The sequence below is a fragment of the Microbacterium sp. EG9 genome (assembly GCF_059759475.1).
Window position 1 is genome coordinate 513,303 of the sequence record NZ_CM186217.1, and the last position, 218,096, is coordinate 731,398.

225 protein-coding genes, 1 tRNA gene and 2 riboswitches (1 of these 228 only partly in view) are annotated in these 218,096 nt (G+C 70.5%); of the genes, 145 read left to right on the plus strand and 81 right to left on the minus strand.

The window, feature by feature from the left end; all coding sequences use genetic code 11:
* Positions 1 to 113 precede the first annotated feature (113 nt).
* From ribH to ribD, 4 genes are read right to left on the minus strand one after another with little or no spacing between them, the layout of a single operon-like run.
* Positions 114 to 587, minus strand: coding sequence for a 6,7-dimethyl-8-ribityllumazine synthase (ribH, locus tag AC6CQV_RS02245; RefSeq protein WP_060961003.1), 474 nt, complete (start codon positions 585 to 587; stop codon positions 114 to 116).
* Complete coding sequence (gene ribA, locus AC6CQV_RS02250; protein WP_191008966.1) at positions 584 to 1,864, minus strand: GTP cyclohydrolase II; 1,281 nt, start codon at positions 1,862 to 1,864, stop codon at positions 584 to 586. Before ribA ends, ribH begins: the two co-directional genes overlap by 4 nt.
* Entirely contained in the window at positions 1,861 to 2,502 is a 642-nt protein-coding gene (locus AC6CQV_RS02255; RefSeq protein ID WP_498260136.1) for a riboflavin synthase, read from the minus strand. Before AC6CQV_RS02255 ends, ribA begins: the two co-directional genes overlap by 4 nt.
* Positions 2,502 to 3,581: a bifunctional diaminohydroxyphosphoribosylaminopyrimidine deaminase/5-amino-6-(5-phosphoribosylamino)uracil reductase RibD gene (gene ribD, locus AC6CQV_RS02260; protein WP_061782047.1), complete on the minus strand. Its 1,080-nt coding sequence runs from the start codon at positions 3,579 to 3,581 to the stop codon at positions 2,502 to 2,504. Before ribD ends, AC6CQV_RS02255 begins: the two co-directional genes overlap by 1 nt.
* 71 nt (positions 3,582 to 3,652) lie before the next feature.
* Positions 3,653 to 3,808, minus strand: a riboswitch (FMN riboswitch).
* Between the two features lie 131 nt (positions 3,809 to 3,939).
* Here ribD and AC6CQV_RS02265 point away from each other — a divergent pair.
* Both AC6CQV_RS02265 and AC6CQV_RS02270 read left to right on the plus strand, forming a co-directional pair.
* Positions 3,940 to 5,691, plus strand: coding sequence for a glycerol-3-phosphate dehydrogenase/oxidase (locus tag AC6CQV_RS02265; RefSeq protein WP_498260137.1), 1,752 nt, complete (start codon positions 3,940 to 3,942; stop codon positions 5,689 to 5,691).
* A gap of 622 nt (positions 5,692 to 6,313) precedes the next feature.
* Positions 6,314 to 7,648, plus strand: a complete 1,335-nt coding sequence (locus tag AC6CQV_RS02270; RefSeq protein WP_498260138.1) for a PIN domain-containing protein — start codon at positions 6,314 to 6,316, stop codon at positions 7,646 to 7,648.
* Between the two features lie 126 nt (positions 7,649 to 7,774).
* Here AC6CQV_RS02270 and AC6CQV_RS02275 read toward each other — a convergent pair whose 3' ends face one another.
* From AC6CQV_RS02275 to AC6CQV_RS02290, 4 genes are all read right to left on the minus strand, one after another.
* Positions 7,775 to 8,080 carry a DUF4145 domain-containing protein gene (locus tag AC6CQV_RS02275; protein ID WP_498260139.1) on the minus strand — a complete coding sequence of 102 codons (306 nt, stop codon included), beginning with the start codon at positions 8,078 to 8,080 and terminating at the stop codon, positions 7,775 to 7,777.
* 445 nt (positions 8,081 to 8,525) lie between these two features.
* A complete protein-coding gene (locus AC6CQV_RS02280; protein ID WP_498260140.1) occupies positions 8,526 to 8,810 on the minus strand; it encodes a recombinase family protein in 285 nt (94 codons plus the stop codon).
* Positions 8,811 to 9,028: 218 nt separating this feature from the next.
* Positions 9,029 to 9,892, minus strand: a complete 864-nt coding sequence (locus tag AC6CQV_RS02285; RefSeq protein WP_498260141.1) for an Fpg/Nei family DNA glycosylase — start codon at positions 9,890 to 9,892, stop codon at positions 9,029 to 9,031.
* A 33-nt stretch (positions 9,893 to 9,925) separates the two neighbouring features.
* Positions 9,926 to 10,489 (minus strand): GNAT family N-acetyltransferase, encoded by a 564-nt coding sequence (locus AC6CQV_RS02290; protein ID WP_205283357.1) that lies wholly within the window; start codon positions 10,487 to 10,489, stop codon positions 9,926 to 9,928.
* Positions 10,490 to 10,774: 285 nt separating this feature from the next.
* On the opposite strand from AC6CQV_RS02290, the gene AC6CQV_RS02295 reads away from it, so the two are divergent.
* Entirely contained in the window at positions 10,775 to 11,605 is an 831-nt protein-coding gene (locus AC6CQV_RS02295) for an endonuclease domain-containing protein (protein WP_498260142.1), read from the plus strand.
* Between the two features lie 116 nt (positions 11,606 to 11,721).
* Here the strand turns inward: AC6CQV_RS02295 and trpS are convergent, their stop codons facing one another.
* The 7 genes from trpS to sdhC form a co-directional block, all read right to left on the minus strand.
* Entirely contained in the window at positions 11,722 to 12,726 is a 1,005-nt protein-coding gene (trpS, locus tag AC6CQV_RS02300; RefSeq protein WP_082734301.1) for a tryptophan--tRNA ligase, read from the minus strand.
* A 66-nt stretch (positions 12,727 to 12,792) separates the two neighbouring features.
* On the minus strand, positions 12,793 to 13,626 hold the full coding sequence (locus AC6CQV_RS02305) for an exodeoxyribonuclease III (RefSeq protein ID WP_498260143.1): 834 nt from the start codon (positions 13,624 to 13,626) through the stop codon (positions 12,793 to 12,795).
* 52 nt (positions 13,627 to 13,678) lie between these two features.
* Positions 13,679 to 14,869 (minus strand): YihY/virulence factor BrkB family protein, encoded by a 1,191-nt coding sequence (locus AC6CQV_RS02310; RefSeq protein WP_498260144.1) that lies wholly within the window; start codon positions 14,867 to 14,869, stop codon positions 13,679 to 13,681.
* A gap of 69 nt (positions 14,870 to 14,938) precedes the next feature.
* Entirely contained in the window at positions 14,939 to 15,712 is a 774-nt protein-coding gene (locus tag AC6CQV_RS02315; protein ID WP_060960993.1) for a succinate dehydrogenase iron-sulfur subunit, read from the minus strand.
* Complete coding sequence (sdhA, locus tag AC6CQV_RS02320) at positions 15,712 to 17,538, minus strand: succinate dehydrogenase flavoprotein subunit (RefSeq protein WP_060960992.1); 1,827 nt, start codon at positions 17,536 to 17,538, stop codon at positions 15,712 to 15,714. Before sdhA ends, AC6CQV_RS02315 begins: the two co-directional genes overlap by 1 nt.
* Before the next feature lie 39 nt (positions 17,539 to 17,577).
* Positions 17,578 to 18,048, minus strand: coding sequence for a succinate dehydrogenase hydrophobic membrane anchor subunit (locus AC6CQV_RS02325; RefSeq protein WP_060960991.1), 471 nt, complete (start codon positions 18,046 to 18,048; stop codon positions 17,578 to 17,580).
* Positions 18,048 to 18,482 carry a succinate dehydrogenase, cytochrome b556 subunit gene (sdhC, locus tag AC6CQV_RS02330; RefSeq protein ID WP_005048122.1) on the minus strand — a complete coding sequence of 145 codons (435 nt, stop codon included), beginning with the start codon at positions 18,480 to 18,482 and terminating at the stop codon, positions 18,048 to 18,050. The genes AC6CQV_RS02325 and sdhC overlap by 1 nt, the downstream gene beginning before the upstream one ends.
* Positions 18,483 to 18,721: 239 nt before the next feature.
* On the opposite strand from sdhC, the gene AC6CQV_RS02335 reads away from it, so the two are divergent.
* The 8 genes from AC6CQV_RS02335 to AC6CQV_RS02370 all read left to right on the plus strand — a co-directional run bounded on the left by AC6CQV_RS02335 (position 18,722) and on the right by AC6CQV_RS02370 (position 28,237).
* Complete coding sequence (locus AC6CQV_RS02335) at positions 18,722 to 19,837, plus strand: mannose-1-phosphate guanylyltransferase (RefSeq protein ID WP_498260145.1); 1,116 nt, start codon at positions 18,722 to 18,724, stop codon at positions 19,835 to 19,837.
* A 161-nt stretch (positions 19,838 to 19,998) separates the two neighbouring features.
* Entirely contained in the window at positions 19,999 to 21,129 is a 1,131-nt protein-coding gene (locus tag AC6CQV_RS02340) for a BMP family lipoprotein (RefSeq protein ID WP_060960989.1), read from the plus strand.
* 101 nt (positions 21,130 to 21,230) lie between these two features.
* Positions 21,231 to 22,745, plus strand: a complete 1,515-nt coding sequence (locus AC6CQV_RS02345) for an ABC transporter ATP-binding protein (RefSeq protein ID WP_060960988.1) — start codon at positions 21,231 to 21,233, stop codon at positions 22,743 to 22,745.
* The gene (locus AC6CQV_RS02350; protein ID WP_498260146.1) at positions 22,742 to 24,073 is read left to right on the plus strand and encodes an ABC transporter permease; all 1,332 of its coding nucleotides are present in this window, start codon (positions 22,742 to 22,744) and stop codon (positions 24,071 to 24,073) included. The genes AC6CQV_RS02345 and AC6CQV_RS02350 overlap by 4 nt, the downstream gene beginning before the upstream one ends.
* Positions 24,070 to 25,365, plus strand: coding sequence for an ABC transporter permease (locus AC6CQV_RS02355; protein ID WP_060960986.1), 1,296 nt, complete (start codon positions 24,070 to 24,072; stop codon positions 25,363 to 25,365). The genes AC6CQV_RS02350 and AC6CQV_RS02355 overlap by 4 nt, the downstream gene beginning before the upstream one ends.
* Positions 25,366 to 25,373: 8 nt before the next feature.
* Positions 25,374 to 25,775 (plus strand): cytidine deaminase, encoded by a 402-nt coding sequence (locus AC6CQV_RS02360; RefSeq protein WP_060960985.1) that lies wholly within the window; start codon positions 25,374 to 25,376, stop codon positions 25,773 to 25,775.
* Complete coding sequence (locus tag AC6CQV_RS02365; protein WP_498260147.1) at positions 25,772 to 27,079, plus strand: thymidine phosphorylase; 1,308 nt, start codon at positions 25,772 to 25,774, stop codon at positions 27,077 to 27,079. Before AC6CQV_RS02360 ends, AC6CQV_RS02365 begins: the two co-directional genes overlap by 4 nt.
* 42 nt (positions 27,080 to 27,121) lie before the next feature.
* Positions 27,122 to 28,237: an adenosine deaminase gene (locus tag AC6CQV_RS02370; protein WP_498260148.1), complete on the plus strand. Its 1,116-nt coding sequence runs from the start codon at positions 27,122 to 27,124 to the stop codon at positions 28,235 to 28,237.
* Between the two features lie 59 nt (positions 28,238 to 28,296).
* Here AC6CQV_RS02370 and AC6CQV_RS02375 read toward each other — a convergent pair whose 3' ends face one another.
* The 8 genes from AC6CQV_RS02375 to AC6CQV_RS02410 all read right to left on the minus strand — a co-directional run bounded on the left by AC6CQV_RS02375 (position 28,297) and on the right by AC6CQV_RS02410 (position 36,169).
* Positions 28,297 to 29,211: a hypothetical protein gene (locus AC6CQV_RS02375; RefSeq protein ID WP_498260149.1), complete on the minus strand. Its 915-nt coding sequence runs from the start codon at positions 29,209 to 29,211 to the stop codon at positions 28,297 to 28,299.
* Positions 29,212 to 29,655: 444 nt separating this feature from the next.
* A complete protein-coding gene (locus AC6CQV_RS02380) occupies positions 29,656 to 30,402 on the minus strand; it encodes an alpha/beta hydrolase (RefSeq protein ID WP_498260150.1) in 747 nt (248 codons plus the stop codon).
* Positions 30,403 to 30,447: 45 nt separating this feature from the next.
* Positions 30,448 to 31,596, minus strand: a complete 1,149-nt coding sequence (locus tag AC6CQV_RS02385) for a mannitol-1-phosphate 5-dehydrogenase (RefSeq protein WP_498260151.1) — start codon at positions 31,594 to 31,596, stop codon at positions 30,448 to 30,450.
* Positions 31,596 to 32,033 carry a PTS mannitol transporter subunit IIA gene (locus tag AC6CQV_RS02390; protein ID WP_060961040.1) on the minus strand — a complete coding sequence of 146 codons (438 nt, stop codon included), beginning with the start codon at positions 32,031 to 32,033 and terminating at the stop codon, positions 31,596 to 31,598. The genes AC6CQV_RS02385 and AC6CQV_RS02390 overlap by 1 nt, the downstream gene beginning before the upstream one ends.
* A 131-nt stretch (positions 32,034 to 32,164) precedes the next feature.
* Positions 32,165 to 33,835, minus strand: a complete 1,671-nt coding sequence (locus tag AC6CQV_RS02395) for a PTS mannitol transporter subunit IIBC (RefSeq protein WP_060960980.1) — start codon at positions 33,833 to 33,835, stop codon at positions 32,165 to 32,167.
* Positions 33,836 to 33,867: 32 nt separating this feature from the next.
* Positions 33,868 to 35,532: a phosphoenolpyruvate--protein phosphotransferase gene (gene ptsP / locus AC6CQV_RS02400; protein WP_498260152.1), complete on the minus strand. Its 1,665-nt coding sequence runs from the start codon at positions 35,530 to 35,532 to the stop codon at positions 33,868 to 33,870.
* 20 nt (positions 35,533 to 35,552) lie between these two features.
* Positions 35,553 to 35,828, minus strand: a complete 276-nt coding sequence (locus tag AC6CQV_RS02405; RefSeq protein ID WP_060960979.1) for an HPr family phosphocarrier protein — start codon at positions 35,826 to 35,828, stop codon at positions 35,553 to 35,555.
* Positions 35,825 to 36,169 (minus strand): PTS sugar transporter subunit IIB, encoded by a 345-nt coding sequence (locus AC6CQV_RS02410; protein ID WP_060960978.1) that lies wholly within the window; start codon positions 36,167 to 36,169, stop codon positions 35,825 to 35,827. Before AC6CQV_RS02410 ends, AC6CQV_RS02405 begins: the two co-directional genes overlap by 4 nt.
* Positions 36,170 to 36,278: 109 nt before the next feature.
* Here AC6CQV_RS02410 and AC6CQV_RS02415 point away from each other — a divergent pair, with 109 nt between their 5' ends.
* A complete protein-coding gene (locus AC6CQV_RS02415) occupies positions 36,279 to 38,204 on the plus strand; it encodes a BglG family transcription antiterminator (RefSeq protein ID WP_498260153.1) in 1,926 nt (641 codons plus the stop codon).
* A gap of 124 nt (positions 38,205 to 38,328) precedes the next feature.
* Here AC6CQV_RS02415 and AC6CQV_RS02420 read toward each other — a convergent pair whose 3' ends face one another.
* Positions 38,329 to 40,020: a phospho-sugar mutase gene (locus AC6CQV_RS02420; protein WP_498260154.1), complete on the minus strand. Its 1,692-nt coding sequence runs from the start codon at positions 40,018 to 40,020 to the stop codon at positions 38,329 to 38,331.
* Positions 40,017 to 40,850, minus strand: a complete 834-nt coding sequence (locus AC6CQV_RS02425; protein ID WP_060960976.1) for a purine-nucleoside phosphorylase — start codon at positions 40,848 to 40,850, stop codon at positions 40,017 to 40,019. The genes AC6CQV_RS02420 and AC6CQV_RS02425 overlap by 4 nt, the downstream gene beginning before the upstream one ends.
* 107 nt (positions 40,851 to 40,957) lie before the next feature.
* Between AC6CQV_RS02425 and AC6CQV_RS02430 the strand changes: the two genes are divergently transcribed.
* Positions 40,958 to 42,409, plus strand: coding sequence for an NAD(P)H-quinone dehydrogenase (locus AC6CQV_RS02430; protein ID WP_061782051.1), 1,452 nt, complete (start codon positions 40,958 to 40,960; stop codon positions 42,407 to 42,409).
* 54 nt (positions 42,410 to 42,463) lie between these two features.
* Here AC6CQV_RS02430 and AC6CQV_RS02435 read toward each other — a convergent pair whose 3' ends face one another.
* The 3 genes from AC6CQV_RS02435 to AC6CQV_RS02445 form a co-directional block, all read right to left on the minus strand.
* On the minus strand, positions 42,464 to 42,910 hold the full coding sequence (locus AC6CQV_RS02435) for a hypothetical protein (RefSeq protein WP_101306737.1): 447 nt from the start codon (positions 42,908 to 42,910) through the stop codon (positions 42,464 to 42,466).
* Between the two features lies 1 nt (position 42,911).
* Positions 42,912 to 44,708 carry an acetyl/propionyl/methylcrotonyl-CoA carboxylase subunit alpha gene (locus AC6CQV_RS02440; protein ID WP_101306736.1) on the minus strand — a complete coding sequence of 599 codons (1,797 nt, stop codon included), beginning with the start codon at positions 44,706 to 44,708 and terminating at the stop codon, positions 42,912 to 42,914.
* A 78-nt stretch (positions 44,709 to 44,786) separates the two neighbouring features.
* Entirely contained in the window at positions 44,787 to 45,464 is a 678-nt protein-coding gene (locus AC6CQV_RS02445) for a Maf family protein (RefSeq protein ID WP_498260155.1), read from the minus strand.
* Positions 45,465 to 45,663: 199 nt separating this feature from the next.
* Here AC6CQV_RS02445 and AC6CQV_RS02450 point away from each other — a divergent pair, with 199 nt between their 5' ends.
* The 4 genes from AC6CQV_RS02450 (at position 45,664) to AC6CQV_RS02465 (ending at position 50,025) form a co-directional block, all read left to right on the plus strand.
* The gene (locus AC6CQV_RS02450; RefSeq protein ID WP_498260156.1) at positions 45,664 to 47,007 is read left to right on the plus strand and encodes a class I SAM-dependent RNA methyltransferase; all 1,344 of its coding nucleotides are present in this window, start codon (positions 45,664 to 45,666) and stop codon (positions 47,005 to 47,007) included.
* A 69-nt stretch (positions 47,008 to 47,076) separates the two neighbouring features.
* The gene (locus AC6CQV_RS02455; protein ID WP_060960971.1) at positions 47,077 to 47,745 is read left to right on the plus strand and encodes a response regulator transcription factor; all 669 of its coding nucleotides are present in this window, start codon (positions 47,077 to 47,079) and stop codon (positions 47,743 to 47,745) included.
* Positions 47,735 to 48,991, plus strand: coding sequence for a sensor histidine kinase (locus tag AC6CQV_RS02460; protein ID WP_498260157.1), 1,257 nt, complete (start codon positions 47,735 to 47,737; stop codon positions 48,989 to 48,991). Before AC6CQV_RS02455 ends, AC6CQV_RS02460 begins: the two co-directional genes overlap by 11 nt.
* Entirely contained in the window at positions 48,988 to 50,025 is a 1,038-nt protein-coding gene (locus tag AC6CQV_RS02465; protein ID WP_101306733.1) for a hypothetical protein, read from the plus strand. The genes AC6CQV_RS02460 and AC6CQV_RS02465 overlap by 4 nt, the downstream gene beginning before the upstream one ends.
* A gap of 248 nt (positions 50,026 to 50,273) precedes the next feature.
* On the opposite strand, the gene AC6CQV_RS02470 is transcribed toward AC6CQV_RS02465, so the two are convergent.
* Entirely contained in the window at positions 50,274 to 50,528 is a 255-nt protein-coding gene (locus AC6CQV_RS02470; protein WP_060960969.1) for an acyl-CoA carboxylase subunit epsilon, read from the minus strand.
* Positions 50,525 to 52,126, minus strand: coding sequence for an acyl-CoA carboxylase subunit beta (locus AC6CQV_RS02475; protein ID WP_060960968.1), 1,602 nt, complete (start codon positions 52,124 to 52,126; stop codon positions 50,525 to 50,527). The genes AC6CQV_RS02470 and AC6CQV_RS02475 overlap by 4 nt, the downstream gene beginning before the upstream one ends.
* A 170-nt stretch (positions 52,127 to 52,296) precedes the next feature.
* Here AC6CQV_RS02475 and AC6CQV_RS02480 point away from each other — a divergent pair, with 170 nt between their 5' ends.
* The 7 genes from AC6CQV_RS02480 (at position 52,297) to AC6CQV_RS02510 (ending at position 61,221) form a co-directional block, all read left to right on the plus strand.
* Positions 52,297 to 53,076, plus strand: a complete 780-nt coding sequence (locus AC6CQV_RS02480; RefSeq protein ID WP_498260158.1) for a biotin--[acetyl-CoA-carboxylase] ligase — start codon at positions 52,297 to 52,299, stop codon at positions 53,074 to 53,076.
* A gap of 78 nt (positions 53,077 to 53,154) precedes the next feature.
* A complete protein-coding gene (locus AC6CQV_RS02485) occupies positions 53,155 to 53,727 on the plus strand; it encodes a PH domain-containing protein (RefSeq protein WP_498260159.1) in 573 nt (190 codons plus the stop codon).
* A gap of 91 nt (positions 53,728 to 53,818) precedes the next feature.
* The gene (locus AC6CQV_RS02490; RefSeq protein ID WP_258186424.1) at positions 53,819 to 54,934 is read left to right on the plus strand and encodes a 5-(carboxyamino)imidazole ribonucleotide synthase; all 1,116 of its coding nucleotides are present in this window, start codon (positions 53,819 to 53,821) and stop codon (positions 54,932 to 54,934) included.
* Positions 54,935 to 55,186: 252 nt separating this feature from the next.
* A complete protein-coding gene (purE, locus tag AC6CQV_RS02495; protein WP_191009570.1) occupies positions 55,187 to 55,654 on the plus strand; it encodes a 5-(carboxyamino)imidazole ribonucleotide mutase in 468 nt (155 codons plus the stop codon).
* The gene (locus AC6CQV_RS02500; RefSeq protein ID WP_498260160.1) at positions 55,651 to 57,126 is read left to right on the plus strand and encodes an LCP family protein; all 1,476 of its coding nucleotides are present in this window, start codon (positions 55,651 to 55,653) and stop codon (positions 57,124 to 57,126) included. Before purE ends, AC6CQV_RS02500 begins: the two co-directional genes overlap by 4 nt.
* A gap of 4 nt (positions 57,127 to 57,130) precedes the next feature.
* Positions 57,131 to 58,252 (plus strand): glycosyltransferase, encoded by a 1,122-nt coding sequence (locus AC6CQV_RS02505; RefSeq protein WP_498260161.1) that lies wholly within the window; start codon positions 57,131 to 57,133, stop codon positions 58,250 to 58,252.
* A gap of 146 nt (positions 58,253 to 58,398) precedes the next feature.
* A complete protein-coding gene (locus tag AC6CQV_RS02510) occupies positions 58,399 to 61,221 on the plus strand; it encodes a hypothetical protein (RefSeq protein ID WP_498260162.1) in 2,823 nt (940 codons plus the stop codon).
* 4 nt (positions 61,222 to 61,225) lie between these two features.
* Here AC6CQV_RS02510 and AC6CQV_RS02515 read toward each other — a convergent pair whose 3' ends face one another.
* The 3 genes from AC6CQV_RS02515 to AC6CQV_RS02525 form a co-directional block, all read right to left on the minus strand.
* Positions 61,226 to 62,650 carry a sugar nucleotide-binding protein gene (locus tag AC6CQV_RS02515; protein ID WP_498260163.1) on the minus strand — a complete coding sequence of 475 codons (1,425 nt, stop codon included), beginning with the start codon at positions 62,648 to 62,650 and terminating at the stop codon, positions 61,226 to 61,228.
* A gap of 4 nt (positions 62,651 to 62,654) precedes the next feature.
* Entirely contained in the window at positions 62,655 to 63,653 is a 999-nt protein-coding gene (rfbB, locus tag AC6CQV_RS02520) for a dTDP-glucose 4,6-dehydratase (protein WP_498260164.1), read from the minus strand.
* 78 nt (positions 63,654 to 63,731) lie between these two features.
* Positions 63,732 to 64,862 carry a glycosyltransferase family 2 protein gene (locus AC6CQV_RS02525; RefSeq protein ID WP_498260165.1) on the minus strand — a complete coding sequence of 377 codons (1,131 nt, stop codon included), beginning with the start codon at positions 64,860 to 64,862 and terminating at the stop codon, positions 63,732 to 63,734.
* A gap of 206 nt (positions 64,863 to 65,068) precedes the next feature.
* Here AC6CQV_RS02525 and AC6CQV_RS02530 point away from each other — a divergent pair, with 206 nt between their 5' ends.
* Positions 65,069 to 67,033: a glycosyltransferase family 4 protein gene (locus AC6CQV_RS02530; RefSeq protein WP_498260166.1), complete on the plus strand. Its 1,965-nt coding sequence runs from the start codon at positions 65,069 to 65,071 to the stop codon at positions 67,031 to 67,033.
* On the opposite strand, the gene AC6CQV_RS02535 is transcribed toward AC6CQV_RS02530, so the two are convergent.
* Positions 67,007 to 68,377: a glycosyltransferase gene (locus AC6CQV_RS02535; RefSeq protein WP_498260167.1), complete on the minus strand. Its 1,371-nt coding sequence runs from the start codon at positions 68,375 to 68,377 to the stop codon at positions 67,007 to 67,009. The two genes, AC6CQV_RS02530 and AC6CQV_RS02535, sit on opposite strands and share 27 nt — an antisense overlap.
* Positions 68,378 to 68,551: 174 nt before the next feature.
* Between AC6CQV_RS02535 and AC6CQV_RS02540 the strand changes: the two genes are divergently transcribed.
* The 5 genes from AC6CQV_RS02540 to AC6CQV_RS02560 all read left to right on the plus strand — a co-directional run bounded on the left by AC6CQV_RS02540 (position 68,552) and on the right by AC6CQV_RS02560 (position 75,145).
* On the plus strand, positions 68,552 to 70,204 hold the full coding sequence (locus AC6CQV_RS02540) for a glycosyltransferase family 2 protein (RefSeq protein WP_498260168.1): 1,653 nt from the start codon (positions 68,552 to 68,554) through the stop codon (positions 70,202 to 70,204).
* Positions 70,205 to 70,222: 18 nt separating this feature from the next.
* Complete coding sequence (gene rfbA, locus AC6CQV_RS02545) at positions 70,223 to 71,095, plus strand: glucose-1-phosphate thymidylyltransferase RfbA (protein ID WP_112932593.1); 873 nt, start codon at positions 70,223 to 70,225, stop codon at positions 71,093 to 71,095.
* Positions 71,096 to 71,101: 6 nt separating this feature from the next.
* A complete protein-coding gene (locus AC6CQV_RS02550; protein WP_498260169.1) occupies positions 71,102 to 72,931 on the plus strand; it encodes a rhamnan synthesis F family protein in 1,830 nt (609 codons plus the stop codon).
* Between the two features lie 70 nt (positions 72,932 to 73,001).
* A complete protein-coding gene (locus AC6CQV_RS02555; protein WP_498260170.1) occupies positions 73,002 to 73,919 on the plus strand; it encodes an ABC transporter permease in 918 nt (305 codons plus the stop codon).
* A 5-nt stretch (positions 73,920 to 73,924) separates the two neighbouring features.
* Positions 73,925 to 75,145 (plus strand): ABC transporter ATP-binding protein, encoded by a 1,221-nt coding sequence (locus tag AC6CQV_RS02560; RefSeq protein WP_112932977.1) that lies wholly within the window; start codon positions 73,925 to 73,927, stop codon positions 75,143 to 75,145.
* Here AC6CQV_RS02560 and AC6CQV_RS02565 read toward each other — a convergent pair.
* Positions 75,126 to 76,157, minus strand: a complete 1,032-nt coding sequence (locus AC6CQV_RS02565) for a glycosyltransferase family protein (RefSeq protein ID WP_498260171.1) — start codon at positions 76,155 to 76,157, stop codon at positions 75,126 to 75,128. The genes AC6CQV_RS02560 and AC6CQV_RS02565 overlap by 20 nt on opposite strands.
* 106 nt (positions 76,158 to 76,263) lie before the next feature.
* Here AC6CQV_RS02565 and AC6CQV_RS02570 point away from each other — a divergent pair, with 106 nt between their 5' ends.
* Positions 76,264 to 78,297: a DUF7657 domain-containing protein gene (locus AC6CQV_RS02570; protein WP_498260172.1), complete on the plus strand. Its 2,034-nt coding sequence runs from the start codon at positions 76,264 to 76,266 to the stop codon at positions 78,295 to 78,297.
* A 6-nt stretch (positions 78,298 to 78,303) separates the two neighbouring features.
* On the opposite strand, the gene AC6CQV_RS02575 is transcribed toward AC6CQV_RS02570, so the two are convergent.
* Positions 78,304 to 79,185, minus strand: a complete 882-nt coding sequence (locus AC6CQV_RS02575) for a glycosyltransferase family 2 protein (RefSeq protein ID WP_498260173.1) — start codon at positions 79,183 to 79,185, stop codon at positions 78,304 to 78,306.
* A 58-nt stretch (positions 79,186 to 79,243) separates the two neighbouring features.
* Here AC6CQV_RS02575 and AC6CQV_RS02580 point away from each other — a divergent pair, with 58 nt between their 5' ends.
* The 7 genes from AC6CQV_RS02580 (at position 79,244) to AC6CQV_RS02610 (ending at position 86,096) form a co-directional block, all read left to right on the plus strand.
* A complete protein-coding gene (locus AC6CQV_RS02580) occupies positions 79,244 to 80,476 on the plus strand; it encodes a lipopolysaccharide biosynthesis protein (protein WP_498260174.1) in 1,233 nt (410 codons plus the stop codon).
* A gap of 30 nt (positions 80,477 to 80,506) precedes the next feature.
* A complete protein-coding gene (locus AC6CQV_RS02585) occupies positions 80,507 to 81,676 on the plus strand; it encodes a glycosyltransferase family 2 protein (RefSeq protein WP_498260175.1) in 1,170 nt (389 codons plus the stop codon).
* A 4-nt stretch (positions 81,677 to 81,680) separates the two neighbouring features.
* The gene (locus AC6CQV_RS02590; RefSeq protein WP_498260176.1) at positions 81,681 to 82,568 is read left to right on the plus strand and encodes a glycosyltransferase; all 888 of its coding nucleotides are present in this window, start codon (positions 81,681 to 81,683) and stop codon (positions 82,566 to 82,568) included.
* Positions 82,568 to 83,704 carry a UDP-galactopyranose mutase gene (gene glf / locus AC6CQV_RS02595; RefSeq protein WP_498260177.1) on the plus strand — a complete coding sequence of 379 codons (1,137 nt, stop codon included), beginning with the start codon at positions 82,568 to 82,570 and terminating at the stop codon, positions 83,702 to 83,704. Before AC6CQV_RS02590 ends, glf begins: the two co-directional genes overlap by 1 nt.
* A gap of 45 nt (positions 83,705 to 83,749) precedes the next feature.
* A complete protein-coding gene (locus tag AC6CQV_RS02600; RefSeq protein WP_498260178.1) occupies positions 83,750 to 84,925 on the plus strand; it encodes a mannosyltransferase family protein in 1,176 nt (391 codons plus the stop codon).
* A gap of 65 nt (positions 84,926 to 84,990) precedes the next feature.
* Positions 84,991 to 85,722 carry a glycosyltransferase family 2 protein gene (locus AC6CQV_RS02605; protein ID WP_498260179.1) on the plus strand — a complete coding sequence of 244 codons (732 nt, stop codon included), beginning with the start codon at positions 84,991 to 84,993 and terminating at the stop codon, positions 85,720 to 85,722.
* Complete coding sequence (locus tag AC6CQV_RS02610) at positions 85,719 to 86,096, plus strand: DUF2304 domain-containing protein (RefSeq protein ID WP_112932604.1); 378 nt, start codon at positions 85,719 to 85,721, stop codon at positions 86,094 to 86,096. The genes AC6CQV_RS02605 and AC6CQV_RS02610 overlap by 4 nt, the downstream gene beginning before the upstream one ends.
* Here the strand turns inward: AC6CQV_RS02610 and AC6CQV_RS02615 are convergent.
* Entirely contained in the window at positions 86,066 to 87,556 is a 1,491-nt protein-coding gene (locus AC6CQV_RS02615; RefSeq protein ID WP_498260180.1) for a DUF2142 domain-containing protein, read from the minus strand. The genes AC6CQV_RS02610 and AC6CQV_RS02615 overlap by 31 nt on opposite strands.
* A 176-nt stretch (positions 87,557 to 87,732) precedes the next feature.
* Between AC6CQV_RS02615 and AC6CQV_RS02620 the strand changes: the two genes are divergently transcribed.
* Positions 87,733 to 88,803 carry a glycosyltransferase family 2 protein gene (locus AC6CQV_RS02620; RefSeq protein ID WP_498260181.1) on the plus strand — a complete coding sequence of 357 codons (1,071 nt, stop codon included), beginning with the start codon at positions 87,733 to 87,735 and terminating at the stop codon, positions 88,801 to 88,803.
* Here the strand turns inward: AC6CQV_RS02620 and AC6CQV_RS02625 are convergent.
* Complete coding sequence (locus AC6CQV_RS02625) at positions 88,784 to 89,668, minus strand: alpha-1,2-fucosyltransferase (RefSeq protein ID WP_498260182.1); 885 nt, start codon at positions 89,666 to 89,668, stop codon at positions 88,784 to 88,786. The genes AC6CQV_RS02620 and AC6CQV_RS02625 overlap by 20 nt on opposite strands.
* Positions 89,652 to 90,941 (minus strand): lipopolysaccharide biosynthesis protein, encoded by a 1,290-nt coding sequence (locus AC6CQV_RS02630; RefSeq protein ID WP_498260183.1) that lies wholly within the window; start codon positions 90,939 to 90,941, stop codon positions 89,652 to 89,654. Before AC6CQV_RS02630 ends, AC6CQV_RS02625 begins: the two co-directional genes overlap by 17 nt.
* A 322-nt stretch (positions 90,942 to 91,263) precedes the next feature.
* On the opposite strand from AC6CQV_RS02630, the gene AC6CQV_RS02635 reads away from it, so the two are divergent.
* Positions 91,264 to 92,355, plus strand: a complete 1,092-nt coding sequence (locus tag AC6CQV_RS02635; protein WP_498260184.1) for a UDP-N-acetylglucosamine 2-epimerase — start codon at positions 91,264 to 91,266, stop codon at positions 92,353 to 92,355.
* On the opposite strand, the gene AC6CQV_RS02640 is transcribed toward AC6CQV_RS02635, so the two are convergent.
* On the minus strand, positions 92,352 to 93,356 hold the full coding sequence (locus AC6CQV_RS02640) for a glycosyltransferase family 2 protein (RefSeq protein ID WP_498260185.1): 1,005 nt from the start codon (positions 93,354 to 93,356) through the stop codon (positions 92,352 to 92,354). The genes AC6CQV_RS02635 and AC6CQV_RS02640 overlap by 4 nt on opposite strands.
* Before the next feature lie 95 nt (positions 93,357 to 93,451).
* Here AC6CQV_RS02640 and AC6CQV_RS02645 point away from each other — a divergent pair, with 95 nt between their 5' ends.
* Together AC6CQV_RS02645 and AC6CQV_RS02650 are read left to right on the plus strand one after the other, a co-directional pair.
* The gene (locus AC6CQV_RS02645) at positions 93,452 to 94,246 is read left to right on the plus strand and encodes an ABC transporter permease (protein ID WP_498260186.1); all 795 of its coding nucleotides are present in this window, start codon (positions 93,452 to 93,454) and stop codon (positions 94,244 to 94,246) included.
* Positions 94,246 to 94,986: an ABC transporter ATP-binding protein gene (locus tag AC6CQV_RS02650; protein WP_498260187.1), complete on the plus strand. Its 741-nt coding sequence runs from the start codon at positions 94,246 to 94,248 to the stop codon at positions 94,984 to 94,986. The genes AC6CQV_RS02645 and AC6CQV_RS02650 overlap by 1 nt, the downstream gene beginning before the upstream one ends.
* 1 nt (position 94,987) lies before the next feature.
* Here AC6CQV_RS02650 and AC6CQV_RS02655 read toward each other — a convergent pair whose 3' ends face one another.
* Positions 94,988 to 96,316, minus strand: a complete 1,329-nt coding sequence (locus AC6CQV_RS02655; RefSeq protein ID WP_498260188.1) for an O-antigen ligase family protein — start codon at positions 96,314 to 96,316, stop codon at positions 94,988 to 94,990.
* Positions 96,313 to 97,716 (minus strand): O-antigen ligase family protein, encoded by a 1,404-nt coding sequence (locus AC6CQV_RS02660; RefSeq protein ID WP_498260189.1) that lies wholly within the window; start codon positions 97,714 to 97,716, stop codon positions 96,313 to 96,315. Before AC6CQV_RS02660 ends, AC6CQV_RS02655 begins: the two co-directional genes overlap by 4 nt.
* Positions 97,717 to 97,758: 42 nt before the next feature.
* Between AC6CQV_RS02660 and manA the strand changes: the two genes are divergently transcribed.
* The 4 genes from manA (at position 97,759) to AC6CQV_RS02680 (ending at position 103,739) form a co-directional block, all read left to right on the plus strand.
* Positions 97,759 to 98,922: a mannose-6-phosphate isomerase, class I gene (manA, locus tag AC6CQV_RS02665; protein WP_498260190.1), complete on the plus strand. Its 1,164-nt coding sequence runs from the start codon at positions 97,759 to 97,761 to the stop codon at positions 98,920 to 98,922.
* A gap of 156 nt (positions 98,923 to 99,078) precedes the next feature.
* Complete coding sequence (locus tag AC6CQV_RS02670; RefSeq protein ID WP_101306705.1) at positions 99,079 to 99,396, plus strand: WhiB family transcriptional regulator; 318 nt, start codon at positions 99,079 to 99,081, stop codon at positions 99,394 to 99,396.
* A gap of 66 nt (positions 99,397 to 99,462) precedes the next feature.
* A complete protein-coding gene (locus AC6CQV_RS02675) occupies positions 99,463 to 102,297 on the plus strand; it encodes a glycosyltransferase (protein WP_498260191.1) in 2,835 nt (944 codons plus the stop codon).
* Positions 102,294 to 103,739 (plus strand): DUF5719 family protein, encoded by a 1,446-nt coding sequence (locus tag AC6CQV_RS02680; protein ID WP_498260192.1) that lies wholly within the window; start codon positions 102,294 to 102,296, stop codon positions 103,737 to 103,739. Before AC6CQV_RS02675 ends, AC6CQV_RS02680 begins: the two co-directional genes overlap by 4 nt.
* A gap of 30 nt (positions 103,740 to 103,769) precedes the next feature.
* On the opposite strand, the gene AC6CQV_RS02685 is transcribed toward AC6CQV_RS02680, so the two are convergent.
* The gene (locus AC6CQV_RS02685) at positions 103,770 to 104,204 is read right to left on the minus strand and encodes a metallopeptidase family protein (protein ID WP_191008927.1); all 435 of its coding nucleotides are present in this window, start codon (positions 104,202 to 104,204) and stop codon (positions 103,770 to 103,772) included.
* Positions 104,205 to 104,305: 101 nt separating this feature from the next.
* Here AC6CQV_RS02685 and AC6CQV_RS02690 point away from each other — a divergent pair, with 101 nt between their 5' ends.
* From AC6CQV_RS02690 to hpf, 10 genes are all read left to right on the plus strand, one after another.
* Positions 104,306 to 104,512, plus strand: coding sequence for a DUF3499 family protein (locus AC6CQV_RS02690; protein WP_005048283.1), 207 nt, complete (start codon positions 104,306 to 104,308; stop codon positions 104,510 to 104,512).
* 40 nt (positions 104,513 to 104,552) lie between these two features.
* The gene (gene ahcY / locus AC6CQV_RS02695) at positions 104,553 to 106,034 is read left to right on the plus strand and encodes an adenosylhomocysteinase (protein ID WP_060960925.1); all 1,482 of its coding nucleotides are present in this window, start codon (positions 104,553 to 104,555) and stop codon (positions 106,032 to 106,034) included.
* Between the two features lie 135 nt (positions 106,035 to 106,169).
* Positions 106,170 to 106,640, plus strand: coding sequence for a Fur family transcriptional regulator (locus AC6CQV_RS02700; RefSeq protein ID WP_101306702.1), 471 nt, complete (start codon positions 106,170 to 106,172; stop codon positions 106,638 to 106,640).
* On the plus strand, positions 106,637 to 108,910 hold the full coding sequence (gene katG, locus AC6CQV_RS02705) for a catalase/peroxidase HPI (RefSeq protein ID WP_498260193.1): 2,274 nt from the start codon (positions 106,637 to 106,639) through the stop codon (positions 108,908 to 108,910). Before AC6CQV_RS02700 ends, katG begins: the two co-directional genes overlap by 4 nt.
* Positions 108,911 to 109,060: 150 nt before the next feature.
* Positions 109,061 to 109,705 (plus strand): MIP/aquaporin family protein, encoded by a 645-nt coding sequence (locus AC6CQV_RS02710; RefSeq protein ID WP_060960922.1) that lies wholly within the window; start codon positions 109,061 to 109,063, stop codon positions 109,703 to 109,705.
* Between the two features lie 165 nt (positions 109,706 to 109,870).
* Entirely contained in the window at positions 109,871 to 110,551 is a 681-nt protein-coding gene (gene mtrA / locus AC6CQV_RS02715) for an MtrAB system response regulator MtrA (protein WP_191008925.1), read from the plus strand.
* A gap of 10 nt (positions 110,552 to 110,561) precedes the next feature.
* Positions 110,562 to 112,232 (plus strand): MtrAB system histidine kinase MtrB, encoded by a 1,671-nt coding sequence (mtrB, locus tag AC6CQV_RS02720; protein ID WP_101306700.1) that lies wholly within the window; start codon positions 110,562 to 110,564, stop codon positions 112,230 to 112,232.
* Entirely contained in the window at positions 112,229 to 113,920 is a 1,692-nt protein-coding gene (locus tag AC6CQV_RS02725; RefSeq protein ID WP_498260194.1) for an LpqB family beta-propeller domain-containing protein, read from the plus strand. Before mtrB ends, AC6CQV_RS02725 begins: the two co-directional genes overlap by 4 nt.
* Positions 113,921 to 114,020: 100 nt before the next feature.
* Complete coding sequence (locus AC6CQV_RS02730) at positions 114,021 to 114,692, plus strand: ComF family protein (protein WP_498260195.1); 672 nt, start codon at positions 114,021 to 114,023, stop codon at positions 114,690 to 114,692.
* A gap of 141 nt (positions 114,693 to 114,833) precedes the next feature.
* Positions 114,834 to 115,496, plus strand: coding sequence for a ribosome hibernation-promoting factor, HPF/YfiA family (gene hpf / locus AC6CQV_RS02735; RefSeq protein ID WP_060960917.1), 663 nt, complete (start codon positions 114,834 to 114,836; stop codon positions 115,494 to 115,496).
* Positions 115,497 to 115,619: 123 nt separating this feature from the next.
* Here hpf and AC6CQV_RS02740 read toward each other — a convergent pair whose 3' ends face one another.
* On the minus strand, positions 115,620 to 116,951 hold the full coding sequence (locus AC6CQV_RS02740) for a hypothetical protein (RefSeq protein ID WP_498260196.1): 1,332 nt from the start codon (positions 116,949 to 116,951) through the stop codon (positions 115,620 to 115,622).
* Positions 116,952 to 117,094: 143 nt separating this feature from the next.
* Between AC6CQV_RS02740 and secA the strand changes: the two genes are divergently transcribed.
* Positions 117,095 to 119,890: a preprotein translocase subunit SecA gene (secA, locus tag AC6CQV_RS02745; protein ID WP_498260197.1), complete on the plus strand. Its 2,796-nt coding sequence runs from the start codon at positions 117,095 to 117,097 to the stop codon at positions 119,888 to 119,890.
* Positions 119,891 to 119,962: 72 nt separating this feature from the next.
* Positions 119,963 to 121,186, plus strand: coding sequence for a pyridoxal phosphate-dependent aminotransferase (locus tag AC6CQV_RS02750; protein ID WP_060960914.1), 1,224 nt, complete (start codon positions 119,963 to 119,965; stop codon positions 121,184 to 121,186).
* 40 nt (positions 121,187 to 121,226) lie between these two features.
* Here the strand turns inward: AC6CQV_RS02750 and AC6CQV_RS02755 are convergent, their stop codons facing one another.
* A complete protein-coding gene (locus AC6CQV_RS02755; protein WP_060960913.1) occupies positions 121,227 to 121,667 on the minus strand; it encodes an Rv3235 family protein in 441 nt (146 codons plus the stop codon).
* Positions 121,668 to 121,819: 152 nt separating this feature from the next.
* On the opposite strand from AC6CQV_RS02755, the gene AC6CQV_RS02760 reads away from it, so the two are divergent.
* Positions 121,820 to 122,422 carry a hypothetical protein gene (locus AC6CQV_RS02760; RefSeq protein ID WP_498260198.1) on the plus strand — a complete coding sequence of 201 codons (603 nt, stop codon included), beginning with the start codon at positions 121,820 to 121,822 and terminating at the stop codon, positions 122,420 to 122,422.
* 16 nt (positions 122,423 to 122,438) lie between these two features.
* Here the strand turns inward: AC6CQV_RS02760 and AC6CQV_RS02765 are convergent, their stop codons facing one another.
* A complete protein-coding gene (locus tag AC6CQV_RS02765; protein WP_498260199.1) occupies positions 122,439 to 122,720 on the minus strand; it encodes a helix-turn-helix domain-containing protein in 282 nt (93 codons plus the stop codon).
* 98 nt (positions 122,721 to 122,818) lie between these two features.
* On the opposite strand from AC6CQV_RS02765, the gene AC6CQV_RS02770 reads away from it, so the two are divergent.
* From AC6CQV_RS02770 to AC6CQV_RS02780, 3 genes are read left to right on the plus strand one after another with little or no spacing between them, the layout of a single operon-like run.
* On the plus strand, positions 122,819 to 123,448 hold the full coding sequence (locus AC6CQV_RS02770; RefSeq protein WP_060960910.1) for a hypothetical protein: 630 nt from the start codon (positions 122,819 to 122,821) through the stop codon (positions 123,446 to 123,448).
* The gene (locus AC6CQV_RS02775; protein ID WP_498260200.1) at positions 123,445 to 124,686 is read left to right on the plus strand and encodes a CpaE/TadZ family protein; all 1,242 of its coding nucleotides are present in this window, start codon (positions 123,445 to 123,447) and stop codon (positions 124,684 to 124,686) included. Before AC6CQV_RS02770 ends, AC6CQV_RS02775 begins: the two co-directional genes overlap by 4 nt.
* Positions 124,687 to 124,738: 52 nt before the next feature.
* The gene (locus AC6CQV_RS02780) at positions 124,739 to 126,232 is read left to right on the plus strand and encodes a sensor histidine kinase (protein WP_060960909.1); all 1,494 of its coding nucleotides are present in this window, start codon (positions 124,739 to 124,741) and stop codon (positions 126,230 to 126,232) included.
* Between the two features lie 16 nt (positions 126,233 to 126,248).
* Here AC6CQV_RS02780 and AC6CQV_RS02785 read toward each other — a convergent pair whose 3' ends face one another.
* Complete coding sequence (locus AC6CQV_RS02785; RefSeq protein WP_005048317.1) at positions 126,249 to 126,497, minus strand: WhiB family transcriptional regulator; 249 nt, start codon at positions 126,495 to 126,497, stop codon at positions 126,249 to 126,251.
* 214 nt (positions 126,498 to 126,711) lie between these two features.
* On the opposite strand from AC6CQV_RS02785, the gene AC6CQV_RS02790 reads away from it, so the two are divergent.
* Complete coding sequence (locus tag AC6CQV_RS02790) at positions 126,712 to 127,107, plus strand: histidine kinase (protein ID WP_498260201.1); 396 nt, start codon at positions 126,712 to 126,714, stop codon at positions 127,105 to 127,107.
* A 19-nt stretch (positions 127,108 to 127,126) separates the two neighbouring features.
* On the opposite strand, the gene bcp is transcribed toward AC6CQV_RS02790, so the two are convergent.
* Genes bcp through aroA form a run of 3 tightly spaced genes read right to left on the minus strand, consistent with a single transcriptional unit; the run spans position 127,127 to position 130,007 of the window.
* Positions 127,127 to 127,594, minus strand: a complete 468-nt coding sequence (gene bcp / locus AC6CQV_RS02795; RefSeq protein ID WP_498260202.1) for a thioredoxin-dependent thiol peroxidase — start codon at positions 127,592 to 127,594, stop codon at positions 127,127 to 127,129.
* Between the two features lie 15 nt (positions 127,595 to 127,609).
* Positions 127,610 to 128,647 (minus strand): ribosome small subunit-dependent GTPase A, encoded by a 1,038-nt coding sequence (gene rsgA / locus AC6CQV_RS02800; RefSeq protein ID WP_061782072.1) that lies wholly within the window; start codon positions 128,645 to 128,647, stop codon positions 127,610 to 127,612.
* Between the two features lies 1 nt (position 128,648).
* Positions 128,649 to 130,007 (minus strand): 3-phosphoshikimate 1-carboxyvinyltransferase, encoded by a 1,359-nt coding sequence (gene aroA / locus AC6CQV_RS02805; RefSeq protein WP_498260203.1) that lies wholly within the window; start codon positions 130,005 to 130,007, stop codon positions 128,649 to 128,651.
* 83 nt (positions 130,008 to 130,090) lie between these two features.
* On the opposite strand from aroA, the gene AC6CQV_RS02810 reads away from it, so the two are divergent.
* Together AC6CQV_RS02810 and AC6CQV_RS02815 are read left to right on the plus strand one after the other, a co-directional pair.
* Positions 130,091 to 130,834, plus strand: a complete 744-nt coding sequence (locus AC6CQV_RS02810; RefSeq protein ID WP_082734285.1) for a sigma-70 family RNA polymerase sigma factor — start codon at positions 130,091 to 130,093, stop codon at positions 130,832 to 130,834.
* Complete coding sequence (locus tag AC6CQV_RS02815) at positions 130,831 to 131,076, plus strand: zf-HC2 domain-containing protein (protein WP_060960904.1); 246 nt, start codon at positions 130,831 to 130,833, stop codon at positions 131,074 to 131,076. Before AC6CQV_RS02810 ends, AC6CQV_RS02815 begins: the two co-directional genes overlap by 4 nt.
* A gap of 44 nt (positions 131,077 to 131,120) precedes the next feature.
* On the opposite strand, the gene AC6CQV_RS02820 is transcribed toward AC6CQV_RS02815, so the two are convergent.
* Complete coding sequence (locus AC6CQV_RS02820; protein ID WP_498260204.1) at positions 131,121 to 132,029, minus strand: diacylglycerol kinase; 909 nt, start codon at positions 132,027 to 132,029, stop codon at positions 131,121 to 131,123.
* Between the two features lie 40 nt (positions 132,030 to 132,069).
* Positions 132,070 to 135,783 (minus strand): multifunctional oxoglutarate decarboxylase/oxoglutarate dehydrogenase thiamine pyrophosphate-binding subunit/dihydrolipoyllysine-residue succinyltransferase subunit, encoded by a 3,714-nt coding sequence (locus AC6CQV_RS02825; RefSeq protein WP_498260205.1) that lies wholly within the window; start codon positions 135,781 to 135,783, stop codon positions 132,070 to 132,072.
* 122 nt (positions 135,784 to 135,905) lie between these two features.
* On the opposite strand from AC6CQV_RS02825, the gene guaB1 reads away from it, so the two are divergent.
* Complete coding sequence (gene guaB1, locus AC6CQV_RS02830; RefSeq protein WP_061782074.1) at positions 135,906 to 137,363, plus strand: GMP reductase; 1,458 nt, start codon at positions 135,906 to 135,908, stop codon at positions 137,361 to 137,363.
* On the opposite strand, the gene AC6CQV_RS02835 is transcribed toward guaB1, so the two are convergent.
* Positions 137,353 to 137,964 carry a GNAT family N-acetyltransferase gene (locus tag AC6CQV_RS02835; RefSeq protein WP_498260206.1) on the minus strand — a complete coding sequence of 204 codons (612 nt, stop codon included), beginning with the start codon at positions 137,962 to 137,964 and terminating at the stop codon, positions 137,353 to 137,355. The two genes, guaB1 and AC6CQV_RS02835, sit on opposite strands and share 11 nt — an antisense overlap.
* Before the next feature lie 135 nt (positions 137,965 to 138,099).
* Here AC6CQV_RS02835 and AC6CQV_RS02840 point away from each other — a divergent pair, with 135 nt between their 5' ends.
* Both AC6CQV_RS02840 and AC6CQV_RS02845 read left to right on the plus strand, forming a co-directional pair.
* The gene (locus AC6CQV_RS02840; RefSeq protein ID WP_060960901.1) at positions 138,100 to 139,443 is read left to right on the plus strand and encodes a hemolysin family protein; all 1,344 of its coding nucleotides are present in this window, start codon (positions 138,100 to 138,102) and stop codon (positions 139,441 to 139,443) included.
* Positions 139,440 to 140,495, plus strand: coding sequence for a hemolysin family protein (locus AC6CQV_RS02845; protein ID WP_060960900.1), 1,056 nt, complete (start codon positions 139,440 to 139,442; stop codon positions 140,493 to 140,495). The genes AC6CQV_RS02840 and AC6CQV_RS02845 overlap by 4 nt, the downstream gene beginning before the upstream one ends.
* Positions 140,496 to 140,606: 111 nt before the next feature.
* Here AC6CQV_RS02845 and AC6CQV_RS02850 read toward each other — a convergent pair whose 3' ends face one another.
* On the minus strand, positions 140,607 to 141,683 hold the full coding sequence (locus AC6CQV_RS02850) for an NADH:flavin oxidoreductase/NADH oxidase (protein WP_498260207.1): 1,077 nt from the start codon (positions 141,681 to 141,683) through the stop codon (positions 140,607 to 140,609).
* A gap of 145 nt (positions 141,684 to 141,828) precedes the next feature.
* Between AC6CQV_RS02850 and AC6CQV_RS02855 the strand changes: the two genes are divergently transcribed.
* From AC6CQV_RS02855 to AC6CQV_RS02870, 4 genes are all read left to right on the plus strand, one after another.
* On the plus strand, positions 141,829 to 142,662 hold the full coding sequence (locus AC6CQV_RS02855; protein ID WP_498260208.1) for an NAD(P)H-hydrate dehydratase: 834 nt from the start codon (positions 141,829 to 141,831) through the stop codon (positions 142,660 to 142,662).
* A 23-nt stretch (positions 142,663 to 142,685) separates the two neighbouring features.
* On the plus strand, positions 142,686 to 143,936 hold the full coding sequence (locus AC6CQV_RS02860) for a glycosyltransferase 87 family protein (RefSeq protein ID WP_498260209.1): 1,251 nt from the start codon (positions 142,686 to 142,688) through the stop codon (positions 143,934 to 143,936).
* 27 nt (positions 143,937 to 143,963) lie between these two features.
* A complete protein-coding gene (locus tag AC6CQV_RS02865) occupies positions 143,964 to 144,296 on the plus strand; it encodes a thiamine-binding protein (protein ID WP_060960896.1) in 333 nt (110 codons plus the stop codon).
* Positions 144,297 to 144,368: 72 nt separating this feature from the next.
* Positions 144,369 to 145,565, plus strand: coding sequence for an MFS transporter (locus AC6CQV_RS02870; protein ID WP_060960895.1), 1,197 nt, complete (start codon positions 144,369 to 144,371; stop codon positions 145,563 to 145,565).
* A 6-nt stretch (positions 145,566 to 145,571) separates the two neighbouring features.
* Here AC6CQV_RS02870 and metX read toward each other — a convergent pair whose 3' ends face one another.
* The gene (gene metX, locus AC6CQV_RS02875; RefSeq protein WP_060960894.1) at positions 145,572 to 146,774 is read right to left on the minus strand and encodes a homoserine O-acetyltransferase MetX; all 1,203 of its coding nucleotides are present in this window, start codon (positions 146,772 to 146,774) and stop codon (positions 145,572 to 145,574) included.
* A 148-nt stretch (positions 146,775 to 146,922) separates the two neighbouring features.
* The gene (locus tag AC6CQV_RS02880) at positions 146,923 to 148,245 is read right to left on the minus strand and encodes a bifunctional o-acetylhomoserine/o-acetylserine sulfhydrylase (protein ID WP_060961029.1); all 1,323 of its coding nucleotides are present in this window, start codon (positions 148,243 to 148,245) and stop codon (positions 146,923 to 146,925) included.
* A 162-nt stretch (positions 148,246 to 148,407) separates the two neighbouring features.
* On the opposite strand from AC6CQV_RS02880, the gene AC6CQV_RS02885 reads away from it, so the two are divergent.
* Entirely contained in the window at positions 148,408 to 149,196 is a 789-nt protein-coding gene (locus AC6CQV_RS02885) for an SDR family oxidoreductase (protein WP_498260210.1), read from the plus strand.
* Between the two features lie 29 nt (positions 149,197 to 149,225).
* On the opposite strand, the gene AC6CQV_RS02890 is transcribed toward AC6CQV_RS02885, so the two are convergent.
* Complete coding sequence (locus AC6CQV_RS02890; protein WP_498260211.1) at positions 149,226 to 150,728, minus strand: MFS transporter; 1,503 nt, start codon at positions 150,726 to 150,728, stop codon at positions 149,226 to 149,228.
* A gap of 60 nt (positions 150,729 to 150,788) precedes the next feature.
* On the opposite strand from AC6CQV_RS02890, the gene AC6CQV_RS02895 reads away from it, so the two are divergent.
* Genes AC6CQV_RS02895 through AC6CQV_RS02905 form a run of 3 tightly spaced genes read left to right on the plus strand, consistent with a single transcriptional unit; the run spans position 150,789 to position 152,604 of the window.
* Positions 150,789 to 151,289 (plus strand): phosphoribosyltransferase, encoded by a 501-nt coding sequence (locus AC6CQV_RS02895; protein ID WP_205283271.1) that lies wholly within the window; start codon positions 150,789 to 150,791, stop codon positions 151,287 to 151,289.
* Positions 151,289 to 151,978: a uracil-DNA glycosylase gene (locus tag AC6CQV_RS02900; protein ID WP_498260212.1), complete on the plus strand. Its 690-nt coding sequence runs from the start codon at positions 151,289 to 151,291 to the stop codon at positions 151,976 to 151,978. Before AC6CQV_RS02895 ends, AC6CQV_RS02900 begins: the two co-directional genes overlap by 1 nt.
* Before the next feature lie 5 nt (positions 151,979 to 151,983).
* Positions 151,984 to 152,604 carry a GNAT family N-acetyltransferase gene (locus tag AC6CQV_RS02905; protein WP_060960891.1) on the plus strand — a complete coding sequence of 207 codons (621 nt, stop codon included), beginning with the start codon at positions 151,984 to 151,986 and terminating at the stop codon, positions 152,602 to 152,604.
* 209 nt (positions 152,605 to 152,813) lie between these two features.
* Here the strand turns inward: AC6CQV_RS02905 and AC6CQV_RS02910 are convergent, their stop codons facing one another.
* The 8 genes from AC6CQV_RS02910 to AC6CQV_RS02945 form a co-directional block, all read right to left on the minus strand.
* Positions 152,814 to 153,101, minus strand: a complete 288-nt coding sequence (locus AC6CQV_RS02910) for a protealysin inhibitor emfourin (RefSeq protein ID WP_498260213.1) — start codon at positions 153,099 to 153,101, stop codon at positions 152,814 to 152,816.
* 25 nt (positions 153,102 to 153,126) lie between these two features.
* Entirely contained in the window at positions 153,127 to 154,212 is a 1,086-nt protein-coding gene (locus AC6CQV_RS02915) for a M4 family metallopeptidase (protein ID WP_498260214.1), read from the minus strand.
* 19 nt (positions 154,213 to 154,231) lie between these two features.
* Entirely contained in the window at positions 154,232 to 155,053 is an 822-nt protein-coding gene (locus AC6CQV_RS02920) for an ABC transporter ATP-binding protein (protein WP_498260215.1), read from the minus strand.
* On the minus strand, positions 155,050 to 155,838 hold the full coding sequence (locus tag AC6CQV_RS02925) for an ATP-binding cassette domain-containing protein (RefSeq protein ID WP_498260216.1): 789 nt from the start codon (positions 155,836 to 155,838) through the stop codon (positions 155,050 to 155,052). Before AC6CQV_RS02925 ends, AC6CQV_RS02920 begins: the two co-directional genes overlap by 4 nt.
* On the minus strand, positions 155,835 to 156,713 hold the full coding sequence (locus tag AC6CQV_RS02930) for an ABC transporter permease (RefSeq protein WP_101306664.1): 879 nt from the start codon (positions 156,711 to 156,713) through the stop codon (positions 155,835 to 155,837). The genes AC6CQV_RS02925 and AC6CQV_RS02930 overlap by 4 nt, the downstream gene beginning before the upstream one ends.
* The gene (locus AC6CQV_RS02935) at positions 156,710 to 157,660 is read right to left on the minus strand and encodes an ABC transporter permease (protein ID WP_061782533.1); all 951 of its coding nucleotides are present in this window, start codon (positions 157,658 to 157,660) and stop codon (positions 156,710 to 156,712) included. Before AC6CQV_RS02935 ends, AC6CQV_RS02930 begins: the two co-directional genes overlap by 4 nt.
* On the minus strand, positions 157,657 to 159,168 hold the full coding sequence (locus tag AC6CQV_RS02940) for an ABC transporter substrate-binding protein (protein ID WP_191008909.1): 1,512 nt from the start codon (positions 159,166 to 159,168) through the stop codon (positions 157,657 to 157,659). Before AC6CQV_RS02940 ends, AC6CQV_RS02935 begins: the two co-directional genes overlap by 4 nt.
* 164 nt (positions 159,169 to 159,332) lie before the next feature.
* Complete coding sequence (locus tag AC6CQV_RS02945; protein ID WP_101306661.1) at positions 159,333 to 160,271, minus strand: alpha/beta fold hydrolase; 939 nt, start codon at positions 160,269 to 160,271, stop codon at positions 159,333 to 159,335.
* Positions 160,272 to 160,431: 160 nt separating this feature from the next.
* Here AC6CQV_RS02945 and AC6CQV_RS02950 point away from each other — a divergent pair, with 160 nt between their 5' ends.
* From AC6CQV_RS02950 to AC6CQV_RS02960, 3 genes are read left to right on the plus strand one after another with little or no spacing between them, the layout of a single operon-like run.
* Positions 160,432 to 160,935 carry a carboxymuconolactone decarboxylase family protein gene (locus tag AC6CQV_RS02950; protein WP_498260217.1) on the plus strand — a complete coding sequence of 168 codons (504 nt, stop codon included), beginning with the start codon at positions 160,432 to 160,434 and terminating at the stop codon, positions 160,933 to 160,935.
* Complete coding sequence (locus tag AC6CQV_RS02955) at positions 160,932 to 161,642, plus strand: tyrosine-protein phosphatase (protein ID WP_498260218.1); 711 nt, start codon at positions 160,932 to 160,934, stop codon at positions 161,640 to 161,642. Before AC6CQV_RS02950 ends, AC6CQV_RS02955 begins: the two co-directional genes overlap by 4 nt.
* Before the next feature lie 40 nt (positions 161,643 to 161,682).
* A complete protein-coding gene (locus tag AC6CQV_RS02960) occupies positions 161,683 to 162,222 on the plus strand; it encodes an SIP domain-containing protein (RefSeq protein WP_498260219.1) in 540 nt (179 codons plus the stop codon).
* Here the strand turns inward: AC6CQV_RS02960 and AC6CQV_RS02965 are convergent.
* The 4 genes from AC6CQV_RS02965 to AC6CQV_RS02980 all read right to left on the minus strand — a co-directional run bounded on the left by AC6CQV_RS02965 (position 162,209) and on the right by AC6CQV_RS02980 (position 166,381).
* Complete coding sequence (locus AC6CQV_RS02965) at positions 162,209 to 162,688, minus strand: Fe-S oxidoreductase (RefSeq protein WP_498260220.1); 480 nt, start codon at positions 162,686 to 162,688, stop codon at positions 162,209 to 162,211. The genes AC6CQV_RS02960 and AC6CQV_RS02965 overlap by 14 nt on opposite strands.
* Complete coding sequence (locus AC6CQV_RS02970; RefSeq protein WP_498260221.1) at positions 162,685 to 163,497, minus strand: arginase family protein; 813 nt, start codon at positions 163,495 to 163,497, stop codon at positions 162,685 to 162,687. The genes AC6CQV_RS02965 and AC6CQV_RS02970 overlap by 4 nt, the downstream gene beginning before the upstream one ends.
* Before the next feature lie 76 nt (positions 163,498 to 163,573).
* A complete protein-coding gene (locus tag AC6CQV_RS02975) occupies positions 163,574 to 164,311 on the minus strand; it encodes a PspA/IM30 family protein (RefSeq protein ID WP_060960880.1) in 738 nt (245 codons plus the stop codon).
* A 78-nt stretch (positions 164,312 to 164,389) separates the two neighbouring features.
* Positions 164,390 to 166,381 carry a TPM domain-containing protein gene (locus AC6CQV_RS02980; protein WP_498260222.1) on the minus strand — a complete coding sequence of 664 codons (1,992 nt, stop codon included), beginning with the start codon at positions 166,379 to 166,381 and terminating at the stop codon, positions 164,390 to 164,392.
* Between the two features lie 173 nt (positions 166,382 to 166,554).
* Between AC6CQV_RS02980 and AC6CQV_RS02985 the strand changes: the two genes are divergently transcribed.
* The 4 genes from AC6CQV_RS02985 (at position 166,555) to AC6CQV_RS03000 (ending at position 169,464) form a co-directional block, all read left to right on the plus strand.
* A complete protein-coding gene (locus AC6CQV_RS02985; RefSeq protein WP_191008904.1) occupies positions 166,555 to 167,403 on the plus strand; it encodes a DUF3097 family protein in 849 nt (282 codons plus the stop codon).
* Positions 167,404 to 167,433: 30 nt separating this feature from the next.
* On the plus strand, positions 167,434 to 168,186 hold the full coding sequence (gene trmB / locus AC6CQV_RS02990) for a tRNA (guanosine(46)-N7)-methyltransferase TrmB (RefSeq protein WP_498260223.1): 753 nt from the start codon (positions 167,434 to 167,436) through the stop codon (positions 168,184 to 168,186).
* Positions 168,183 to 169,043, plus strand: coding sequence for a CPBP family intramembrane glutamic endopeptidase (locus AC6CQV_RS02995; protein WP_498260224.1), 861 nt, complete (start codon positions 168,183 to 168,185; stop codon positions 169,041 to 169,043). The genes trmB and AC6CQV_RS02995 overlap by 4 nt, the downstream gene beginning before the upstream one ends.
* Positions 169,044 to 169,066: 23 nt before the next feature.
* Positions 169,067 to 169,133, plus strand: a riboswitch (guanidine-III (ykkC-III) riboswitch).
* A 10-nt stretch (positions 169,134 to 169,143) separates the two neighbouring features.
* The gene (locus AC6CQV_RS03000) at positions 169,144 to 169,464 is read left to right on the plus strand and encodes a DMT family transporter (protein WP_101306654.1); all 321 of its coding nucleotides are present in this window, start codon (positions 169,144 to 169,146) and stop codon (positions 169,462 to 169,464) included.
* An 11-nt stretch (positions 169,465 to 169,475) separates the two neighbouring features.
* On the opposite strand, the gene AC6CQV_RS03005 is transcribed toward AC6CQV_RS03000, so the two are convergent.
* Together AC6CQV_RS03005 and AC6CQV_RS03010 are read right to left on the minus strand one after the other, a co-directional pair.
* The gene (locus AC6CQV_RS03005; RefSeq protein WP_498260225.1) at positions 169,476 to 171,587 is read right to left on the minus strand and encodes a bifunctional lysylphosphatidylglycerol flippase/synthetase MprF; all 2,112 of its coding nucleotides are present in this window, start codon (positions 171,585 to 171,587) and stop codon (positions 169,476 to 169,478) included.
* Between the two features lie 75 nt (positions 171,588 to 171,662).
* Positions 171,663 to 171,908 carry a hypothetical protein gene (locus AC6CQV_RS03010; RefSeq protein WP_498260226.1) on the minus strand — a complete coding sequence of 82 codons (246 nt, stop codon included), beginning with the start codon at positions 171,906 to 171,908 and terminating at the stop codon, positions 171,663 to 171,665.
* A 234-nt stretch (positions 171,909 to 172,142) separates the two neighbouring features.
* Between AC6CQV_RS03010 and AC6CQV_RS03015 the strand changes: the two genes are divergently transcribed.
* Both AC6CQV_RS03015 and AC6CQV_RS03020 read left to right on the plus strand, forming a co-directional pair.
* Positions 172,143 to 172,544 (plus strand): arsenate reductase ArsC, encoded by a 402-nt coding sequence (locus tag AC6CQV_RS03015; RefSeq protein WP_060960872.1) that lies wholly within the window; start codon positions 172,143 to 172,145, stop codon positions 172,542 to 172,544.
* 94 nt (positions 172,545 to 172,638) lie between these two features.
* Entirely contained in the window at positions 172,639 to 173,493 is an 855-nt protein-coding gene (locus AC6CQV_RS03020; RefSeq protein ID WP_060960871.1) for a sulfurtransferase, read from the plus strand.
* 9 nt (positions 173,494 to 173,502) lie between these two features.
* Here the strand turns inward: AC6CQV_RS03020 and AC6CQV_RS03025 are convergent, their stop codons facing one another.
* The 3 genes from AC6CQV_RS03025 to AC6CQV_RS03035 form a co-directional block, all read right to left on the minus strand.
* Positions 173,503 to 174,525: an LLM class flavin-dependent oxidoreductase gene (locus tag AC6CQV_RS03025; protein WP_060960870.1), complete on the minus strand. Its 1,023-nt coding sequence runs from the start codon at positions 174,523 to 174,525 to the stop codon at positions 173,503 to 173,505.
* A 71-nt stretch (positions 174,526 to 174,596) separates the two neighbouring features.
* A complete protein-coding gene (locus AC6CQV_RS03030; RefSeq protein ID WP_061782538.1) occupies positions 174,597 to 175,304 on the minus strand; it encodes a GNAT family N-acetyltransferase in 708 nt (235 codons plus the stop codon).
* Positions 175,305 to 175,381: 77 nt separating this feature from the next.
* The gene (locus tag AC6CQV_RS03035; RefSeq protein ID WP_498260227.1) at positions 175,382 to 176,584 is read right to left on the minus strand and encodes a trans-sulfuration enzyme family protein; all 1,203 of its coding nucleotides are present in this window, start codon (positions 176,582 to 176,584) and stop codon (positions 175,382 to 175,384) included.
* A gap of 134 nt (positions 176,585 to 176,718) precedes the next feature.
* On the opposite strand from AC6CQV_RS03035, the gene AC6CQV_RS03040 reads away from it, so the two are divergent.
* The 4 genes from AC6CQV_RS03040 to AC6CQV_RS03055 are packed head-to-tail and all read left to right on the plus strand — an operon-like array spanning position 176,719 to position 182,097.
* Positions 176,719 to 177,924 (plus strand): LLM class flavin-dependent oxidoreductase, encoded by a 1,206-nt coding sequence (locus AC6CQV_RS03040; protein WP_101307259.1) that lies wholly within the window; start codon positions 176,719 to 176,721, stop codon positions 177,922 to 177,924.
* A complete protein-coding gene (locus AC6CQV_RS03045; RefSeq protein ID WP_498260228.1) occupies positions 177,921 to 179,282 on the plus strand; it encodes an NtaA/DmoA family FMN-dependent monooxygenase in 1,362 nt (453 codons plus the stop codon). The genes AC6CQV_RS03040 and AC6CQV_RS03045 overlap by 4 nt, the downstream gene beginning before the upstream one ends.
* A complete protein-coding gene (locus AC6CQV_RS03050; RefSeq protein WP_498260229.1) occupies positions 179,279 to 181,204 on the plus strand; it encodes an FAD/NAD(P)-binding protein in 1,926 nt (641 codons plus the stop codon). Before AC6CQV_RS03045 ends, AC6CQV_RS03050 begins: the two co-directional genes overlap by 4 nt.
* 35 nt (positions 181,205 to 181,239) lie before the next feature.
* Positions 181,240 to 182,097 carry a DUF1684 domain-containing protein gene (locus AC6CQV_RS03055; RefSeq protein ID WP_498260230.1) on the plus strand — a complete coding sequence of 286 codons (858 nt, stop codon included), beginning with the start codon at positions 181,240 to 181,242 and terminating at the stop codon, positions 182,095 to 182,097.
* Positions 182,098 to 182,101: 4 nt separating this feature from the next.
* On the opposite strand, the gene AC6CQV_RS03060 is transcribed toward AC6CQV_RS03055, so the two are convergent.
* From AC6CQV_RS03060 to AC6CQV_RS03075, 4 genes are all read right to left on the minus strand, one after another.
* Entirely contained in the window at positions 182,102 to 183,238 is a 1,137-nt protein-coding gene (locus AC6CQV_RS03060) for a GNAT family N-acetyltransferase (RefSeq protein WP_498260231.1), read from the minus strand.
* Positions 183,239 to 183,306: 68 nt separating this feature from the next.
* Positions 183,307 to 184,308 carry an ABC transporter substrate-binding protein gene (locus AC6CQV_RS03065; RefSeq protein WP_060960859.1) on the minus strand — a complete coding sequence of 334 codons (1,002 nt, stop codon included), beginning with the start codon at positions 184,306 to 184,308 and terminating at the stop codon, positions 183,307 to 183,309.
* 47 nt (positions 184,309 to 184,355) lie between these two features.
* Positions 184,356 to 185,129: an amino acid ABC transporter ATP-binding protein gene (locus AC6CQV_RS03070; protein WP_061782543.1), complete on the minus strand. Its 774-nt coding sequence runs from the start codon at positions 185,127 to 185,129 to the stop codon at positions 184,356 to 184,358.
* Positions 185,126 to 186,163, minus strand: a complete 1,038-nt coding sequence (locus AC6CQV_RS03075; protein ID WP_498260232.1) for an amino acid ABC transporter permease — start codon at positions 186,161 to 186,163, stop codon at positions 185,126 to 185,128. The genes AC6CQV_RS03070 and AC6CQV_RS03075 overlap by 4 nt, the downstream gene beginning before the upstream one ends.
* Before the next feature lie 238 nt (positions 186,164 to 186,401).
* On the opposite strand from AC6CQV_RS03075, the gene AC6CQV_RS03080 reads away from it, so the two are divergent.
* Complete coding sequence (locus AC6CQV_RS03080; RefSeq protein WP_498260233.1) at positions 186,402 to 186,797, plus strand: rhodanese-like domain-containing protein; 396 nt, start codon at positions 186,402 to 186,404, stop codon at positions 186,795 to 186,797.
* Between the two features lie 26 nt (positions 186,798 to 186,823).
* On the opposite strand, the gene AC6CQV_RS03085 is transcribed toward AC6CQV_RS03080, so the two are convergent.
* The gene (locus tag AC6CQV_RS03085; RefSeq protein ID WP_498260234.1) at positions 186,824 to 187,051 is read right to left on the minus strand and encodes a hypothetical protein; all 228 of its coding nucleotides are present in this window, start codon (positions 187,049 to 187,051) and stop codon (positions 186,824 to 186,826) included.
* Positions 187,052 to 187,552: 501 nt separating this feature from the next.
* Here AC6CQV_RS03085 and AC6CQV_RS03090 point away from each other — a divergent pair.
* The 6 genes from AC6CQV_RS03090 to AC6CQV_RS03115 all read left to right on the plus strand — a co-directional run bounded on the left by AC6CQV_RS03090 (position 187,553) and on the right by AC6CQV_RS03115 (position 190,526).
* Positions 187,553 to 187,777: a hypothetical protein gene (locus AC6CQV_RS03090; protein WP_498260235.1), complete on the plus strand. Its 225-nt coding sequence runs from the start codon at positions 187,553 to 187,555 to the stop codon at positions 187,775 to 187,777.
* Positions 187,778 to 188,035: 258 nt separating this feature from the next.
* Positions 188,036 to 188,158, plus strand: coding sequence for a hypothetical protein (locus AC6CQV_RS03095; protein WP_498260236.1), 123 nt, complete (start codon positions 188,036 to 188,038; stop codon positions 188,156 to 188,158).
* A 281-nt stretch (positions 188,159 to 188,439) separates the two neighbouring features.
* On the plus strand, positions 188,440 to 188,598 hold the full coding sequence (locus AC6CQV_RS03100) for a hypothetical protein (RefSeq protein WP_498260237.1): 159 nt from the start codon (positions 188,440 to 188,442) through the stop codon (positions 188,596 to 188,598).
* On the plus strand, positions 188,591 to 188,770 hold the full coding sequence (locus AC6CQV_RS03105; protein ID WP_498260238.1) for a hypothetical protein: 180 nt from the start codon (positions 188,591 to 188,593) through the stop codon (positions 188,768 to 188,770). Before AC6CQV_RS03100 ends, AC6CQV_RS03105 begins: the two co-directional genes overlap by 8 nt.
* Before the next feature lie 281 nt (positions 188,771 to 189,051).
* Entirely contained in the window at positions 189,052 to 189,252 is a 201-nt protein-coding gene (locus AC6CQV_RS03110) for a hypothetical protein (RefSeq protein ID WP_498260239.1), read from the plus strand.
* 125 nt (positions 189,253 to 189,377) lie between these two features.
* Positions 189,378 to 190,526 carry a tyrosine-type recombinase/integrase gene (locus AC6CQV_RS03115; RefSeq protein WP_498260240.1) on the plus strand — a complete coding sequence of 383 codons (1,149 nt, stop codon included), beginning with the start codon at positions 189,378 to 189,380 and terminating at the stop codon, positions 190,524 to 190,526.
* On the opposite strand, the gene AC6CQV_RS03120 is transcribed toward AC6CQV_RS03115, so the two are convergent.
* Positions 190,489 to 190,911 (minus strand): ImmA/IrrE family metallo-endopeptidase, encoded by a 423-nt coding sequence (locus tag AC6CQV_RS03120; protein WP_498260241.1) that lies wholly within the window; start codon positions 190,909 to 190,911, stop codon positions 190,489 to 190,491. The two genes, AC6CQV_RS03115 and AC6CQV_RS03120, sit on opposite strands and share 38 nt — an antisense overlap.
* Positions 190,847 to 191,230: a hypothetical protein gene (locus tag AC6CQV_RS03125; RefSeq protein WP_498260242.1), complete on the minus strand. Its 384-nt coding sequence runs from the start codon at positions 191,228 to 191,230 to the stop codon at positions 190,847 to 190,849. The genes AC6CQV_RS03120 and AC6CQV_RS03125 overlap by 65 nt, the downstream gene beginning before the upstream one ends.
* Positions 191,231 to 191,323: 93 nt before the next feature.
* On the opposite strand from AC6CQV_RS03125, the gene AC6CQV_RS03130 reads away from it, so the two are divergent.
* The 49 genes from AC6CQV_RS03130 to AC6CQV_RS03370 all read left to right on the plus strand — a co-directional run.
* Entirely contained in the window at positions 191,324 to 191,542 is a 219-nt protein-coding gene (locus tag AC6CQV_RS03130) for a hypothetical protein (protein ID WP_498260243.1), read from the plus strand.
* Entirely contained in the window at positions 191,536 to 191,727 is a 192-nt protein-coding gene (locus tag AC6CQV_RS03135) for a hypothetical protein (RefSeq protein ID WP_005048440.1), read from the plus strand. Before AC6CQV_RS03130 ends, AC6CQV_RS03135 begins: the two co-directional genes overlap by 7 nt.
* Before the next feature lie 49 nt (positions 191,728 to 191,776).
* Entirely contained in the window at positions 191,777 to 192,118 is a 342-nt protein-coding gene (locus AC6CQV_RS03140) for a hypothetical protein (protein ID WP_498260244.1), read from the plus strand.
* 202 nt (positions 192,119 to 192,320) lie between these two features.
* Positions 192,321 to 192,542 carry a hypothetical protein gene (locus AC6CQV_RS03145; RefSeq protein ID WP_498260245.1) on the plus strand — a complete coding sequence of 74 codons (222 nt, stop codon included), beginning with the start codon at positions 192,321 to 192,323 and terminating at the stop codon, positions 192,540 to 192,542.
* Positions 192,539 to 193,072 carry a hypothetical protein gene (locus tag AC6CQV_RS03150; RefSeq protein WP_498260246.1) on the plus strand — a complete coding sequence of 178 codons (534 nt, stop codon included), beginning with the start codon at positions 192,539 to 192,541 and terminating at the stop codon, positions 193,070 to 193,072. Before AC6CQV_RS03145 ends, AC6CQV_RS03150 begins: the two co-directional genes overlap by 4 nt.
* On the plus strand, positions 193,069 to 193,413 hold the full coding sequence (locus AC6CQV_RS03155; RefSeq protein ID WP_498260247.1) for a hypothetical protein: 345 nt from the start codon (positions 193,069 to 193,071) through the stop codon (positions 193,411 to 193,413). Before AC6CQV_RS03150 ends, AC6CQV_RS03155 begins: the two co-directional genes overlap by 4 nt.
* Positions 193,410 to 193,949, plus strand: coding sequence for a hypothetical protein (locus AC6CQV_RS03160; protein ID WP_498260248.1), 540 nt, complete (start codon positions 193,410 to 193,412; stop codon positions 193,947 to 193,949). Before AC6CQV_RS03155 ends, AC6CQV_RS03160 begins: the two co-directional genes overlap by 4 nt.
* Positions 193,950 to 193,951: 2 nt before the next feature.
* Complete coding sequence (locus tag AC6CQV_RS03165) at positions 193,952 to 194,107, plus strand: hypothetical protein (RefSeq protein WP_498260249.1); 156 nt, start codon at positions 193,952 to 193,954, stop codon at positions 194,105 to 194,107.
* Positions 194,104 to 194,364: a hypothetical protein gene (locus AC6CQV_RS03170; protein WP_498260250.1), complete on the plus strand. Its 261-nt coding sequence runs from the start codon at positions 194,104 to 194,106 to the stop codon at positions 194,362 to 194,364. The genes AC6CQV_RS03165 and AC6CQV_RS03170 overlap by 4 nt, the downstream gene beginning before the upstream one ends.
* A gap of 318 nt (positions 194,365 to 194,682) precedes the next feature.
* Positions 194,683 to 194,838 carry a hypothetical protein gene (locus AC6CQV_RS03175; RefSeq protein WP_498260251.1) on the plus strand — a complete coding sequence of 52 codons (156 nt, stop codon included), beginning with the start codon at positions 194,683 to 194,685 and terminating at the stop codon, positions 194,836 to 194,838.
* The gene (locus tag AC6CQV_RS03180) at positions 194,835 to 195,776 is read left to right on the plus strand and encodes a YqaJ viral recombinase family nuclease (RefSeq protein WP_498260252.1); all 942 of its coding nucleotides are present in this window, start codon (positions 194,835 to 194,837) and stop codon (positions 195,774 to 195,776) included. The genes AC6CQV_RS03175 and AC6CQV_RS03180 overlap by 4 nt, the downstream gene beginning before the upstream one ends.
* Entirely contained in the window at positions 195,773 to 195,949 is a 177-nt protein-coding gene (locus AC6CQV_RS03185) for a hypothetical protein (RefSeq protein WP_498260253.1), read from the plus strand. The genes AC6CQV_RS03180 and AC6CQV_RS03185 overlap by 4 nt, the downstream gene beginning before the upstream one ends.
* A complete protein-coding gene (locus tag AC6CQV_RS03190; protein ID WP_498260254.1) occupies positions 195,946 to 196,752 on the plus strand; it encodes a recombinase RecT in 807 nt (268 codons plus the stop codon). Before AC6CQV_RS03185 ends, AC6CQV_RS03190 begins: the two co-directional genes overlap by 4 nt.
* Complete coding sequence (locus AC6CQV_RS03195; RefSeq protein WP_498260255.1) at positions 196,745 to 197,122, plus strand: hypothetical protein; 378 nt, start codon at positions 196,745 to 196,747, stop codon at positions 197,120 to 197,122. The genes AC6CQV_RS03190 and AC6CQV_RS03195 overlap by 8 nt, the downstream gene beginning before the upstream one ends.
* 137 nt (positions 197,123 to 197,259) lie before the next feature.
* Positions 197,260 to 197,574: a hypothetical protein gene (locus tag AC6CQV_RS03200; protein ID WP_498260256.1), complete on the plus strand. Its 315-nt coding sequence runs from the start codon at positions 197,260 to 197,262 to the stop codon at positions 197,572 to 197,574.
* Positions 197,571 to 197,870: a DUF4406 domain-containing protein gene (locus AC6CQV_RS03205; protein ID WP_498260257.1), complete on the plus strand. Its 300-nt coding sequence runs from the start codon at positions 197,571 to 197,573 to the stop codon at positions 197,868 to 197,870. Before AC6CQV_RS03200 ends, AC6CQV_RS03205 begins: the two co-directional genes overlap by 4 nt.
* Before the next feature lie 2 nt (positions 197,871 to 197,872).
* Entirely contained in the window at positions 197,873 to 198,682 is an 810-nt protein-coding gene (locus AC6CQV_RS03210) for a DNA-methyltransferase (protein ID WP_498260258.1), read from the plus strand.
* Positions 198,679 to 199,035: a hypothetical protein gene (locus tag AC6CQV_RS03215; RefSeq protein WP_498260259.1), complete on the plus strand. Its 357-nt coding sequence runs from the start codon at positions 198,679 to 198,681 to the stop codon at positions 199,033 to 199,035. The genes AC6CQV_RS03210 and AC6CQV_RS03215 overlap by 4 nt, the downstream gene beginning before the upstream one ends.
* Before the next feature lie 127 nt (positions 199,036 to 199,162).
* On the plus strand, positions 199,163 to 199,633 hold the full coding sequence (locus AC6CQV_RS03220) for an XF1762 family protein (protein WP_498260679.1): 471 nt from the start codon (positions 199,163 to 199,165) through the stop codon (positions 199,631 to 199,633).
* Positions 199,634 to 199,662: 29 nt separating this feature from the next.
* Positions 199,663 to 200,013: an HNH endonuclease gene (locus tag AC6CQV_RS03225; RefSeq protein WP_498260260.1), complete on the plus strand. Its 351-nt coding sequence runs from the start codon at positions 199,663 to 199,665 to the stop codon at positions 200,011 to 200,013.
* On the plus strand, positions 200,013 to 200,720 hold the full coding sequence (locus tag AC6CQV_RS03230; protein WP_498260261.1) for an HNH endonuclease: 708 nt from the start codon (positions 200,013 to 200,015) through the stop codon (positions 200,718 to 200,720). The genes AC6CQV_RS03225 and AC6CQV_RS03230 overlap by 1 nt, the downstream gene beginning before the upstream one ends.
* Positions 200,710 to 201,438, plus strand: a complete 729-nt coding sequence (locus AC6CQV_RS03235; protein WP_498260262.1) for a hypothetical protein — start codon at positions 200,710 to 200,712, stop codon at positions 201,436 to 201,438. Before AC6CQV_RS03230 ends, AC6CQV_RS03235 begins: the two co-directional genes overlap by 11 nt.
* Before the next feature lie 454 nt (positions 201,439 to 201,892).
* Positions 201,893 to 202,195, plus strand: a complete 303-nt coding sequence (locus AC6CQV_RS03240; RefSeq protein ID WP_498260263.1) for a hypothetical protein — start codon at positions 201,893 to 201,895, stop codon at positions 202,193 to 202,195.
* Positions 202,195 to 202,683 carry a single-stranded DNA-binding protein gene (locus tag AC6CQV_RS03245; RefSeq protein WP_498260264.1) on the plus strand — a complete coding sequence of 163 codons (489 nt, stop codon included), beginning with the start codon at positions 202,195 to 202,197 and terminating at the stop codon, positions 202,681 to 202,683. Before AC6CQV_RS03240 ends, AC6CQV_RS03245 begins: the two co-directional genes overlap by 1 nt.
* Complete coding sequence (locus AC6CQV_RS03250) at positions 202,655 to 203,104, plus strand: hypothetical protein (protein WP_498260265.1); 450 nt, start codon at positions 202,655 to 202,657, stop codon at positions 203,102 to 203,104. The genes AC6CQV_RS03245 and AC6CQV_RS03250 overlap by 29 nt, the downstream gene beginning before the upstream one ends.
* 187 nt (positions 203,105 to 203,291) lie before the next feature.
* Positions 203,292 to 203,648, plus strand: coding sequence for a hypothetical protein (locus AC6CQV_RS03255; RefSeq protein WP_498260266.1), 357 nt, complete (start codon positions 203,292 to 203,294; stop codon positions 203,646 to 203,648).
* On the plus strand, positions 203,645 to 203,905 hold the full coding sequence (locus AC6CQV_RS03260) for a hypothetical protein (RefSeq protein ID WP_498260267.1): 261 nt from the start codon (positions 203,645 to 203,647) through the stop codon (positions 203,903 to 203,905). The genes AC6CQV_RS03255 and AC6CQV_RS03260 overlap by 4 nt, the downstream gene beginning before the upstream one ends.
* A complete protein-coding gene (locus tag AC6CQV_RS03265) occupies positions 203,898 to 204,200 on the plus strand; it encodes a hypothetical protein (protein ID WP_498260268.1) in 303 nt (100 codons plus the stop codon). The genes AC6CQV_RS03260 and AC6CQV_RS03265 overlap by 8 nt, the downstream gene beginning before the upstream one ends.
* Complete coding sequence (locus tag AC6CQV_RS03270; protein ID WP_498260269.1) at positions 204,197 to 204,976, plus strand: hypothetical protein; 780 nt, start codon at positions 204,197 to 204,199, stop codon at positions 204,974 to 204,976. Before AC6CQV_RS03265 ends, AC6CQV_RS03270 begins: the two co-directional genes overlap by 4 nt.
* Positions 204,973 to 205,254 (plus strand): hypothetical protein, encoded by a 282-nt coding sequence (locus AC6CQV_RS03275; RefSeq protein ID WP_498260270.1) that lies wholly within the window; start codon positions 204,973 to 204,975, stop codon positions 205,252 to 205,254. The genes AC6CQV_RS03270 and AC6CQV_RS03275 overlap by 4 nt, the downstream gene beginning before the upstream one ends.
* A 306-nt stretch (positions 205,255 to 205,560) precedes the next feature.
* A tRNA-Trp gene (locus tag AC6CQV_RS03280) sits at positions 205,561 to 205,636 on the plus strand.
* 34 nt (positions 205,637 to 205,670) lie between these two features.
* Positions 205,671 to 205,892: a DUF7455 domain-containing protein gene (locus AC6CQV_RS03285; protein WP_498260271.1), complete on the plus strand. Its 222-nt coding sequence runs from the start codon at positions 205,671 to 205,673 to the stop codon at positions 205,890 to 205,892.
* A 399-nt stretch (positions 205,893 to 206,291) separates the two neighbouring features.
* Positions 206,292 to 206,465, plus strand: coding sequence for a hypothetical protein (locus AC6CQV_RS03290; RefSeq protein WP_498260272.1), 174 nt, complete (start codon positions 206,292 to 206,294; stop codon positions 206,463 to 206,465).
* A gap of 133 nt (positions 206,466 to 206,598) precedes the next feature.
* Positions 206,599 to 206,871: an HNH endonuclease gene (locus tag AC6CQV_RS03295; RefSeq protein WP_498260273.1), complete on the plus strand. Its 273-nt coding sequence runs from the start codon at positions 206,599 to 206,601 to the stop codon at positions 206,869 to 206,871.
* Between the two features lie 618 nt (positions 206,872 to 207,489).
* Complete coding sequence (locus tag AC6CQV_RS03300; RefSeq protein ID WP_498260680.1) at positions 207,490 to 207,648, plus strand: HNH endonuclease; 159 nt, start codon at positions 207,490 to 207,492, stop codon at positions 207,646 to 207,648.
* A gap of 96 nt (positions 207,649 to 207,744) precedes the next feature.
* A complete protein-coding gene (locus AC6CQV_RS03305) occupies positions 207,745 to 208,152 on the plus strand; it encodes a hypothetical protein (protein ID WP_498260274.1) in 408 nt (135 codons plus the stop codon).
* Positions 208,064 to 209,524 (plus strand): terminase large subunit domain-containing protein, encoded by a 1,461-nt coding sequence (locus AC6CQV_RS03310; protein ID WP_498260275.1) that lies wholly within the window; start codon positions 208,064 to 208,066, stop codon positions 209,522 to 209,524. Before AC6CQV_RS03305 ends, AC6CQV_RS03310 begins: the two co-directional genes overlap by 89 nt.
* Positions 209,521 to 210,930 carry a phage portal protein gene (locus tag AC6CQV_RS03315; RefSeq protein WP_498260276.1) on the plus strand — a complete coding sequence of 470 codons (1,410 nt, stop codon included), beginning with the start codon at positions 209,521 to 209,523 and terminating at the stop codon, positions 210,928 to 210,930. The genes AC6CQV_RS03310 and AC6CQV_RS03315 overlap by 4 nt, the downstream gene beginning before the upstream one ends.
* The gene (locus tag AC6CQV_RS03320; RefSeq protein ID WP_498260277.1) at positions 210,908 to 211,657 is read left to right on the plus strand and encodes a VG15 protein; all 750 of its coding nucleotides are present in this window, start codon (positions 210,908 to 210,910) and stop codon (positions 211,655 to 211,657) included. Before AC6CQV_RS03315 ends, AC6CQV_RS03320 begins: the two co-directional genes overlap by 23 nt.
* A 49-nt stretch (positions 211,658 to 211,706) precedes the next feature.
* A complete protein-coding gene (locus AC6CQV_RS03325; protein ID WP_498260278.1) occupies positions 211,707 to 212,195 on the plus strand; it encodes a hypothetical protein in 489 nt (162 codons plus the stop codon).
* 21 nt (positions 212,196 to 212,216) lie between these two features.
* A complete protein-coding gene (locus AC6CQV_RS03330) occupies positions 212,217 to 213,437 on the plus strand; it encodes a phage major capsid protein (protein ID WP_498260279.1) in 1,221 nt (406 codons plus the stop codon).
* A 54-nt stretch (positions 213,438 to 213,491) separates the two neighbouring features.
* Positions 213,492 to 213,935 (plus strand): hypothetical protein, encoded by a 444-nt coding sequence (locus tag AC6CQV_RS03335; RefSeq protein ID WP_498260280.1) that lies wholly within the window; start codon positions 213,492 to 213,494, stop codon positions 213,933 to 213,935.
* Positions 213,932 to 214,339 carry a DUF6093 family protein gene (locus AC6CQV_RS03340; RefSeq protein ID WP_498260281.1) on the plus strand — a complete coding sequence of 136 codons (408 nt, stop codon included), beginning with the start codon at positions 213,932 to 213,934 and terminating at the stop codon, positions 214,337 to 214,339. Before AC6CQV_RS03335 ends, AC6CQV_RS03340 begins: the two co-directional genes overlap by 4 nt.
* Entirely contained in the window at positions 214,336 to 214,725 is a 390-nt protein-coding gene (locus AC6CQV_RS03345; protein ID WP_498260282.1) for a hypothetical protein, read from the plus strand. The genes AC6CQV_RS03340 and AC6CQV_RS03345 overlap by 4 nt, the downstream gene beginning before the upstream one ends.
* Complete coding sequence (locus AC6CQV_RS03350; RefSeq protein WP_498260283.1) at positions 214,722 to 215,138, plus strand: hypothetical protein; 417 nt, start codon at positions 214,722 to 214,724, stop codon at positions 215,136 to 215,138. The genes AC6CQV_RS03345 and AC6CQV_RS03350 overlap by 4 nt, the downstream gene beginning before the upstream one ends.
* A 93-nt stretch (positions 215,139 to 215,231) precedes the next feature.
* Positions 215,232 to 215,759, plus strand: coding sequence for a phage tail tube protein (locus AC6CQV_RS03355; protein WP_498260284.1), 528 nt, complete (start codon positions 215,232 to 215,234; stop codon positions 215,757 to 215,759).
* Between the two features lie 79 nt (positions 215,760 to 215,838).
* Complete coding sequence (locus AC6CQV_RS03360; protein ID WP_498260285.1) at positions 215,839 to 216,414, plus strand: hypothetical protein; 576 nt, start codon at positions 215,839 to 215,841, stop codon at positions 216,412 to 216,414.
* A 14-nt stretch (positions 216,415 to 216,428) separates the two neighbouring features.
* Positions 216,429 to 216,794 carry a hypothetical protein gene (locus AC6CQV_RS03365; protein WP_498260286.1) on the plus strand — a complete coding sequence of 122 codons (366 nt, stop codon included), beginning with the start codon at positions 216,429 to 216,431 and terminating at the stop codon, positions 216,792 to 216,794.
* A gap of 220 nt (positions 216,795 to 217,014) precedes the next feature.
* Positions 217,015 to 218,096, plus strand: the start of a protein-coding gene (locus tag AC6CQV_RS03370) for a phage tail tape measure protein (protein WP_498260287.1). The gene runs 1,747 nt beyond the window's last position; the window shows 1,082 of its 2,829 coding nt (coding positions 1-1,082); the start codon lies at positions 217,015 to 217,017; the stop codon falls past the right edge of the window.

Here is a 218,096-nt window from a genome sequence, read left to right on the forward strand (position 1 = left end):
AGGTCCGCACCCCCGGTCGTTGAGCGAGCGGAGCGAGTCGAAACGCGTTCCCTCCGCACCCCCGGTCGTTGAGCGAGCGGAGCGCGTCGAAACGCGTTCCCCGGCGCAGCGCGTCAGCCGCGCAGGCGCCGCAGCAGCAGGGCCGTCCGCAGTGCGGCATCCGCCGCCTCGGCGCCCTTGTCCTCCTTCGACGCGGGAAGACCCGCGCGGTCGAGACCCTGCTGCTCGTCGTCCAGCGTGAGCACCCCGAACCCGACCGGCTTGCCGGTGTCGAGGGCGACGCGGGTGAGCCCGTCGGTGGCCGCGGACGAGACGAACTCGAAGTGCGGCGTGCCGCCACGGATGATCACGCCGAGCGCCACCACCGCGTCGGCGCCGGCGTCGAGCGCCGCCTTCGCCGCGACGGGCAGCTCGAACGAGCCGGGGACGCGTTCGAGGCTCCACGACGCGCCGGATGCCGAGAGCACGCGCTCCGCGCCGGCGATGAGGCCGTCGGTGATGACGTCGTGCCAGAGGCCCGCGATGACGACGACCCGCAGTCCCGTGGCGTCGATCGGGGCGGTCTGGGGGGCTCCGTGGCCGCTCATGCGTGCTCCTCCGTGCTGTGCGCGAGAGCCGCGTCGAGCTCGTCCGCGCTGATGATGTGGCCCATGCGATCGCGCTTGGTGGCCAGGTACTGGTGGTTGTTGGCGCCGACGCCGACCAGCAGCGGCACCTGCTCGACGATATCCAGTCCGAGCTCGCGCAGCTGCTTGACCTTGTCGGAGTTGTTCGTCAGCAGGCGGATGCGGTCCACGCCCAGATCGGCGAGGATGCCGCCGGCCGCCGCGTAGTCGCGCGCATCGGCGGGAAGTCCCAGAGCCAGGTTCGCGTCGACGGTGTCGAGCCCCCGCTCCTGCAGGCTGTACGCACGCAGCTTGTTGATGAGACCGATGCCCCGGCCCTCGTGTCCGCGCATGTAGACGACGACCCCGCCGTCCTTCTCGATGCGATCCAGCGCCGCGTCCAGCTGCGGACCGCACTCGCACTTGAGCGAGCCGAAGGCCTCGCCCGTCAGGCACTCCGAGTGCACGCGCACGAGCGGGGCGTCCTCGGTGAGGTCGCCGGAGACGACGGCGATGTGGTCGGTGCCGGTGACGCGATCCTTGTAGGCGAGGAAGCGGAACGTGCCGTGCGAGGTGGGAACGGTCGCCTCGGCGCGCAGGCTCACCCGGCGCTTCTGCGCCGCGGGAGAGGGCGCCGCGATGGCCGCGGGCTCGACCTCGTCGAGGTAGCCGATGAGCTGCTCGATCGTGATGACGGGCACGCCTTCGCGAGCGCCCATCTCGAGCAGACCCGGAAGCCGCATCATCGACCCGTCCTCAGCGACCACCTCGCCGATCGCGGCGACCGGCTGCAGGCCCGCGAGGCGCATGAGCTCGACTCCGGCCTCGGTGTGGCCGGCCCGCTCGCGCACGCCGCCGTCGACGGCGCGCAGCGGCAGGATGTGCCCCGGTCGGATCACCGACGACGGCACGGATGCCGGGTCGGCGAGCACGTTGAGGGTGTGCGAGCGGTCGGTGGCGCTGATCCCGGTCGAGACACGGTCGGCGGCGTCGACGCTGACCGTGTAGGCGGTCCCGCGGGCGTCCTCGTTGACCGCGACCATCGGCGGCAGGTCGAGACGGTCCGCCCACTCGGCGGGCATCGGCGCGCAGATGAACCCGCTCGACCAGCGGATGGTCCATGCCAGCCATTCGGGCGTCGCGAGCTGCGCCGACAGGATGATGTCGCCCTCGTTCTCGCGGTTCTCGTCATCGGCGACGATGACCGGCCGCCCCGCGCGGAGGGCATCGAGGGCTTCGGGGATGGTCGACAGGCTCATCGTGAGCCCCCTTCGTTCGTGTTCTCGGGAGAGGTCGGGGTGAAAGCGAGGAGGCGCTGGACGTGACGCGCCAGGATGTCGGTCTCGAGGTTGACGCGGTCGCCGGCCACCCGGTCGCCGAGCGTCGTCGCCTCGAGCGTCTCGGGGATGAGCGACACTTCGAACCAGGCCTCGGAGGCCGCGGCATCGGAGGCGTTCGACACCGTGAGCGAGACGCCGTCGACCGCGATCGACCCCTTGTCGACGACGAGGGGGGCGAGCTCCGCGGGCAGCGAGATGCGGATGACGCGCCACTCGGCACCCGGCCGCACCTCGAGCACGGTCCCGGTGCCGTCGACGTGCCCCTGCACGATGTGTCCGCCGAGGCGCCCGTGCGCGGCCATGGCGCGTTCGAGGTTGACACGGGTTCCCGGGCCGAAAGCGCCCAGCGCCATGTCGAGGCTCTGGCGCATGACGTCGGCCGTGAACCAGTCGTCGCCCTGGTCGACGACGGTCAGGCACACGCCGCTGACCGCGATCGAGTCGCCGTGGCCGGCGTCGGACACCGACAGCGGCGCCCGCACGGTCATCCGCACGCCGTCGCCCGACGGTTCCACCGCGACGATCTCGCCGCGCTCTTCGATGATTCCGGTGAACATCAGTCCTCTTCCTCCGTGGTCGCGGTGTGGGCCTCGTGCGCCGAGCGCAGATGCCCGACGATGAGCAGGTCGTCGCCGAGCCGTTCGACGGATGCCGTGGCCAGCCGGCGCTGCCCCGTGATCGTCGCGACGCCGATGTCGCCGACCGCGAGCCGCGGTCCGCCGATCAGCGTGGGCGCGATGTAGACGAGCAGCTCGTCGACGAGCCCCTCGCGGACGAACGACGACGCCAGGGTCGGTCCGCCCTCGACGAAGACGCGGTGCGCGCCCAGCTCGCGGAGCCGGTCGAGCAGGTCGGCGAGGTCATCGCCCTCGTCCTGCATGAACGGGCGCGGATGCCGCCGGACGCGGGCATCCAGGGGCGTGGCGCGCGTGCCGACGACCACGGGTCGCGGCTGGTCGTCGTAGAGCGTGCCGTCGGGCCGGCGTGCCGTCAGCGCGGGGTCGTCGGCGAGCAGCGTGCCCGTGCCGACGAGGATCGCATCGGCGACGCTCCGGCGGCGGTGCACGTCGGCCCGCGCCTGCGCACCGGTGATCCACTGGCTCGTGCCGTCGGCGGCCGCCGCGCGCCCGTCGAGGGACTGTGCCCACTTGAGCGTCACGTGCGGTCGGCCGAGGCGCTGCACCGTCAACCACGAGTCGAGCAGCGCTTCGCCCTCGTCCCCGCCGACGCCGCGGATCACCTCGACGCCCGCGGCGCGCAGCCGCTGCGCACCCCCCGAGGACTGCTCGCCGGGATCGTCGACGGCATAGACCACGCGGGCCACGCCGGCAGCGATGAGCGCCTCGCTGCACGGGCCCGTGCGGCCCGTGTGATTGCAGGGCTCGAGGGTGACCACGGCGGTGGTGCCGCGCGCGGCATCCGCGCCGGAGCGTGCGGTCAGTCGGGTGAGCGCGTCCACCTCGGCGTGAGCCGTGCCCGCCCCGCGATGCCAGCCCTCGGCGAGCACCTGTCCGTCGGGAGAGAGGATGACGGCCCCCACCTGGGGATTGACTCCTCGCGGGCCCCGCCGTGCGATCTCCAGGGCGCGCCGCATGGCACGGTCGATCACCGTGTCGTCGCGGTCTGTCGCTGCCATCCGTCGTCCTCCACCTGAGGCTCCGGGGGCGCGTTCGACACCGCAGACGACGCGTCCGCGTACGGATCGTCGTCCGTGCTGCCTCCCATCCGGACTAGCGCTCGGGCCCGCAGGGCCTTCGCACATCACCGTCGGTTCCGGAATCCCACCGGATCAACCCCCTGGTGAGAGGGGGCTCGCGGACTGTCACCGCCGGTTCGGATTCACACCGACCCCGGAGCACGTTTCTTGCACTTGATCCTAGTCAACGCGCGGATGCGGATTTCATTCCGTGTCGGTCGGAGGATTCCGCGCGGCCGCCCAGCGATCTCCCCGCCCCGCGGCCTAGCCTGGAGGCACACACGACGGGGAGGCGACGATGGCTCACGACACCAGCGGCACGCAGAGCAGCGACGATGTGCGCGGGGCGGCTCGTCTTCGTGAGCGCCCCTTCGCCGACGTGCTCATCATCGGCGGCGGCATCAACGGGCTCGCGACCTTCCGCGACCTCGCACTGCAGGGCGTCGACGTGGCTCTCGTCGAGCGCGGCGACGTCGTCTCGGGAGCATCGGCGGCCTCGAGTCACATGATCCACGGCGGCATCCGCTACCTCGAGAACGGCGAGTTCCGCCTCGTCCACGAGGCCGTCACCGAGCGCAACGCGCTGCTGCGGACCGCGGCGCACTACGTCCGGCCGCTGCAGACGACCATCCCGATCGGCTCGACCTTCTCCGGAGTCCTGTCGGCTCCGTTGCGGTTCCTCCGGCACGGCGCCGGGAAGCGCCGTGAGCGGGGAGCGGTGCTCATCAAGATCGGCCTCGTGATCTACGACTCGTTCTCCCGCGGCGGCGGACTCTTCGGGGGAGGCGCGGTGCCGCGCCACGCGTTCCACGGCCGGTCCGCCTCGCTTCGGCAGCTGCCGCGGCTCAACCCCGCCACCCGCTACACCGCGACGTATTGGGACGCCTCCCTCCACGACCCGGAGCGGCTCGCGGTCGACGTCCTGCGCGACGGGCTGCGCGCCGGAGCGGCGGACGACCGGGCGCGCGTCGCGACCTACACGGCCGCCGTCGGACACGACGACGGCAAGGTGGTGCTCCGCGACGCCGATTCCGGAGCGGAGTTCGTGTTCTCGGCATCCGTCGTCGTGAACGCGTCGGGACCGTGGACCGACCTCACCAACCGCGCCCTCGGCGACGACACGCATGACATGGGTGGGACCAAGGGCTCGCACATCGTGCTGGACAACGAGGAACTGCTCGAGGCGACCGCCGGCCGCGAACTGTTCTTCGAGCACTCCGACGGCCGCATCGTGCTCATCTACCCGCTGAAGGGACGCGTGCTCGTGGGCACGACCGACCTCGAGCACGACATGGGCGCGCCGATCGTGTGCACCGACGACGAGATCGACTACTTCTTCGAGTTGATCGGCCACGTCTTCCCCACGATCGCCGTCGATCGCTCGCAGATCGTGCACCGCTTCGCCGGCGTGCGCCCGTTGCCCGGACACGGCGACGTGGCTCCCGGTTTCGTGTCGCGCGACTACCGGATCGAGGCCGAGCGGATGCCCGGCACCGACGCGCCTACCGTCCTCAGTCTCGTGGGCGGCAAATGGACCACCTTCCGCGCCTCGGCCGCCCACCTCACCGACCGGGTGCTGGAGGTGCTCGCCCGCCCGCGGACACGGACGACGAAGGGGCTCGCCATCGGCGGCGGCGTCGGCTATCCGACGTCCGAGCGCGCCCGCCGACAGTGGGTGCTGGCGCACGCCGGCGCGGTGGACCCGGCGCGCGTCTCCGTCCTCCTCGATCGCTATGGCACGATCGCCGAGGAGGTCATCGCCGCGACGGGCGCCGACGACGTCCCCCTGCGGACGGCGCCGGACTACACGCGCGACGAGCTGCGTCACCTCGCCCGCACCGAACTGGTCGTGCACCTCGAGGACGTGCTCCTGCGTCGCACCGATCTCGCCTTCCGAGGCCGCGCTGACCGGGCCGTCGCCGTCGAGATCGCCGACGCGATCGCACCGGTCATGGGGTGGGATGCCGCCGCGCAGGCGGCCGAGGTCGATCGCGCGCTCGCCGCTGTGCACGCCGCCGATCCGGCCTGGCAGCCGGCGGCGGCGCGCTGAGCGCGCGGCGACCGCACCGGCCCCGCCGCTACGGCGCTCGCGTTCCCGGGCGTCGCGTCACTTCAGCAGTCGCGACAGCCGCCGATCGGCCAGTAGCTTGCCGCCCGTCTGGCATGTGGGGCAGTACTCGAGGGAGTCATAGAGACCCTCGGCCTCTCTCGGCTAGCGGATGACACTCCGCCGCACCCTGCGGCGAAGGCGTTCATTGTCGTGCTCGTGGGTGCCGGCTCGTTCGTGGTCGCGGTCGCACCGCCGATCGGTCAGACCATAAGGCGAAACGTCGAGTTGACCGGACTTGAGCTCGAAGTGCAGAACGCGTTTGAGCAGCGTCGCCAGGCCAAACTTGCAAGGGAGCGAGCAGCGCTAGCCGCGGGCGTCAAGGCACGGAACCGCTCGTGGTGGCGCAGATGGCGAAGTCGTCTGTGAGCGCACGGAGACACCTTGGCGATATCGACACTCGCGCCAGGTGCCCTCAGAGGTTGATAGGACGCAGTCTCTGGGGATTCGTGCAAATCTCCAGTTGCCAAGAACTGGCAGCGGTGCGACTGCGAAGACGCCGCGATCGAGGTGCGCGGTCGACCGCTGGCTCGATAGGTTGTGCTTGTGGAGGGGACCGCGACCGATGAAGAAGATGTTCCGAGGACACTATCCGCCCAGCGAAGCGGAATTGAGTGACCTGTGGTCCAACGGGCTGATAGTGCTCGACACCAACGCGCTACTCGACCTCTTCAGGTACTCGTCGAGTACTCGCGACGAGTTACTTGGATTCCTGGGTCGACACAAGAAGCGGTTGTGGATCCCGCATCAGGTCGCGCTTGAGTTCCAGAGGAACCGCAGGAGCATCCCTTCGGCGCAGAGGAAGGCGTTCGAGGAGATCAGGAAGGAGATCGACGGCGCCGAGACGGGGGTGGTCGAGAAGCTCAGGCAGCTGCGCACTCATCTCCCAATCGAGGCCGCGGATCTAGAAAAGGCTGCCGTTCGGTACCTCAAGAAGTTGCGAACGCGCCTCAACGCGGCGATCGATGAGCATACGTCAGCGGTTCTAGAACAGCAGGCGCATGGCCACACGTTCGACACTGTAAGCGAGATCTTTGATGGTCGCGTCGGGAAACCGTATGGCACCGAAGACATGAAGTCAAAGCACACTGAGGCCGACGGCCGCTTCGCCAGACGCATTCCCCCGGGATACAAGGACTCAGAAAAGAAAGGTGAAGAGAGATACGGGGACTTCATCCTGTGGTCTCAGATTCTGGATCATGCCGAAGAGGTCAAACTGCCCGTGATCTTCGTCACCAACGACGTGAAAGAGGACTGGTGGGAGCGCGTCGACGGCCGAACGATCGGTGCTAGACCAGAGTTGGTAGAGGAATTCTACGCGCGCGCTGAGCGTCGTGTGCATTTCTACACTTCGCGACGCTTTCTCGAATATGCAAACAAGGCACTTCCGGACGAAAAGAAGGTAAGCGAAACGGCCGTTCGGGAGGCGGGAACCATCGGACGAACTAGTCGCACTAGGGCGTCGGTTTCTGACATTGAAGCGCTGATCCGATCCCTGCGTGAGGCCACGGAGGATGAAAAGCGCACAATCCGCGCCCGGCTCATGGACGGCGGCTTCGCTCCCGGGACGGCCGGCGTACTGTCTGGAGTTGATCGCATCGGTGTAGCCGCAAGAGGTCGACTGGGACTCACCGGCGTTGGCGACGCCGTTGGCTTCGCTCAGAATGGCGGCTCCGCGATCGGTTTTACCAACTACCTGGCCGAGAACGGACTCTTTCGGTCCACCCCAACCGCGGAGGCTGCTTACCAGTACTTAAAGGCCAACGCAACTAGCCCACAAGAGTATGTCGAACGTGTCGCGGCGCTTCGAGCCATGGCTGAGGCCGAAACTGAGGCCGGTGTTGACAGCCCGTCGGTAGTGGACGAGGAGTTTTATCCGCCTGAGATGTTGGAGGAGTAGTAGGGCATCCTGGCGTCGAGTGCCACTCTGAGCGACGCTCGTTTCCGAAGCAAGGCGAGACGAGCTGAGCAATCGTTCGCCGTGCGGACACGGTGGGTGCCTAAGCGACATGCCCACGGTAAGGCGTCAGGTCGCTGCGCGGCGTTCCCGGAGGCGTGCGGTCTTCGCGGGTCCTTGAAATACCTCGTTCAACACCTCATCCATGAGAGCGAGCACGTCGGCAACGTCCTCTGAGTCCGGCACATCATCGATGTCGCCATGAGCCATGTCGTTGCCGAGGTGGCGAATTTCGTGAGCGGCGTCCTTCGTGTCGTTGCGGATGATGTTCTGCTTCGCCAGCGTATCGATCTTTGAAAGCAGGTTTCTCGACGTAACGCCCTTCGCCTTCGCAGTCGCCTCGACAACGGTACGAGCCATAAGGATCGCGGCCATGGGTGCGTTGATGCTGAAGGCCGAGTGTGCTTCCCTCGCCGCCTGAGCGATATGCGTCGGTACGTCGGGAAAGACGGGTGCTGTGCCTACCCGTGGGAACCATGAGAAGTTCTCGTCGGGAGTGTTGTTGAAGTACCCGTCGTAGGCCTGGCCCGCTGTTGAGTACGAGTCCGCGACTCCGATGCTGAGATGGCCGCAGTTGTCACATGTAGCGGCTGCCTGGAGTATTCCGATCGGAGTCCCGGGACTGCTGTGCCAATGCTCCGAGCTCAGCAGGCGAACCCACTGCGGAGTCATATGAGAGTTCTTTTCACAGAAGGCACATAGCGTTGCGGTCATGGCTCCATTGTGCACCGGGCCTCCGTCAACCGCGATCATCTGAGGCACTTGCGTGGCCTGGTCGATTGTCGATATCGCCTGGCACCCGCTGTCGCCTGAGATGCGCCTAGGATGCCTCCGCGAGTGCAGAGAGGGCCGTCGCTTCGCGCGCTTCGCGCTCAAGAATCCGGTTGACCGTCTGGGGTGACCAGTCGCTCGCGCCCTGGGCTGTCGGCACCTGGTCTGCCGTGAGGTTCTTCGCGATTCGGTAGGCGGTCATACCTTCGCGGTGCTCGCGAACGATTCGGGCCACGATGTCGTCGGGCACCGCGCGAGGGCGACCGAGTGCCTTCTTGTCCGGGTTGGGGCGACGGCGGACGGCTGCGAGACCTGACTTGGTGTGCTCGCTCATGATTCGCCGTTTCCACTGCGGCATCGAGATCAGCACGTTGAGGATGAGTTCGCCGTTCGCGGGTGGGGTGGGATGCCGCCGCGCAGGCGGCCGAGGTCGATCGCGCGCTCGCCGCGGTGCACGCCGCCGATCCGGCCTGGCAGCCGGCGGCGGCGCGCTGAGCGCGCGGCGACCGTACCGGCCCCGCCGCTACGGCGCTCGCATTCCTGGGCGTCGCGTCACTTCAGCAGTCGCGACAGCCGCCGATCGGCCAGCAGCTTCCCACCCGTCTGGCACGTGGGGCAGTACTCGAGCGAGTTGTCGGCGAAGAAGACGCTGCGCACCCCGTCACCGCACACCGGGCAGGCCTCGCCGCGGCGGCCGTGCACGGCCATGCCGCGTCGCTTCGCATCCTTGAGGTCGGCCGGAGGCTTGCCGGATGCGGTGGCCACGGCATCCGTCAGTGTCGTGCGCATCGCGTCGTAGAGGCGGTCCACATCCGTGTCGGTGAGACTCGCCGCCAGCGCGTACGGCGACATGCGCGCGGCGTGGAGGATCTCGTCCGAGTAGGCGTTGCCGATACCCGCGACGATCGACTGGTCGCGCAGCACCCCTTTGATCTGGGTGCGCCGGCCCGCCAGCAGGGAGGCGAGCGTGTCGCGCGTGAAGTCGGGGGCGAGCGGGTCCGGTCCCAGGCGCGCGATGCCGGGGACGTCGGCGGGCTCGCGCGCCGCGTAGACCGCGAGGGACTTCTTGGTGCCGGCTTCGGTGAGGTCGAAGCCCGACCCGTCGTCGAGGCGGACGCGCAGCGCGATGGGCGTCTTGCCGGGGCGGATCACCGTGTCGGGCACGGCGTCGTACCAGCGCAGCCAGCCCGCTTTCGCGAGGTGGAAGATGAGATGGCTGCCGGCATCCGTCGCGAGATCGACGAACTTCCCGCGCCGTGTCGCGCCGGAGATCGTCGTTCCCACGAGGGCGTCGATCGGCGGATCGTAGGTCTTCAGGGCCGCGATGTTCGCGACCGTGATCTTGACGACGGTGCGCTCGGACGCGCGGGTGCCGAGGAAGTCGACGAGACCTTGCACCTCCGGCATCTCGGGCATGACCTCATCCTGCCACGGCCCCCGGACGCGGCGTCAGGGGGATGCCGGCCAGGCCTGGGGTGCCCGATCGTCGCCGACGAGCAGACCCGCCACGAGGCCGTCGCTGCGGATCCCCGCGCCGTTGACCAGCGCCGAGCGCTGACGTCCTTCGTACCGGAACCCGAGACGTTGCGCGACGCGGTGCGATGCGGGGTTCTCCGCCACGGCGCGCCACTCGATGCGGACGAGTCCGAGGCCGTCGGGCGAGAAACCCCAGTCGAGCACCGCGCGGGCGGCCTCGACCACGAGCCCCCGTCCACGCGCGTCCGCGGTCATCCAGTAGCCCAGCTCGCCGGAGCCCGCGGCCAGACGGTGCAGCCCGATCATGCCGACCAGTCGTCCGTCATGGCGCACGGCCCAGGTCGCCTCCGTCCCGGCATCCCACCACCCCGCGGCCTTGCGGACGAACCCCTCGGCGTGCGAGCGCTCGTACGGCGAGGGGACGGTGGTGAACCGCTGGATCAGCTCGTCCTGGCAGGCCGCGAAGATCGCGTCGACATCGCCGTCCGTCGGGATCGAGAGCTCGAGCCGCTGCGTCCTCAGCGTCACCGGTTGCATGCAGCGAGCCTATCCCGCCCCCTCCCCGGGCCCCCGCCCTGGGCCCCGCTCCGGGCCCCCGCCCTGCATGACTCCGCCGGAGTCGCCCGTTGGGCTGCTCAGGGGTCACCCGCCGCCGGTTCCGATGGAGTCATGCGGATGAGTGCCGCATCGTCCACAGCGCCGCCCTTTCGCCCGGATGTCCAGGAGTTCTTCCGCAGCGGGCGCGAGCCGCCGGAGGCTGGTCAGCATTGCGGCATGGATCAGGTCGTCTGTCTCTCCGCACGCGAGCTCCTGGAGAGGGGAATGACCCGACATCGCATCGCTGAAGCCGTGCGACGCGGCCAGATCGTCCGTGCCCGCCGTGATCACTATCTCCCCGCAACGGCTCCGGCGGCCGCCGTCGAGGCGGTGCGCGTCGGTGGACGTCTCACCTGTCTCAGCGCGCTGGCGACGCGCGGCGTCTTCGTGTTCGCCAACGACGCGCTCCATGTGCACGTCACCCGCGGAGCCAGCCGACTGCGAGCCCCCGACGATCGTCGGCGCCCGCTGCCGCAGCGGGCCGACCGCCGTGGGTTGCGTCTTCACTGGATGCCGCTGGCACGTCCGGAGGACGCCGACACCGTGTGCGTGGGTGTCTTCGACGCGCTGGTCCACGCCGTGCTCTGCCAGCCTCCGCGCTATGCCGTCGCGACCCTGGACTCCGCCCTCAACAAAGGACTGATCCGTCGCAGTGACCTCGATGCGCTGTTCTCGCACCTGCCGAGGCGGCATCGCACGCTGCGCCGGCGCCTCGACGGTCGCGCGCAGGCGGGCACCGAGAGTCTGGTCCGCGTGATGCTCTGGAAGTTGGGTGCGCGCGCCGTCCCGCAGGTCTACTTCCGCGGGGTGGGCTTCGTGGATCTCCTCGTCGACGGATGGCTCGTCATAGAGTGCGACAGCAGGGAGTTCCACTCGGACTGGCGTCAGCAGGTCAAGGACCGCGAACGGGATCTCGCGCTCGCCGCCCGCGGCTACCTCACCCTCCGCCTGACGGCAGCGCAGATCCTGTACCGTCCCGACGAGGTATACACCGCGCTGCGCGCCCTCGTGCGGGGTGGGCGACCAGCGGCCGCGTCCCGGCGCAACTCCGCCTGAGCGGGGCGCCGGAAGGGATCCAGCCCTCTACAGTGACCGCGCAGGCGGAGTTGTGCAGACCACACCGGCACCCACCCCGCGACGCCTGCTCGCGGGGCGGGGTCGGGGGAGGGGGGTCAGCCGCGGCGCAGCAGCCCGACCTTGGCGTAGACGTCCGCGAGGGTCGCGTCGGCGACCTCCGCGGCGCGGTCGGCGTTGGCGGCGAGCACGCGATCCAGCTCCGCCGGGTCGTCGAGCAGCTCGAGCGCGCGCCGGCGCACCGGCCCGAACTCGTTCACGACCACCTCTGCGAGCCCCTTCTTGAAGTCGCCGTAGCCGCGGCCCGCGTACTCGTCCTCGATCGACGGGATCTGGCGACCGGTCAGGGCCGCGTAGATCACGAGCAGGTTCGAGACGCCGGGCTTGTTCTCCTTGTCGTAGCGCACCGCGCCCTCGCTGTCGGTGACGGCGCGCATGATCTTCTTCGCCGACACGGCCGGGTCGTCCAGCATCCACAGCACACCCGCGTCGGACTCGGCGGACTTGCTCATCTTCGACGTCGGGTTCTGCAGGTCGTAGATGCGGGCGGTGTCCTTCTGGATCACCGGCATCGGCACCCGGAACGTCTCGCCGTACCGGCCGTTGAAGCGCTCGGCGAGGTCGCGGGTGAGCTCGACGTGCTGCTTCTGGTCGTCGCCGACCGGCACGATGTCGGTCTGGTAGAGCAGGATGTCGGCCGCCATCAGCACCGGATAGGTGAACAGGCCCACATTCGTCTGATCGGCGCCGTACCGGGCGGACTTGTCCTTGAACTGCGTCATGCGGCCGGCCTCGCCGAAGCCGGTGATCGTCGACAGCACCCAGGCGAGCTCGGCGTGCGCCCGCACGTGCGACTGCACGTAGAGGGTCGACTTCGACGGCTCGATGCCGGCCGCGATGTACTGCGCCGCCGTGCGGCGGGTCTTCTCGCGCAGCTCCGCCGGGTCGTTCGGCTGGGTGAGCGCGTGGAGGTCGACGACCGAGAAGAACGCCTCGTACGCCTCCTGCAGGTCACGCCACTGCAGGAGAGCCCCGATGTAGTTGCCGAGCTGGAGGGAGTCGGCGGAGGGCTGCATTCCGGAGTAGAGGCGGGGCCTGGTCATCGTCCAAGTCTAGAGAACGGATGCCGGCTCCCCGCCCGCGACGGCCGCCGCCCCGCCGCGCCGTCGTCAGAAGGTGTAGTCGGCGATGACGGGCGCGTGATCGCTCCACCGGGTGTCCCAGGAGGGGGCGCGCACCACGCGGTAGTCGACCACCCGCTCCGCGAGCGCCGGGCTGGCGAGGTGGTAGTCGATGCGCCATCCGGTGTCGGTGTCGAACGCCTTCCCCCGGTTCGACCACCAGGAGTACGGTCCGTCGACCTCGCCCGCCCAGCGGCGGCCGACGTCGACCCAGCCCAGGCCGGTGCCGGTGGTCCCGTCGATGCAGGCGACCTCGGCACCGGCCGGGCCGAGGAACCGGTCGAAGTACGCGCGCTCCCGCGGCAGGAAGCCCGCCTTCTTCACATTGCCGCGCCAATTGCGGATGTCGAGCTCGCGGTGACCGACGTTGAGATCGCCGGTGATCAGCGCGAGCGCGCCGAGCTGCGGCATCCGCGCTTCCATCGCATCGAGGAAGGCGTACTTGGCGACTTGCTTCTCGGTGTCGGCCTCGCCGGTGTGGACGTACGCGCTCACGACCGTGAGGCGCTCGCCGTCCACGTCGATGTCGGCCTCCACCCAGCGGCCCCGCGAGTCGAGGGCCTCGTCTCCGAGCTCGACGCGCCAGACGTCGATGGGTGCGCGCGCCGCGATCGCGACGCCGGCGCGGCCCTTCGCCAGCGCCTCGTCGTTGACGACGTGCCAGCCCGGCAGCGCCTCGGCCAGGTGTGCGGCCTCACCGCGCACCTCCTGCAGGGTGAGCACGTCGACGCCGGCGGACTCGAGCCAGGGACGCATCCCCTTGCGAGCGGCGGCACGGATGCCGTTGACGTTGACCGAGGCGACGCGGAGGTTTCGAGGCACCAGACCACCCTAACCAGCGTCTCCGACACGGCCGGCTCGGGCGACGTCGGGGTCAGTCCAGCAGCAGCCCGCGCCGCGGCGGCGGTGTGTCCGCCTCGATGCGGGCGAGGTCGTCCTCGGCGCGCCGCAGCTCGCGGGTGGCGCTCCACCGGCCCCACCAGGGCGCCTCGCCGCGCGCCAGATGCGCGTCGCGCACGCGGATGCGGGCCGCGAGGAGGAGTGCGGCGTGCTCGCGGCGGCGCTGCTCGTCCTCGCTGAGCTGCTCGATCGGGACGTCGGCGTCCTGGGCCGTGAGGGCCACCCACGAGGCGGCGACGAGGATCACGATCCCCACGAGGCGGAACCACAGCAGGAAGCCGACGAACACGGAGAACGTGGCCAGCAGCGGGTTGGAGGGGGAGTACGACAGGAGGATGCCGGCGCCGTACTGCAGCACGACCATCGCGGCGCCGCCGAGCGCGGCGCCGGGGGCGATGAGCCGCCACCGCAGCGACGTCCCGGTCAGGAAGCGGATGAGGGCGGCGATCGCCGCGGTGTTGATCGCGAAGGCGACCGCCGCCGAGGCGACCCGGCCGGTGCCCCACACCCACCCCGAGTAGTCGGGCCAGTCGAACAGCCGGAAGAGCAGTTCGATCGCCCCGGCCGCGATGGTGGCCAGCACCGCGCCGACGACGAGGGCCAGACCGAACAGGGCGGCGGCCAGGAAGTCGCGCGCCTTCAGCAGCACGTAGCTGCGGGTGTCGAACGGGAGGCCGAAGATGTCGCGCACCGCGCGGCGGGTGAAGGTGACGAACCCGATCGCCGTCCACAGGGCGGCGACGAAGGCGACCGCACCGGTGATGGCGAGCACGCTCGCCGACTCCTGGGCGATCTGCGCGACGTCCGCCTCGCTGACCAGGCCCTGCCCGTCTTGCTTGCCGATGAGTCCGGGGATGTACAGGTTGACGATCTGGATGAGGCCGTCGATCGCCTGCTCGCTGCCGCCGAGCCAGATGCCGACGATCGCGAAGCCGAAGTAGATCACCGCGAAGATCGCGAACAGCGATTGGTAGCTGATCGCCGCCGCCAGCAGGAACCCGTTCGCCCTCAGGAAGTGGCGCCACACGCGGATCGGGAACCACGCGAGGGTCTTGCGCGTGATCTTCGTCGCGCGCTCGATCGGCTCGTCCAGCCGCTCGCGCAGCGGCGACTGCTCCCAGCGCGCGCGCCACACGGCGTCCGCGCGTTCCGACGAATCCGTCACCCGTTCAGAGTAGCGATCGTGGATGCCGTGGCCCCCGCCGGGGCGCGGGACCCGGCATCCGTGGTCGTCTCAGCGCCCGCCGCGCAGCACGGCCTGCTTGACTTCGGCGATGGCCTTGGTGACCTCGATGCCGCGGGGGCACGCCTCGGTGCAGTTGAAGGTCGTACGGCAGCGCCAGACGCCTTCCTTGTCGTTGAGGATGTCCAGGCGCACATCGGCCGCGTCGTCGCGCGAGTCGAAGATGAAGCGGTGCGCGTTGACGATCGCGGCCGGGCCGAAGTACTGCCCGTCGGTCCAGAACACGGGACACGACGACGTGCACGCGGCGCAGAGGATGCACTTGGTGGTGTCGTCGAAGATCTCGCGGTCGACGATCGACTGGATGCGCTCCTTGCCGGCCTCGGGCTTGCTGTTGGCGATGAGGAACGGCTGCACCTCGCGGTACGACGCGAAGAACGGCTCCATGTCGACGACGAGGTCCTTCTCCAGTGGCAGGCCCTTGATCGCCTCGACGTAGATCGGCTTCGAGATGTCGAGGTCCTTGATCAGCGTCTTGCACGCCAGACGGTTGCGGCCGTTGATGCGCATGGCGTCGGAGCCGCAGATGCCGTGCGCGCACGAGCGGCGGAAGGTGAGCGAGCCGTCGACCTCCCACTTGATCTTGTGCAGCGCGTCGAGCACCCGGTCGGTGGGGTACATCTCGACGTCGTAGTCGACCCAGCGCGGCTCGCTGTCGGTCTCGGGGTCGAAGCGACGGATGATGAAGGTGACGAGGTACGACTGGATCGGAGCCTCACCGGTCGTCTCGGCGACGACGTCCTGTTCGACGATGGCGGTCGTCATCAGTACTTCCTCTCCATCGGGGGGTAGTTCAACTCGCCCTTGTCGTTCTTCGTGAACACGACGGGCTTCCAGTCGAGCTTGATGTGGTCCTCGGGGTCGGGGGAGTGCGGGTCGCCCGTGAGGTAGGCCATCGTGTGCTGCATGTACTGCTCGTCGTTGCGGTCGGGGTAGTCCTCGCGCATGTGGCCGCCGCGGCTCTCGCGGCGGTTGCGGGCGGCGTACGCGACGATCTCGGCGAGGTCGAGCAGGAAGCCGAGCTCGACGGCCTCGAGCAGGTCGGTGTTGAAGCGCTTGCCCTTGTCGTCGATGTGCACGTTCTTGAAGCGCTGGCGCAGGTCGTGGATGGTGCCCATCACGTTGGTGAGGGTCTCCTCGGTGCGGAAGACCTGGGCGTTGGCGTCCATCTCCTCCTGCAGCTTCTTGCGCAGCACCGCGACGCGCTCGGTGCCCGCGTTCGCGCGCAGGCCCTCGAGCATCTCGCGGACCTCCTTGGCCGGGTCCTCGGGCAGCGGCACGAAGTCGGCCGTCTGCACGTACTCGACGGCGTTGCGGCCGCTGCGCTTGCCGAAGACGTTGATGTCGAGCAGCGAGTTGGTGCCCAGGCGGTTGGCGCCGTGCACCGACACGCACGCGCACTCGCCGGCGGCGTAGAGGCCGGGCACGACGGTGTCGTTGTCCTGCAGCACCTCGCCGTTGTTGTTGGTCGGGATGCCGCCCATGGCGTAGTGGGCCGTCGGCATGACCGGCACCGGCTCGGTGACGGGGTCGACGCCCAGGTAGGTGCGCGCGAACTCGGTGATGTCGGGGAGCTTGGTCTCCAGCACCTCGGCCCCGAGGTGGGTGCAGTCCAGGTACACGTAGTCCTTGTGGGGACCAGCGCCGCGGCCTTCGAGCACCTCCTTGACCATGCAGCGGGCGACGATGTCACGCGGGGCGAGGTCCTTGATGGTCGGCGCGTAGCGCTCCATGAACCGCTCGCCGGAGGCGTTGCGGAGGATCGCGCCCTCGCCGCGGGCGCCTTCGGTGAGCAGGATGCCGAGACCCGCGAGACCGGTCGGGTGGAACTGGAAGAACTCGATGTCCTCCAGCGGCAGGCCCTTGCGCCACACGATGCCCACGCCGTCGCCGGTGAGGGTGTGCGCGTTGGAGGTCGTCTTGTAGATCTTGCCGAAACCGCCCGTGGCGAAGATGACGGCCTTGGAGTGGAAGACGTGCAGGTCGCCCGTGGCCAGCTCGTAGGCGACGACGCCGGCGACCTGGGTGTTGCCGTCGGCATCCTTCACCGTGATCAGGTCGAGCGCGTAGTACTCGTTGAAGAAGTTGATGCCGAGCCGCACGCAGTTCTGGAACAGCGTCTGCAGGATCATGTGTCCGGTGCGGTCGGCGGCGTAGCACGCGCGGCGGACCGGGGTCTTGCCGTGGTCGGCCGTGTGCCCGCCGAAGCGGCGCTGGTCGATCTTGCCCTCGGGGGTGCGGTTGAACGGCAGGCCCATGTTCTCGAGGTCGATGACGGCGTCGATGGCCTCGCGGGCGAGGATCTCCGCGGCATCCTGGTCGACGAGGTAGTCGCCGCCCTTGACGGTGTCGAAGGTGTGCCACTCCCAGGAGTCCTCTTCGACGTTCGCGAGCGCCGCCGCCATGCCGCCCTGCGCCGCACCGGTGTGCGAGCGGGTCGGGTACAGCTTGGTGATGACGGCGGTGCGGGCGCCGGGCCCGGCCTCGATCGCGGCGCGCATGCCGGCGCCGCCGGCGCCCACGATGACGATGTCGAACTCGTGGTAGTACACGCCGTCCTTCAGGACGGCCTCGGGATGCTGGGTAGTCACGTCAGGGATGCCTTGTCTTCTGCGTCGTCTTGTGCGGTGTCAGCGTGCGGCGCACATCTGGATGAGCCAGTCCGTCGTCGAGTTCTCCACGCCCAGGCACGGGTCGAAGGTGAACACGACGAGGGTGCCGAGCAGGATCAGGAACCCTGCCGCGACCCAGAGCGCCCAGACGAGCACCTTGCGGGTGGTGGCGCCGACGACGTAGTCGTTGACGATCGTGCGCATGCCGTTCGCGCCGTGGATGAGGGCGAGCCACAGCATCAACACGTCCCAGACCTGCCAGAACGGGCTCGCGAACTTGCCCGCCACGAAAGCGAAGTCGATGCCGTGGATGCCTTCGCCCAGCATCAGGTTGACGAAGAGGTGGCCGAAGATGAGCACGACCAGCAGCACGCCGGACACGCGCATGTAGATCCAGCCGGCCTTCTCCAGGTTCGCGCCCTTCTTGCGCACCTGAGGGGTGCGCGGCGCCGGGATGGCCTGCTCGTCGCTCGGGGTGAGGGTGGACATCAGTGACCGCCTCCGATGTTCGAGAGCACGATGGGGATGTGGCGTGCGGCGAAGCCGCCCACGGTCACGACCCACAGGCCCAGCACGCCCCACCACAGCTGACGCTGGTGACGGGTCGCCCACGGCCACAGGTCGACCGCGATGATGCGCAGGCCGTTGAAGGCGTGGTAGACGATCGCCGCGACGAGGGCGACCTCGCCGAAGCCCATGATCGGGTTCTTGTACGTGCCGATGACCGCGTCGTACGCCTCGGGGGAGAGGCGGATCAGCGCGGTGTCGAGCACGTGCACGAGCAGGAAGAAGAAGATGGCGACGCCGGTGATGCGGTGCAGAACCCAGGACCACATGCCCTCGTTGCCGCGGTAGAGCGTTCCGCGCGGCGTCTTGGACGTGGTCTGTGCTACCGACGGTGTGACGCGTGCTGGTGCAGACACGGTCGTCCTCCCTTGGTGTGAACGGACACCTCGGTACGGCGGGGGCAGGACTTCGGCCCCGGGGTTCACAACGGCACTGGACCCTCGGCGTCGCACACGGGCGCACTCATATCCTAGGTCGGCGTTCGAGACATGGGCGAGGAAGGCGACCCTAAGTTCTCTCGATATCGAGAGAACCGGAATGAAACCGCCTTCTTTCGGAAACGGGTGCGTCACCCGCCGACGGCTAGCCTGTCTGCATGGCCGATCCGATCGACGACTTCTACGCCGTGATCCCCGCGGGGGGTGTCGGCAGCCGCCTGTGGCCCCTCTCCCGCGCGGATGCGCCCAAGTTCCTGCACGACCTCACCGGGTCGGGCCACTCGCTGCTGCGCGACACGTGGGACCGCCTCGCGCCGCTGTCCGGCGCCGACCGCATCGCGGTCGTCACGGGGCGCGCGCATCGCGCCGCGGTGGAGGAGCAGCTTCCCGGCATCCCCGACCACAACGTCTTCCTCGAGTCCGAGCCGCGCGACTCGGCGGCCGCGATCGGCCTGGCCGCGGCGATCCTCCACCGCCGCGAGCCCAACGTGATCATCGGCTCGTTCGCCGCCGACCACGTGATCCGCGGCACGCGCGTGTTCGAGTTCGCGGTCCGCGACGCCGTCGAGGTCGCGCGCGAGGGCTACATCTGCACCGTCGGAATCGCCCCCTCGGAGCCCGCCGTGGGGTTCGGCTACATCAAGCGCGGCGGTGAGCTGATCGTCGACGGGGCGCGGGATGCGTCGCTGGTCGAGCGCTTCGTGGAGAAGCCCGACCTCGAGACGGCGAAGAAGTACCTCGCCGACCGCGACTACCTCTGGAACGCGGGCATGTTCATCTCGCGCGCCGATGTGCTGCTCGCCGAGATCGCGGCCAACAACCCCGAGCTGCACGCGGGACTGCTCGAGCTGGCCGAGGCCTGGGACGACCGCGAGCGGCGGGGACCCGCCGTCGACCGGATCTGGCCGAAGCTGCCCAAGATCGCGATCGACTACGTCGTGGCGGAGCCGGCGGCCGAGAAGGGGCGGCTGGCCGTCGTGCCGGGGCACTTCGACTGGGACGACGTCGGCGACTTCGCCAGCCTCGCCAAGCTCAACAGCGGGGGACGCAAGAACGACCTGGCGATCCTGGGCGAGAACGCCCGCATCCTCTCGGATGCCGCGAGCGGCATCGTCGTCAGCCACACCAACCGCGTCATCAGCCTCATCGGCGTGAAGGACATCGTCGTCGTCGACACCCCGGACGCGCTCCTGGTGACCACCAGCGAGCACGCCCAGCGCGTCAAGGGCGTCGTCGACGCGTTGAAGCTGACGGGTCGCGGCGACGTCCTCTGAGTCGCGGCGACGGGCAGGATGCCGCCTGCGTGTCCGCTTGATTGCGTCTTTGTAACCTTTCGCCCGCACCCGGGTGTGCAGCGTGCAAATCCCACGTCACAGTAGGTAACTTCGATCCGTGCGCCCGCGAAATCCGTGGGTCTATCAATGTGGAGGCTGCATTGACCATCTCGACCACCAAGAAGCTCGCCGGCATCACAGCTGCCGCGGGGCTCATCATCGCCCTCGCCGGCTGCGGCTCGGCCCCTGACGCCGCGAGCACCGGGACGGGAGCCGCGGGCGGCACCGTCGTCGACGGTTTCAAGCCCTGCCTGGTCTCGGACGCGGGCGGTTGGGACGACAAGTCGTTCAACGAGTCCGCCAAGAACGGCATGGACAAGGCCGTCGGCGAGCTCGGCATCCAGGCCGTCGAGTTCGAGTCGACCAACGACAACGACTACGCGCCGAACATGACGACCGCCATCTCCGAGGGCTGCACCCTGATCATCTCGGTCGGCTTCAAGCTCGCCGCCGCCACGGTCGAGGCCGCCAAGGCGAACCCGACGCTGGACTTCGCGATCATCGACGACTACGCCGACACCGACTTCGACGGCAAGACCGACGCCCCGAACATCAAGCCCCTCGTCTTCAACACCGCCGAGGCGGCCTACCTGGGCGGCTACGCCGCCGCGGCATGGTCGGCGCAGGCCGGCGTGAACAAGGTCGGCACCTTCGGCGGCATGCAGATCCCCTCCGTCGCGGTCTTCATGGACGGCTACGAGCAGGGCGTGAAGAAGTACAACGAGGACAAGAGCGCCAACGTGCAGGTCGTCGGTTGGGACAGCGCTGAGCAGAAGGGCTCGTTCACCGGAGCCTTCGACGCCAACGACACGGCCAAGCAGACCGCGCAGGGCGTTCTCGACCAGGGCGTCGACGTCATCCTCCCCGTCGGCGGACCCATCTACAAGAGCGCAGCGGCGGCGATCGCCGACAGCGGCAAGGACACCCTGATGCTCGGCGTCGACAGCGACCTCGCCGTCGCCGACCCGAACGTCGCCTCGGTCACCCTCGTCTCGATCATGAAGGCCATCGACGTCGCCGTGTACGACGCGACGATCGCGGCTTCCAAGGGCGAGTTCGACCCGACCCCCTACGTCGGCACGCTGAAGAACGAGGGCGTCAAGCTCTCGAGCTTCCACGACTTCGAGTCGAAGCTGCCGGCCGGTCTCACCGACGAGCTGACCAAGCTCCAGGACGACATCATCGCGGGGACCATCAAGGTCGAGTCGAAGAACTCGCCCGCCGGCTCCTGATCTGACGCGGACGCACTCGGGGCGAGCAGCCGCAAGCTGCTCGCCCCGAGTTCCGTTCGTCCGCCTTCCGCCAGAAATTCCGACCCAGGTAGGGTGCATCTATGAAGCTCGAGCTCCGCGGGATCACGAAGAGATTCGGCAGCCTCGTCGCCAACGACCACATCGATCTCGTGGTCGAATCCGGGGAGATCCACGCGCTCCTCGGCGAGAACGGCGCCGGCAAGTCCACGCTCATGAACGTGCTGTACGGCCTCTATCGCGCCGACGAGGGCGAGATCCTCCTCGACGACCAGGCGCAGCACTTCCGCGGCCCCGGCGACGCCATGGCCGCGGGCATCGGCATGGTCCACCAGCACTTCATGCTCATCCCCGTCTTCACCGTCGCCGAGAACGTCATGCTCGGCCACGAGGACACCAAGGCCTTCGGCCGTCTCGACCTCAACGCCGCCCGTGCACACGTGCGCAGCGTCGCGCAGCGCTTCGGCTTCGAGATCGACCCCGACGCCCTCGTGGGCGACCTCCCCGTCGGCGTGCAGCAGCGCGTCGAGATCATCAAAGCGCTCTCGCGCGACGCGAAGGTGCTCGTGTTCGACGAGCCGACCGCCGTGCTGACTCCCCAGGAGACCGACGAGCTGATGGCGATCATGCGCCAGCTGCGCGACGAGGGCACCTCCATCGTCTTCATCACCCACAAGCTGCGTGAGGTCCGCGAAGTGGCGGACCGCATCACCGTCATCCGCCTCGGCAAGGTCGTCGGCGAGGCGTCGCCCACCGCGACGAACGCCGAGCTCGCCTCCCTCATGGTCGGGCGCGCCGTCGAGCTCACCGTGCACAAGGAGGCGCCGCAGACGCGCGAGGGCGGGCTGAGCGTGCGCGGGCTGCGCGTGCTCACGGCATCCGGTGCGATCGTCGTCGACGACGTCGACCTCGAGGTGCGTCCCGGTGAGGTGCTCGCCGTCGCCGGCGTCCAGGGCAACGGGCAGACCGAGCTCGTCGAGGCGATCGTCGGGCTGGCCGCCCGCGTCGAGGGCTCCATCAGCCTCGACGGCACCGAGCTCGTCGGCAAGAACGTCCGTGCGATCCTCGACGAAGGCGTCGGGTTCGTCCCCGAAGACCGCAAGGAGGACGGCCTCGTCGGCGGGTTCTCCGTCGCCGAGAACCTCATCCTGGACCGCTCCGCGGAGTCGGCCTTCGCCGCCGCCGGCACGCTGCGCCGGGGCGCGATCGACGCGTTCGCCCGCGACCGCATCCAGGAGTACGACATCCGCACGCAGGGACCGGACACCCTCGCCGGCACCCTCTCGGGCGGAAACCAGCAGAAGGTCGTCATCGCCCGCGAGATGAGCCGCGAGCTCCGCCTGCTCGTCGTCGCCCAGCCGACCCGCGGTGTCGACGTCGGCTCGATCGAGTTCATCCACCGTCGCATCATCGAGACGCGCGATTCCGGCATCCCCGTCATCGTCGTCTCCACCGAGCTGGACGAGGTCAGCGCGCTCGCCGACCGCATCGCCGTGATGTATCGCGGCACGATCGTCGGCGTCGTCCCCGGTGACACGCCCCGCGACACCCTCGGTCTCATGATGGCCGGAGCACACGACCCGGAGGTGGCCGCATGAGCGGATCGACGCCCATCAACGACGGCGGGGGCGCGCCGCACGGCGACGCCGAGCTGCCCCGCGCGACGGGCCCGCTGACCGGCGAGCCCGCACCCCGCGAGGGTGAGGAGTTCCCGCCGACGCGGTCGGGGATCTTCCTCAAGGAGCTGCTGCGCGGCAGCGCGGTGACGACCTTCCTGGCCATCGTGCTCGCCATGATCGTCGGCGGCATCCTCATCGCCGTGACCAACAAGGACGTGCAGGCGGCATCCTCCTACTTCTTCGCGCGGCCCGGCGACACCCTCGTCGCGATCTGGCAGGCCGTCTACAACGGCTACGAGGCGCTCTTCCGGGGTGCCGTGTTCAACGCCCGCGGCGCCGACTTCGCGGCGCAGATCCGCCCCCTGACCAACTCGCTCGGGTTCGCGACGCCGCTCATCGCGGCCGGCCTCGGCGTCGCTCTCGCCTTCCGTGCGGGACTGTTCAACATCGGCGCACGCGGTCAGATGCTCGTCGGTGCGATCTTCGCCGGTCTGTTCGCCTTCAACCTCGATCTGCCGATGTGGCTGCACCTTCCCCTCACGCTGCTCGCCGGCATCGTCGGCGGTGCGCTCTGGGGCGGCCTCGTGGGCCTGCTGAAGGCCAAGACCGGGGCGCACGAGGTGATCCTCACGATCATGCTCAACTACGTCGCGTTCTACCTCCTGCTCTGGATGACGCGCACGCCCGGGCTGCTGCAGGCGCCCGGCACCAACCAGCCGCAGACGAGGCCCACGCCCGCCTCCGCGCAGTTCCCCGACCTCCTCGGCCCGCTCTTCCCGCAGCTGGACTGGGGCTTCGTCGTGGTGCTCGCGGCCACCGTGTTCGTGTGGTGGCTCATCGAGCGCTCGAGCCTCGGCCTGCGGCTGCGCGCCGTCGGCGAGAACCCGCGCGCCGCCCGGGCCGCGGGCATGAGCGTGGACCGCCTCTACATCTACGCGATGCTCTTCGCGGGCGGTCTGGCCGGACTCGCCGCCATGAACCAGGTCCAGGGCACCGTCACGACCGGCTTCGGCGCGACGATCGACGCCGGCATCGGCTTCGACGCGATCACCGTCGCCCTCCTCGGGCGCAGCCGCGCGTGGGGGACGCTGGCCGCCGGCATCCTCTTCGGCGCACTCAAGGCGGGATCCTTCTCGATGCAGGCCCAGGGCATCCCCGTGGACATCGTGCTCGTCGTGCAGTCGCTGATCGTGCTGTTCATCGCGGCGCCGCCGCTGCTGCGCGCCGTGTTCTTCCTTCCCAAGACCGACGCAGAGAAGGCGGCCAAAGCGCGAGCGAAGGCCGCGAAGAAGGCGGTGGCCGCATGAGCGCCTCGACACCGGCAGCCCAGATCGAGCAGAGCGACGGCACCATCCAGCTGGCCGTCGTCCGGGAGCGCCACTTCAAGGCGCCCATCGTCCTCGCGGTGATCGTCGTGCTGCTGGCGGCGCTGTTCGGACTGGCGCCGCGCGACGGCATCTCGACCTTCCGCCTCGGCGACCCGTCGCAGTCCTTCGGCCTGCCCGACGTGGGCGTCCCCACCGCGCCGACCGCCTGGGCACTGTGGGCCGTGCTGATCGTGCTCACCCTCGGTGCGGCCTGGCGGGCATGGACCTACCGGCGTCCGTCCCTGTGGCTGACGATCGCGTTCGGCGTCCTCGGCGTCGTGGCGTTCCTGGTGTGGGCCGCCGCCGACGGGTTCGTGCCCGTCTCGAGCCTGCTGTTCGGCGCCGTCTCGCTCTCGGTGCCCCTCGTCTTCGGTGCGCTCGGCGGTGTGATCGGCGAACGCGTGGGCGTGGTCAACGTCGCGATCGAAGGGCAGCTGCTGCTCGGCGCGTTCTCGGCCGCCGTGCTCTCCAGCATCACGCACAACCCGTTCATCGGGCTGCTCGGGGCCATGGTCGGAGGCGTGCTCGTCTCGTTCGTGCTCGCGGCGTTCGCGATCAAGTACCTCGTCGACCAGGTCATCGTCGGTGTCGTGCTGAACGTCCTCGTGACCGGTCTGACCGGCTTCCTGTACGGCGCGCTGCTGGCTCCCAACGAGCAGCAGCTCAACACCCCCGAGCGCTTCGGCCGCATCCAGATCCCGGTGCTGAGCGAGATCCCGATCCTCGGCCCGGTGCTGTTCAACCAGACCTTCATCGTGTACCTCATGTTCGTGACGGTGCCGCTCGTGGCCTGGGGCCTCTACCGCACGCGGTGGGGCCTGCGCCTGCGCGCGGTGGGCGAGCACCCGCAGGCGGCCGACACGGTCGGCATCAAGGTGAACACGTCCCGGTTCTGGAACGTGTCGCTGGCCGGCGCGATCGCCGGCATCGGCGGCGCGTACTTCACGCTCGTCTCGGTGCCGCAGTTCGGCAAGGACATGACCGCCGGACTCGGCTTCATCGCCCTCGCGGCGGTCATCTTCGGTCGCTGGGACCCGATCCGCGCGACCCTCGCCGCGCTGCTGTTCGGCTTCGCGACCAACCTGCAGAACCTGCTGACGATCCTGAAGACACCGATCCCCAGCGAGTTCATGCTCATGCTGCCCTACGTCGTGACGATCCTCGCGGTCGCCGGCTTCGCCGGTCAGATCCGCGGGCCCGCGGCATCCGGCAAGCCCTATATCAAGGAGTGACCTCTCACATGACCGACATCGACTGGGACGAGCTGCGCGCCGTCGCCACCGACGCGATGCAGCGCGCCTACGCGCCGTACTCCCGCTACCGGGTGGGCGCCGCGGCGCTCGTCAGCGACGGGCGGATCGTGTCGGGATGCAACGTCGAGAACGCGTCCTACGGGGTGGGCCTGTGTGCGGAGTGCGCGCTCGTCGGCGATCTGCACATGTCCGGCGGCGGCCAGCTCGTCGCGTTCGTGTGCGTCAACAACGACGGCGAGACGATCATGCCGTGCGGGCGGTGCCGCCAGCTTCTCAACGAGTTCGCCCTTCCCGGCATGCTGCTGGAGACCGTCTCCGGCATCCGCACGATCGACGAGGTGCTGCCCGACGCGTTCGGCCCCCGCGACCTCGAGGAGGTGTCGCGATGAGCTCGACGACGGATGCCGCCGTGGAGCCGTTCGACGCCGTCGACGTCATCCGCACCAAGCGCGACGGCGGGGCGGTGCCCGAAGACGCCCTGCGCTGGATGATCGACGCCTACACGCGTGAGTACGTCGCCGACTCGCAGATGGCCGCGTTCGCGATGGCGGTGCTGCTCAACGGCATGAACCGCGACGAGATCCGCGTCATGACCGACGCGATGATCGCCTCGGGAGAGCGGATGAGCTTCGCCGGACTCGGCAAGCGCACCGTCGACAAGCACTCCACCGGCGGGGTCGGCGACAAGATCACCCTGCCGCTCGCGCCGCTCGTCGCCGCCTTCGGCGTCGCGGTGCCGCAGCTGTCCGGCCGGGGCCTCGGCCACACCGGCGGCACGCTCGACAAGCTCGAGTCCATTCCGGGATGGCGCGCCGCGCTGTCGAACGAGGAGATGTTCGCGCAGCTGCGCGACGTCGGCGCCGTCATCTGCGCGGCCGGTTCCGGCCTCGCTCCGGCGGACAAGCGGCTGTACGCCCTGCGCGACGTCACCGGCACGGTCGAGGCCATCCCGCTGATCGCCTCGAGCATCATGTCCAAGAAGATCGCCGAGGGCACCGACGCGCTCGTGCTGGACGTCAAGTTCGGCTCCGGCGCGTTCATGCGCGACGTCGACAAGGCGCGCGAGCTCGCCCGCACCATGGTGGCCCTGGGCACCGACTCCGGCGTCGCGACCACGGCGCTGCTCACCGACATGAACACGCCGCTCGGCCTCGCCATCGGCAACGCCAACGAGGTACGGGAGTCGGTCGAGGTGCTCGCCGGCGGCGGTCCCGCCGACATCGTCGAGCTGACCGTCGCGCTCGCCCGCGAGATGCTCGCCCTCGCCGGACAGCCCGACGCCGATGTCGAAGCGGCGCTCCGCGACGGCCGTGCCATGGACGCCTGGCGGGAGATGATCCGCGCCCAGGACGGCGATCCCGACGCGCCGCTGCCGACCCCGCGGGAGACCCACACCGTCACGGCGCCGCGCGACGGGGTGCTCACCCGTCTGGAGGCGCTGCCCTTCGGGATCGCCGCGTGGCGCCTCGGCGCCGGTCGTGCGCGCGCCCAGGACCCGGTCGTCCACGCGGCCGGCATCGACCTGCACGTCAAGCCCGGCGCGCCGATCACCGCCGGTCAGCCGTTGTTCACCCTCCTGGCGGATGATGGGAAGCGCTTCGAGCGCGCCCTCGACGCCCTCGAGGGCGCCTGGGAGATCGGAACGGACGCCCCGGCATCCGCGCCGATCGTCCTCGAGCGCATCACCGCCTGACCCGTCGCCCCCTCCGCGTCACCCCACCAGAAGGAAGCCCTCATGGCCATCGACCCGCACGCAGACCCGAAGATCGAAGGCGTCTCGATCCGGTCGCTCCCGAAGGTGTCGCTCCACGACCACCTCGACGGCGCCCTGCGCCCCCAGACGATCATCGAGCTCGCCGACGAGATCGGCCTCGACGTCCCGTCGACGGATGCCGACGAGCTCGCCGACTGGTTCGAGGACCAGAGCGGCTCCGGCTCGCTGGTGGAGTACCTGAAGACCTTCGACCTGACGACGGCGGTCATGCAGAGCGCCGACGGGCTGCGGCGCGTCGCGAAGGAGTTCGTCGAGGACCTCGCCGCCGACGGCGTGATCTACGGCGAGGTGCGGTGGGCTCCCGAGCAGCACCTCGGCGGAGGCCTCAGCCTCGAGGAGGCCGTCGAAGCCGTGCAGGAGGGCATCGAGGAGGGCGAGGACGCCGTCGACCGCTCGGGTCGCGACATCCGCGTCGGCCAGCTGATCACCGCGATGCGCCACGCCGACCGGTCGCTGGAGATCGCCCGGCTCGCCGTGGCGTTCCGCGGGCGCGGCGCCGTCGGCTTCGACATCGCGGGAGCGGAGGACGGGTTCCTCCCGTCCCGCCACCGCGCCGCGTTCGACTACCTCGCGTCGGAGTTCTTCCCCGTGACGGTGCACGCCGGCGAGGCCGCGGGTCTCGACTCGATCCGGTCGGCGCTGCTGGACGGCCGCGCCCTGCGCCTCGGCCACGGCGTGCGCATCGCGGAGGACCTGGAGGTCGTGCAGCAGAAGGGTGAGGAGGTGCTGGTCACCTTCGGCGACCTCGCCCGGTGGGTGCGCGACCGCGAGATCCCGCTCGAGCTCTCGCCGTCGTCCAACCTGCAGACCGGCGCGATCGCCGCGTGGGGCACGAGCCTGGAGGACCACCCGTTCGACCTGCTGTACCAGCTCGGCTTCGCCGTGACGGTCAACGTCGACAACCGCACGATGAGCCGGACCTCGCTGACGCGCGAGCTGGCGCTGCTCGCGGAGACGTTCGAGTACAGCCTGGAGGACCTCGAGGCGTTCCAGCTCAACGCCGCCGCGGGGGCGTTCCTCTCGGTCGAGGAGCGCGAGGAGCTCATCGAGCTCATCGGCGAGGGCTTCGACGCCTGACCCCGCGGGCGGGCTCGGCGGCGCTCCGGCGCCCGGCCCGCACTCCTCCATCCCTTGGTTCATTCGGCGGTGGGGGAGGGTCGGCGCCGTGAGCGCCGCGATCTGGAGGAGTTCGGGACGCCGCGCGCTGACACGGCCCGGGGGTGACGGAGCACGTCGCGCATCGCGGCCACCAGGTCGTCGTACGCGAACAGGATGTCTTCCGCCAGCGGCCGTACGGTGGTGTACCCGAGTCGCGCCGCCGCGAGGTCACGCCGCAGGTCCCGCCGCCGAGCGGCCCAGTCCGCGTGGAACCCGCGGCTGTCGCACTCGACGATCAGCCATCCGTCCACCAGCAGGTCGACGCGGCCGACGCCGGCGATCTCCACCTGCACCTGCACGTCGTGACCGAGCGTCCGCAGCAGCAATCGCATGAGGGTCTCCGTCCCCGCCTCGCTCCGCGGGTCGACGAGAGGGCGCAGCGCCCGGTGCCGGTGGGGGAGGCGCCGGAACACCTCGGCGATGCCGCCGTCGTCGACGAGGCCGTGGTGCCAGGCGGAGTCGAGGGTGGCCACGGCATCCCGCGGGGACTGGCAGAGCACGGCTTGGACGAGCGCGCTGACGACATCGACCGTCAGCGCGCCCTCGCCGTCGGCATCCGCTTCGCGCCAGTGCGCGACGATGCGCGCGTCGCGCGGGGGCAGGCGACTCGCTCCGCGATCGATGTGCACATGCAGGGTCGCCGTGTCGCGCACGAAGACGCCGAGCGCCGACAGCAGCGAGATGCAGCCGAGCCGGGCTCCGAGCCGGGCCGCCGTGACCAGGGCGGGATCGGTGTCGGCCGGGACGTAGCGTCCCTGCCGCACGCGAAGGATCGCTCCGCCGTCGACCATGCGGCGCAGATCGCGTTTGCCGATGCCATGCCGACGCAACTGCGCGGTGGTCCAGCTGCGGCTGCGGAGGAGGACTGATGCGAGGTCGCGAGGCGAGGGCATCCCGTCAGCGCACCACGGCGGCGGTCGCGGAGAAGCGCCCCGACGTGATCCGTGGACAGCCCCACGGTGCTCGCTGGTGGGGAGGAGACTTCGAGGTAGGGGTGCCGGGGCGCCGCCGGGCCCGAACTCCTCCAGCAGGTCCGTCGCCGGGGCCGTGCCGGCCCCGGGCGGCCGTTGCCGCGCGAGATGGAGGAGGTCGGGCCGCGCCGGGCCGGGCAGGTTCGACGCGCGGCGGGCCGGGGCGGGGCGGGAGCCCGATCGGCGGCGGGTCGGAGGCGCCGCGGCGCCGGGCCGGGGAGGCGCGGAGGCGCCGGGCCCGAACTCCTCCAGCAGGTCCGTCTCCGGGGCCGCGCCGGCTCCAGGTGGCCGTTGCCGCGCGGGATGGAGGAGTTCGGGCCGGGACGGGCCGGGCAGGGGCGGCGGGTCCGAGGCTCGAGGGGCGGGTCAGCGGAGGGCGCGGGCCAGGTCGCCCACCTGCGGGACCACGACGGCCTCCACCTCGGCCGCGGTGGCCGTCGGGGTGCCGTCGCCGGCCTGGGGGCCGTAGGCGCCGAACGACGCGTGCGCAGCGCCCGGGATCTCGACCATCACGGCGTCGGCGGGGAGGTTCGGGCGGGCGTCGGCGATCTTCTGCGGCGTCGACAAGCCGTCCTCGGAGCCGCTGATGCTCACGACGGGCAGTCCCGACTGCGACAGGTCGTTCGCGCAGTACGAGCCGAACAGCACGAGTCCGGCGGCATCGGGGGCGAGCTGGCAGGCGCGCACGCCGCCGAGCGAATGCCCTCCGACCAGCCAGCTGCCCACGCCCGGGGCGAGATCGGTGAACGTCGACAGGGAACGCGGATCGAAGAACGCCAGGTTCAGCCACGGCTTCGTGATCACGACGGTCAGATCGTCCTCGGTGACCAGCCCGGACAGGATCGCGGCGTACGCCCACGGGTCGACCTTGGCGCCGGGGATGAACACGAGGCCCTCGCCGCTCGCGCCGGATGCCGGGGCCAGCACGATCCCGGCGGCGTCGTCGCTGATGGCGATGCGCTCATCCGCGCGCACGGCGGCGAGCGGTTCGGCCTCGGCGGCCATGACGCCCACCTGGCTCCACACCAGCACGCCGGCGACGGCCGCGACCACGAGGCCGCCCAGGATGCCGAAGACCCACCGCCACACGCGGCGGCGGGTCCGGGCAGTCATGCGTCCAGTCTAGGCGGGACCTGCCGGCGCGATCGGCGGGTCAGGTCAGAGCTGCGCCTGCCGCGCCCGCACCACGTCCTCGACCGATGCGAAGAGGGGATGCGTGGGCTCGAGGCCCGTCACCCCGGCGGTGAACGTCGCGGGGTCCTCCTCGCGGAGCCGTCGCTGCAGCTCCACGGACTGCTCGTCGTCGGCGACGTCGAACTCGAGGGCGGCGGCCATCGCCGCGACGAGCGCCGACGTCGACAGCCCGCGTTCCGCCGCCGCGGCGGCCGGACCGACGAAACGCTCGTGGCGCGACAGCTTGCGCAGCGGCTGGCGTCCGACGCGGCCGACCGTGTCGGGCAGGGCCGGGTTCGCGAACCGACGGAGGATCGTCGCCCGGTAGTCGGCGAGGTCCGCGGCATCCCAGCCGTGGACGGCCACCAGCAGCGCCGAGGTCTCCTCGAGGGCGGCGGCGACCTTCGCGGCGACGACCGGCTCGGCCAGTGCGTCGGAGATCTTGTCGACGCCGGCCTGGGCGCCGAAGTACGCGGTGGCGGCGTGGCCGGTGTTCACGGTGAACAGCTTGCGCTCGATGTACGGCGCGAGGTCGTCCACGAAATGCGCCCCGGGGATGTGCGGCGGGTCGTCGCCGAACGGCGGGCGCTCGATCGCCCACTCGAAGAAGGGCTCGACGGTCACGTCGATCCCCGCCCCCTCCGGTTGGGCCGGCACGATGCGGTCCACCGCGGTGTTGGCGAAGACCGCGCGTCCCGAGATCGCATCCCAGGCGTCGGCGGCCTGCGCCCGGATCTCGTCGCGCAGCGTGTCGGTGGCGCCGATCGCGTTCTCGCACGCCATGACCTGAAGCGGCGGCAACGCGGGGTCGCGCAGGGCGAGTCCCGCGAGGATGTGCGGGGCGACGAAGCGGAGGATCGTCGGGCCGACCGCGGTCGTCACGACGTCAGCCGTCGCGATCTCGTCGATGAGCGCCTGGGCATCGTTCGCGCTGTCGATCGCGCGGAAGCCGGTCACCACGGTGTCGCGGCCGCCGTCGCCCACCTCGTGGACGGTGTACTCGTCGGCCGCGTTGATGGCGTCGACGAGGGATGCCGCGACATCCGAGAACACGAGCTCGTAGCCGCCCTCGTGCAGGAGGAGGCCCACGAAGCCGCGGCCGATGTTGCCGGCGCCGAAGTGGACGGCCTTCATCAGTCGTTCACCGATGCCAGGAGCCCGAAGAGCTCCTCAGGGCTGCCGGCGGCTTTCAGCCGGGCGACCTCCTCGTCCTCCGAGAAGATGAGGGCGATCTGCGACAGGATGTCGAGGTGCTCGTCGCCCTTGCCGGCGATGCCGACCACGAAGCTGACCTTCTCGCCGTCCCAGTCCACGCCGCCGTCGTAGCGGACGAACGACAGCGCGGAGGCGAGGATCGCATCCTTCGTCTCGTTCGTGCCGTGGGGGATGGCCAGCTCGTTGCCCATGTAGGTGGACACGGTCTGCTCGCGCTGGCGCATCGCATCGAAGTAGGCGTCGGTGACCGCCCCGGCGGCTTCGAGGATGTCGGCCGCCTCGCGCATGGCTTCCTCCTTGGTGACCGATCCGGGGTGGATCCGGACCTGGCCGGCGTTCAGTACGTCGCGTGACATGTCGTCCTCGTCTCTGTTCGTGTCGTCGTCCCGGTCATCGTATGCCGGGGCGATCATGTATCGGGCGAGAGCCGCGGGGACGGGGCATCACGCCTGCCGTCCCCGCGGCGGTCGCGGGGGGCCTGACGCGTTCAGGCCCCGTTCTCGTGCTGCCGCACGACCAGGTCCACGACCTCGTCGTACTTCGGCGAGTTCATGAAGTTGTCCACCGAGACGTGCGTCGCGTTCGGTGTGCGCCCGCGGGCGCGGTCGGTCAGCTGCTGCTGGGTGATGACGAGGTCCTCGCTGCCGTCGAGGTTCGCGATCGCCTTGTTGGTGACCGAGACGTCGTCGACGCCGGCCTTCTTGATCTTGTTGCGCAGCACGCTCGCGCCCATCGCCGAGGAGCCCATGCCCGCGTCGCAGGCGAACACGATGTTCGTCACCCGACCGGTGGGGGCCAGCGTCCCCGTCGCGACGGCGTCGGCGGCGCGGTCGGCGGCGAGCGTCGACGTGTCGCCCTCGAGCCCCGCGTTCGACGCGGCACCCGCACGCAGGTTCGCGAGCGTCGCCGAGCTCTTGCCCTTGTTCGCCTCGGTCTGTGCGATCGCCGCCTCGAAGGAGGCGCTGGAGGTCGCTTCGGCCGCGAGGTCGCGCTTGCGCGAGGCCCGCAGGATGACGCCGGTCACGAGGAAGGTCACCGCCGCCGCGAGGACCACCGACAGGTAGACCACGAGGAGGTTGCCGACGCCGCCGGCCTCGGGGGTCAGCGCCGCCGCGGTCACCGCGATGATGCTGCCCGGAGCCGCCGGGAAGGCGAGGCCGCCGTTGAAGATCATGTTGGTGGTGACACCGGTCGCGCCGCCCGCGATGAGGGCGAGGATCGTCATCGGCTTGCTCAGCGCGTACGGGAAGTAGATCTCGTGGATGCCGCCGAAGAACTGGATGATGATCGCACCCGGGGCCGAGGCCTTCGCCGCGCCGACGCCGAAGAACGTGAAGGCGAGCAGCAGACCCACACCGGGGCCGGGGTTGGCCTCGATGAGGAACAGGATCGACTTGCCCGCCTCGGTCGCCTGCTGGATGCCGAGCGGGGTGAAGACGCCGTGGTTGATGGCGTTGTTGAGGAACAGCACCTTCGCCGGCTCGACGATCACCGACAGCACGGGCAGCAGGTGGAGGTCGACGAGCCACCCGACGATGCCGCCGAGGAACGTGCTCACGCCCAGCATCACCGGGCCGAACGCGAAGAACCCGAAGATCGCGAGGAGCATGCCCAGGATGCCGGCGGAGAAGTTGTTCACCAGCATCTCGAACCCGGGGCGGATCTTGCCGTCCCAGAGCTTGTCCATCTGCTTGGTGATCCAGGCGGCCAGCGGTCCCATGATCATCGCGCCGAGGAACATGGGGATGTTCGTGCCGACGATGACACCCATCGTCGCGATCGTGGCCACGACGCCGCCGCGCTCGCCGTAGACCATCCGACCGCCGGTGTTGGCGATCAGCAGGGGCAGCAGATAGGTGACCATCGGGCCGACCAGGCCGACGAACGTCGTGAACGTCGCGCCGTCCTTGTCCTGGGCGAGGGCGGTCATCGCGCCCTGCCAGTTGATGGTCGCCGCGTCGCCGAAACCGCCGAGCAGGTTGGCGACGGGGAACCAGCCGCCCAACCAGCCCGCGGAGATGAAGAGCATCGTGATGAAGCCCCACGCGATGAATGCCGCGATGTTGGGCATGATCATGCCCGACAGGAAGGTGCCGAACCGCTGCACGCCGACGCGCGCGCGGTTCACCCCCGTCGAGGTCGTAGACGCCGTTGTCATTGTCGTGTGTTCCCTTCGGGTGTGCTCCGCCGTCAGCCGGCGGAGTTCTCAGCGGCGGCCTGTGCCGCCGATCGTGCGGATGCCGCGTCATCGGCGGCGAGGGCGGCCGCGGCGATGCGCTCGGCATCCTCGCGGGTGTACTGCAGGAGCGACGCGCGCACGTCCGCGAGCGCCGTGGGCGCCATGGAGAGCGTGGTCGCACCGAGGCCGACGAGCACGACGGCCAGCAGCGGGTCGGCGGCGGCCTCGCCGCAGATGCCCACCGGCTTGCCGTTCGCCTTGCCGCCGTCGGCGGTCATCTTGATCAGCTGGAGGACGGCGGGGTGCCAGGGGTCCTGATACGACGCGACCGAGCCGAGCAGGCGGTCGGCGGCCAGCGTGTACTGGGTGAGGTCGTTCGTGCCGATCGAGGCGAAGTCCGCGAGCTGCAGGATCCGCGCGGCCTGGATCGCCGACGACGGCACCTCGACCATGACACCCGCGGTCTTGATGCCGTACTCCTTCGCGAGGGTGACGAAGTACTCCGTCTCCTCGACCGTCGAGACCATCGGCGCCATGACCCACAGGTCCGCGTCGCTCGCGGCATCCGCGTTGGCGAGGGCCGTCAGCTGCTCGCGCAGGATGTCCTCGCTCGCGCGGAGGGCGCGCAGGCCCCGGAGCCCCAGCGCCGGGTTGTCCTCGTGGGCGTCGTTGAGGAACGCGAGCGGCTTGTCGGCGCCCGCGTCGAGCGCCCGGACCACGACCTTCTTGCCGGGGAACGCCCGCAGCAGCTCGGTGTACGACGCGGTCTGCTCCTCGACGGTGGGGGCCTGGGTCGCGGAGAGGAACAGGAACTCGGTGCGGAACAGCCCGACGCCCTCGGCGCCCAGCTCGACGGCCTGAGCGGCCCCGCCCGGCTTGCCGAGGTTTGCCAGCAGCGGCACGGCGTGGCCGTCCTTCAGCGCGCCCGGGGTGAGCGGCGCCGAGCCGGCGGCCGCGCGGGTGTCGGCGCGGTGCTGGGCCTGGGCGAGCTCGTCCGAGGTGGGGTCGGTCGTGACGACGCCCTTCGCGGCATCCACGATGACGGTCTGGCCGTCGACCAGGTCCTTCGCCGCGGCGGCGCCGACGACGGCGACGATGGACTTCTCGCGCGCCAGGATCGCGGTGTGCGACGTGGGGCCGCCGTCGGTCGTGACGAGGGCGAGCACCTGGTCGAGGTCGAGCAGGGCGGTGTCGGCGGGAGCGAGGTCCTTCGCGACGAGCACGAACGGGTGGCCGGGGTCGGGGACGCCCGGTGCGGGCAGCCCGCGCAGGCGGGCGATGACCCGCTGTGCGACGTCGTCGAGGTCCGCGGCGCGCTCGCCGAGGTAGCCGCCCATCGCGGCCAGGCTGTCGCGGAAGCTCGCGAACGCCTCGTGGACGGCGAACTCGCCGGTCTTGCCGGCGTTCACCCGCGTGGAGACCTCCGCGTCGAGCGTCGGGTCCTCGGCCATCATCGCCTGCGCCTCCAGGACGTCGCGGGCGAGGCCGCCGGCCTTCGAACCGCGGTCCTCCAGCTCGCGGGCCACCGCCGCGACCGCCTCGCGCACGCGGGCGAGCTCCTCGTCGGGGGTGAGGGTGCTGGGGACGTCCGCGGGGGCCGGCAGCGGGTCCGCCATGCGGGCCACGGGGCCCTGTGCGACGCCCAGTCCGATACCCACTCCACGCAGTTCGCTCATCTTCAGATCTCTCTTTCGCTTCAGTTCTCGTCGTGGTCGGTCGTGAGCAGCTCGGCCAGGGTGTCGAGCACGGCGTTCGCGCTGTCGCCCTCCGCGGCCAGGGTGACGTAGTCGCCCTTCTCGGCGCCCAGCGAGATGACGCCGAGGATGCTGGCGGCGTTGACCGGGGCGCCCGAGCCCTTCGAGATGGTCACGGACAGGCCCGAGTCCTTGACGGCCTGGGCGAAGAGCTTGGCCGGGCGGGCGTGCAATCCATTGGACGATCCGATGCGGATCGTGCGGGTCACGGTGCTCATGCGGGGTTCCTCTCCGTCGGGGCGGTCTGTTCTCGGCCGGTCGCCAGCACCTCGTCGACGAGCGCGAGGGTGCGCGTGCCGTGGAGGTCGCTGTAGATGTCGGGGGGAAGGAGGACGACCCGCGCGCGACGCGTCTCCGCTTCGCGACGGATGCGGTCCAGGCTGTCCTGCAGGTGGGGGCCCACGAGCACGACGTCTGCGGCAGCGATGTCGATCGGGAGCGACTGCTCGGTGCCGGCGACGGCGCTGAGCTCGCGCCCGGCCGCCTGCGCCGCGTGTCGGACACGCTGCGCCACGAACGTGCTCGACGCTCCCGCGCCGCACACAACGAGGATCCTCATCGATCCGCCTCCTTCTCCGCCATTCTTGTGAAAGGCCTGGGAGGCGACAACCACACCTGTTTCCGCGGGGGCGGAAACACCCGACGGTGGGCATGGTTGACTGGAACACGTGAGCAGAGCGCGACAGGACCGTGTCATCGCGCTCCTCGCGCGGGAGGGCGACTGGCTGACCGCCGGCGAGCTGGCCGACATCGTGGGCGTCACGCCGCGCAGCATCCGAAGCTACGTCACGGCCCTGAACGCCCGCGTCCCCGGCGGAGGGGTCGTGGAGTCGGGCCCGCTCGGCTATCGTGCGGGCGCCGAGGCGCCGCTCGCGCTGCGTGCCGCCGTCGACACCGCGACGCCGAGCGAGCGCGTCCATCGGCTGGTGCGGAGCCTGCTGTCGGGTCGTGAGGGCATCGACGTGTACGAGACGGCCGACGGGTTCCACGTGAGTCCGGCAACCCTGGAGGGCGACCTCGCCCGCGTCCGCGCCCTGCTGGGCGACACCGAGCTGACCCTCGAACGCACCGGCTCGCGCGCGCGCCTGCGCGGCACGGAGATGGCCCAGCGCCGTCTGCTCAGCCGGCTCGCCCACGACGAGACCGACGACGGCGCGTTCGACCTCGACGCGCTCCGGCGCAGCCTGGGCGCGGGGTCCATCGGCGAAGCGGTGTTCGGTCCCTTCAAGGCCGACCTCGTGGCGGGGCTGCGCGACCTCGGCTTCTTCGTCAACGAGTTCGGCATCGGCGACGTCATGATGCACGTCGCGATCACCGCCGACCGCGTGGCCCACGACCGCGCCCTCGAGACCGCCGCGGTCGATGCGGCCACACCGGCACAGGAGCAGGTGGGCGACCTGCTCGACGCGCTGTGCGGCCACCACCTCGGGCTGCGGCTCGGCGCGGGCGACCGCCGCCACCTCGCCGCGCTCGTCCTCGGCCGTGTCGTGGCGCCGGGTCCGGGTGAAGCGGCATCCGTCACCCGCGCCGGGCTGCAGCCCGACGTCGAGAGCGCCGTCCGCGACGTGGTGCACCGTGCGGCGGTGGAGTTCCTCGTCGACATCGAGCACGAGGACTTCGTGCTGCGTCTCGCGCTGCACGTGCAGAACCTGCGACTGCGCGCCCAGGAGCAGGCATGGTCGCGCAACCCCCTCACCCGATCGCTCAAGGCGACCTATCCGATGATCTTCGAGGTCGCGGTCTTCATCGCCGACGGCTTGCGGGGGCTCCTCGGCATCCCCCTTCTCGACGACGAGATCGCCTACATCGCGATGCACGTCGGAGGACAGCTGGAGCGCAGCCGGCACGCCGGGACGGTGCTGACGGCGACGATCGTGTGCCCCGGGTACTACGAGCTGCACGAGCTGCTGCGCTCGAGCGTCGACCGTTCCCTCGGCCAATCGGTCGACGTCGTCGGCGTCGACACGCGGGCCGATCCCGACTGGAACGCGATCCACACCGACCTCATCCTGACCACGATCGACCCGCCCTTCGCGGGCGACGGCATCGTGCGCATCCAGCCGTTCCTCACCGAGTCGGACATCGAGCGGGTGCAGGCCGCGGCGGGGCGCGTGCGGCGGGGACGGCGTCTGGCCCGGCTTCGCGACGAGCTCGGGCGCTACTTCTCGGCCGACGCCTTCGTGGGGCGGGTCGATGCGGATGCCGACGAGGAGAGCGTCATCCGCGACCTCGGCGCCCGGCTGGTCGCGCAGGGCGTGATCGACGACGACTACGTCACGCGCACCCTCGAGCGGGAGCGTCTGTCATCGACCGCGTTCACCGACGCGCTGGCCGTGCCGCACGCGATCGGGATGACCGCGACCCGCACGGCGATCGCCGTCGCGATCGCCGACCCGTCGATGGTGTGGGGCGAGGGGCGTGTGCAGGTGATCGCGATGGTCGCCTTCTCGGAGAGCGACCGCGAGGCGTTCCAGACCGTGTTCGAGCAGCTCGTCGAGGTGTTCAGCGAACGCGACAGCGTGCAGCGCATCGTCCGCCGCGGCACCACCTTCACCCCCTTCCTGGACGAGCTCGTCGCCGTCGTAGACGGCTAGCTCCCCCCTTCTTCTTCTTCTTCTCCCTCCCCCCTCCGCCGAGCCGCCACGACCCGGCCGAGCCGCCATGGCGCGGCCCGCCCGGCGCGTAGCGGCTCGCACGGGGGATGGCGGCTCGCGGGAGTCAGGAGCGGGCGGCGATGAGGGCGCGGGTGGCGGCGTCCAGGGCGGCGAGGCGGGCCTGGGCGTCGGCGGCCGACGTGCCGCGCACGTCGAGGTACGCCTTCAGCTTGGGCTCGGTGCCGCTCGGGCGCACGATCAGTCGCGAGCCGTCGTCGAGCCAGAGGCGGAGCACGTCGCCGGGCGGGAACCCGTCGACGCCCGTCAGCAGATCGTCGAGCCGCTCGACCGCGACCTCCCCGAGCCGTGTCGGCGGGGCGGCGCGCAGAGCGGACATGATGCGCCCGATGACCGACAGGTCGTCGACGCGCAGGGAGACCTGGCCCGAGGCGAAGAAGCCGAACGTGTCCTGGAAGCGCCGCAGCAGATCGCCCAGCCCCTCGCCCCGCTCGCGCGCCTCGGCGATCATGCCGAGGATCGCGATCGCCGCCGAGATGCCGTCCTTGTCGCGCACCGTCTCCGGGTTGACGAGGTAGCCCAGGGCCTCCTCGAACCCGAAGAGGATGCCGGGAGCGCGGGAGATCCACTTGAAACCGGTGAGGGTCGCGTGGAAGTCCAGTCCGTAGTGCTCGGCGACCGCCTGCAGTCCGGGAGAGGAGACGAGCGAGCACGCGAGCGACCCCGTCTCCCCGCGTTCGGCCGCTCGGGCGGCCGCGCGCCAGCCGAGCAGCAGCCCGATCTCGTTGCCGGTGAGCGCCCGCCACCCGCCGTCCGCGGACGGGTCGGGGAGGGCGACCGCGAGACGGTCGGCGTCGGGGTCGTTGGCGATGACGAACTCGGCATCCGCCGCCCGTGCCGTCTCGAACGCGAGGTCCATCGCACCCGGCTCCTCCGGGTTGGGGAACGCGACGGTGGGGAAGCGGCCGTCCGGAGCGATCTGCGCCTCGACGACCGTCGGCCGCGGGTATCCCGCGAGCTCGAGGATGGCGTGCAGCGTCTCGGAGCCGACGCCGTGCATCGCCGTGTAGACCCAGGTCATCCCGGCCGCGCCGGCCGTCGCGGGTGCGACCGCCGCGGTCGCGGCGACGTACGCCTCGACGACGCTCTCCTCGGCGATCTCGTACGTTCCACGCGGCAGGTCGGGCACCGCCGCGCCGGCGGCGACGCGGTCGATGTGCGCCGCGATCTCGGCGTCGGCGGGGGAGACGATCTGCGACCCCTGGTCCGCGCCGCCCAGGTAGACCTTGTAGCCGTTGTCGTCCGGCGGGTTGTGCGAGGCCGTCACCATCACGCCGGCGGCGGCGCCGAGGTGACGCACGGCGAACGCCAGCACGGGCGTGGGGAGCATCCGCGGCAGCAGCACCGCGCGCAGCCCCGCTCCCGCGAACAGCTCGGCGGAGTCGCGCGCGAACACGTCGGAGTTGCGGCGGCCGTCGTAGCCGATCACGACGAGCGGTGTCGCGTCGGAGCCGGCCTTCTCCCGCAGGTACGCGGCGAAGCCGGCCGCGGCCTGCGAGACGAGCACGCGGTTCATGCGGTTGCTGCCGGCGCCCAGACGCCCGCGCAGCCCCGCCGTGCCGAACTGCAGGCGCGCGCCGAAGCGGTCGGCCAGATCGGCGGATGCCGCGGCATCCCCCGACGCGGCGGCGTCCAGCAGCGCGGTCAGCTCGGCGCGGGTCTCGGGGTCGGGATCCTGGGCGAGCCAGGCGTGGGCCGCGTCGAGGACCGCGGTGCCCGCGGCATCCGCCCCGCTCACAGCCGACCGATCACGCGGGCGAGCAGGGCGGAGATCACCGGCTCGGCGGCCTGGCCGGCCTCGATGACCTCGGCATGACTGAGCGGGGTCTTCTGGATGCCGGCGGCCAGGTTCGTGATGAGCGAGAAGCCGAGCACCTCCATGCCCGCCTGCCGGGCGGCGATGGCCTCCAGGGCCGTCGACATGCCGACGATGTGGCCGCCGATCGCCTTCGCCATCTGCACCTCGGCCGGGGTCTCGTAGTGCGGTCCGCGGAACTGGCAGTAGACGCCCTCGTCGAGGGTCGGGTCGACGCTGCGGGCGATCTCGCGCAGGCGCGAGGAGTACAGGTCGGTGAGGTCGATGAAGGTCGCGCCCTCCAGGGGCGAGTCCGCCGTGAGGTTGATGTGGTCGCTGATGAGCACGGGGGTTCCCGGCGTCCACGTCTGCTTGATGCCGCCGGCGCCGTTGGTGAGCACCATCGTCTTGGCGCCGGTCGCCGCCGCGGTGCGGACGCTGTGCACGACGCGTCGCACGCCGTGGCCCTCGTAGTAGTGGGTGCGGGCCCCGATGACGAGCACGCGCGTGCCGGTCGGCGTGAGGATGCTGCGGATCGATCCGACGTGTCCGGCCAGCGCCGGTGCGCTGAACCCCGTGATCTCGGTGGCCGGAACGGTCGCGGTCGTCTCGCCCACGAGGTCGGCGGCCTTGCCCCAGCCGCTGCCGAGCGTGAGGGCGATGTCGTGGTGCTCGACGCCCGTGAGGCGGGCGATGTCGCCCGCGGCGCGCGCCGCGATCTCGAAGGGGTCGGCGGCGGGATCGTCGAGCGGATTGCTGTTCATGTCGGACATCCTCCCACTCTAGGAACACGGACCGCCCCGGGCCACTCGCTCCGCCGCGGCCGGTCCCGTCGCCGGCGGGCGACATCTCGGATGCCGGCGCCTGAGAGAATGGAGCAATGTCGTCGAGCTTCGTGAACACCCAGTCCGTCGCCGTCCTCGGCGGCGGCCCCGGCGGCTACGAGGCGGCGCTCGCCGCCGCGCAGCTCGGCGCGGACGTCACCCTCGTCGAGCGCGCGGGTGTCGGCGGTGCCGCCGTGATCACCGACGTGGTCCCCTCCAAGAGCCTCATCGCCACGGCCGATGCCGCGGTCGCGATCTCCGAGGCGTCCGACCTCGGGGTCCAGTTCTTCGCGAAGGGGGAGAGCGGCGTCGCGCTCAAGCCCGAGGTCGCGATCAATCTCGCCGCCGTCAACAAGCGCCTGCTGTCGCTGGCCCGACAGCAGTCCGACGACATGCGGGCCCAGCTCGTCGATGCGGGCGTGCGGATCATCTCCGGCCACGGACGCCTCGACGGCCATCATGCCCTCGTGGTCGCCACCGGCCCCGGCGGCACCGACTTCGACCGCGTCGAGGCGGACACGCTCGTCGTCGCCGTGGGCGCCTCGCCGCGCGAGCTGCCGACGGCCAAGCCCGACGGCCAGCGCATCCTCACGTGGACCCAGCTCTACGACATGAAGGCGCTTCCCGAGCACCTCATCGTCGTCGGCTCGGGCGTCACCGGCGCGGAGTTCGCGTCGGCCTACATGAACCTCGGGGCGAAGGTCACGCTCATCTCCAGTCGCGATCAGGTGCTGCCCGGCGAGGATGCCGACGCCGCCGCCGTCCTGGAGAAGGTGTTCACCCGCGGCGGGATGACGGTGCTCTCGAAGTCGCGCGCCGACAGTGTGCAGCGCGCCGGCGACGGCGTGGTCGTGACCCTCTCGGACGGGCGCACCGTCGAAGGAAGCCACTGCCTGCTCGCCGTCGGATCGATCCCGAACACCGCCGGCATCGGCCTCGAGGATGCCGGCGTGCAGCTGACCGACTCCGGTCACATCCGCGTCAACCGGGTCGCGCGCACGTCGGTTCCCAACATCTACGCCGCCGGCGACTGCACGACCTTCGTCCCGCTCGCCTCCGTCGCCTCGATGCAGGGGCGCACCGCGATCTTCCACGCCCTGGGCGACACCGTCATCCCGCTGGAGCGCCGCCGGATCACCGCGAACATCTTCACGGCGCCGGAGATCGCGACCGTCGGACGGCAGGAGAAGGACCTGGAGACCGGCGCGATCAACGGCTACGTCTACAAGCTCCCGCTGACCGCCAACGCGCGCGCGAAGATGATGGGGATCAAGGACGGCTTCGTCAAGATCATCGCGCGCGAGGGCAGCGGCACCGTGATCGGCGGCGTGATCGTCGCCCCGCGGGCGTCGGAGCTGATCTACCCCATCGCGATCGCCGTCGAGCGGCGCCTGACCGTCGATCAGGTCTCGCGCGTGTTCGCGGTGTTCCCCTCGTTGAGCGGCTCGATCACCGACGCCACGCGCGCGATGCACCTCGTCAACCGCGACGACGACTTCTTCGGCTGACCGGCCGGGGGCCGGCATCCGCCTGCGCCGCCCGCCGCGGGGTGAACGCGACGGCTAGTGCTGCACCTGGGCGGTCCACATGCCGGTGCCCTCGGGAGAGGTCGCCGACACGCTGACGGCCGTCAGGTTCTGCACGGCGGTGGGGATCGCGATGGGTGTGCGCAGGGCGCCCTGCTGGCAGACGATGTCCTGGGTGGTGCTGAGGGTCTGTCCGCCCGCCGTGTAGACGAGGGCGAACTGTGCGCGGTCGGCGCCGATGCAGCGCAGCTCGACCGCGCGGAACGGGCTCGGCTCGGCGAAGTCCAGCGTCGCCGCGGGCCCGCCCTCGACCGCCGCGAGCATGCCGCCGACGGCCGTGTCCGGCGCCGAGCCGATGACCGACTCCGACCAGGCCGACCATGCCGCGCGGTCCGCGTCGGAGGGGCCCGTGCTGCAGCCGACGAGCACGACGGCGGATGCCGCGGCCGCGACCAGGGCGAGACGGCGGCGACGGGCGGTCATGTCAGGAGATCGTGAGCAGCTGGTGGCCGGCGGACACGGTGGTTCCCGGGTCGGCGTTGATGGCGCCGACGACGCCGTCCTTGTGCGCCTGGATCGGCTGCTCCATCTTCATGGCCTCGAGGACCACGACGAGGTCGCCCTTGACGACGGGCTGCCCGTCCTCGACCGCGACCTTGACGATCGTGGCCTGCATCGGCGCCTTGACGGCGTCGCCCGACGCGCCCGAGGACACCGACGGGGCGTGCGAGCGGCGCGACGGCGGCACGGCGACCGGGCGACCGATCTTCGCGGGAGCGACCGCGATGCGGTCGGGAAGGCTCACCTCGAGACGCTTGCCCGACACCTCGACGACGACGGTGTGGCGCGGCTCGGCCTCCGCCGGGGACTCCGCCTCGCCGTCCCACGGGGCGATGTCGTTGACGAACTCGGTCTCGATCCAGCGCGTGAACACGCCGAAGCGGCCGTCCTCCGCGGTGAAGGCGGGGTCGCGCACCACCTTGCGGTGGAAGGGCAGCACGGTGGGCATGCCGGCGACCTCGAACTCGTCGAGCGCGCGGCGCGAACGCTCGAGCGCCTCCGCGCGGTCGCGGCCGGTGACGATGAGCTTGCCGAGCAGCGAGTCGAACGCGCCCGAGACGCTGTCGCCGGCGGTGACGCCGGAGTCCAGACGGATGCCGGGGCCGCCGAAGGTCTTGAACTGGTGGATGCGGCCGGGCTGGGGGAGGAAGCCGCGCCCCGGGTCTTCGCCGTTGATGCGGAACTCGATCGAGTGGCCGGTCGGCTGGGGGTCGTCGTAGTCGAGCACACCGCCCTCGGCGAGGCGGAACTGCTCGCGCACGAGATCGATGCCGGTGACCTCCTCGGACACGGGGTGCTCCACCTGCAGCCGGGTGTTGACCTCGAGGAACGAGATCGTGCCGTCGGCGCCGATGAGGAACTCGCACGTTCCCGCGCCCACGTAGCCGACCTCGCGCAGGATCGCCTTGGAGGAGTCGTAGAGCGTGCGGTTCTGCTCCTCGGTGAGGAACGGCGCCGGCGCCTCCTCCACGAGCTTCTGGTGACGGCGCTGCAGCGAGCAGTCGCGCGTCGAGACCACGACGACGTTGCCCTCGGCATCCGCGAGGCACTGGGTCTCGACGTGACGGGGCTTGTCGAGGTACTTCTCCACGAAGCACTCGCCGCGGCCGAAGGCGGCGACCGCCTCGCGCGTGGCCGACTCGAACAGCTCGGCGACCTCGTCCAGCTCGCGGGCGACCTTCAGCCCGCGCCCGCCGCCGCCGTAGGCGGCCTTGATCGCGATCGGCAGGCCGACCTGCTCGGCGAACGCGATGACCTCGTCGGCTCCGGCCACGGGCCCGGGCGTGCCCGGCGCCAGCGGGGCGCCGACCTTCTCGGCGACGTGCCGGGCGGTGACCTTGTCGCCGAGCGCCTCGATGGCCTCGGGCGACGGGCCGATCCAGACGAGGCCCGCGGCGATCACGGCGCGGGCGAACTCGGCGTTCTCGGCGAGGAAGCCGTAGCCGGGGTGCACCGCGTCGGCGCCGGAGCGGCGGGCGACGGAGAGGATCTTCTCGATCGAGAGGTAGGTGTCCGCGCTCGTGGCGCCCTCGAGGGCGTAGGCCTCGTCCGCGAGCTTCGCGTGCATCGCGTCGCGGTCCTGATCGGCGTACACCGCCACCGACCCGCGGCCGGAGTCGCGGGCGGCCCGGATCACCCGGACGGCGATCTCGCCGCGGTTCGCAATGAGCACTTTGGTGATCTGCGGGCGCGCGGCCGCCAGGTCCAGTGAGCGTGGCATGGATGTCAGCCTACCCACGTCCGACCCCCCGCATTTGGATCACCCGCACAAGATCGTCGGGAAATCGTGTGCGAGAGCCTACGAAGACGCCGCCGCCTCCGGCGCCTGCTCGGGCGGTGCCCACAGATCGGTCCAGACGACCCCGAGCCGCGCGCAGAGCCGGCGGACGGTCGACAGCGACATCCCCACGACCGTGGAGGGGTCGCCCTCGACCCGGTCGATGAACGGACCGCCGAGGCTGTCGACGGTGAACGCCCCCGCCACCTGCAACGGCTCGCCGGTCGCGACGTAGGCGGCGATCTCGGCGTCGGAGACGTCGGCGACGAAACCCACCGACGCCGCGGCGACGGCGTGCTCCTCGCGCGGCGGCATCCCCGGGGCCACCCGGATGACGCTGTGCCCCGAGTGCAGGATGCCGGTGCGTCCTCTCATCTGCTCCCACCGCGCGACCGCGACCTCCGGCCGCAGCGGCTTGCCGAGCACCTGTCCGTCGATCTCGAACATCGAATCGCCCCCGACGACGAGTCCGTCGAAGTCGGGGTCGTCGCGCACGAGCGCGGACGCGACGTCGGCCGCCTTGCGTCGGGCCAGCAGCAGCACGTGCTCGTCCGGCGGCAGCACCCGGTGCTCGCTCGCCTCGACCGCGGCGATGACGGCCTCCTCGTCCACCTGCGGGGCGCGCAGGATCGGTTCGATCCCCGCCTGCCGCATGAGCATCAGGCGGGCGGGCGAGGTGGAGGCCAGGCAGACGCGCATGCCGTCAAGGGTACGGTCCCCGCCACGGCCCCCGCCCCCGCCCGCCCCGCCGGCACCCGCCCGCCCCCGCGCGTGACGAACGTCGGAGTTTCCGCTGCGCGCGAGCCGGACGCGCGGCCGAGCGCCGGAGGACGGACAAGAATCCGACGATCGTCACCGGCGGTCGGCGCGCGCTCGGCCGACGTGACAGCATCGGAGGATGGACTCCGGCGACCTCATCGACCTCGACATCACCGACGTGGCGCACGGCGGTGTGTTCGTCGCCCGCCACGAGGGACGCGTCGTGTTCGTCGCCGACGCCATCCCGGGCGAACGGGTGCGCGCCCGTCTCACCGACACCGCGAAGTCGTCGTTCTGGCGCGCGGCCACGGTCGAGGTGCTCGACGCCTCGCCCGATCGGCGCGCCCACGTCTGGGCGGCGGCCGACCTGGACGTCGACCCCGACCTGCGCCCCGGCGGTGCCGACTTCGGCCACATCACCCTCGAGCGCCAGCGCGCGTTGAAGCAGCATGTGCTCCGCGACGCCCTCGAGCGCTTCGGGGGGCTGACCGATGCCGAGGTGACCGTCTCGGGCGCGGCGGCGCTGCACGGTGCGGACGGCGAGGTGCTCGCCGCGGAGTCGGAGGATGCGACCGGCTGGCGCACCCGGGTCAGCCTGCACGTCGACGCGGACGGACGCGTCGGACCCTACGCGGCGCGCAGCCACCGCGTCGTGCCGGTCGACGACCTGCCGCTGGCGACGGCGGAGATCGCCCGTGCCGCGCGGGAGCTGACCGCCCGGCCCGGTCGGGTGGACCTCGTCCAGCCCGCCGACGGGCGGGTGCGGATCGTGCCGCGTCCCGAAGCGGAACGCGCCGGACGCGGGAGGGGTCGCGGACGCAACCGCGCCGGAGCGTCTGCCTCCGCGGGCCCCGGCCGGGCGGATGCCGCCGCCGAGGTGGTCTGGGAGGAGGCGGCCGGACGGCGCTTCCGCGTCGACGCGGGCGGATTCTGGCAGGTGCACCGCCTCGCGGCGCACACCCTGACCGCCGTCGTGGCCGAGGCGCTGCGCGAGCTGGGCGGCATCGACGACACCGCCCAGCATCTGGACCTCTACGGCGGCGTCGGGCTCTTCGCCGCCACCCTCGGCGAGCTCGGCGGAGCCGCCACCCGGGTGACCTCGGTGGAATCCGATCCGCGCGCGACCGAGCACGCCGGCGAGAACCTCGCCGACTGGGTCGGTGCGCGCGCCGAGACGGGGCGGACCGATCGTTTCCTCGCCCGGCTGAACGCCGACGCCGGCGCCGCCGAGCGCGCGCGGCTGAGCCGCGGCGTCATCCTCCTCGACCCGCCGCGGGCGGGAGCGGGCCGTGCGGTCGTCGACGGCATCGCGGCGCTGGCCCCGGCATCCGTCGTGTACGTCGCCTGCGATCCGGTCGCCCTCGCGCGCGACCTCGGCAGCTTCCGTGAGCACGGCTACGAGCCGCGTCGCATCGAGGCGCGCGACCTGTTCCCGCACTCGCATCACGTCGAAGCGGTGGCGGTCCTGCAACGCGCCGAGTGAGCCGACGGCGCCGCGGAACTCACCCGTTCGGCGGATGTCGGCGCCACGCGTCATGGTTAGGCTGACCCCATGACGCGTGTGGCTCTCATCGACGACCACGAGTCCGTGCGGCTCGGGCTCGAGGCCGCGTGTGCACGCGCCGTGACCAAGGACGTCGTGTTCTCCGGCAGCAGTGTGCGCGCCTACCTGGAATGGCGGCAGCGATCCGGAGCGGCCCCCGCCGACATCGTCGTGCTGGATCTGACCCTGGGTGACGGGACGACCGTCACGGAGAACGTCTCCAGCCTCGTCGCCGACGGCTCGCCCGTGCTGATCCACAGCGTCGCCGACCGTCCCGGGGCCGTGCGCGAGGCGCTCGCCGCCGGCGCCGCCGGCGTCATCAGCAAGGCGTCCCGCATCGACGACGTCATCGCGGCGATCCGCACGGTGGCGCGCGGAGAGGCGCTCGACAACGTGGAGTGGGCGAGCGCGGTGGACGGCGACCGCGCGTTCGCCGACGCCCAGCTCTCCAAGCGCGAGCGCGACGTCCTGCGCCTGTACGCCGCCGGCCTTCCGCTGAAGGCGGTCGCCGACCGTCTCGGCATCGCCTACTCCACGGCCAAGGAGAACATCACGCGGGTGCGCGTGAAGTACGTCGAGGTCGGCCGTCCCGCACCCACGAAGGTCGATCTCCTGCGCCGAGCGATGGAAGACGGCCTCATGCCCGGCCACGCCGGAGCGGGCGCCGGTGGCGACTGACGGGTCGTCACCGGCCGGTGTGCCGCCGATCGCCGTCGATCCGGCGGTGCGTCGCCCGCTCGGCGACATCGCGGCCGGCGCCGAGCGTTTCACGCAGGCGCGGGTCGAGCGGATCATCCGTGTCGTGGTGGCGCTGGGGTGCGCCGTGCTGGGGGCGCAGTCGTTCCTGAACGCCCTCGCCTCCCGTCAGGAGAATCCGGCCGCCCATCTGCCGCTGCTGCTGGCCGTCTTCATCCCGCTCGGGGTGATGATCGCGGCGTGCGTCGCCGGAGTGGGGGTGCGCACCGCGGCGGGCGTCTTCGCGGTCGTGTTCCCGGTCGCGCTGCTGTGCTGGCCGCTGGTGACGCAGGGCCGTGCCGAGGAGGCGGCGGGTGCGCCGTGGATCTGGTACCTCCTGAACGTCGCGACCTCCGCCGCCGTCCTCGCCTTCCGGCTGCCCGTGCAGATCGTCTGGGCGGCCCTCGTGCCGCTGCTCTATGCGATCGCGCGCGTGACGCAGCTGGGCGCCGACGCCGCACAGACCGTCGACGTCGTGCGCGACGCCGTCTTCGCGGCCATCCTGGCCGCCGTCGTGATCACGCTCGGCTGGCTGCTGCGCAGCGTGGCCGTGGGGATCGACGGCGCCCGCAGCGACGCGGTCGCCTCCTACGCCGAGGCCGCCGCGGCCAACGCGGCCGAGACCGAACGGGTGGCCGTCGCCGCCCTCATGCACGACAGCGTGCTGGCCGCCCTCATCGCCGCCGAGCGCGCCGGCACACCGCGCGAGGAGGCGCTGGCCGCCGCGATGGCGCGCGAGGCGCTGACCCGTCTCGCCAACACCGACCAGGACTCCGGCGAGGGTCCCGACGAGCCCGTCGCGGCCGCCGCGGTCGCCGCGACCCTCCGCGCCGTGGTCGCCGAGCTCGACGGGGCCGCCCCGGTCGCGGGGGAGGTCGCCGCCGACGCCCCGGTGCTGCCGGGGCGGGTGGCCCGGGCGCTCGTGCTCGCGGCGACGCAGGCGGTGAGCAACGCGATCGACCACGCCCACGGGCGCGGGCTGCAGGTGTCGCTGCGCGCGGATGCCGCTCGTGTGCGAGTGCAGATCGTCGATCGCGGACCGGGCTTCGATCCGGCCGCCATCCCCGACGACCGCCTCGGCATCCGCGGATCGATCGTCGCGCGGATGGCCGCCGTCGGCGGCCGGGCCCGCGTGCGGACCACCGCCGCCGGAACCGTCGTCACCCTCGACTGGGAGTACCCGCGATGAACCTGCGGGTGCGCGCCACGCTCTCGGTGCTCGCGATCGCCTTCACCTCCTACCTCGCCGCGGGCGCCGTGCTGTGGTCGAGCCCACCGCCGCACGTCGCGGTGCAGCTGGTCGCGGTGGCGCTCTACCTCGCGACCACCTGGGTGTGCGTCTTCTGGAACTCCGGATCCAAGCCGTCGCGACGAGACCCGATCACCGGCGACCTCGGACACCGCTCGGTGCTGCCGGCATGGGCCGCGGTGCTGGCGCTGGCGACGGCGGTGCTCGTGCCGAACGCGAGCTGGGTCGCCGTGGGGACGGAGGCGCGACGCACCGACATCGGCACCTGGAGCGTGGGGGCGGTCGGGGCGCTGCTGGCCATCGTCATGGTGCGCCGACGTCCGTGGGTCGCGTGGGTCGGCGTGCTCCTGCTGGCCGCGGAGGCGGCCCTGTGGATCGGGCCGGTCGACGCGCTGGCGCTCGGCGTCGTGGGCGCCGTGCTGTGGGTGGGGGTGGCGCAGCTGCTGACCTGGCTCGTCGACCGCGCGGCATCCGACACGGCGGAACTGACCGCGTTGCAGCGCGCGGCGTCCGAATGGCTCGCGGCTCAGGAGGGGACGCGGCGCGAGCGGCGCACGCAGGTGCAGCGCGCGCTCGCGCTGGCGGGGCCCGTGCTCACCCGGACGATCGAGACCCGGGGGCGCCTGACGGAGGGCGAGCGACGAGCGGCCCGTATCGCGGAGGAAGCGCTGCGCGACGAGCTTCGCGGGTCGGCGCTGCTGGACGAGGCCGTCCGCGCCGCCCTGTCCGCCGCCCGGGAGCGCGGGACCATCGTCTCGGTGCTGGACGAGGGCGGACTGGACGGGCTGTCGCCCGCCGAGCGCGCGGTGATCCGTGCACGCCTGGCGGAGGTGCTGGCCGATGCCGACTCGGAACGCGTCTACGTGCGCGCGGCCGCGCACGAGGAGATCGCCGTCACCGTCGTGGGACGGACCCCGTCCGACGACGGTGAGGACCAGGTGGACCTCTGGAGCGAGATCCCGCGCCGCGGGTGAGGCCGGCGGCCAGAGACAGCGGCCTCGAGAAAGTGGCCCCGAGAGAGCGGCTCGAGAGGAAGAGGAGGCGAGGGGCGGCGAAGCCGCCCGCCCCTCGCCATGCGAGTGGTTACCCGAAAACCGACTCGCGAAGGGCCGATCCGCTCATCAAGCGGAACCGACCGAACGCAGAAGCGTTCCAGCGATATCGATTCTTCCGGCTCCGAGAAGCTGTGTCTGTAGGTATTTTGGGGGACAAAGACAGCGGGTCAGCCCGCGAAGCGTCCCCAGCCGATCTCGCGCCGCAGGGGCGCGCGCAGGTTCCGGGCCGAGAGCTCCCAGGCCGATCGCCGCGGGGTCTCGTCGGCGACGGCGTCGGCGGCCTCGCGCTCGTACGCCTCGGTGACCACCGCGAGCACGGCGGCCAGCTCCTCCGGGGTGGGGTCGCCGCGGCGGACATCGATGCGCACGGCATCCGCGCCGGCGGCAGCCGCGCTCGGCGGCGGCGTGGCGGACGCGGTCATAGCGGGATGTTACCGTGCTTCTTCGCGGGCAGGCTGGCCCGCTTCCCGCGCAGCGACCGCAGTGCCTTGGCGACCGCGACGCGGGTCTGGGCGGGCTCGATGATGCCGTCGAGCTCGCCGCGCTCGGCGGCCAGGAACGGCGACGCGACGTTGTAGGTGTACTCGTTCGCGAGGCGCTGACGCACCGCCGCGACGTCTTCGCCGGCCTCCTCCGCCTTGCGGATCTCGCCGCGGTAGAGGATGTTGACGGCGCCCTGACCGCCCATGACGGCGATCTCGGCGGTCGGCCAGGCGAGGTTGACGTCGGCGCCCAGCTGCTTGGAGCCCATCACGATGTAGGCGCCGCCGTAGGCCTTGCGCAGGATGACCGTGACGAGCGGGACGGTCGCCTCGGCGTACGCGTACAGCAGCTTGGCGCCGCGGCGGATGACGCCGGTCCACTCCTGGTCGGTGCCGGGCAGGTAGCCCGGGACGTCGACGAGGGTGAGGATCGGGATGGAGAACGCGTCGCAGAAGCGGACGAACCGGCTCGCCTTCTCGCCCGCCTCGATGTTCAGGGTGCCGGCCATCTGCGACGGCTGGTTGGCGATGATGCCGACGGTGCGGCCCTCGACACGGCCGAGGCCGATGACGATGTTCGGCGCGAACAGCGGCTGCACCTCGAGGAAGTCCCCGGCATCCACGATGTGGGAGATCACCTGGTGGATGTCGTACGGCTGGTTGGGGGAGTCGGGCACGACCGTGTTGAGCGTCCGGTCGGCGTCGGTGGTCTCCCACTCGAACTCGTTCTCGTAGACGGGGATCTCGGCCATGTTGTTGTCGGGCAGGAAGCCGACCATCGAGCGGACGTAGTCGATCGCGTCGTCCTCGTCCTCGGCCAGGTAGTGCGCCACGCCGGAGCGGGTGTTGTGCGTGTAGGCGCCGCCGAGCTCCTCCATGCCGACGTCCTCGCCCGTGACCGTCTTGATCACGTCGGGACCCGTCACGAACATCTGGCTGGTCTTGTCGACCATGACGACGAAGTCGGTGAGCGCGGGGGAGTACACCGCGCCGCCGGCCGCCGGGCCCATGATGATCGAGATCTGCGGGATGACGCCGGAGGCCGCCGTGTTCAGGCGGAAGATCTCGCCGTACTTGCCGAGGGCGACCACGCCCTCCTGGATGCGGGCGCCGCCGGAGTCGAGGATGCCGATGATGGGCATGCCGCCGCGCAGCGCGAACTCCATGATCTTGATGATCTTGTCGCCGGCCACCTCGCCGAGCGACCCGCCGAAGGTCGTGAAGTCCTGCGCGTAGACGGCGACCGTGCGGCCGTGGATCGTGCCGACGCCGGTCACCACCGAGTCGCCGTACGGGCGGGAGCGGTCCATGCCGAAGGCCGTCGTGCGGTGACGCACGTACTCGTCGAACTCGACGAAGGTCCCGGGGTCCACGAGCATCTCGATGCGCTCGCGCGCCGTGAGCTTGCCCTTCGCGTGCTGCTTGTCGCGCGCGGTGGCCTCGGCATCCACGACGGCCGCCTGGTAGCGGGCGCGGAGGTCGGCGATCTTGCCGGCCGTCGTCGACAGGTCGGGCTGCGCGGAGTGGTCTGGCTGCACGGTTTCGTCTGGCTGCACGGTTTCGTCTGGCTGCTCTGGCACGCCTCCCACCCTAGCGACCGCCCCCGTGCGTCGGTTGGGGGACGCTCACAACGAGACGGCGATTCGATTGTGGGATGCCGCGGAACGACGCGCCGTCCGGCCTCGCGGGTGCGGCGTAGGGTGACGCTATGTCGATTCCCACCGAGGGCTATCCCCTGACGGCCGCTGTCTCGCCCCACGTTCACGTCATCGACACCGTCGACTCCACCAACGCCAAGCTCGTCCGCGATGCCGAGGACGATCCGGACGGGCATCCGCACCTGTCGGTGCTGCTCACCCGCGACCAGCGCGCCGGCCGCGGCCGGCTGAGCCGCACCTGGGTGACGCCCCCCGGATCGGCCCTCGCGGTGTCGGTGCTGCTGCGCGTCGGCGCCGTCGCCGTGCACGACCGGGGTTGGATCCCGCTCGTCACGGGCGCCGCGATGGTCGACGCGGTCGCCGCCCAGCTGCCCGCCCACGACGTCGCGGTGAAGTGGCCGAACGACGTGCTCGTCGACGGCCGCAAGATCTGCGGCATCCTCGTCGAGGTCGTTCCCTCGGATCCGCACACGGTCGTCGTCGGCGCCGGTGTGAACACGACGATGTCCGAGGCGGAGCTGCCCGTGCCCACGGCGACCTCGTTCGCCGCCCTGCGGGCCGTCGCTGACGAGGACCGGCTCGTCGCGGCGTTCCTCGACGCGCTCCGCGACCGCATCGCCCGCCTGGCCGTCGGCGGGGGAGCCGCGGTGGCCTCCGACGTCGTCGCGCGCTGCGGCACGCTCGGCACGCGGGTGACCGTCTCGCTGCCCGACGGCGGGGTCATCGAAGGCACGGCCGCGCGGCTGGACGCCGACGGTCGGCTCGTCGTCGCGACCGACGACGGCCCGGAGAGCGTCGTGGGCGCCGGGGACGTCGTGCACGTGCGCTGATCGCGCCGGCGGCGGGCGAATCGCGGACCTCGGCCCGGTCACGCCCCGTTTCGGCGCGGTGACCGGCACAATGAGAGCGTGACCTCGCCGACCGCGTACCCCGGGCGACCCGCCACGCCCGCGCCGGGCGCGCCGACACCCGAGCGCCGCATCGCGCGCGTGCGCGGACACGCGCGCCGGCTGTTCTGGTCGGCGCTCGTCCTCATCGTCGCCGCCGGAGCCGCCGGCTACTTCACGGGCAATCTCCCCGCTCCGTTCGAGGACTGGATGCTGTGGGCGGCGACGGGCGCCGTCGTCCTCCTGCTGGTTGTCCTCCCGTACCTGCGGTGGCTGTCGCACACCTACACGGTCACGACGCGGCGCGTCGTCGAGCAGTCCGGGACCTTCGGCCAGCGCCGGCGTGAGCTCCTGCACGCGCGCGGCTACACGATCGCGGAGCGCCGCGGTCCGCTGCAGCGGCTGTGGGGCGCCGGAACGCTGGTGCTCTCCAACGGCGTCGACGAGCCCCTCCGGCTCGTGAACGTCCCCGCGGTCCGCCTCCTGCACGAGGCGCTGTCCGACCAGGTCGAGGTGAGCCAGATCCTGGCCCATCGCGACGCCCGGTGGGATGCCGCGACCACGGTCATCCCGGACCCGCCCCCGCTTCCGTAGCCCGTGCGGCCCGGCCGGCGGACAGCGCGGCCGCGGTGGCGGAGCGCCCTCTCGTCGACCTGAGAAGATGGAGCGGACGAAAGGGAGCACCATGGCACTCACCCTCGGAATCGTCGGCGGCGGTCAGCTGGCGCGGATGATGATCGCGCCGGCCGTCGAGCTGGGCGTGCAGGTGCGGGTGCTCGCCGAGGAGCCCGGGATGGCCGCCGCGATCGCCGCGACCGCGACCGGCGACTACCGCGACCTCGAGACCGTGCGCGCGTTCGCGCGCGACGTGGACGTGCTCACCTTCGATCACGAGCACGTGCCCCAGGAGGTGCTGCGCGCGCTCGTGGACGACGGTGTGCGCGTGCACCCCGGGCCCGACGCGCTGCAGTTCGCGCAGGACAAGCTCGCGATGCGTGCCCGCCTCGACGAGCTCGGGATGCCGCAGCCCGATTGGGCGGCCGTGGCCGATGCCGAGGCGCTGCGGGCGTTCCTCGACGCCCACGGCGGCCGCGCCGTCGTCAAGACGCCCCGGGGCGGCTACGACGGCAAGGGCGTGCGCGTCGTCAGCGACCCGGCGGAGGTCGCGGACTGGTTCGACGGCGGCGCGCTGCTGGCGGAGGAGCTCGTGGACTTCTCCCGCGAGCTCGCCCAGCAGGTGGCGCGACGACCGTCCGGTGCGCTGCTCGCCTACCCCGTGGTCGAGACGGTGCAGCGCGACGGCGTGTGCGCCGAGGTGATCGCGCCCGCCCCGCGCGGCGGCGCACGTCTGGCCGAGGTCGCGGCCGAGATCGGAACCGCGATCGCGGAGGGTCTCGGCGTGACGGGCATGCTCGCCGTCGAGTTGTTCGAGACGACCGACGAGCGGCTGCTCGTCAACGAGCTCGCGATGCGCCCGCACAACAGCGGCCACTGGAGCCAGGACGGCGCCGTCACCGGACAGTTCGAGCAGCACGTGCGTGCGGTCCTCGACCTTCCGCTGGGCGACGCGTCCCCGCGGCAGCCGTGGGCGGTCATGGTGAACATCCTCGGCGGTCCGCAGCACGACACGCTCGAGAGTCGATTCCCCGCGGTGCTCGAGGCCCATCCCGCCGTCAAGGTGCACACCTACGGCAAGGCGCCCCGCCCCGGGCGCAAGGTCGGGCACGTCAACGCCGTCGGCGACGATCTCGATGCCGTGGTGTACGAGGCCCGCGCGGCGGCGGCCTTCTTCACCGACTGACGCGCCCCTCCGCCCTCCGGCCCGCGCCCGATCGTGGGGGTGGGTCGGCGGTTGCTGCGTGACGAACGTCGGACCATCGGTGGGCATGGGCGTGCTCGCGGGTGATGTCGACGGGCATGAGGGCATGACTCCGACGCTCGTCACCGACGGCTCTCGAGCGTGGCGTTCCGGGGTTCTTCCAGGGTGCCGCCATAGCCTTGTCGGGTGACAAGACCCCTGCATTCCTCGGCATCCCCTCTCGTCGGCGTGGTCATGGGGTCGGACTCCGACTGGCGGGTCATGAGCGACGCCTCGCAGGTGCTCAGCGAGTTCACGATCCCGCACGAGGTCGAGGTGGTCTCGGCCCACCGCACGCCCGACAAGCTCCTGCGCTACGGCCGTGAGGCCCGCGGCCGCGGCCTCCGTGCGATCATCGCCGGTGCCGGCGGCGCGGCGCACCTGCCCGGCATGCTGGCGTCGGTCACCTCCCTCCCCGTCATCGGTGTGCCGGTGCAGCTCGCGACGCTCGACGGGTTGGACTCCCTGCTCAGCATCGTGCAGATGCCCGCGGGCATCCCGGTGGCGACCGTGTCCATCAACGGCGCCAAGAACGCCGGACTGCTCGCGGCCCGCATCCTCGGCTCGTCCGACCCGCGACTGGCCGACCGTGTCGAGCAGTACGCGCGGACCCTCGAGGAGCAGGTCGAGGAGAAGAACCTGCGTCTGAAGGAATCGCTGTGAGCATCGCCGCCCCGCCGCGTCCGCCCCGTGGCGCGGGAGGCGGTGCCGGGGGAGGCGTGATCGTCGGCGAGCAGCCGATGCGTCGCCCCGACACCCGCTCGCCGCAGGTCATGACGCGGCGCGCCTGGTGGCTCCTGGCCCTCAACTTCCTCCTGCCCGGCTCGGCTCAGGCCCTCGCCGGCAGCCGGCGCCTCGGGCGGGTGGGCCTGACGGCGACCCTGCTCATGTGGGTGGTCGTCGTGCTCGCCGGCGTCGCCGCGCTGATCTGGCCGTCGCTGCTCTTCACGATCGGCACGAACGGGTTCGCGCTGCTCGTCATCCAGCTCGTGCTCCTGGCGTACGCCGTGCTGTGGGTCGTGCTCACGATCGACACGCTCCGGCTGATCCGGCTGGTGAACGTCCGCCGCGGCTCCCGGCCGATCGTCGCGGTGCTCGCGATCCTCAGCCTCGTCGTCGGCAGCGGCGGCGCCGTGTACGCCGCGCAGCAGCTGCTGGCTCCGGCTCGCGAGGCGATCGCGTCGATCTTCACGAACAACGCCCCGCCGGTGCCGCCCTCCGACGGGTACTACAACTTCCTGCTCCTCGGCGCCGACAGCGGCCTGGGGCGCGATTCGATGCGATTCGACAGCATCTCGGTGGTCTCGGTCAACGCCGACACCGGCGCCGTGCACATCACCGGCATCCCGCGCGACCTCGCCTACGCGCCGTTCGCCGACGGACCCATGCACGACCGCTATCCCGACGGGTTCGAGGGCCACCCCTCGCAGACGTGCGGCTGGGGTCCGGGCATCAACCAGCTCATGAACGCCGTCGAGATCTGCCAGCCCGACGGAGGCGCGGAGATCTACCCCGACGCCGCCGCGCAGAGCTCCACCCCCGCCATCGAGGCGACGAAGGATGCCGCGGAGGGCATCCTCGGCATCCAGATCCCGTACTACGTGTTCGTCGACATGAAGGGGTTCGCCGACATCGTCGACGCACTCGGCGGCGTGGACATCACCGTCCAGGAGCGGCTGCCCAAGGGTGGCGGTCCCACCTACGAGGGGGAGCCGGCGGAGGACTGGGCGATCGGCTGGATCGAGGCCGGAGCGCAGCACATGGACGGCGACACGGCGCAGTGGTACGCGCGGTCGCGGTACACCACGAGCGACTGGGACCGCATGCGCCGTCAGCGGGAGCTGCAGCAGGCGATCCTGGCGCAGGCGAACCCCGCGAACGTCCTCAGCCGCTTCCAGGCGGTCGCCGCGGCGGGGGAGGACCTCGTGAAGACCGACATCCCCGACTCGATGCTGGGGTATCTGGTGCAGCTCGGCGTCAAGGCGAAGGAGCAGCCCGTGCAGACGCTCGAGCTGACGCCCGAGGGCGCCGGCATCGACACGGACGAGCCGACGGCCGACGAGTACGCGCACGTGCGCGACCTCATCCAGCAGGCGCTCTACCCGCCCTCGCCCACGCCGACCCCCGAGGGCTGAGGTCATGACCGCCACCCTCCGCCTGGTGCTGGATCAGATCGTCGCCGCGACCGACGCCGATCTCGCGATCGCCACCCGCGAGATCGCCCGCGCGCTCGTGGCGACCGCGCCGTCGGGGTGCGACGTCGCCGCGATCGTGCCGTCCGTTCCCGACGCGTCCGCCGCGCTGGAGGCCGCCGTTCCCGGCCTCGTCGACGTCACGCGCGCCTCGCTGCCGCGCCGTGAGCTCGCCGCCTCGTGGCAGCTCGGGATCGCACCGGGCATCGGGGGAGGGATGATCCACTCGCCCACCTCCCTCGCGCCCCTGGTGAAGCACGATCGGGTGCACGAGAACGATCAGACGGTCGTCACGATGTGGGACCTCGCCGCGTGGGAGCGCGCCGCGGAGATGTCGCGTCCCGCCGTCGCGTGGCATCGGGCGATGCTCAAGCGCGCCGTCAAACATGCCGACGCCGTCGTGGTGCCCACCCATGCGATGGCGGAGAGGCTCGCGGAGATCGCCCCCCTGGGCGACCGCCTCCGCGTCATCGCCGGCGCCGCACCCGCGCGCTTCGCCGTGCCCACCGACGAGGTGGGTCGACGCCGCGCGCTCGACATCCCGGACGGGTGCCTCGTCGTGTCCGGTTCCGCGGCGGCATCCGCAGGTCTCGCCGACGCCTTCACGGCGATCGCCACCTCGGGAGCCGACCTGCCCGTCGTCGTGCTCGACGCCCCCGAGGGCGCGGAGCCCGCTCTCGCCGACCTCGCCGCGGCGTCCGGTCTGGCGGAGGGCCGCGTGCACGTGCGGGGGACGCTCGAGGATGCCGATCGTGCGGCCGTCCTCGGGGGTGCCGTCGCGCTGCTGGCGCCGAGCCGGCTCGCGGGCTTCCCGTGGCGGGTCGTCGAGGCGCTCGCCGTCGGCGTGCCCGTCATCGCCGCGGACTCGCCGACGCACCGGGAGATCGTGTGGGACGGCGGCGTGCTGGTGCCGGCGGACGAGGACGGCGCTTTCGCGGACGCGCTCGCGGGCCTGCTGTCGTCGACGGCCGTCGTCGAGCGGCAGGCCGTGCTCGCCGCAGACCGCGGACGCGCCTTCTCCTGGCTCAGCGCGGCCGAGCGGGTCTGGCAGCTGCACGCCGACCTGTGAACTCGCGCCGAGGCGCGTGTCCGCGGCGTGTCCGGACTCCCAGGGTGGTATCAGGACTTCACATCAGTAACAATGGTCACGTGCGTATCCGAAGCCGGTCCCCCCGTCCCGCCCGGCTCGCGACGCGGCGAATGCTCGCGGCGGCCGTGACCGCGACCGTCGCGCTGATCGGCTCGCTCGTCCTCGCCACCCCCGCCTCGGCGACGTCCGAGGCGTCGGCGGCGGTCAGCCCCGCGGTCGGCGGCGGCGTCGTCAAGACGGCGGCGGTCACCGGGTTCAACCCCGAGAACATCATCTCGGACGCCCTGTTCTACGACGGCAACGCGATGTCGTCCGCGGAGATCCAGGCGTTCCTCGACGCCAAGATCGGCAGCTGCAGCAACGGCAAGTGCCTGAACGTGCTGAACGCGAGCGTCTCCTCGCGCGACACCTGGTATTCGGCCGCCACCGGCGATCTGGTGTGCTCCGCGCTGCAGGGCGGGACCATGCGGGTGTCGGAGCTGATCTACCGCATCCAGGTCGCCTGCGGGATCTCGGCCAAGGCGATTCTCGTGACACTCCAGAAGGAGCAGGGGCTCGTCACCAGCAGTGCCCCCTCGGATTGGAATCTGCAGGCGGCGATGGGCGCGTCCTGCCCCGACACCGCGCCGTGCGATCCCGCCTACTCCGGCGTGGGCCCGCAGATCGTCCAGGGCGTGCGTCAGCTCAAGATCTACAAGGCGGGACGCTTCGGCAAGCAGCCGGGCGTCAACTACATCGGCTACAACCCGAACGCCGCGTGCGGCGGCACCAACCTGAACATCCAGAACTACGCTACCGCCGCGCTGTACAACTACACGCCCTACCAGCCCAACGCCGCATCGCTCGCGGCCGGCTGGGGACTCGGCGACGGCTGCTCGAGCTACGGCAACCGCAACTTCTTCAACTACTACACGAGCTGGTTCGGGTCGACGCAGTTCGCCGACGGCGGGCTGTACAACGTCGGAGCCGACATCTATCTGATGACCGCGGGCAAGCGCTACCACGTGACGGCAGCGGACTGGCCGGCCTACCAGGCGGCGTTCGGGAACCCCTCGCCGGTCTCCGCGTCGCTGCTCAACGGTGCGACGACCGATGCCGGCGACGCGACGCGGTACCTGCGCAACAACTCCACCCTGGTCGTCGCCTACCTCGACGGCGGGACGACGCATCGCTTCTCCAGCTGCACGCTGGTGTCGGCCTGGGGCGGCGCCTGCGGCTCCGGCCTGACCAACGTCGGCCCCGAGGTGTTCAGCAGGCTCGGCGCGGGAAGCGAGATGACGACGTTCGCTCGACTGACCGCGGGCGGACGCATCCACGCGATCTCGGGCACCTCCCTCGTGCCGTATTTCGACGCGCGCGCCCTGAAGGAGGGCGCCGGGGTCACCGACCCCTACGCCGCCGTCATGTCGGCCGCGACCGTGCGCACGTACAAGATCGACCGTCTGCGCTTCGCGACGGGGCAGCTCGTGCGCATGCGGGGCGACGAACGTGTCTGGGCCGTGGCAGACGGCGGGCGTCTGCTCTACGTGCCGTCCTTCGGCGTGACGTCGGACATCGGGTTGAACAGTGCCGTCGTCGAGGTCTCGTCCGACGACCTGGCGGGCTTCACGCAGTCGGGGACGCTCTCGGCCGTCGTCGCCTGCGGAGGCAAGACCTACCTCGCCGCGTCGGGGACGTTGTATCCGTTCTCCGACGCCTCCGGGTTCTCGGCCTCGGACCTCGGATCCGCCGTGTGCGGCACGCTGAAGCTGTCGACCGATGCGCCGCAGAAGATCTTCGTGCAGGCATCGGGAACCGCGGAGGTCTACGTTCTCGAAGGCGGCGTGCGCCGCCACGTCACCTCCCGGCAGAAGCTGTCCGAGCTGGCCGGCTCCGCGTCGCCCCGCGTCCTCACCGTCTCGTCGGCGTCCCTCAGCCCGATCCCGATCGGGCCGGCGTATCTCTCCGTGGGGGCCGGGGTCCCGATCCAGGGCGTCGGCGAGGCGCCCGTGTGGCTTCCCATCGGCAGCGGCGGACTGCTGCACGTCCCCTCCTTCGGGGTCACCGAGGACCTCGGCATCCCGCGCTCGTCGGTGACGTCCGTACCGGCATCCGTGGTCGCCTCCCTGCCGAAGGCGGGCACGCTCTCGCCGATCGTCTCGTGCGGCGGGGCCGTGTACCTGGCCGCGTCCGGGACGCTGTACCGGTTCTCCAACGCCGCCGGCTTCACCGCATCCGATCTCGGCCCGGCCGTGTGCGGGGTGCTGACGCTCTCCGCGGATGCGCCTCAGCGGATCTTCGCGCGGGTGTCGGGCACGGCGGAGGTCTACCTCCTCGAGAACGGCAGCCGCGCGCACGTCACCTCGATGGCCAAGCTCGTCGAGCTGGCGGGGACGTCGTCGCCGCGCGTGCTGAACGTGACGGCCGGCACCCTCGCGCAGTTCCCGCTGGGGGATCCGCAGGTGTCGGTGACGGTGGGGACCCCGATCCAGGCGACCGGTGAGGCGCCGGTGTGGCTGCCCATCGAGGGTGCGCGCATCCTCCACGTCCCGTCCTTCGGCGTGACCGAAGACCTGGGGATCGCCCGGTCATCGGTGGTCAGCGTCCCGGCCGCGGTCGTGGCCTCCTTCACGCAGGCGGGCACCCTGTCTCCGATCGTCCGCTGCGGCGGCACCGTCTACGTGGCGGCATCGGGCACGCTGTTCGCCTTCGCGGATGCGACCGGATTCACGCCGTCCGATCTCGGAGCGGAGGCCTGCGCGAAGCTGACCGTCTCGGCGGACGCGCCGCAGGCCGTGTTCGTTCGCGTGTCGGGCACCGCGGAGGTCTACGTCCTCCAGGGCGGCGAACGGCGTCACGTGACGTCGATGTCGGCGCTCGTGCGTCTGGCCGGCACGGCCTCGCCGCGTGTCCTCACGGTGACGTCCGGGAGCCTCGCGCAGCTGCCCCTCGGCGCGAACGTGACCTGACCCGTCAGGATCGCCCGCTCGCGTGCCCCAGGTACGCTCCCAGACTCTCCTCGAACGCCGGGGGAGCCCATCCCGTCGCCGCGATCTTCGACAGATCCAGGACGCTGTTGCGCGGCCGAGGCGCGACGGGGGCCGTCGCGGCGGCGAAGTACTCGTCGGTGGTGACTCCCGACACGCGTGCCGGATCGTGACCGGTGAGGTCGAAGACCCGCCGGGCGATGCCGGCCCAGGTCTGCGGCTCGCCGCCGCCGGTGAGGTTGTACGTGCCGTAGTCCGCGCCGGTGGTGAGGAGGTGGTGGATGCCGGCGGCGATGTCCGCGGTGAACGTGAGACGGCCCGTCTGGTCGCTCACCACCTTCGGGTCGACGCCGCGCTCGGCGAGCGCGGCCATCGTGCGCACGAAGTTGTTGCCGTCGCCGATGACCCAGCTGGTGCGGATGATGTAGTGGCGCGGCACGCCGGACACGATCTGATCGCCCGCCGTCTTGGTCTGTCCGTACACGCCCAGGGGGCAGACGGCGTCGTCCTCGGTGTAGGGGCGATCGAGCGTGCCGTCGAAGACGTAGTCGCTGGAGACGTGGACGAGGGTGATGTCGTTCGCGGCCGCCACGCGGGCGAGGGCGGCGACGGCGGTCGCGTTGGCCGCCCATGCGTCGCGGCGCCCCTCCTCGGTCTCGGCGAGATCGACCTTGGTGTACGCGGCGGCGTTGATGATGACGCCGTAGTCCCGCCAGCGGCGCGCGCGGTCGAGGCCGGGGGCGGTGATGTCGAGGGAGCTGCGGTCGGTGTACTCGACGTGGGCGGCGTCGCCGTACTCGGCGCGCAGGGCCGTGCCGAGCTGCCCGTTCGACCCGACGACGAGGATCTTCTTCGGTGGGATGGGCGTCACGTCCGCGAGACGCGGGTGGTTCTTGTCCTTCTCGCTGATCTCGACCTCGTCCAGCGGGATCGGCCAGTCGATCGCGGCGGTCTCGTCGGCGAGGTTGAGGAACGAGTACTCCGCGCTCGGCGACCAGTGGTCGTTGACGAGGTACGTGTACGCGGTGTCGGGCTCCAGGGTCTGGTACGAGTTCCCGACGCCGCGGGGGACGAAGATCGCCTTCGACGGATCGAGCTCGGTCGTGAAGACCGCACCGAAGGTGGGCCCCTCGCGCAGGTCCACCCAGGCGCCGAAGATCCGTCCCGTCGCCACCGAGACCCACTTGTCCCACGGTTCGGCGTGGATGCCGCGGGTGGTGCCGACGGCGTCGTTGAAGGAGATGTTGTTCTGCACGGGGCCGAAGTCGGGCAGACCCAGCGCGGTCATCTTCTCCCGCTGCCAGTTCTCCTTGAACCAGCCGCGCGCATCTCCGTGGACCGGCAGATCGAAGACGACCAGGCCGGGAATGGCGGTCTGGGCGACCGCGAGGTCCTTGCCGTACTCGGTCACCGCGTCACTGCCCCTTCGACGCGTAGAACGCCTCGACGCCGTCCTTCGCGGGCGCCCACCACGCCTCGTTCCGCTGGTACCAGTCGATCGTCGCGGCGAGCCCCGCCTCGAAGTCGCGGTACTGCGGCGTCCAGCCCAGCTCGGTGCGCAGCTTCGTGGAGTCGATCGCGTAGCGCAGGTCGTGGCCGGCACGGTCTGTCACGTGGTCGTAGGCGTCGGCGGGCTGACCCATGAGCTCGAGGATCAGCTCGACGACGGTCTTGTTGTCCTTCTCGCCGTCAGCGCCGATGAGGTACGTCTCGCCGATGACACCCTTGTCGAGGATCGTGAGCACGGCGGAGGAGTGGTCGTCGGCGTGGATCCAGTCGCGCACGTTCTCGCCCTTGCCGTACAGCTTCGGACGGATGCCGCGGATCACGTTCGTGATCTGGCGCGGGATGAACTTCTCGACGTGCTGGTACGGGCCGTAGTTGTTCGAGCAGTTGCTGATGGTCGCCTGCACGCCGAAGGAGCGCACCCAGGCGCGCACGAGGAGGTCGGAGCCGGCCTTCGTCGACGAGTACGGCGACGAGGGGTTGTAGGGGGTGTTCTCGGTGAACCGTTCCGGATCGTCCAGCTCCAGATCCCCGTAGACCTCATCGGTCGAGATGTGATGCAGACGCGTCCCGTGCTTACGCGCGGCCTCCAGCAGCGTGTACGTGCCGATGATGTTCGTGTCCAGGAACGGACGCGGATCGTTCAGGCTGTTGTCGTTGTGCGATTCCGCGGCGTAGTGCACCACCGCATCCGCCCCGGCGAACAGCTCGTCGACCAGCGCCGCATCGGCGATGTCGCCCTCGACGAACGCGAGCCGGTCCTCGGGGAGCCCGTCCAGCGAGGTCCGGTTTCCGGCGTACGTCAGCTTGTCGAGCACGGTGACGTGGTCGTCGGTGTGCGCGATGACGTGGTGGACGAAGTTGGAGCCGATGAAGCCGGCGCCGCCGGTGACGAGGAGCTTTCGCATCAGGTCAGAATACCGGGGCGAACCCGGGGGAACCGTGTACGTCGCACCCGCCGAGCGCCCCCCCGTGCCGTCTGGGGGCTAGCGGGCGTGCAGGGCGCCGCTGAGCCGCAGAGCCCATCGGACCAGTCGGCTCCGATGCAGGGCCGTGAGCTCGTCGCGTCGTTCCTGCTCGGCTCGGCGGCTCTCGTCCCGTTCTTCGCGCAACCTTGCCACGAGCTCGTCCAGCTCCGCGACGTGGGTGTTCTCGAAGGCGAGACGGTCCAGGGCCTCGCGCCGTTCCCGTTCGAGACCCAGGACACGGCGATCGACCGGCACCATTCGCATCGCCACCTCCCGCTCGAGGTCGATCGTCTCGGGGGAGAAGAGCTCATCGGGCTCCGGGGAGGGCGTCGCGTCGGCGATCCGGCGGTCCTCGATGAACCACCCCTCCCGGGTCCCCTCCGCGAGCGCGTCGGCGGAAGGGTGCCGAGCGATGTACGAGGCGAGCAGAAGCCCGTCCTGCAGACGGCGGTAGTCCCTCATGCCGTGGTGGTTGATGCTCGGGCGCAGGTGCGGAGACGCCTCATAGGCGCGCCCGGCGTTGCTCACCTTGCGCTCGAACTGGGCCCACGAGCGCCAGGGGAAGTGATACACGCGCAGGCCGCGGCCGGGTCCCAGCTCGCCCGTCGGCGGCACGTCGACGAAGTGGTTGCCCTGCGCGACGGTGACGTCCTCGCGGGGGACGAAGGCCACGTCGGGTGTCGCATGCGCGTGGATGCCGAGGGCCTGCATGACCTCGTCGGGGCGCTCGTCGCGGTACAGCAGTCGCTGCAGGCCGCTGCCGGCGACCGCGGGCGCCCCCGTCATGTCGATGACGGGCACCTCGAAGGCCCCGATCGCCGGGTCGATCAGCGCGAGCTCCTCGGCGACGGTGCGCGATGCATCGTGCGCGCACACCCAGAACTCGTCGGCATCCGCGTTGAGGACCCACTGTGCGCCGCGGCGGGCCGCTTCGCGCGACATCGCGGTCACGACCTCGTGCTGCTGTTTGAGATGACGAGGGTCGTGCGCGAGCTCGATCCGACCGGCGCGAGCGAACTCCTCCAGGATCTCGGTCGTCCCGTCGACCGATCCGTTGTCGGTGACGAGGAAGAGATCGATTCCCTGCGCCAGGTGGTGCTCGATCATCGCACCGACGATGTCCGCTTCATCGCGGACCATCATTGTCATCGCAATCATTCTGGATCTCTCGGGATAGAGGGGGTCGCTGTCCTCCTACTCTATGGGCGCGCTCTGGATGGCCGCGCTCCCGGTGGGCGCGCTCCCGGGCTCCGGGCGCGGATGCCGCCGTCACCGGGCATCCAGTCTTCTCACGCGGACCGCCCGTACACTCGAACCTGCTGTCTGTCCGGCAGTCTCGAACAGAAGCAGGTGACATGCTCAAGCGGATCACTCGGCGCGCCGTGCGCCTGGTCGCGGATACCCTCGAAACCGTCTCGTCGAAGGTCGGCGCCCTCGCCACCCTCGTCCGTCTGGGGCCCCGTGCCTTCGCCGCGCACCGCCGGAGCCTGCGCGCGTACGTCGCACCGCGCGGAGCGACCTACGCGAACGGAGTGACGACCTCGTTGACCCCCGCGCGGGCCGAGTATTGGCGTCGTTCGAGGTGGAAGCCGACCGTCATCGTCGTCCACGGTCCCGCGGGACCCGGACTGGCGAAGTGGCTCACCGACACGCGTCGCGCGTTGCGTTCCCACTTCCTGCTGTCGCCGGAGACGGCCGCGGGGCTGACCGTCGTCCCGCCCGGCGTCGACGTCTCCGGGCGATCGGGGGCTCCGGAGATCGAGCTGGCGGCCATCCTCGACTGGATGCACCGCGAGCACCGGCGATGGGACCTCGTCCTCATCGACGCGCGCGAGGGGCTGCTGTCGGTGCCGACGATCTCGCAGCTCCAGCATGCGGCGCACGAGTACCACCGCGATGGGGAGGTGGGCTTCGTCACACCGGCGTTCTCGTCGCCGGCGGGGCTCGCCGCCGGCTACGAGGTCGACCGGCGCGAGGGCGACGTCCTCCCGCGCTGGACGGGCCCGGCCGACCAGGGAAGCGGTGCCATCCCGCGGTACGTGCTGACGGCCGCCGCGCACGGCTTCTACGCGACGTCGGCGGCCATCGACCGCGTCGACATCGCGGGGCGGCACCTGCGGGGACTCGACCTCGACGCACAGGTCGGCATCCTCGTGCGTCGAGGCTGGTCCGGCAACATCCGCACCCTCTGCCTGTCGTCCACGGCGGTCGAGGTGCGCACGGTGCCCGAGCTCACGCTGGTGGGGGAGTCCCGCCGGTGGATCCTCCACCGGGAGGTCCGCGGCGAGGACGGACGCCTGCGCGTGATCTTCGTGCTCAACGCGACGAGCATCAGCGGCGGCATCCGCATCGTCTTCGAGCTGGCCAACGGACTGGCCGACCGCGGGTTCGACGTGGAGATCTGGTCCCTCCAGGAGCACCCGGAGTGGTTCGACCTGCGCGTGCGCGTCGCGACCTACCGCTCTTACGACGACCTCCTGCTGTCGCTGCGCAACGAGGATGCGATCAAGGTCGCGACCTGGTGGGAGACCGCGGACATCGTCTGGTTGGCGACGGCCAACCACGGCGTTCCGGTCTACCTGATCCAGGAGTTCGAGACCTGGTTCTACCCGGACGATCCGGTGGCACGGGCGGCAGTCGTCGCCTCCTACCGACGCGAGATGATCGCCGTCACCGAGGCGACCTATCAGCGTGGGGAGCTCGCCGAGGTCGGCGTCACCGCGACGCTCATCCGCAACGGCTACGACCCCTCGGTCTTCCGCGAACTGCCCGGGTGGCTCCGCGAGAGCGACACCGTGGTCGCGCTGGGACGCTCCTTCTTCCAGAAGAACTTCGCGATGACGGCGCGTGCCTGGCGCTCCCTCCCCGCGCCACGCCCGACCCTCCTCCTGTTCGGCACCGAGCCCGACGTGCTCGTCGACGAGGGTGTCGAGTACGTCGAGCGCCCCAGCGACGCCGAGGTCAACGAGCTCTACAACAGCGCGGCCGTCTTCGTGCAGACGTCGCGGCACGAGGGCTTCTGCCTGCCCATCCTGGAGGCCATGGCGGCCGGAACGCCCGTGGTGACCACGGACTCGCACGGCAACCGGGACTTCTGCATCGACGGGGTCAACTGCGTCATGGTGCCGCAGGACGACGATCGCGCCCTGGCGGAGGCGTTGCGCGCGCTGCTCGCGGACCCCGACGAGCGTGCGCGGCTGGCGAGCGCCGGGCTGGAGACCGCGCAGCGGTATCGGTGGCCGCTGGTGCTCGACGACGTCGCCGACTTCTACCAGCGGGTCGCCGAGGCGGCCTCAGCGGGAGAGCCGTTTGCGGAGTGACCGGTAGAGCGCGCCCAGCGGCGAGCGGGAGACCAGCTCCCGCAGGGCGCTGCGCGGCGCCGGTGCCGGTGGCGTGGCGGTGACCTCCGCGAGGGTCCGCTGCGGCAGCCGCGTCTGCCAGTGGGCCACGGCGTCGATCAGGTCGGAGGTCGTCGACTCCCAACGCCACGTCTCGCGGATGGGGGCGATGTTGGCGCGGATCTGCGCCCGTCGCTGCGGGTCGGCGAGCCGGAGGATCGCGGCTCGTGTCTGCTCGACGTCGCCGTAGCCCACGACTTCGCCCAGGTCGAGCTGATCGATGTAGTCGGCGAACCAGTCGCCTTCGGTGACCAGGCTGGGCAGCGACGCCCAGAAGTGGTCGAGGATGCGGGTGCGGAAGGCGTATCGCGTCTCGAAAGACTCCTTGTGTGCCGAGACCGCGACATCCGCATCGAGCAGGTACCCGGCGCGTTCCGCGGCCGGCACCCAGCCGTCGATGAAGTGCACGCCGTCGTCGAGCACGCCCAGCTCGGCGGCCAGGGTCATGGCCCGCTCGACGTTGCGGGGACGGCCGACGAGAGGGTTCGGATGGGTCGTGCCGTAGAAGACGAGTCGCACCTCGGGATGCTCCTCTCGGACCGCGGCGACGGCCCGGATCGGCGTCTCGGCGTCGAACCAGTCCCAGATGCCGCCGGCCCACAAGAGGATGAGGTCGTCCTCGGCGATCGCGCCCTGCCCGCGCAGCGGGTGCGTCGTCGCGGCGGGTTCGCCGCGCTCCATGCCGAACGGCACGAGGCCGACGATCTCGCCCACGTCGCGACCGTCGAGATTGCTGGGGAGCAGTCCGCCCGACGCCAGCATGTAGCCGATCCAGAAGTCGCGCTGACGCTCGTTCGAGGTGACGAAGTAGCTGCCGGCGGTCATGCAGAGGCGGAAGAAGGAGAGGACGTTGCGGAAGACGTCGTCCATCTGGGGCTGGGTGTCGAAGCCGCCGATGCGGTCGGATCCGATGGCCTCCGCCGGGAGCGCGTTGTAGAGGTCGAAGACGAATCGGCAGCCGGCGGCGACGCCGCGCCGCACGACGTTCTCGTCGGTGATCTGGCAGAAGGCGACGTCGCTGGCCTCCACGAGGGGGACGAGGGCATCGGGGTGGTCGTAGGAGACGATCGCGAACGGTTCGTCCGCGAGGGCGCTGAGCTCGCTCTCCGGTGTGCCGACGGCGAGGGTCACGTCGGCGACGCGCGCGAGCTCCCGCGCGATCGAGACGACGCGGATGCCGGGGCCCGCCATCTGCGTGCCGACGACGTCGGCCGCCACCACCACCATCCGTGGCCGTGCGGGCGTCTCGCGTGCGATGGGTACCATGGAAAACTCCGAAATCATCGAAAAAGAACGCGCCGCCTTATGCCTGACATCCTCAAGAGGATCGCACGTCGTGCCGTCGACGCTCTTCCCCGCAGCGCTCAGGAGCGTGTACGGGAGAAGTGGGCCCGGCGATCCTATTCTCTCAACACGGCGGGCGCCGAGCCCAATCCCGGCATGCGGTCCTGGTTCGACGCGCACGGCCGGCCGGTCAGCATCGTCATCCCCAGCTACAACGACCTCCCGCTGCTGCGCGAGGCGCTGCGCAGCATCGAGGAGACCTGCGCGCACGTCGAGTACGAGGTCATCATCGTCGACGACTTCATCGATGCGGAGGTGTCGGCGCAGCTGATGACGCTGGAGAGCGACACGGTGCGCGTGGTGCTGAAGGACCGACGGCGAGGCTTCGCGGGCACCGTGAACGTCGGCATGGAGCTCGCCCGGCACGACATCGTCCTGCTCAACAGCGACATCGTGGCGCAGCCGGGATGGCTCGAGGCGCTGCAGTACAGCGCGTACGAGATCGATCCGCACATCGGGATGGTCAGCCCGAAGCTCGTCTACCCGACCGGTCGCATCCAGTACGCCGGCACCTACTACGCGAGGCTTCTCGCGCCCCAGTGGTTCGGGCACCTCCACGTCGGCGCACCGGCGATGAAGCCGACGGCGAACGTCCCGGGCTACAACCGGTCGATCTCGGGCGCCTGCGTCTACATCACGCGCGACGCGTACGAGCGGGTCGGGCTCCTGGACGACGAGTACTGGCTGGGGTTCGAGGACGTCGACCTGGGGTTGCGTGCGTGGGCGCGCGGGGTGCGGTGCTACTACCAGCCGGCGGCCATGCTCATCCACCACGAGTCGGCGTCGCGCGGGTACAGTCAGGGTCCGCGTGAGCTGGCGTCGATGCGCAGGTTCTGGCGCCGCTGGCAGGCGGACTTCCTGGCGCGGGAGATGTCCGACGAGGCTCCCGTCACGTTCTTGGTGGGCGACGCCACGGAACCCATGTGGCGACGGTATGTGGACGGCCTCGCCGAGCACCTCCGAGCGGAAGGCCGGCAGTCGCGGGTGATCGACGTGTCGGAGGATCCCGACGAGGACCTCCTGCGCGACCTCGCGGCGACGCCCGGCGTCGTGGTGGTCTGCGACTGGCGTGCGGCGACCACGGGGTGGCTGGCGGGGACGGCGGGATCCCTGCCGATCTACCTGCTCCCCTCGATCGAGAGCATCGCCTACCCGCACGACCCGGCACGCCAGGCCTCGATCATCGCCGGATACCGGCCAGAGTTCGACTACGTCGCACCCAACCGCTGGACCGCGGCGCAGCTCCAGGCCGAGGCGGCCTGGGAGGTGCGCCGCCGCATCGCTCCCGCCGTCGCCCCCGCCGACCTGGCCGACGCGTCGGACGATCTCATCGTGACCCTCGGCGCCGACCCGGCGACGCGCGCCGCGGTGGATGCGATCGGCCGCGCGACCCATCTGCCGGCCGGGGCCCACATCGACGATGTCCGGGCATTGCGGCCCCGCGCCGTGGTCGATCTGCGGGCACACTCCTCGAGCCTCGAGCCCTTCGCCGGGATGTCGATCGGAGCGGCCTACCTCGCCCCTCAGGACGCGCGGCTCAGTCACGAGGTGCTCGACGGGTACAACGCCCTCACCCATCGTCCCGGCGACCTCGCCCAGCTCGCGTCGTCGCTGCGCGATGTCGTGGCGGACGACGACATCTGGCGCGAACTGCGCGCGAACGGGCACGATTCCGCGGCGCGAGCGGCGCGGGCTGCCCAGCACGGATTCGTCGAAGCGGTGCGATCGTATTCGACGAGCCCCGTCTGATCCACCACAATGGGGGACATGCGTGGCATCATTCTCGCCGGCGGCACGGGATCGCGGCTCCACCCGATCACTCTCGGCATCTCGAAGCAACTCGTGCCGGTCTATGACAAGCCGATGATCTACTACCCGCTCTCGACGCTGATCCTTGCGGGCATCCGCGACATCCTCATCATCACGACGCCGCAGGACGCCGGGCAGTTCCAGCGCCTTCTCGGCGACGGATCGCGCTTCGGCGTCTCCATCACCTACACGGCCCAGCCGAGCCCCGACGGTCTGGCGCAGGCGTTCATCCTCGGAGAGGAGCACATCGGCTCCGAGTCGGTGGCTCTCGTGCTCGGCGACAACATCTTCTACGGCCCGGGCATGGGAACGCGACTGCGCCAGTACAGCGAGCTGACCGGCGGGGTCGTCTTCGGGTACTGGGTGGACGACCCGACCGCGTACGGGGTGGTCGAGTTCGACGCCGAAGGCAACGTGGTCTCTCTCGAGGAGAAGCCCGTCGCGCCGAAGAGCAACTATGCGGTGCCCGGACTGTACTTCTACGACAACGACGTGATCGAGATCGCGAAGGGCCTTGCTCCGTCGCCGCGCGGCGAGCTGGAGATCACCGACGTGAACAAGGCGTACCTCGAACGGGAGGCCCTGCGCGTCGAGCTGCTGCCGCGCGGCACCGCGTGGCTCGACACGGGCACCTTCGACTCCCTCAGCGAAGCCACCGATTTCATCCGCACCGTCGAGAAGCGTCAGGGGCTGTCCATCGGGTCGCCCGAAGAGGTCGCCTGGCGGATGGGGTTCCTCTCCGACGACGAGCTGCGCGAGCGGGCCGAGCCTCTCGTCAAGAGCGGCTACGGCGCCTATCTGCTGAAGGTGCTCGAGCAGGGAGCGCGCTGAGTCCCGGTGTCTGCCGACACGCGTGACCCCCTGCCCGCGACACCGGCGCCGCGCCGCGCCGTCGTGTACGCGACGGCCTGCCGCAAGGGGCGCGTCCACGACTACGCGCTGTACGCGCTGGAACGGCTGAGACGCGAGGCCGAGATCCTCGTGGTCGTGCTGGACGGGGCATCCGACGACCTCTCGCGGGCACGAGTGGCCGCCGTCGCCGATGAGGTGGTGCTCTGCGACGACCCCACGGCGACCGCGTCCGCCTTCGCGGACGGGATCGCGCGCGTGGGGGATCGGCTGGACGACGTCGACGAGCTCGTGCTGACCGACGATTCGTGGTTCGGCCCGGTGACGCCCCTCGCGGACGTGTTCGCGCGGATGGCATCGCGCCCGGCCGACTACTGGACGATGACCGACGTGGATCGAGCCCCCCGCGACCTCGAGGGCGTCCGCCCGCCGGAATGGATCGTCCTGCGTCCGGCGGTGCTGTCCTCGCCGTTCTGGCGGCGGCGGGCGGGCGTGCCGGGCGTCGACGGGGTGTCGGCGACCGCGGCCTGGGCGGACGAGCTCCGTGCCGCCGGCTTCTCCGGCGATGTCGCCTTTCCGTCGGCCCGGCGCCGGGCCGACGGCGAGCAGGAGGGCGTCGTGTTCTCTCCCGCGGCTCGTCTCGCGGCGGGCTGTCCGCTCCTGGAGCGGTCGGTGTTCGGCGCGCCGCCGGAGGACCTGGCGCGCCACGGGGTGATCGGGCGTGAGCTGCTCGTCCAGGCGGCGCGTGCCGGCTACCCGGTCGATCTCGTGTGGCCCGCGCTGGTCACGAGCGTCGCCCCCCGGGTCCTGTCCACCAATGCGGCGCTGTTCGAGGTCCTCGGGCACGGCGGCGAGGGGTACGACGCGACGCGGCCGATGCGCATCCTGGTGGCCATGCACGTGTACTACCCCGACAGGGCCCCCGAGCTGATGGCGTACGCCCAGCGCCTGCCGGCCGGGTTCGACGTCATCGTGACGACACCCGACGAGGAGCGGGCGGGTCGCATCCGTCAGGTGCTGGGAGTCACCGAGGGCGCGGCGCAGGTCGAGGTGCGCGTCGTCGACTCCAACGACGGTCGTGACCAGAGCGCCTTCCTGATCGGATGCCGGGAGGAGCTCCGGGCAGACCGCTACGACCTGGTCGTCAAGCTGCACTCCAAGGCGTCGCCCCAGGACGATCCCGGTGTCGCGCGGCACTTCCGCGATCAGCTGCTCGAGAACCTCCTGCCGTCGCGCGGCTACGCCGCGGAGCTCGTCGCACTCTTCCAGCGCGAGAGGACGCTCGGCATCGTCCACCCCCCGATGGTCCACCTCGGCTACCCGACGATGGGTCATGCGTGGTGGGCGAACCGTGACGGCGCGGCGCGCCTCTGCGCCACGCTCGGCATCGACGTGCCCCTGGACGAGGGGTCCCCGATCGCCCCATACGGGTCGATGTTCGTCGCACGCCCGGACGCACTGCGTCCGCTCGTGGACCATGCCTGGCACTACGCCGATTTCGGCGGGGCCGAGGCGTACGTCGACGGCGGGCTGGCGCACGTGCTGGAGCGGCTGCCCGTCCTGGCGGCCGCGGAGCGCGGCTACCATGCACGCGCCGTCGCGACGCCGACGTACACGGCGATCAGTCACACCGCGATCGAGTACCGCCTGGACGCGCTCTCGTCCTCGCTGCCGCCGGACGGCGGCGAGGCGATCGCCTACCTGCGATCGGTCGGCCCCGTGGGCTCGGGACGCTGGCGCGACTTCGCCCGCATGTACCTCCGACGGCATCACCCGCGCGCGGCCGCGCGGCTGCGCCGCTGGGGGATGCCGGTCTGACGCCGTCGCCGCCGCGACCCCGGGCGATCGGTGTCCCGAGCGCGACGACGGCTCGCGTAGAATCTCAAGGATGTCTCAGTCCTCGGATTCTGCGACCGCGCGATACGACCGCCTGGAGCGGACTCCGATGCGGACGATCGGCGCGGCCTCCGGTTTCGGCCTCGGGCGCACGTGGTCGTCGCTGCGCGACCTGCTCGGGCACCGCGAGATGCTGGGCCTGCTGGTGCGCCGTGACCTGAAGTCGCGCTACAAGGACTCCACGCTCGGCTTCTTCTGGTCGCTGGCGCGCCCGCTGCTGCAGCTGGCGATCTACTTCATCGTGGTGGGCCAGTTCCTGCAGGCGGCGCGCGGGATCCCCGATTTCGCCGTGTACATCTTCGCCGGACTCACGGCGATCGGTCTGTTCACGGAGATCACGGTGGGCGCCACGGGCTCGATCCTGGGCAACTCGGGCCTCGTGAAGAAGGTCTACGTGCCGCGCGAGGTGTTCCCGCTCGCCAGCGTGGGATCGGCGCTGTTCAACTTCGGCATCCAGCTCGTGGTGCTGATCGTCGCGACCTTCGTCATCGGCAAGCCGCCGGTGCACCTCCAGCTGCTCTACTTCTTCCCCGCGCTGGCCCTGATCGTGGTGTTCGGCACCGCCCTCGGGCTGCTGTTCAGCGCCCTGAACGTGTACCTGCGAGACGTGCAGTACCTGGTCGAGCTGGGCACGATGCTGCTGTTCTGGGCGAGCCCGGTCGTCTACAGCTGGCAGATGGTGAGCTCGAGCATCCATTCGCCGCTCCTGCTGGATGTCTACACCAACAACCCGCTGACTCTCGCGGTCATCGGCTTCCAGCACGCCTTCTGGGTCGCGGGGGACGGCGTCCCTCAGCCCGACGGCCTCCTGCTGCGCATGGCGATCGCGCTGGTGGTCGGGCTGGCCCTGCTCTTCGTCAGCCACCGCGTGTTCCTGCGGTTGCAGGGCAACTTCGCCCAGGAGATGTGAACAAGATGTCGTCAGTCGTCGATACGCCCGTCGTGGTCCGGGTGGCCGAGGTGTCCAAACGCTTCACGGTCCGCAAGGACTCGTCGATCAAGGAGCGCATCGTCACGCTCGGTCGGGCGGGACGGCGTCACCGCGAGGACTTCTGGGCGCTGCGCGATGTCAGTCTCGACATCCACGCCGGCACGACGATCGGTCTCATCGGGCACAACGGTTCGGGCAAGAGCACGCTTCTCAAGGTGATCGGCGGGATCATCGACCCGACGGCGGGCGAGGTGAGCCAGCGGGGACGTCTGGCAGCGCTGCTCGAGCTCGGCGCGGGCTTCCACCCCGATCTGACCGGTCGGGAGAACGTCTACCTCAACGCGTCGGTGCTCGGCCTCAGCAGGGAGGAGACGGACGAGAAGTTCGACGACATCGTCCAGTTCTCCGGCATCGCCGACTTCATCGACACCCAGGTGAAGTTCTACTCGTCCGGCATGTACGTGCGGCTCGCGTTCGCGGTGGCGGTGCACACCGATCCCGACATCCTCCTCGTCGACGAGGTGCTCGCCGTCGGCGACGAGGCCTTCCAGCGCAAGTGCCTCGACAAGATCCGCAGCTTCCAGGAGCAGGGGCGGACCATCATCATCGTCAGCCATTCCCTCGGGCAGATCACGGAGCTGTGCGATCGAGCGGTGCTGCTGAACCGTGGCGAGATCGTCTACGACGGCGACCCGCCGGGTGCCGTGGCCGCGTTCCGCGACATCCTCGAGACCCGCCGCCTCGCGGAGCGCAGCGAGACGGAGGAGCCGGCGACGCCGGAGGGCGTCGTCGTCGGCACCCAGGCCGTCGTCGTGGGTGCGGCCCCCGGCAGCCCGCTGCGATTCGGCGGCGACCTGGAGATCACCGCACACGTGCGTTCGACCGATCGGCTCGAGGACTGGCTGTGCGCCATCCAGATCGACAACACCCTCGGTCAGAAGGTGATGGGCACCGACACGCGCCGGTTGGGCATGGAGCTGCCCCCGCTGCGGGGCGACGCCTCGGTGACCTTCGTCCTGAAGGGGACCACCTTCGGCGAGGGCAAGTACTTCGTCAACACGTCTTTCATGGACTCCGCCAGCCGGCACATCCACGATCTGCCCCAGGCGGCGAGTTTCGACGCGGAACCCTACGCGCGCACCACCGGTGTGCTCCGTGTCGACGACGCGGCCGTGCAGGTGCGATTCAACGCCGACGAGCAGTGATCGCGGCGGCGCGCGCCGCCGCGATCAGCGTGCGGGCGCGCGCATCGAAGGAGTGCCGTTCGCGGACCCGCCGGGTCAGGGCGAGCCGCTCCGACTCCGACGGCCAGCCTTCGCCGCGCAGCAGCGCCTCGAGCTCTTCGGTCGTCGTGTACGACTGAACCAGCCCTCCGAAGACCTCCTCGGCGCCGGGCACGCGGTCGGAGATGATCCGCGCGCCGACGAATGCGGCGTCGAACAGGCGGTTCGAGACGAACCCGTGGGCGCGCATGTCCTCCCAGTGGTCGTTGAGCACGATGCCGGCGCTCCGATAGGCGGCCGGCACCCGGGCGAACTCGAGGTGGTCGGCGCGGATATAGGAGGAGTCGACGAACTCCTCCCAGTTGTGCCCGTAGATCGCGACCTTCGCTCCGGCCGCGATCGCATCCCGGATCACCGGCCTTTCCACTCCGCGGGTCGTGCCGACGAACACGACCTCTTCGCGCAGGTCGGGATCGGGGGGTCCGGGCTGGAACCGGCGCGGCGACGACGCCTGGAGGAGGGGCTCGGCCCCCCAGCTCGCGCTGCGCGCATAGGAGTCGCTGGCGACGAAGACGCGGTCCCAGGGGAGGGCGATCTCCTCGTCCGCGACGTCGTCCGGGTGGCTGATGACCCACAGCAGATTGATCGACGCGGGCTCCGGGGCGATGCGGTGGAGGCCGCGGAGCACGAGGGTGACGTCGGCGGGTGCCTGCGCGGGTGCGCCGAGGCGGTCGATGCGCACGTTCTGCCCCGCGGCGCTCAGCGCCTCGGCCAGATCGGCGGCGAACGCCATGTCGCCCCAGCGTGCGGCGCTCGCGTCGTCGGGAGCGCTGATCTTGATGGCCCAGGTCAAGGTCCCCGCCTCGAAGCGCCGGAGGCGTGCCGTCCGGGCGCGCCACCGCCGCACCGTGCCGACCGGGTCGGTGACGAGGCGTCTCGCGCGACCGGCGAAGCTCGACGCGCGGGATCGGGCCGGGGGACCGTCCGTACTCATCCCCCGATGATAAGGCGGTCGCTCGCGGCATCCGCCCAGGGTGCGCGTTGATAATGTGGAGGTCTTGGGTCCGGCGGGTCGAGCCGATCGGCGGGGAGGGATCGGCGTGAGTGCACCGGAGTCACGCATCGACGCGGCGCGCCGCGCGGTGACGGATGTCCGCGAGAGGTGGAGCGCCTGGTGCGCGCCCACGCCCGTGGGCCTGCCCGCGACCCATCTCCTGATCGGCGGGCTGGCCATCCTGGCGGTGGTGTTCCTCGCCCTCGTCGCGACATCCATCAACGGGACGTCCTCCGGCGCGTTCTTCCCGATGGTGTCCTCGGGCAGCGACCCCGCCTTGCTGTTCGGACACCCCAACACGATCCGCACCGACGAGTGGAACGTCCAGACGGTGTGGGCGATCGCCCAGGTCGAGCAGGGCCTGCCCGCGATCAACGGCACGTTCCCCGGCGGCATGGACACGAGCCTGCCGCAGGACCTGCCGCGGGTCGACTGGAGCGTCGTCTTCCGCCCCCACCTGTGGGGATTCCTCGTGTTCGACGTCGGGCACGCGCAGGCGTGGAAGTGGTGGCTGCCGGTCTTCGGTGTCGCTGCGGCCGCTTATGCCTTCGTCCTGACGGTGCTCCCGCGGCGTCCCCTCACCGCGCTGAGCGTCGCGGTCGCCTTCGCGGCCAGCCCGTTCTTCGCCTGGTGGCTGCTGCAGACCACGCTGTGGCCCGTCGCGTGGGGGTTGCTGGTACTCACCGCCGCCTTCTGGGTGACGAGATCGCGCACGCGGCGGAGCCTGTGGACCTTCGGGATCCTCATCGGGTACCTGACGGTGGTGGTCGCGATGGGGATCTACGTCCCCTTCATCATCCCCGTCGCGCTCGTCGTGGCGGCGGTGGTCGTCGGTGTCGCGATCGAGGCCGCGCCCCGGATCGGCTGGGCGTCCGTGCTGCGCCGCCTCGGGGTCGTCCTCGGTGCGGGCGTCGCGGCGGCGGGCGTGCTCGTCGTCTGGCTTCTCACGCGGTGGGGGACCGTCTCCGCCTTCCTCTCCACGGCCTACCCGGGCGAACGGCTCGAGCAGACCGGCCACGGCGCGAACCCGGAGGCGGTCGCCGCACTGTTCGGCTCCTCCTTCACCAATGCGCTGCGCCGGGCGGGACGCTTCATCGACCCGAACGCGTCGGAGTCGGCGACCTTCTTCCTGCCCGGCCTGTTCCTGGGCGTGGTCGTGCTCTGGCTCGTCGTCCGCGAGCGACGGAAGGGTCGGCCCACGCCGTGGGCGCTCCTGCTCGGCTACGTCGCGTTGCTGGTGCTGCTCGCGTTCGCCTTCATCCCCGGCTGGGATGCCGTCGCCCACCTGCTCCTGCTCGATCGCACCACGCTGGGGCGGATCAGGATCGGGCTGGGGTTCGGCTCGCTCGTCGTCCTCGTCCTGCTGATGGCGCGGGTGACGCCCGCCGCGCGCCCCGGCTGGGTCGTCTCGGCGATCGGCCCCGCCGTGTTCCTCCTGTCGCAGGTCGGGATCGCCGTCGCCGTGGGCCTGCGCGCCCCCGACCTCCTCGCCGCCGCGGGCGTGTGGTGGGCGTATGCCGCGGTCGGCGCGATCGTCATCCTGGCGGTGGCCCGGGGGTGGCGGACGATCGCCGCCGCGGGGATGCTCGTGCTCTCCGTCGTCGCGTCGTACAACATCAACCCCCTCTATCTGGGCGTTTTCGATCTGCGCACGACCGCGCCCGCGCAGGCCATCGAGGAGCTCGACGACGCGCACGCCGGCACCTGGGTCGGCGTCGGGGGCAAGGTCGTGACGGCTCTTCTGCTGGAGAGCGGCGCCACCGCGTTCAACGGGTTCCAGGGCGCTCCGGGGCGCGAGATGTGGGACGCCATCGATCCCTCGGGCAGCTACGAGTACCAGTGGAACCGCCTCGCCGGCGTGTCGTGGGTGCCGGGCGACGGGGAGCCCGTGGTGAGCAACCCCTACCCCGACCAGATCGAGGTCACCTTCGACGCCTGCTCCACCTTCGCGCAGGAGCACGTCACCTATGTCCTCTCGGATGCCGCGTCCGACGAGTCGAGCGCATGCCTCACGGCGGTGCGTTCCTTCGATCTTCCCGACGGTGCTCTGACCATCTCGAAGGTGGTGCCGCGGCCCTGACGGCGATCAGCGCCCGGCGGCGTACGCCAGGAGTCCGCGGGCACCGTGGAGGTCGCCGGCGCGCAGGGCGGGCAGGAGCTGCGTCGCGGCGTTGATGCGGCTGGACAGATGCCGACGCGCGGCCCGCGCCGCGCGGTGCCATCCCTCGTCGTCGAACGTCTCGGCCTCGCTGAGGAAGAACGCGCGCTCCTCCCGGAAGCGCGTTCCGTCGACGGCCTGCCACGAGGACACGCTGCCGCGGTGGCGGCGGTAGTGGAAGACGACCTCGTCGTCGAGGACGAGAGTGCGCCCCGCCCGGCAGACGTCGAGCGCCAGCGCGAGGTCCTGCACGATTTGGTAGCCGGGGCGGAACCCCATCCCGCGGACCGTCGGTCCGTGCCACGCCAGCGCAGGGAAGTTCATCCAGTTGCCGCGGGTGATGCTGACCGCCAGCTCTTCGCCGCCGAGCACCCGCGGGCGCGGGCCCCGCGGGCGGTAGAAGGCCTTCGCCGTGTCGACGATCGTGCGCGCCGGGGCGCCGTCGGCGTCGATGACGTCGGTTCCCGGGTGGATGATGCCGGCGTCGGGGAACTGTGCGGTGAGCTCGGCCACGCGGCGGACGTAGTTCGGCTGCATGAGGTCGTCGCAGCCGAACACGCTCACCCAGGTCGCCGTCGACAGATCGAGGCATTCCTGGAACGTGCGGTTGATGCCCTGGTTCACCTCGTGGCGCCGGTACTCCACGCGGGGATCCGAGATCTGGCGCGCCCAGGCCCCCGGAGCGGGGTCGGGATAGGCGTCATCGATGATCACGAGCCGCCACTGATCGCTGTCCTGCTGAAGGACGCTCGTCACCGCGGCGCGGAAGTGATCCTCGCGACCGTAGAACGGCAACATGATGTCGAGCACGTGGTGTCCCTCATTCCCCGCGGCGGACGCGCGCGGTCGAACGATAGTATTCCCTCTCATGGGACGACGTGATTCGGCGCTCGTCGACTCGGTGATCTCGACGGTGGGCCTCCTGGCGCAGGGAGTGTCCCGATTCGCGTACACGGCCGTCGTCGGCAGGGTGCTGGGCGCCGACAGCCTGGCCGCCGTCAACGTGGGCTTCGCCGTGGCGATCCTCCTCTCGCTGCTGTGGCCGACGGCGGCGGGAAACGCCGCCGCCGCCTTCGGCCGTGCCGATCGCCCCGGGGTCCTGCGTGCGCTGCGGCGTTCCCTCGCGCTCTCGCTGATCCCGTTGGGGCTGGGGGCCGGGGTCGCGATGCTGCTGCTGGGCGGCGGCGCGGCCGCGGCCGTTCAGGCCGTCGGCCTGACGGCGGCGTGGTCGGCCTACATCTTCGCGCGGGGCATGCTGATCGGTGTCGGCAAGCTCCGATCGGCGGCCGTGTGGGACGTCGTGTCCGGCATCGTCGCCCTCCTGGCGCTCGCCGTCTTCCTCTCCGTCGGGTGGCGGGAGTGGGCGCTCGTCCCGGCCGTCCTCGGCTACCTCGTCTTCGCGGTGGCCGCCGTCGTCGCGGTCCGCCCCGGCGAGGCCGCTTCGGGCAGCGACGATCGAACCGCCGTGCCGCTCGTGTCGTTCATCGCGTGGAGCTCTCTGGCGCTGTTGGCGACGAACGGGCTCATGCAGGTGTCGATGGTCGTGGCGACGGCGCTCGACACGCCCGGGGCGGCAGGCCAGTTCGCCGCGGCCCTCGCCCTCGCGACGCCCGCGTCGATGGTCGCCCAGGCCGTGACGCAGGCGATGCTTCCGCGCTTCGGGCGGTGGTCCGCGCTCCCCGCCGCCGAGCGGCTGGGCGCGGTGCGTCGGGCCACGGTTGCGTTGTCTGCGGTGATGGCGGCCGGATGCGCGATCGTCGCCGCGTTGCTGCCCGTGGTGCTGCCCCTCGTCTACGGCTCCGCCTTCGTCCCGGCGGTCCCCCTGGCACAAGGCCTGATGGTCGCGGTCTGGGGGTTCTCGGTGTCGGTCTTCCTCGCCGCCTTCCTCGCCACCGACGGCCGGGCCCGGACGGCGACGGTCTGCAGCGGCGTCGGATCCGTCGTGGGGCTCCTCACGATGGTCGTCGTGGGAGCTGCCGCCGGCGGAAGCGTCGGGGCGGTCGTCGGAACGGGCGGCGGGATGTCGCTGACCGTGCTGCTGCTCGCGATCGTCGCGCTGCGCCCCGCCGGGCACAGCAGATCCTCTGCGGCTTCCGGGTAGACTCCCGTGGTTGCCCCAAACCCGAGAGCGATGATGAACGCGACTGACGACGTCGAGCTGACGATCCTTATGCCCTGCCTCAACGAGGCCGAAACTCTCGCGACGTGCGTCGACAAGGCGAAGGGGTACCTGCAGACCTCCGGCGTCCACGGAGAGGTGCTCATCGCCGACAACGGCAGCACCGACGGATCGCAGCAGATCGCCGTCGATCACGGCGCCCGCGTCGTCGACATCCCGGTCAAGGGCTACGGGGCCGCGCTGATCGGCGGCATGGAGGCGGCCAACGGACGCTACGTCATCATGGGCGACGCGGATGACAGCTACGACTTCACGGCGCTCGACCCCTTCGTGGAGCGCCTGCGCGCCGGCGATGACCTCGTCATGGGAAACAGGTTCCTCGGCGGCATCGAGCCGGGCGCGATGCCCCCGCTGCACAAGTACCTCGGAAACCCGGTCCTGACGTGGATCGGTCGGATGCTGTTCCGTTCGCCGATCCGCGACTTCCACTGCGGTCTGCGCGGCTACAACCGACGCGCGATGCTCGGGCTCGAGCTCAAGACCACCGGCATGGAGTTCGCCAGCGAGATGGTGGTCAAGTCCACTCTGGCCGGACTCCAGGTGAGCGAGGTGCCGACGACGCTGAGCAAGGACGGCCGCAGCCGGCCGCCGCACCTGCGCAGCTGGCGCGACGGGTGGCGCCACCTCCGGTTCCTGCTGATCTTCAGCCCCCGCTGGCTGTTCCTCGTGCCTGGGCTGATCGCGCTCGTGCTGGGCGCCGTCGGCTCCCTGCTCCTTCTCTTCGGCCCGACCCGCATCGGCGGCGTCGGGTTCGACGTGGCCAGCCAGGTCTACCTGTCCGCACTGGCCGTCGTCGGCTATCAGGGCGTCCTCTTCGCGATCCTGACCAAGCTGTACGCGGAACGCGAAGGGTTCCGGCTTCCCCGCAGCCGCAGCTTCGCCTGGTTCGCTCAACGGGCATCCCTCGAGTCCTTCTCGCTCGTGGGATCGGCCGCGCTGCTCATCGGGATCGTGGTCCTCGTCATCCAGTTCGTCTCGTGGGGGCAGTCCGGTTTCGGCGCCCTCGATCCTCAGGCCACGCTGCGTGTCGCGGTGCCCGCCTCGATGCTGATGGTGCTCGGCGCCCAGACGATCATGACGGGGATGTTCATCGGCATCCTCACCATCCCCACCCGGTCGTGACACGGTGGCCGCGGCTCCCGTAGCACCCGGCGACTCTCGCTCCGTCGCGGGAGTGGTGCTGCTCTTCCTCCCCGACCCGGTGACCGAGGAGAACGTGAGGGCGCTGCGCGCGCAGACGGACCACGTCTACATCGTCGACAACTCACCCGACGACCCGTCGAGCGCCCGTGTGCGCGCGGCGCTCCACGAGGATCCGCGGGTGAGCTGGCTTCCACAGCACGCGAACCGTGGGGTCGCCGCCGGCTTCAACGCCGGCATGCGCGCGGCCATCGCCGCGGGGTACGACGAGGTCGTGGTCTTCGACCAGGACAGCACGATCACCCCGGGGTTCATCGAGACGCTGACGCGCGCGCGGTCGAGGGTGCCGGAGGCCGGAGTGATCGGTCCGTCGCTGCGCTCGGCGGCGACCGGGATCATCTATCGCCCCGAGCGCGGCGTCGGAGTCGAGGAGAAGGACGTCCTCATCAGCTCGGGCTCGTCGTTCAGCCGCGCGCTGCTGGAGCGCATCGGGCTTCACGACGAGCCGCTGTTCATCGACTACGTCGACCACGACATCTGCTTGCGTGCGCGACGAGCGGGCTATCGCAACCTGAAGGTCTACGACGCGGTCCTCGACCACCGGTTCGGCGACTCCGCGCCCACCACGCTGTTCGGTCGCCGCGTGTACCTGGCCAACTACTCGCTCACCCGGATCTTCCATGCGACCCGCAATCGTGTCATCGTCACACGCCGGTACGGGTTCGGGCGATGGTTCTGGGAAGACCTGTGGTTCACGACCAAAGCGTGGGTCAAGCTCCTCCTGCTCGAGGACCACCGGAGGGCCAAGATCCGCGAGGCCGGGCGCGGGGTGATCGCCGGTCTTCGCTACCCGGCGCGCGAGAGGAGATGGTGATGGACCTTCTTGTCGTCGGTTCGGGGTTCTTCGGTCTCACGGTCGCCGAACGCGCCGCGGCCGCGGGGCGGAAGGTGACCGTCATCGACCGCCGCCACCACATCGGCGGGAACGCGTACAGCGAGGACGAGGCGACCACCGGGATCGAGGTGCACCGCTACGGGGCGCATCTCTTCCACACGTCGAACGCGACCGTGTGGGAGTACGTCAACCGCTTCACGACGTTCACCGACTACGTCCACCGCGTGTACACGAACCACCGGGGCGTGGTGTACCCGCTTCCGATCAATCTGGGCACGATCAACCAGTTCTTCCAGGCGGCGTACACGCCCGATCAGGCGCGAGAGCTGGTGCACGAGCTCGCGGGCGAGTTCGATCCGAAGGCCGCGCAGAACCTGGAGGAGCGTGCGATCGGTCTCATCGGACGCCCGCTGTACGAGGCCTTCATCCGCGACTACACGGCCAAACAGTGGCAGACCGACCCGCACGAGCTGCCGGCCGAGATCATCAGTCGTCTGCCGGTCCGGTACACGTACGACAACCGCTACTTCAACGACACCTGGGAGGGCCTTCCCACCGACGGGTACACGGCCTGGCTCGAGCGGATGGCCGATCACCCCAACATCGACGTGAAGCTGTCGACGGACTACTTCGATGACACACAGCCGTGGAGCAAGAGGGCCACCGTGGGCCAGCTGCCGGTCGTGTACACGGGACCGGTCGACCGGTACTTCGACGACGCGGAGGGGGCGTTGGCGTGGCGGACGCTCGACTTCGAGGAAGAAGTGCTCGACATCGGCGACTTCCAGGGCACGAGCGTCATGAACTACGCGGATGCCGAGGTGCCCTACACCCGCATCCACGAGTTCAAGCACTTCCACCCGGAGCGCGCGGCCCGGTACCCGACGGACAAGACCGTGATCATGCGGGAGTTCTCGCGATTCGCGACACGTGACGACGAGCCCTACTACCCCGTGAACACGCCCGACGATCGCGCGAGGCTGCTCGCCTATCGCGACCTCGCCAAGGGGGAGAAGGACGTGCACTTCGGGGGCCGTCTCGGAACCTACCAGTACCTCGACATGCACATGGCCATCGGATCGGCCCTGTCTCTGTGGAACAACCATCTCGCGTAGCGGAGACCACGGAGCAGTCAGAGACACGCGGAGCAGAACGACAAGATGACGACGACGGTGGTCTTGGGGACCGTCAGATGGAGTGACCGTCCGTGGTGGCGGGCCGGTGCGGTCGGGGGAGCGGTGTGGCTGGCATCGCGCGTCTTCGTGACCTCGATCGCCATGATCGCGCTGTGGATCGAGACCGACTCCGCGTTCGGCGCCGCCTCGCCCGCGATGCTCCTGCACCGTTGGGACTCGGGATGGTTCCGCACGATCGCGGAGCGGGGCTACGCCGCGGACGGTGCGATCGAGTCCTACGCCTTCTTCCCGGGATATCCGCTCGCGGCCGGAGCCGTCGCCTGGGTGCTGGGACCCTTCTCGGCGAACCCGGTGCCGCGGGCGATGGCCCTCGTGGCTGCGCTGGGCGGCCTGATCGCCTGCATCCTGCTCTGGCGTCTCAGCATCCGGCTGGGTGGGACCTCGCGCACCGCGACCGCCGCGGTCGTCCTGTTCGCCTTCGGGCCCTACGCGGTCTTCCTGCACGCCTCCTACTCGGAGTCCCTGTTCCTGGCCGCCGCGCTCGCGGCCTGGTACGCCGGCAGCACCGAACGCTGGTGGTGGGCGGGCGCCTTCGCCGCGTGCGCCGGCTTCACACGAGCCAACGGCCTCTTCCTCGTCGCCGCGCTCCTGGTGATGTTCGTCGTCCAGGCTCGCCGCACCGGGCGGAAGGTCCTTCGCCACGACCTCTGCGGCGTCGCGCTGGGCGCGGCGGGCGTCGCCGCCTACCTCGCGTGGCTGTGGCTGCAGACCGGGCACATCGACGCGTGGTGGCGCGCCCAGCGTGCCGGGTGGGATCGCGCCACGCTCTTTCCCTGGGATTCGCTGAGCGCGACAGTCCGTGCCATGCTGGCGCCCTCGGGCACCCAGGCGCAGCCGCAGTTCCTGATGGATATCGTCTTCGGGGTTCTCATCCTCATCTTCGCGGCGTGGCTGGCCTGGCGTCGAGACTGGGCGCAGTTCGCTTTCGTCGGTCTCACCGCAGCCTCGCTCATGACGAGCAACTCGTGGCTGTCGCTGGCCCGCAACAGCACGACCCTCTTCCCGATCCCGCTGGTCGTCGGCCGGGGCGCCGATCGACGCGGATGGCGGTTCTGGGTCTTCATCGCGGTGCTCGGGGCTTCGACCGCCCTCCTGTGGTTCAACACGTTCCAGTTCGCCCTCGGGCGCTGGGCCGACTGACCTCGCGGCCCGCGAACCGGGCGTGACCGCTCGGTCAGCGCCGGGCTCGAAGCTAGGATCGTTCCATGCCCTCCTTGCCCGCTCGTGTGCTGGTCGTCGTGCCCGCATACAACGAAGAGGAGGCGGTGGGCGGTGTGATCGCGGAGATCACGGCGGCACTGCCGCAGGCGACGTGCCTCGTCGTCGACGACGGCTCGTCGGACGCGACGGCCGAGGTCGCCGCCGCCGCCGGGGCGTCGGTCGCCCGTCTTCCGTTCAACCTCGGGGTGGGCGGGGCGATGCGCCTCGGCTTCAAGTACGCGCAGGAGCGCGGCTACGCGGCCGTCGTCCAGATCGACGCCGACGGTCAGCACGACCCGCGCGCCGTGCCCGCGCTGCTGGAGCGCCTGGCGGATGCCGACGTCGTGATCGGTGCGCGCTTCGCCGGTGAGGGCGAGTACCAGGTGCACTGGTTGCGGAGGTGGGCGATGCGCTCCATCGCCGCCGTGCTGAGCAGATCGGCCGGCGCCCGCCTGACCGACGCCACCTCGGGGTTCAAAGCGTGCGGGCCCCGCGCCATCGCCCTGTTCGCCGAGAACATGCCCGCGGAGTATCTCGGCGACACCGTCGAGGCGCTCGTCATCGCCGCGCGTGCCGGATGCCGCATCACGCAGGTTCCGGTGGTCATGCGCGCGCGCATGGGAGGCAAGCCGTCGCACAACCCGCTGCTCGCCGCGGTCTATCTGCTGCGGGCCTTCGTCGCCCTGGGCTTCGCCTACGTGCGCCCGGCGCCCCGGTTCACACAAGGAGCGGCATGAGCACCACCGCGTACATCCTCGGTGTCGTCGCCGCGGTGATCACCTTCGGCGTCGTCGTCGAGTTGCTCCGCCGACGCCGTCTGCGCGAGAGGCACGCCATCTGGTGGCTGCTCGCGGCCTCCCTGGCGCTCATCGCCGGCCTCTTCCCCGACATCCTCGTGTGGGCCACGTCGCTGGCCGGGGTCGTGCTGCCCACGAACCTCATCTTCTTCGTCAGCATCGCCGTGCTGTTCCTCGTCTGCATCCAGAACAGTGCGGAGCTCACCGGGCTGGAGTCCGAGACGCGCGCGCTCGCCGAACGCGCCGCGCTGCAGGAGCTGCGCATCGTCGAGCTCGAGAAGGCTCAGGCGCGGGGCACCACCGACGAGGCCTGAATCGCCTCTGCGTCCTCACGGGCGCTCCACGCGGCGCGGACGAGGATCCCCGCGAGCACGGCCGTCGCGACGGTGCCCAGCGCCCACACGCCCAACGGCGTGATCGGTGCGTTCCACCACCACTCGACCGCGAGGTCGAGGTTGAATCCCGGCACATCCACGCCCGTGACGTAGCGCCGCAGGTTCACGTGCAGCGCCACGCTGTTGGCCACGGTGAGACCGGCCGCGACCACCAGCAGCTGCGTCCGGTTCAGCCCGAGGCCGGGGCGCGGGAAGCCGATGACCACCACGCCCGCGAACAGGATGATGAGGGGGTAGATGTACCGCGGCTGCACGTACTGGCCGACGATGACGCCGTCGTGGAGCAGGATGAACATCGGGACGACCACCAGGCTGGCGGCGACCCCGGCTGTGACGATCCACTTGCGGACGTCGCCTCGGCGCAGCGCCCAGAAGCACACCGCCGAGAACATCGCGATCGTCGTCACCCACACGCTGCCGGGCATCGTCGTGTCCAGCCAGCCGAGACCCCACGTCCCGAACACCCCCGCCCAGAGCTCCGGCAGCAGCTTCAGGTCCAGGAATGCGAGCTGGTGCAGTGCCAGGGGGGCGTCGGTGCTGGCCGTCGATGCCGAGACGATCGCCGACTGTCCGCTCGTGAAGAAGAACGCGACCGCGACCGCGGTGAGCGCCACCGGAAGAATGGCCGACAGCAGGAAGCGGCGGCTGCGCTCGAAGCCGAGCACGGTGCCGACGATCATCGCGAGCACGCCGTAGACGGCCGCATCGCTGCGCGCCCCCGCCCCCATCACCAGGAACGTCACCGCGAGCGCGCCGAGCAGTATCCGGCGCGTGAGCCGCCGTTCGACGAAGTAGCCCCAGGTCGCGACCCAGAGGCCCGTGGCCGACAGGATCGCCCACGTGCTCGGATTGATGCTCGGGATGAGGAACGCGCCGAGCGGGACGATGGTCAGCGCCGCCCCCCAGATCATCGGCGGCCTCAGGCGCCTCGGGAGGAGGAAGAACAGCGCGGTGAGGAGGCCGACGTAGAGGACCGCGTTGAGGCTGCGCAGGATGAGCACGGACAGCCCGACGTCATCGGGGACGATGAACATCCGCATGACGCTGTAGAACACCGGCGGGTAGGCCTCGCCGGCCCAGTTGGCCTGATCCGTCTCGACCATGCGCGCGTCGTCGACGACGCACGCGGCCGACTGGTCCGGATGCCGGCGGAAGCAGAGCGATGCCTCGGCGATGTCGGCGCGCACCGAGCGGTACTGAGGTGCGGAGCCCTCTTCGCACACCCCGGGGACGATGCCGTCCGCACACCAGATGCTCGCGAGATGGTAGTGCTCGTCCGGGCTCGAGCCCTGCGGCGAGGACACGCCCCAGGTCAGCAGTGAGACGAGCAGGGCCAGGGGGGCGACGATCAGTGCGATGGCGCGGCGGCGTTGCGACACGGCGGGTCTCCTCAGGTGTGGTGGCTCGCAGGGCGGAACGCGTTCAGACGGGCGCGGGTATCGTGGAGCCGTGATCCGCGCCGACGACCATGTTATCGCCACGCGATTCGACGAACCCTCCGGTGCGCGCTCCGTGCCCTCCCGAACGACGCCTTCGGCGATGACGGGGGGCACGGGTGAGTGACGCGGACCCGCAGATCAGCGTCGTGATCCCCGCCTATCAATCCGCGCCCTACCTCGCGGACACGCTGACGGCGCTCGGGGTCGCCGTGTCGCGTGCGGGGGTGCGCGCCGAGGTGATCGTGGTCGACGACGGATCGACGGACGACACGGCGGCCGTCGTCGCCGACGCGGCGGAACGATTCCCCGGAGAGGTGCGTCTGCGACGGCAGAGCAACCGCGGTCGTTTCCTGGCGCGGTGGCTGGGCCTGTCGACGGCGCGCGCGCCCCTGGTGCTGCTTCTCGACTCGCGGGTCCTGATCGGGGCCGATGCGCTGTCCTCCGTCCTGGCGGCGCGTCGTGAGGCGCCGGCGGGCATCGCCTGGAACGCGCACGTGGTCACCGACCCGTCGGTGCCGTTGATCGGCCTGTTCTGGGAGGCTCCGACGTACGCGTTCTGGGGCCGGTATCTGCGGCGGCCACGGCAGTTCGACCTCACGCCCGAGAACTTCGACGCCGCCCCGAAGGGGACCACGATGTTCCTCGCGGAGATCGGCGCACTCCGGGAGGCGTTCGAGTACGCCTGGCCGGAGGCCGATGCGCGGCTGGTGTCGGACGACACCAAGGTGCTGCGCCACCTGGCGGGGACGGCGGGCATCCGCATCGACCCCGCGTTCCGGGCCCTGTACCGGCCGCGCACCAGCGTTCGCCGCTTCGTCCGGCACACCTTCGACCGGGGGACCCTGTTCGTCGACAGCTACGCGGGCACGACGCCCGCGCGCAGCATCGTGCTGGTGGCCTTCGCGATCTCACCGGTGGTGGTCGGGGCCCTGCTCGTGCTCTTCGGCGCGGCCGGTGCGGCCGCGCTCGCGGGCATCGCCGTCCTCGGCGTCGGCGGTCTGCTGTCCGTCGCCGCCCGCAACGGCTGTCCGCCCCGTGGGCTGCTGGCTTTCGTGTGCTGGCTGCCGGTGTTCGCGCCGACGTTCTGGGCCGGCGTCGTCCGCGGCGTGGTCCTGCATCGGCGGGCGTTCCGCCGGGCGCGCGGCGCGACCCCGGCCGCATCCGACCTCAGCGGGCGTCGAGGGTGATCCAGTCGGGGTCGAGCAGGTCGGCTTTCGCTGTTCCGCCCCGCGTCCACGGGCGCGGCGCGACCACCGGCGTGTCGGCGCCGAAGCGGCGACGCATGAGCTCCGCCCCCCACCAGCTGAAGCTCGAGTTGCTCATGATCATCGCGCGGCCGGCGGACATGGCGCGCAGGCTCGCCCACGTTCCGAGCAGGCCCTCCTCGACGAACTCGAAGTCGCCGGCCACGCCCCGAAGCTCGTCCTTGACGAGCGCGACCGAGTCGGAGAACACCCGCACCGGCAGGTCGACGCCCAGCGCGCGCAGCGTGCGGATGGCCCGGACCGCGTAGGCCACGGAGGCGATGAACTGCCGGTCGGGAGACACCGCCAGATAGTCGCCGCGACGCAGGTGGAGGGAGATCGCCGGTTCCGCGAGGATCCGTGCGACCTCGGCCGACTCCCGAGGCTCCTCGTCGATGGCGAGGATGGCATCGCTCAGCTCGTCGCGGATCGAGGGGAAGTAGCGCGGCGACTGGAAGTAGCCGATCAGGGTGGTGCCGGGACGCACCTGCTCGATCGAGGGCGTGTAGGCGTCGCCGTCGCGCTCGAGGAAGACCCGTCCCCACGGCCGGCGGGGCAGGGGGAGCACGCGCTCCCGATTCACGCGGACGGACCGCCAGGGCGACTGCTCCGGCGCCAGCGAGATCGCGGGGTGGGTGAAGGCGTCGAGACCGTAGGCGAACGTGCCGCCGACGGCGTAGTGGGAGCGGTCCAGATAGACCGGCACGTCGAGCCGGCGCGCCTGCTCCCACGCCGCCGCCAGGATGAAGATCTGGTTTCCCAGTCCTCCCATCACGTAACCCGTGATCCCGTCACGACGCACGACCATGGCTGTTCCTTTCGTTGCGCTCGGCCCGCCGGGCCCCGGTGCTGTCGATCACGAGGAAGGCGACGAGGGCCGCGGCGCCGATGGCCCCGAGCCAGGTGAGCATGAGCGGGATGTCGGGTGCGACCACCATGAAGGCGATCGACTGCACGATGACGGCGGCGACGAGGGCGAGCGCGCCTCCCATCGACGCCGTGGACGTCATCTTGATCAGCATCCCCTGAGCAGCCATCCAGGGGAGGTAGGCCAGGCAGACGGGGACGAGGAGGTCTCCGGCGAGGGTGAACTCGGTTCCGTACAGCGTGTGGATGATCCACGGGCCGAGCAGCGCGAAGACGAGCGTCATCGCCAGACTCGTGCCGATCGACAGCGCCAGTGTCACCAGCACGCCGAGACGGGACAGGCGCCGGTCGTCCTGAACGCGGATGAAGCGGGGGAGCAGGTAGAGCGACAGGGTCGACGGGACCAGGAATCCCGCCTTCACGAGCACCGTCGCCGCGGCATACGATCCGGCCACCGCGGTGGCGTCCGCCGCCCGCAGGAACAGGATGTCGGACGACGTGAGCCACGCGAACGCCACCGTCAGCACCACGATCGCCGCGCCGCTGCGGGAGAACACGCCGCCGATCGGGCGGGCGATCCCGCGCGCCGACCACGCGGCGCCGACCACGGAGATCGCCGTCGCGCAGACGACGGCTCCGACCGCACCGCCGAGTCCCCAGCCCAGCAGGACGCCGACGCCGAGGATGGCCAGGCGCAGCAGGAGTGAGGCGGTGGACCACCACACCGCCTGAGAGACCCGCCCCGCGCCTTGGAGCAGGCCGAGCGCGTCGGCGAAGAAGAAGCTCAGCGGGATGGACACGGCCGCGGCGAGGATCATCGCCGAAGAGCTCCCGAGGGATGCCGCCAGCGTCGGCGCCGCGGCCGCGACGGCTGCCCCTGCGGCGATTCCGAGGATGAGGGCGTCGCGGGGGATGCGCCGACGGCTCACGGGGTTCGGGGTCTCCCGCATCAGAGACGCCGTCTGGACGGCGGTGATGTTCTGCAGCGACGAGCTCCCGATCGCCGCCGTCCCGACCACGGCGAGGAACGCCGACAGCAGGCCGAAATCCGTCGGCGCCAGATAGCGGGCGCTCGCCACCTGGAAGACGAACGAGGCGATGACGCCGAAAACGCTGGCGAGAGCGACCTCGGAGAGCCCGCGAGCGTGTGCGCGCACGTGCCCTCGCGACGCCGCCTCGCGGGGGGAGACGCGATCGAGAGGATGCTCTGACATTCGGCGCGCCTCAATGCTCTGATGGTGGGTCTGATGCCTCGCGCGCTCCGGGGAACGTCGCCCTGCGGCGAGCACGTGCACGGCGGGTCAGTCTACCAACCGCGGGCTCGGACCCTCCGCATCCGCGGCCCCGCCGGGCTCTCCCCTAGGATCGATGGCGTGGCCCGTCGTCGCACGGCGCCACTCCTCGCCTACTCCGGAGTGCTCAGATGCGTGACAAGCTGCCCAGCGACGTCGCGCGCCCGAGGCCCCGTCGCAGAGCCGAGGTGTTCGATGAGTGTCGCCCTCCCGGCGGATCCCCGATGACAGTGGAGGCGGTCGCGTGATCATTTTCGTCTACGGCACGACGGCGGAAGCCATCAAGCTCGCGCCGGTCATGCGCCGGCTCCAGGAGCGCGGCGTGCCCTTCGAGCAATGGGTGACGCAGCAGCACACGGAGGCGTTGCGCACCGCGATCCCGCAGCTCGGACTGCCGACGCCCGATCGCGTGATCGCCGACGGCTGGCGTGGCCGCCCGCTGACCTCGCCTCTTCAGATGGTCGGGTGGATGGGGACGGTCGCCGCCTGGACGCTGCGCAATCTGAGGTCCGAACGGCGCCGGCACCGGCGCCACGGCGTGGTCGTCGTGCACGGCGACACGGTGACCACGGTCCTGGGCACCGTCATCGGTCGCCTCCTCGGCCTGCCGGTCGCCCATGTCGAGGCGGGTCTTCGTTCCGGAGACTGGCGGCACCCGTTCCCGGAGGAGCTCGATCGGCGCATCGTGGGGCGGCTCGCGTCGGTCCACTACGCGCCCAGCGACCAGGCGGTCGCGAATCTGCGCGGCCGGAGGAACGTCGTGGCGACGCACGGCAACACGGTTCGCGATGCGGTGCGCGATGCGGCGAGCTCCGCCCCCGCGCCGGAGCTCCGCGACCGAGGACTGGTCCTGCTGCACCGCTACGAGTTCATCTCTCAGCCGACGTTGGTGCTCGACACCCTGCGGCTCCTCGACGCGCACTCGCCCGTGCCCCTCGACATCATCGTCGACTCCTACTCGCGCGAGACGGTGGCGTCGACGATCGCCGACGCCGGGCTTTCGCGCCTGACGGTCGCGCCGAAGCTCGAGCACAGCGCGTTCGTCGCGCTCCTGCAGTCCGCGCGGTTCATCGTCACCGACTCCGGCGGCATCCAGGAGGAGGCGGCCGTGCACGGCGTGCCGACGCTGATCCACCGCAGGGCGACCGAGCGTTCGGACGGCCTGGGGTCCAGCGCCGTGCTGTCGGGCTGGAACCCGGACGTCGTGCGCGCCTTCCTGGGCGATCCCGACCGGTTCCGGGTCGTCGACCCGCCCTTCGGCGCGTCTCCGTCGGACATCGTCGTCGCCGACCTCATCGAACGCGGGTTCGGCTCTTCGCCGAACGCGGAGGGCTAGCTCGACGGCCTTCCCGCCGCGACCAGCGGCGGCATCGGCTTCCAGTCGGCGTCCCGCGCGATCTTCCTGCCGTCGCGCAACCCACGGAACAGGTTCGAGGTCCCCCGGACGGTGCGCTCCACGAAGAGGAGCCGGATGAGCTCCTTGCCGAACGTGAGCGCGGTGCCGGCGCCGAACAGCACCGGGTTGTAGACCCCGAGGCTGCGGTAGTAGCGCTTGATGATGGCGCGGTTGCGCATGATGTAGTAGCGGTACGCGTTGCTCGACGCGTTCATGTGCCGGATGCCCATGTCCCACTGCTTGATCTCGCGGGTGCGGCGGAGCACGAACTCGTTGACGATGACCGACGTCGTCACCCGCGACGCGAGCCAGCCGTAGGTCTGGTCGTCCCAGTAGATGAAGAAGCGCGGGTCGGGCAGGCCGATCCGCTCGACGATGTCGCGATGGATGAACATGCCCTCGAAGCAGCCGGAGTTCATCTCCTTGTAGCCCGAGTCGTCGAAGCCGCTGGGCGCGAACGGGATCGGGATGGCCAGCGGCTCCGCCACGCGGTACTGCCAGTAGAACTCGCTGCCGTCGAAGTCGTAGCGCCGCCCCTGGATCGACTTGAAGCGCGGCGCCCACGCCCCCATCCTCGCCAGGCCGTCGGGCAGCACCTCGACGTCGTCGTCCATGAGCCAGATCCAGGTCGATCCGAGCTCGTACGCGACGCGCATCCCCTCGCTGAACCCGCCCGAGCCGCCGGTGTTCTCGTCGAGCCGGCGGTACACGAGCTCGGTGCCCAGGCGGTCGCGGAACGACTCGACGACGGCGGTGGTGTCGTCGCTCGACGCGTTGTCGACGATGACGACATGGCCCGGTTTCGGGTCCATCGCGGTGATGCTCTCGAGCAGCCTCGTCAGCAGTCCGGAACGGTTGAAGGTGACGATCGCGATCGTCGCGCTGGCGGGCGTGAACGTGTCGTTCGGGGCCGCGTCGTGGCGCGAAGGAGTGGAGGCCATGGCCTCACGAGTCTACCCCGGTGCGCTCTGCGCCCCCTGTGCGGGGCGGCACAGGCCCACCCGCGTGCGCGCGCTCACCTCCTAGACTCGGACGCGTGACCACCGCCGTCGTCGGCGCCGCCGGCTCCCCGCGGCGTTACCTGCACTCGCTGTGGCTGCTGTCGGCTCGCGACCTGCGCGTGCGCTACGCGACCAGCGCCCTCGGCTACCTGTGGTCGGTGCTGGATCCGCTCGTGATGAGCGCGATCTACTGGTTCGTCTTCACCCAGGTGTTCCACCGGGGGGACATCGGCGCCCAGCCGTACATCGTGTTCCTCCTGTCGGGCCTGCTGCCGTGGGTGTGGTTCAACGCGGCGGTCGGCGACCTCACCCGCGCCTTCAACAAGGACGCGCGCCTCGTGCGCTCGACCGCGATCCCGCGCTCGATCTGGGTCAACCGCATCGTGCTCAGCAAGGGCGTCGAGTTCGTCTTCTCGCTGCCCGTGCTCGTGCTGTTCGCGGTCTTCTCGGGGGCGACCGTGGGCTGGGGGCTGCTCCTGTTCCCGGTGGCCGTCGCGCTGCAGGCGATCCTGCTGGTCGGGCTCGGTCTGCTCGTCGCGCCGCTGTGCGTCCTCTGGGGCGACCTGGAGCGCACGACCCGGCTGATCCTGCGGGCCCTGTTCTACGCCTCGCCGATCATCTACGGCGTGAACGACCTTCCCGGGATCTTCCGCGACCTGGCGCTGCTCAACCCGCTGTCGGGCATCTTCACCCTGTACCGCGTGGGTCTGTTCCCCGGCGAGGCGGACGTCATGGCCGTGCTGGTCGCGGCCGTCCTCAGCCTCGGCATCCTCGCCCTCGGCGTCGTCGTCTTCCGGCGCCTGGAGCCCGCCGTGCTGAAGGAGCTGTGATGGGCGAGGACATCGCGATCCGCGTCGACGGCCTGGGGGTGCGCTTCCGCCGCAACCGCCGCGGTCGCCGCAGCCTGAAGGACCTCTTCGCGGGCTCGGCGCGGCGCAGCCGGCCGGGCGAGTTCTGGGCCCTGCGGGGCGTTTCCTTCGACGTCCGCCGCGGCGAGGCGATCGGCGTCGTCGGCCGCAACGGGCAGGGCAAGTCGACGCTGCTCAAACTCGTCGCCGGGGTGCTGCTCCCCGACGAGGGGTCCGTCCGGGTCGAGGGGGGAGTGGCGCCGCTCATCGAGATCACCGGCGGTTTCGTGGGCGATCTCACCGTGCGGGAGAACGTGCGGCTGATGGCCGGGCTGCACGGCATGTCGAAGGCGGAGACCTCGCGCCGCTTCGACGACATCATCGCCTTCGCCGAGATCGGCGACTTCGTCGACATGCCCTACAAGCACCTCTCGAACGGCATGAAGGTGCGGCTGGCGTTCTCGGTGGTGTCGCAGCTGGACGAGCCCACGCTCCTCGTGGACGAGGTGCTCGCCGTCGGCGACAAGGCGTTCCGGGAGAAGTGCTACCGCCGCATCGACGAGCTCCTCGCCGACGGGCGCACGCTCTTCTTCGTCAGCCACAACGAGCGGGACCTGCGTCGGTTCTGCACGCGCGGCCTCTACCTCGACAACGGCGTTCTCGTGATGGATGCCGCGATCGGCGACGTCCTCGACGCGTACAACGCCGACCACGCGGGCTGAGCTACCCCGCCTCGGGCAGCCCCGCGGTGGGAGCGGCGCCGACGCGCAGCCGGTCGCGCCACGACCGCGATTGTCCCGCGCGCACGGCGCACAGGCACAGGAGCATCCACCCGAAGCCGACGAGCGCGATGGACTCGAAGATGCTCGTGACCGCCAGGGTCACCACGATCAGCGGCGTCCAGGCGTGCACGATCGACCGGCGCCGGCTGGCGACGCTCCACGATCTCACGAGGGCTACGCCGCCGAGCAGGCACAGCAACAGCACCCCCACCCAGCCGAGCTGCACCAGCGCGTCGACGTAGGCGTTGAGGGCGCTGGAGTGGTGCTGGGCCAGCAGCTGGTTGATGGTCAGGAACGGCTGGCCGGAGCGGTCCCACGGCCCGAACCAGCCCCAGCCCAGCACGGGGCGCAGCTGCACGAAGAACTCCGCGAGCGACCACAGGCGCGTGCGCATGTCGAGGTCGTCGGTCGCTCCCAGGGCATCGAGCAGGCGGGTGCGCTGCGCGTATCCGACGAGCGCGGCCACCACGACGACGATCGCCAGCGACCACTGCACGGCGGCGCGCCGGGCGGGCGGCACGGTGCGCACGAGCGTGAGCGCCCCGGTGGCCGCACCGACCGCGACGGCCAGCACGAGCACCGTGGGGGAGGCCGAGAGGATGCCGAGCGCGGCGGCGAGGGCGAGCGATCCGACGCCGACACCGGTGCGCACCGAATGCGTGCGCAGCTCCACGGCGAAGGTGACCATCGCGACGACCGCCACGAAGCCGAGCATGTTGCGGGTGCCGAAGATCCCCTGCACCGGCCCGAGCGCGGCGATGTTTCCCTGGATGCCGAGGAAACGCAGCGGCATGTCGAGCAGGAGCCCCGAGAGGATCTCGAGGCCGAGCGACAGGCCGAGCGCGACGCGCAGGACGTCGCCGAGCGCGCGGACCGTCTGGAGCGGGTCGCGCACGTGGCCGATCGTCACCGCGATCAGCGCGATCGCCGCCATCGCGAGCCAGCGGGCGAGGCTGCCGAGCGGGTCGGTGCTCCAGAAGACGCTCGCGAACGCCCAGGTGACCCACAGCAGCACGGTGAGGGGGACCAGGCGCAGCGGCGTCAGCTCCTCGCGACGGGCGATGAGGATGCCGATCGCGAGGGCGCACAGCCCGGCGATGACGCTGCGGAGGGTGACGACGCCGGCGAGCCGTGCGATCAGGTGCGAACCGACCAGGGTGGCGACGGCGGCGAGCGTGTACGCCCGCGCCAGATCCGCCGAAGCGAGCAGGCGCTGCAGGGGGCTGCCGGCGCCGAGCAGCGACCCGTCGCCGCGCCCGGCGCGCGTCATCGCGGCATCCGCTCCGGCTCGCCCTGTTCGCCGACCAGGCGCTGCTCGGAGGCGCCTCGGCCGAGCAGCGGCGCCTGTTTGATCTTGAAGGCGAGCATGACGACGAACAGCCAGCCCCAGCCGAGGAGCGGCCCCGACTCGGCCAGGCCCTGCACCAGCAGCACCGCACCGACCAGGGTCGGCAGGAGGGTGACCGGAGAGTAGGGGCGGTCGGCGACGAGATCCCAGCGCGGGCGGTCGACGGCGAAGAACCACGACCGCCACACGTAGGCGAAGAAGGTCAGGGCGATGAGGGCGAGCCCGACGGCGCCGAGCTGGAAGAACACGTCGAGCCACATGTTGTGGGCCTGCATCACGGTCTGGCCGTGGTCGACGATCCATCCGTCGAACGCGGGGTCGTCGGGCAGCCAGGGCGTGGCGAAGCCCCAGCCCACGACGGGGCGCTCGACCGCCTTCGCCCCGACGATCGACCAGATGCCCTCCCGGCCGGTCAGGTCGGACGAGCGGCCCAGCACCGAGAACACCCGTTCGCGGCCGACCCAGAGCGCGACCAGTCCGCCGACGGCCACGACGGCGTAGACGAGGTAGTAGCGTGTGCGCTCGCCGGCGCGGCGGGTGGTGCGCATCGCGAGCACGGTGAGCAGGACCACCACGACGGCGCCGGCGGCGAGCCAGGCGGTCGCCGATCCCGCGCGCACGAACAGGTAGGCCGCGAGGGCGAACCAGGCGACGAGCAGCGAGCGTCGGGGGGCGCGCGTGGCGAAACGGATCGCGAACACGATCATGCCGAGCAGGGCGACGTAGGCGAGGGGGTTGGCGTTGCCGAAGACGCCCTGGATGCGGCCCCCGTCGAAGAGGTTGTCGCGCGACCAGTAGACGATCGGATCGGCGACCGGCCCGTCGGGCCGCACGAACTGCGGCAGGATCGGGCCGCCCCACACGAGCGAGACCCAGAGCTCGAACACGATCGACAGCCCCAGCACCCATTTCAGGGCCGACGCGATCGCGCGGACGAGTTCGCGCCAGGTGAGCACGGCGCCGACGAACATCGCCTGCAGCGTCGTGATCAGCAGGAGCAGCAGCGTGACGGCCGTCGTGGTCGGATGCGCGCTCCACAGGAGCGAGGCGATCGCCCAGATGACGTAGCCCATCGCGAACCACGGGAGCCGGCGCCACTGCACGGGCGGGCGGAGCAGGGCCCACAGCACCGCGGAGACCACTCCGGTCGCGATCGCCACGACCGCCGCGCCGGGCGCCCCGAGCAGCATCAGCCACGACGTGCCCGCGAGCGCCGCGGCGATCACGAAGATGCACCAGCCCCGCAGCAGCAGATGGGCCGTCGTCGCGCGCACCGGCGCGGTCGGCGGCGCGGCGACGGGGTGCGTGGTGAAGACGGCCATGGTGTGATCAGGCTATCGCGGCGGCGGTTCTAGGCTGGGGGCATGCTGACGCCGATCTCCAACGAGCCGCGCGACTACTCCTGGGGCTCCACGACCCTGATCGCGGGACTGGAGGGGCGTCCGCCGACGGGGGCTCCGGAGGCCGAGATCTGGTACGGCGACCACCCCGGCTGCCCGTCGCGGACGCCGGACGGACGCACGCTCGACGTCGCCCTCGCCGAGGCCGGGCGCCCGCCGCTGCCGTTCCTGCTGAAACTGCTGGCCGCGGCATCCTCGCTGTCGATCCAGGCGCACCCCACGCGGGACCAGGCGCGGGAGGGCTTCGCGCGGGAGGAGGGCGCCGGAGTCCCGCGCGACGCAGCGGAGCGTCTGTACCGCGACGACAACCACAAGCCCGAGATCATCGTCGCGCTGAGCGAGCGGTTCCGCGCCCTCGTGGGACTGCGTCCGCTCGCCGAGACCCGACGGCTGCTGGACGCCCTGGACGCGCCTTCGGCGAGCGGCGCCGTCGCCGAGATCCGCGAACGGCTCGGCGACGCCGACACCGGCGTCGACGCCCGGTCCGCGCTGCGGGGCACGCTCGCGTGGGCCCTCGACGAGGCGGATGCCGCGATCGTCGCCGACCTGACCGCCGCCCTCGGCCGTGCCGACAGCGCCGAGTTCTCCGACGAGATCGCCGTGCTGCGTGCGGCCGCCGCGGATTTCCCGGGAGATCCCGGTCTGATCGTCGCCCTCCTCATGAACCTCGTCACGCTGCGGCGCGGGGAGGGGCTGTTCGCGCCCGCCGGCGTCCTGCACGCCTACCAGTCGGGTCTCGGCGTGGAGCTGATGGCCGCGAGCGACAACGTCATGCGCGGCGGTCTGACCCCTAAGCACGTCGACGTGCCCGAACTGATGCGCGTCGTGGACGTCACCCCCGGACCCGCCCCCGTCGTGCACCCCCGCGCCGTCGGCGACGGCGTGGTCGACTACGACACACCGGTCGACGACTTCGCCCTGTCCTGCGTGAGCGTCGCCCCCGGCGCCGACGCACGCCTGACGCTGCGTGGCCCCGCGATCGCCCTGTGCACGCGGGGCGAGGTCGTCGTCTCGGCATCCGGCCATGAGGTCGCCCTCCGCCCCGGGGCCGCCGTGCACGTCGCCGACGAAGGGGTCATCGCCGTCGCCGGATCCGGTGAGATCTTCCTCGCTCAGCCCGGGGCGTGAGCCCGCGACATCGCGCGCGACACGCCGATACGTCGAGATGAAGGTTCAATCCCTCATTGAGGGTTTACGATCTGCGACTTGACCACGGCGAATGACAAGGGTGTAATTATTCCCAACACGCGCATCGGCGCATCGGGAAAACGTGGGGAGAACGATATGACGGGTTACCGCTCCGGCGTCCCCGACAACTGGTTCGTCGACCCGGTCAATCTCGGCGTGCCGGGCGTGCGCCGGGCCGCGGCGACCGACGAGGACACCGCCCTCGCCTGGCAGGCCGACGCCCTGTGCGCCCAGACCGATCCCGAGGCGTTCTTCCCGGAGAAGGGCGGCTCGACGCGAGACGCCAAACGCATCTGCACCTCGTGCGACGTGCGCGGGGAGTGCCTCGAGTACGCCCTGCAGAACGATGAGCGCTTCGGTATCTGGGGCGGGCTGAGCGAGCGCGAGCGCCGCAAGCTCAAGCGCCGCGCCTGACGAGTTCCCGAGACTCGCGGGCGACGTGCGCGGGCCCGAGCCGTCCGCGCCTAGGCTGACGACGTCATGCCCGCCCGAGTTCACGCACTGCTGGTCGTGCGCCCCGATGCGCGCGTGGCCACCGACATCCGCCTCGAACGCGTCCTGTCCGCGCTCGCGGCGCAGTCGCGCCCCGTGGACAGGCTCACGATCGTGCTCTGCGGCGTGCACGCCGGCGACCGTGAACTGCAGCGCATCGCGGGGGAGTCGGGCGCCGAAGGGGTCATCACAGCCGATCGCGGCACCTCCTTCGCCGACGCCCTCGATCTGGCCAGCCGCCGACTCGACGGGGAGGCGGTGTGGATCCTCGCCCAAGACACCACCCCCGCGCCCGACGCCCTCATGCGCCTTCTCGGTGCGCTCGAGACCTCGTCGTCGGTCGCCTTCGCCGCCCCGAAGCTCGTGCGCGCCGACGACAACGACCGCATCGTCTCCCTCGGCGTCTCCCTGACCCACGGGGGGCGCACGGTCGGGCTCGCCGACGGCGAGCACGACCAGGGTCAGCACGACGCGGGCGACGACGTCCTCGGCGCCGATGTCCGCGGCATCCTCGTGCGCACCGACGCCTGGCGGGCGCTGGGCGGACTCGACACCGCGCTCGCCGGCGCGGACGAGGGCCTCGACCTCGGCGTCCGCGCCCGGCTGCGCGGCGGGCGCGTCGTGCTCGCACCGCAGGCGATCGTCGCGATCGCCGACGCCGATCGCAGCGACCCGCCGGCGCTCGGCGACCGCTTCGAGCCGGAGGGCGTGCGCCGCGCCTACGCCCAGCGCACCGCACAGCTGCACCGCCGCCTCGCCTACGCCCCGGCGGCCGCGGTCCCGCTGCACTGGCTGTCGTACCTCCCGCTGGCCCTGCTGCGGTCGGTGGCGCTGCTGCTGGGCAAACGCCCCGCGCTCATCGGCCCCGAGTGGGGGGCCACCGTCACGGTGATGGCCCGCCCGGGTGCGGTCGCCCGGGCGCGACGCGGCATCCGGGCCGGGCGCAGCGTCTCGTGGGCGCAGCTCGCGCCGCTGCGGATCACCCGCGCCGAACTGCGCCAACGCCTCGACGACGACGTGGTGGACGGTGCCGCGCGCGGGGAACTGCGCTTCTTCTCGGGCGGCGGGGCCTGGATCGTGCTGGGCGCGCTCCTGGTCTCCGTGCTCGCCTTCCTCTCGCTGCTGGCGTGGCCGGTGCTCGGCGGGGGAGCGCTCGTCCCGCTGCGGGCGACGGTCGCGCAGCTGTGGGCGGATGCCGCGTCGGGACTGCGTCCGCTCGGCTGGGACACCAGCGGTCCGGCGGATCCGTTCAGTGCGGTCATCGCCGTGCTCGGCTCGCTGTGGCCCGCGGCGCCCTCGCGCGTCCTCGTCGTCGTGTGGGTGCTGGCGCTGCCGCTGGCGGCGCTCGGGGCGTGGTTCGCGGCGACCCGCGTCACGGAGCGCCCCCTCGCGCGCGCCCTCGTCGCCGTCGGCTACGCGCTGGCGCCGAGCCTGCTGGGGGCGCTCGCCACCGGTCGGCCCACCGTCGTGATCGCGCACCTGCTGCTGCCGTGGCTGCTGTGGACCGCCGCCGTCGCGCACCGCTCATGGAGCGCGGCCGGCATGGGGTCGGTCATCGCGGTCGCCGTCCTGGCCTGCGCGCCCTCGCTGGCCCCCGCCGTCGTGCTGCTGTGGGTCGTGGCCATCGTGCTCACGGCGAGCCTCGGACGAGGCCGCGGCATCGCCCGCGTCATCTGGCTCCTCGTGCCCGCGGTGGCCGTCTGGGCGCCGATGGTCTGGCATCGCCTGGACACGGGCGACCCGTGGGCCCTCCTGGCCGACCCCGGCGTCCCCCTCGCGAGCGGCGAGCAGGTCGACCTCGCGCGCCGCATCGCGATCGCCTTCGGATTCCCGACGACCGACGGCGCGGGCTGGGATCAGCTCGTCGCCGGGATCGGACCGTGGGCGCTGCTGCTGGTCGTCCCGCTGCTGGGTCTCGCCGTCGCCGCACCGCTCCTGTCGCGGGTCGTGCCGGCGGCCGTCGCGCTCGTCGTGGCCGTCAGTGCCCTCGCGACCGCGATGGCCGTCATCGGCATCGAGGTCACCACGGATGCGTCCGTGGGCATCGCCGTGTGGCCCGGGGCGGCGTTGAGCCTGTACTGGCTGGCGCTGCTGGGCGCGGCGGCGCTCGCCGTCGATGCGATCCCCGACGCCGCCCGGGTGCGGATGCCGCTGGCGGTCCTGGCCATGGCCGCGCTCGCCGTCAGCGCCGTGCCCGCCCTCACCGCGCTTCCCCGGGGGACCTCCGCCCTCACCGACGGGCCGAGCAGCACGCTGCCCGCCTACGTGGAGGCGGAGGGCCGCGCCGGGCTCGGCAACGCGACGTTCGTGTTGACACCGGCATCCGACGGCGCCGTCGTCACCGACGTCGTGTGGGGCGAGACCTCGGCCCTCGGCGGACAGACGACGCTCCGCTCGGCGCGCCGGGGCCCCGACGCCGGCGACGCCGAGGCGGCGCGACTGACCGCCGAGCTGCTCGCCGCGCCCTCGGGGAGCGCCGTGGCCGACCTCGCCGCCCACGGCGTGGCCTTCGTCCTGCTCAGCGGCGGCGGTGACGGCGAGAGCGACGTCGCACGGGCCGTGCGCATCGGGGCGGAGACGGCGCTGGACCAGCGCGACGACCTCGAGATCGTCGGCGACACGGGCCGCGGCAAGCTGTGGCGCGTCACCGGCACGGTCGTCGATCGGCAGCAGACCGGCGGCACCGCCGGTGCGGAGGTCGCCGTCCTCCAGATCGGAGTGATCGTCATCGCGCTCCTGCTGGCGCTTCCGACGCGGCGCTCGCTCCGCCTGAACCGGCGTCGCCCGCGCACCGTCGGTCTCGAACGAGGAGGGGCAGCGTGAGCGACGGAGTCTCCCACGCCCGCGGTCCGCGCGGCATCGCCGGCGTGCGGCTGGCCGTCGGCGGCGCCGTCGCCGCGGTCGCGATCGCCGCGGCCGTCGCCCTCGTCGTCACGCCGCTGCCGACCCTCGCGCGCGAGGCCGTCACGGTCACGGCGCACACCCCCGCATCCGCCTCCGTCGCGACGTGCGTGGGACCGATCCTCGCCACGGGGCGCGACGCGTCGATCGCCTCCCAGCTCACGGATGCCGCACCCGCCGCCGTCACCTCCGCCGCCGCCTCCGCGGGCACGCCCGCTGCGGCGACCACCTCGACGCTGCTCACCCCCGATGTCACGGGGGGAACCGGCCCGACGACGCTTCGCGCCGCCCCGGTCGGCGGGGAGCCGACCGACATCGCGGCCGCCTCGGCCGCCCGGGCGGCCGCCGAGGACCTCAGCGGGTTCGCCGCCGCGGCGTGCGCCCGCCCGGAGATGGAGTCGTGGCTCGTCGCGGGCTCCGCCGCGACGGGGGCGTCGGATCTCGTCGTGCTCTCCAACCCCGGCGCGGTCGCGGCGCGGGTCGCCGTCACCGTCTACGGCGCCGACGGCGGCGCCGTGCCCGTGGCGGGCAACGGCATCGTGGTTCCCGCCGGCACGCAGCGCGTCATCCCGCTCGCCTCGCTGGCCATCGGCGAGGAGAACCCCGTCCTGCGGATCACCTCGTCCCAGGCGCCGGTCCGTGCCGCGCTGCAGGCGAGCCTCACGCGCGTGCTCGTCGCCGGCGGCGTCGACCAGGTGGGCGCCGCCGCCGTGCCGGACACCGATCTCGTCATCCCGGGCGTCCCGGTCGTCACGACCCAGGGCGGCGCGGGCGAGAGCAACGTGCCCACCGCGCTGCGGCTTCTGTCGCCGGGCAGCGACGCTCAGGCGACGGTGACCGTCTTCCAGGGCGCGACGCAGGTGGGCACCGCGCAGACCGTGCCGTTGACGGCGGGTGTGCCGCTGAAGCTCGACCTCGGCGGCCTCGCCACCGGCACCTACGCCGTGCGCGTGAGCGCGACGGCCCCGGTCACCGGCGCGGTGTGGGCGACCTCGGGGTTCGGCGCCGGGAGCGACTTCGGCTGGTTCGTCGCGGCCGAGGAGATCTCGGCTCCCGCCCTCGTCGCGGTCGCCGCCGGCGGGTCCGGCGCGCCGGAGCCCACGCTGACGCTCGCCTCCTCCGACGGGCGGGCGACGACCGTGGTGCTGACCGCGGCGGCCGGCGCGGGCACGGCGACGGATGTGACGGTGCCGGCGTCGGGGGCGGTGACGGTCCCCGTCCGCCCCGGAGAGGTCTACCGCGTCGATCCCGGCACGGGCGCCGTGCGCGCGGGCGTGACCTACGCGGGGGCGTCGGCTCTCGCGGGCTATCCGGTGGCGCCGAGCGCGGCGGCGGCGTCGGCGGTCACGGTGTATCCCCGCTGAGCCCGCTGAGGGCCGCCGCCGGCGGCGCGCTCAGAAGTAGCGGAAGCGCTCGGGGCCGAGGTCCCACGGATCGCGGTCGAGGTACTCCGCGGCCGCACGGAAGACGCAGCTCTCGATCGCCATCCGCCGGTGCAGGTCGTCCTCGCGGTGCAGCGACCCGAGACGCTCGATCGGCAGCCGGTAGAGCACGATGCGCCGGTCGCCCGTCGACACCGTCCAGCGCGGGATGCCGTCGGCGTCGGGCGCCGGAGGCATCGCCGCGACCTCGAAGGCGACGTCGCGCAGCTCGGGCCAGGCGCTGCGCAGGAACTCCGCCGCCGTGCCCACGATGAAGTCGAAGCGTTCCTCCCGGGTCTCCTGCGCGGGCAGGGGCGGGCGGACGACGGGGCTGCGGTCCTCGCGGCCGTGGCGGCCGTGGCGCGAGGCGCGCACGCGCGGGGCACTGCTCGCGCGCCGCCTCATCATGGTCCGAGTCTAGGTTAGGGTGCGCCGATCGGCCGGGCCGATCGCCCCGCGGCGGCGCGGCATCCGCTCGGGGAGCACCGCGGACGGGTACCGTGAGGGCGATGCGTACCCGACTGTGCTCGAAGGTGGGCTGTGCCCGCGAGGCTGTGACGACCCTGACCTACGACTACGGCGACCAGATGGCGGCGCTCGGCCCCCTCGGCGCGGCGACCGACCCGCACGCGCACGACCTCTGCGCGATCCACACCGATCGGCTGTCCGTGCCGAAGGGCTGGGTCGTCGTGCGCCACGAGACGCTGCGGGTCTGACGCACAGCCGTCCCCGGGCGTGGGGTGCGAGAATGGTCGGATGCCGACCACTGCCGCCCCCGCCCGCCTCCACGACTTCGTCGTCGCCGATCTGAGCCTCGCCGAGGCCGGTCGTCACCAGCTCCGCCTCGCCGAGAACGAGATGCCCGGGCTCATGGCACTGCGCGAGGAGTACGGGCCCTCGCAGCCCCTCGCCGGCGCCCGCATCGCGGGCTCGCTGCACATGACCGTGCAGACCGCCGTGCTCATCGAGACGCTCGTCGCGCTCGGAGCGCAGGTGCGCTGGGCGAGCTGCAACATCTTCTCCACGCAGGACGAGGCCGCCGCCGCGGTCGCCGTCGGCCCCACGGGCACCGTGGACGAGCCCGCCGGGGTTCCCGTCTTCGCGTTCAAGGGCGAGACGCTCGAGGAGTACTGGCAGCTGGCCGACCGCATCTTCGACTGGTCGGCGGAGGGCTTCGACGGCCCCAACCTCATCCTGGACGACGGCGGCGACGCGACGCTCCTCGTGCACAAGGGCGTCGAGTTCGAGGCGGCCGGCGCGGTGCCCGCGGCATCCGAGAACGACTCCCTCGAGTACCGCATCGTGCTCGACACGCTGCGCGCCAGTCTCGCCCGCGACCCGCAGCGCTTCACCCGCATGGCGTCGCAGATCGTCGGCGTCACCGAGGAGACCACGACCGGCGTGCACCGCCTGTACGAGCTCGCCGCCGCCGGGAAGCTCCTGTTCCCGGGCATCAACGTCAACGACTCGGTCACCAAGAGCAAGTTCGACAACAAGTACGGCATCCGTCACTCGCTGCCCGACGGGCTCAACCGCGGCACCGACGTGCTGATCGGCGGCAAGGTCGCGTTCGTCGTGGGCTACGGCGACGTGGGCAAGGGCGCGGCCGAGGCCCTGCGGGGTCAGGGCGCGCGCGTCATCATCGGCGAGGTCGACCCGATCTGCGCGCTGCAGGCGGCGATGGACGGCTTCCAGGTCGCCCGGCTCGAGTCCGTCGTCGGCGACGTCGACATCCTCATCACCGGCACCGGCAACACCCGCGTCGTGACCGTCGAGCACCTCACGAAGCTGAAGCACCTCGCGATCGTCGGCAACGTCGGCCACTTCGACGACGAGATCGACATGGCCGGTCTGGAGGCGCTGCCGGGCGTCGAGAAGATCGAGATCAAGCCCCAGGTGCACGAGTACCGGCTGCCGGCGGCCGCCGACGGCGCGCCCCGCAGCATCCTGGTGATGAGCGAGGGGCGCCTGATGAACCTCGGCAACGCGACCGGGCATCCCTCGTTCGTCATGAGCGCGTCGTTCACCAACCAGGTGCTCGCCCAGATCGAGCTGTACACGAAGCCCGAGCTGTACCCCGTCGGCGTGTACGTGCTGCCGAAGATCCTCGACGAGAAGGTCGCGCGCCTGCACCTGGCCGCCCTGGGCGTGGAGCTCACGGAGCTGACCCCCGAGCAGGCCGCCTACATCGGCGTGCCCGTCGAGGGTCCCTACAAGCTCGAGCACTACCGCTACTGAGACGCGCCCTCCGCGTCTTCGCAACGCCGTCCCCGCCACCGGGGGCGGCGTTGCGGCGTTCGGGGCGCGGGCGTGACGGCCTATGGATCACCCGTGAGTAATTTTGACTTTGTCAAAATTGGGTAGGGTGGAGACATGACCGAGATCGACACCCCGCACGGCGAGGCGGCGGCCCCGGCCGCGCTGCGGGCGGCCGGACTCAAGGTCACCGAGTCGCGGACGGCCGTCTACGACGCCCTGCGCGACATGCCGCACGCGAGCGCCGACGACGTCTTCCTGCGGATCGTCCAGCGGATGCCGCGGACGAGCCGCCAGTCCGTGTACAACGCGCTGGGCGATTTCGTCGACGCCGGGCTGGTCCGCCGCATCGAGCCCGCCGGGCGCCCCATGCTGTTCGAGCTGCGGGTGCGCGACAACCACCACCACCTCGTGTGCACCTCCTGCGGCACGGTCGTCGATGTGGACTGCGCCATCGGCGCCGCGCCCTGTCTGCAACCGTCCGACGCGCACGGCTTCACCCTCACCACGGCGGAGGTCACGTACTGGGGGCTCTGCCCGTCGTGCGCGGCCGCCGCCGGACCCACCCCAACGGAAGGAACACCATGACCGACCACGACCCGACCACCGCCGGTATCGGCGCTGACGCGACCGAGATCGACCAGTCCCTCACCGTCAGCGACACCGACGAGGCGCGCGCGGAGGAGGCGGCGACCTGCCCGGTCATCCATGCGCAGCCGCATCCCACCAGCGGCTCGGCGAACCGGGTGTGGTGGCCGAACCAGCTCAACCTCAAGATCCTCGCGAAGAACCCGAGCGTCCGTAACCCCCTGGATGACGACTTCGACTACGCGGCGGCCTTCGAGTCGCTCGACCTCGCCGCCGTCAAGGCGGACATCGCGGAGCTCCTCACCACGAGCCAGGACTGGTGGCCCGCCGACTTCGGCCACTACGGGCCCCTCATGATCCGCATGGCCTGGCACTCCGCCGGCACCTACCGCGTGACGGACGGCCGCGGCGGCGGGGGAGCGGGACAGCAGCGCTTCGCTCCGCTGAACAGCTGGCCCGACAACGTCAACCTCGACAAGGCCCGGCGCCTGCTCTGGCCCGTCAAGAAGAAGTACGGGCAGTCGATCTCCTGGGCCGACCTCATGATCCTGGCCGGCAACGTCGCGCTCGAGTCGATGGGCTTCCGCACCTTCGGCTACGCCGGCGGACGCACCGACGTGTGGGAGCCGGACGACGACGTGTACTGGGGCCCCGAGACCACGTGGCTCGGCGACGAGCGCTACTCGGGCGACCGCGAGCTCGAGAAGCCTCTCGCGGCCGTGCAGATGGGCCTCATCTACGTCAACCCCGAGGGGCCCAACGGCAACCCCGACCCGCTCGCCTCGGCCCGCGACATCCGCGAGACGTTCGCCCGGATGGCGATGGACGACGAGGAGACCGTGGCCCTCATCGCCGGCGGCCACACCTTCGGCAAGACGCACGGCGCCGCCCCCGACGCCAACCTCGAGGACAACCCCGAGGCCGCGGGGCTGGAGATGCAGGGCCTCGGGTGGAAGAACAACCACGCCACCGGCCGCGGCGACGACACGATCACGTCGGGCCTCGAGGTGACGTGGACCTACCACCCGACCCGGTGGGACAACGAGTTCTTCCACATCCTCTACGCGTACGAGTGGGAGCTCATGAAGAGCCCGGCCGGCGCGCACCAGTGGCGGCCGACGGGCGGCCACGGCGCCGACATGGTGCCGCTCGCCCACAGCGACGGCAAGCGCGAGCCCCGCATGCTCACCAGCGACCTCGCGCTGCGCGTGGACCCCGCCTACGACAAGATCTCGCGCAGGTTCAAGGACGACCCGGACGCCTTCGCCGACGCGTTCGCGCGCGCCTGGTTCAAGCTGACGCATCGCGACATGGGTCCGGTCGCCCGCTACCTGGGCGCCGAGGTCCCCGGCGAGGAACTGCTGTGGCAGGACCCCGTCCCGGCGCCGACCGGCGCCCCGCTCGGGGCCGACCAGGTCGCCGACCTCAAGGCTCGGGTGCTCGCCTCCGGCCTCACGGTGTCAGAGCTGGTCGCCACGACGTGGGCCGCGGCATCCTCCTTCCGCGGCAGCGACAAGCGCGGCGGCGTCAACGGCGCCCGCATCCGCCTCGCCCCGCAGAAGGACTGGGAGGTCAACAACCCCGCGCAGCTGCACCGCGTCCTGGGCGTGCTCGGGGGCATCGCGGCCGACGCCGCACAGGCGGGCATCGAGGTCTCCCTCGCCGATCTGATCGTCATCGCGGGCAACGCGGCGGTCGAGAAGGCGGCCGCCGACGCGGGCGTGGACGTGGAGATCCCGTTCCACGCGGGGCGCACCGACGCGTCGCAGGAGCAGACCGACGTCGAGTCCTTCGGCTACCTGGAGCCCGCGGCCGACGGGTTCCGCAACTACCAGGGTCCGCTGGCGGCGATGCCCGCCGAGTACCACCTCCTCGACAAGGCGAACCTGCTCACGCTCACGGCGCCGGAGATGACGGTCCTCGTCGGCGGTCTGCGCGTGCTCGGGGCCAACTGGGACGGCTCGCCCTACGGCGTGTTCACCGACCGCGTCGGCGTGCTGACGAACGACTACTTCGTCACGCTGCTCGATCTCGGCACGACCTGGAAGCCGCTGGATCCCGGAGCCCACGCGTTCGCCGGGACGAAGGACGGCAGCGGCGAGAAGGTCGGCGTCGGCACCCGCGTCGACCTGCTGTTCAGCTCGAACTCCGAGCTGCGCGCGCTGGCCGAGGTGTACGCCTCGGACGACGCCACCGAGAAGTTCGTGCGCGACTTCGCCGCCGCGTGGGGCAAGGTCACCGAGCTGGACCGGTTCGACCTGCACCGCTGACCGCGCTGCGCGGCTGCCGGGCCCTCTCCGATCGGAGGGGGCCCGGTTCGGCGTGGAGGGAGTTCTCGCGCGGCTGCCTGGGAAAGCGCTGGGAGTGCACTATGGTCGTGCTGAGCCGGAAGGGACCGGCGATGACCACAGGAGCTCATCATGAAGGATTCGTTGCGCAACCCCCTCGCCGAGTTCATCGGCACGTTCATCTTCGTGTTCGCCATCATCGGCGCCGTCAACAGCGGCAGCGCCCTGACCCCCCTCGCCATCGGCTTCGCACTCATGATCATGGTGTTCGCGACCGGCCACATCTCCGGCGCCCACCTGAACCCGGCGGTCTCGCTCGGCGCCTGGCTGCGCGGCGCCATCAGCCTGACGCGGTTCGTCTCGTACGTCGTCGCCCAGCTCGCGGCCGGAGCGCTCGCGGCCGCCGTCAGCTTCGCGCTCTGGCCCGTCGCGGACGAGCCCGCCAAGATCGAGATCGGCCCCGCGTTCCTCGTCGAGGCGCTCTGGACCTTCGTGCTCGTGTACGTCGTGCTCAACGTCGCGACCACCAAGTCCAACGTCCACAACTCGTTCTACGGTCTCGCGATCGGCTCGACGGTCTTCGTCGGCGCCGTGGCCGTGGGAGGCATCTCCGGCGGCGGCTTCAACCCGGCCGTCGCGCTGGGGCTGTCCATCACGGGCATCTTCGACATCGGCGCCTACTGGCTGTACTTCCTGGCCCCGCTGGTCGGCGGCGCGTTGGCTGCGCTCCTGTTCCGCGCCCTCAACAGCGACGACAAGCTGCCCGCTCTGCAGTAGCGGTCGCCGCGGCGGGACGTCGACGATGACGGGTCCGGGACAGCGTCCCCGGACCCGTCATCGTCTGCGCGGCACTCGGTGCCATCCCAGGAGCGTCCGATACTGTGTTCCTGCGCCCTGCCGCGTCGGCGGCATCCGGCCCACCCGAAGGACGAACCAGGCCATATGACTTCCCGCATCCTCGTTGTCGACGACGACGTCGCGCTCGCCGAGATGATCGGCATCGTGCTGCGCACCGAGGGCTTCGAACCGCTGTTCTGCGCCGATGGCACCGTCGCCGTCGACGTGTGGCGCGAGGAGCGCCCCGACCTCGTGCTGCTCGACCTCATGCTTCCCGGCATGGACGGCATCGAGATCTGCACGCGCATCCGCTCCGAGTCGGGCGTTCCGATCATCATGCTGACCGCGCGCACCGACACCGCCGACGTCGTCCGCGGGCTCGAATCGGGCGCGGACGACTACATCGTCAAGCCGTTCAACCCGAAGGAGCTCGTCGCGCGCATCCGCACGCGGCTGCGCCCCGCCGCCGAGCCGGCGGGCGACGACCTGCGCATCGGCGACGTCGTCGTCGACGTGGCCGCGCACGAGGTGCGCCGGGGGAACGAGGTGATCGCGCTCACCCCGCTCGAGTTCGAGCTGCTGGTGGCACTGGCCTCCAAGCCGCAGCAGGTGTTCTCCCGCGAGATGCTCCTCGAGCAGGTGTGGGGCTACCACTACAAGGCGGACACGCGCCTCGTGAACGTGCACGTGCAGCGTCTGCGCGCCAAGGTCGAGATCGACCCCGACAACCCGCGGATCGTCATGACGGTGCGCGGGGTCGGCTACCGCGCCGGCGCGGTGGTCTGATCGGCCCACGATGACGCCGCAGACGGCGACCGTGCCGACGATGACCGGGTGGCGCGACTGGCGCACCTGGCCGCGTCGCGTGGCCTACGCCTGGACGCGTTCGCTGCGGTTCCGGACGCTCGTCATCACGATCGGCGCCACGGCGTTCGCGATCCTGATCGCGTTCGTCGCGATGGCTCTCGCGATCCAGAACGACCTCTTCGAGTCGCGCGTCCAGCAGGTGCAGGAGTCGGTGCAGCGGGCGACGCAGTCCACGCAGCAGACCCTCAACGCCGCGCAGATCGACGGGGACGGCGCCGCGCTCCAGTCCCTGTGGAACAACGTGACCGACTCGATCGCGCGACAGGCCGGCACCGACATGATCGCCGCCTTCCGCATCTCGGACGCCCCGTCGACGATCGCGCCCCAGGACTTCCAGAAGGGCGGCCTCAACGTCGGTCTCATCACGCCGGGGCTGCGCAGCGCCGTGCAGGGGGATGCCGAGAAGCGCTGGTGGCAGTCGGTCGGGCTCGCCGAGTCCGACGGCAGCACGGTGCCCGGCGTCGTGATCGGCCAGCAGCTCGTGTTCCCCGAGGTCGGAGCCTACGAGTTCTACTTCGCGTACGACTTCGCCCCCGAGCAGCAGACCCTGCAGTTCGTGCAGGTGACGCTCTGGCTGGTCGGCGCGGGACTGGTCGTCCTCATCGCCGCCATCTCGTGGTTCGTCCTGCGCTCCGTGACGGTGCCGATCGCCGAGGCGGCGGAGACGAGCGCCACGCTCGCCGCCGGCGACCTGGCCGTGCGGCTGCCGGTTCGCGGCGAGGACGAGTTCGCGACGCTGGGCCGGTCCTTCAATGCGATGGCCGACAGCATCGAGGCGCAGATCAAGGAGCTGGCGGAACTGTCGCTCGTCCAGCAGCGCTTCGTCTCCGACGTCTCCCACGAGCTGCGCACCCCGCTCACGACCATCCGTCTGGCCAGCGACATGCTCAACGACCAGCGGGAGAGCTTCGATCCGACGACCGCCCGCGCCGCCGAGCTGTTGCACGCGCAGGTGCAGCGCTTCGAGACGCTGCTGACCGACCTCCTGGAGATCAGCCGATACGACGCCGGCTCCGTGCAGCTCGAGTACGAGCCCACGAGCCTGGCCCACCTCGCGGAGGACGTCATCGCGTCGATGCAGCAGCTCGCGGAGCAGCACGGCACCGACGTGCGGCTGGTCGCCCCCGGCGGGTACTCGCCGGTCGAGATGGATCCGCGGCGGGTACGCCGCGTCGTCCGCAACCTCCTCGGCAACGCGATCGAGCACGGCGAGGGACGCCCCATCGTCGTGACGGTGGACAGCAATCAGCGGGCCGTGGCGATCGGCGTGCGCGACTACGGTCTCGGGATGAGCGCGGCCGATGCGGAGCGGGTGTTCGATCGGTTCTGGCGCGCCGACCCGTCGCGCAAGCGCACCATCGGCGGCACGGGCCTCGGCCTGTCGATCGCGCTCGGCGACGCCAAGCTGCACGGCGGCAGCCTGGCGGTCTGGTCCGAGCTCGGCCGCGGGACGAACTTCGTGCTCACGCTGCCGCGTCAGGGCCAGCCGCTCGACGGGGCCTCGCCGATCCCGGTCGATCCGGTCGAGGACGGGGTCTCGCTGGACGACCTCGGGCTCACGCAGCCGATCACCGTGTTCGACCGGGGGAGTCGCCCATGATGCGTATCCGCCTGCGCGGCGTCGCCGCCGCCCTCCTCGCCGCCCTGCTCTCGACGGCGCTCGTCGCGTGCGCCGGCCTGCCGACCTCGGGCCCGGTCAACCCGGGCGTGCGCATCGTCGACGACGACGGCTCCGCCGACTTCGCGTTCATCCCCAAGGGGCCCGTGCAGGATGCGACGCCCCAGCAGATCGTCGAGGGCTTCATCGCCGCCGGTACCGGTCCCAGCAACAACTGGGAGACGGCCCAGCAGTTCCTCGCGCCGAGCTTCAAGGGCACGTGGAAGCCGCAGGCCGGTGTCACCGTGTACGCGGCCGGGCAGCGGACGCTGCAGCAGACGGGCGCCGCGGAGTTCGTGCTGACCGTCGCGCCGGTGGCGACGGTGGATGCCACGGGCGAGCTGACCCCGGCATCCGACGACGGCGACATCCCCCTGTCGTTCAAACTGGCGCAGCAGGCGGACGGCCAGTGGCGCATCACGCAGGCGCCGGACGGCATCGTCCTCGACCAGACGCGGTTCGCGACGGTGTTCGACGCGTACTCGCTCATGTACTTCGACCCCACGTGGACCTACCTGGTCCCCGACGTGCGCTGGTTCCCCCGCTACTACGCCGCCACGAACATCGCGGAGGGACTGGTCGACGGCTCACCGGCGCCCTGGTTGCGCGGTGCGGTCGTGAGCGCCTTCACCGACGGCGCCCGCCTGGAGCTGACCTCGGTGCCGCGGCAGTCGAACGTCGCACAGGTGACGCTGCAGGACGGCGCGCGCAACCTCGACCAGGTGGCGCTGGACCGCATGCAGACGCAACTCGAGGCGAGTCTCGGCACGGCCGGTATCAGCGGTGTCGACATGATCCTGCCGGGAGGGCAGGCGCTGATGGCGCAGAAGGTCGACGTGCGCTCGACCGCCGTCGCCTCCAACCCGGTCGTCCGCACGGAGGCGGCCTTCGGATTCGCGTCGGGCTCGACGGTGACGCCGATCGCCGGGCTGTCCGACGCGATCCTCAACATCGCGACGACCGACATCGAGGTCAATGCGGATCGCACGACGGCCGCGGTCCGCGACGTGTCGGGCGCCGTGCTCGCGGTGCACGCCGATGCGCTCACCCAGCGGCTGGACCAGCGCGCCGGCCTCATCGCGCCCTCGATCGACCCGTCGGGATACATCTGGACGGTGCCCACCGACGCCCCGAGCGCCGTGCGGGCCTACGCCCCCGACGGCACGATCGTCACGGTCGCCGGCGGGTGGTCGGGCGCCTCGCAGATCCTCGCGCAGCGCGTGTCCCGCGACGGCACGCGCCTGGTCGCGGCGGTCCGCGACGGCGACCGCTACGCGATCTGGGGCGCGGGGATCCAGCGCGATCGCAACGGTGTGCCGACCTCGATCGAGTCGCCCGAGAAGGTGCTCGACACCCTGCCCGGACCGGCGACGGCCCTCACCTGGCTCGACGGCAGCACGCTCGGGGTGCTCACGAGCGACGGCGAGGACCAGTACCTCGAGACGCTCACCGTGGGCGGGTTCGCCTCAGCGAGCCGCACCCCAGGCGACACCACGACCGTCGCCGGGCAGAAAGACAGCGCGCGCGTGCGGGATGCCGACGGCGAGGTGTACGCCCAGCGCGGCGCCAACTGGCAGCAGCTGGTCGGCGACGTCCGCGTGCTCGCGATCCAGCAGGGCGCGCCCCGCTGATCCCGCGCCGGCTCCTCCCCGGGGAGCGCGGGCGCGCGGCATCCCCCCGATGGTGCGCTCCGGGCCCCGCGGCGCGCACGCGACGGCGATGCTGAGGGGCATGAGCGCATCCCCACGAGCACCGGGCGGGCTGGGCGCGGTCCTCCGCGATGCGGGTGCCGAGGCGCTGAGCCTGCTGCTGCCGATCCGGTGCGCCGGCTGCGACGTCCCGGACGTCGGACTGTGCCCGGCCTGCCGCGACGAGCTCGCTCCGCGCGTTCGTCGCGGCAGGCTCGACGCGGGCCTGGCCGTCTTCTCGGCGCGGGAGTTCTCGGGCGTGCCCGCGCGCGTCCTGCGCGCGCTCAAGGAAGACGGCCGCACCGCACTCGCACGACCGCTGGGGGCCGCCCTCGCGGCCGCGGCGGAGGCCGCCGCCGGGGGCCCGGTCGAGGATGTCCTGGTGGTTCCCGTCCCCTCGTCCCGGGCCGCGTTCCGGCGTCGCGGCCACGAGGTGGCGGGGCTGATCGCGCGCCGCGGCGGACTCCGACCGCTGCGGGAGCTGCGGACGGTCGGCGCGGTGGCGGATCAGCGCGGTCTGGGCAGGGCGGCCCGTGCGCAGAACGTCGCGGGCACGATGCGCGCCCGCGGCGTCGAGGGGGCTCCGGTGCTGATCGTCGACGACGTCGTCACCACGGGAGCGACCCTGCGCGAGGCCGCGCGGGCCCTCACCGACGCCGGCGCGCGGGTCGTCGGAGCGGCGACGGTGGCCGCCACGGCCCGACACGCCCGGTGAGCCCGGATTCATCGCGGATGCTCACGGATCGCGACGGCGATTCGCAGGTGACATGGGCGCGGCACCCCGATAGCGTGGGAGGGACCAAGGCGAACTCAGGGTCCGCCCTTGACCGGCCGGACCCGGAACAAGGAGGTCAGGATGGAAACTAGCATCGTCGGCGTGGGCGTGAGCATCTCCGATCGTTTCCGCACCGTCACCGAAGAGAAGTCCGTTCGCATCGGAACGCTGGCGCCGCGGGCGCAGCGCCTCGACGTCAAGGTCACTCACCGCGCCTATCACAACGGCAGTCGCGAGGAGGAGACCGTCGAGCTCACCGTCACCGGCAAGGGCCCGCTGGTGCGTGCGGAGGCCACCGACGGCGACAAGTTCACGGCGCTGGACATGGCCGTCGACAAGCTCGCCGAGCAGTTGCGGCGTGCCAAGGACAAGAGGGTGGATGCCCGTAACCACCCGCGGGGAGCCAAGCTGGACAAGGGCAGCGGCGCGCTGTCCGGCATCGATCTGCAGCCGGCCTCGGTCGAGACGCTGCGTGCCGTCGCGACCGGCGAGATCCCGATCGCCGTGGGCGACGAGGGCGAGGACGACTACACCCCCGTCGTCATCCGCACGAAGAACTTCGACGCCGAGTGGATGACGGTCGAGGAGGCCGTGGACCGGATGGAGCTCGTGGGCCACGACTTCTTCCTCTTCATCGACGCGCGCACCGATCACCCGAGCGTCGTCTACCGCCGCAAGGGCTGGGACTACGGCGTCATCTCGCTGACGGCCAGTGCGCCGCCGGCGCGGGAGCTCGCGTCCTGAGCGACGCCACCGACTCCCGGAATCGGAGGGAGTGAACAGAATCGGATGCCGCGACGCGCGGCATCCGATTCTGTTTGCGCGGACCGAATCTGCGGCGGGCGCGGGCGCGCCGCGGGCGCGGGGTCAGTCGAACATGCCGTCCAGGATGCTGCCGATGACGAGACCGCCCAGGATGCCGCCGACCATGTCGCCGCCGCCTCCGCCGCGCCGTCCGCCGCCCCACCCGCCGCCGTTGCCCCAGCCGCCGTCGTTGGGACGCGACGAGTCGATGTCGCGCTGAGCGAGCTGCAGGGCCTCGGCGGCGAGCTGACCGCAGCGCCGCGCGTCGGCCAGCGCCTGCTCGCGATCGTCCTCGGCGATGGGCTGGGCGGCGAGCGCGGCGAGGTCCAGGCGGATGCGCTCGGCCTCGGCCAGGCGGGTGCGCGCATCGGCGCCGATCCATCCGCGGTGGCCGGAGATGACGCTGCGCGCCACTCCGAGCTGGCGGTCCGCGTCGTCGATCGCATGCCGCACGTGCGTCTCGGGCGGCGCCGGATTGGCCAGCCGGGCGCGGGCCTTCGCGACCGCGGCATCCAGCGCGGCGTTCGCCTCGCGCAGCCGGGTGAGCTCGCCGAAGGGATCGGGGAGGCCGCCGGCCGGGGTGAGGGCCATCAGCTCCTTCTCGAGGGTCGACATCGCCGCCGCGACGGCGGGGACGTGCGCGAGGTCGCGGGCTACGACGAGGTCGTCGCGCGAGTCCTCCACGATCGCGTCGAGCGTCGACTCCGCACGCAGGGCCTCGACCTCGAACGCGTCGACGGCGTCCAGTAGCGTGGTCCCGCGTCGCACGGCCTCCATCGCGGTCTCCAGGGCGAGGTTCGCCTGTTCGCGCTGACCCGACTCGCGTCGCGCCGTCGACACGTCGGCCCCGTGGGTGGCGAACGCGAACAGCTGCGCGGCCTCCGCGGCGTTCTTCTCGATGCGGCGCACCGCGTCGGGCGAGTAGCGTGCGCGCACGCGGTCGAGGGTCGCCTCGGCCCGGGCCAGGCGCTGCTCGCCGCGCGCGACGTCGGCGCGGATGCCGTCGATGATCTCGGGAGCGCGCCGGGCGCGCTCCACCGGCTCGGCGAGCGCCTGCAGCCGGTCGTCCAGCAGATCCTCGGCCCAGTCGCACAGCTGGATGATGCGCGCGTTGCGGGTGCGCAGCTCCTCCGCCATGTCGGGGATGTGGTCGTGGTTGAGCTGATTGAGCTGGAAGGCCTCGCCCATGTGGCTGCGGACGGCCGCCAGGGCATCGCGCAGACCCGAGGTCGCCTCGCGGCCGAGTTCGATCTCGGCGAACACGAGTTCGTCCTCGGTCGTGCGCAGCCGCTCGTCGATCGAGACGAGGGCGGCGTCGGCGCGGCGGCCGAGTTCGGCGTCCTCCGCGGCCTTCTGCTGCCGCTCCTGCTTGCGTGCGCCCCAGAATCCCGCCATGCCACGATCCTATGCGTGCCCTTTCGAGGACTCGCGCAGGTAAGCAAAGTCACAGCCAGGTAACATGGCCCCGTATGCCGTGCCCCCGTGCGCGGCTCCGGTGGCGTCGCGCGTCACCCGCACACGATAGATGGAGATGCTCCGTGGCCAACCCTCTCGAGAAACTGCTCCGCGCCGGCGAAGGACGCATCCTGCGGCGGCTTCAGCAGGTCGTGAAAGCGGTCGGCGCCCTCGAAGAGGACTACGCACAGCTCACCGACGAGGAACTGCGCGGCGAGACGGCCGAGCTGCGTGCGCGGCACGAGGCGGGCGAGAGCCTCGACAAGCTCATGCCGGAGGCGTTCGCGGCCGTCCGGGAAGCGGCCAAGCGCACGCTCGGACAGCGTCCGTACGACGTGCAGATCATGGGTGGAGCGGCGCTTCATCTCGGCAACATCGCCGAGATGAAGACCGGTGAGGGCAAGACCCTGACCGCGACCTTCGCCGTGTACCTCAACGCGATCGCCGGCAAGGGCGTGCACGTCATCACCGTGAACGACTTCCTCGCGTCGTACCAGTCCGAGCTGATGGGGCGCGTCTACCGTGCCCTCGGCATGACGACCGGCACGATCATCGCGGGCCAGACGCCCGAGGTGCGCCGCGAGCAGTACAACGCCGACATCACGTACGGCACGAACAACGAGTTCGGCTTCGACTACCTGCGCGACAACATGGCGTGGCAGAAGCAGGATCTCGTCCAGCGCGGCCACTTCTTCGCGATCGTCGACGAGGTCGACTCCATCCTCATCGACGAGGCGCGCACGCCGCTCATCATCTCGGGACCGTCGTCGGGGGAGGCGAACCGCTGGTTCGTCGAGTTCGCGAAGATCGCGAAGACGCTCGAGGCCGGCGTCGACTACGAGGTCGACGAGAAGAAGCGCACGATCGGCGTGCTCGAGCCCGGCATCGAGAAGGTCGAGGACTACCTCGGCATCGACAACCTGTACGAGTCGGCCAACACCCCGCTCATCTCGTTCCTGAACAACTCGATCAAGGCGCTCGCGCTGTTCAAGCGCGACACCGACTACGTCGTCATGAACGACGAGGTGATGATCGTCGACGAGCACACGGGTCGCATCCTCGTCGGACGCCGCTACAACGAGGGCATCCACCAGGCCATCGAGGCCAAGGAGAGCGTCCCGGTCAAGGCCGAGAACCAGACGCTCGCGACCGTCACGCTGCAGAACTACTTCCGCCTCTACGAGAAGCTGGCCGGCATGACCGGTACCGCCGAGACCGAGGCGGCCGAGTTCATGTCGACCTACAAGCTCGGCGTCGTGCCCATCCCCACCAACAAGCCGATGATCCGCAAGGACCAGCCCGACCTCGTCTACAAGAACGAGCAGGCGAAGTTCGCCCAGGTCGTGGAGGACATCGCGCGTCGCCACGAGACCGGGCAGCCGGTGCTCGTCGGCACGGTCAGCGTCGAGAAGAGCGAGTACCTCTCGCGACTGCTGGCCAAGAAGGGCATCAAGCACGAGGTCCTCAACGCGAAGAACCACGCGCGCGAGGCCGAGATCGTCGCCCGCGCCGGGCGCCTGGGGGCCGTGACCGTGGCCACCAACATGGCCGGCCGCGGCACCGACATCATGCTCGGCGGCAACGCCGAGTTCCTCGCCGTGCAGGAGGTCAAGGCGAAGGGGCTGGACCCCGTCGAGACCCCCGATGAGTACGACGCCGCCTGGAGCGAGACCTACACCGCGATGCGCGACGTCGTGGCCGAGGAGGCGGCGAAGGTCGTCGAGGCCGGCGGGCTCTACGTGCTCGGCACCGAGCGGCACGAGTCGCGCCGCATCGACAACCAGCTGCGCGGCCGTTCCGGTCGACAGGGCGACCCCGGCGAGAGCCGCTTCTACCTGTCGCTGACCGACGACCTCATGCGCCTGTTCCAGTCGGGAGCCGCCGAGGCGATCCTCGCCCGGACGAACTTCCCCGACGACGTGGCGATCGAGTCGACCATGGTCTCCCGCGCGATCAAGAGCGCGCAGTCGCAGGTCGAGGCGCGCAACGCGGAGATCCGCAAGAACGTGCTGAAGTACGACGACGTCCTCAACCGCCAGCGCGAGGCCATCTACGCCGACCGCCGGCAGATGCTCGAGGGCGACGACCTCTCCGACCGCGTGCACCACTTCATCGAGGACGCGATCGGCGCGATCATCGACGACCACACCGGCAGCGGCCACAACGAGAGCTGGGACTTCGACGCCCTCTGGACCGAGCTGAAGACGCTCTACCCCGTCTCCGTCACGATCGACGAGGTCGTCGCCGAGAGCGGCAGCAAGGGCCGGGTGACGCCGGAGGTGCTCAAGCGCGAGATCCTCTCCGACGCCAAGATCGCCTACGCCGCGCGCGAGGACAAGCTGGGCGAGGCCGCGATGCGCGAGCTCGAGCGCCGTGTCGTGCTGCAGGTGCTGGACCGTCGTTGGCGCGACCACCTGTACGAGATGGACTACCTCAAGGACGGCATCGGCCTGCGGGCGATGGCCCAGCGCGACCCGCTGATCGAGTATCAGCGCGAGGGCTACCAGATGTTCCAGTCGATGATGGGCCAGATCAAGGAGGAGTCGGTCGGCTTCCTCTACAACCTCGAGGTCGAGGTGCGTGCGTCGGGCGATGGCGAGGTCGAGGCGAAGGGACTGCAGGCGGCGCCTGCCGTCGAGGCCCAGAAGCTCCAGTACACCGCGGCGAACGATGCGGGCGAGGTCGAGGTGCGCAACGAGCGCGGGCAGGTGCAGCAGGCGGCGACCAACAAGGTCCGTCAGCAGTCCGCTGCGCAGGCTCCGGCCCAGCCCGCCGCCGAGGCCCCGCGCGGGGCGTTCGGACAGCGGACGGATGCCGCGGCATCCGCTCCCGCGCCGCAGAACCGTGCCGACCGTCGCGCCGCCGGCAAGAAGAGGTAGGTCGATCGGGCGCGGGAGGGTCGGGCCACCGGCCGTCGATTGGCCCTGCCCGGGCGGCGATATCCTGATCCGATGAGTCCCCGCATCCTCGACCAGTCATCCAAGCTCAAGGACGTCCTCTACGAGATCCGTGGAGCCGCCCTGGTGGAGGCCGACCGGCTCGAGGCCGACGGGCACCGCATCCTGAAGCTCAACACGGGCAACCCCGCGGTCTTCGGGTTCGAGGCGCCGTACCAGATCGTGCGCGACATGATCGAGGCGATCCCGCACGCGCACGGCTACAGCGACAGCCGCGGCATCATGTCGGCGCGCCGCGCCGTCGTCTCCCGGTACGAGCAGGTGCCCGGCTTCCCGAAGTTCGACCCGGACGACGTCTACCTCGGAAACGGCGTGTCCGAGCTGATCACCATGACCATGCAGGCGCTGCTCGACAGCGGCGACGAGGTCCTGATCCCCGCGCCGGACTATCCGCTGTGGACGGCGATGACGAGCCTCGCCGGCGGGACCCCGGTGCACTATCTCTGCGATAACGAGAACGGCTGGCAGCCCGACCTCGACGACATCCGCGCCAAGGTGACCCCGGCGACGAAGGCGATCGTCGTGATCAACCCCAACAACCCCACCGGAGCGGTGTACTCCCGCGAGGTGCTGGAGGGGATCGTCGAGATCGCCCGTGAGCACTCCCTCCTGCTGCTCAGCGACGAGATCTACGACCGCATCCTCTTCGACGATGCCGTTCACATCCCGCTGGCGACCCTGGCACCCGATCTGCTCTGCCTGACTTTCAACGGGCTGTCGAAGACGTATCGCGTGGCCGGCTACCGTTCGGGCTGGATGGTCATCACCGGTCCGAAGAAGCACGCCGCCGGCTTCCTCGAGGGCATCCAGCTGCTGGCATCGACGCGACTGTGCCCCAACGTCCCGGCCCAGCACGCCGTGCAGGCGGCGCTGTCCGGGGTGCAGTCGATCGACGCGTTGATCGCCCCCACCGGTCGCCTGCACGAGCAGCGGGATGCCGCCTTCGACGCCCTGACGGCCATTCCCGGTGTGCAGTGCCACAAGCCGCGCGGCGCGCTGTACGCGTTCCCGCGGCTGGATCCCGAGGTTTACGAGATCCACGACGACGCCAAGTTCGTCTACGACTTCCTCGTGGCCGAGCACGTGCTGCTGGTGCAGGGGACGGGCTTCAACTGGCCCACGCCCGACCACTTCCGCATCGTGACGCTGCCCGAGGCGCGTGTGCTGACCGAGGCCATCGAGCGGCTCGGCAACTTCCTGTCCTCCTACCGCCAGTAACGGTAGGGCAGGGATGCCCCGGCCGGCGCCGTCGCCGCGGTCAGAGCAGTCCCAGCGAGGTCGCGCGCCAGCGTCCGTCCCAGCCCTCGAGACGCATCGCGACGGCGCGCGTGCGGGCGGGTCCTGCGACCACGACGACGCCTTCGACCACGCCGTCGGCGGGGGAGGAGTACCGGGTGGACAGGATGCGGTGCACCGGCCGGGCCGGGGGCACCCCGCGGGCGCTGCGGGCGCGGGCGGAGAGGTTGGAGCGGGTGAGCAGGGCACGGAAGGCGTCTTCGCCGAACCACCGGGCCAGCTGGTCCACTTCGCGGACCCCCGCGAGCACCTCGAGGACGCCGATCGTCAGGTTCTTCAGCAGCGGTTCCGGTTCGGGCAGCGCGTCGGTGCCGGTGCGCTGCGGGGCGAAGTAGTCGGCGACCTCGAGCGCCGAGCCGAGCCTGGACGCCGGCCGGGGAGCGTCGGCGGAGGTGGGGACCATGCTGTACCTCCTCTGGCGGCGTCGGCCCGGGCGGGCGTCTGACGAGTACAGCACAGCGGTCACGAGGCGTGGATGAGAATCCTCCAACGTGTGGACAGGTCGCCTGTGGACAGATCCCGCGCGTCGCGGCATCCGTCTCCTAAGGTCGCGGCGTGCGCTGGGACCGCTTCTTCGAGGATCTGGAAGACCAACTCGACTCCGAATGGGAGGCCGAGCGCGCGGCCCTGGACACCGAGGCGGAGCGACTGCGCCTGTCGCGGGTGCCGTTGCGCGAGCGCCTCGTCGCCCTCGCCGACGCGGACGCTGCGCGGTGCGCCGTCCACCTCGTCGAGGGGACCGTGCTCGTCGGGGCCGTCGGACGGGTGGGCGCCGACTGGGCGGCGTTTCGCACGGATGCCGGTGAGGGCCCGACCGTGTGGATCGTGCCGCTGCCCGCGGTGGCGATGATCGTTCTGGACGCGGAGGAGGTGCTGTCCACCGTGCGCGACGCGGGTCCGGGCGGCGCGCTCGGTCAGCGGATGTCGCTCGGCTTCCTGCTGCGCGATCTCGTGCGCCGTCGGGTGCCGGTCACGGTGCGGCTCGTGTCGGGTCAGGCGCTGTCGGGAACGGTGGATCGAGCCGGGGCCGACCACCTCGACCTCGCCGTGCACGACCTCGGCGCGCCGCGGCGGGCCGACCAGGTGCGCGGCTTCCGGCTCGTGCCGTTCGCGGCGGTCGCCGCGGTGCGGCTGGATGCCGTCGCCGACCTGATCTGAGCGCGGGCGGCCGCGGTCAGTCGGGGTTTCGGACCGTTCCCCGTCCCCACAGCTCGGGGAAGCTCGCGGCGTTCGACTCCCGCCACAGCGCCATCCGGCGGGCATCTTCGGCCTGGTCGTCGAGATACTCCGCCACGCTGTCGGCGTCGACGCGCCAGCGCGGGGGCGCGCCCGCCCTGACCCCGCGCAGCCGCCCGTCGATGACGAGCGCGATGACCTCGTCGACGGCGAGCTGCAGCATCTCCGCCACCTGTGCGGGGGCGAGCAGGCGTGCGCCGTCGGGGGGCGATTCGGGCATGAGGACATTATGCGTTCCGTTTGTGGGCGACTCACCGGCCCACGCCGGGCTGTGGATAACCCGCGCGGGGTCGCGGAGCGTTCGGACACCATGTCCGGATGAGCGAGTTCGTCACCGCCCGACCCCGTCCGCGGGCGTTCTGGGCCGACCTGAGATTCCTGCTCGGCATCGCGCTGATCGTCGTCTCCGTCGCGGGCGTGTGGTTCGTCGTGGCGGCGGCGCGTCAGACGGTGCCGGTCTTCGCCGCGGCGAGCACGCTCGTGCCCGGCCAGGACGTCGACGCCGGCGATCTGCGGGTCGTGGAGGTCGCCCTCGGCGCGGTGCAGGACTCGTACGCGTCGCCGGCGACGCTGCAGCCCGGCGCGGTCGTCACGCGGACGGTGGCGGCGGGCGAGCTCGTCCCGCGCGACGCCGTGGGGGAGCCGTCGCGCGCCCGGACGACCACGATCGTGGTCCGCACCGCGAGCGAGGTGCCCGCGGCGGTGGTGACCGGCTCGGCCGTGGAGGTGTGGGCCGCGTCTCCGCTCGAGCGCGGGACGTTCGACACGCCCCGCATCCTCGTCGGTGCGGCGACGGTGGCCTCGGTCGATCGCGAGAGATCGATGATGGGCTCCGCCGGCGCCGCGGTGGAGATCGTGATCGAGCGCGCCGACGTCGCCGCCGCGCTCGCGGCGATCGCCGACGGGTCGAGTCTTGCCATCGTCCCGATCGGCGGGCCGCGCTCATGACGCTCCACGTCGTGCTGGCATCCGGCGGTGCCGACGCGGCGGCGCTCGCCGACCGGCTCCGGGAGGCGGATGCGGAGGTGCGCCGAGTGGAGCCCGCCGAGGTGCGGGGCGCCCTCGCCGGGGCGGACGTGCTGGCGGTGGATGCCGGGCGCCGCACGCTCACCCCCGGCGTGGTGGCCGCGTGCGACCGATTCGGCGTGCGCATCGTCGCGCTCTGCGACGGCATCGCCGACAGGCGCCTCGCCGAGATGTTCGGCGTCACCGCGGTCGACGCGGCAGATGCCGTGCACGAGATCCTGGCCCCGCGCGCCCGCACCGTGCCCGTGCCGCCGCGGGGGCGTGTCATCGCCGTCTGGGGTCCGCACGGCGCGCCGGGGCGCACGACGATGGCGATCGAGGTCGCGGGGGAGCTCGCCCGCGATGGGCGTCGCGTCGGCCTCGTCGACGCGGACACCCACGCGCCGTCGCTGGCGATGCTCGCCGGCCTGCCCGACGAGGGGCCGGGGTTCGCCGCCGCGTGCCGCGCGGCCGAGCGCGGGGCGCTCACCGTCGCCGAACTCGAACGCATCTCCCTGCCGCTCGGAGACGTCTGCGTGCTCACCGGCATCAACCGGCCCGGACGCTGGCCCGAGCTGACCGCCACGAGGGTCGACGAGGCGCTCCGCCGCGGCCGGGCGTGGGTGGACGATCTCGTCGTCGACCTCGCGGCGCCGCTCGAGCGCGACGAGGAGATCGTCAGCGACCTGGACGGACCCCGGCGAAACGCGGCGACTCTCGCCGCGCTGGCCGCGGCCGACGTCGTGATCGCCGTGGTGGCGGCCGACCCGGTCGGGGTGGCGCGGTTCGTGCGGGCCTACCCGGACCTGCGCGCGACGGCCGGCGCCGCGCCGATCCATGTCGTCGTGAACAAGACGCGCTCCTCGAGCCTCGGCATCGACGCCCGGACGCAGGTGCGCCGGACGCTGGCGCGGTACACCGGCGTCGCGGAGTGCTGGTTCATCCCCTGGGATCCGAAGGCAGCGGATGCCGCGGTGCTGCAAGCGCAACCGGTCGGTCGCGTCGCTCCGCGCTCCGCGCTCTGCTCCGCCCTACGGCGATTCGTCGGGGAGGCGATCGAACCCCCTCCCTCCGCCCGCCCCGCCGCCGCGCGAACCCGCGCGAACGCGCGTGCGGACGTCGCCGTCGACGACAGCGGCGGTCGCACGCGAACGCGACGGGCCGTCCGCGGCGCGGCCTGAGGCACGGCCGGCGCCGCGTGGTCGGCACGTCGTTGTCGCTTAGGCTGGGTGCGTGTCGACGCTCAGCGATCTCGTCTATGCCCAGGGCCGCTCGACGGGCGCGGACATCGAGTGGCTGCACCGGCTCGCCGGTGACGGCCAGCTGCTCGCGGACCTCGCTTTCGCCGACATCGTGATCTGGGTGCCGACGGCCGACGACTCCTTCATCGCCGTCGCACACACCCGTCCGAGCGGAGCGGCGACGCTGTTCTACCGCGACATCGTCGGCGACCTGGTCCGGCCGCAGTGGCGCACCCAGGTGCGCGACGCCTTCACCCGCGTCGAGATCGTCGACTCGGCATCCCCGGACTGGTTCGAGGAGACGCCCACGCGCGTGCGCGCCGTGCCCATCGTGCGCACGGTCGGGGGCGGCGGGAACCCGCCGACCGTCGTCGGCGTGCTCACCCGGCACACCAACCTGGGCGAGGCCCGCACGCCGTCGCGACAGCAGATCACCTTCAACGACTGCGCGGACGATCTGTTCGGCATGATCGCCAGCGCCGACTTCCCCGACCTCGCCGCGCCGACCTCCCCCCGCCGGGGCGCTCCCCGCGCCTCCGACGGTCTGATCCGCATGGACGTCGACGGCGTGACCACCTTCGCGAGCCCGAACGCCCTCTCGGCGTTCAACCGGCTGGGATTCGACGACGAGCTCGAGGGCGAGTCGTTGCTCGAGGTGGCGACCGGCATCCTGCCGAAGGGGCGCGACTTCGACGAGTCCCTTCCCATCGTGATGGCCGGACGCGCCCCGTGGCGCGCCGACATCGAGGCGCGCGGGGTCACGGTCTCGCTGCGCACCATCCCGCTCAAGGATCACGGGACCCGGATCGGGGCCATCGTGCTCTGCCGCGACGTCACCGAGATCCGCCACCAGGAGCAGGAGCTGATCACCAAGGACGCGACGATCCGGGAGATCCACCACCGGGTGAAGAACAACCTGCAGACGGTCGCGTCACTGCTGCGCATCCAGTCGCGTCGCACGCATTCCGACGAGGCGCGCGACGCGCTCACGCACGCCATGCGGCGCGTGTCGGCGATCGCGGTCGTGCACGACACGCTCTCGGAGGGGCTCGCCCAGAATGTCGACTTCGACGACGTGTTCGACCGCGTCCTCAAGCTCGTGGCCGAGGTGGCCGCGTCGCCGAACACCCGCGCGCGCACACGAAAGACCGGCACCTTCGGCACGCTGCCGAGCGAGTACGCGACGCCCCTCGCCCTCGCGCTCACCGAGCTCGTGACCAACGCCGTGGAGCACGGTCTGGTCGACCAGGAGGGCGAGGTCGAGATCATCGCCGAACGCACCGAGGAGCAGCTCGGCGTGAAGGTGCGCGACACGGGCGTCGGGCTTCCCGAGGGTCAGGTCGGGCGGGGGCTCGGGACGCAGATCGTGCGCACGCTGATCCAGGGTGAGCTCAGCGGAACCATCGACTGGCACACCCTCGTCGGGTCCGGCACCGAGGTGACCATCGAGATCCCGATGCGCTACCTCGGGCGCGCGCAGAGCTGAGACGCGAAGGCGCGGCTCAGCTGGCGCGGCGGGCGCGCGCGGCGCGGCGCTTGAGGGCGCGGCGCTCGTCCTCGGAGAGGCCTCCCCAGACGCCCGAGTCCTGACCGGTCTCGAGGGCGTACTGCAGGCAGACCTCCGTGACGGTGCAGCGCGCGCACACGGACTTGGCTTTCTCGATCTGATCGACAGCGGGTCCGGTGTTCCCCACGGGGAAGAACAGCTCGGGGTCGACGGTCAGGCAGGCGGCTTTGTCGCGCCAATCCATAGGGGGTGCTCCTTGATGCGGGATGAGAAGTTCGGGTGGGTGTGACGTCGGGCGTCGATTACCCTGATGGTGTGCGAGCAGACGCTCGCCCCACGCCACTGTGGGAGCACACGGATAGTTCAATGCTCCCATGGTCATTCAGATGAATCAAGGGTGAACTCGGCATTTCCCCCGGCGTGTGCTGTGGATCGGCTGCACGAGAGGACCTGCGCCCATGACGACAACGAGTTCGGAGCGTATCGCCGCGGCCATCCTGGCGCTGGAGGCGGTCGCCGTCTTCGTTCTCGCGGGGTGGGAGATCGTCGCCCTCGTCTCCGGCGACACGGATGACGCCGTCAGCTCCGTCGCGCTCATCGTCCTCACGGCGATCGGCGCCGTCGCGCTGGTCGGTTTCGCCGTCGCCGTCTTCCGCGGCCAGTCGTGGGGGCGCTCCGGAGGCATCGTGGCGCAGCTGCTCATCCTCGCCGTGGCGCTGGGGGCGATCACCGGTCCGACCCCGTCGCCGCAGACGGCGCTCTGGACGGCCCTGCCCGCGGTCGTGGGGCTCATCGCCCTGTTCGCCGCCGTGCGTGCCGCGGCCGGGCGTCGGGACGCCCCGGACCGCGGGTGATCCTCGTCGCGGCGCGTCGTCAGCCGACGCCGAGCAGCGACCGCACGCGCGCGACGTGCCCGGTCGCCTTGACGTTGTACAGCGCGTGGGTGACGACGCCCTCGGCATCCAGGATCACCGTCGAGCGGATGACGCCCTCGACGAGCTTGCCGTAGTTCATCTTCTCGCCCCAGGCGCCGTAGGCGTCGTGGATCGCGTGGTCGGGGTCGCTCAGGAGCGGGTAGGTGAGGGCGTCGCGCTCCCGGAAACGACGCAGCGTCGCGGGGTCGTCGCGCGAGATGCCGACGACGGTGTACCCGGCGGCCTGCAGCGGGCCGAGGCTGTCGCGGAAGTCGCACGCCTCGGTGGTGCACCCCGGGGTCATCGCGGCCGGGTAGAAGAAGAGCACGACGGGGGCGCCGCGCAGATCGCGCAGGCTGACCGGAGCGTCGTCCTGGTCGACGAGCGTGAAGTCGGGAGCGGGGGTACCGGGTTCGAGGCGGGCCATGCCACCAGCCTACGATCAGGCGAAGGTCGACAGGAGCCGCTGCAGCGAATCCAGGCGGGCGGCGCCGCGTTCTCCGAGACGGCCCTCCGCGACCGCCTCGACGATCGCGCAGTCGGGTGCGTCCGGCAGGTGCGTGCAGCCGCGCGGGCACTCCTGCGCGATCGCGGCGAGGTCGGTGAACGCCTTGAGGATGTTCGCGGGGTCGACGTGGCCCAGCCCGAACGAACGGACCCCCGGGGTGTCGATCACCCACCCGCGGCCGCCGTCGCCGAGATACCGCAGCGAGACGGTCGAGCTCGAGGTGTGACGGCCGCGTCCGGTGACCTCGTTCACGTGGCCGGTGGCCCGGTCGGCGCTCGGGACGAGCGCGTTCACGAGCGTCGACTTGCCCACGCCGGAGTGGCCCACGAACACGGTCGAGTGGCCCACGAGCCGGGTGCCGATCTCATCGACCGGCATGCTGCTGCGCCCGCTCGTGAAGATCTCCAGGTCGTCCAGCCCCTCGAAGTGCGCCAGGAAGCCGGAGGGGTCGGCGAGGTCGGTCTTGGTGACCACCAGGAGCGGGTGGATGCCGGCATCCAGCGCGGCGATGAGGTACCGGTCGACGAGGCGCGGACGCGGCTCGGGGTCGGCCGCCGCCACCACGATGAGCATCTGATCGGCGTTGGCGACGACGACGCGTTCGACCTGGTCGGTGTCGTCGGCGCTGCGGCGCAGCAGCGACGAACGGTCCTCGATCCCCACGATCCGCGACAGGGTCCCGTCGTCGCCCGTGGTGTCGCCCACGACGCGGGCGCGGTCTCCCGTGACGATGGGCTGCTTGCGCAGCTCGCGCGCGCGTGTCGCGAGCGCCGTGTGCTCCTCGGGTCCGTCCTCGTCGATGAGCACCGTGTACCGCCCCCGGTCGACGCCCAGCACGCGCGCGATGCGCGCGTCGGCGTGCGCCGGTCGCCGCTTCGTCCGGGGCCGGTTGGCCTTCGGGTTCGGGCGGACACGGATGTCGGCCTCGTCGAACTCGGGTTCGTCGTCGTCGTCGAGGTCCAGCCAGCTCATCTCACGGCCGCCGTACGCCGGTTCCGTCGTCGGTCTCGGCGCCCAGCATGCGCGCCCAGAGCTGGGGGAACTCGGGCATCGTCTTGGCGGTAGTCTCGATGTGATCGACCTCGATGCCGGGGACGCGAAGACCGATCAGCGCACCGGCCGTGGCGATGCGGTGATCGTGGTGCGCACGCCACAGCCCGCCGTGCAGGGGCGCGGGGATGATCCGGATGCCGTCGGGCAGCTCTTCGGCGCGCCCGCCGATATTGCGGAGATTGCCGATGAGGGCGTCGATGCGGTTCGTCTCGTGGCCGCGGATGTGACCGATGCCGTGGAGCGTGGTCGGGGCGTCGGCGAACGCCGCGAGCGCGAACAGCGTCGGCGCGAGCTCGCTCGCCGCGCTGAGGTCGAGGTCGACACCGGCGATCCGGGGGCCTCCGGTGACCGTCAGCGCCCCTCCTCGCCGCGACGCGCGTCCGCCCAGCACGGTGAGGATCTCGGGCAGCAGTGCGCCGGGCTGCGTCGAGCTCGCCGGCCAGCCGGGGATCGTGACGGAGCCCTCCGTCAGCATCGCGGCCGCGAGGAACGGCGCCGCGTTGGACAGGTCGGGCTCGATCGCGGCATCCCGTCCGCGCAGCGTGCCCGCGGGGACGACCCACTCGTGGGGGGTGGGGTGCTCCACCTGGATGCCGCGGCGGGCGAGCGTCTCGATCGTCATCTCGATGTGGGGCGCGCTGGGCAGACGCTCCCCGGAGTGCACGAGGTGCAGCCCGACGTCGAAGCGGGGGGCGGCGAGCAGGAGGCCGGAGACGAACTGGCTGGAGCCGCTCGCGTCGATCGTGACCTCTCCGCCGCGGATGTGGCCGCGCCCGCGGACGGTGAAGGGCAGCGACCAGGTGCCGCCGTCGTCGACGTCCGCACCGATCTCGCGCAGCGCCTTGATCATCTCGCCCATCGGGCGGTGCAGCGCGCTGGCATGGGCGGTCAGGGTGACGTCGCCGTCGGCGAGACCCGCGAGGGGGGCGACGAAGCGCATGACGGTGCCGGCCTGACCGCAGTCGATCTCGACGTCGCCGCGGAACGTGGCGGGGGGAGTGACGAGCAGGTCGGGCCCGAAGGTGCCCGCTCCGGGCACCTCGGTGATCTCCACCCCCAGAGCGCGCAGCGCGGCGATCATGCGCTCCGAGTCCTCGGAGTGCAGCGGCGACGTCAGCGTGCTGGGGCCGTCGGCGAGGGCGGCCAGGACCAGCTTGCGGTTCGTCAGCGACTTGGATCCGGGCACGGATACCGTCGCCTGGACGGCGTCATCCGCACGCGGCGCCCGCCAGACGGGATCCGCGGCCGGTTGGGGGAGGGAATACCCGGTCACTGTCATCGGGTTCTACCCTAACGAACCCATCGGACACCGCCGCCGCCCCCCACGGCGGGCCGTCCGAGCCAGACCGGGAGAGGAGCCCCGTGACCGCGACACTCGCACCCGTGCGGGCGGACATCGCCGACGTAGACTGGGCGCTGATGGAAGAGCAGGCGGCCTCAGCGCCCGACGACACGGTGTCCCAGAACCCAGCGTCCGAGTACCCCGAGCCGCCGTCGGAGGACGCGTCGACGGCGATCGACGTCCGCGCGCAGTTCGAGGAGCAGGCCCTGCCGTTCATGGACCAGCTGTACGCGGCGGGCATGCGGATGACGCGGAACCCGGCGGATGCCGCGGACCTCGTCCAGGAGACCTTCGTCAAGGCGTTCGCCTCGTGGTCCTCCTTCACGCAGGGGACCAACCTCAAGGCGTGGCTGTACCGCATCCTCACCAACACGTACATCAACACGTATCGCAAGAAGCAGCGCGAGCCCTATCAGGGCACGATCGACGACCTCGAGGACTGGCAGCTCGGCGGTGCCGAGTCGACCACGGCCACGAGCAGCCGCTCCGCCGAGGCGGAGGCCATCGACCACATGCCCGCGTCGGTGGTCAAGGACGCGCTGCAGTCGATCCCCGAGGACTTCCGGCTGGCGGTCTACCTCGCGGACGTCGAAGGCTTCGCGTATCAGGAGATCGCGGACATCATGAAAACCCCCATCGGCACGGTCATGAGCCGTCTGCACCGTGGCAGACGGATGCTGCGCGACCTCCTCGCCGACTACGCACGCGAGCGCGGCATCGATGTGCCGGCGCCCGCCACTTCTTCATCAGGGAGCAGGAAATGAGCGACTGCGGCTGCGACAAAGCGCGCAAAGATCTGGAGGAGTACCTCCGCAACGAAGTCTGCAAGACGGAGCACGCGGACATCCGTGCCCACCTGGAGACCTGCCCCTCCTGCCGCGACGAGGCACTGGTCGCGACGACGCTCACCGCGGTCGTCGCGCGTGCCTGCAAGGAGACGGCGCCCGAACAGCTGCGCGATCAGGTGCTCGCGCGTCTGCGCGCCGAGCAGGCCACGCACCACTGACCGCACCCCTGCGGGGCGGTCCGTGACCCGGCCCTGAAACGGGGTCAGCGCGCCGGCGGCGCGAAGACGCGGAGCGCACCGGGAACGACGTCGACCTCCAGCGGCAGCATCCCCACTGCGTCGCCGTCGGCGTAGGCGGTCGTCGCGGGGGCGGACAGCCGCACCCGCCGCACGCGTGCGGTGACGACCTCGTCGAGGCCGGTGTGCGTGCCGCGATAGACGCGGGGCAGCAGTCGCAGCAGGCGGGCGCGGCCGAGCGGGCGCACGAGCGTGACGTCGAGCAGCCCGTCGGCGAGGTCGGCATCCGGGCAGATGGGGATGCCGCCGCCGTAGGTGGGGCCGTTGCCCACGGTCGCCATGAGCAGCTCCTCGCTGCGGCGCTCGATCGTGCCGTCGTCGTGCTCGAGCTCCACCTCGAAGGCGACGCAGCGCAGCCGCAGGAACTCGATGAGGATCGCGAGGTCGTAGCGGACGTGTCCGCGGGGCCAGCGCATGCGGTTGGCACGGTCGTTCACCCGCGAGTCGAACCCGCTCGCCAGCACGGTCGCGTACGACGTCGTCGAGCCGTCCGCGCGACGCACGCGCGCGAGATCGATCGTGCGCGTGGACCCGGCCACGACGGCCTCGGCGGCGCCGCGCGCATCGCGCTCGCGCAGCCCGAGGGCCGTGGCCACGTCGTTGCCGGTCCCCGTCGGCACGATGCCGAGCGGGATGCCGGTGCCCGCGAGCTCCTGCACGGCGAGATTGACCGTGCCGTCGCCGCCCGCGACGAGCACGGCGTCGGCGCCCGCGTCGAGGGCGAGGCGCAGCAGGCGCGTCGATTCGGCGGCGCTCCCGCCCGCGATCAGCGTCGTGCGGATGCCGTGGGCGCGCAGGAGCGCGGCGACGTCCTCCGCGGCGTGCGTGCGCGCGGAGGCGCGAGCGGTCGGGTTGACGAGGAGCGCGACGTCCATGTCGTCCAGTCGGGTGTGTCGGGCCCCTCGTCTCGCCGCGTCAGACGGTCAGCGCCTTCTCGAGGATCGCGGCCTGCTCGCGCGCGTGCACCTTCGGCGAGCCCGTCGCCGTCGAGGCGGCGGCGGCGCGGGACACGCGTCGGATCGTGCGACCGTGCAGGTGCTTGACGACCTCGAGCGCGATGAACGGCCACGCGCCCTGGTTCTCGGGCTCGTCCTGCACCCAGACGAGCTGCGCGTTCGGGTACCGCTCGATCACGGCGTTGAGCTGGTCGATCGGCGCGGGGTAGAGCTGCTCGAGGCGCACGAGCGCGACCTGCGGGTTGGGCTTCTTGTCGAGCTCGGCCTTCAGATCCCAGTGGATCTTCCCGGAGTGCAGCAGCACGCGCGTCACGCCCGACGGGTCGATGTTCCGGTCGTCGTCCAGCACCGGCTCGAAGCGTCCGCTGGTGAACGCGTCGACGGGGCTCGTGGCTCCGCGAAGACGCAGCATCGCCTTCGGCGTGAAGACGATCAGCGGGCGGCGCGGCCGGGCGTAGGCCTGACGGCGCAGCAGGTGGAAGTACGACGCGGGCGTGGAGGGGCGCGCGACGGTCATGTTGTCCTGCGCGCACATCTGCAGGTAGCGCTCGATGCGCGCCGAGGAGTGGTCGGGCCCCTGGCCCTCGTAGCCGTGGGGGAGGAGCAGCACGACGCTCGACTGCTGACCCCACTTCTGGTCGGCCGCGGAGATGTACTCGTCGATGACCGACTGGGCGCCGTTGGCGAAGTCGCCGAACTGCGCCTCCCACAGCGTCAGCGTGTCGGGCCGCTCGACCGAGTAGCCGTACTCGAAGGCCATCGCCGCGTACTCGCTCAGCAGCGAGTCGTAGACGTAGAAGCGGCCCTGACTCTCGGAAAGGTTCGCCAGCGGCAGCCACTCCTGACCGTTCGCCCGGTCGTGCAGCACCGCGTGACGCTGGACGAACGTGCCGCGGCGGGCATCCTGACCCGCGAGGCGCACGTTGGTGCCCTCCATCAGCACCGAGCCGAAGGCGAGCAGCTCGCCGAAGCCCCAGTCGATCTGCCCGTTGCGGCTCATGTCGAGGCGCTTGTCGAGCAGCTGCTGCAGCTTGTTGTGCACCGTGAAGCCGTCGGGCTTGTTGACGAAGGCGTCGCCGATCTGGTTGACGACCTCGACGGACACGCCGGTGGTCTCCGGCTCGCCGACGGCCTGGTCGACCGGTCCGGTCGTCGAGGGCGAGACGATGCCCGTGGCGCCGGTCTCGGCGGCGTGCGTCTCGGCGAAGGCGATCTCGAGGCGGTTCTGGAAGTCCTGCTTGGCCTTCTCGTACTCCTCCTCGGTGATGTCGCCGCGACCGACGAGCGACTCCGTGTAGAGGCGGCGCACGGAGCGCTTCGCCTCGATGAGGTTCGTCATCAGCGGCTGCGTCATCGACGGGTCGTCGCCCTCGTTGTGACCGCGGCGGCGGTAGCAGACGAGGTCGATCACGACGTCGCGGTTGAACTCCTGGCGGTAGGCCACGGCGAGCTCGGCGACACGCACGACGGCTTCGGGGTCGTCGCCGTTCACGTGGAAGATGGGCGCCTGGATCGTCTTGGCGACATCCGTGGCGTACACCGAGGTGCGCCCGTCCTGGGGGAGGGTCGTGAAGCCGACCTGGTTGTTGACGACGACGTGCACCGTTCCGCCCGTGCGGTAGCCGCGCAGCTGCGACATCTGCAGGGTCTCGACGACGACGCCCTGGCCGGCGAAGGCCGCGTCGCCGTGCACGAGGATGGGCAGCCAGGAGAAGGAGCCGATCGGCATGCGGTCCTGCTTGGCGCGGACGACGCCTTCCAGCACCCCATCGACCGTCTCGAGGTGCGAGGGGTTGGCGGCGAGGTAGACAGGCAGCTCCTCGCCGGCATCCGACACGAACGTGCCCTGCGTGCCGAGGTGGTACTTCACGTCGCCCGAGCCGCTCTTGGAGCCGATCGCGACGGAGCCCTCGAACTCGCGGAAGATCTGGCTGTAGGTCTTGCCGGCGATGTTCGTCAGCACGTTGAGGCGGCCGCGGTGCGCCATGCCGATGGCGGCGCCGTCGAGGCCGGCACCGGCGGCGCCCTGCAGGATCTGGTCGAGCAGCGGGATGAGGGACTCGCCGCCCTCGAGGCTGAAGCGCTTCTGGCCGACGTACTTCGTCTGCAGGAAGGTCTCGAAGGCCTCGGCCTGGTTGAGCTTGTCGAGGATGCGCAGCTGCTCGTCGTGGCTCGGCTTCTGGTATTTGACCTCGACGTTGTCCTGGAACCACTTGCGCTGGGCCGGATCCTGGATGTGCATGTACTCGACGCCGACCGTGCGGCAGTACGAGTCGCGGAGGACGCCCAGGATGTCGCGCAGCTTCATGAGCCGCTTGCCGCCGAAACCTCCCGTGACGAACTCGCGGTCGAGGTCCCAGAAGGTGAGGCCGTGGTTCTCGATCTCGAGGTCGGGGTGCGTGCGCTGCACGTACTCGAGCGGGTCCGTGTCGGCCATGAGGTGGCCGCGGACGCGGTAGGAGTTGATGAGCTCCTGCACGCGGGCGGTCTTGTCGACGCGCTCGGCGATGTCGACGTTGATGTCGCCGGCCCAGTGGATGGGCGCGTAGGGGATGCGCAGGGCCGCGAAGACGCCCTCGTAGAAGCCGCGCTGACCGGTGAGCAGCTCGTGGACGATCTTCAGGAACTCGCCGGAGCCCGCGCCCTGGATCACGCGGTGGTCGTACGTGCTGGTCAGGGTGATCGTCTTGCCGATGCCGAGCTCGACCAGGGTCTTCTCGCTCGATCCCTGGAACTCGGCGGGGTACTCGAGGGCGCCGGCGCCGACGATGCAGCCCTGGCCCTTCATGAGGCGCGGCACGGAGTGGACCGTGCCGATGCCGCCGGGGTTGGTCAGCGAGATCGTGGTGCCCTGGAAGTCAGCGGCGGTGAGCTTGCCGCCGCGGGCGCGCTTGACGAGGTCCTCGTAGGCCGAGAGGTACTCGCCGAACGTCAGCGACTCCGCCTGCTTGATGGAGGGCACCATGAGCGCGCGCGTGCCGTCGGGCTTGGGCAGGTCGATCGCGATGCCGAGGTTGATGTGCGCGGGGGCGACGACCGACGGCTTGCCGTCGATCTCGGCGTAGGACACGTTCTGGCTGGGGAAGGCCTTGAGCGCCTGGATGAGCGCCCAGCCGATGAGGTGCGTGAAGCTGACCTTGCCGCCGCGCGTGCGCGACATGTGGTTGTTGATCACGATGCGGTTGTCGATCATGAGCTTCGCCGGCACGGTGCGCACGCTCGTCGCGGTCGGCACGGTGAGCGACTCGTCCATGTTCGCGGCGAGGGTCTTCGGCATGCCGCGCAGCGGCGTGACGACGTCCTCGCGGGCGGCCGGGGTCGGCGTCGGGTCGGTGTTCGGCGCCTGGGCCGGCACGGGCTGCGGCGAGGCGGGCCGCGCGGTGGTGCGCGCGACCGGCTGCGCGCCGACGACGGGGATCGGCGCGGTCATCGGGCGGGCGTCGGTCGCCGCCGGGGCGGTCGGCGCCGGAGCGGATGCGGCGGCCGTCGTCGCGGGCGCGGGCGTCCCGGCATCCGTCTGGGTCTTCTCGTACGCCTCCAGCACGGGCCACCAGGCCCGGTCGACCGAGTCGCGATCCTTCGCGAACTGGTCGTACATCTCGGCGACGAGCCATTCGTTGGCCCCGAACTCGCCGTCGCTCGAAGTTCCCACGCCGGTCACCTGACTGGACACGGTTGCGCCTGCTTTCATCGATGAACTTCAGATCGTGCGAGGCCCGCTGCTGTGTATGGCGCGGCCCACACGCACACGTTCATCAAGGGTATCCCAGGTTTTCTGTCGGTACCGTGGGAACCATGCAGTTCTCCGGCGCCCAGCCCACCGTCGATCTCACCTACTCCGACGTGTTCCTCGTGCCCCGTCGCTCGGGCGTGACGAGCCGGCTGGACGTCGACCTGTCGCCGCGCGACGGCACCTCCGCGACCATCCCACTGGTCGCGTCGAACATGAACTCGGTCACCGGTCCCCGCCTCGCCGCGGCCCTCGCCCGCCGCGGCGGGCTGGGCGTGCTGCCGCAGGACATGCCGCTGCAGGACATCGACGCGGCGATCCGCTGGGTCAAGGACCAGCCCGTGCCGTGGGACACGCCCCTCGTGCTGGGCGCCGATGCGACCGTCGCCGAGGCCGCGGCGCTGCTTCCCGCGACGGAGGGCCACGGCATCGTCGTGGTGTCCGGCGACACCGCCCGCGTCCACGTCGACGACATCCTCGGGGTCGTGCCGGCCACGCGCCTCGGAACGGCGCTTCCCGACGCGCGGCTGGGCGATCTCGCCCGCGGGCGCGGGGCCTCGATCGACGCCGACGACGTCACCGACGCCCGCCACGCCTTCGACCTGATCGTCGCCGCGGGCGCCGAGACCGTCTGCGTCCTGCACCACGGCTACCTCGTCGGCACGCTCTCGCAGCGCACGGCGCTGCGCTCGACGCTGTACCGCCCCGCCGTCGACGCGGACGGTCGGCTGATCGTCGCGGCGGCCGTGGGCATCAACGGCGACGTCGCCGCCAAGGCCCGCGCGCTCGTCGCGGCCGGCGTCGACGTGCTCGTCGTCGACACCGCGCACGGCCACCAGGAGGGGATGCTGCGCGCGCTGCACACGGTGTCGGAGCTGGGCCTGGGCATCCCGATCGCGGCCGGCAACATCGTCACGGCCGAAGGCGTGCGCGATCTCGTCGGTGCGGGGGCGACCATCCTCAAGGTGGGCGTCGGACCGGGCGCGATGTGCACGACCCGCATGATGACCGCGGTGGGCCGCCCGCAGTTCTCCGCCGTGCTCGAGACGGCGCAGGCCGCCGCCGAGCTCGGCGCGCACGTCTGGGCCGACGGAGGCGTGCGCTACCCGCGCGACGTGGCGCTGGCCCTGGCCGCGGGCGCGGCATCCGTCATGATCGGCTCGTGGTTCGCCGGGACCATCGAGGCTCCGGGCCAGCTGCAGGTCGACGAGGCCGGCCGCGTCTTCAAGGAGTCGTGGGGGATGGCCTCGACGAAGGCGGTCCAGGGCCGCTTCGGGCGCCTCGACCCCTACGAGCGTGCCCGCAAGGAGCTGTTCGCGGAGGGCATCTCGTCGTCGAAGATCTACCTCGACCCGCTGCGGCCGTCCGTGGAGGACCTCGTCGACATGATCACGTCGGGCGTGCGGTCCTCGTTCACCTACGCGGGGGCTGCGACGGTGCCCGCGTTCCACGAGCGTGCGACGGTCGGGCTGCAGTCCGCCGCCGGTTACGAGGAGGGCAAGGCCCTGCCGGTCAGCTGGTGACCTCTTCGGCTCCGCGCCCTTCCCACTCGCGCCGCAGCACTCCCATGACCACCGAGTCGTAACGCGTGCCGCGCACCTCGCGGGCGTCGCGGAAGCGGGCTTCCTCCGTGAAACCCAGGCGGCGGCCGACGGCGAGCATGCGCTCATTGCCGGACCACGTCGAGTAGTCGAGTCGCACGGCCGCCGTGGCGCGGAAGAGGTAGTCGGTCCAGACGGCCAGCGCATTCGTTCCGATCCCGCGGCCGCGGATCGACGGGTCGTACACGGTGAGCCCCATGCGCCGCCAGTCCGATTCCTCCGACTCCCAGTACCACGAGACGCTGCCGATCATCGTCGCGGGCTCCGTGACGGTCGCGATCACCGCGCGCGGCAGCGGGGACTGCGCGGCATAACTGCCGTCGTCGACCGCTGCGGCCAGACGGGCGCAGGCCGCGTCGATCTGCGTGCTGTCGAGCTTCGGAAAGTAGGGGCCGTCCCAGCGGTGCCACTCCTGATCGGGCTGCAGCCACCGCCGGTAGGTGGCGATGTCGGTCGCGGTGAACGCCCGGACGCGGATGCCGCCGCGCTCGCCGATGACTTCTGCGTGCTCGATCCGCTCCACCCTCACATTGTGCCCGCGGCATCCAGCCCAGACGCGGGCCGGGTGCCGTAAACTCTTCTGCACCATGGACGACCCTCCCAGTTGTAGACGATCGCCCCACCGACCCTCCCCGAGCATGATCGGGGGTGACGCGTGATGGAATTCGTCATGTTGGGCGTGGGGCTTCTGCTCACCATCGGAACGGGACTGTTCGTCGCGAGCGAGTTCGCGCTGGTCAACCTCGATCGCGCCGACCTCGAGGCCCGCCAGGCCGCCGGCGAGTCGCGGCTGTCGCTGACCATCAGCGCGCTGCGCATCACCTCCACGCACCTGTCGAGCGCGCAGCTGGGCATCACGCTCACGACTCTGCTCACCGGTTACACGATGGAGCCCGCGCTGACGAGCCTGCTCAGCCCCGTGCTCGCGGGGTGGGGCGTGCCCGACACGCTCGTGCGCGTCATCGCCACCACCCTGGCCATCGTCATCGCCACGACGTTCTCGATGATCCTCGGCGAGCTGGTGCCGAAGAACTTCGCCCTCGCCATCCCGCGTCAGACCGCCAAGCTCGTCATCCCGTTCCAGGTCGCCTTCACGACCGTCTTCCGCCCCGCGATCACCGTGCTCAACGGGAGCGCGAACGGTGTGCTGCGCGGCATGGGCATCGAGCCCAAGGAGGAGCTGTCGGGCGCCCGCACGGCCGAGGAGCTGTCCAGCCTCGTGCGCCGCTCCGCGAGCGCCGGCCTCCTCGAGGAGGACACGGCATCCCTGCTGGATCGCACCCTCACCTTCGCGCGGCTCACCACCGCCGACGTGATGACCCCGCGGCCCAGCATCCACGCCGTCGCCGCCGGTGACAGCGTCGAGGACGTCATCCAGCTCGCCCGGCGCACGGGCCACAGCCGCTTCCCCGTCTACGACGAGTCGATGGACGACATCACCGGCATCGTGCACCTCAAGCAGGCCGTCAGCGTGCCGCGCGAGCGTCGCGGCGACGTGCCGGCCGCCGCGATCGCTCAGGAGCCGCTGCGGGTGCCCGAGGCCGTCCACCTGGACGCCGTCATGTCGGAGCTGCGCTCCCGCGGCTACCAGATGGCGATCGTCGTCGACGAGTACGGCGGGACGGCCGGGGTCGTGACCCTCGAAGACCTCGTGGAGGAGATCGTGGGCGAAGTGCTCGACGAGCACGACCGCAGCCGGGCCGGCGTCGTGCGGATGGCCGGAGCGGTCACGTTCCCCGCCGAGCTGCGTCCGGATGAGGTGCTCGACCGCACCGGCATCCGCGTGCCCGAAGGGGACGTGTACGACACCGTCGGCGGATTCTTCATGTCGACCCTCGAGCGCATCCCCGTCGTCGGGGACCGCATCGATCTCGAGGACGGGACGCTGGAGGTGCAGCGGATGGACGGCCGGCGCGTCGACCGCGTCCGGTTCACGCCGCACCCGCTGCCGGACGGTGCCGACGTGCCCGACGCGGCACGCGAGGGAGGTGAGCGACGATGAGCGATTGGGCCGGAATCGCCTGGCTGGTCGTCCTGCTGGCGTTCAACGCGTTCTTCGTCGGCGCCGAGTTCGCCGTGATCTCCGCACGCCGCTCGCAGATCGAGCCGCTCGCCGAGAAGGGGTCGAAGACGGCGGTCACCGCGTTGTACGCGATGGAGCACGCCACCCTGATGCTGGCCACGAGCCAGCTCGGCATCACGATCTGCTCGCTGCTGATCCTGAACGTCTCCGAGCCGGCGATCCACCACCTCCTGGAGGTGCCGCTCGGACTCACGGGGTGGAGCGAGGCCGTCATCGGCGGCGTCGCGTTCGCGATCGCCCTGATCCTCGTGTCGTACCTGCACGTCGTGTTCGGCGAGATGGTGCCGAAGAACCTCGCGTTCTCGCTGCCCGACCGGGCCGTGCTCCTGCTCGCCACCCCGCTGGTGTGGACGTCGAAGCTCTTCTACCCGATCATCGTCGCGCTCAACTGGATCGCGAACCACATCGTGCGCCTGTTCCGCGTGGAGCCGAAGGACGAGGCGGCGTCGACGTTCACGCTCGACGAGGTCGCCACGATCGTGAACCAGTCGCGCATCGAGGGTGTGCTCGACGATGCGTCGGGCGCGGTGACGGCCGCGGTGGAGTTCACCGACAAGAAGGCGCGCGACGTCGCCGTGCCGCTGTCCGAGCTGGTCACGCTCCCCGAGACGACGACGCCCGACGAGATCGAGCGCGCCGTCGCCAAGCACGGGTTCTCGCGGTACGTGATCGTGGATGCCGAGGGTGCCCCGATCGGCTACGTGCACCTGAAGGACGTGCTGCGCGCCGCCGAGGGCGCCGGGGCCGAGGAGAAGATCGTCGCTCCGATCAAGCCCAAGCGCATCCACCACATGGTGCCCGTCGCCGAGACGACCGACCTCGAGGACGCGCTGGCGCTCATGCGGCGCACGAGCCGTCACCTGGCCCAGGTGCGCAACGCGGCGGGGGAGACGACGGCCGTGCTGTTCCTCGAGGACATCATCGAGGAGCTCGTCGGCGAGGTGCACGACGCGACGCGTCGCGGCTACTGAGCAGAGGCGGCGTTTCGACGCGGCCCTGCGGGCCTCGCTCGACGACCGGGAGGGATGACCCCCCGGTCGTCGAGCGAGCGGAGCGCGTCGACACGCCCGCGCGCCGCCCGATCAGCGGGCGACGGGGCGGGCGCGCAGGTACTGCGGCGGCCAGAGGCCCGCGTCGGGCTCACCGAGCTCGACCTGCGCGCGCAGCGCGAAGTGCGGGTCGCGCAGCCACTCGCGCCCGGCGAGGATGACGTCGGCGGCGCCGGAGGTGAGGATCTCCTCGGCCTGAGCGCCCGACGAGATCTCGCCGACCGCGCTCACCGCCACGCCGCCCTCGCGGCGCACTTCGGCGGCCAGCGGCACCTGGTAGCCGGGACCGGTGGTGATGCGCTGATGGGCGACGAGCCCGCCGCTGGAGATGTCGAAGAAGTGGGCGCCGCGCGCGGCCGCCCAGGCGGCCACGGTCGCCGTGTGCGCGGCATCCCACCCGCCTTCGGCCCAGTCGGATGCCGAGAACCGCACGAGCAGCGCGGCGTCGGGGGCCGCCGCGTGTACGGCGTCCACGACGCGCAGCAGCAGGCGGGCGCGGTTCTCGAGGGAGCCGCCGTACTCGTCGGTGCGGAGATTGGACAGCGGCGAGAGGAACTGGTGCAGGAGGTAGCCGTGCGCGGCGTGGATCTCGAGCACCTCGAAGCCGGCGGCGACGGCGCGCGCCGCGGCATCCGCGAACGCCTCGACGACGCGGTCGATGCCGGCGGCGTCCAGCGCTTCGGGCGCCTCGAACCCGTCGTAGGCGACGGCGGACGGCGCGACGGTGCTCCAGCCGCCGTCACTCAGGGGGACGGTGCCGCGGCGGCCCGAGAAGGGCGACCACGTCGACGCCTTGCGGCCGGCGTGGGCGAGCTGCACGCCGGGCAGAGCGCCGCGGGAGCGGATCGCGGCGGCGATGGGGGCCCAGGCGTCGCGCTGCTCGTCGTTCCACAGGCCGACGTCCTCCGGTGAGATCCGGCCCTCGGGGACGACGGCGGTCGCCTCGGCGATCACGACGCCGGCACCGCCCGAGGCGAACTGCGCGAGGTGCACGTGGTGCCAGTCGTTCGGCACGCCGTCGGTGGCCGAGTACTGGCACATGGGCGCGACCCACAGGCGGTTGCGCACCGTGCGTCCGGCCAGATCGTAGGGGGTGAACAGCAGGCTCATCGTGACTCTTCGGAGGGGTCGTGGGGTGGGCGTTTCGACTCGGCCTGGCGGCCTCGCTCAACGACCGGGGGTGGGATGGGCGTTTCGACTCGGCCTGGTGGCCTCGCTCAACGACCGGGGGTGGGGCCGGGGTACAGTGGCGGGCATGAGCGCTGCCCGGCCGTGGTCGGCGGCGGAATCCGCCGCCCTCCTCAGGGTGCCAACCGCCGACGACGACAAGTATTCCCGCGGCGTCGTGGGGCTGCGCACCGGATCCGAGGAGTACCCGGGGGCGGCCGTGCTGGGCGTCGAGGCGGCGTGGCGCACGGGTGTGGGCATGGTGCGCTACCTCGGGCCCCGCCGCGCCGCGGACCTCGTGCTGCACCGCCGACCCGAGACGGTCACCGCCGACGGCCGGGTGCAGGCGTGGGTCGTCGGCTCCGGCACGTCCGCGCAGACGCGGACCGCCGCGGAGACCTCCGCCGTCCGGACGCTCCTCGCCGGAGAGGTGCCGGTCGTCGTGGACGCCGGCGCCCTCGATCTCGTGCCGTCCGCGCCGGCCGGCACATCCACCCGCCTCGTGCTCACTCCGCACGATCGCGAGCACACCGCCCTCCGCCGCCGCCTCGGGCGCGACGAGCAGCCCGATCGCGAGGCCGCCGCCGCCGATACCGCGACGGCGACGGGCGCGGTCGTCCTCCTGAAAGGCGGCACGACCCTGATCGCCGCCCCCGGCACGGGCGCCCCCGCCCTGCGCTCGGTCACGTCCGGCGTCGGCTGGCTCGCCACCGCCGGGACGGGCGACGTGCTCGCCGGCGTGCTGGGCGCGCTGCTGTCCGCCTACCCCGACCGACCCGCGGATGCCGCGGCCACCGCCGCCTGGCTGCACGGGCGCGCCGGCGCGCTCGCGTCCGAGCGGCACGGCGGCGGACCGATCGTCGCCCTCGACGTCGCGCACGCCGTGGCATCCGTCGTCGGGCAGCTGGTCTCGGACCGTTGAGCGCGTCTCCTTAGGATGGGGGGATGACGAGGCGGAGCGCACTGTGGGCCGCCTTCGTGATCGTGCACGTCGCCGTGGCCTGGCTCGGCTTCCTCCTGCCGAACGAGCCGATGGGCGACGTCTACCGCGTGTACGAGCCCTGGTCGCTCGGCGCCCTGCAGGGATACGGCATCGTCGGCATCGACCAGTCCTGGGTGTACCCACAGCTGGCCCTGCTGCCCATGCTGCTCGCCCACGCCTTCGCCTGGATCGCCGGCTACACCGTCGCGTGGGCGCTCGTGGTGATCGCCGCGGATGCCGTCGCCTTCGCGGTGCTCATCGGTCGCGCCCGGTCGGCCGGACGCCGGACGGCGGGCTGGTTCTGGCTCTGCTACATCGCACTGCTGGGCCCGGTCGGCCTCTACCGGCTGGACGGGTTCACCGTGGCGCTGGCGGTGCTGGGCTGCCTGTGGCTGCTCGGGCGGCCGTGGCTGGCCTCCGTGCTGCTGGCGGTCGCCACGTGGATGAAGGTGTGGCCCGCCGCTCTGCTCGCCGCCGCGGTCGTGGTGCTGCGTCGGCGGATCGCCCTGATCGGCGGGGCGCTGCTGGTGAGCGCGGCGACCCTCCTCGTCGTCGTCGCCCTCGGGGGCGCGGCGCACGCGTTCGGGTTCATCGGCGATCAGACGTCGCGGGGCCTGCAGGTCGAGGCGCCCATCAGCATGCCCTACCTCTGGGGCGCCCTCCTCGGCATCCCCGGCTTCTCGGTGTACTACGCCCAGGACCTGCTGACCTTCCAGGTCACGGGCACCGAGATCGATCCCGTCATCGCGGCGATGACGCCCGCGCTCATGATCGCGATGCTCGCCGTCGTCGGCCTGGGGGTGGCCGCGGTCATGCGCGGCGCCCGTTACGCGACGCTGTTCCCGACGCTGTCGCTCGCGCTGGTGCTGGGTTTCATCGTCTTCAACAAGGTCGGCTCGCCGCAGTACCTGTGCTGGCTCGTGCCCTCCCTGGTCGTCGGTCTGGTCATCGATCGCCGGCGATGGTCGGCCCCGGCATCCGTGGCCCTCTTCGCCGCGCTGCTGACCCAGCTCGTCTACCCGCTGACCTACAACGGCATCCTGTATCCGCAGGTGGTGCCGGTGAGCCTGCTGACCCTGCGCAACCTCGTGCTCGTCGCGATGTTCGTCTGGATGCTGGTCCGGCTCGTCGCGGTCGTGCGGGCGCCCACCGGGCCGGCACGGGCTGCCCGAGCCGCCGCCCTCGAGACGCCCACCGTGCGCAGCCTGCCCTGACCGCTCACCCCGATCGAAGGAGTCCCCATGCTCGTCGCGTTCTCCGTCGCCCCCAGCGGCGCATCCTCGCAGCCGACCGCGTCCGCGGACGGCTCGGTCCACGACGCCGTCGCCGCGGCGGTGAAGGTGGTGCGGGAGTCCGGCCTGCCGCACCGGACGACCTCGATGTTCACGGAGATCGAGGGGGAGTGGGACGAGGTGTTCGCGGTCGTGAAGGCGGCGACGGATGCCGTGATGCCGTTCGGCTCGCGCGTCTCGCTGGTGCTCAAGGCCGACATCCGGCCCGGGCGCACCGGTGAGATCGACGGGAAGATCGAGCGGCTAGAGACGGCCATCGCGGCGCTCGACGACCCGTCCTAGGCCGGCCTTGACGCTGTCGGCAACCGGTAGCATGACCGGGTGATCTCCTCGACACCGTCGAGGGGTGCGGCGATGTGGGCGCTCCTCTCTCTCGCCGTCGGCTCGTTCGGCATCGGCATGACCGAGTTCGTCGTCATGGGCCTGCTGCCCGACATCGCCGCCGACCTGCTGCCCGCCACGTGGGCGGCCTCGCCCGAGGATGCCGTCGCGCACGCCGGCTGGCTCATCACGCTGTACGCGCTCGGGGTGGTCATCGGCGCGCCGACGATCGCCGGCGCCGTCGCGAAGTACCCGCGACACCGCGTCATGCTGGCGCTCGCCGCCGCGCTGACGGTCGGCAACGCGCTGACCCTGGTGGCGCCGACGTTCGAGCTGGTCGCGGCATCCCGCGTGCTGGCCGGGCTGCCGCACGGCGCGTACTTCGGCATCGGCGCGCTCGTCGCCGCCGACGTCATGGGTCCGGGCAACCGCGCGAAGGGCGTCGCGTTCGTGCTCACCGGGCTCACGGTCGCGAACGTCGTGGGTGTGCCGCTCGGGACCTTCCTCGGGCAGAGCTTCGGCTGGCGCGTCGCCTTCCTCGTCGTCGCACTCATCTTCGCGCTCGCCGCCGTGATGATCGCCCTGACCGTGCCCGCCCACGCGGGGGATCCCGGCCGCACGCTCCGCGCCGAGCTGGGCGCGCTGCGCATCGGCCAGGTGTGGCTGACCCTCGGGGTCGGCGCGATCGGCTTCGGCGGCTTCTTCGCGGCCTACAGCTATGTCGCCTCGATCGTGACCGAGGTCGCCGGCGCGCCGAGCGCCGTGGTCCCCGTCATCCTCATCGTCATGGGCCTCGGGATGACGATCGGCAACCTGGTCGGCGGCCACCTCGCCGATCGCGACCTGAAGCGCACGATGCTGGGCGGCCTCGCCGCCCTGGTCGTGGTGCAGGTGCTCCTCGCGCTGAGCGCGGGGCTGCTGCTCACCCTCGGGGTGTTCATCTTCCTCGTCGGCTTCGTGTCGTCGGTGCTCAGCCCGTCGATCCAGACGCGGCTCATGGACGTCGCCGGCGACAACCAGTCGATCGCCGCGGCGCTGAACCACTCGGCGCTGAACATCGGCAACGCGAGCGGGGCGTTCCTCGGCGGCGTCGTGATCGCCGCGGGGTTCGGCTTCGTCGCGCCGGTCTGGGTGGGCGCGCTGCTCGCGGCATCCGGGCTCGTGCTAGCCCTGGTCAGCTTCGGGATCGAGGCGCGCGCGACGCGCCGTGCCGTGCACCCGGCCGGCTGAGCCGTATCAGTCCTGCAGCAGTCGCCGCAGATGTGCTCCCACCGCGGGCGTCTCGATGAGGAAGCCGTCGTGGCCGAAGTCGCTCGACAGCACGATCGCGCCGTCGTCGATCGTCGTGCGGATGCCTCGTGCGATCCGGTGCTGACCGTCGATCGGGAACAGCCGGTCGCTGTCGATGCCGAGCACGAGGGTGCGGGCGGTGACCCGGGCGAGGGCGTCCTCGACACCGCCGCGATCACGACCGACGTCGTGCGAGTTCATCGCCTCGACGAGCGTGATGTAGGTGTTCGCGTCGAAGCGGCGCGTGAACTTGTTGCCGTGGAAGTCGAGATAGCTCTCCACGGCGAACCGGCCGCCGTGCCCGAGCGGACTCTTTCCCGACTGCCACGAGCGCTGGAAGCGCTGGTTCAGCTCGGTGGGGCTGCGGTAGTTCAGCAGTGCCATGCGGCGGGCCAGGGCGAGACCGCGGTGCGGGCCGTCGCCGTCGGGCGCGTCGTAGTACTCGCCGTCCGCGAAGCGGGGGTCCATCTGGATGGCCTCCAGCTGCACGCCGTTGAGGGCGATCTGGTCGGCCGTGGTCGTCGGCGGCGAGGAGAGGACCGCCAGCCGGCGCACCCGCTCGGGGAGGCCGACACCCCACTCCAGGGCGTGCATCCCGCCCATCGAGCCGCCGATCACCGCTGCCCACACCGGGATTCCCAGGCTGTCGGCGAGGAGCACCTGCGCGGCGACCTGGTCGCGGATCGTGAGGTACGGGAAGCGTCCCGCCCACTCGTAGCCGTCGGGTGCGATCGAGGACGGGCCCGTCGAGCCCTGGCATCCGCCGAGCATGTTGGGCGCCACGACGAACCAGCGGTCGGTGTCGATGGCAGCGCCGGGACCGACGATGTCGTCCCACCAGCCCGCGGTGGGGTGGCCGGGGCCGGCCGCGCCGCGCACATGGCTGTCGCCGGTCAGCGCGTGCAGCACGAGCACGGCGTTGTCGCGGTCGGGGGACAGCTCGCCCCAGGTCTCGTAGGCGAGTCGGATGCCGGGCAGCTCCCGACCGCCTTCCGTCGTGAACGCGCCGAACGCGGCGAAGCGGCGCTCGCCGGCCGGATCGCCGTCGCGCCAGGCGCCCGTCGCCGGGGGACGTCCGCGCAGGAGACGCGCGTCGGCCTCCGTGATCGGCGCGCTCGGCACCGTGTCCTCGGAGGTCTGCCAGTCCATACGCTCCATTCTCCCGGCTCGCCCGGCGCGCGAACCGACTGTTACGCCGGGCGGGGCCCACACGCACGAACTCCGCAGTCGATCGCGTGACCGGCTGCGGAGTTCGCGGCATCCTGCGGTGCTCGCGCGCCGCGGGAGGGGAGTGGGCTCAGGCGCGGGCGGCCTCGGAGACCTTGCGCGCGGCGGCGAGGGCCTGCGCGAGGTCGGCCTTGAGGTCCTCGACGTTCTCCAGACCCACCGACAGGCGCACGAGGCCGGGGGTCACACCCGTCGTGAGCTGCTGCTCGGGCGTGAGCTGCGAGTGCGTCGTGGATGCCGGGTGGATGACGAGCGAGCGCACGTCGCCGATGTTCGCGAGGTGGCTGAACAGCTCGAGCGCGTTGACGAACTCACGGCCGGCCTCCACGCCCCCCTTCAGCTCGAACGACAGCACCGCGCCGACACCCTTCGGGGCGTAGCGGTTCGCGGCGGCGTACCAGGGCGAGGTGGGCAGGCCCGAGTAGTTCACCGAGGCGATGTCGTCGTGGTTCTCCAGCCACTCCGCGATCTCCTGCGCATTCTGCACGTGACGCTCGATGCGCAGCGACAGGGTCTCGATGCCCTGGATGAGCAGCCACGCGCTCTGCGGCGAGATGGCGGCACCCAGGTCGCGCAGCAGCTGCACGCGGGCCTTGATGACGTAGGCCAGGCCGTCGCCGACCGCCTGCGTGTAGACCGCGCCGTGGTAGGAGGGGTCGGGGGTGGTCAGGCCCGGGAAGCGGTCGGCGTGCTCCGACCACGGGAAGGTGCCGCCGTCGACGATCGCGCCGCCGATGACGGTGCCGTGACCGCCGAGGAACTTGGTGGCCGAGTGCACGACGATGTCGGCGCCGTGCTCGAACGGGCGGATGAGGTACGGGGTCGCGATCGTGTTGTCGACGATGAGCGGCACCCCGGCCTCGTGCGCGACGTCGGCGACGGTGCGGATGTCGAGGACGTTGATCTGCGGGTTGCCGATCGTCTCCGCGAAGAACAGCTTCGTGTTCGGGCGGACGGCGCGGCGCCACTCCTCGGGGTCGTCCTGGTTCTCGACGAACGTGACCTCGATGCCGAGCTTGCCCAGCGTGTACTTGAACAGGTTGTAGGTGCCGCCGTAGATCGAGCTCGACGAGACGATGTGGTCGCCCGCCTCGGCGATGTTGAGCACCGCGAAGGTCTCCGCAGCCTGACCCGATGCGACGAGGAGGGCGCCGGTGCCGCCCTCGAGCGCGGCGATGCGCTGCTCGACGACATCCTGCGTGGGGTTCTGGATGCGGGTGTAGATGTTGCCGAACTCGGCCAGCGCGAAGAGGTTCGCGGCGTGGTCGGCGTTGTCGAACACGTAGGAGGTGGTCTGGTAGATCGGGGTGGCGCGCGCCTTCGTGACCGGATCGGGCTGGGCGCCCGCGTGGATCTGCGTGGTCTCGAAGCGCCAGTTCTCGGATGCGGACATGTCGGGCTCCATCGGGGTATCGGGAAGTGGAGGGGTGCCGGGACGGACGCCGCGGCCACCACCGAGAGTAGGGATCGGCGTCGTTGTCAACAACGGGTGGGAAATGTGACGTAACGAATTCGGCTCCCGACGGCATCCGGCACCGTGACGTAGCGTGGGGGCATGACTTCGCAGCAGGGGACCAGACGAGCCGTGGTGACGGGTGCGAGCTCGGGGATCGGAGCCGCCACGGTGCGGGCCCTCCGGGCGAGCGGGTGGGAGGTCGTGGGCGTCGCGCGCCGCGCCGAGCGCCTTGCCGCCCTCGACGCCGAGGTCGGCTCCGCGTCGTTCGCGGCGGACCTCTCGAACGCGGCGGACGTCGCCGCGCTCGTCGAGCACCTGGCCGCCACCGGCCCGCTGCACGCGCTCGTCCACGTCGCGGGCGGCGCGCGCGGCACCGACCGGGTCGAGGACGGCGATCCCGCCGACTGGCGGTGGATGTTCGAGGCCAACGTACTGTCGGCCCAGCTGGTGACCGCCGCGGTGCTGCCGCTGCTGCGTGCGGCGATCGGCGCCGGCGGCCACGCCGACACCCTGTACGTGACCTCGACGGCCGCCCAGACGGCGTATCCCGGCGGCGCCGGCTACAACGCCGCGAAGGCGGGCGAGGCGATGCTCGTGCACGCCCTCCGCCTCGAGCTCAACGGCGAGCCGATCCGGGTGACGGAGATCGCGCCGGGGATGGTCTACACCGAGGAGTTCACGCTCAACCGGCTCGGCGGCGACCGGGCCACCGCCGAGAAGGTCTACGAGGGCGTCGAGAATCCGCTCGTCGCGGACGACGTCGCCGACGTGATCGCCTACGCGCTGAACGCGCCCGGGCACGTCAACCTCGACCTCGTGACGATGCGGCCCGTCGCCCAGTCCGCGCAGCACCTGCTCGCGCGCGGGCGCCTCCGCCCGCGCGGCTGACCCCGCGACGCGCCCGCCGCGGCGACGCGTCAGGAGGCGGGAGCGTCGGAGAAGGCCACCTTCGGGACGAACACGAGCAGCAGGGCCGCGAGGAAGCCGCCGCCGGCGCAGATCGCCCACACCGTGAGGTAGCCGCCGAGGGAGGCCGCGGTCTGGCTGGCCACGGCGCCGGCGCCGGCGGCGAGCACCACACCGAACACGGCCGACGAGAACGAGCCGCCGATGGTCTTGGTCGTGTTGGTCAACGCCGTCGCGATGCCCGTCTGCCCGCGCGGGGCGGCGGCGGCCGCGGCCGCCGGGAGCGCCCCGACGAGCGCACCGCAGCCGAGACCGGCGATCGAGAGGTTCAGCAGCACCTGCCACAGCTCGAGGTGGAACGGCAGGAAGAGGAGATACCCCACGCCCACCAGCAGGGAGGCCCCGATCAGCACGATCCGCGGGCTCGCCCGCCGCGACGTGATCGCGAACAGCACGGCTCCCACGATCAGCGACACCAGGTACACGCCGATGATGTTCGAGCGCTCCGTGGCATCCAGGCCGAGGCCGTACCCGATCGAGGGATCGGTGCCGGCATACGTCGACAGCGGTCCCTGGGCGCCGAGGAGGCTGATCCCGATGAGGAACGCGGTGGCCTGCACGGGCCACATCTCCGGTCGCCGCAGCACGCGGATGTCGACGGCGGGGTCGTCCTGGCGCAGTTCGTAGCGCACGAACCAGACGAGCACGCCCGCGCCCGCGACCAGCAGCGCCACGACCCAGAACCAGGCGCCGGAGCCGAGTGCGAGCTCGCCGATCATGCGCATCCAGGCGAGCCCGCCCGTGATCAGCAGGAGCGCCCAGGCGAGCAGCACGAACCCCCAGGTGTCGAGGCGTCGTCCGCCCTCGGGGACGGACTCGGGGACGCCGACCCAGATGACGAGGGCGACGACCGTCACGGCGATCGCCGGCACGACCAGCGTGGCGGTGAGGTTCTGCCCGGTCGCCGCGAAGATGCGCCCCGCGGCGAGGGCGCCGATGATCGCTCCCGCCTGCAGCCCGACGACGAGCAGGCCCGCGGCGCGGCGGGTCGTGGACACGCCCCGCTGCTGGACGCGTCCGCGCTCGAAGATGAGCGCGATCTCCAGCGGCAGCCAGACGACGTAGAAGCCCTGCAGCGCCCAGGCGATCAGGAAGCTCCAGAACGAGGTCGCGAACACGAGCCACCACGTCGCCCCGGCAGTGAGGATCGCGGCGATCAGCAGGATGCGCTTGTGCCCGTACATGTCGCCGAGCTTGGCGAGCACCGGGACGACCAGTGCCGACAACAGCAGCTGCGCCGCCTCGAACCAGTTGACGTCCGAATCGTGGATGCCGAGGGAGACGACGATGTCGCTGAACAGCGGCACGTAGTAGCCCTGCAGGATGCCGCTGACGATCTCCACCAGGATGAACCAGCCGATCAGGCCGGCGGTGATGCCGAGGCCGGCGGGGAGCCGGGCGGAGCGGGCGCGGGAGGTCTTCGCCGTCGAAGAGCCTGCAGTGGGGGAGGTCACGGCGTTCACTCTAGCCACGCGTGACGGCGGGCGGCGGCACCGACGCCTAGGCTGAATGCCGTGACCAGCGAGCGCGAAGTGTTGACATGGGACGGTTTCGGCGAGGCGACCCGGGCGCTGTCCCGATCGATCGTGGCGGACGGGTTCGTGCCCGACGTCGTGGTGGCGATCGCGCGCGGCGGGCTGCTGCCCGGCGGCGCCATCGCGTACGGCCTCGGCGTGAAGAGCTGCGGCGCGCTGAACGTGGAGTTCTACACGGGCATCGGCACGGTGCTCGAGGCGCCGGCGCTGCTGCCGCCCGACCTCGACCTCGGCTACCTGCCGGGCAAGCGCGTGCTGCTCGTCGACGACGTCGCCGACAGCGGACGCACGCTGGCGCTCGCCGTGAAGATGCTGCGCGACGCGGATGCCGATGTGCGCTCGGTCTGCATCTACACGAAGCCCGGCAGCGTCGCCCGGCCCGACTACTCCTGGCGTGAGACCGACCGCTGGATCGACTTCCCGTGGTCGGCCGCCGGCTCCGTCATCGAGGAGGATGCCGGCGCGGAGGCGAGCGCCTGATGGCGATGACGCTCGATGAGCTGGCCGGTGCCGGGCTCATCGACGCGGACTGGGCGTCCGCGCTCGCGCCGGTCGCCCCGGACATCGCCGCCCTCGGCGAGCGGCTGCGCGCCGAGACGGCCGCCGGTCGCCCCTACCTGCCCGCGGGCGACAAGGTGCTCCGCGCGTTCGCGCGCCCCCTGTCCGCGGTGAAGGTCCTCATCGTGGGCCAGGACCCGTACCCGACGCCCGGTCACCCGATCGGCCTGTCGTTCGCCGTCGACGCGCACGTGCGGCCCCTGCCGCGGAGCCTCGCGAACATCTACCAGGAGCTCGAAGCCGACCTCGGCATCCCGAGAGCGCCGCACGGCGACCTCTCCGCCTGGAGCGACCAGGGCGTCATGCTGCTCAACCGCGTGCTGACGGTGGCGCCCGGAGCTCCCGCGTCGCATCGCGGGTGGGGGTGGGAGAAGGTGACCGAGCACGCCATCCGCACGCTGGTGGCCCGCGAACGCCCGCTTGTGGCGGTGCTGTGGGGGCGGGATGCCGCGAACCTGCGGCCGCTGCTCGCGGAGACCCCGATCGTCGAATCGGCTCATCCCTCACCGCTGTCGGCCAGCCGGGGCTTCTTCGGCTCGCGGCCGTTCTCGCGCGTCAACGAGCTGCTGGCGCAGCAGGGTGCGTCCGCCGTGGACTGGCGCCTAGGCTGAGCGTCATGCTGGAGGAGGAGTACGAGAAGACGCGACGGCGGCTGCCGGCGCATCTGCGGCGCGCCGAGCAGGAACGACCGTTCGCGTACGAGATCCGTCCCGTGCGCGATGCCGACATCCCCGACATCCGCGAGATCTACAACCACTACGTGACGAACTCCGTCGTGACCTTCGACGAGAAGAAGTGGACGCTCGCGCAGTGGCGCGAGAAGGTCGCGCACCTGTCGCGGCTGGGCATGCCGTTCCTGGTGGCGCAGTCGCCGAGCGGGCAGATCCTCGGCTACGCGCTCGTGCAGCCCATGTCCGCCAAGTCCGCGTATCGCTACAGCGTCGAGAACTCCATCTACCTGGGGCAGGCGGCCACCGGGAAGGGGCTGGGGCGTGCGCTGCTCGAAGCGCTCATCGCGGCGAGCGAGGCCGCCGGCATCCACCAGATGGTCGCCGTCATCAGCGACAAGGGTGCCGAGTCGTCGATCGCCCTCCACGAGAAGCTCGGCTTCGTCGAGGTCGGGCGGATGGGCCGGGTCGGCTTCAAGTTCGGTCGCTGGCTGGGCACCATCTACCTGCAGAAGCAGCTGTCTCCCGTCAAGAAGAAGCGCTCGCTGTTCTCGCGATCCGAGCGCTGACCGGCCGCCGACGCCCGCCGGCCGTCGCCCGCGGAGGCGCCACCCCGCCCCTGCTCGCGGAGGCGCCGTGACGAACGCCGGACTTCTCGGCCGCCCCCGAGGGATCCTCCGCGGTATCCGGGCGGCCTCGCCGGCCACCGCGCGGATTGTCCGACGCTCGTCACGGGGGCACAGCCCGGCGAGGCAGGCCGAGCCGGGCGGGGTCGGGCTCAGCCCGCGGATCCGCGCGCGCGGACGGCGTCGAGCAGCTCGCGCCACGCGCCGCGCGCCTGGTCCTCGCCGATGACGGCGCGGTGACGTCGACCGCGCAGGTCGGCGTCGATCGTCCAGGTGAAGCGATCGGCGCCGTCGGCCGGTGGGGGATCGGATGCCGTGGCCTCCCACGGGCAGCGCCCGACGAGTGCGATCCAGGTCGCGGACTCGTGCGAGGGAGCGCTCACGCTCCAGCGGCGGGTGAGCCCCGCGAACCCGCCGGAGCGGGTGACGCTCAGGAACACCTCCGGCTCGCCCTGCTCGGCAGGGTCAGACGTCGGGCCTGGATCGGGGTGATTCGTCACGGGCGGTCACGCCGACGGCGTTCCACGCGGTGCGGACGGCCTCGGCTTCCTCCGAGTCCTCACCGTACTCCCGCTCGGCGGTCGCCGTCGTGGCCGCCGCGAAGGTCGCGAAGTCGGCCGTGCGCGACAGCGAGCCCGAGGTGACGGTCGTGTACCAGATGCGTCCGGCGCGCTCCCACGCGAAGCCGCCGAGGGCGGTGGCGACGAGGTGGAACGCCTTGTTGGGGATGCCCGAGTTGATGTGGACGCCGCCGTTGTCCTCGGCGGTGTCGACGTAGTCGCGCATGTGGGCGGGCTGCGGGTCGCGGCCGAGCACGTCGTCGTCGTACGCCGTGCCCGGTGCGCTCAGCGAGCGCAGGGCGACGCCCTGGACGGCGTCCGTGAAGATCCCGGCGCCGATCAGCCACGTCGCGTCGGCGGCGCTCTGGCGGCGGAGGTGCTGCTCCGTGAGGGCGCCGAAGACGTCGGCCACCGATTCGTTGAGCGCGCCGGACTGTCCGCGGTAGTCGAGACCGCCGCCGTGCTCGATCACGCCGTGGCCCAGCTCGTGCCCGATGACGCTGATCGACCCGGTGAAGCCGCGGAACACCTCGCCGTCGCCGTCGCCGAAGACCATCCGTTCGCCGTTCCAGAACGCGTTGTCGTAGCGATCGCCGTAGTGCACGGTCGCCTCGAGGGTGCCGCCCGCGCCGTCGATCGACCGCCGGGAGAACGCATCCCAGAACAGCTCGAAGCTCGCCCCGAGCCCGTCGAACGCCTCGTCGACCGCCGGGTCGCCCGAGGCCGGGTCGTCCTCGCCGCGCACGCGCACGCCGGGCAGCTGCTCGCGGTGCTGCGCGTCGGAGATCACGCGGTCGGGGGCGGGCTCGCCGCTCACGACGAGCGCATCGCCGTCGACCGAGAGGTCGAGCCGAGCGCGATCGGGACGCGACGGATGGTAGGTGCGCACGATCGCGAGCGTCGCCCGGGCGGCCTCCGCTGCGGCCTCGAGGTGAGGAGCCTGCGCGGCGGCGAGGCGGGACAGCAGGTACGGGGGGACGATGGCCGGCATGGCGTCACCCTACGCCCGGCTACCGACGCCCGTCTGCGTCCCGCGGCGGGTCGATCACCGGGATCGATGCGAGCAGACGCCGCGTGTAGGCGACCTGCGGGGCGAGGAGCACCTTCTCCGTCGGGCCCTCCTCGACGATCCGCCCGTCCTTCATGACGATGACCTCGTCGCACAGGTTCTGCACCACGCCGATGTCGTGCGAGACCATCACGAGGGTGAGCCGCTCGCTCTCGCGCAGCGCGCGCAGCAGCTCGAGGATCTGCGCACGCACGGTGACGTCGAGGGCCGACAGCGGCTCGTCGCCGACGAGGATGCGCGGACGGTGCACGATCGCGCGGGCGAGGGCGACGCGCTGACGCTGGCCGCCGGAGAACTCGTGCGGGTAGCGGTCGGCCATCTCCGCTTCCAGCCCGACCGCCTCCAGCACCTCCCGCACCCGGGCGCGTCGGTCGCCCGGGATGCCGAGCGCCCACAGGGGCTCGCCCACGATCCGGCCGACGCTCATGCGCGGGTCGAGCGACGCGTAGGGGTCCTGGAAGACGATCCCCGTCTCACGGCGCAACCAATGCAGCGAGCGGGCGGATGCGCCGGCGTCGACGCGGCGACCGGCGACCGTGACGGTGCCCGTCGAGGGGCGGTCGAGTCCGAGCAGGATGCGCACGAGGGTCGACTTGCCGGAGCCGGACTCGCCGATGATGCCCACGGCCGATCCCTCGAAGACGTCGATGTCGGCGTCGTCGAGCGCCGTCGTCCACCGCGCCGGCTCGAGCAGTCGGGTGCCGCGCTGGCGGAAGCGGCGGCTCAGCCCGCGTCCGCTGAGCAGGGGCGAGGCGTCGCTCACGAGATCCCTCCCGGGCGCCACAGGGTGGCGGTCGCGTCGCGCAGGAGTCCCTGCGTGACGGGGGATGCCGGTGCGGTGAGCAGACGGGAGAGCGGTCCGTGCTCGATGACCCGTCCCTCGTCGAGCACGACCGCGTGGGTGGCGATCTGCGAGAGCACCGCGAGGTCGTGGGTGATGAACACGAGCGACATCCCGTCGCGGGTGACGAGACCCGCCAGCAGGTCGAGCACCTCCGCCTGGATCGTCACGTCCAGCGCCGTGGTGGGCTCGTCCGCGATGAGCAGCCGGGGGCGGCAGGCCAGGGCCATCGCGATGGCGACGCGCTGTCGCTGACCGCCGGAGAGCTGGTGCGGATAGCGCCGCACGATCTGCGCCGGCTCGGGCAGGCGCACCCGCTCTGCCTCCGCGATCGCGCGCACCGCGGCATCCCGGCGTCCGAGGCCCTCGTGGATGCGCACCGACTCGGCGATCTGACGCCCGACGGTGCGGATGGGGTTGAGGGCGGTGCGCGGCTCCTGGAACACGATGCCGATCTCGTCGCCGCGCAGCCGCGCGAGCTCGCGGTCGGGGAGGCCGATCAGCTCGCGGTCGTCCCAGCGGATGCTGCCCGACGCCGTCGCGGCGTCCGGCAGGAGGCCGAGCACCGCGAGGGCGGTGAGCGACTTGCCCGAGCCGGACTCGCCGATCAGTCCCACGCGAGCGCCGTCGGACACGTCGAAGGAGACGCCGTCGACGACACGACGGCCGTCGATCTCGATCACGAGGTCGCGCACCACCAGGCTCATGCGATCACCGCCGGGGTATGCGTCTGCGCGGCCGTGCGACGCCGCGACAGGGTGGGGTCGGTCGCCTCGCGCAGGGCGTCGCCGAGCAGGTTGAGTCCGAGGACGGTGATGGTGATCGCCAGACCCGGCCAGACCACGCTGAGCGGATGCACCGAGATGTACTGCTGGAGGTCCTTGAGCAGCAGTCCCCAGCTCGGCTCGGTGAGCGGCGCGCCGAAGCCGAGGTAGCTGAGTCCGGCCTCGGCGAGGACGGCGACCGCCATGCCCCACGACAGCTGCACGATGAACACGGGCGCGACGTTGGGCAGCAGATGCCGGTACAGGTTCTGGAACGGGGTGAGTCCGGCCGCGCGACCGGCGAGGACGAAGTCGCTGTGCAGCACACGCCGCAGCTCCGGGCGCGTGACGCGCGCGATGTTGACGCCGAAACCGATGCCGACCGACACGATCACCACCCAGAGCGAGCCGCCCCACACCGACGAGATCATCATGGCGATCAGCAGGACCGGGAAGGCGATCAGGATGTCCACGAGCACGGCCACCGTCTCGCGCAGCCAGCGGGCGGTCAGCGAGCCCAGCGCCGCGAGGGCGACGCCGATCACCGTCGCGACGAGCCCGGCGCCCAGCGCGACCCAGACGGTCGTGCGCGCCCCGGCCATCAGCAGGCTCAGGATGTCGCGGCCCGAGCCGTCCGTGCCGAGCAGATGCGGCCAGCCCGGGGGAGCCCACCGTCCGTCGACGTCGACGGTCTGCGGATCGAAGGGCAGCCAGAACCGCGCGACGAGCGCCACGACCCCGATCGCGAGGACCACCACGAGACCGAAGCGTCCCGTCGACAGCGACCAGAGCCGGCGCAGCCACTCGAGCCTTCTCATTCCGCCTCCCGCTGTCGGGGGTCGATGACCCGGTGGACGAGGTCGACGGCGAACCCGACCACGAGGACGAACCCGGTCAGCACGAGCAGTTCGCCCTGCACCTTCAGGAGATCGCGCTTGCCGACGTCCTCCACCAGCATCCGTCCGATGCCGGGGAGGCTGAACAGCTGCTCGATGACGACGGCGCCGACGATGATGCCCGCGACCTGCAGCCCGAGCACCGTGATGATGGACAGCCCGACCGTGGGCAGGCCGTGGCGCAGGAGCGCCTGGGTGCGGGTGAGGCCCTTCGCGGCCGCGGTGCGGACGAAGTCCTGCCCCGTGGCCTGCAGGGTGGCCGAGCGGACGAAGCGCATCAGCATCGCACCCTCGACCACGCCGATCGTGATCGCCGGCAGCAGCAGGGCGCGGACGGCGGATGCGGGGTCGCTCCATCCTGCGCGGGGGAACCCCTGCGCGGGCAGCCAGCCGAGCCAGACCGCGAAGACGAGGACGAGCATCATGCCCGCCCACACGACCGGCACCGCCGCGACGGCCTGGGCGCCCACCGACAGCGCCGTGCCGTCGGGGCGTCCGCGGCGCATCGCCGACACGACGCCGAAGGGGAGGGCGATCACGAGCGCCACCGTCATGGCCATCAGCCCCAGCGGGATGGTGACCTGGGCCTTCTCGGCCAGCTGCGCCCCGACCGGCGCCCCGGTCAGCAGCGACTGCCCGAGGTCGCCGCGCAGCACCCCGCCGATCCAGGCGAGGTACTGCACGGGCAGCGGCTGGCCGAGGCCGAGGCGCTCGCGGATCGCGGCGACCTGCTCCGGACTCGAGTCGATCCCGGCGATGAGCTGCGCCACATCGCCGGGAAGGACCCGCAGCGTGAGGAAGATCAGCGCACTGGCGACGAACAGGCCCAGCAGGAGCAGGGCCAGTCGCGTCAGTACGTAGCGGATCACCCCTTGCTCTTGGCCAGTTCGGCGAGGTCGATGCGCTCGTTGACGTTGATCGAGGGGAAGCCGCTCACGTTGGTGGCGACCGCGACGACCGAGGCGCCGTTGTACAGCCAGTCGGCGGCCTGGTCGTCGGCGACGATCTTCGCGGCCTTCTTCAGCAGGTCGGCGGAGGTCTGCTCGTCGGTCGCGCTGAGCGACTGCTGGTAGAGCTTCTGCACCTCGGCGTTGTCGTAGGTGAAGTAGTAGTCCGGGTTCGCCCAGTTCTCGAAGTCACGCGCCTCGGTGTGCAGGACGAAGCTGAGGTCGTAGTTCTTGTTGATGTAGACGTCGTTGAGCCACGTCGGGAACTCGACGGCCTTCACCTTGAGCGTGATGCCCACGTCGTTGAGGTTCGACACGAGGATCTGCGACACCGTCGTCCCGTAGAACGAGGGGATCGTGAGGGTCAGCGTGAGATCGCTCACGCCCGCCTCCGCGAGCAGCTTCTTCGCGGCATCCGGATCGAACGGCGCCGTCGACGAGAGGTCCTCGTAGCCGGGGTCGAGCTCGGGGATGGGACCGTAGAGGGTCTGGCCCGCACCCAGCGCCTTCACGATGGCGTCGTGGTCGATGGCCTGGCGGATGGCCTGGCGCACGCGCTTGTCGGACAGCGGGGCCTTCGTCGCATTCATCGCGAGCGTGCCCTTGTCGGTGGACTTGCCGAGCACGAGCGCGAAGTCGCCGTTCGCCTCGACCTGGTCCTTGAGGTTCGCGTCGAAGCCGGTGACGACGTCGAGCTCGTGGGCGAGAGCGCCGTTGAGGGCCGCCTGGTTGTCGGGGATGTAGTCGAAGACGACCTCCTTCGCCTTGGCCTTGTCGCCCCAGTAGGCGTCGTTGCGGTCGAAGGTGATCGAATCGCCCTGCTTCCAGTTCGCGAGGGTGAACGGACCGGTGCCGTTGGCCTTCGTCTTGCGGTCGGTGGTGTCGTCCTTCTTCAGGACGAGGCCGGCGCGACCGGTGAGGTTCCACAGCAGGCTCGAGTCGGGCTCGCTGAGGGTGAGGACGATGTCCTGGCCGTTCGCGGCGATCGTCTGCACGCGTGCGAGGCGCTCGGAGTCGCGGTAGGCGGCGTTGTCCTTCACCTGCTGGAGCGACCAGACGACGTCCTCGGGCGTGAGGGGCGAGCCGTCGTGGAAGCTCACCCCCTCGCGGAGGGTGAAGGTGTAGGTGAGGCCGTCGCCGGAGACGTCGTAGCTGCTGGCCAGCGCCGGCTCGATCTGCTGGTCGGGCGTGCGGGAGACGAGCCCCTGGTACACGTTGTCGATGAGGATCTGGTCGAGCGCGGCGCCGGCCGTCTCACGGATGTCGAGGTTGCTCGGCTCGGAGACCAGGCGCACCGTCACGACGGCGTCGGGGTCGGGCGTGACCGCGGAGGCCGAGGTGTCGGGGGCGGCGCCGCCGGAGCAGGCGCTGAGCAGCAGGGCGCCGGCCGCGATGAGCGCGGCCGCGGCGACGGAGGTGCGGCGAAGCATGTGAGAGGTGTCCTTTCGGGGGCGCGGGCATGCGCCGGTGCTGTGCGCAGCGGCCCGCGGACTCTTGTGCGCGTTACAGCCTAGGCTTTGCCGGGCCCGTCGCGGTCATCGATCGTCGCAGCCCGGACACGGCGCGTCATGCAGCGCGTCGGGCCGGCCCCGCCTCAACCGCGGGCGACCTGTGCGATCAGTCGCGCCAGCTCGACCGGCTGCTCCTCCTGGACGTTGTGGCCCGAGACGATGTCGACGACGGATGCCGCGGGCAGGCGGCGCCGGAACTCGTCGGCATCCGCCGGCGTCACGAACCCGCGGGTGCCGCGTACGAGCGTGATCGGCGCGGCGACGGCCGCGAGGTCGTCCCAGCCGCTCGCCGTCAGCGCGCCGCGCAGAGCGGCCTGCTGGGCGGCGGCGCTCGCGGCGGCATCCGGGTCGCCGGCGAGCGCGTTCGCGAGGTGGGCGAAGTGGTGCTTCCACTCGATGCGGCCGTCCGCGCGGATGCGCGAGTTCAGCGTGACGCCGCGCGTCGCGGCCTCGCGCGACCCGCCGAGGCCGAAGGCGAGGGCGCGTTCGACGAGCTCCTCGCGGCTCGCCCAGTCGGTGGGCCCCGCGAAGAAGGCCGCGATCTGGGCGGCGTCGCCGTTGGGGTCGATGCCGGGAGTGATGTCGACGACGATCAGCTCGCGCACGAGGTCGGGGTGCGCCGCGGCGAGGGCCGCGCCGGTGAGGCCGCCGAGCGACTGCCCGACCAGCACCTGCGCGGCCGGTGCCCAGGCGGCGATCGCGGGGGCGATGTCGGCGGCCAGCACGCCGCCCGCGTACGTCGCGTCCGCCCGCCACGACGAGTCGCCGTGGCCGGGCAGGTCCACGGCCAGCGCCGGGAGCCCGAGGGCGAGCACCGTCGTGTCCCACGTGTGGGCGTTCAGGCCCGCGCCGTGCAGGAGGGTGACCTGCGGGGGAGCGAAGGCTCCGGTGGTCGGATCGCCGTAGTGGAGCGCGCTCACCGTGCGACCGTCCGGCAGCGTGTGGGTCAGCCGGCGGACCGGAGGCGGGGCGTCGATGCCGAGCTCCGCGGCCTGGGCCGCGAGGAAGGAGAACTCATCCATCCCGCCATTCTCCCCTCTCTCTCCCTCCCCCTCTCCCACCCACCCCACCCCGCGAGCCGCCACGGCACGGACGAGCCGCTATGGCCTGGGCGGTGCGCGCGATGGCGGCTCGCACGTGGGGTAGCGGTTCGCGGGTGAGGGGGCGTCCTAGGCTGGGCGCATGAGCAGCGAGCGTCGCGTCCACCTGTCCCGGTCCGCCCGTCCCGCCTACGACGCGCTGGAGGCCTTCTCCCAGACGGTCGGCACCATCGCGGCCGACGCGGGGATCGACGCGCGGCTGCGGGAGCTCGTGCTCATCCATGCCTCGCAGCTCAACGGCTGCGCCTACTGCGTGCGGGTGCACGTCGACCGCGGCGTGGCGGCGGGACTGACCGCCGACGACATCGCGCAGTTGGCGACGTGGCGCAAGTCGGGGGTCTTCTCGGCCCGTGAACGCGCCGCTCTCGAGCTCGCCGAGTGCTACGTCTTCATCCACGAGGAAGGCGTGCCGGACGAGGTCTACGACCGCGTGGGCGGCATCCTCTCCGAGCCGGAGTACGTCGCGATCAGCTGGCTCCTCGTCTCGATCAACGCGTTCAACCGCATCACGATCGCCGGGGCGTACCCCGTCCCGCCGCGCGGGGGCGAGGCGGCGGCCGCAGCAGCGGGGAGCGGCACCGCATGACGCTGGTGCCCGGAGCGCTCAACTTCCGCGACGTCGGCGGGCTGCCGGCGGGCTCGGGTGCGACGAGGCCGCGGGTGCTCTTCCGCTCCGGCAACCTCGCTCGGTTGACCGGCGAGGGATGCCGCGCGCTCGCCGATCTCGGCGTGCGCCGGATCGTGGATCTGCGCGCCGACGACGAGGTCGCCACCGAGCCGAGTCGCGTCGACGGCCTCGACCTCGAGACGGTCCGCATCCCGCTGTTCGTCGGATCGGTCGGATCCTTCTTCGCGGAGGACAGGTCGCTCGCGCAGATGTACCGCGAGCTGGTGGACGGCTCGGCGCCGCAGCTCGTGGAGGCCGCGCGTGCCGTCCTGGGCGCGCAGCCCGTGCTCGTGCACTGCACGGTGGGCAAGGACCGCACGGGCGTGACGATCGCGTTGCTGCTGGCGGCGGCGGGCGTCGACGAGGATGCGATCGTCGACGACTACGCCCGGACGGAGGCGCTGCTGCCGCCGGAGCGGAACGGGCGCGTGCTGGCGTATCTGCGCACCCTGCATCCCGACGCGCGCCATCTCGACGACCTCGTGACGCGTTCGCCGGCCACGGTCATGCGGGATCTCCTCGCCGATGTGCGCGGCCGCTACGGCGGCGCCGCCGACTACCTGCGCGCCCACGGACTGACGGAGGGCGAGGTGGCGGCCCTGCGCACGCACCTCATCGCAGAATGAGGTAAGGCTCCCCTTAACAGGGCGTATGATGGGGGTCATCATGACTTCCCTCGCGACACGTGCCGTGCACGACTCGACCGCCTGCAAGGCGTCGCGTCACGCGCGCGTGCAGCACCTCATCACGGCCGACGAGAACGCGCTCGCCGAGCTGGAGGCGCTCATCGCGACCCTGCCGATCTGCTCGACCGGCCGCGTCTTCGTCGAGGTTCCCGACGCGTCGTGGATCGCTCCGATCACCGTGCCCGCCCGGATGGTGCTCACGTGGCTCGATCGATCGGCGCGCAGCGGCGAGCCGGGCACGGGCCGGGCATGCGCCCCGGGGCAGGCGCTGAGCCGCGCCGTCACCGCCTGGGCCGACGAGATGCTCTGCGACGACGCCGTCTCCGACGAGAGCGCGGCGGACGACACCGACGGGCTTCGGCCCGCGTCGGATGCCGCATGCGTCGACGGCACGCGCATCCACCTGCTCGGGGGCTTCCTCGGCACCGCCGACATCTTCGATCACCTCACCGAGCGTCTGGGCATCGCCGCCGCGGCGGTGAACACGCCCGCTCGCTTCGGGCTCGTCAGCTCCCGCTGACCCGCGCGCCCTTCGTCGACGAGCCGCGTGGCACGTAGTTGCCCTCCTCCAGCCCGGCGAGGATCTCGAAGCGATTCGTCAGCGGATCCCGACCGGCCACGGCGTACAGCAGCGGCATGAGGAAGCCGTAGCGGCGCCACTGGCGCGCGTGAACGGCCTCGTGCCGCAGCACCGCGTCGCCGATGTGCGGCGAGTCGGTGAGGAAACACCCGCCCACGCACACGCCGCCGCGACCGAACGTCCAGGAGGGCATCCCGGTGAAGACCCAGAGCCCGCCCCGGCGCTCGATGCGGCCCGTCGACCACAGCGTCCCCCAGACCCAGCCCACGGCCGTGCCCCACCAGTAGCCGACGCGGCTCACCGGCGAGTCGAGGAGGAAGCCGGGGATCAGCGCGTCCAGGCGTCGCCCGCGCGCCACGGCCCGAGCGGCGCGGGCCTGCCAGCCGAGGGGCGGAGTGGCGATCACGCGAGCGCGCCGACCACGCGGAGGATCGTCCCGAGGTCGTCGACGGCCGCCGCGGGCGAGGCCGGTGCGAACCCGGAGAGCGACGCGCCCGCGAGCGGGAAGCGCGACCGCACCGCGCCGATCGCGGCGGTCAGCTGGGCGAGCGTGAGCCCGAAGGGGACCGGACGGGAGACACCCGCGAGCACCGCCGGGTCGAGCACGTCGAGATCGACGTGGATGTACACGGCCTGCGCGCCGGTGGCCGCCACCGCGTCCACGAGCGCGTTCGCCTCGGCGGCGGCATCCGCGTCGACGACGCGCACCGCGCTGGTGTCCAGGAACGCGCGTTCCGGCTCGTCGAGCTCGCGGGTGCCGACCAGCACGGTGCGATCCTCCGCGACGGCGCCGCCGCCCGGGAGCGCGGAGGTCGCCACGACCGCACGGAGCGCCATCCCGGCGAACGCGCCGGAGGGCGAGGTGGTCGGGGTGTGGAGGTCGCCGTGCGCGTCGAACCACACGACGGCGAGGTCGGTGTGCGTCCGGGCGGCGTGCGCGATCGCGGGAAGGGCCACGCCGCAGTCGCCGCCGATGACGAGGGCGGGCTCGTCGCCGGTCGCCAGGGCGGCGCCGACGGCCTCCGCGACGCGGTTCAGGGCGCTGAAACGGCGGATGCCCGTCTCGAGCTCTTCGCCGGCCTCCGCCGGGACCTCGACGCGCGTCGTCGCGGCGCGCGGGAGGTCGCCCGCGATCGCCTCGGCACCGTCGACGAGCAGCATCGCCCGCGCGGCGGGCGAGCCCTGCCACTGCGGCACCACCAGGAAGCGTGTCATGCGGTCATCCTTCCGTCGCCGCGGGCCGTCCCGGGGCTCCCGCGTCGGGCGGGGCCCCGGAACGTGCGCGCCGTTCCTACTGCTCGAGCGCCGCCGTGGGGCTGCCGCCGCTCTTGAGCGCGGCCAGCCGCGCCTCGACCTCGGTGAGCTCGCCGACGTCCTCGAGCTCGTTGAACTGGGCGTCGAGGCTGGATGCCGCCAGCTCCGCCTTGCCGGCGGCGAGCGCCTCCTGGCGACGGACCTTGTCTTCGAAGCGTCCGAGCTCGCTCGTGGGGTCGAGCACGTCGATCGACTTGACGGCGTCGTGCACCTTGTTCTGCGCCTCGGCGGTCTTCGCGCGCGCCAGCAGCTCGCTGCGCTTCGCCTTGAGCTGCTCGAGCTTCTGCTTCATGCCGTTGAGGCCGTCCTTGAGCTTGTCGACGACCTCCGTCTGGGAGGCGATCGTCGGCTGGACGGCCTTGGCCTCGTTCTCCTCGCTGATCTGGCGCTGCAGGGCGATCTTGGCGAGGTTGTCGAACTTGTCGGCATCCGCGGCGTTGCCGGCCGCGCGCAGCTCGTCGGCCTTGCGGCTGGCGGCGAGGGCCTTGTTGCCCCATTCCGCGGCGGCACGGACGTCCTCTTCGTGGTCGCGCTCGAGCAGGCGCAGGTTTCCGATGGTCTCAGCGATGGCGGACTCGGCGTCGGCGATCGAGTTGGTGTAGTCGCGCACCAGCTGGTCGAGCATCTTCTGCGGGTCTTCGGCGGAATCGAGCATCGCGTTGATGTTCGCCTTCACGAGAGTCGAGATGCGGCCGAAGATGGACTGCTTTGCCATCGGTTTTCCTTTCCTAGCGGGAAACTGCGGGGACTGCGAGGTCAGTGGTGGTGGGCGGGAGAAGGGCGGGATGCCGGCTCAGAAACGGCCCCCTCCGCGTCGGGACCGGCTTCCGGCCCCGCCGAAGCCGCCGGGGGAGATGCTGCCGCCGCGGCTGCCGGACGAGCCTCCGAAACCGCCTCGGCGACCGCCGCCGCCGAGGAGCGAGTTGATGACGATCCCGCCGAGGATCGCGCCCATCATGTCGCCCGATCCGTTGCCGCGCGCCGCGGGGGCCGTGCCGCCGAACATGCCGCCCTGGAACACGCCCACGTCGTTCTGCGCGGCGCGCAGCGCCTGCGTCGCGAGGTCGTGGGCGCGCTGCGCGGCGGCGAGGGCCTGGGCGGGGTCGGACTGCTGCAGCTGGCGCGCCTGGACGAGGGAGGCGCCGGCCTCGGCGAGTCGCGTGCGCGCCTCGGCGCCCACGGCCCCGCGGCGCGAGCCGATGAAGTCCTCGGCGGCGGAGATCTCGCCCTGCGCCTGGGCCAGGAGGCCACCGAGCTGCTGGGCGGCGCGCGCGGCCTGCTGCTGTGCGTCGCGGACGCCCGCCAGCAGGGCGTCGATCTGCGCGTTCGCCCGATCGAGCTCGTCGCGCGCGAACAGGGGTCGCTTCGCCGTGCCCGTGATCAGGGCGCGGGCGGCATCCACCTGGGCCCGTGTCGCCGCGATGACCGGTGCGATCCGTCCGTCCGGATCGGGCAGGGCGCTCGCCGCGGCGATGTCGGTCTCGAGGTCGGCGATGAGGGCGGCGGCGTCCGTCTCGGCCTGCGCGAGGTCGGCGCCGAGGCGACCGACCGCGTCCTGCAGCACCTGCGCCTGCGAGACCGCGTCCTCGGCCGCCCGGATGCTCACGGCCGCGGCGCCGCCGTTGCCGGCGCCGATCTGCTGCTGAGCGGTGGTCAGCAGGGTGTCGGCGAACGCGAGCCGCTGCTGCGCCTGCTCGGGATTGTCCGCGATCGGGGCGAGGGCGAGCGGGTCGTAGGTCGTGCGGAGGGCGGCGAGGGCCGAGGCGGCGGCCTCGTGCGCGCCGCCCACCGTGGCGCGCAGCTGCTGGAGGCGGGCCAGCGCCTCGGGCGCGTTCTGCTCGAGCTTGCGCAGCTCGTCGAAGGCGGCGGCCTTCTCGTCGAGCTGGGCGTTCGCGGCGTCGCACAGCTCGACGATGCGCGCGTTCCACGCCCGCGCGTCGGATTCGCTGTCGGGCGTCGCGTCGTCCAGCCTCTGCTTGAGCGAGAACGCCTCGTCCAGCTTCGACTTCGCGTCGGCGAGTGCCGCGGCGAACTCGCGGGCGGCGTCGTCGCCGAACTGCGCGCGGGCGAAGCCGAGCTCCTGCTCGCTCGTCTTGACCGCATCGTCGGTCTGCACGAGAGCCGACGACGCGCGGCGGGCGAGGTCTTCGAGGCTGACCGGCGGCGGCGCCCCCGGCGTCGCGCCCTGCGGACCGCGGCGCCGCGACCGGACGACGATCCACACGACGAGCACGGCGAGGGCCAGCAGGACCACGATGAGCAGGATCGGCACGATGCCGCCGGCACCTCCCGCCGAGGTGCCTCCCGAGCCCCCCGCGATCGCGTCGGCCAGCCCGTCGGCGGCGGCGGTCGCGGCGCCGACCCAGTCGCCGGAGCTGAGCGCGGGCTGTACCCGCTGCTGCTCGATCGTGGTGAGCTCGTCGCCGGTGACCGGCCCCGCGGAATACCCCGACAGGTAGTACTGCCGGCCGTCGGTGGAGATCGCGAGCAGGTACTGGTGCGGGCCGAGACCGTTGTTCTGAGCCGTCTGGTTCGCCCACTCCTCGGGGGAGGACGGGTCGGTGAACTGCGGGACGTAGGCGACCCACAGGTCCACTCCCGAGCTGGCCGTCAGGGCGCGCAAGCGCGTGTCGACCTCCGACACCTGGGCCCCGGAGAGCACCCCGGACTGGTCGACGACGCGCGAGGAGCTCAGGGCGACGGGGCTCGTCGCCACCGCTGCCGCCGCACCGCCGAGGACGATCGCCGCTGCCGCCGTCAGAGCCAGCCACAGACGCGCACGCATGCGTGATCCTCCCTGCGCGAGGCGCGGGTCCCTCGCTCCCTCCCTTCGATCCTATGCCCCGCGCGGCATGGCACGATAGGCGGGCCGACGGGATGCTGCGGGTCTGCGCGGACGCGGCCCGTCGTCCCGCCCGGCGGGAGTCGGCCCGGTAGGGTGTCGGCTTCGGAGGAACCATGATCGACGACGGATTCGGCCCCGACCGGTACGGAGCGGACGTGCTCGCCGCGGGATGGCGCGACGCCGGTCGCGCCGTCGTCCCGCGCGTCGAAGCCACTGCCGACCTGGTGGTGGAGGTGGCCGGCGACGGGTTCTGCGGAGCCGTCACCGGCATCCAGTCCGGCCACGTCGAGCTGGAGGATCGGCGCGGACGGCGCCGACTGTTCCCGCTCGGCGGAGGCTTCCTGATCGACGGCGCCGCCGTCGTGCTCGAGCCCCCGCGGCGCACGGCGACCGGGCCGCGGCGCACGGCGTCGGGCTCCTTCGCCGCCGACACCGCGCGGGCGCGGGTCGCGCGCGCCTCCCGCATCCTCGTCGAGGGCCGCCACGACGCCGAGCTGGTCGAGAAGGTGTGGGGCGACGACCTGCGCGTGGAGGGCGTGGTCGTCGAGTACCTCCAGGGCGTCGACCTCCTCGAATCCGTGCTGCGCGACGAGCCGCCCGGGCCGGGACGGCGCTACGGCGTGCTCGTCGACCACCTCGTGCCGGGCTCGAAGGAGTCGCGCATCGCCGACGCGGTCGCGCGCGGGCCCCACGGCGCGCACGTGCGCATCGTCGGGCACCCCCACATCGACGTGTGGCAGTGCGTCCTGCCGCGTGCGCTCGGCATCGCGTCCTGGCCGGAGGTGCCGCGCGGCATCGAGTGGAAGGTCGGCGTGAGCCGGGCGCTCGGCTGGCCCGCGCACGACCAGGCCGACATCGCACGGACGTGGCAGCGCATCCTCGGCTCCGTGCACAGCTACCGCGACCTCGACCCGGCCCTGCTCGGGCGCGTCGAGGAGCTCATCGACTTCGTCACCACCTGACGGCGCGGCGTCCGCCGGTACCCTGGTCGGATGCCGCACGAGACCGAACCCGCCCCGCGCTACCGCGACAAGCCCGTCTCGTTCGTGCGGCGCAGCGGCCGGATGAGCGACGCGCAGGAGCGGGCGTGGGCGGAGCTGTCGCCGCGGTACGTGATCGAGGTGCAGCGGGATGCCGCGGCCACCAGCATCCTGCCGGGGACGACGATGGCGCCCGCCGAGGTCTACGGGCGCACCGCGCCGCTGATCGTCGAGATCGGCTCCGGCCAGGGCCACGCGATCGTGCGCGCCGCGGCGCAGACGCCGGACACCGACTTCCTGGCGGTCGAGGTGTTCCGCGCGGGCCTGGCCCGGACGATGCTCGACGCCGACCGCGACGGTGTGCGCAATCTGCGGTTGGTCGAGGCGAACGCGCCCGAGGTCCTCGAGCACCTCCTGCCCGAGGCGAGCGTCGACGAGCTCTGGATCTTCTTCCCCGACCCGTGGCACAAGGCGAAGCACAACAAGCGGCGGCTCGTCGCCCCCGCCTTCCCGCCGCTCGCGGCGCGGGCGCTGCGCGACGGCGGGATGCTGCGGCTGGCGACCGACTGGGAGGACTACGCCCTGCAGATGCGCGCCGTGCTGGGCTCTGCGTCGGAGTTCGCTGCGGCGTTCGAGGGGGAGTGGGCACCGCGCTTCGACGGACGGGTCATGACCGCCTTCGAGCGCAAGGGGCTCGCCAAGGGGCGCGAGATCCGCGACCTCGCCTACCGTCGCGCGGCGCGCGGCCCCTCCGACGCGGCATGATCTCGACGGCGGCCTCGGACGCGTCCTCCCCCCGGTGGGGTACGGCCGTCGGCCCCGCCCTGATCGTCTGCCTGGCCGCGCCCGCGTTCTTCGTGCTGCTGCAGCCCCTGATCGGCGTGGGGCTCCTCGCCCTCGGGGTGGGCGCCGCGATCGCGCGGGAACGGGGCCGGGTCGCCGCATCCGCACCCTCGCTCGCCCGCGACCTCTCGCTCATCGCGCTGGGCATGCTCGTCGTGAGCGCGATCTCGCTCGAGGCGAAGCTCGACGACCTCTCCATGATCCGCTTCACCCTCGCGCTCGGCAGCGCCGTCGCGGTGCCGTACGCCGTCTCACGGTGGGTGTACCGCGACCGGGCCATCCGGTTCCCCTGGCGCGGCGGCGGGCGTTGGAAGAGCTGGCAGTGGGCCTGGCTCGTCGCCGTGCTCGTGCTCGGATGGGCCCTCCTGCCGTTCTACTTCATCAGCTCCGGCGTGTACCGCAACTGGCCCGTGGTCGACTCGCCGGAGCTCATCGCCCGGCTGTTCGTCGGGGTCGGCGCGGTCGGCATCTGGGACGAGTTGTTCTTCATCTGCACCGTGTTCGTGCTGTTGCGCCGCCACCTGCCCGACGTCGCCGCGAACCTCCTGCAGGCCGTCGTCTTCGTCTCCTTCCTCTGGGAGCTCGGCTACCGGGCATGGGGTCCCGTGCTCACGATCCCGTTCGCTCTGCTGCAGGCGGTGATCTTCCTCAAGACGCACTCACTCGGCTACGTCGTGACGGTGCACCTGCTGTTCGACGCCGTCGTCTTCGCCGTCCTGGTGCACGCCCACAACCCCGGACTGCTCGACGGGATCTTCCTGCTCGTGCCCGGCTCCTGATCAGCCGGCGACGCTATCCTCGTACCCGGACCCCGACAGGGTCTCCGGACGAGGGATCCCAGTACCCGGTGAGCGACAAGACTGGCCGAAAGGTCTCGTCATGTCCTGGCTCGTCCTCATCGTCTCCGGCATCCTCGAAGCCGTCTGGGCCACCGCCCTCGGCAAATCGGAGGGCTTCAGCCGGCCCGCTCCCACGATCGTCTTCGCCGTGGCGCTCGTCGCCAGCATGGGCGGACTCGCGTGGGCGATGCGCGACATCTCCACCGGCACGGCCTACGCCGTGTGGGTCGGCATCGGCGCCGCGCTCACCGTCGCGTACGCGATGATCACCGGCGACGAGCAGTTCTCGCTCGTACGGATGCTGCTCATCGTGGGACTGGTCGGATGCGTCGTCGGCCTGAAACTCGTCGGCCACGACTGACCGCCGCGCGCTCAGCGCTCCCCGCGCAGCAGCTCCAGACCGGCGCTGGCGAACTGGCGCGTCGTCGCGGACGGCAGGAAGGCCCGGGTCAGTCCGGCGCCGATCCGCGGCAGGTCGGCCTCGTCGCGGAACAGCAGGTACATCGTCTCGTACCGCGGGTGGAACTTCTGCTTGAAGCGGTGGAGCGACTGGAAGCCGTAGACGGGCTCCAGCGCGTCCGACAGGCGCGTGCTCAGCGCCGACAGCCCCTGCGCCTCGGGCGGGTACTCGTGCGCGAGGGGGGCGCCGGACAGGGACATGATCTCGGCGCCTTCGTCGCGGAACGCCGCGGCGGAGCTGCCGATCAGGTACTCCATGACGGGGCCGAACCCGTGCTCCCGGCGACGCATCAGATCGAGCGTCCATCCCCGGATGCCGCTCTCGCCGTACACCGGCATCCACGACAGGAACCCGTGCACGTCCCCGCGCGGGTCCAGTGCGAGGGCGATGCGCACCTCGGGGTCGTCGGCCTCGGCGAGCGTGCCGAGCGTGAAGCGCATCTCCGGGAGCTGCTTCTCGCCGACCCACTGGTTCGAGATCGCCTGCAGCTGCGTGCGCACACCCCACGACTCGTCGCGGAGGCGGGTGAGGCGGAAGGTCATGTCCTCGCGACCGGCCCGGTTGAGCGTCGTGCGGACGGAGTTCCACCGCTTTCCGGTGTAGGCCAGGCCCGGGAGATCGACGATGGTGTCGTCGGCGACGACGAGCGAGCGCCACGTCGGGGGCACGGCCTCGAGCGTCGATGCGCCGGCGCTGAAGAAGCACGGTGCCAGGCCCGCCTGCTCGGCCGCCGCGATGAACTCCGCGACCGAGGAGGCGCGTCCCTCTTCCGGTCCGAGCGGATCGGCCAGCGCGATGGCTGCGCCCGCCCGGATCTGATAGGTCACGATGCCGGTGCTGGTGCCGAGGTAGCTGTTGCCCTCCCAGGTCGTCATCCACGAGAGCGTCCCGCCGCCGTGGGTGCGGATGAGGTCGGCGGCATCGCGGGCGGTCGGCTCCGCCCCTCGTGCCCCGAGCGCCGTGCGCGGAGCGCCGGCGAACGCGCCGCGCACGAGCACGAGGTACACCAGCAGCACGAGGGCGATGAGTCCGCTCCCGATCTCGATGGCCGTCTCGCCGTCGATGGGCACGCCCAGGTCGAAGTGGACGTCGAGGGTGACGACGGCGGCGAGGAGCGTCGCCGAGAGGATGTTGAGCGACAGCAGCACGAGTGCGCAGATCCACGCCCAGCGACGCGCGCGGTGCAGGCCCTGCGCGATCACGAGGACGACGACGACGTCGATGACCGTCGTGATCCACGAGCTGGAGAGCGGATCGGTGCTGCCGAACGGGCCGTAGGTCGGGATGATCGTCAGGATCACCTCGATGCCCACGAACGACACCATGCCGATGAACGCGATGAGCCGCTGCTCCCGCAGCGTCGCACGGCGGGGCCGCAGCGTGCGGTCGAAGAGGAGGACGGCCACGACCGCGAGGAGGTGTGAGAGGTCCGCCACGGTTCCGAGCACGAGCACGCCGACGATCACGACGGCGATGAGCACGAGCCAGCCGCGCAGGCGCCACGGCGACGCCAGGAGGCCCATGACCGCGGCGATGCAGGCGAACGTGCCGCCGCTGGCGCCGACGTCGAGCGTGGTCGCGGTCTCCTGCACCCACTCCCACCCGGAGAAGACGCTGAGCGCGGCCAGGAGCAGCGCCGTGGCGAGGACGGCGACGATCTGACCGATCCAGAAGTAGGCGAGGGCGACGCGCGTGCCGCGGGCGTATTCGAGGACGCCCATCCCGATGAAGCCGAGGATGGTCGGGACGAAGAGCCACGGCTCGGCGACGAAGAAGGTGCCCGTCAGCGGCGTCCACCAGCGACCGGCCTGCAGGGCGGGCAGTCCGTAGGCCCACACGTCCATGCCGGCGCTCTCGTCGAAGGGCTCCCAGAGGCCCTGCGACAGCACGCCCACGACGAGGATCGCCACGACCGTGAGCAGGGTGGCGGGCAGATGACGCATGAGCCGGACGACGGCGTGCGTGCGCGCGGATGCCGCGGCGGCCGCCGGAGCGGGGGAGGCGGCGGGGGCTGTCTCCGTCATGCCTTCACCGTACCGGGAGCTGCCCCACGCCGCCGTGAACCCACGTCGACGCATCGCGCACCGGGGCGGTCGCGCTCAAAAGCGTGCCAGCAGCGCCGGGCCGAAGACCACCAGCGCCGCCACGGGCACCACGAGCAGGCCCATCGCGGCCACGCCGATCGCGATCATGCTGCCGAGGATCGACAGCACGGCGGCGCCGACGGACGTCGCCGCCCCGCGGTCGGACAGCGCGATCCGCGTGTTCCGCGGCACGCGCGCGGTCCGCGACGACGACGTCGCGGGAGGGGAGGCCGGAGCGAGGACGAGGGTCGAGGTGGTCATGGTCTCGACGCTACGGACGGCGCGGGAGCCGCACATCGGACGGCGGATGCACCGGCATCCGCCGGGAGGATGATCTTCGCCGGCCGATCGGGGCACGGCGCCCACACGAGCCGGCGACGCCCGTGTTGACATCCGTCGACGCATCGGGGATCCTCTGGTGCGGACCATTCGGCGGCGGCGGCGAGCACCGTCGCACCGCCCGCGTCCCACACCGTCGCCCGACACGGAGGAACAATGTCCGCCACCGCTCCCGCCGTGCTCTTCGTCTGCGTGCACAACGCCGGTCGTTCGCAGATGGCCGCCGGCTACCTCCGCGCCCTCGCCGGGGATCGCATCGACGTCTTCTCCGCCGGGAGCGAACCCGGCGACGCCGTCAACCCGGCAGCCGTCGCCGTCATGGCCGAGGAGGGGATCGACCTGTCGACCGCGACGCCGCAGATCCTCACGACGGATGCCGTGCGGCAGGCCGACGTCGTCATCACGATGGGTTGCGGCGACGCGTGCCCCATCTTCCCGGGCAAGCGCTACGAGGACTGGGAGCTCACCGACCCGGCCGGTCAGCCGGTCGAGGTGGTGCGCGGCATCCGCGACGACATCAGGGCGCGCGTCGAGGGGCTCATCGCCAGCCTGGTGTGACACCGCGGGCGTCAATGCGACGCCGTCTTTCGTCCTGTTGCGATTGGTTTCGACCTCGTTTCCGCTCGACGGCTCGCGGGGAGAGCCTGGGGAGATGCCGCATCTCATCGACGTCGACGGACTGAGCGCGGCGCTCGCCGACGCGAGACCCGTGAGGCTGCTCGACGTGCGCTGGCGACTGGACGTGCCGGAGGGTCGGCCCGCCTACCTCGCGGCTCACCTGCCGGATGCCGTGTACGTCGACCTCGAGCGGGATCTCGCCCGACGCGGCCACCCGGAGGAAGGACGCCTGCCGCTTCCGCACGCGGAGGACATCGAGCGCGCGGCCCGCCGGTGGGGGATCGACGACGGCGACCTCGTGGTCGCGTACGACGACAACGACTCCGTGGCGGCGGCGCGCGCGTGGTGGCTGCTGCGCGACCGGGGCATCGACATCCGCGTTCTCGACGGAGGGATCCGCGCCTGGGTCGCCCGGGGCCTGCCGGTCAGCGCGGGCGACCACGTGGCCGAGCCCGGCGGCGTCACCCTGACGGGGCGCGGCCCCCGCGTCGTCGGCATCGACGATGCGGCGCGCGCGCCCGTGGACGGCGTCCTGATCGATGTGCGGGCGCCGGCACACTATCGCGGCACCGCGGCGGGGGCCGATCCGGCGGCGGGCCACATCCCCGGCGCCGTCAACCTGCCCACCACGACGTTCATCCGCGACGGCGGAGCGCTGCACGACGCCGCCGAGGTGCGGTCGATCCTGTGGGCGCATGGCATCGATCCGGACGGCGAGGTCGTGCTGTACTGCGGGACGGGCGTCGCCTCGGCCCACTCCGCGCTCGCGCTGGCGACGGCGGGCATCGACGCCGCCGTCTACGCCGGCTCGTGGAGCCAGTGGGCGCGTGATCGGCGCCGGCCCGTCGCCGTCGGACCGACGCCCGGAGACGCCTTCCGCGGCTGGTGACGGCGGCGATCACACCGTGGCGTCCGCCGCCGGCTCCCAGCCCAGGAGCGGGGCGAGCACGCCGGCGATATCCTCGAGGATCTGGACGTAGTCCGCCTCGCGGAAGCTGAACGGCAGTGCGAAGGCCACCTCGTCGACCTCGGCGAAGGCCCGGCTTTGCGTCAGCGTCTGGGCGATCTCCTCCGAGGTGCCGACGATGTCGGCCGCGAACAGCATCCGCTTGGGGCCGTGCGGCACGCCCACGCGGTGCGCGCGCGACGCCGCGTACGCGCGGTACCGCTCGCGCTGATCCGCCGTCGCGGTGTCGGTGGGGATGACGACCAGGCCCTGCGAGACGCGGGCGCGCTCGCCGTCGGGATGATGCTCGCGGAAGAGGCGGATCTGGGCGTGCTGCTCGCGGTCGAAGTCGGTGGTCTCCCGCGACTGGATCACGCTGCTGGTGAGCAGATGGAACCCGTTCTCGGCCGCCCACCGTGTGGACTCGGGACTGCCCGCGCCGTACCAGAGGCGCTGCGCGAGCGTCGCGGAGTGCGGTTCGATGCGCTCCGAGTACTCCTCGATGCCTTCCACGCCGGCGAAGGCGCTCACCGCGTCGCCGGCGAGGTACCGCCGCAGGCGCGCCAGCCTCTCGTAGCCGAACCGCTCGTGGGCGGCGGTGTCGGGGTAGAGCGCCTCGGCGATCTCATCGAAGCGGCGCGGCGGACCGACCGAGAATCCGGGCTCCAGCCGGCCGCCGGAGAGGACGTCGACGGTCGCCAGGTCCTCGGCCAGACGGAAGGGGTTCTCGAACCCGAGCGGGATGACGGCGGTGCCGAGGCGGATGCGGCGGGTGCGCTGCGACGCGGCCGCCAGGACGGCGACCGGCGACGAGATGCCGTACTGGAGGTGGCGATCGCGCAGCCAGGCGCTGTCGAAGCCGAGCCGCTCGGCCCGCTCGATGATCGCGAGGGTCGCCTCATGTCCGGGTCGGGGGTCGGCGCGGTCGAAGAGGCCAATGGTGAGGAAGCCGAGCGCACGTAGGGGACGGGTCACGCCTCCACGCTAGGCGCGCCGCCGCGTCGGATCGCCCGGCTCGTGTCACGCGGCGTCACGCGGCGCGGCGGTCAGAGGGGTGCGCGCACGGAGCTGAACCGCGTGCGTCGCCGCAACGCGAAGCCGAGCCTCTCGTACGCGGCGATGGCACCCGTGTTCGACGCCGCGGCGTGCAGGAGGGCGCGGTCGCCGCGCTGCTGGATGTGGAACGCGACGTCGAGCACGAGACGGGACGCCAACCCCTGTCGGCGATGGTCGTCGTCGACGGCGACGGCGCTGATCTCCGTCCACCCCTGCGGGTGCAGGCGCTCGCCGGCCATCGCGACCAGGCGGTCGCCGCGGCGGATGCCGATGTAGCGACCGAGCTCGTGGGTGCGGGGGCGGAACGGACCGGGCTGATTGCGCTCCACGAGCGCGAGCATCTCGGGCACGTCGTCGGCGCCCAGGAGCACCGCCTCGTCGTCGGGGCGCGGCGACAGCGCCGCCGTCTCGACCAGCTGCACCCCGTCGCCGCCGCCGAGCAGCGCCCATCCGGGCGGGAGCTCGCCGTCGAAGCCGGACAGCCCGAACGCCTCACCCGGCGAGAGGATGCCGCGCAACGCGTCCCAGACGCCCGGCTCGTCCCACGATCGCACCGCCACGAACGGCGCGACGTCCTCCGGATACCGGCGGGCGAGGTCGTCGCCGATCGCGAACGTCGCATGGGGGCCGGCAAGGGAGGACCAGGCGGCGTTGTCCAGCGCGATCTCGCTGGCGGCCGTGGCGGGCGATGCGGTCATCCGTCCACTGTCGGCGTCCGCGATGCGACACGCAAACGCGTCCGACACGTCGGGCAACACGTGCGCGTCGGAGGGCCTCATGCGAACGTGTCGTCGAGCGCGGCGAGGAGGTCGGCCTCCAGGTCGCGGGCGTCCTCGAGCCCCACCGAGAAACGCAGATGACCGTAGCGGCGGAACGGTTCCGGGTACGCGAGGGTCCGCGGGCCGCCCGTGCCGATGTGGACGATGAGGGACTCGTCGTGCCCCAGGGAGACGGCCGAGGTGATGACGCGAAGGTGCGAGACGAACCGGTTCTGCACCTCGGGACCCCCGTCGACGGCGAACGCCATGACGGCGCCGAACCCGCGCCCGCCGAACTGACGTCGCGCGATCTCGTGCTGCGGGTGGCTCTCCAGCCCCGGATAGGCGACGAAGGCGATGCGCGGATCGGCGTCCAGCACGCGGGCGAGCCGCTGCGCCGTCTCCAGGTGACGGGGCAGACGCAGCGGCAGCGTCACCGACCCGCGCTGGATGAGCCACGCGTTGAAGGGCGAGATGACGCCGCCGACGTCGACCATCGCGTCCGCCTTGATCTGCTGGATGAGCTCCCGACGGCCGATGACCGCACCGCCCATCGCATCGCCGTGGCCGTTGATGAACTTCGTCAGCGAGTGGACGACCAGATCGGCCCCGTCGGCGAGCGGCCGGTAGAGGGGCGGCGGCGTGAAGGTGGAGTCGACCGACAGCAACGCGCCCGCGGCGTGCGCGATGCGCGCGACGGCGGCGATGTCGGTCACCTTCGTCGTGGGGTTGCCGATCGTCTCGACGTGGATCAGCCGCGTTTCGGGGCGGATGGCGTTCTCGACGGCGGCGGGATCGGCGGCATCCACGAACGTCGCGTCGATGCCGTACTTCTCCGGGAGCAGCTGCGCGAACAGCCGCCAGCTGGCCTCGTAGGTGACGTCGGCGACGACGACATGGTCGCCGGTGCGCAGGAACGTGAAGAAGACCGCGTGCAGCGCCGCGACGCCGGATGCCAGGGCCACGGCATCCTCGCCCTCTTCCAGTGCCGCGAGCTTCTCCTGGAGCGCGAGCTGGTTGACGCCCGAGTTCCGGGTGTACAGCGGCACGTCGGTGCCCGACCAGTCGAGGGCGGACGGGTCCTCGGGCAGCGCGTAGGAGTTGGCCATCACCACCGGCGTCCGGATCGCGCCGGAAGCCGGGTCGACCCGGTTGCCGGCGTGCACCGCCCGCGTGTCGAGATGGGTCGTGGGGGCGTCGTGCCGATCGGGACGGGTCATGCCCCGAGCCTAGGCCGGTGACCGCACCCGTCTCACGACGAACCCACGGGGAAGATGACGCCGCGTGTCGAGGTGCGTCGTCCTGTGTCGTCGCCGGTTGAGAGATCGTGTGGGGCCGACGCACAGTGGCCGACATGACAGCCCCGGTTCATCTCGCCCTCGCCCTCGACCGGGCCGGGTGGCACCCCGCCGCCTGGCGCGACGCCTCCGCCGCCCCACACGACCTGCAGAGCCCGCACTACTGGCGGCGCCTCGTGGCGAGCGCCGACCGCGCGGGTCTCGTGCTCGCCACGATCGAAGACGCCCTCAGCTTCACCGACCGCTTCGAGGACGCGCAGCACCCGGCATCGGATCGGGTCCGCGGCCGCCTCGACGCCGTCCTCGTCGCGTCGTACGTCGCTCCCCTCACGCAGCGGATCGGGCTCGTACCGACGGTCACGACCGCGCACCCCGAGCCGTTCCACGTCGCCACCGGCATCCAGACGCTGGACTTCGCGAGCCGTGGCCGCGCGGGCGTCCGCCTCGTCGCGGGCGCGTCGCCCGCCGAGCGCGCGAACTTCGGACGTCGTCCGGACGGGCCGGGACGGCTCCCGGCGTCCGGACGGGTCGAGGACGCGCCCGAGCTGGTGGCCGCCTTCCGCGAGGCGGGCGAGTTCGCCGAGGTGCTGACACGACTGTGGGACTCGTGGGACGACGACGCCATCGTCCGCGACACGGCCGCGGGCCTCTTCCTCGACCCCGATCGTGTGCACCCCGCGCGGTTCGAGGGCGAGTTCTTCTCCGTCGAGGGGGCGTCGATCGTGCCGCGCTCGCCGCAGGGGCGTCCGCTGATCACGGTGCTCGCGCACCAGACGGTGCCGTTCCGACTGGCCGCCGAGCAGGCCGACGTCGTCTTCGTCACACCGCACGACGAGGCGTCGGCCACGGGGATCCTGGCCGAGCTCGATCAGGCCGTCGCCGCGCACCGACGCGGGCGGGAGCGCCTCCGGGTGTTCGCCGATCTGGTCGTGCTGATCGAGGAGACCCCGGCCGCGGCGCGCGCCGCCGCCGCGCGTCTGGACGATCTCGCCGGCTCCGCGTTCGCCTCCGATGCGCGCATCGTCATCGGCACCCCGCTCGAGGTCGTGGACGAGATCCGCGCGCTGGCGGCGACCGGCGTCGACGGCGTGCGCCTGCGACCCGCTCGTCAGCCGCGCGACGTCGTCGCCGTCGCGGAGCGCGTGGTCCCGTTGCTCGACGCGTTCGGCGGCCTCGTCCGCGACGACCGCGTCAGCCTGCGCGGCCGTCTCGGTCTGGCACGACCGACCACCACCCCCACCCGAGAGAAGGCCTTCGCATGAGCCGTCGTCAGATCCATCTCGCCGCCCACTTCCCGGGCGTCAACAACACGACGGTGTGGAACGACCCGCATTCGGGCAGCCAGCTCGACTTCTCCTCCTTCGAGTACTTCGGTCGCACGGCCGAGAAGGGGCTGTTCGACTACGTCTTCCTCGCGGAGGGGCTGCGCCTGCGCGAGCATCGCGGTCGCATCCACGGACGCGACGTCGTCGGCCGGCCCAACACCCTGTCGGTGCTCGCGGCGCTCGCCGCCGTCACGGATCACGTCGGGCTCGTCGGCACGCTCAACACCACGTTCAACGAGCCGTACGAGCTGGCGCGGGAGCTCGCCACCCTCGATTGGCTCTCCGCCGGACGCGCCGGGTGGAACGCCGTGACGAGCTCGGATGCGTTCCACGGCGCGAACTTCCGCCGCGGCGGCTTCCTCGACCACGCCGATCGCTACACGCGCGCCGCCGAGTTCGCGGAGCTCGCGAAGAAGCTCTGGGACTCGTGGTCGGAGGGCGACGTCGTCGCGGATGCCGCCGCGGGGGAGTACCTGCGTGCGGGCGCACCCGCACGGGTGCGTCACAGCGGCGCCCAGTTCGACGTCGACGCGGTCTTCGACGTGCCGCGCTCCCCGCAGGGGCGGCCGGTGATCGTGCAGGCGGGCGACTCCGCCGACGGCCGCGACTTCGGGGCCGCCCACGCCGAGGTGATCTTCTCGTTGCACACCGAGTTCGACGACGCGCGGACCTTCTACGACGACGTCAAGGGCCGCCTGGCCGCCGGGGGCCGCGACGAGGAGTCGCTGAAGATCCTCCCCGCCGCCAGCTTCGTGATCGGCGACACCGCCGAGGAGGCCGAGGAGCGCTCGCGGGAGATCGCCCGCCAGCAGGTGCGCCCCGAGGTCGCCCTGACCTACGTCGAACAGGTGTGGGGGCGCGACCTCAGCGGCTACGACCCGGACGGTCCGCTCCCCGAGATCGATCCGGACACGGGCGCCGAGTCGGACCACGGGTGGGCGAACCGTCACGCCGCGGTGCGGCGGCGCATCGCCTCGCTGCGCGAACTCAGCGAGAGCGAGAACCTCAGCATCCGCGAGGTCGTCATCCGCCTCACCGCGCGGCACACCTTCGTCGGGACGCCGGCGCACATCGCCGCCGAGATCGACCGCTACGTGCAGGGGCGCGCGACCGACGGCTTCACGATCGTCGGTCACCTCACCCCGCACGGTCTCGACGAGTTCGCCGACCGGGTGGTGCCCCTGCTGCAGGAGCGCGGCTCGTACCGTCAGGCGTACGAGGACGGCGCGACCCTCCGCGACCTGTTGGGGCTTCCCGCCGTGCGTCCCCTCGACGCGAGCGTCGCCGTTCGATGACCTCGCGCCTGGTCATCGTCGGGGGCGGTCCCCGGGCGATCATGCTGCTGGAGCGGATCGTCGCGCGCTCCGACGCCGCCTCCGATCTGAGGATCGATCTCGTCGACCCCCATCCGCTCGGGGCGGGGCGCATCTGGCGGCGCGCGCAGTCGCCGCTGCTGAAGCTCAACTCGATGGCACAGGACGTCACGGTGTTCACCGACGAGACCTGTTCCATCGAGGGGCCGGTCGTCGCGGGGCCCTCGCTGATCGAGTGGGCGCAGTCCTGGCGGGAGGGTCTCCTCGCCGACGTCGAGATCGACGACGAGGTCGTGGCCGCCGAGGCCCGGGCCCTGACCGGCGACGCGTTCCCCACCCGGCGGCTGCAGAGCTTCTACCTGGAGTGGTTCGCGCGCCGGGTGGTCGCGGCGGCGCCCGAGGGCGTCGTCATCCGCACGCACGTCGACGAGGTGACCGAGGTGCGTGCCGTCGGCGCGGAGTGGGAGGTCGCCCTCGCCTCGGGCCGGACACTGCCCACGGATGCCGTGGTCTACGCGATCGGCCACGTCGCCTCGGCCCCCGCCGCGGGCAGCCCGACCGCGGTCCTCGCGGACGCCGCGCGACGTGCGGGCCTGGACTACATCCCGCCGGCGTTCACCGCAGACCTCGACCTCGACGGGGTCCCCGCGGCCGCCGACGTCATCGTGCGGGGGCTCGGGCTCGCCGCGGTCGATCTCGTCGTCCTGCTGACGCAGGGGCGCGGGGGGCGGTTCGAGCGCACGGCGGACGGTCTGCGCTACGTCCCCTCCGGCCGCGAGCCCCGACTGCATCTCGGCTCCCGACGGGGGGTCCCCTACCGGTCCAAGGTCTCGTCGCAGCTGCGGGGCGAGGCTCCCCGCCGCGAGGTGCTCACACCGACCGCGATCGCGGCCCTCGCGGCATCCGGCGACGACGGGCGTCTCGTCGACTTCGAGCGCGACGCCTGGCCGCTGATCGCCGGCGAGCTCCTCCACGGTCACTATCGCGAGCTGTTCACGGGGTACCCCGACCGGGTCGCGGGCACGTGGGAGCAGGCGCGGGCGCTGCTGTCGACGCACGCCTGGGACGACCCCGCGCTGCACGCGGCGCTGGCCGCGCTCGTCACCGACCCGCTGGACCGGCTCGACATCGCCGCCCTCGATCGCCCTTTCGCGGGCGCGGTCTTCCGCGACGGCGACGACGCGCACGATGCGGTCGTCGCCCACATCCGCGGCGACCTCCACCTGCGCACCGCGCCCGAGCGCAGCCCCGCGCAGGGGCTCTTCTTCGCGATCCTGCTCTCCTTCCTGGCGCTCAGCGAGATCCCCGCGGAACGGTGGAACGCCCGCTCGCGCGCCGACCTGCTGCCCGTGCGCTGGCACACCTTCTTCAGCTACGTCGCGAGCGGCCCGCCCGCGCACCGTCTCGAGGAGCTGCTCGCGCTCGCCGACGCCGGCATCGTCCGCTTCCTCGGCCCCGACCTCGAGATCGCGATCGACGCGGGCGGCCCCTCCGGGGCGTCGTTCGCGGCATCCAGCCCGTCTCGGCCGGGTGCGACGCGGGCGCGGACCCTCGTCGACGCCTGGCTTCCGCCGAGCGACGCGGCCACCAGCGACAGCGCCGCTCTGCGCCAGCTGGCCACCGTGCACGGCACCGTCCTGCGGGTCGCCGACGGCGAGCGCACGCTCACCATTGGGCGCGTCGTCGTCGACGCGGACGGTAGGGTGCGTCGCGCCGACGGCGCGGTCCACGACGCCCTGTTCGCGATCGGCCCGTTCACCTCGCATCCCGAGGGCGGCGCGTTCACCCGCCCGCGCAGCGACGCGCTGTCGTTCCGGCAGACCGATCGTGTCGCCGGGGCGCTGCTCGCTCGCCTCGCCGGATCGCGCGGAGGCCCGCGGGAGGCCGCCGCTGTCCCCGCCTGAGTCCCACCCCACCCCCATCCCCACGAGGAGAGAACATGACCAGCACGATCACCGCGGACGTCGAGCGGGCGCGGTTCGCCCACGAGTGGGAGACATGGCACCTCGCCCACGAGGAGCGACGCAACAGTCCGCTGGGCTTCCACGCGATCACCGGGCTGGCCTGGCTCTCGGCCGACCCGGTGCGCCTGGAGGGCGCGCCGGGGGCGTGGAGCGTCGGAGTGGACGGCGCCGTCGTCGACCTGGCCGCGGGTGAGACCCTGACCCTGGACGGCGTCGCCATCGGCGGGCGCCACGTCTTCGGGACGCTGCCCGAGCGCGCCTCCGTGCTCCTGGGCTTCACCGACGGTGACGTCGAGGGCGCGATCGAACTCGCCCGCCGCGGGGGCCACACGATCGTGCGTCCCCGGCGCGCCGACCACCCGTTCCTGGTCGCGTATCCGGGGACGCCCGCCTACCTCCCCGACGCGCGGTGGCGCGTGCCCGCCCGCTTCGTGCCGTTCGAGACCCCACGCCCGACCGAGGTGGGCTCGGCCGTCGACGGTCTCACCCACGTCTACGACGCGCCCGGCCGCCTCGAGTTCGCCTGGGAGGGGGAGACGCTCGCGCTCACCGCCTTCCCCGGTCACGGCGGCGGCCTCCTCGTGCTGTTCACCGATGAGACGAGCGGGCGCACGACCTACGCGGCGAACCGCTCGGTCGCGGTGGACGCCCCCGATGCGGACGGCTGGACGGCGATCGACTTCACCCGCGCGACGAACCTGCCGTGCGCGTACACCGACTTCGCGACGTGCCCGTTGCCGCCGAGTGAGAACCGGCTGCCGATCGCGGTCGAGGCGGGCGAGAAGACCCCCGTCTCGCGCGTGCACGGCGAGACGGCGCCGGTGCCGGCCTGAGCGGTCAGCGCTCGCCGGGCCCGCTCGCCGGGACCTCCTGCGCCGGGATCTCTTTCGCGAAGCAGTGCGAGAAGGCGAACGGCGTGTAGGGCTCGTAGATCCCGATGGGGGTGTAGCCCGCCTTCTCGTAGAGCGCCACGGCGTCGTGCTGCCGGTCCCCGGTCTGCAGGATGAGCCGGCGCGCGCCGCGGTGCTGTGCGATGCGCTCCAACTCCGCGAGCAGGGCCCGGCTCACGCCACGGCCGCGCGCGCGGGGGTGCACGAAGAAGCGCTTGATCTCGAGGTCGCGGATGCCGTCGTGGGCGAGATCGCGCAGCGCGGCGTGCCCGACCGGGGTGCCGTCCTCGTCGAGGGCGATCAGGGTGGCGACGATCGTCGCGGGGTCGACGGCGAACGCCCTATCGGCGACGGCCGGGTCGCCGTCGCGGAAGCGGTCGGCGTAGCGGGGGCCGACCTCGGCATCCATGAGCTCGCGGAGCGCGGCGGCGCGGGGATCGGCCCAGGGGACCTCGAGCAGTCGCCCGCGCTCGTCGGCGGCGCCCTCGGCAGGGGGCGCGGGTGCGGGAGCCAGGTCGTAGCCGAAGGCGAGGAGCGTGACGATGCGGCCCGGCTCGAGCTCGCGTGCCTGCTCCCGGTCGGGCAGCCGGCGGAACCCCAGCTTCGCGTACAGCGCGTGGGCCCCGGTCATCTCCGGACCCGAGTTCATGACGACGCGGTGCGAGCCGCGCTCGCGAGCCAGTGCGATGACGTGGCGCGTCAGCGCGGCGCCGATGCCGCGGCCGCGCGCCGACGGGGCGACCGCGAGCTGGCGGAAGTCGGTCTCGCCCGGCCGTCCGATGTCGGGGTTGAGGGCCCGGTTCGGCCGCGACACCCACACGGTGCCGACGATCTCTCCCGTGTCGTCGACGGCCACCCACACGTCGCCCGCGCGCACGCGGGAGGCGACGTCGCGCAGGGAGGCGAGATAACCGTCGGACAGCGCGCCGTAGCTGGCGAGGTACGCCGCGGCGGTCACCTCGCCGGCGCGCGCGTACTCCTCGGTGCGCACGAGGCGGATGGTGACGGCGTCGGCCGGTGACGCCGGGTCGTGGGCCGCTCGCGCGGGCGCGGCGGGAGCGGGGACGGGGGAAGAAGGGGGCATGGGATCTCCAGAGGACGAGGATACCGGCCGGTCCCGCGGACGGGACCGGCCGGTGGGAGGGCGTGGACTCAGGACTTCGGCAGACCCTGCGGGTTGACCTCGCTCTTGTCGACCCGCTCGCCCTCCAGACCCCAGGTCTTCAGGAGCTCGTCGTACTGGCCGCCGTCGATGATGGCGTTGAGGGCGATCTGGACCGGCTCGATGAGGCCGTTGCCCTTCTTCGTCGCCGCCGCGATGTTGGCCGTCAGCGGCCAGCCGCCCGACACCAGCCCGACGAGCTTGGTGTCTCCGGTCTCGCGCGCGGCCCAGGCGGAGGTCGCGTTGGGGCCGAAGGTGGCGTCGGCGCGACCCGACTGGATCGCGAGCGTCGCGGCCGCGTTGTCGTCGTAGTAGACGAGCTCGGCGGGCGCCTTGCCCTTCTTCTCGAGCTCCGCGTTCCAGGCGAGCAGCACCTTCTCCTGGTTCGTGCCCGAGCCCACGATGATCTTCAGCCCCGAGATGTCGTCCGAGCCCGCGATGGAGGTGATCGCGCTGTCGGACTTCACGTAGAAGCCGAGCTGGTCGACACGGTAGCTCGCGAAGTCGTACAGCTCCTTGCGCTCCTCGGTCACCGTGACGTTCGACGCGATGAGGTCGTACTTGCCCGACTGGATGCCGAGCGGCCAGTCGGCCCAGGCGACCACGACGGGGTTGTACTCCAGCCCCAGCGCCTCGGCGATGAGCGAGCCGATGTTCGGCTCGGTGCCCGCGACGTCCGTCGCGGCCGAGGTGCCCTCCGGCTGGTAGCTCAGCGGCGGGACGAAGGCGCCGATCGCGACGGTGAGCTTCCCGGGCTCGATCGGGGTGAAGCCGCTCTCCTTGAGCGCCTCGACGGCGGCGGGGACGGACGAGTCCAGGTGGACCCAGTGGATGTCGGAGGTGGACACGTTCGCGCTGGTCTCGGTCGGGCCGGGCTCGGCGGCGGTCGCCGAGCCGTTGAGACTGACCGCCGTGACGATGCCGCCGACGATCGCGGCGACGGCGACGACCGCGATGCCGAGGGCGATGCCCTGCTTCTTGCTGATGGCCATGTGCTGTGTTCTGCTTTCTGTGTCGGGTGTGATCTGCGGTGGGGTTGTCAGGAGAGGACCTTGGCGAGGAACTCCTGCACGCGGGGGTGCTGCGGACGCACGAGGACCTCGGAGGGCGGACCCTGCTCGATGATGCGACCGCCGTCGAGGAAGACGACGCGGTCGGCGACCTCGCGTGCGAAGCCGACCTCATGGGTGACGATGACCAGCGTGGTGCCGAGCTGCGCGAGGTCGCGGATGACGTCGAGCACCTCGCCGACCAGTTCCGGATCGAGGGCGCTCGTCGGCTCGTCGAACAGGATCACCTTCGGTGCGAGGGCCAGCGCGCGGGCGATCGCCACCCGCTGCTGCTGACCACCGGAGAGCTGGCGCGGGTAGCGGTCGGCCTTGTCCGCGAGGCCCACGCGGTCCAGCAGCCCCAGCCCGAGCTCGCGGGCATCCTCCTTGGAGTGTCGCCCGAGGGCGATCGGCGCCTCCGTGACGTTCTCCAGGGCGGTCAGGTGCGGGAAGAGGTTGAAGTTCTGGAAGACGATGCCGATCTGCGTGCGTCGCGCGAGCACGTCGCGCTCGCGCAGCTCGTGGAGGACGCCGCCGCGCTTCTCGTAGCCGATGAACTCGCCGTCGACCGTGACCGAGCCGGCATCCACCGTCTCGAGGTGGTTGATGGTGCGCAGCAGGGTCGACTTGCCCGAGCCGCTGGCGCCGAGGATCGCCACGACCTCGCCGGGGGCGATCGTCAGATGGATGCCGCGGAGCACCTCGATGCCGCCGTAGCTCTTGTGCACGTCGTGGATCTCCACGAGTCCCGTCGTCGCGCTCATGACCGTCCTGCGACCTTCTCGTCGTGCGGCACCGGTCGCGCCGCTGTCGGGTTCTCGTCGGCCAGGCGCGCCCACTGCGCGGCGATCCACGCGCGCGCCTTCTGTACCGGTGTGGGCGGGAGCACGCGCACGGTTCCGCGGGCGTAGTGGCGCTCGATGTAGTACTGCGCGATGCTCAGGATCGTCGTGACGATCGTGTACCAGACCACCGCGACCAGCAGCAGCGGGATGACGCGGCTGTTGCGGTTGTAGATGACCTGCACCGCGTAGAAAAGCTCGGGGATGGCGATGACGAAGAGCACCGACGTCCCCTTGACGAGACCGATGACCTCGTTGGTCGCGTTGGGCACGATCGAGCGCATGGCCTGCGGGAGCACGATGCGGGTGAGGCGGCGGCGGGGCGGGATGCCGAGCGAGGCGGCGGCCTCCAGCTGGCCCTGGTCCACCGACAGCAGTCCACCGCGGATGATCTCCGCCGAGTAGGCGGCCTGGTGGAGGGAGAGGCCGAGCACGCCGGCCGCGAACGCCGAGATCAGCTGGACGGTGGGGAACTCGACGATCCAGAAGTCCGTCGTGAACGGCGTTCCGAGGCCGAGGGTGGGGTAGAGGTAGCCGAGGTTGTACCAGACCACCAGCTGCACGACGAGGGGCACCGAGCGGAAGAACCAGATGTACAGCCAGGCGGCGCTGTTCAGCAGCGGCGACTTCGCGAGGCGGGCCAGGGCGATCAGCGTCCCGAGGAGGAAGCCGATCACGGCCGAGACCGCCGTGTACAGCAGCGTCAGGCCGAGTCCGCGCAGGACCGGCTCGGAGACGAAGTAGCGCGCGAACACGTCCCACTCGTAGTTCTCGTTGGTCACGAGCGACCACGCGAACTGCGCGACGACGAAGATCACGACGGCCGCGAGCGCCCAGCGGAACCAGTGTTTCGTGCGGACGACGCGGATGGTGCCGAGGTCCCAGCGGTCGCCGTCGGGCGGCGATCCGGGGGCGGTCGTGGACGCGCCGGTGGCGCGGGCCAGGGTGTCGGTCATGGAAGCCTCTTTCGGGCCGTTCTCTCGGGAAGGCTCATCGGGGACGAGCCGGTTGCCTGACGGTAGAGAGCGGCACGGGCGCACGGCAAACACCGTTCGTCACGGCCCGTGATCATCCGTAGCGTGGCGTCACACAGAGCAATCCAGCGACGCATCGGCCGTCGCTGCGCGGGGGCGCACCTATCGTCGGACGCATGCGGACCACCCCCTTCCGATCCCGACCCACGAGGAGACATCCGTGACCCACGACCACGACGCACCCGCATCCACCCCCGCCGTCGAGGCCCCGCTGATCAGCCCGGAAGAGGCCGCCGACCGGTTCGCGGCCGGCGCCGTCGTGGTCGACGTGCGCAGCGACGCCGGTCGCGCCAAGGACGGGGTGATCCCCGGGGCGATCCGCGGTGACCGCGATCGCATCGACGCGCAGTTCCTCCTCGACTCTCCGGAGAAGCTCGCCGAGATCACCGAGTGGGATCAGGACATCGTCATCGTCTGCGGATCCATCCGCGGCTCGGGACCGGTGGCGCAGAAGCTGCGCGAGAGCGGTTTCACCAACGTCGCGCACGTCGACGGCGGCTTCCCCGCCTGGCGCGACGCGGGGGCACCGGCGGCCGAGCTGCCGTCCGAGGACTGAATCCCCGACGGCCCGCATCCGGCCCGCTAGGCGTGCTGCAGGATGCGAGCCGTCGTGCGCGCGCTGAAGTGCAGTGCCGCGAGAGGGATGCGCTCGTCCGCCGCGTGGAACTGGCCGAAGACGTCGAAGCCCCGCGGCACGCGGAGCGGGATGAACCCGTAGCCGTGGATACCGAGGCGTGCGAAGTGCTTGTTGTCGGTGGAGGCCGGGAGCAGGTACGGGACGACGATGCCCTGCTCGTCCTCCGCCGCCATCGCCGCCTGCAGGGTCTCTCCTCGTCGGCGAGGAACGCGAGGACGAGACCGGCGACACCCGTGTCGACGGTGTCGATGCGGATGAGATCGCGGGCGAAGGCGACGGCCTCCTCCTCCAGCAGCGTCGTGCCGGTCATGTCTCGACGGGAGGAGGAGGGGTGTCCCCGTGCCGCGAGATGAGCGCGTGTGACGGCGCATGACGACGCGTGACGCGGACGCGTCGCGACGACGTGCGGAACTAGGAGTGCCCCCGACAGGAATCGAACCTGCGACCTTTGGTACCGGAAACCAACGTTGCGTGCCTGTTCTGGGTTGCGGAATGCCGGAATAGGTGTCTAGACTGTCGCTAGAGCACGTGCAAGCGTGTAGCGATGTAGATACCGATGGGATGCACCATCCTTGGCAGGAAGGAACCAGCAGTGACGAACGTCGTCAGCACGAGAAGAAGACAGGCAGACAACGGCGTCTGCGCCACCAACCACAACGAACAGGAGCGGACCAATGGCTGAGACGCCTGACATCAAGATCACGATCGATCAGGATGCGCTACGCGAGCAGGTCGCGGAACCGATCCAAACCGTGATGCGCGAGGCGTCGATGCGGCTCCGAAGGGCGGCGGACGAGCTGGACGGTGGCGCATGGTGGCGCGAGCATCAGGCCTTCATGGACGACCAGATCGCGAAGGCTCGAGCCGAGGGCCGCGCTGAATCGGGTGATCCGTCATGAGCGAGCGCATGTGCCCCTGCGGTCGCTGCCACGGCCCGTCGAAGCTGAGCCGTGACCAGGCGGAAGCGCGCCTCGAAGCGATGACCGAGAACCACATAAACGGGAGCAGCGAACGATGAGCGACGACGTTGAAACGCGCGCCAAGGCTTTGGCTGCCGCCGATGGGTGGTGGTGGCCGACTCTCGGCGAGAACGGTCGCTTAGGGCGCGCGGGCTGGCGCGAGAGGGCCTGTGCGGAGCTGGAGCAAGGAGGAAAAGCATGAGCGACATCCCGCTGACCTACTCAGATATCCAGTGCAGTGAGTGCTTCGAGTACTTCCGTCTCGACGGCGACCTGATCGACCACCGCGCTCAGGTGCACGGTTCGGGTGGTCCGTCATGAGCGCGGCTTCTGCGATCCCCGGCAATCCGCCCGCATGCGTCTACTGCGGCCGGATTATCGGGCACGCGCCGACGTGCGTGCGCGCTCTGAAGGAACACCTGGAACGCATTCAGAACCACGCGAATAGGGGCCGAGATGCGTGAGATCACTGAGTGGTGGTGCTACTGCGGTCTGGCCTTCTGGACTTCTCGGGCGCTCGGTGAGCACCAGCGGCACGACCATACGGACGGGAGCAAGTGATGGATCGGTATCAGGTAGTGCCCCTCGGGGCTGCGGTCTACGTGGTCGACAACGACGCGATGCAGGCGTCGCGGTTCGCTGGCGACTGGAACGCTCACGCCTCGTGCAAGCTGCTCAACTCGGGCGCGATGCCGCGCGCCGATCTCGACTGGACCGACCTCGAACCGGAATCGGAAGGACAGGAGCAGAGCCATGCCTGATGAGTACCCGACATGCGTGAACTGCAGAGAGCGCATCCAGAAGATCAACTTCGCGCTTGGCCCCGAGTGGCGGCACTGGCCGACGCCGGACGGGAACTACCAGACGAACGAGCTATACCGCTACTGCCGGACGGCCGCGCTCGTCGCGACGCCCAAGCCGGAAGGACAGTAGCCCATGGGCATCATCTACATCCCGGAGCCCAAGCGCGAGCCTCAGCGCCCGCCCGTCTCCGCGGGCATGTACCCCCCAGGGACCAAGTGGCAGAGCGACGACGGAAGCGTCTGGGTCATCGAGTGGGACGACCAGGACAAGCGCTACTGGTGGTTCCTCGAATCGGGTGATCCGTCGCGGGCGCATGAGCACCGATGCTGGCTTGGGCATCCGCACCCCATCGGGAGTTGCCGATGCGCCGATTGTGGCGAGGTGTTCCAAGAACCGGAGGATCGGGAGTCATGAGCGACCGCATCGAAGACCTCATTCAGGCGTCTGAGCCCGCAGCGTGGGAGCGCCTGGCGACGAAGATGCCCCTCACATACCGCGTATCCCGCTACACGCGAGCCGCCCACCGCGCCGGCTTCGAGGCTGGAATCGCTTTCGCTAAGGCGGCCATGCAAGCAGGGATGTCTGACGTGGATGAACGGGGGTCTGTGTGAGGGGTAAGGGCGAGGGTGGCCTGTCGCGGGTACCCGCAGACCCCACCAAACCACTCCGCTACTGGCAGGGCGTCGTCGAACTCCCCAACCCGACAGGACGCTCAGGTGACCGACGCCGCAAGTACGTGCGCTCGAAGAACAAAACCACCGCGATCCGCAAGCTGAAGGCAGCGCAGGAAGAACTCCGCCGCAAAGGGGATCTCCGCACCGACTCCACCACCGTCGAAGCATGGTTCACGTACTGGCTCGACAACTACGCCCGACCGAACCTGCGCCCCGCAACGTTCGCATCGTACCGTTCCACCGTCCGGTCGCAGATCATCCCGTCCCTCGGACCCACGACGCGTCTCGACAAGCTGACGCCCGCGCTCGTGCAACGCCTCCGCCGCGACATCCTCGCCGCCGGCCGCTCATCCACGTACGCACGGAACGCGCACCACATCCTCGCATCATCCCTCACAGCAGCAGCCGGCGAGGGACGCATCCCCATGAACCCTGCCGAGTACGTCACCCCACCCCGCAAAACGCACCGCACCCTCGACGTCATGTCTCTCGAGGAGGCAATCCAACTGATCCAAGCGATTCAGGGACGCCCCGACCGGGCACGCTGGGCAACCTCACTGCTCACCGGGGCGCGGCGCGGTGAGGTGATCGGCATCGAACATGAACGTGTTGGGGATGTCCTCGACCTGTCGTGGCAGCTGCAGCGCATCACATGGACCCACGGATGCGCCGACACGCCCGACCCGGACGGACGGTACCTGTGCGGGTTCAAACGTGCCGCCGCGTGCCCCGAGAAGCGTCTCGACGTCCCCGCCGACCACGACTGCCGCCACATCGACGGGGGCTTGTACTTCACTCGTCCGAAGTCCCGTGCCGGGTGGCGGATCATCCCTCTCGTGTCACCCCTCCGCGAAACCCTCGAACGGCACATCGCGGAGCAGGAACCGAACCCGCACGGCCTCGTGTTCACGACCAGCACCGGGCAGCCCCGCGACCCGGATTGGGATTCGAAACAGTGGGTGACGCTCATGCGGTCCACCTTCGGCGACACGCGGTCGATCCGCCTCCATGATGTCCGTCACACGACCGTCGACCTCCTGTACGCGGCCGGCGTCCCCGAGGACGTGATCCAGGAGATCGTCGGGCACTCCACGCGCACCATGACGCGCTCCTATAAGAGCAGGGGCGACCTCATCCGCCTCCGCACCGCGATGGAACAACTCTCCGCACTACTTACCCAGACGCCACGTACGCCCGAAATAGGCGCGTAGTCACCCCTAGCTCACTGATAATTCGCTGCTCATCAGGGCACCACTTATACAAGTCCTGAAGCTCATCGGGGCAGATCAGGTTTCGAGCGGCGTACACGTCGGCTTGATGCTCATGCTTCGGACGGTCGTCACGATGCCCGAGGTCCGCATGCCCGATCTCATGCGCGAGGACGAGCCGCTGAGCGCCGGCACGTATCCGCGAGTGGATCGCGATCGTGTTCATGTCCGGAAGCCACAGCCCGTGCGCGGTGCGTAACGGCCTCACGACGACGTCAATGCCCAGCTGCTCTGCATGGGCCCACGGATCGTAGGAACGGCCTCTAGGGGGCGTCTGGTTCGTCCTGCTCAAGTTCGGCATCCAGGTTGGCTGCTCGCGCCTGTCCATCGAAATCTTCCTGGGCCCCGTCCTTCGGGGATTGGTTAGGTCGGATCGACGTGACGTTACTAGCGGCCTCGGACACGGCCTTCGCGACGGCCCGGCTGATGCGTTCCATGACCTCTTCGGGCGTGAACTTCGACGCGTGCACGAGCGCGAGGAACTGTGGGATCTTGATCGATTGCGTCCCCGACAGGATTCGTTGCACGACGGTGATGCTCATCCCGGACTTCTGCGACCAGCTCTTCTGGTTCAAACCAGACTCCTGCATCACGCCCCGCATGACGCGCGAAGCTACAGGGTTTATGAGGCTGTCTGGAATAGGCACGCATCCCAGTTTAGGCATCTGACGCACCTCTTACGGAACGCCACGAGCCTGTATGGGCTTGCACATTCCACTAGTGGGGTGTAGCGTTCCAGTATGAGCATGATCTCAGAGAGAAGAGTAGTGGCGAACATCGCCGCACTCACCTCCCCCTACCCGCTGACGACGGTCGCACAAGCCGCCGACATGCGCGAGGAAGACCTGAACGCGCGCCTCCACGGAGACGCCACGTTCACGGTCAACGACCTCGTGCGTGTCGGCGGCTTTCTGCGTATCTCGCCCGCCCGATTCATGGAAGGACTGCACGCATGCTGACGAAGCTCGCGTACTCGATCCCCGCGCTCGCTGAAGCCGTCGACCTGTCGGTGTCGTCGGTGCGGGAAGCGATCGACCGGGGAGACCTGAAGCCGAAGTACCCGAACCGGAAGCCGATCATCCCTGCCGCTGAGGCGCAGCGGTGGCTCGACTCCCTTTCCGACGAGAAGCCGGCGACCAGATAACGGAAACGCCCCCGCGGCTACGGGGGCGAATCACAAGAAAGGCAAGCAGATGCCTCTACTGACCAGAGTACCGGTCGACGTGGTCGACATCGCGGAAGGTCTCCGCGAACTCGCTCGACTGTTCGAGAAGTACCCCGCCGACGATGCGGGTCGTGATTTCACTCGGACGCCGTTGGAGATCATCGTCCCGGTCGCATCCGTGTCCGCCGTTCGTGAGTGGGCGGGTGTTCTTGGTGTCCCTGTCGAGTCGCGGGAGTTCGCCGGCGCGTTGCACACGACCGCCCGGGCGGACCTCGGCGGCGTGATGGTTCGGATGGTGTTCATCGGCCGTGAGGACGTGTTGAAGCGTCCCGAGGGTGTGCACCCCGCGCACGAGGAGGTAGAGCCGTGATCCCTCGGACGAAGCTGTTCGTCGCGAAGTGCCGCTGCGGTTGTGGCATGTGGGCGGCTTTCAAGACACACCGCCTGACTCTCGATGACTACGGGCAATACCTCGAGCAGGGCATGTACGAGGCCTCCTGGCGACAGGCGCTTCGTGCGGCGATCCAGTGGACGACACAACCGACCGAGTCGCTGGATGGGGTGATGGAGCCGTGATCGGGTTTTTCCGTCGCGAGTTTTGGATCGCGGATGGCGAGCTGGCGGCACAGCTGGCGGCAGACGATCAGGAACTCACTCGCCGGGAGCGTGCTCGCAGGTCGAACGATGACATCGTGATGCCGTTCCGCCGTGACGTGGAGTTGGTGGCGTGGTTTGCTGCGGTTCCGGGTGTGGTCGCGGTGGTGCTGTTGATCGTGGCGGTGGTGATCCGATGAGCGAGTTCACCGCATCCAACGGTACCACGATCCACGAACAGGGCACGGGTACAGATCGGGGCCTGGGCATCATCGTCGATGGCTACTTCCTGCCGCCGAACGATGTCATGGCGTTGCGTGAGTTCTTCCAGAAGGAGAACGACGACCGCCTCGGGCGGTGGCGCTGGCCCGAGAACGCCGAGTTCGTGGTGTACGACCGGGGCGACTACGTGCAGGTCATACACGAGGCAACAGGAGCGAGCGGAATGCTCGGGACGTGGACCCGCGAACAGGCGGATGACCTGACACCAGGATCCACCGATTTTGGTTTGGCGGCGAAGGCGTTCTTCGACGCGCACCCGGAGTCGAGGCCGGCATGGCACGACGCGAAGCCCGGCGAGGTCTGGGTTCTCACCGTTCGTGGCGCAGAAGAGGTCTGGTACGCACGCAAGGGGACGTTCCGCGACATCGATGGACTCGGTATCAAGATGCCGCTGAACAACACCATCATCACCGCTGGTCGTCGGATCTGGCCGGTGGTGGCGTCGTGATGTTCGCCAGCAAGACGCCCCGCGACCTGAATCACGACCCGTACCCGGTACGCATCGCGGGCCATACAGAACGGTCAATGAGGATGCTTTGGCCGACGGACGTGATGGATCCTCGCCCTGAGTTCGATCACGTCCAGCACAACGAGCCGAACCCGATCCTGGTCGAGTTTCGGAGCGACTCAACAGGAGCCGTGACCGCGCTGAAGGCTGAACGCTACCTCGCACTCATCGACGATCCGATGAGTGCCGACGAGCACGGCATCCTGTGGAGCCGCGACGCACGCGAGCACGCCCACCGCGTCCTCACGCCCCTGGCTCGGTTCGTGGAGGTGGCGTCGTGATCGTCGCTGACCCGCGTCCCGCCGCTCGTGCGGAGTGGGATGACCTGACCGTCGCGGAGGCCGTTGAGCAGTTGCGTCTCGGTGACCTGTCGGAGTTCTTCCCCGACTTCGAGGCCGACCCGCACGTCATCGCGGATTGCCCGAACTGCGGCCGGATTCCCGTCCACGAGTCGGGGTTTTGCGAGTGGGGGTGCGGGTACGACTTCATGACCGCCGCACGGGTACTCCCCGTCGAGGACAACCACGCCGCACTCACCAACTCACAACGAACAGGAGCAGCGATGAGCACCGTTGCAGAACTGATCCCCGGAGACGTTGTCGACGGGCCGCTGGGCATCCTGTCGGCGACCTTCGTGTCGGCGACGCCTCACCCGATATACGCGTCGTTGCAGCTCGTCACGTGGCGCCTCTCGGACGGCGAGTGGATGCACGATGCGCTCCGCGCTGACCAGTACGTCGGTGAGCCGCGGGCCGCGACGCCGGCAGAGCGAGAAGAGGCGCTGCGCCGCGCGCTCCTCGGTTCGGAGGAACGGTAGCCATGCACGACTTCTGGTGGAACTACAACGGCTGGGCGCGCTGCGAGTGCGGCGAGTACTTGTGCGTCGTCGGGCGCAAGCTCGAGCCGATGGCACGTGCGGTTGCTGACTCCGCCCTGGACACGCACCGCATGACCAGTTCGGGTGATCCGTCATGAGCTTGCTCGATGAGGTCGAGTGCTACGGCTTCACCTGCTACGTCGTCGACTGCGAGGTAGACGCCCCCGAGCGATGGTCGCGGGCGGAGGCGATGCAGGACGAGCGGGAGCACCGCATCTGGCACGAGCAGCATCCCGGCCTCGTGTTCGTGGATGGGCACGCACCACAAACGGCCGAACCGATTCAAGCCGCGGCGGGTTCCCATGAACCCAGCGGCATCGAGTCAAGTTCCGTAGACCCGGACGATCCGTCATGAGCTGCCCGTTCACGCCCACGGCTTGGAACCCGAATGTGTGCGTGTTCTGCGGGAAGTACCTCAGCGTGCACGACGCGGTTGACGGACTGGAGGGACGGGAGTCATGACGTACCGATTCAAGGCGCGAGTGGCGCCATCCAACCGCAACAGCGACTACGGATACGACGTGACCGTACTCGCCGACACCGCATCGGAGGCAATGAGGAAGGCGACCGCGCTCGCCTCGTACAGCGACGGGCGGGCGAACGTCTGGATACGCGGCGCAGACGAGATCGAGCCGCAACCACAGTCGTCCGATTCTTCGTCTAGTGGTGTGTCGTGAACCCGTTCCGGCTGTTCCTGCTGGTCTTCGCGGTCGGGCTGCTCCCGTTCGGTTTGACCTCCTACAACGGGGCGACGTTGCTCGGGGTGGTGGCGGTTGTCGTGTTGATCGTCCTGACCGTGAAGGACGCACCCCGGGAGGTGCAGAAATGACCGCTTACACGATCGTGAAGGTCACCCCGGACACGCCGGAGTGGGAGCGGGAGCGTCGCAACTCGGTCGGCGCTTCTGAGGTCGCCGCGATCATGGGGCTCTCCTCATACGGGAACACGGCTCTCGACGTGTACAAGCACAAGCTCGGCATCGACCGTCCCTTCGACCCGCTGCTCGCATGGATCGGGCACCAGTCGGAACCGATCATCGAAGCGTGGGTGCACGAGTTCTCCGGGATCGACGTGACCCTGCAACCGGGTTTCATGGCCAGATCGGTCGAGCACCCGTACCTGCACGCCTCGTTCGACCGTGTATCCGGTAGCCCGTTCCTGACCTGGCAGTTCAAGACCGCCCACCACTACTCCGGGCATCACTGGGATGAGGGCATCCCCACCGACATTCGGGTGCAGGTGCAAGCGGAAATGGCCGTCGCCGGCACACCTCGGGCGGCGGTTGTCGTGTGGATCGGTGGGCGGGAGTTCCGCCTGTTCTGGGAGCCCCGAGATGACCGGTTCATCGACGAGCACCTCATCCCCACGGTTCGGGACTTCTGGGATGCGAACGTCCACGCTGGCGTCCCCCCTCAGCCGTCCACGATCGCGGAGCTCAACGAGGTTCCCGTCGACGCTGGCGCATCGCTCGAAGCCGACGACACGGTCATGGAGGCGATCGAACGGCGCGCCGTGCTACTCGCCGACATTCAGGCGCAGAAGGCCGAAGCCGACGCGCTGCAGGTCGCGATCGGGCAATGGCTGGGAGGGGCCGACACCATCACCCGAAACGGGCGCAACATCCTCACCTACCGCTACCAGAAGGGACGCATGGGGCTCGACACCACAGCGCTCCGCCAGGTCCACCCCGACATCGTCCGCGAGTTCACCACCCAGGGACAGCCGTACCGGGTCATGCGGACCAACCTCAAGGAGAAGAGCAAGTGACTGACAAGACCATCCAGATGACCGCCAGCGGGCCGAAGAAGATGCCCGGGTGGTACTCGTGGCGCCACCAGACGCGCGACGCCCAGGAGGCGGCAACGGCCGACTACAAGGCTCGTCGGGGCCCGCAGGCGCGTCGCCGGCGGGCGATGGAGCGGGCGGGGGCGGAGTCATGACCGACCTGTCGCAGGCGGCTGTCGCCGTCAAGAAGAACAAGACCGTCGAGGACTACCTCACCCAGTACGAGCCGGAGTTTCAGCGTGCGCTCGGCGCGTCCATGGATGCGGCGAAGTTCACGCAGGATGCGCTCACCGCGATCAAACAGAACCCGCAGATCGGCCAGTCCGACCCGCGGTCCTTGTTCGGGGCATTGTTCCTCGCAGCGCAACTCCGCCTCCCCGTCGGCGGGCCCCTCGCCCAATTCCACCTCACGACCCGAAAGGTCAAAGGCAACCTGACCGTCGTCCCGATCGTCGGCTACAACGGGTACATCCAGCTCGCGATGAACACCGGCCTGTACTCCAGAGTCGCCGCGTTCCTCATCCACGAGAAGGACTACTTCATCCGCGGCGCATCGTCCGAACGCGGCGAGTTCTACGACTTCCGCCCCGCCGACGGAGACCGAGGCCCCGTCACCGGTGTCGTCGCGTACGCGAAGGTCAAAGGCTTCGACGAGTCCTCCTGGCACTACATCGACGCCGACACCGTCCGCCGTGAGCACCGCCCCCAGTACTGGGAGAACACGCCCTGGAAGGACAAGGAGGGCGAAATGTTCCGCAAGACCGCTGTGCGGGTGCTGCAGAAGTACTTGCCGAAGTCCGTCGAATCGTTCGGCCTCGCCCAGGCCGCTCAGGCGGATCAGGCAGTGGTCCGCAAGGTAGACGGTCTCCCCGACCTCGAGATCCAGCATGACGTCCCCGAAGAGCCCGTCGTGCTGCAGGAGACCGACCACAGAGAGAAGGAGCAGGGAAATGGATGAGATGGAGCGCGCCGAGGTTTCGGCCACGAAAAACCTCGTGATGGCCGAGCTTGAAGACGTCGTCACCGAGGCGAACCTGAATCCGGGTGCGTCCTACGACGCGATCGAACTCGCCGACACGATCGTCGAGAAGCTGCTGAACACGGGGGTACTGATCCCGGAGTGGATGGCTGCTTCCAAGCCTGACATGGTCCGGTTCATGTCCTCGAAGGGGACTGACGGGTCCACGTCGAATCTGATCGCGGGCGCCGTATCCGACGTGTGGCGTGCGTACTTCGGCGATGAGTGGGTGCCGTTCTCCGTTCGAGTTGGCATCGCTAACGAAGTGCAACGCCGCCTCGCTCAGCGCCCGGATGTGCAGGGTCAGTGATGAGCGAAACACCGTGAACCCCTGAACACAGATCGGGGACCGGCCAGGTAGCAGCCGGCCGGTCCCCTCCACCCAACACATTCGCATCCCTGGCAGGAGCAGAACCATTGAGCACGACACACGATACCGAAGCCCCGGTGAGAGCCACCGACCCCATCACCTCCCTCATCGCCGCGACCCGCGCGAAGAAACGCGTCACTGTCGCCCGTGCGATCGAAACCGTCCTGGCGGCGAAGGGTGAACCGATGACCGCCGACGCGATCTGGGCTGCCCTCCGCACCGAGTACGGGTTCTACTGCTCCCGCGAACGGGTCCGCACGGTCCTGAACGAGGGTGCGGGGTTATCGAAGCGAGTGTCGGCACGGTTCAACTCGTTCCGCCGCACGCTGGACACGGCACCGTCCGAGAACGGGAACCCCAGCCACACGTGGACCCTGGCAGGTGAAGCGTGAAGCTCTACATCGCCGGACCTATGACCGGTCTGCCCGAGTTCAACTACCCCGCATTCCAGTCCGCAGCTGCCTCTCTGGCGTCCCTCGGATACGAGGTCGCGGATCCGTCGACGAATGTGAACCCGACACCAGGCGACTATCACGGCTGGCTTCGCGCGGGTCTCGCGCAGCTGATCACCTGCGATGCGGTGGCGCTGCTTGACGGATGGGAAGCGTCGGGCGGTGCACGTCTCGAAGTGAACGTCGCCGCCACTCTCGGGATGCGCGTCAAGCCGCTGCACGAATGGGGAGCCTGACTGTGGCGATCTACTACGAAGACGAGTACGTGCAGCTCCACCACGGCGACTACCACGACGTCCTTCCGACTCTCTCGTCTGTCGCGCACGTGATCTGTGACCCGCCGTACTCCGAGCATGTGCACGGTGCCGCTCGATCGCGGGTGATGTCTGCGAACGATCGTGGAGGACGTTACGGGGCGGACCTCCGCAGGAACGTGGACCTCGGCTTCGAGCACCTGCAGGCGGACGACCGCGAGTTTCTGTCTGCTGAGTTCGCGCGGCTGGCTGATCGCTGGGTGCTCGTGTTCAGCGATGTCGAGGGCGGTCATGCATGGCGGACCGATCTCGCAACGGCTGGTCTCGACTACGTCCGGACCGGCGCCTGGATCAAGCGGGGGAGCACGCCGCAGTTCAGCGGGGACCGACCCGCCACCGGATTCGAGGCCGTGACAATCGCTCATCCGAAGGGGCGCAAGCGGTGGAACGGTGGCGGTGCGCATGCCGTCTGGGATGTGCCGATTGTCCTGAACCGGGCCCGCTCGGAGAAATCGGAGCGCGTACACCCCACGCAGAAGCCGCTGGTCCTGATGCGGATGCTCGTGACGCAGTTCACGGACGAGGGTGAGGTCATCCTCGACCCGACCGCCGGCGGGGGTACGACCGGGGTCGCCGCGAAGATCGAAGGCCGTAAAGCCATCCTGATCGAGTCGCAGGAACAGCACTGCGAGGCGTCGGCGAAGAGGCTCGAGGCAGTGGAGCCGCAGCTGGCGTTCGCCACCGCATCATCGCCTCAGGCGTTCGACTTCTCCTCGTTGGAGGCCGGAGCATGAGCGCGCAACGGCAGAAGGGCACCCGTCAGGAACGTCTCGTCGCCGACTACCTCGCCGAACGCCTCGGTGACGACAGGATCGACCGTAGCCCGATGACCGGTTCCAAGGACCGCGGCGACATCGCCGGGGTCCGCACGATCCTCGGAGAACGCGTCGTCGTCGAGGTGAAGAACACGGCCCGTATCAACCTGGGCGTGTGGCTCGCTGAGGTAGCCGCGGAGAAGGGCAACGATGACGCACCGTGCGGTGTCGTGATCCACAAACGCCATGGCAAGGGTGCGGCTGCTGAGCAGCTCGTCACGATGCGACTCGAAGACTTCGCGGTCCTCCTCGGTGCGGATGTGGCGTCGTGATGCATATCAACCGTGGCGCGGTGCCGCCGACGATGGCCCGTGTGATGCCGGCGTGTGGGCGTTGCCCGAAGTGTCATCCCGGGCGTCAATTCGGCGGGGACGAGAAGTGCACGGTCGCGAAGTGCGCATGCCACAGAGGGGGTGCATCGTGAGTCTTCGAATCGTGCCAGTTGATCTGAAAACAGCACGGGCGTTCGTTGCTGAACATCACCGGCACAACGAGCCTCCGATCGGGCACAAGTTCAGCGTCGGTGTCGCGGACGGTGGCCAGCTGGTGGGCGTGGCGATAGTCGGCCGACCTGTGTCCCGGGTGATCCAGTCGGAGGGCGCGACGCTCGAAGTGATCCGCACAGCCACGGACGGCACCCGCAATGCAAACAGCATGCTCTACGGTGCCGCACGCCGCGCCGCGTTCGCGCTCGGATATGACCGGCTCATCACATACACGCAGGCAGATGAGACCGGAGCCAGTCTCCGCGCGGCTGGCTTCCGGGTCATAGCTCAGCGTCCGCCTCGACCTGGTTGGGATACCCCGAGCCGCCCTCGCACTAACAAATCCGACCACGTCGCACGAACGCTCTGGGAGGTCACATCGTGAACCGACGTACTCGGTTGAATCATCCGCCGGTGTCGGTGAAGCGTGCCGTGATCGCCCGGGATGGTGGGTTCTGCCTGTTGGCGCTGCACAACTGTCAGGGGGAGGCAACAACCGCTCATCACCGCGCTAACCGCGGCCACGGCGGGAGTCGTGTCCTCAACCACCCGGGCAATTTGGTCGCCACATGCCAGCAGTGCAACTCCGACGCGGAGAACGCCGGCGCGATCACCCGCATGGATCTCATCGACAGGGGTCTACGGGTCGAGAAGGCCGCCACCAACGCCGCAACCCTCGCTCGTGCGCTGGAAACCCCGGTCACGGATCTTGAGGGGCGCAGGTGGCTGCTCATCGACGAACACACCAGGAAGGAGGTCGAGTGATGACTGTCAGTAAGAGAACACGGTTCGAGGTTCTCCGACGCGACGGGTTCCGCTGCTACTACTGCGGAACCAGAGGCAACGAGACTGGTGAAGGTCTTCAGATCGACCACGTCACCCCGCTTGCTCTCGGCGGCACCGACGACCCGAGCAACCTCGTCTCCGCATGCCGGGACTGCAACTCGGGGAAGTCGGCCACGCCCGCGGACGCCGAGACGGTTGCAGACGTCGACATGGTCGCAGCCAACTACAACAAGGCACGAGCGCTGGCGCTCCGTGCCCTTGAGGCGAACCTGCAAGCCGAAGCTGAGTACGTCGATACGGTCTGGGACGCCTGGAACAGCGTGGCCCCCTCTTACGCGGCAGACCGCGCTACCGACCTCGATTCTTTCGCAGCCGACTGGTACCGGCGCGGCATCCCCCTCGTGGTCGTCATCAAGGCGCTACGCATCTCCTGGGGAGGTCCTGCCGCAACGGCGCAGAAGGTTCGCTATGCGGGCGGTGTCATCAAGCACCTGCTCGCGGATGCTGAGGACCAGACCCGTGCACTGATGGCCGGAGACAGCGTCATCTGGAACGCCGGGTACGACGCCGGATGGCACGACGGCCATATAAACGCTGAGACCGAGTGGGTCGCGAAGCGGAACGAAGATTTCCCCGCCCCCGAAACCATCGGTGTCGAGATCAAGGGGGTCGACGATGCCTCGTGACTATGCGCAGATCCGTCAGGACATGTGGTCAGACGATCGATGGCGTGGCCTCACCCCGGCTGCGCAGTGGCTGTACATGCTGCTGCTGTCAGACCCCCGTCTCACGTACGCAGGAGTCGCCGAATGGCATCCGGGACGGATCGCGCAACGCGCCGCCGAATGCACCGGCCGGGACGTACTGATCGCCGCCGCCGAGCTCGCTGACGCGCACTTCGTGATCATCGACGAGGACACGGAAGAGGTCGCGATCCGGTCGTTCCTGAAGCACGACCCGGTGATGCGGAACCCGCGCCTCGCGGTGACGATGGCGAAGGACTTCGGCGTCGTCGCCTCGAACAAGATCCGCGCCGGGATCGTGTGGGAGCTGCAGCGTCTGAAGAAGGCTGAGCCGGATTTGCCGGCCTGGGAGAAGCCTCAGGTGAAGACGGTGCTGCGTCAGAACGCGGTGAACCCGCGGGAGATGGTGACCGATCTTCCTGTGGGCGCGGCGACCTATTTAGGGGTCGGTTTACCCAACGGTTTAGGGGTCGGTTTCGGGGTCAAATCTGACGAGGGCAGGGTAACGGTTTACCAGCCCCCTACAACAGAAACAGCAACAGGAACTACAACAGCAACATCTTCTAACGAAGATGCAGCAGATTCCGACTCAAGTTATCCACACCGTCACGGCGACCGGTCCAACCGAAACGTCACAGCATCCGAGCGGGTGGCGTCGTGAGTGGGGTTGATGCGTTGAGCGAGTTCATCGACGGGCTGCTCGCTTCCCCGATCCGGTTGCGTCGGCTTCGCATGGAGGCTCCGGGGTATCGGCGGACGTGCCGGTCACGGTGGGAGGAGTTCCTTCTGCTCCCGGAGGGGTTGTCGCTCGCTGAGGCGGCTCGCCGGCTTGGGTGTGATGCGAGGCAGGTGACCCGGTACCGGGAGCGCGCAGGGATTGCACAACAACCGCCGCAGCCCCACCCGGTGGAGGACCGGGAGCTCGCAGCACGGCTGCTTGAGGACGGATGCCCGATCGCTGAGGTCGCACGCACCGTCAACGCACACCCCAAGACCATCCGCCACTGGTTCCCCGACGCCCCAGCGTGGACGCCGCAGGAGTCGGGTGCTCTCCGTAGGGCACTGGGCGGGTTTGAAGGACAGGACAGCCGGGAACGGCAGCAAAGGAGAACAGCATGAACGAGACAGTGAAAGCCACCGTGTACCTGCAGGTGCAGCCCGAGTACACGTACTGGGCCAAGCAGCGGCGTGAATTCGACAAGCCCCACTCGATCGAAGGCGCGAAGGTCGTCGGGTCGACGCAGAACCGCTCGCAGAAGCCGAAGCAGGGCACGGTCGAGGTGAAACTCACCGTCGAGCTCCCGAAGGGCGCGTTTCTGCCGTTGCGTCCGGAGGCGATCGTGGTGATCCCCGAGACGCTCACGACACCCCACCCCGTCCAGGTTGAAGCTGAGGACGCGAACGAGGTGACCGACTGATGGCTGGTGAAACCGTCGTCACTGTCGTCGGGAACCTGACCGCGGACCCGAACCTTTCCTACACGCAGAACGGGCTCCCGGTCGCGAACTTCACGATCGCTTCCACGGCGAAGGTGTTCGATCGTCAGGCGAATGAGTGGAAGGACGGCGAAGCGCTGTTCCTCCGCGCGTCGGTGTGGCGTGAGTTCGCCGAGCACGTCGCCGGTTCGCTGACGAAGGGTTCCCGTGTCATCGCGACCGGTCGGTTGAAGCAGCGCTCCTACCAGGACCTCGAGGGCAACAACCGGACCGCGATCGAGCTGGAGGTCGACGAGATCGGCCCCTCGCTGCGGTATGCCACGGCTCAGGTCACGCGTACAGCGTCTACGGGCGGCTCTGGGGGTCTTTCTCAGGCCTCAGCACCCGATGAGCCGTGGGCGACCCCGGGAGCCGCTCAGGCGGGCGCACAGCAGTGGGGAGGTGCTGACGATGGGAGCGTGCCGTTCTGAGCTGAACCTGGAGGAGTTGCGACGCGACGCAGAACATTCCATGTACATCGACCCGGATGTCCTCGTCGAGGTCATCGATCGCCTCGTCGCAGCGGAAGAAGGTCTCTTCCGCGTCGTTGTAGCGATCGGTGAGGACACCGATGGAGCGCGGACCGCTCGCGACTACTTCGGACCGCTCACGATCCTGCTCCGGGATCAACCACCAATCACCGATCCGGTCGGCATCACCCTTCATCTGGTGTCGGAGTATCGCCGCGAGATGGAGCAGGAAGCCGACATCGCGGATGCCCGGATAACTGAGGCAGAGCGGGTGATCCGTGAAGCTCTCGAACCTCACAACATCGATTACGGGCACGTTGACGAAGCCATCGAGCGCGTTCGTTCGGTCTTGTCCGCTTACGAGAAGGGAACCAACCAGTGACTGTTTCGCATTGGGCGAAATCTATCCACTCCGAAGAGTCCCGCGTGTGGGGTGGCGACGTTGGTGAACTCGTCAAGGTCGCGTCGGGCTACCTCGGCGATGAAGGAGCGGCGTGGATCGTTGACGGCGACGTGATCGTGTTCTCCCGTCCGATGGGTTCCGAAGCTGTTGGCCGGGAGGGGGAGTGATGTCTGATCAGGAAACCCGGGAAGCTCTCGCCGCGTTCATCGACGGGGTGCTGGATGGTGACGCCGGCACGAACGTTGGGCCCGGCCTGGCCGAAGCGATCTTGTCCCGGTTTGCCGTCACCCCGAAAGACGAAACCGAATGGGAGTACGGCTGGCGGTGCTTCTTCGACAACGGGGAGGAGTACGAATGGCTGGCGTGCGCTTCCCGCGATGAAGCCGAGTATCAGGCCGCCGAGTACCAGATCGAGGAAGACGCCACCCATCCCACTGGAGCCGGGCATCTCACCTACTCGGTATGGCGTCGTCGTACTGCTAAGGCTGGCCCGTGGGAGCCGGTACGGGAGGGAGAAGCATGAGTGAGTACATCGATGAACTGGCGAACGAAATCCGCCGCGTGGACGGCAGCCACTCGCTTGGCGCTGGCGCACTTTCTGAGGCACTGCACGCCTGGCTGTCCGAGCATGACCGTCTGGTCGCTGAACGCGCCTGGGAAGAGGGTGCGCGATGGGCGGCTGTCGAGTTCGGCAACGACGCATCCGTGGACGAGAGCCGGGTTGCCCTGGTCCCGTCCGACAACCCGTACCGCAAGGAGCAGGAGAACCACGATGCCTAACGCAGAGAAGATCATCGACACGGCGATTCAGGAGTGGGACCAGATCGCACTGCACGCCACCCCGGACGCGCCACTCGCCACCCACATTGTGCGGGCTTTGCGGGCGGCGGGGATGCTCACCGAATCGCCACGACGGTTCATCTTCGCCGCTTCCAGGGCTGAGTCGGAGCGTCGTTACCCGGATGGTCTCGATGGGCCCAACGTCACCTTCACTCGTGCCGAGATTCGTGCCATGCTCCGCGGCGCGTTCCAAGCCGGCGCCTCATGGACCCTCACCCGGAAGGACCACCAATGACCGACATCAACCCCACGGTCCTCCTCTGCGCCCGCGGATGCAGCCGCCCAGACGGAACCCCATACCTCGCCACCCACGGGAACTACTGCGGCCGCTGCTGGGGACGAATCGACTCCGCCCTCAACCAGACACCCGAACTCACCCTCCACCTCATCAGTCACGCCATCATCGGGACCTCCGGAACCGGAGAGAGAGTCGACGCTTCGAAGGACGCGCCACTCCCGTTCAACCAGGCCGCATTCGACGACGCGAACGAGATCTACAGCCTCCTCGTCTACTGGGCAGACGTGTGGGCCGGGCATCTCCACAACGCGACCGTCACCGCACCCGGATGGCGCACCAAGACCGGAACCATCATCGGGCTACCCGCCGACGTGCACCCCATCGATGCGGCCGAGAAGGTGAACTGCCTCGCATCCTGGCTCCGTCACCGCCTCGACCAGATCCTCGCCTCCACACACCGGGACGACATCGACGCCCTCGACGAAGCGATCAAGGACGTGTGGAGGATGAATGCCCGCTGGCCCCGCATCGAACAGGCAGCGTACTCAGCGATGCCATGCCCGCGTGAGGACTGCAAGATGCCGATCGCAGTGTGGCCGCCGGCGTTCCCTGGCGACGATCGGCGGATCGTGTGCAAGGGCGGCCACTGGTACCCGGAGGAGGAGTACGAGCACTTGATCCTCGTCTTCCAGGACGAGCAGAAGGAGCGGAAACGGGTCGCACGCACAGCCGCGCGACTCGCGAAGAAGTACGGAATTGGAGCGACCGCATGACCAGCAACAACAAAGGTGCACCTGTGGCTGATATCACCCTGCGCGACGTGGACAACCGGGATGCGGACGGAGCGCCCTACGAGTTCACCGGCTCTCTCGATCAGGTCGCCGCGTACCTCGACGGACCGCTGCGGTCTGACCTGTCCAATCCCGCCGAGAGCGCCGAGGAACTGGATGCCGCGATCGTGCATGTACGCGGCGGGCGGCTCGCGTCGGCAAATCTGATCCTGAAGTCGATGAGCATCTACCTGAGCGCCCATTCGGCTGATTCGTCATGAAGGCGAGACACGCGAAAGGTGCTTGACAAGATGGGGTGTGGGCGTGGCTATACTTGTGGTGTAGGTCGCGCCCACTCGGGAGCGGCCTTTTCTGCGTCCCGGCGACTCGATGGTGACACTCGGGTGTTGCCGGAGACAGTTCACCGAGAGGTGAGCCACCACCCCGCAACGCCAGCGGGAACAACAGAACACGCGCGCGCATCGACGGCTGATATCGATGCCAGGCTCCGGCCGCCGATTAGCAAGCTGCCCCCGGCACCCATAAGCCCGGATGAGGAGAAGCGAAAAGCTCCCCCGGAGCCACCTATGCCCCTAGCTCAGTGGTAGAGCGGCGGTCTCCAAAACCGCGTCGTGCGAGGTTCGATTCCTCGGGGGTGTGCCATCTACGACGCATGGCCTCAATGGGGAGGTTGCTCATGCTCGACCCCGCCCCCAAAGACATCGTCGACCGCCCCCTCGTCGTCGAAGCCGCCCCGGACCGGTGTGATGCGAAAGGCTGCGGAGCGCAAGCGTTCGTGTACGCCGAATACCGTGTCGGATCAGTCGCGTTCTGCGGTCATCACGGCACCGAGTACTTCGAACGCCTCCAACAGACCGCGATCGCTCTCATCGACCTTCGTCACCTGATCGGCTCATGATCCCTCACGGGTGGCGGTTGATCGCCTGCCTGCTCGGTGTGCACGCGTGGACTCGTGTGGTGGGTACGGCGACGTTCGCTCAGGCTTGCCGGCATTGCGGCTGGCCCCGCACCAGGTAGACCTTCCCCGCCGCCGGTAGAGCGGCTCTCCCCACGACTGGTGTGCACGCCTGCCGTGGGTGATGTGGGTTCGACTCCCATACGAGGAGCAATGCAGTCAGCGTCCAATCTTCGATCGCCTCCGGGGCGTTTCCCGTAGGAGTGATAACGGATTGCGGGTAGCGCTATGCCGGCCGGCACTGCAGAAGACCCGAGTCGGCAGAGCCGGACGACACCGCCGGACGTGAGGTGAGACCCCATTGGGGGCGCTCGGGCACCTCTTCCCCGATAGGAGCACACCGTGGCGATCAACACGCCGATCTACCCGTGCGATCGAGGCATGCCCAACGGGGCTCGCGGTCTCCACGAGTTCGTGACCTATGCCGGAGGCTCCCCCACCTGTCGGTACTGCGGTGCGACGCGACGCCCGTCGTTCGACTCCAGCTTCTACCCGATGAGCACCCCGGACCTGTGATGTTCACCTGCGAATGCGGTTCCGAGTACTCGTCCGCGATAGCCGCGATGTACTGCTGCGATGTCGCCGCACCCGGACCCGCAGACGACGACCACATGACAAGACCGCACTACGTCCTTGGGTATGACTAGCTATGGGCACCAAACGCAGCTCCACCACGCGCGACAAAGCCCGCACCCGCCTCGCCCGCACCCGCCCGAACTGCCACATCTGCGGCAAGGAGATCGACTGGGGAGCCGACTGGAAAGACCCACAGTCTTTCGTCGTAGACCACGTCATCCCCCTCGCAAAGGGGGGAGAAGATGCGCTCTCCAACATGAGAGCGGCGCATCGGGATTGCAATAGCAAGAAGCGGGCGCGCACGGTTTCCCAGATCGTGAGGAGACCGCTCGGGCTGAACATGTAAAATGTGAGCAGCCCCGGCGAGTGCTACCAACACTCAAACCGGGGCCTAACCAGATCACCTAGGTAAGTAGGGATTATGGCTGAGCAACAGTCTATCTGTGTCGTTGATGCATGCGAGCGGCCGATCAAGAACAAGGCGCTCGGATACTGCGATCCGCACTACAAGCGGCACTGGCGCTATGGTGACGTGCAAGCACACATCCCAGTGCCACCTAAACGCAGACCGCCGGCACCCATCAACGATGCCGATGGGCTACGCCAGTGCCAGCAATGTTCAGCGTGGAAACCCCTCAGCGACTATCACCTCGACCGCAGATCTCCCCTAGGCAGGAAGACAACATGTCGGGCGTGCAGGAGATCCGCAGAACGTGCCCGACAGCACCGCAACAGGGACGCCAACGTGGCACGATGCCGCGCATACCGCGCCGCGCATCTCACCGAACTCAGGGCCAAGGAAGCGGCAGCATACGAACGGAACCGACAAGCCCGCATAGCCGCAGCAACCGAACACGTTCACCTGCGCAGGGCACGGCTATCCACCACCCCAAACGATCGAGGCGTGACGCTGACAACGCTCCGTAAGCGCGACGGCGATCAATGCCACTACTGCAAGCAGCCCATGGTGTTCGCATCCTTCGAAAAAGGAAAGCGACCAGACAACATGGCAACCCTCGAGCACGTCATACCAGTGTCCAAAGGCGGATCACACTCATGGGACAACTGCGTGATCGCATGCTGGCGATGCAACATCACCAAGGGCGCAAAAGCAATCGCCTGAGCCGTGAAGGAACCCACGGGTAGTCCCCCCGGCCCCCAAGCCACCAGGACCACCGGGGCCAGGCGGCTTTCACACACAGAGCATTTGGGGGCTTCGATGGCCGATTTGGGGCCGGATGGCCAGGCGCTGTTTGATGCGCTCTCTGTCGCTGTTGTGAAGCACAAGACCGCCACACTGGTTCTCTTACGTGAGGCGGCTCGAGCTGTTGATCGGCTCGCTGACCTGGATGATGTCATATCCGGCAATGGTGTTCTGAACCTTCTTCGATTCCGTCTCGCCGATGACGAGGGGCGAGTTGCTGAGGTCAAGTTCGATGCAGTGCTCAGCGAGGCTCGGCAACAGCAGAACAACCTCGCAACTCTGATGAAGGCGATCATGCCCAATATCGATGCTGCTGCGGGCGTGGAGAAGGAGCGTGACCTCCTTGACGAAATCGCGCAGCGGCGTGCTGCTCGGCGAGCAGGCCCCGCCAAGGGTTCGCTACGTTCCGGCGTCACGAGCTAACTCTTGGGAGGATGTCTCGGCCCTGTCGTCGGGTCTTGGAATTGTCCTCGACGAGTGGCAGGAGGCCGTCTTCGAGGCGGCGATGGGGGAGAGAAGCGACGGTAGGTGGGCTTCCCGCCTGGTTGGCATCTCGACGCCGCGCCAGAACGGAAAGTCTCAGCTAATCGTCGCTCGTGCTTTGGCCGGCATTCTGCTGTTCGGTGAGAAGACGATTATCTGTTCGGCGCACCAGACGGATACAGCCCGTGAGGTTTTCCAGAGGCTTCTTGATGTCATCGACGACAATCCCGCTGTTTCGAAGCGGGTTGACTCGGTGATGAAGGCATTGAATCGGGAGTACATCCGGTTCAAGGGCGGGCAGACGATTCGTATCAAGGCCCGATCCGTTTCGGGATCTCGCGGGTTCTCTGCCGACTGCTTGCTCTTGGATGAAGCCCAGATTCTCGGGCGTCCGGCGTGGTCGTCGATTCTCCCGACTATGTCCGCTCGTGAGAATCCGCAGGCCTGGCTTCTAGGTACTCCTCCCACACCGCAGGATGACGGTGAGGTGTTCTCTCAGCTGCGTAGCCAGGCTCTTGAGAAGTCTGGACGACGGATCTCCTACTTGGAGTGGTCCGCAGCGCAGGACAGCAACCTGGACGACGAGGAGTCATGGCGCGCAGCTAACCCGGCGTACGGAACACGTATTCAGCGTGAAGCGATTGAAGCTGAGCGATCCTCGATGTCGGACGAGCAGTTCGCCATGGAACGCCTCGGCATGTGGTCGGCGGACTCGGTTGCTCGGGTCATTGACCAGGACTCCTGGTCTGCCATTGCCGACGAGACGTCTATGCCGGTGGAGCGGCTGACCCTGGCCGTAGACGTGACGCCGAACCGAAGCATGGCATCCATCGGTTTCGCTGGTCGTCGGGCAGATGGGAAGTGGCATGTTGCTCTGGTAGACACCCGAAAGGGCGTCGACTGGGTTGCCCCCGTCATTCATGACCTAGCTAATAAGAACCGCCTGCATGCGGTCGTCGTGGATGAGCTCTCCGGGCTCGTTGACGAGCGCCATGGTCGCTTTTACCTGACAGGGACGAACGTCATGGTCACGAAGGCAGCCTCGGAAGGCCGCGACATGGCGATTGCATGCGCCAAGTTCTTCGATGCCGTAATGGACCGTTCTGTGCGCCATGCGGATCAGCCGCAGGTGAACGTGGCTCTCTCGGTGGCTCGGAAGCGTCCGCTTGCTGGTGGGTGGGCGTGGAACCGGAAAGACGAAGAGTCCGACATCACCCCGATCGTCGCGGAAACCCTGGCCCTGTGGGGCGCCCGGAACGACACGGTTAAGAAGCCTCAGCGGGCTGAGCGACGGAAGGTGGTGGTCCGGTGAATCTGGTCTCCGAGCTCAGTCCTGATGAGGAAGGTCTGATCCGTAAGTGCCTGCAGCGTTTGATGTTCGCTCAGAGCCCGAACCGGGAAGCTGACCTCCGGTACTCGGGGGAGTGGGTGACGCAGCAGTTCGGGATCAGTATCCCGCCGAACATGCGGATGCTCCGCACGGTGGCTGGATGGTGCGGCACCGCTGTTGATGTCCTCGAGGAGCGTCTCGACTGGCTGGGTTGGGCGACGGTTGATGGTGACGACACGCTCGGGATGAACCAGATCTTTGCCGACAACGAGCTGGCTGTTGACTCGGGGATGGTTCATCTTGACTCGCTGATCTTTGGGGTGTCATTCGTTGCCGTTGGGACGGGTCTTGATAGTGAGCCGAACCCGCTGATCACGCCGTACTCGCCGAAGAACGTGACCGGTGTGTGGTCGCGGACGACGCGTCGTCTTGAGGCTGCGGTTGCTGCTGATTTCGATGATGGTCGTCTTGAGTCGGTGACTCTGTATCTGCCGGATGAGACGGTGACGGTCGACACGTCGGCAACGTGGACCGTGACGAACCGGGATCGGCACATGCTCGGCCGTGTCCCTGTGGTCATGGTCCCGAACCGTGTGCGCGGGTCGCGTGAGACCGGCCGTTCGGAGATCACGAAGTCGGTTCGGTACTACGCGGACGCGGCGGCGCGCACGCTGCTGGGCCTTGAGGTGAACCGTGAGTTCTACAACGCTCCGCAGCGGATCGGTCTGAACATTTCGGATGACATGTTCCAGGACGCGAACGGTAACCCGGTTTCGCCGTGGACGTCGATTCAGGGGCGCGTGTGGAATGTGCCACCGAATGAGGAGGGTGAGGCTGCGCCGGACGTGAAGCAGTTCCCGCCGTCGTCGCCGGCCCCGTACATCGATCAGGTGAAGGGGTATGCGACTCTGCTGGCTGCTGAGGCGGGTATCCCGCCGACGTATCTGGGTTTCCAGACGGACAACCCGGCTAGTGCGGATGCGATCCGTGCCGGTGAGGCGCGTCTGGTGAAGCGTGCGGAGCGTCGTCAGGCGGCGTTTGGGCGTGCATGGTCTGAGGTTGGTCGTCTGGCGCTGCTGATGCGGGATGGTTCGTTCCCGGAGGATTACGCGTCCCGGGTGATGGTGCGGTGGCGGGATGCTGCGACACCTACGCGAGCTGCTGCAGCCGATGAGGCGTCCAAGCTCGTCGGGTCCGGCATCCTTCCCGCCGACTCGCAGGTCACGTATGACCGTGTGGGGCTGACGCCTGCAGAGCAGTCGAAGGTGACGGTTGAGAAGAGCCGTGCGCAGGCATTGCAGCTCGCTTCGGCGATTGGTGCGGCGGCTGCGCCGGCTGTTCAGGATCAGGCGATGAGGTCGCAGAATGCTCCTGTCGTCGGTCGATGATCATCGTGCGCTGATCAACGGGGTGACGAGTCTCGCTGAGGCGGACATCACCACGTATGGGGCATCCTTGCTGGGTGACGCGCCCGATGCGGTAGCTGCTCAGATGCGTCCTGCTGCGGTCAGCGTTGTGTCTCAGTACGGTGCTGTTGCCGGTGTTTCTGGGGCGCTCTGGTACGAGACGGAGCGTCCCAAGCAGGGGTTCTCCGCTGACCCGGTTCTGCCGTCCGTTGGTGAAGAACTTGCTTCTGCGCTCGGGTGGGCATTGAGTCCTGTCTTCAACCCAGACGCGTTCGATGGTGGACCATCTGACGCTTTGCCTCGGCTTGCTGGTGTGGTGCAGAAGTACGTCGCACTGGCTGATAGGGAAACGGTCACTGCGGCAGCGAAGAAGGACAAGCTGTCGACGGGCGTGGAACGGTTCGCCCGGGCTTCGGCCTGCTCATTCTGCGCGTTGATGTCTTCACATAACGGCAGCCATTGGCACACGAACTGTAAGTGCGTGTCGGTTCCGACATGGTCGGATTCGCCTGCCCCGGATTCGGAAACGATGATCCGTTTCGCTGAGGCGTCCGATGGTGCGAGGCAGTACCTCCTTGATGCACGTCGCGCGCACCCCGACTACGGGTCCACGAAGCTGCGCGTCTTTCTCCGGCAGCACCCGGAGTTCGCTTTGACGAACCGGAACATCACCCGCGTGATGCGGGCGCAGTACGGATTCGCTCACTGAACCTGCCCCAGCCGCACGGCACAGGGGTACCAACCCGAACGGGAGAATCATGTCCGACGAGATCGTCGAAGAACCTGCACAGGTCACCGACAACCCGGATCAGCCGACCAGCGACAAGGAGATCGACTGGAAGGCCGAAGCGGAGAAGCAGAAGCAGTACTCACGTACGTGGGAAGAGCGGGCGAAGGCGAACAAGGCTGCGGCCGATCGTCTCGCCGAGATCGAGGAATCGCAGAAGACCGCCGAGCAGAAGGCCGCGGATCGTCTCGCGGAGGCGGAACGCCTCACGGCGGAGGCGAACGCGAAGATCCTTCGCCGTGATGTCGCACTCGAGCACAAGCTCTCCGCGGAAGATGCCGCCCTGCTGGACACGATCACCGACGAGAACGTGATGCGGTCCCTCGCCGCACGTCTCGCCCCTGCCCCGGAGAACCCGCGGGCACCGCACCCTGACCCGAACCAGCGTAAGGCGCCCACCGCGGGCGGCACGCCGGGGGAACAGTTCGCGGACTTCCTCACCCGATCTATGGCCCAGTAACGGGCCAGAAAGGCGGCAACTATGCCCGTCACCACTCTTGCTGGGCTCCCCAGCGCCGTACTGCCCCCGACCATCGCGGGGCCCATCTTCGACAAGGTCAACGAGACGTCGGCGGTGCAGCAGCTCGCCCGCAAGGTCCCGCTTGCAATGACCGCGAACACCGTCGTCCCCGTCTCCATGGACATCCCCGCCGCCGGCTGGGTGTCTGAGGGTGGCGTGAAGCCGGTCGGTTCGTCCGCGTTCGGCATCAAGCAGATGCAGGGCAAGAAGGTTGCTCTGCTCGTGCCCGTGTCGGAGGAGATCGTGCGTACGAACGCTGCGGGCGTGTACGACATGCTGCAGCAGGATCTTCCCGTCGCGATCTCGCGCGCGTTCGACTACGCGGCGATCCGCGGCATCGACCTTCGCACCGGCGGTGCGGGTCCGTTCGCGGACTACCTCACCAAGGGTGCGAACACCGTCGAACTCGGCACGACCGCTCAGAACGCGGGTGGCATGTACGCCGACCTCGTGAAGGGTGAGCAGCTGGTCGCGTCGGCTGGTTACGACTTCACCGGCTTCGCGGCGGACCCGCTGCTCAAGCCGACGCTGAAGCTGCAGACCGACACGCAGGGCCGTCCGATCTGGAACCCGGACCCCAGCCAGGGCCTCACGGGTGGCAGCATCATCGGGTACCCGGCGTACTACAACCGTGGCGTGTCTGGTGCTTACCGTCGCTCCGGTGACCGTGTGCAGGTCGTCACGATCACCGGTTCCCCGACGGGTGGCACGTTCACCCTGAAGATCGGCGGAGCGTCGACGTCGGCGATCGCGTACAACGCTGCGGCTTCGGCGGTGCAGACCGCGATCCGTGCCATCAGCCCCCTGTGGGCAGCGGCCACGGTTTCCGGTTCTGCTGGTGGCCCGTACACGATCACCCTGTCGCCCGTCGGTGGTGCTGCGGCTCCGATCTACGCGGACGGTTCCGCTCTGACCGGTGGCACTCCCGTGATCACGGTTGCGCAGTCGCCGGCCGCGGACACGAAGCTCCGCGCGATCGGTGGCGACTGGTCGCAGGCCGCATGGGGTCAGGGCATGGACATCACGGTCAAGGTGTCGACCCAGGCGTCGTACACCGACGAGTCGGGCACGGTGCACTCCGCGTTCCAGGAGAACCTCGTCCTCCTGCTCGTGGAGGCGTACTACGGCTTCGTCAAGTCCGACGCGCTCGGGGCCTTCACGGTATACACAGACGCGGTGTGACCAACGGTGGGGTGCTGGTGATCCCGGCACCCCGCCCACCCTGAGCTTGGAGGAATGATGACGCTGACGACGACTGTCACATCGGCTGATGTCGCAACCGAGCTCGGGCAGGATGCACCTGCTTCTGGCTCCGTTACGGAGCGTCAGTGGCAGGTGTGGATCGACGACGCGCTCATGCTGATCAGCGCGCGCGCGACGGGTCTCAACATCGCGACGGTGGATCAGGACACCCTTGACTACGTCATCCGTCAGGCGGTGTCGGATCATGCGAAACGCCCCGACAACGCCACGCAGGTCACCTACTCCGTCGATGACGGTTCGTCGTCTCGCACGTACCGCTCCGGTCAGGGGCGGGTGACGATCCTTGATGAGTGGTGGCAGATGCTGGGGTTGAACCCGGTGAAGAGCGGCGCCTTCGAGACCGACACGATGCCCCCGGATGCTGGCGTCTTCCAGGACCCGGCACTGGTTTGGTACCCAATCGGGTGCGAACTGTGACCCTCGGCTCCGACATCACGTTCATCCTTCCCGAACTGCGCCGGCAGGCGGAGTCGCGGATGACGGCGTCGTGCACGATCACGGTTGATGGTGTGGAGACGTGGAATCCGGCGACTCTGCAGTATGAGGACTCCGATGTGGTGGTGTACTCGGGTGCGTGTCGGGTGAAGCGTCGGGATACGCAGGATTCGGTCTCGTCGGCGGCTGAGCAGGTGTTCGTTGAGTCGTTGCATGAGCTTCATTTGCCGGTGGCTTCGTCGGGTGCGGTGGTGAAGAACGCTGTTGTTCTGGTGACTGGTTGCCCGGATGATGCGGAGCTGGTGGGGCGTCGGTTTGTGGTTGTTGCGGTTCCTGCTGGGTCGCAGACGACGGCTCGGCGTATCCCGGTTCGGGAGGTGCAGTGAGCGACGGGGCGGAGGAGCTGCGGAAGCTTGCTGTGGATTTCGATTCGGCTCCTGATGAGGCGCGCCCGTTGGTCAAGAAGGCTGTTGGGATCACGGCGTTGAAGGGTAAGCGGGCGTGGCAGGGTGCCGTGAAGGGTCGCAAGTATCTGGGCGCGTATGTGCCTTCGATTGATTACGACCCGGTCGACAACAACTTGTCCACGGATCTCGGGCCGAACCTGAACCGCAAGGGTGCGGGTGGTTTGGGGATTGTGGAGGATTCGCCGGGTGGTGTGCGGGGTACACCGCAACGGAACTATCTGGTTGCTGAGGCTGTGATGGAGCCGGATCTCGAGGCGGGTGTGCAGCTCGCGATCGATCAGACGTTGCGGAAGTTGGGGCTATGAGAACAGCACACTTCGCGGCGTTCGATGCGCGGCTTAAGTCCAGGGTTCCGGCGCTCTCATCGTTGACGTTCGATGGTGAGGCGACTCTTGATGATGGGACGGTGCGTAAGGGCACGTTCCTCGTTGAGCATGACATGGGTTTCGACGGTCAGGATGACGGGCGCCTGGCGGTGAACGTCTCTGATGTTGCGGATGGTACGTACCGGGTGGTTGTGCGTGTCGTGGCTGATACGCGAGCCGCTGTGCGTTCCGTGGCTGACGTGGTGAAGTCCGGCATGGTCGGGCAGGTTCTCACGATCTCCGGGCGCGTGTGCGGCGCGATCGAGAAGGATCAGGGCCCCGACAGCATCGAAGTCGACGGGTACTCCCGCTACGCGGACCTCGACTTCATTTGGCGTTCTCAGCGCGCCTAACTCTCTTCCTCGGTCTCCCCGAGGATCAACCCCTTGCCAGATGGGTGGGGGTGTACCGACGCCCCGGTTTCGGGGAGAAGAAAGGAGATCAGCATGGCCGATGTGGCTGATGTTGTGCCCCCTGCGATCGACCAGACCGGGAACACGGTGATCTGGTGGGTTGACACGATCGCTGACGTGACGGCGGTGAAGGCGGCTACCGAGCTCGGTGCGACTACGTCGTTCCGTGTGACGCACTCGTTCACGCCGGACGGGTTCCCGCTGGACTCGACGCAGAACAAGAACCCGGATGAGCGTCTGGCGCTTACGCAGGTTCTCGAGTCCCTCGGAACCACCCAGTACACGTTCGGTGACGGCCTGGTGTACGTGGACTCTTCGGCTGCTTCGGCAGCTGCGGTTGTTCTGAAGCCGTCGGGGTCGGCGAAGTCGAAGTCTGGTTACTTCGTGATCCGTCCGGGCGTGCCGAACGCGACCCTCGCCGCGGTTTCGCAGAAGGGCTACGTGATTCCGGTGACGCTTGGTGAGCAGCGTCGTGGCCCGGTGAACGGGTCCGGGAAGTTCACGTGGAAGCAGCAGGTCACGGTCACCGGTTCGGTGGTCGAGTCGACGTTCGCTGCGTGACCGAGTTCCGGGCCGGGGGTCTCGCACCGTCCCTCGGCCCGGTTCACATTCTCTACGGTGCATGAATAGGAACGGTGCGATGGACTTTGATGCTGTGTTGGATGCGGCTGAGCAGGAGCCGGCGGAGGCGGTTGAGGTTCAGGTGTGCTTGCGGCCTTCGGTCGCGAAGAAGCGTTCCGAGCTGCTGAAGCGGCTCGAGGATGCGCGTGCGGAGGATGCTCGCGATTCGCAGGCAGATCCGGGACGCTTGTCGGCGCCCGCGGAACCCGTGACGGTTCGTCAAGACGCGGTCATCGCTGAACTGGACGCGATCGAGGATGAGGTTGAACGGTCGCTGGTGACGCTTCGTTTTGGGCGCGTCGATGGGGATAAGTGGGCGGCGTTGACCCTCGCGAACCCGATCCGCGTCAACGTTCCCCTGGATCGTCACTACGGGTACAACGTGGATGCCGTCAGCGTCGCCGCGGCCCGCCTATCCGGTGTTCGGGTTGATGAGGATGGTGACCACGAGCTCACTGTTGAGCAGTGGGATCGGCTGTACAAGCTGCTGTCTGGTCATGATCAGACGCTGATCCGTGACGCCGTGTGGACGTTGAACGAGTACGCGCCCACACAGCTCACGGAGGCCCTGGTAAAAAGCTACGGAGCAGCGTAGCGCTCCGGGAAGAGGTGCAGGCCGCTGCGCGCGTAGGTATCTCCCATACGGAGTTCCTGAGCTGGCCGCACCGCGACCGGGCGTTGTTGATCGCTCTTGGTCGGGTCGAGAAGAACACGGGTCGGTACGGCGAATGGTTGCCCGACGCGACGTCAGATAAGGCGGACCTGAACTACTACGAGCCCGACATGCTCAGGTTCGCTGTGCAGGGCCCGTTCACGAATCATGCCGAGAAGATGGCTCTCGATGCGGAGAAGCAGTACCGGAAGGAAGCCGGAGAGAAGGCGAACCTGAACGGGATGTTCTGGACGGTCGAATCAGTCGACCCGGTTCCTCAGCGCGTTGACGATGGCCTGGGCAGCGTATCCGACGGCGACTGAAACGAGTAGCGCCAGGAGCGCGATCGCCGCGATCACGAACAGCATGAGCCTGAACGGTTCTACCGGAATGTTGAAGCCGGCTACGACGGCAACCAGAACGGCGATGGCCAAGCCTGCCTGTAGCTGGCTCAACCGGTCCAAAGGGCTCTTTCCCATGCGGACACAGTACCGCTCAACCTAGCCCCCGTCGCACGGGGGCTTTCGCATGTGAGGGGGTCGCATGACGAACCGGGTTGTTAAGGTCTCGATCACCGCGGAGATTAGCTCCTACCTGACCGGTATGGATCAGGTTACGAAGAAGACGCGCGAGTCCGCTTCCGAGCTCGACAAGCTCAGGGAGAAGCTTGAGGCTCAGCGGAAGGCGATGGACTTCGTCGGCAAGTCCATGCTCGCAGCCGGCGGTGTTGTTGCTGCTGGTCTGATTCTCGCGACGAAGAAGGCCGCCGAGTTCGACCAGGCGATGTCGAACGTGCAGGCTGCGACGCACGAGTCCGCCGACAACATGGCGCTCCTGCGTGATGCCGCTATCGAGGCTGGTGCCTCGACGGTCTACTCCGCGAAGGAAGCCGCAGGCGCGATCGAGGAGCTAGCTAAGGCTGGTATCGCGACGAAGGACATCATCAATGGTGGTCTGACGGGTGCGCTCGACCTGGCGGCCGCTGGGGGTCTTGCTGTCGCCGATGCGGCTGGCATCGCGTCTACGACGCTGCAGCAGTTCGGGCTCAAGGGAAACCAGGCGTCCCACGTTGCCGACGTCCTCGCCGCAGGTGCGGGCAAGGCGATGGGAGACGTGTCGGACCTCTCGATGGCGCTCTCACAGTCGGGCACGGTCGCCTCCCAGTTCGGGCTCTCCCTTGAGGAGACGACAGGATCGCTCGCCGCGTTTGCGTCGAAGGGACTTCTCGGCTCGGACGCGGGCACATCGTTCCGTACGATGCTGCTGCGGCTGGCTAACCCGAGCGGTGAAGCGGCCGACAAGATGAAGGAGCTTGGCCTGCAGGCGTATGACGCGCAGGGCAAGTTCGTCGGCATGGAGAGCCTCGCGGGGCAGCTTCAGAAGCGTCTTGGTGGTTTGACGCAGGAGCAGCGCAACGCTTCTCTCGCGATCATCTTCGGCCAGGACGCGATCCGCGCCGCGAACATCCTCTACACCGAGGGCGCGAAGGGCATCGCGAACTGGACGAGGGAAGTCAACGATGCTGGGTATGCGGGGGAGACCGCGGCCACTCGGCTTGACAACCTGAACGGTGACCTGGAGAAGCTGTCGGGCGCATTCGACACCGCGTTGATCACGATCGGTGG

Excerpts from the sequence above, each read along its gene's own strand:
- ribH (WP_060961003.1), bottom strand. The coding sequence starts at position 587 with ATGAGCGGCCACGGAGCCCCCCAGACCGCCCCGATCGACGCCACGGGA.
- ribA (WP_191008966.1), bottom strand. The coding sequence starts at position 1,864 with ATGAGCCTGTCGACCATCCCCGAAGCCCTCGATGCCCTCCGCGCGGGG.
- AC6CQV_RS02255 (WP_498260136.1), bottom strand. The coding sequence starts at position 2,502 with ATGTTCACCGGAATCATCGAAGAGCGCGGCGAGATCGTCGCGGTGGAA.
- ribD (WP_061782047.1), bottom strand. The coding sequence starts at position 3,581 with ATGGCAGCGACAGACCGCGACGACACGGTGATCGACCGTGCCATGCGG.
- AC6CQV_RS02265 (WP_498260137.1), top strand. The coding sequence starts at position 3,940 with ATGGCTCACGACACCAGCGGCACGCAGAGCAGCGACGATGTGCGCGGG.
- AC6CQV_RS02270 (WP_498260138.1), top strand. The coding sequence starts at position 6,314 with ATGAAGAAGATGTTCCGAGGACACTATCCGCCCAGCGAAGCGGAATTG.
- AC6CQV_RS02275 (WP_498260139.1), bottom strand. The coding sequence starts at position 8,080 with ATGGCCGCGATCCTTATGGCTCGTACCGTTGTCGAGGCGACTGCGAAG.
- AC6CQV_RS02280 (WP_498260140.1), bottom strand. The coding sequence starts at position 8,810 with ATGAGCGAGCACACCAAGTCAGGTCTCGCAGCCGTCCGCCGTCGCCCC.
- AC6CQV_RS02285 (WP_498260141.1), bottom strand. The coding sequence starts at position 9,892 with ATGCCCGAGATGCCGGAGGTGCAAGGTCTCGTCGACTTCCTCGGCACC.
- AC6CQV_RS02290 (WP_205283357.1), bottom strand. The coding sequence starts at position 10,489 with ATGCAACCGGTGACGCTGAGGACGCAGCGGCTCGAGCTCTCGATCCCG.
- AC6CQV_RS02295 (WP_498260142.1), top strand. The coding sequence starts at position 10,775 with ATGACCCGACATCGCATCGCTGAAGCCGTGCGACGCGGCCAGATCGTC.
- trpS (WP_082734301.1), bottom strand. The coding sequence starts at position 12,726 with ATGACCAGGCCCCGCCTCTACTCCGGAATGCAGCCCTCCGCCGACTCC.
- AC6CQV_RS02315 (WP_060960993.1), bottom strand. The coding sequence starts at position 15,712 with ATGACGACCGCCATCGTCGAACAGGACGTCGTCGCCGAGACGACCGGT.
- AC6CQV_RS02325 (WP_060960991.1), bottom strand. The coding sequence starts at position 18,048 with ATGTCCACCCTCACCCCGAGCGACGAGCAGGCCATCCCGGCGCCGCGC.
- AC6CQV_RS02335 (WP_498260145.1), top strand. The coding sequence starts at position 18,722 with ATGGCCGATCCGATCGACGACTTCTACGCCGTGATCCCCGCGGGGGGT.
- AC6CQV_RS02345 (WP_060960988.1), top strand. The coding sequence starts at position 21,231 with ATGAAGCTCGAGCTCCGCGGGATCACGAAGAGATTCGGCAGCCTCGTC.
- AC6CQV_RS02350 (WP_498260146.1), top strand. The coding sequence starts at position 22,742 with ATGAGCGGATCGACGCCCATCAACGACGGCGGGGGCGCGCCGCACGGC.
- AC6CQV_RS02355 (WP_060960986.1), top strand. The coding sequence starts at position 24,070 with ATGAGCGCCTCGACACCGGCAGCCCAGATCGAGCAGAGCGACGGCACC.
- AC6CQV_RS02360 (WP_060960985.1), top strand. The coding sequence starts at position 25,374 with ATGACCGACATCGACTGGGACGAGCTGCGCGCCGTCGCCACCGACGCG.
- AC6CQV_RS02365 (WP_498260147.1), top strand. The coding sequence starts at position 25,772 with ATGAGCTCGACGACGGATGCCGCCGTGGAGCCGTTCGACGCCGTCGAC.
- AC6CQV_RS02370 (WP_498260148.1), top strand. The coding sequence starts at position 27,122 with ATGGCCATCGACCCGCACGCAGACCCGAAGATCGAAGGCGTCTCGATC.
- AC6CQV_RS02375 (WP_498260149.1), bottom strand. The coding sequence starts at position 29,211 with ATGCCCTCGCCTCGCGACCTCGCATCAGTCCTCCTCCGCAGCCGCAGC.
- AC6CQV_RS02380 (WP_498260150.1), bottom strand. The coding sequence starts at position 30,402 with ATGACTGCCCGGACCCGCCGCCGCGTGTGGCGGTGGGTCTTCGGCATC.
- AC6CQV_RS02385 (WP_498260151.1), bottom strand. The coding sequence starts at position 31,596 with ATGAAGGCCGTCCACTTCGGCGCCGGCAACATCGGCCGCGGCTTCGTG.
- AC6CQV_RS02390 (WP_060961040.1), bottom strand. The coding sequence starts at position 32,033 with ATGTCACGCGACGTACTGAACGCCGGCCAGGTCCGGATCCACCCCGGA.
- AC6CQV_RS02395 (WP_060960980.1), bottom strand. The coding sequence starts at position 33,835 with ATGACAACGGCGTCTACGACCTCGACGGGGGTGAACCGCGCGCGCGTC.
- ptsP (WP_498260152.1), bottom strand. The coding sequence starts at position 35,532 with ATGAGCGAACTGCGTGGAGTGGGTATCGGACTGGGCGTCGCACAGGGC.
- AC6CQV_RS02405 (WP_060960979.1), bottom strand. The coding sequence starts at position 35,828 with ATGAGCACCGTGACCCGCACGATCCGCATCGGATCGTCCAATGGATTG.
- AC6CQV_RS02410 (WP_060960978.1), bottom strand. The coding sequence starts at position 36,169 with ATGAGGATCCTCGTTGTGTGCGGCGCGGGAGCGTCGAGCACGTTCGTG.
- AC6CQV_RS02425 (WP_060960976.1), bottom strand. The coding sequence starts at position 40,850 with ATGTCCGACATGAACAGCAATCCGCTCGACGATCCCGCCGCCGACCCC.
- AC6CQV_RS02430 (WP_061782051.1), top strand. The coding sequence starts at position 40,958 with ATGTCGTCGAGCTTCGTGAACACCCAGTCCGTCGCCGTCCTCGGCGGC.
- AC6CQV_RS02435 (WP_101306737.1), bottom strand. The coding sequence starts at position 42,910 with ATGACCGCCCGTCGCCGCCGTCTCGCCCTGGTCGCGGCCGCGGCATCC.
- AC6CQV_RS02440 (WP_101306736.1), bottom strand. The coding sequence starts at position 44,708 with ATGCCACGCTCACTGGACCTGGCGGCCGCGCGCCCGCAGATCACCAAA.
- AC6CQV_RS02445 (WP_498260155.1), bottom strand. The coding sequence starts at position 45,464 with ATGCGCGTCTGCCTGGCCTCCACCTCGCCCGCCCGCCTGATGCTCATG.
- AC6CQV_RS02450 (WP_498260156.1), top strand. The coding sequence starts at position 45,664 with ATGGACTCCGGCGACCTCATCGACCTCGACATCACCGACGTGGCGCAC.
- AC6CQV_RS02455 (WP_060960971.1), top strand. The coding sequence starts at position 47,077 with ATGACGCGTGTGGCTCTCATCGACGACCACGAGTCCGTGCGGCTCGGG.
- AC6CQV_RS02465 (WP_101306733.1), top strand. The coding sequence starts at position 48,988 with ATGAACCTGCGGGTGCGCGCCACGCTCTCGGTGCTCGCGATCGCCTTC.
- AC6CQV_RS02470 (WP_060960969.1), bottom strand. The coding sequence starts at position 50,528 with ATGACCGCGTCCGCCACGCCGCCGCCGAGCGCGGCTGCCGCCGGCGCG.
- AC6CQV_RS02480 (WP_498260158.1), top strand. The coding sequence starts at position 52,297 with ATGTCGATTCCCACCGAGGGCTATCCCCTGACGGCCGCTGTCTCGCCC.
- AC6CQV_RS02490 (WP_258186424.1), top strand. The coding sequence starts at position 53,819 with ATGGCACTCACCCTCGGAATCGTCGGCGGCGGTCAGCTGGCGCGGATG.
- purE (WP_191009570.1), top strand. The coding sequence starts at position 55,187 with ATGGGGTCGGACTCCGACTGGCGGGTCATGAGCGACGCCTCGCAGGTG.
- AC6CQV_RS02505 (WP_498260161.1), top strand. The coding sequence starts at position 57,131 with ATGACCGCCACCCTCCGCCTGGTGCTGGATCAGATCGTCGCCGCGACC.
- rfbB (WP_498260164.1), bottom strand. The coding sequence starts at position 63,653 with ATGCGAAAGCTCCTCGTCACCGGCGGCGCCGGCTTCATCGGCTCCAAC.
- AC6CQV_RS02525 (WP_498260165.1), bottom strand. The coding sequence starts at position 64,862 with ATGACAATGATGGTCCGCGATGAAGCGGACATCGTCGGTGCGATGATC.
- AC6CQV_RS02530 (WP_498260166.1), top strand. The coding sequence starts at position 65,069 with ATGCTCAAGCGGATCACTCGGCGCGCCGTGCGCCTGGTCGCGGATACC.
- AC6CQV_RS02535 (WP_498260167.1), bottom strand. The coding sequence starts at position 68,377 with ATGGTACCCATCGCACGCGAGACGCCCGCACGGCCACGGATGGTGGTG.
- AC6CQV_RS02540 (WP_498260168.1), top strand. The coding sequence starts at position 68,552 with ATGCGGTCCTGGTTCGACGCGCACGGCCGGCCGGTCAGCATCGTCATC.
- rfbA (WP_112932593.1), top strand. The coding sequence starts at position 70,223 with ATGCGTGGCATCATTCTCGCCGGCGGCACGGGATCGCGGCTCCACCCG.
- AC6CQV_RS02555 (WP_498260170.1), top strand. The coding sequence starts at position 73,002 with ATGTCTCAGTCCTCGGATTCTGCGACCGCGCGATACGACCGCCTGGAG.
- AC6CQV_RS02560 (WP_112932977.1), top strand. The coding sequence starts at position 73,925 with ATGTCGTCAGTCGTCGATACGCCCGTCGTGGTCCGGGTGGCCGAGGTG.
- AC6CQV_RS02565 (WP_498260171.1), bottom strand. The coding sequence starts at position 76,157 with ATGAGTACGGACGGTCCCCCGGCCCGATCCCGCGCGTCGAGCTTCGCC.
- AC6CQV_RS02580 (WP_498260174.1), top strand. The coding sequence starts at position 79,244 with ATGGGACGACGTGATTCGGCGCTCGTCGACTCGGTGATCTCGACGGTG.
- AC6CQV_RS02585 (WP_498260175.1), top strand. The coding sequence starts at position 80,507 with ATGATGAACGCGACTGACGACGTCGAGCTGACGATCCTTATGCCCTGC.
- glf (WP_498260177.1), top strand. The coding sequence starts at position 82,568 with ATGGACCTTCTTGTCGTCGGTTCGGGGTTCTTCGGTCTCACGGTCGCC.
- AC6CQV_RS02600 (WP_498260178.1), top strand. The coding sequence starts at position 83,750 with ATGACGACGACGGTGGTCTTGGGGACCGTCAGATGGAGTGACCGTCCG.
- AC6CQV_RS02605 (WP_498260179.1), top strand. The coding sequence starts at position 84,991 with ATGCCCTCCTTGCCCGCTCGTGTGCTGGTCGTCGTGCCCGCATACAAC.
- AC6CQV_RS02610 (WP_112932604.1), top strand. The coding sequence starts at position 85,719 with ATGAGCACCACCGCGTACATCCTCGGTGTCGTCGCCGCGGTGATCACC.
- AC6CQV_RS02625 (WP_498260182.1), bottom strand. The coding sequence starts at position 89,668 with ATGGTCGTGCGTCGTGACGGGATCACGGGTTACGTGATGGGAGGACTG.
- AC6CQV_RS02630 (WP_498260183.1), bottom strand. The coding sequence starts at position 90,941 with ATGTCAGAGCATCCTCTCGATCGCGTCTCCCCCCGCGAGGCGGCGTCG.
- AC6CQV_RS02640 (WP_498260185.1), bottom strand. The coding sequence starts at position 93,356 with ATGGCCTCCACTCCTTCGCGCCACGACGCGGCCCCGAACGACACGTTC.
- AC6CQV_RS02650 (WP_498260187.1), top strand. The coding sequence starts at position 94,246 with ATGGGCGAGGACATCGCGATCCGCGTCGACGGCCTGGGGGTGCGCTTC.
- AC6CQV_RS02655 (WP_498260188.1), bottom strand. The coding sequence starts at position 96,316 with ATGACGCGCGCCGGGCGCGGCGACGGGTCGCTGCTCGGCGCCGGCAGC.
- AC6CQV_RS02660 (WP_498260189.1), bottom strand. The coding sequence starts at position 97,716 with ATGGCCGTCTTCACCACGCACCCCGTCGCCGCGCCGCCGACCGCGCCG.
- manA (WP_498260190.1), top strand. The coding sequence starts at position 97,759 with ATGCTGACGCCGATCTCCAACGAGCCGCGCGACTACTCCTGGGGCTCC.
- AC6CQV_RS02670 (WP_101306705.1), top strand. The coding sequence starts at position 99,079 with ATGACGGGTTACCGCTCCGGCGTCCCCGACAACTGGTTCGTCGACCCG.
- AC6CQV_RS02675 (WP_498260191.1), top strand. The coding sequence starts at position 99,463 with ATGCCCGCCCGAGTTCACGCACTGCTGGTCGTGCGCCCCGATGCGCGC.
- AC6CQV_RS02685 (WP_191008927.1), bottom strand. The coding sequence starts at position 104,204 with ATGATGAGGCGGCGCGCGAGCAGTGCCCCGCGCGTGCGCGCCTCGCGC.
- AC6CQV_RS02690 (WP_005048283.1), top strand. The coding sequence starts at position 104,306 with ATGCGTACCCGACTGTGCTCGAAGGTGGGCTGTGCCCGCGAGGCTGTG.
- ahcY (WP_060960925.1), top strand. The coding sequence starts at position 104,553 with ATGCCGACCACTGCCGCCCCCGCCCGCCTCCACGACTTCGTCGTCGCC.
- AC6CQV_RS02700 (WP_101306702.1), top strand. The coding sequence starts at position 106,170 with ATGACCGAGATCGACACCCCGCACGGCGAGGCGGCGGCCCCGGCCGCG.
- katG (WP_498260193.1), top strand. The coding sequence starts at position 106,637 with ATGACCGACCACGACCCGACCACCGCCGGTATCGGCGCTGACGCGACC.
- AC6CQV_RS02710 (WP_060960922.1), top strand. The coding sequence starts at position 109,061 with ATGAAGGATTCGTTGCGCAACCCCCTCGCCGAGTTCATCGGCACGTTC.
- mtrA (WP_191008925.1), top strand. The coding sequence starts at position 109,871 with ATGACTTCCCGCATCCTCGTTGTCGACGACGACGTCGCGCTCGCCGAG.
- mtrB (WP_101306700.1), top strand. The coding sequence starts at position 110,562 with ATGACGCCGCAGACGGCGACCGTGCCGACGATGACCGGGTGGCGCGAC.
- AC6CQV_RS02725 (WP_498260194.1), top strand. The coding sequence starts at position 112,229 with ATGATGCGTATCCGCCTGCGCGGCGTCGCCGCCGCCCTCCTCGCCGCC.
- AC6CQV_RS02730 (WP_498260195.1), top strand. The coding sequence starts at position 114,021 with ATGAGCGCATCCCCACGAGCACCGGGCGGGCTGGGCGCGGTCCTCCGC.
- hpf (WP_060960917.1), top strand. The coding sequence starts at position 114,834 with ATGGAAACTAGCATCGTCGGCGTGGGCGTGAGCATCTCCGATCGTTTC.
- AC6CQV_RS02740 (WP_498260196.1), bottom strand. The coding sequence starts at position 116,951 with ATGGCGGGATTCTGGGGCGCACGCAAGCAGGAGCGGCAGCAGAAGGCC.
- AC6CQV_RS02750 (WP_060960914.1), top strand. The coding sequence starts at position 119,963 with ATGAGTCCCCGCATCCTCGACCAGTCATCCAAGCTCAAGGACGTCCTC.
- AC6CQV_RS02755 (WP_060960913.1), bottom strand. The coding sequence starts at position 121,667 with ATGGTCCCCACCTCCGCCGACGCTCCCCGGCCGGCGTCCAGGCTCGGC.
- AC6CQV_RS02765 (WP_498260199.1), bottom strand. The coding sequence starts at position 122,720 with ATGCCCGAATCGCCCCCCGACGGCGCACGCCTGCTCGCCCCCGCACAG.
- AC6CQV_RS02770 (WP_060960910.1), top strand. The coding sequence starts at position 122,819 with ATGAGCGAGTTCGTCACCGCCCGACCCCGTCCGCGGGCGTTCTGGGCC.
- AC6CQV_RS02775 (WP_498260200.1), top strand. The coding sequence starts at position 123,445 with ATGACGCTCCACGTCGTGCTGGCATCCGGCGGTGCCGACGCGGCGGCG.
- AC6CQV_RS02785 (WP_005048317.1), bottom strand. The coding sequence starts at position 126,497 with ATGGATTGGCGCGACAAAGCCGCCTGCCTGACCGTCGACCCCGAGCTG.
- AC6CQV_RS02790 (WP_498260201.1), top strand. The coding sequence starts at position 126,712 with ATGACGACAACGAGTTCGGAGCGTATCGCCGCGGCCATCCTGGCGCTG.
- bcp (WP_498260202.1), bottom strand. The coding sequence starts at position 127,594 with ATGGCCCGCCTCGAACCCGGTACCCCCGCTCCCGACTTCACGCTCGTC.
- rsgA (WP_061782072.1), bottom strand. The coding sequence starts at position 128,647 with ATGAGCTGGCTGGACCTCGACGACGACGACGAACCCGAGTTCGACGAG.
- aroA (WP_498260203.1), bottom strand. The coding sequence starts at position 130,007 with ATGACAGTGACCGGGTATTCCCTCCCCCAACCGGCCGCGGATCCCGTC.
- AC6CQV_RS02815 (WP_060960904.1), top strand. The coding sequence starts at position 130,831 with ATGAGCGACTGCGGCTGCGACAAAGCGCGCAAAGATCTGGAGGAGTAC.
- AC6CQV_RS02820 (WP_498260204.1), bottom strand. The coding sequence starts at position 132,029 with ATGGACGTCGCGCTCCTCGTCAACCCGACCGCTCGCGCCTCCGCGCGC.
- guaB1 (WP_061782074.1), top strand. The coding sequence starts at position 135,906 with ATGCAGTTCTCCGGCGCCCAGCCCACCGTCGATCTCACCTACTCCGAC.
- AC6CQV_RS02840 (WP_060960901.1), top strand. The coding sequence starts at position 138,100 with ATGGAATTCGTCATGTTGGGCGTGGGGCTTCTGCTCACCATCGGAACG.
- AC6CQV_RS02845 (WP_060960900.1), top strand. The coding sequence starts at position 139,440 with ATGAGCGATTGGGCCGGAATCGCCTGGCTGGTCGTCCTGCTGGCGTTC.
- AC6CQV_RS02850 (WP_498260207.1), bottom strand. The coding sequence starts at position 141,683 with ATGAGCCTGCTGTTCACCCCCTACGATCTGGCCGGACGCACGGTGCGC.
- AC6CQV_RS02855 (WP_498260208.1), top strand. The coding sequence starts at position 141,829 with ATGAGCGCTGCCCGGCCGTGGTCGGCGGCGGAATCCGCCGCCCTCCTC.
- AC6CQV_RS02860 (WP_498260209.1), top strand. The coding sequence starts at position 142,686 with ATGACGAGGCGGAGCGCACTGTGGGCCGCCTTCGTGATCGTGCACGTC.
- AC6CQV_RS02865 (WP_060960896.1), top strand. The coding sequence starts at position 143,964 with ATGCTCGTCGCGTTCTCCGTCGCCCCCAGCGGCGCATCCTCGCAGCCG.
- AC6CQV_RS02870 (WP_060960895.1), top strand. The coding sequence starts at position 144,369 with ATGTGGGCGCTCCTCTCTCTCGCCGTCGGCTCGTTCGGCATCGGCATG.
- metX (WP_060960894.1), bottom strand. The coding sequence starts at position 146,774 with ATGGACTGGCAGACCTCCGAGGACACGGTGCCGAGCGCGCCGATCACG.
- AC6CQV_RS02880 (WP_060961029.1), bottom strand. The coding sequence starts at position 148,245 with ATGTCCGCATCCGAGAACTGGCGCTTCGAGACCACGCAGATCCACGCG.
- AC6CQV_RS02885 (WP_498260210.1), top strand. The coding sequence starts at position 148,408 with ATGACTTCGCAGCAGGGGACCAGACGAGCCGTGGTGACGGGTGCGAGC.
- AC6CQV_RS02900 (WP_498260212.1), top strand. The coding sequence starts at position 151,289 with ATGGCGATGACGCTCGATGAGCTGGCCGGTGCCGGGCTCATCGACGCG.
- AC6CQV_RS02905 (WP_060960891.1), top strand. The coding sequence starts at position 151,984 with ATGCTGGAGGAGGAGTACGAGAAGACGCGACGGCGGCTGCCGGCGCAT.
- AC6CQV_RS02915 (WP_498260214.1), bottom strand. The coding sequence starts at position 154,212 with ATGCCGGCCATCGTCCCCCCGTACCTGCTGTCCCGCCTCGCCGCCGCG.
- AC6CQV_RS02925 (WP_498260216.1), bottom strand. The coding sequence starts at position 155,838 with ATGAGCCTGGTGGTGCGCGACCTCGTGATCGAGATCGACGGCCGTCGT.
- AC6CQV_RS02930 (WP_101306664.1), bottom strand. The coding sequence starts at position 156,713 with ATGAGAAGGCTCGAGTGGCTGCGCCGGCTCTGGTCGCTGTCGACGGGA.
- AC6CQV_RS02940 (WP_191008909.1), bottom strand. The coding sequence starts at position 159,168 with ATGCTTCGCCGCACCTCCGTCGCCGCGGCCGCGCTCATCGCGGCCGGC.
- AC6CQV_RS02945 (WP_101306661.1), bottom strand. The coding sequence starts at position 160,271 with ATGGATGAGTTCTCCTTCCTCGCGGCCCAGGCCGCGGAGCTCGGCATC.
- AC6CQV_RS02950 (WP_498260217.1), top strand. The coding sequence starts at position 160,432 with ATGAGCAGCGAGCGTCGCGTCCACCTGTCCCGGTCCGCCCGTCCCGCC.
- AC6CQV_RS02955 (WP_498260218.1), top strand. The coding sequence starts at position 160,932 with ATGACGCTGGTGCCCGGAGCGCTCAACTTCCGCGACGTCGGCGGGCTG.
- AC6CQV_RS02960 (WP_498260219.1), top strand. The coding sequence starts at position 161,683 with ATGACTTCCCTCGCGACACGTGCCGTGCACGACTCGACCGCCTGCAAG.
- AC6CQV_RS02970 (WP_498260221.1), bottom strand. The coding sequence starts at position 163,497 with ATGACACGCTTCCTGGTGGTGCCGCAGTGGCAGGGCTCGCCCGCCGCG.
- AC6CQV_RS02975 (WP_060960880.1), bottom strand. The coding sequence starts at position 164,311 with ATGGCAAAGCAGTCCATCTTCGGCCGCATCTCGACTCTCGTGAAGGCG.
- AC6CQV_RS02980 (WP_498260222.1), bottom strand. The coding sequence starts at position 166,381 with ATGCGTGCGCGTCTGTGGCTGGCTCTGACGGCGGCAGCGGCGATCGTC.
- AC6CQV_RS02985 (WP_191008904.1), top strand. The coding sequence starts at position 166,555 with ATGATCGACGACGGATTCGGCCCCGACCGGTACGGAGCGGACGTGCTC.
- trmB (WP_498260223.1), top strand. The coding sequence starts at position 167,434 with ATGCCGCACGAGACCGAACCCGCCCCGCGCTACCGCGACAAGCCCGTC.
- AC6CQV_RS02995 (WP_498260224.1), top strand. The coding sequence starts at position 168,183 with ATGATCTCGACGGCGGCCTCGGACGCGTCCTCCCCCCGGTGGGGTACG.
- AC6CQV_RS03000 (WP_101306654.1), top strand. The coding sequence starts at position 169,144 with ATGTCCTGGCTCGTCCTCATCGTCTCCGGCATCCTCGAAGCCGTCTGG.
- AC6CQV_RS03005 (WP_498260225.1), bottom strand. The coding sequence starts at position 171,587 with ATGACGGAGACAGCCCCCGCCGCCTCCCCCGCTCCGGCGGCCGCCGCG.
- AC6CQV_RS03010 (WP_498260226.1), bottom strand. The coding sequence starts at position 171,908 with ATGACCACCTCGACCCTCGTCCTCGCTCCGGCCTCCCCTCCCGCGACG.
- AC6CQV_RS03015 (WP_060960872.1), top strand. The coding sequence starts at position 172,143 with ATGTCCGCCACCGCTCCCGCCGTGCTCTTCGTCTGCGTGCACAACGCC.
- AC6CQV_RS03020 (WP_060960871.1), top strand. The coding sequence starts at position 172,639 with ATGCCGCATCTCATCGACGTCGACGGACTGAGCGCGGCGCTCGCCGAC.
- AC6CQV_RS03030 (WP_061782538.1), bottom strand. The coding sequence starts at position 175,304 with ATGACCGCATCGCCCGCCACGGCCGCCAGCGAGATCGCGCTGGACAAC.
- AC6CQV_RS03035 (WP_498260227.1), bottom strand. The coding sequence starts at position 176,584 with ATGACCCGTCCCGATCGGCACGACGCCCCCACGACCCATCTCGACACG.
- AC6CQV_RS03040 (WP_101307259.1), top strand. The coding sequence starts at position 176,719 with ATGACAGCCCCGGTTCATCTCGCCCTCGCCCTCGACCGGGCCGGGTGG.
- AC6CQV_RS03045 (WP_498260228.1), top strand. The coding sequence starts at position 177,921 with ATGAGCCGTCGTCAGATCCATCTCGCCGCCCACTTCCCGGGCGTCAAC.
- AC6CQV_RS03050 (WP_498260229.1), top strand. The coding sequence starts at position 179,279 with ATGACCTCGCGCCTGGTCATCGTCGGGGGCGGTCCCCGGGCGATCATG.
- AC6CQV_RS03055 (WP_498260230.1), top strand. The coding sequence starts at position 181,240 with ATGACCAGCACGATCACCGCGGACGTCGAGCGGGCGCGGTTCGCCCAC.
- AC6CQV_RS03060 (WP_498260231.1), bottom strand. The coding sequence starts at position 183,238 with ATGCCCCCTTCTTCCCCCGTCCCCGCTCCCGCCGCGCCCGCGCGAGCG.
- AC6CQV_RS03065 (WP_060960859.1), bottom strand. The coding sequence starts at position 184,308 with ATGGCCATCAGCAAGAAGCAGGGCATCGCCCTCGGCATCGCGGTCGTC.
- AC6CQV_RS03070 (WP_061782543.1), bottom strand. The coding sequence starts at position 185,129 with ATGAGCGCGACGACGGGACTCGTGGAGATCCACGACGTGCACAAGAGC.
- AC6CQV_RS03075 (WP_498260232.1), bottom strand. The coding sequence starts at position 186,163 with ATGACCGACACCCTGGCCCGCGCCACCGGCGCGTCCACGACCGCCCCC.
- AC6CQV_RS03085 (WP_498260234.1), bottom strand. The coding sequence starts at position 187,051 with ATGGCGGCGGAGGACGAGCAGGGCATCGTCGTCCCGTACCTGCTCCCG.
- AC6CQV_RS03090 (WP_498260235.1), top strand. The coding sequence starts at position 187,553 with ATGGCTGAGACGCCTGACATCAAGATCACGATCGATCAGGATGCGCTA.
- AC6CQV_RS03095 (WP_498260236.1), top strand. The coding sequence starts at position 188,036 with ATGAGCGACATCCCGCTGACCTACTCAGATATCCAGTGCAGTGAGTGC.
- AC6CQV_RS03105 (WP_498260238.1), top strand. The coding sequence starts at position 188,591 with ATGCCTGATGAGTACCCGACATGCGTGAACTGCAGAGAGCGCATCCAG.
- AC6CQV_RS03110 (WP_498260239.1), top strand. The coding sequence starts at position 189,052 with ATGAGCGACCGCATCGAAGACCTCATTCAGGCGTCTGAGCCCGCAGCG.
- AC6CQV_RS03120 (WP_498260241.1), bottom strand. The coding sequence starts at position 190,911 with ATGGACAGGCGCGAGCAGCCAACCTGGATGCCGAACTTGAGCAGGACG.
- AC6CQV_RS03130 (WP_498260243.1), top strand. The coding sequence starts at position 191,324 with ATGAGCATGATCTCAGAGAGAAGAGTAGTGGCGAACATCGCCGCACTC.
- AC6CQV_RS03135 (WP_005048440.1), top strand. The coding sequence starts at position 191,536 with ATGCTGACGAAGCTCGCGTACTCGATCCCCGCGCTCGCTGAAGCCGTC.
- AC6CQV_RS03140 (WP_498260244.1), top strand. The coding sequence starts at position 191,777 with ATGCCTCTACTGACCAGAGTACCGGTCGACGTGGTCGACATCGCGGAA.
- AC6CQV_RS03150 (WP_498260246.1), top strand. The coding sequence starts at position 192,539 with ATGAGCGAGTTCACCGCATCCAACGGTACCACGATCCACGAACAGGGC.
- AC6CQV_RS03165 (WP_498260249.1), top strand. The coding sequence starts at position 193,952 with ATGCACGACTTCTGGTGGAACTACAACGGCTGGGCGCGCTGCGAGTGC.
- AC6CQV_RS03170 (WP_498260250.1), top strand. The coding sequence starts at position 194,104 with ATGAGCTTGCTCGATGAGGTCGAGTGCTACGGCTTCACCTGCTACGTC.
- AC6CQV_RS03180 (WP_498260252.1), top strand. The coding sequence starts at position 194,835 with ATGACCGCTTACACGATCGTGAAGGTCACCCCGGACACGCCGGAGTGG.
- AC6CQV_RS03190 (WP_498260254.1), top strand. The coding sequence starts at position 195,946 with ATGACCGACCTGTCGCAGGCGGCTGTCGCCGTCAAGAAGAACAAGACC.
- AC6CQV_RS03195 (WP_498260255.1), top strand. The coding sequence starts at position 196,745 with ATGGATGAGATGGAGCGCGCCGAGGTTTCGGCCACGAAAAACCTCGTG.
- AC6CQV_RS03215 (WP_498260259.1), top strand. The coding sequence starts at position 198,679 with ATGAGCGCGCAACGGCAGAAGGGCACCCGTCAGGAACGTCTCGTCGCC.
- AC6CQV_RS03220 (WP_498260679.1), top strand. The coding sequence starts at position 199,163 with ATGCCACAGAGGGGGTGCATCGTGAGTCTTCGAATCGTGCCAGTTGAT.
- AC6CQV_RS03230 (WP_498260261.1), top strand. The coding sequence starts at position 200,013 with ATGACTGTCAGTAAGAGAACACGGTTCGAGGTTCTCCGACGCGACGGG.
- AC6CQV_RS03235 (WP_498260262.1), top strand. The coding sequence starts at position 200,710 with ATGCCTCGTGACTATGCGCAGATCCGTCAGGACATGTGGTCAGACGAT.
- AC6CQV_RS03240 (WP_498260263.1), top strand. The coding sequence starts at position 201,893 with ATGAACGAGACAGTGAAAGCCACCGTGTACCTGCAGGTGCAGCCCGAG.
- AC6CQV_RS03245 (WP_498260264.1), top strand. The coding sequence starts at position 202,195 with ATGGCTGGTGAAACCGTCGTCACTGTCGTCGGGAACCTGACCGCGGAC.
- AC6CQV_RS03255 (WP_498260266.1), top strand. The coding sequence starts at position 203,292 with ATGTCTGATCAGGAAACCCGGGAAGCTCTCGCCGCGTTCATCGACGGG.
- AC6CQV_RS03260 (WP_498260267.1), top strand. The coding sequence starts at position 203,645 with ATGAGTGAGTACATCGATGAACTGGCGAACGAAATCCGCCGCGTGGAC.
- AC6CQV_RS03265 (WP_498260268.1), top strand. The coding sequence starts at position 203,898 with ATGCCTAACGCAGAGAAGATCATCGACACGGCGATTCAGGAGTGGGAC.
- AC6CQV_RS03270 (WP_498260269.1), top strand. The coding sequence starts at position 204,197 with ATGACCGACATCAACCCCACGGTCCTCCTCTGCGCCCGCGGATGCAGC.
- AC6CQV_RS03275 (WP_498260270.1), top strand. The coding sequence starts at position 204,973 with ATGACCAGCAACAACAAAGGTGCACCTGTGGCTGATATCACCCTGCGC.
- AC6CQV_RS03285 (WP_498260271.1), top strand. The coding sequence starts at position 205,671 with ATGCTCGACCCCGCCCCCAAAGACATCGTCGACCGCCCCCTCGTCGTC.
- AC6CQV_RS03295 (WP_498260273.1), top strand. The coding sequence starts at position 206,599 with ATGGGCACCAAACGCAGCTCCACCACGCGCGACAAAGCCCGCACCCGC.
- AC6CQV_RS03300 (WP_498260680.1), top strand. The coding sequence starts at position 207,490 with ATGGTGTTCGCATCCTTCGAAAAAGGAAAGCGACCAGACAACATGGCA.
- AC6CQV_RS03305 (WP_498260274.1), top strand. The coding sequence starts at position 207,745 with ATGGCCGATTTGGGGCCGGATGGCCAGGCGCTGTTTGATGCGCTCTCT.
- AC6CQV_RS03320 (WP_498260277.1), top strand. The coding sequence starts at position 210,908 with ATGCTCCTGTCGTCGGTCGATGATCATCGTGCGCTGATCAACGGGGTG.
- AC6CQV_RS03325 (WP_498260278.1), top strand. The coding sequence starts at position 211,707 with ATGTCCGACGAGATCGTCGAAGAACCTGCACAGGTCACCGACAACCCG.
- AC6CQV_RS03330 (WP_498260279.1), top strand. The coding sequence starts at position 212,217 with ATGCCCGTCACCACTCTTGCTGGGCTCCCCAGCGCCGTACTGCCCCCG.
- AC6CQV_RS03335 (WP_498260280.1), top strand. The coding sequence starts at position 213,492 with ATGATGACGCTGACGACGACTGTCACATCGGCTGATGTCGCAACCGAG.
- AC6CQV_RS03350 (WP_498260283.1), top strand. The coding sequence starts at position 214,722 with ATGAGAACAGCACACTTCGCGGCGTTCGATGCGCGGCTTAAGTCCAGG.
- AC6CQV_RS03355 (WP_498260284.1), top strand. The coding sequence starts at position 215,232 with ATGGCCGATGTGGCTGATGTTGTGCCCCCTGCGATCGACCAGACCGGG.
- AC6CQV_RS03360 (WP_498260285.1), top strand. The coding sequence starts at position 215,839 with ATGGACTTTGATGCTGTGTTGGATGCGGCTGAGCAGGAGCCGGCGGAG.